The sequence below is a fragment of the Bradyrhizobium sp. WD16 genome (assembly GCF_024181725.1).
In the GTDB taxonomy this organism is placed as follows: domain Bacteria; phylum Pseudomonadota; class Alphaproteobacteria; order Rhizobiales; family Xanthobacteraceae; genus Bradyrhizobium_A.
Genome location: NZ_CP028908.1, coordinates 454872 through 685557 on the forward strand (window position 1 = coordinate 454872; position 230686 = coordinate 685557).

The 230686-nt window shown below is 66.4% G+C and carries 201 protein-coding genes, 1 other RNA gene, 9 pseudogenes and 1 riboswitch (2 of these 212 only partly in view); of the genes and pseudogenes, 95 read left to right on the top strand and 116 right to left on the bottom strand.

Annotation, left to right across the window (positions count from 1 at the left end; all coding sequences use genetic code 11):
• The 3 genes from DB459_RS02160 to DB459_RS02170 all read right to left on the bottom strand — a co-directional run.
• Positions 1–128, bottom strand: the 5' portion of a protein-coding gene (locus tag DB459_RS02160; protein ID WP_253711301.1) for a hypothetical protein. 592 nt of this gene lie to the left of the window's left edge; 128 of the gene's 720 nt are visible here — the first part of the coding sequence; the start codon lies at positions 126–128; its stop codon lies beyond the left edge, outside the window.
• A 248-nt stretch (positions 129–376) separates the two neighbouring features.
• On the bottom strand, positions 377–1009 hold the full coding sequence (locus DB459_RS02165) for an HAD family hydrolase (RefSeq protein WP_253711303.1): 633 nt from the start codon (positions 1007–1009) through the stop codon (positions 377–379).
• A gap of 1156 nt (positions 1010–2165) precedes the next feature.
• Positions 2166–2906, bottom strand: a complete 741-nt coding sequence (locus DB459_RS02170; protein WP_253711304.1) for an RMD1 family protein — start codon at positions 2904–2906, stop codon at positions 2166–2168.
• A 507-nt stretch (positions 2907–3413) separates the two neighbouring features.
• Here DB459_RS02170 and queE point away from each other — a divergent pair.
• Both queE and queD read left to right on the top strand, forming a co-directional pair.
• Entirely contained in the window at positions 3414–4049 is a 636-nt protein-coding gene (queE, locus tag DB459_RS02175) for a 7-carboxy-7-deazaguanine synthase (protein WP_253711306.1), read from the top strand.
• The gene (queD, locus tag DB459_RS02180) at positions 4046–4456 is read left to right on the top strand and encodes a 6-carboxytetrahydropterin synthase QueD (protein WP_253711308.1); all 411 of its coding nucleotides are present in this window, start codon (positions 4046–4048) and stop codon (positions 4454–4456) included. Before queE ends, queD begins: the two co-directional genes overlap by 4 nt.
• 8 nt (positions 4457–4464) lie before the next feature.
• Here queD and DB459_RS02185 read toward each other — a convergent pair whose 3' ends face one another.
• Entirely contained in the window at positions 4465–4995 is a 531-nt protein-coding gene (locus DB459_RS02185; RefSeq protein WP_253711309.1) for a flavin reductase family protein, read from the bottom strand.
• 279 nt (positions 4996–5274) lie between these two features.
• Between DB459_RS02185 and DB459_RS02190 the strand changes: the two genes are divergently transcribed.
• The 4 genes from DB459_RS02190 to DB459_RS02205 all read left to right on the top strand — a co-directional run bounded on the left by DB459_RS02190 (position 5275) and on the right by DB459_RS02205 (position 9804).
• Positions 5275–5556 carry a type II toxin-antitoxin system ParD family antitoxin gene (locus DB459_RS02190; protein WP_253711310.1) on the top strand — a complete coding sequence of 94 codons (282 nt, stop codon included), beginning with the start codon at positions 5275–5277 and terminating at the stop codon, positions 5554–5556.
• The gene (locus DB459_RS02195) at positions 5553–5861 is read left to right on the top strand and encodes a type II toxin-antitoxin system RelE/ParE family toxin (protein ID WP_253711311.1); all 309 of its coding nucleotides are present in this window, start codon (positions 5553–5555) and stop codon (positions 5859–5861) included. The genes DB459_RS02190 and DB459_RS02195 overlap by 4 nt, the downstream gene beginning before the upstream one ends.
• A gap of 97 nt (positions 5862–5958) precedes the next feature.
• Complete coding sequence (locus DB459_RS02200; RefSeq protein WP_253711312.1) at positions 5959–7230, top strand: lytic murein transglycosylase; 1272 nt, start codon at positions 5959–5961, stop codon at positions 7228–7230.
• A 279-nt stretch (positions 7231–7509) separates the two neighbouring features.
• Positions 7510–9804, top strand: a complete 2295-nt coding sequence (locus tag DB459_RS02205) for a hypothetical protein (RefSeq protein ID WP_253711313.1) — start codon at positions 7510–7512, stop codon at positions 9802–9804.
• Between the two features lie 135 nt (positions 9805–9939).
• Here the strand turns inward: DB459_RS02205 and DB459_RS02210 are convergent, their stop codons facing one another.
• Positions 9940–10587 carry a TetR/AcrR family transcriptional regulator gene (locus DB459_RS02210; protein WP_253711314.1) on the bottom strand — a complete coding sequence of 216 codons (648 nt, stop codon included), beginning with the start codon at positions 10585–10587 and terminating at the stop codon, positions 9940–9942.
• Between the two features lie 134 nt (positions 10588–10721).
• Here DB459_RS02210 and DB459_RS02215 point away from each other — a divergent pair, with 134 nt between their 5' ends.
• From DB459_RS02215 to DB459_RS02245, 7 genes are all read left to right on the top strand, one after another.
• Positions 10722–11900: a substrate-binding domain-containing protein gene (locus DB459_RS02215; RefSeq protein WP_253711316.1), complete on the top strand. Its 1179-nt coding sequence runs from the start codon at positions 10722–10724 to the stop codon at positions 11898–11900.
• A gap of 215 nt (positions 11901–12115) precedes the next feature.
• A complete protein-coding gene (locus DB459_RS02220; protein WP_253711318.1) occupies positions 12116–12883 on the top strand; it encodes an ABC transporter ATP-binding protein in 768 nt (255 codons plus the stop codon).
• Complete coding sequence (locus DB459_RS02225) at positions 12880–13605, top strand: ABC transporter ATP-binding protein (RefSeq protein ID WP_253711319.1); 726 nt, start codon at positions 12880–12882, stop codon at positions 13603–13605. Before DB459_RS02220 ends, DB459_RS02225 begins: the two co-directional genes overlap by 4 nt.
• The gene (locus DB459_RS02230) at positions 13602–14630 is read left to right on the top strand and encodes a branched-chain amino acid ABC transporter permease (protein ID WP_253711321.1); all 1029 of its coding nucleotides are present in this window, start codon (positions 13602–13604) and stop codon (positions 14628–14630) included. Before DB459_RS02225 ends, DB459_RS02230 begins: the two co-directional genes overlap by 4 nt.
• Entirely contained in the window at positions 14627–15688 is a 1062-nt protein-coding gene (locus DB459_RS02235; protein WP_253711323.1) for a branched-chain amino acid ABC transporter permease, read from the top strand. Before DB459_RS02230 ends, DB459_RS02235 begins: the two co-directional genes overlap by 4 nt.
• On the top strand, positions 15685–16524 hold the full coding sequence (locus DB459_RS02240) for an alpha/beta fold hydrolase (protein WP_253711325.1): 840 nt from the start codon (positions 15685–15687) through the stop codon (positions 16522–16524). The genes DB459_RS02235 and DB459_RS02240 overlap by 4 nt, the downstream gene beginning before the upstream one ends.
• Positions 16525–16781: 257 nt before the next feature.
• The gene (locus DB459_RS02245) at positions 16782–17870 is read left to right on the top strand and encodes an alkene reductase (RefSeq protein WP_253711327.1); all 1089 of its coding nucleotides are present in this window, start codon (positions 16782–16784) and stop codon (positions 17868–17870) included.
• A gap of 184 nt (positions 17871–18054) precedes the next feature.
• Here the strand turns inward: DB459_RS02245 and DB459_RS02250 are convergent, their stop codons facing one another.
• The 24 genes from DB459_RS02250 to hpaR form a co-directional block, all read right to left on the bottom strand.
• The gene (locus tag DB459_RS02250; RefSeq protein ID WP_253711328.1) at positions 18055–19833 is read right to left on the bottom strand and encodes an ABC transporter substrate-binding protein; all 1779 of its coding nucleotides are present in this window, start codon (positions 19831–19833) and stop codon (positions 18055–18057) included.
• A 183-nt stretch (positions 19834–20016) separates the two neighbouring features.
• Positions 20017–20343, bottom strand: a complete 327-nt coding sequence (locus DB459_RS02255) for a DUF2160 domain-containing protein (protein WP_253711330.1) — start codon at positions 20341–20343, stop codon at positions 20017–20019.
• A gap of 11 nt (positions 20344–20354) precedes the next feature.
• Positions 20355–21161, bottom strand: coding sequence for a carbohydrate ABC transporter permease (locus tag DB459_RS02260; RefSeq protein ID WP_253711331.1), 807 nt, complete (start codon positions 21159–21161; stop codon positions 20355–20357).
• Entirely contained in the window at positions 21161–22063 is a 903-nt protein-coding gene (locus DB459_RS02265; protein ID WP_253711332.1) for a carbohydrate ABC transporter permease, read from the bottom strand. Before DB459_RS02265 ends, DB459_RS02260 begins: the two co-directional genes overlap by 1 nt.
• On the bottom strand, positions 22063–23148 hold the full coding sequence (locus tag DB459_RS02270; protein ID WP_253711333.1) for an ABC transporter ATP-binding protein: 1086 nt from the start codon (positions 23146–23148) through the stop codon (positions 22063–22065). The genes DB459_RS02265 and DB459_RS02270 overlap by 1 nt, the downstream gene beginning before the upstream one ends.
• A 7-nt stretch (positions 23149–23155) precedes the next feature.
• The gene (locus tag DB459_RS02275; RefSeq protein WP_253711335.1) at positions 23156–24235 is read right to left on the bottom strand and encodes an ABC transporter ATP-binding protein; all 1080 of its coding nucleotides are present in this window, start codon (positions 24233–24235) and stop codon (positions 23156–23158) included.
• A complete protein-coding gene (glpD, locus tag DB459_RS02280) occupies positions 24232–25773 on the bottom strand; it encodes a glycerol-3-phosphate dehydrogenase (protein WP_253711336.1) in 1542 nt (513 codons plus the stop codon). Before glpD ends, DB459_RS02275 begins: the two co-directional genes overlap by 4 nt.
• 137 nt (positions 25774–25910) lie before the next feature.
• Positions 25911–26741, bottom strand: coding sequence for a DeoR/GlpR family DNA-binding transcription regulator (locus DB459_RS02285; protein WP_253711338.1), 831 nt, complete (start codon positions 26739–26741; stop codon positions 25911–25913).
• 160 nt (positions 26742–26901) lie between these two features.
• Positions 26902–27096, bottom strand: a complete 195-nt coding sequence (locus tag DB459_RS02290; RefSeq protein WP_253711340.1) for a hypothetical protein — start codon at positions 27094–27096, stop codon at positions 26902–26904.
• Between the two features lie 259 nt (positions 27097–27355).
• The gene (locus DB459_RS02295) at positions 27356–27910 is read right to left on the bottom strand and encodes a flavin reductase family protein (protein WP_253711342.1); all 555 of its coding nucleotides are present in this window, start codon (positions 27908–27910) and stop codon (positions 27356–27358) included.
• A gap of 11 nt (positions 27911–27921) precedes the next feature.
• On the bottom strand, positions 27922–28758 hold the full coding sequence (locus DB459_RS02300) for an ATP-binding cassette domain-containing protein (protein WP_253711343.1): 837 nt from the start codon (positions 28756–28758) through the stop codon (positions 27922–27924).
• Between the two features lie 8 nt (positions 28759–28766).
• Entirely contained in the window at positions 28767–29573 is an 807-nt protein-coding gene (gene ssuC, locus DB459_RS02305; protein ID WP_253711345.1) for an aliphatic sulfonate ABC transporter permease SsuC, read from the bottom strand.
• Complete coding sequence (gene ssuD, locus DB459_RS02310; protein WP_253711346.1) at positions 29570–30742, bottom strand: FMNH2-dependent alkanesulfonate monooxygenase; 1173 nt, start codon at positions 30740–30742, stop codon at positions 29570–29572. The genes ssuC and ssuD overlap by 4 nt, the downstream gene beginning before the upstream one ends.
• The gene (locus tag DB459_RS02315; protein WP_253713738.1) at positions 30739–31632 is read right to left on the bottom strand and encodes a sulfonate ABC transporter substrate-binding protein; all 894 of its coding nucleotides are present in this window, start codon (positions 31630–31632) and stop codon (positions 30739–30741) included. Before DB459_RS02315 ends, ssuD begins: the two co-directional genes overlap by 4 nt.
• A 596-nt stretch (positions 31633–32228) precedes the next feature.
• On the bottom strand, positions 32229–32645 hold the full coding sequence (locus DB459_RS02320) for an acyl-CoA thioesterase (protein WP_253711348.1): 417 nt from the start codon (positions 32643–32645) through the stop codon (positions 32229–32231).
• Positions 32642–34762: a 3-hydroxyacyl-CoA dehydrogenase NAD-binding domain-containing protein gene (locus DB459_RS02325; protein ID WP_253713739.1), complete on the bottom strand. Its 2121-nt coding sequence runs from the start codon at positions 34760–34762 to the stop codon at positions 32642–32644. The genes DB459_RS02320 and DB459_RS02325 overlap by 4 nt, the downstream gene beginning before the upstream one ends.
• Positions 34763–34784: 22 nt before the next feature.
• Positions 34785–36068 (bottom strand): acetyl-CoA C-acetyltransferase, encoded by a 1284-nt coding sequence (locus DB459_RS02330; RefSeq protein ID WP_253711349.1) that lies wholly within the window; start codon positions 36066–36068, stop codon positions 34785–34787.
• Positions 36068–38338 (bottom strand): acyl-CoA dehydrogenase, encoded by a 2271-nt coding sequence (locus tag DB459_RS02335; RefSeq protein ID WP_253711350.1) that lies wholly within the window; start codon positions 38336–38338, stop codon positions 36068–36070. The genes DB459_RS02330 and DB459_RS02335 overlap by 1 nt, the downstream gene beginning before the upstream one ends.
• A gap of 114 nt (positions 38339–38452) precedes the next feature.
• On the bottom strand, positions 38453–39073 hold the full coding sequence (locus DB459_RS02340; protein ID WP_253711352.1) for a flavin reductase family protein: 621 nt from the start codon (positions 39071–39073) through the stop codon (positions 38453–38455).
• A 121-nt stretch (positions 39074–39194) separates the two neighbouring features.
• Complete coding sequence (locus tag DB459_RS02345) at positions 39195–39803, bottom strand: TetR/AcrR family transcriptional regulator (RefSeq protein WP_253711353.1); 609 nt, start codon at positions 39801–39803, stop codon at positions 39195–39197.
• Positions 39804–39860: 57 nt separating this feature from the next.
• Entirely contained in the window at positions 39861–43034 is a 3174-nt protein-coding gene (locus DB459_RS02350; protein ID WP_253711355.1) for an efflux RND transporter permease subunit, read from the bottom strand.
• A 14-nt stretch (positions 43035–43048) separates the two neighbouring features.
• Entirely contained in the window at positions 43049–44143 is a 1095-nt protein-coding gene (locus tag DB459_RS02355) for an efflux RND transporter periplasmic adaptor subunit (protein WP_253711356.1), read from the bottom strand.
• A gap of 416 nt (positions 44144–44559) precedes the next feature.
• On the bottom strand, positions 44560–45897 hold the full coding sequence (locus DB459_RS02360) for an MFS transporter (RefSeq protein WP_253711357.1): 1338 nt from the start codon (positions 45895–45897) through the stop codon (positions 44560–44562).
• Positions 45898–46088: 191 nt separating this feature from the next.
• Positions 46089–46598, bottom strand: coding sequence for a homoprotocatechuate degradation operon regulator HpaR (gene hpaR, locus DB459_RS02365; RefSeq protein WP_253713740.1), 510 nt, complete (start codon positions 46596–46598; stop codon positions 46089–46091).
• Positions 46599–47160: 562 nt separating this feature from the next.
• Between hpaR and hpaH the strand changes: the two genes are divergently transcribed.
• From hpaH to DB459_RS02390, 5 genes are read left to right on the top strand one after another with little or no spacing between them, the layout of a single operon-like run.
• A complete protein-coding gene (gene hpaH / locus DB459_RS02370; RefSeq protein WP_253711359.1) occupies positions 47161–47967 on the top strand; it encodes a 2-oxo-hept-4-ene-1,7-dioate hydratase in 807 nt (268 codons plus the stop codon).
• A 20-nt stretch (positions 47968–47987) separates the two neighbouring features.
• Positions 47988–48383 (top strand): 5-carboxymethyl-2-hydroxymuconate Delta-isomerase, encoded by a 396-nt coding sequence (locus DB459_RS02375; RefSeq protein WP_253711360.1) that lies wholly within the window; start codon positions 47988–47990, stop codon positions 48381–48383.
• Positions 48376–49914 (top strand): 5-carboxymethyl-2-hydroxymuconate semialdehyde dehydrogenase, encoded by a 1539-nt coding sequence (hpaE, locus tag DB459_RS02380; RefSeq protein WP_253711361.1) that lies wholly within the window; start codon positions 48376–48378, stop codon positions 49912–49914. The genes DB459_RS02375 and hpaE overlap by 8 nt, the downstream gene beginning before the upstream one ends.
• A 27-nt stretch (positions 49915–49941) precedes the next feature.
• Complete coding sequence (locus DB459_RS02385; protein WP_253711362.1) at positions 49942–50853, top strand: fumarylacetoacetate hydrolase family protein; 912 nt, start codon at positions 49942–49944, stop codon at positions 50851–50853.
• Positions 50854–50870: 17 nt separating this feature from the next.
• Positions 50871–52505, top strand: coding sequence for a thiamine pyrophosphate-dependent enzyme (locus tag DB459_RS02390; protein ID WP_253713741.1), 1635 nt, complete (start codon positions 50871–50873; stop codon positions 52503–52505).
• Positions 52506–52661: 156 nt separating this feature from the next.
• On the opposite strand, the gene DB459_RS02395 is transcribed toward DB459_RS02390, so the two are convergent.
• Positions 52662–53207: a cupin domain-containing protein gene (locus DB459_RS02395; protein ID WP_253711363.1), complete on the bottom strand. Its 546-nt coding sequence runs from the start codon at positions 53205–53207 to the stop codon at positions 52662–52664.
• Between the two features lie 179 nt (positions 53208–53386).
• Between DB459_RS02395 and DB459_RS02400 the strand changes: the two genes are divergently transcribed.
• Together DB459_RS02400 and DB459_RS02405 are read left to right on the top strand one after the other, a co-directional pair.
• Positions 53387–53602: a CsbD family protein gene (locus tag DB459_RS02400; protein WP_253711364.1), complete on the top strand. Its 216-nt coding sequence runs from the start codon at positions 53387–53389 to the stop codon at positions 53600–53602.
• A gap of 445 nt (positions 53603–54047) precedes the next feature.
• Complete coding sequence (locus tag DB459_RS02405; RefSeq protein ID WP_253711365.1) at positions 54048–56963, top strand: outer membrane protein; 2916 nt, start codon at positions 54048–54050, stop codon at positions 56961–56963.
• Positions 56964–57621: 658 nt separating this feature from the next.
• Here the strand turns inward: DB459_RS02405 and DB459_RS02410 are convergent.
• Positions 57622–58431, bottom strand: a complete 810-nt coding sequence (locus tag DB459_RS02410; RefSeq protein WP_253711367.1) for an NAD(P)-dependent oxidoreductase — start codon at positions 58429–58431, stop codon at positions 57622–57624.
• A 69-nt stretch (positions 58432–58500) separates the two neighbouring features.
• Positions 58501–59277, bottom strand: coding sequence for a FadR/GntR family transcriptional regulator (locus DB459_RS02415; RefSeq protein ID WP_253711368.1), 777 nt, complete (start codon positions 59275–59277; stop codon positions 58501–58503).
• A gap of 134 nt (positions 59278–59411) precedes the next feature.
• Between DB459_RS02415 and DB459_RS02420 the strand changes: the two genes are divergently transcribed.
• From DB459_RS02420 to DB459_RS02435, 4 genes are all read left to right on the top strand, one after another.
• Positions 59412–60416, top strand: a complete 1005-nt coding sequence (locus DB459_RS02420; RefSeq protein WP_253711369.1) for a TRAP transporter substrate-binding protein — start codon at positions 59412–59414, stop codon at positions 60414–60416.
• A 108-nt stretch (positions 60417–60524) separates the two neighbouring features.
• Positions 60525–61040, top strand: a complete 516-nt coding sequence (locus tag DB459_RS02425; protein WP_253711371.1) for a TRAP transporter small permease — start codon at positions 60525–60527, stop codon at positions 61038–61040.
• A gap of 18 nt (positions 61041–61058) precedes the next feature.
• The gene (locus DB459_RS02430) at positions 61059–62348 is read left to right on the top strand and encodes a TRAP transporter large permease (protein ID WP_253711372.1); all 1290 of its coding nucleotides are present in this window, start codon (positions 61059–61061) and stop codon (positions 62346–62348) included.
• Positions 62349–62489: 141 nt separating this feature from the next.
• On the top strand, positions 62490–63554 hold the full coding sequence (locus DB459_RS02435) for a DMT family transporter (RefSeq protein WP_253711374.1): 1065 nt from the start codon (positions 62490–62492) through the stop codon (positions 63552–63554).
• 193 nt (positions 63555–63747) lie between these two features.
• On the opposite strand, the gene DB459_RS02440 is transcribed toward DB459_RS02435, so the two are convergent.
• The 3 genes from DB459_RS02440 to DB459_RS02450 form a co-directional block, all read right to left on the bottom strand.
• Entirely contained in the window at positions 63748–66960 is a 3213-nt protein-coding gene (locus tag DB459_RS02440; protein ID WP_253711376.1) for an efflux RND transporter permease subunit, read from the bottom strand.
• 84 nt (positions 66961–67044) lie between these two features.
• Complete coding sequence (locus DB459_RS02445; protein WP_371926849.1) at positions 67045–68274, bottom strand: efflux RND transporter periplasmic adaptor subunit; 1230 nt, start codon at positions 68272–68274, stop codon at positions 67045–67047.
• Between the two features lie 19 nt (positions 68275–68293).
• Complete coding sequence (locus DB459_RS02450) at positions 68294–69142, bottom strand: alpha/beta hydrolase (RefSeq protein ID WP_253711377.1); 849 nt, start codon at positions 69140–69142, stop codon at positions 68294–68296.
• Between the two features lie 265 nt (positions 69143–69407).
• On the opposite strand from DB459_RS02450, the gene DB459_RS02455 reads away from it, so the two are divergent.
• The 4 genes from DB459_RS02455 to DB459_RS02470 all read left to right on the top strand — a co-directional run bounded on the left by DB459_RS02455 (position 69408) and on the right by DB459_RS02470 (position 74010).
• A complete protein-coding gene (locus DB459_RS02455; protein WP_253711379.1) occupies positions 69408–70322 on the top strand; it encodes a LysR family transcriptional regulator in 915 nt (304 codons plus the stop codon).
• 90 nt (positions 70323–70412) lie between these two features.
• Positions 70413–71720 carry a hemolysin family protein gene (locus DB459_RS02460; protein WP_253711381.1) on the top strand — a complete coding sequence of 436 codons (1308 nt, stop codon included), beginning with the start codon at positions 70413–70415 and terminating at the stop codon, positions 71718–71720.
• 362 nt (positions 71721–72082) lie between these two features.
• On the top strand, positions 72083–73330 hold the full coding sequence (locus DB459_RS02465; RefSeq protein WP_253713743.1) for a sorbosone dehydrogenase family protein: 1248 nt from the start codon (positions 72083–72085) through the stop codon (positions 73328–73330).
• A gap of 80 nt (positions 73331–73410) precedes the next feature.
• A complete protein-coding gene (locus tag DB459_RS02470) occupies positions 73411–74010 on the top strand; it encodes a c-type cytochrome (RefSeq protein ID WP_253711382.1) in 600 nt (199 codons plus the stop codon).
• A gap of 62 nt (positions 74011–74072) precedes the next feature.
• On the opposite strand, the gene fahA is transcribed toward DB459_RS02470, so the two are convergent.
• The 6 genes from fahA to DB459_RS02500 form a co-directional block, all read right to left on the bottom strand.
• Positions 74073–75341: a fumarylacetoacetase gene (gene fahA / locus DB459_RS02475; RefSeq protein ID WP_253711383.1), complete on the bottom strand. Its 1269-nt coding sequence runs from the start codon at positions 75339–75341 to the stop codon at positions 74073–74075.
• A 22-nt stretch (positions 75342–75363) separates the two neighbouring features.
• Positions 75364–76011, bottom strand: coding sequence for a maleylacetoacetate isomerase (maiA, locus tag DB459_RS02480; RefSeq protein ID WP_253711384.1), 648 nt, complete (start codon positions 76009–76011; stop codon positions 75364–75366).
• A 162-nt stretch (positions 76012–76173) separates the two neighbouring features.
• Positions 76174–77535 carry a homogentisate 1,2-dioxygenase gene (gene hmgA, locus DB459_RS02485; protein WP_253711385.1) on the bottom strand — a complete coding sequence of 454 codons (1362 nt, stop codon included), beginning with the start codon at positions 77533–77535 and terminating at the stop codon, positions 76174–76176.
• Between the two features lie 2 nt (positions 77536–77537).
• Positions 77538–78521: an MBL fold metallo-hydrolase gene (locus DB459_RS02490; protein WP_253711386.1), complete on the bottom strand. Its 984-nt coding sequence runs from the start codon at positions 78519–78521 to the stop codon at positions 77538–77540.
• Between the two features lie 33 nt (positions 78522–78554).
• Positions 78555–78773: a DUF2783 domain-containing protein gene (locus tag DB459_RS02495; RefSeq protein WP_253711387.1), complete on the bottom strand. Its 219-nt coding sequence runs from the start codon at positions 78771–78773 to the stop codon at positions 78555–78557.
• An 8-nt stretch (positions 78774–78781) separates the two neighbouring features.
• Positions 78782–80392 (bottom strand): FAD-dependent oxidoreductase, encoded by a 1611-nt coding sequence (locus DB459_RS02500; RefSeq protein WP_253711388.1) that lies wholly within the window; start codon positions 80390–80392, stop codon positions 78782–78784.
• A gap of 224 nt (positions 80393–80616) precedes the next feature.
• Between DB459_RS02500 and DB459_RS02505 the strand changes: the two genes are divergently transcribed.
• From DB459_RS02505 to DB459_RS02540, 9 genes are all read left to right on the top strand, one after another.
• Complete coding sequence (locus DB459_RS02505; RefSeq protein ID WP_253711389.1) at positions 80617–81111, top strand: MarR family winged helix-turn-helix transcriptional regulator; 495 nt, start codon at positions 80617–80619, stop codon at positions 81109–81111.
• Between the two features lie 545 nt (positions 81112–81656).
• The gene (locus DB459_RS27330) at positions 81657–81782 is read left to right on the top strand and encodes a hypothetical protein (protein ID WP_256519302.1); all 126 of its coding nucleotides are present in this window, start codon (positions 81657–81659) and stop codon (positions 81780–81782) included.
• Between the two features lie 237 nt (positions 81783–82019).
• Positions 82020–82247: a hypothetical protein gene (locus tag DB459_RS02510; RefSeq protein WP_253711390.1), complete on the top strand. Its 228-nt coding sequence runs from the start codon at positions 82020–82022 to the stop codon at positions 82245–82247.
• 578 nt (positions 82248–82825) lie between these two features.
• Positions 82826–85675 carry a bifunctional transaldolase/phosoglucose isomerase gene (locus tag DB459_RS02515; RefSeq protein WP_253711391.1) on the top strand — a complete coding sequence of 950 codons (2850 nt, stop codon included), beginning with the start codon at positions 82826–82828 and terminating at the stop codon, positions 85673–85675.
• Between the two features lie 5 nt (positions 85676–85680).
• Positions 85681–86682 (top strand): phosphogluconate dehydrogenase (NAD(+)-dependent, decarboxylating), encoded by a 1002-nt coding sequence (gnd, locus tag DB459_RS02520; protein ID WP_253711392.1) that lies wholly within the window; start codon positions 85681–85683, stop codon positions 86680–86682.
• 35 nt (positions 86683–86717) lie between these two features.
• Positions 86718–88235: a glucose-6-phosphate dehydrogenase gene (gene zwf / locus DB459_RS02525; RefSeq protein WP_253711393.1), complete on the top strand. Its 1518-nt coding sequence runs from the start codon at positions 86718–86720 to the stop codon at positions 88233–88235.
• Entirely contained in the window at positions 88232–88960 is a 729-nt protein-coding gene (pgl, locus tag DB459_RS02530; RefSeq protein WP_253711394.1) for a 6-phosphogluconolactonase, read from the top strand. The genes zwf and pgl overlap by 4 nt, the downstream gene beginning before the upstream one ends.
• Positions 88960–89502 (top strand): gluconokinase, encoded by a 543-nt coding sequence (locus tag DB459_RS02535; protein WP_253711395.1) that lies wholly within the window; start codon positions 88960–88962, stop codon positions 89500–89502. The genes pgl and DB459_RS02535 overlap by 1 nt, the downstream gene beginning before the upstream one ends.
• Positions 89499–90299, top strand: a complete 801-nt coding sequence (locus DB459_RS02540; protein WP_253711396.1) for a Cof-type HAD-IIB family hydrolase — start codon at positions 89499–89501, stop codon at positions 90297–90299. Before DB459_RS02535 ends, DB459_RS02540 begins: the two co-directional genes overlap by 4 nt.
• A gap of 50 nt (positions 90300–90349) precedes the next feature.
• Here DB459_RS02540 and DB459_RS02545 read toward each other — a convergent pair whose 3' ends face one another.
• Both DB459_RS02545 and DB459_RS02550 read right to left on the bottom strand, forming a co-directional pair.
• Positions 90350–92155 (bottom strand): glycoside hydrolase family 15 protein, encoded by a 1806-nt coding sequence (locus tag DB459_RS02545; protein WP_253711397.1) that lies wholly within the window; start codon positions 92153–92155, stop codon positions 90350–90352.
• 65 nt (positions 92156–92220) lie between these two features.
• On the bottom strand, positions 92221–93132 hold the full coding sequence (locus tag DB459_RS02550) for a LysR family transcriptional regulator (RefSeq protein WP_253711398.1): 912 nt from the start codon (positions 93130–93132) through the stop codon (positions 92221–92223).
• 150 nt (positions 93133–93282) lie between these two features.
• Here DB459_RS02550 and DB459_RS02555 point away from each other — a divergent pair, with 150 nt between their 5' ends.
• Both DB459_RS02555 and DB459_RS02560 read left to right on the top strand, forming a co-directional pair.
• Positions 93283–94215, top strand: coding sequence for a ring-cleaving dioxygenase (locus DB459_RS02555; protein WP_253711399.1), 933 nt, complete (start codon positions 93283–93285; stop codon positions 94213–94215).
• On the top strand, positions 94215–94850 hold the full coding sequence (locus DB459_RS02560) for an alpha/beta hydrolase (protein ID WP_253711400.1): 636 nt from the start codon (positions 94215–94217) through the stop codon (positions 94848–94850). Before DB459_RS02555 ends, DB459_RS02560 begins: the two co-directional genes overlap by 1 nt.
• Before the next feature lie 221 nt (positions 94851–95071).
• On the opposite strand, the gene DB459_RS02565 is transcribed toward DB459_RS02560, so the two are convergent.
• The 4 genes from DB459_RS02565 to clpS all read right to left on the bottom strand — a co-directional run bounded on the left by DB459_RS02565 (position 95072) and on the right by clpS (position 97339).
• Positions 95072–95404 (bottom strand): XRE family transcriptional regulator, encoded by a 333-nt coding sequence (locus tag DB459_RS02565; RefSeq protein ID WP_253711401.1) that lies wholly within the window; start codon positions 95402–95404, stop codon positions 95072–95074.
• The gene (locus DB459_RS02570; protein WP_253711402.1) at positions 95394–95759 is read right to left on the bottom strand and encodes a type II toxin-antitoxin system RelE/ParE family toxin; all 366 of its coding nucleotides are present in this window, start codon (positions 95757–95759) and stop codon (positions 95394–95396) included. The genes DB459_RS02565 and DB459_RS02570 overlap by 11 nt, the downstream gene beginning before the upstream one ends.
• 322 nt (positions 95760–96081) lie before the next feature.
• Positions 96082–96933 carry an SDR family oxidoreductase gene (locus DB459_RS02575; protein WP_253711403.1) on the bottom strand — a complete coding sequence of 284 codons (852 nt, stop codon included), beginning with the start codon at positions 96931–96933 and terminating at the stop codon, positions 96082–96084.
• Between the two features lie 100 nt (positions 96934–97033).
• A complete protein-coding gene (clpS, locus tag DB459_RS02580; protein WP_253711404.1) occupies positions 97034–97339 on the bottom strand; it encodes an ATP-dependent Clp protease adapter ClpS in 306 nt (101 codons plus the stop codon).
• 151 nt (positions 97340–97490) lie between these two features.
• Between clpS and DB459_RS02585 the strand changes: the two genes are divergently transcribed.
• The 7 genes from DB459_RS02585 to DB459_RS02615 all read left to right on the top strand — a co-directional run bounded on the left by DB459_RS02585 (position 97491) and on the right by DB459_RS02615 (position 104860).
• A complete protein-coding gene (locus DB459_RS02585) occupies positions 97491–99152 on the top strand; it encodes an ABC transporter substrate-binding protein (RefSeq protein WP_253711405.1) in 1662 nt (553 codons plus the stop codon).
• Positions 99153–99293: 141 nt separating this feature from the next.
• Positions 99294–100247: an ABC transporter permease gene (locus DB459_RS02590; RefSeq protein WP_253711406.1), complete on the top strand. Its 954-nt coding sequence runs from the start codon at positions 99294–99296 to the stop codon at positions 100245–100247.
• A 10-nt stretch (positions 100248–100257) separates the two neighbouring features.
• Positions 100258–101145, top strand: a complete 888-nt coding sequence (locus DB459_RS02595) for an ABC transporter permease (protein ID WP_253711407.1) — start codon at positions 100258–100260, stop codon at positions 101143–101145.
• A 1-nt stretch (position 101146) separates the two neighbouring features.
• Complete coding sequence (locus DB459_RS02600; RefSeq protein WP_253711408.1) at positions 101147–102238, top strand: ABC transporter ATP-binding protein; 1092 nt, start codon at positions 101147–101149, stop codon at positions 102236–102238.
• Entirely contained in the window at positions 102235–102444 is a 210-nt protein-coding gene (locus DB459_RS02605; RefSeq protein WP_253711409.1) for a hypothetical protein, read from the top strand. Before DB459_RS02600 ends, DB459_RS02605 begins: the two co-directional genes overlap by 4 nt.
• Positions 102445–102464: 20 nt before the next feature.
• Complete coding sequence (locus DB459_RS02610) at positions 102465–103880, top strand: amidase (protein ID WP_253713744.1); 1416 nt, start codon at positions 102465–102467, stop codon at positions 103878–103880.
• Positions 103877–104860 (top strand): ABC transporter ATP-binding protein, encoded by a 984-nt coding sequence (locus tag DB459_RS02615; RefSeq protein WP_253713745.1) that lies wholly within the window; start codon positions 103877–103879, stop codon positions 104858–104860. Before DB459_RS02610 ends, DB459_RS02615 begins: the two co-directional genes overlap by 4 nt.
• Positions 104861–105021: 161 nt before the next feature.
• Here the strand turns inward: DB459_RS02615 and DB459_RS02620 are convergent, their stop codons facing one another.
• Complete coding sequence (locus DB459_RS02620; protein WP_253711410.1) at positions 105022–105702, bottom strand: DUF2848 domain-containing protein; 681 nt, start codon at positions 105700–105702, stop codon at positions 105022–105024.
• A 66-nt stretch (positions 105703–105768) separates the two neighbouring features.
• Complete coding sequence (locus tag DB459_RS02625; protein ID WP_253711411.1) at positions 105769–107082, bottom strand: MFS transporter; 1314 nt, start codon at positions 107080–107082, stop codon at positions 105769–105771.
• 148 nt (positions 107083–107230) lie between these two features.
• Here DB459_RS02625 and DB459_RS02630 point away from each other — a divergent pair, with 148 nt between their 5' ends.
• Positions 107231–107935 carry a GntR family transcriptional regulator gene (locus tag DB459_RS02630; protein ID WP_253711412.1) on the top strand — a complete coding sequence of 235 codons (705 nt, stop codon included), beginning with the start codon at positions 107231–107233 and terminating at the stop codon, positions 107933–107935.
• Between the two features lie 358 nt (positions 107936–108293).
• Positions 108294–111440 carry an adenylate/guanylate cyclase domain-containing protein gene (locus tag DB459_RS02635; protein WP_253713746.1) on the top strand — a complete coding sequence of 1049 codons (3147 nt, stop codon included), beginning with the start codon at positions 108294–108296 and terminating at the stop codon, positions 111438–111440.
• A 32-nt stretch (positions 111441–111472) separates the two neighbouring features.
• On the opposite strand, the gene DB459_RS02640 is transcribed toward DB459_RS02635, so the two are convergent.
• The 3 genes from DB459_RS02640 to DB459_RS02650 are packed head-to-tail and all read right to left on the bottom strand — an operon-like array spanning position 111473 to position 116437.
• Positions 111473–112969 (bottom strand): peroxidase, encoded by a 1497-nt coding sequence (locus DB459_RS02640; protein WP_253711413.1) that lies wholly within the window; start codon positions 112967–112969, stop codon positions 111473–111475.
• A gap of 13 nt (positions 112970–112982) precedes the next feature.
• Positions 112983–115010: a hypothetical protein gene (locus tag DB459_RS02645; RefSeq protein WP_253711414.1), complete on the bottom strand. Its 2028-nt coding sequence runs from the start codon at positions 115008–115010 to the stop codon at positions 112983–112985.
• Positions 115010–116437: a cytochrome P450 gene (locus DB459_RS02650; RefSeq protein WP_253711415.1), complete on the bottom strand. Its 1428-nt coding sequence runs from the start codon at positions 116435–116437 to the stop codon at positions 115010–115012. Before DB459_RS02650 ends, DB459_RS02645 begins: the two co-directional genes overlap by 1 nt.
• A gap of 206 nt (positions 116438–116643) precedes the next feature.
• Between DB459_RS02650 and DB459_RS02655 the strand changes: the two genes are divergently transcribed.
• The 4 genes from DB459_RS02655 (at position 116644) to DB459_RS02670 (ending at position 118082) form a co-directional block, all read left to right on the top strand.
• Positions 116644–117363 (top strand): Crp/Fnr family transcriptional regulator, encoded by a 720-nt coding sequence (locus DB459_RS02655; protein WP_253711416.1) that lies wholly within the window; start codon positions 116644–116646, stop codon positions 117361–117363.
• A 136-nt stretch (positions 117364–117499) separates the two neighbouring features.
• Positions 117500–117733, top strand: a complete 234-nt coding sequence (locus DB459_RS02660) for a hypothetical protein (RefSeq protein WP_253711417.1) — start codon at positions 117500–117502, stop codon at positions 117731–117733.
• Positions 117730–117900, top strand: a complete 171-nt coding sequence (locus DB459_RS02665) for a hypothetical protein (RefSeq protein WP_253711418.1) — start codon at positions 117730–117732, stop codon at positions 117898–117900. Before DB459_RS02660 ends, DB459_RS02665 begins: the two co-directional genes overlap by 4 nt.
• The gene (locus DB459_RS02670; protein ID WP_253711419.1) at positions 117897–118082 is read left to right on the top strand and encodes a hypothetical protein; all 186 of its coding nucleotides are present in this window, start codon (positions 117897–117899) and stop codon (positions 118080–118082) included. Before DB459_RS02665 ends, DB459_RS02670 begins: the two co-directional genes overlap by 4 nt.
• Positions 118083–118646: 564 nt before the next feature.
• Here the strand turns inward: DB459_RS02670 and ligA are convergent.
• From ligA to rsmH, 21 genes and pseudogenes are all read right to left on the bottom strand, one after another.
• Positions 118647–120806 (bottom strand): NAD-dependent DNA ligase LigA, encoded by a 2160-nt coding sequence (gene ligA / locus DB459_RS02675; protein WP_371926850.1) that lies wholly within the window; start codon positions 120804–120806, stop codon positions 118647–118649.
• 7 nt (positions 120807–120813) lie between these two features.
• Positions 120814–122487, bottom strand: a complete 1674-nt coding sequence (gene recN / locus DB459_RS02680; RefSeq protein WP_253711421.1) for a DNA repair protein RecN — start codon at positions 122485–122487, stop codon at positions 120814–120816.
• Positions 122488–122500: 13 nt separating this feature from the next.
• Positions 122501–123331 carry an outer membrane protein assembly factor BamD gene (locus DB459_RS02685; RefSeq protein WP_253713747.1) on the bottom strand — a complete coding sequence of 277 codons (831 nt, stop codon included), beginning with the start codon at positions 123329–123331 and terminating at the stop codon, positions 122501–122503.
• A gap of 454 nt (positions 123332–123785) precedes the next feature.
• A complete protein-coding gene (gene lpxC, locus DB459_RS02690) occupies positions 123786–124748 on the bottom strand; it encodes a UDP-3-O-acyl-N-acetylglucosamine deacetylase (protein ID WP_253713748.1) in 963 nt (320 codons plus the stop codon).
• Between the two features lie 870 nt (positions 124749–125618).
• A complete protein-coding gene (gene ftsZ, locus DB459_RS02695; protein ID WP_253711422.1) occupies positions 125619–127391 on the bottom strand; it encodes a cell division protein FtsZ in 1773 nt (590 codons plus the stop codon).
• 93 nt (positions 127392–127484) lie between these two features.
• Positions 127485–128813 carry a cell division protein FtsA gene (ftsA, locus tag DB459_RS02700; protein WP_253711423.1) on the bottom strand — a complete coding sequence of 443 codons (1329 nt, stop codon included), beginning with the start codon at positions 128811–128813 and terminating at the stop codon, positions 127485–127487.
• Positions 128810–129784 carry a cell division protein FtsQ/DivIB gene (locus DB459_RS02705; protein ID WP_253711424.1) on the bottom strand — a complete coding sequence of 325 codons (975 nt, stop codon included), beginning with the start codon at positions 129782–129784 and terminating at the stop codon, positions 128810–128812. Before DB459_RS02705 ends, ftsA begins: the two co-directional genes overlap by 4 nt.
• Positions 129751–130081: pseudogene (locus DB459_RS02710) on the bottom strand (D-alanine--D-alanine ligase); the annotation flags it as partial. The pseudogene DB459_RS02710 and the gene DB459_RS02705, both read right to left, overlap by 34 nt.
• Before the next feature lie 129 nt (positions 130082–130210).
• A protein-coding gene (locus DB459_RS02715; RefSeq protein WP_253706644.1) for an IS630 family transposase occupies positions 130211–131157 on the bottom strand; the annotation gives its coding sequence in 2 pieces (ribosomal slippage) (positions 130211–130818 and positions 130818–131157; 948 coding nt in all).
• Between the two features lie 273 nt (positions 131158–131430).
• Entirely contained in the window at positions 131431–132420 is a 990-nt protein-coding gene (locus DB459_RS02720; protein ID WP_253711425.1) for a D-alanine--D-alanine ligase, read from the bottom strand.
• A 51-nt stretch (positions 132421–132471) separates the two neighbouring features.
• Positions 132472–133395, bottom strand: coding sequence for a UDP-N-acetylmuramate dehydrogenase (murB, locus tag DB459_RS02725; RefSeq protein WP_253711426.1), 924 nt, complete (start codon positions 133393–133395; stop codon positions 132472–132474).
• 34 nt (positions 133396–133429) lie between these two features.
• Positions 133430–134842, bottom strand: a complete 1413-nt coding sequence (gene murC, locus DB459_RS02730; RefSeq protein ID WP_253711427.1) for a UDP-N-acetylmuramate--L-alanine ligase — start codon at positions 134840–134842, stop codon at positions 133430–133432.
• Positions 134843–135189: 347 nt separating this feature from the next.
• Positions 135190–136296, bottom strand: a complete 1107-nt coding sequence (gene murG / locus DB459_RS02735; protein ID WP_253711428.1) for an undecaprenyldiphospho-muramoylpentapeptide beta-N-acetylglucosaminyltransferase — start codon at positions 136294–136296, stop codon at positions 135190–135192.
• A 3-nt stretch (positions 136297–136299) separates the two neighbouring features.
• Positions 136300–137451, bottom strand: a complete 1152-nt coding sequence (gene ftsW, locus DB459_RS02740; RefSeq protein ID WP_253711429.1) for a putative lipid II flippase FtsW — start codon at positions 137449–137451, stop codon at positions 136300–136302.
• 93 nt (positions 137452–137544) lie between these two features.
• Positions 137545–138942: a UDP-N-acetylmuramoyl-L-alanine--D-glutamate ligase gene (gene murD, locus DB459_RS02745; protein ID WP_253711430.1), complete on the bottom strand. Its 1398-nt coding sequence runs from the start codon at positions 138940–138942 to the stop codon at positions 137545–137547.
• Between the two features lie 7 nt (positions 138943–138949).
• Complete coding sequence (mraY, locus tag DB459_RS02750; protein ID WP_253711431.1) at positions 138950–140035, bottom strand: phospho-N-acetylmuramoyl-pentapeptide-transferase; 1086 nt, start codon at positions 140033–140035, stop codon at positions 138950–138952.
• Positions 140036–140107: 72 nt separating this feature from the next.
• Positions 140108–141556 carry a UDP-N-acetylmuramoylalanyl-D-glutamyl-2,6-diaminopimelate--D-alanyl-D-alanine ligase gene (locus tag DB459_RS02755; protein WP_253711432.1) on the bottom strand — a complete coding sequence of 483 codons (1449 nt, stop codon included), beginning with the start codon at positions 141554–141556 and terminating at the stop codon, positions 140108–140110.
• The gene (locus DB459_RS02760; protein WP_253711433.1) at positions 141553–143028 is read right to left on the bottom strand and encodes a UDP-N-acetylmuramoyl-L-alanyl-D-glutamate--2,6-diaminopimelate ligase; all 1476 of its coding nucleotides are present in this window, start codon (positions 143026–143028) and stop codon (positions 141553–141555) included. The genes DB459_RS02755 and DB459_RS02760 overlap by 4 nt, the downstream gene beginning before the upstream one ends.
• A 142-nt stretch (positions 143029–143170) precedes the next feature.
• Complete coding sequence (locus DB459_RS02765) at positions 143171–144850, bottom strand: penicillin-binding protein 2 (protein WP_253713749.1); 1680 nt, start codon at positions 144848–144850, stop codon at positions 143171–143173.
• Between the two features lie 62 nt (positions 144851–144912).
• A complete protein-coding gene (locus DB459_RS02770; RefSeq protein WP_253711434.1) occupies positions 144913–145299 on the bottom strand; it encodes a hypothetical protein in 387 nt (128 codons plus the stop codon).
• 3 nt (positions 145300–145302) lie between these two features.
• Positions 145303–146310: a 16S rRNA (cytosine(1402)-N(4))-methyltransferase RsmH gene (gene rsmH / locus DB459_RS02775; protein WP_253713750.1), complete on the bottom strand. Its 1008-nt coding sequence runs from the start codon at positions 146308–146310 to the stop codon at positions 145303–145305.
• Positions 146311–146972: 662 nt separating this feature from the next.
• Here rsmH and DB459_RS02780 point away from each other — a divergent pair.
• The 3 genes from DB459_RS02780 to DB459_RS02790 all read left to right on the top strand — a co-directional run bounded on the left by DB459_RS02780 (position 146973) and on the right by DB459_RS02790 (position 149405).
• On the top strand, positions 146973–147854 hold the full coding sequence (locus tag DB459_RS02780; RefSeq protein WP_253711435.1) for an N-acetylmuramoyl-L-alanine amidase: 882 nt from the start codon (positions 146973–146975) through the stop codon (positions 147852–147854).
• Positions 147855–147857: 3 nt separating this feature from the next.
• Positions 147858–148272: RNase P RNA component class A (gene rnpB, locus DB459_RS02785), an RNA gene on the top strand.
• 236 nt (positions 148273–148508) lie between these two features.
• On the top strand, positions 148509–149405 hold the full coding sequence (locus DB459_RS02790; RefSeq protein WP_253711436.1) for a diguanylate cyclase: 897 nt from the start codon (positions 148509–148511) through the stop codon (positions 149403–149405).
• Between the two features lie 133 nt (positions 149406–149538).
• Here the strand turns inward: DB459_RS02790 and DB459_RS02795 are convergent, their stop codons facing one another.
• A complete protein-coding gene (locus DB459_RS02795) occupies positions 149539–151140 on the bottom strand; it encodes a DHA2 family efflux MFS transporter permease subunit (RefSeq protein ID WP_253711437.1) in 1602 nt (533 codons plus the stop codon).
• A gap of 11 nt (positions 151141–151151) precedes the next feature.
• Positions 151152–152414 (bottom strand): HlyD family secretion protein, encoded by a 1263-nt coding sequence (locus tag DB459_RS02800; protein ID WP_253711438.1) that lies wholly within the window; start codon positions 152412–152414, stop codon positions 151152–151154.
• 165 nt (positions 152415–152579) lie between these two features.
• On the opposite strand from DB459_RS02800, the gene DB459_RS02805 reads away from it, so the two are divergent.
• Positions 152580–153233: a TetR/AcrR family transcriptional regulator gene (locus DB459_RS02805; protein WP_253711439.1), complete on the top strand. Its 654-nt coding sequence runs from the start codon at positions 152580–152582 to the stop codon at positions 153231–153233.
• Here the strand turns inward: DB459_RS02805 and DB459_RS02810 are convergent.
• On the bottom strand, positions 153214–154425 hold the full coding sequence (locus DB459_RS02810; RefSeq protein WP_253711440.1) for an extensin family protein: 1212 nt from the start codon (positions 154423–154425) through the stop codon (positions 153214–153216). The genes DB459_RS02805 and DB459_RS02810 overlap by 20 nt on opposite strands.
• A gap of 635 nt (positions 154426–155060) precedes the next feature.
• Between DB459_RS02810 and chrA the strand changes: the two genes are divergently transcribed.
• The gene (gene chrA / locus DB459_RS02815; RefSeq protein WP_371926951.1) at positions 155061–156455 is read left to right on the top strand and encodes a chromate efflux transporter; all 1395 of its coding nucleotides are present in this window, start codon (positions 155061–155063) and stop codon (positions 156453–156455) included.
• 31 nt (positions 156456–156486) lie between these two features.
• On the opposite strand, the gene DB459_RS02820 is transcribed toward chrA, so the two are convergent.
• A complete protein-coding gene (locus tag DB459_RS02820) occupies positions 156487–157680 on the bottom strand; it encodes an MFS transporter (protein ID WP_253711441.1) in 1194 nt (397 codons plus the stop codon).
• A gap of 153 nt (positions 157681–157833) precedes the next feature.
• Between DB459_RS02820 and DB459_RS02825 the strand changes: the two genes are divergently transcribed.
• On the top strand, positions 157834–159375 hold the full coding sequence (locus tag DB459_RS02825) for a DUF4403 family protein (protein WP_253711442.1): 1542 nt from the start codon (positions 157834–157836) through the stop codon (positions 159373–159375).
• 266 nt (positions 159376–159641) lie between these two features.
• On the opposite strand, the gene DB459_RS02830 is transcribed toward DB459_RS02825, so the two are convergent.
• Entirely contained in the window at positions 159642–160193 is a 552-nt protein-coding gene (locus DB459_RS02830) for a hypothetical protein (protein WP_253711443.1), read from the bottom strand.
• Between the two features lie 177 nt (positions 160194–160370).
• Between DB459_RS02830 and DB459_RS02835 the strand changes: the two genes are divergently transcribed.
• From DB459_RS02835 to DB459_RS02900, 14 genes and pseudogenes are all read left to right on the top strand, one after another.
• Positions 160371–161093 carry a response regulator gene (locus DB459_RS02835; RefSeq protein WP_253711444.1) on the top strand — a complete coding sequence of 241 codons (723 nt, stop codon included), beginning with the start codon at positions 160371–160373 and terminating at the stop codon, positions 161091–161093.
• A complete protein-coding gene (locus tag DB459_RS02840; protein ID WP_371926852.1) occupies positions 161090–162445 on the top strand; it encodes an ATP-binding protein in 1356 nt (451 codons plus the stop codon). The genes DB459_RS02835 and DB459_RS02840 overlap by 4 nt, the downstream gene beginning before the upstream one ends.
• A gap of 281 nt (positions 162446–162726) precedes the next feature.
• Positions 162727–162887, top strand: a pseudogene (locus tag DB459_RS02845) (ABC transporter permease); the annotation flags it as partial.
• Between the two features lie 272 nt (positions 162888–163159).
• Positions 163160–164743: pseudogene (locus tag DB459_RS02850) on the top strand (PAS domain S-box protein); the annotation flags it as partial.
• A gap of 104 nt (positions 164744–164847) precedes the next feature.
• Positions 164848–165519 (top strand): response regulator transcription factor, encoded by a 672-nt coding sequence (locus DB459_RS02855; RefSeq protein ID WP_253713401.1) that lies wholly within the window; start codon positions 164848–164850, stop codon positions 165517–165519.
• On the top strand, positions 165516–166877 hold the full coding sequence (locus tag DB459_RS02860) for a HAMP domain-containing sensor histidine kinase (protein WP_253711445.1): 1362 nt from the start codon (positions 165516–165518) through the stop codon (positions 166875–166877). The genes DB459_RS02855 and DB459_RS02860 overlap by 4 nt, the downstream gene beginning before the upstream one ends.
• Positions 166878–167026: 149 nt before the next feature.
• Positions 167027–167656, top strand: a complete 630-nt coding sequence (locus DB459_RS02865; protein WP_371926853.1) for a class I SAM-dependent methyltransferase — start codon at positions 167027–167029, stop codon at positions 167654–167656.
• A gap of 293 nt (positions 167657–167949) precedes the next feature.
• A complete protein-coding gene (locus DB459_RS02870) occupies positions 167950–168426 on the top strand; it encodes a lytic transglycosylase domain-containing protein (RefSeq protein ID WP_253711446.1) in 477 nt (158 codons plus the stop codon).
• Positions 168427–168569: 143 nt separating this feature from the next.
• Positions 168570–168701, top strand: a riboswitch (TPP riboswitch).
• A complete protein-coding gene (locus tag DB459_RS02875) occupies positions 168689–169753 on the top strand; it encodes an FAD-dependent oxidoreductase (protein ID WP_253711447.1) in 1065 nt (354 codons plus the stop codon). It overlaps the preceding riboswitch by 13 nt.
• Positions 169754–169757: 4 nt before the next feature.
• Positions 169758–169955 (top strand): sulfur carrier protein ThiS, encoded by a 198-nt coding sequence (thiS, locus tag DB459_RS02880; RefSeq protein ID WP_253711448.1) that lies wholly within the window; start codon positions 169758–169760, stop codon positions 169953–169955.
• 60 nt (positions 169956–170015) lie between these two features.
• Entirely contained in the window at positions 170016–170798 is a 783-nt protein-coding gene (locus DB459_RS02885; RefSeq protein WP_253711449.1) for a thiazole synthase, read from the top strand.
• Positions 170785–171393 carry a thiamine phosphate synthase gene (locus DB459_RS02890; protein WP_253711450.1) on the top strand — a complete coding sequence of 203 codons (609 nt, stop codon included), beginning with the start codon at positions 170785–170787 and terminating at the stop codon, positions 171391–171393. The genes DB459_RS02885 and DB459_RS02890 overlap by 14 nt, the downstream gene beginning before the upstream one ends.
• 22 nt (positions 171394–171415) lie before the next feature.
• A complete protein-coding gene (thiC, locus tag DB459_RS02895) occupies positions 171416–173374 on the top strand; it encodes a phosphomethylpyrimidine synthase ThiC (protein WP_253711451.1) in 1959 nt (652 codons plus the stop codon).
• Between the two features lie 211 nt (positions 173375–173585).
• Positions 173586–173891 (top strand): hypothetical protein, encoded by a 306-nt coding sequence (locus tag DB459_RS02900; protein WP_253711452.1) that lies wholly within the window; start codon positions 173586–173588, stop codon positions 173889–173891.
• A gap of 60 nt (positions 173892–173951) precedes the next feature.
• Here DB459_RS02900 and DB459_RS02905 read toward each other — a convergent pair whose 3' ends face one another.
• The gene (locus DB459_RS02905) at positions 173952–174218 is read right to left on the bottom strand and encodes a DUF2277 domain-containing protein (RefSeq protein WP_253711453.1); all 267 of its coding nucleotides are present in this window, start codon (positions 174216–174218) and stop codon (positions 173952–173954) included.
• 202 nt (positions 174219–174420) lie between these two features.
• Positions 174421–174813, bottom strand: a pseudogene (locus tag DB459_RS02910) (VOC family protein); the annotation flags it as partial.
• A gap of 307 nt (positions 174814–175120) precedes the next feature.
• Here DB459_RS02910 and DB459_RS02915 point away from each other — a divergent pair.
• The gene (locus DB459_RS02915) at positions 175121–177232 is read left to right on the top strand and encodes a S9 family peptidase (protein ID WP_253711454.1); all 2112 of its coding nucleotides are present in this window, start codon (positions 175121–175123) and stop codon (positions 177230–177232) included.
• A 229-nt stretch (positions 177233–177461) separates the two neighbouring features.
• On the opposite strand, the gene bfr is transcribed toward DB459_RS02915, so the two are convergent.
• From bfr to DB459_RS02930, 3 genes are all read right to left on the bottom strand, one after another.
• The gene (gene bfr / locus DB459_RS02920; protein WP_253711455.1) at positions 177462–177944 is read right to left on the bottom strand and encodes a bacterioferritin; all 483 of its coding nucleotides are present in this window, start codon (positions 177942–177944) and stop codon (positions 177462–177464) included.
• 169 nt (positions 177945–178113) lie between these two features.
• A complete protein-coding gene (locus DB459_RS02925; protein ID WP_253713403.1) occupies positions 178114–178323 on the bottom strand; it encodes a bacterioferritin-associated ferredoxin in 210 nt (69 codons plus the stop codon).
• Between the two features lie 144 nt (positions 178324–178467).
• Positions 178468–178866 (bottom strand): nuclear transport factor 2 family protein, encoded by a 399-nt coding sequence (locus DB459_RS02930; RefSeq protein ID WP_253711456.1) that lies wholly within the window; start codon positions 178864–178866, stop codon positions 178468–178470.
• Positions 178867–179391: 525 nt separating this feature from the next.
• On the opposite strand from DB459_RS02930, the gene DB459_RS02935 reads away from it, so the two are divergent.
• The 3 genes from DB459_RS02935 (at position 179392) to DB459_RS02945 (ending at position 181851) form a co-directional block, all read left to right on the top strand.
• Entirely contained in the window at positions 179392–179703 is a 312-nt protein-coding gene (locus tag DB459_RS02935) for a hypothetical protein (RefSeq protein ID WP_253711457.1), read from the top strand.
• A gap of 92 nt (positions 179704–179795) precedes the next feature.
• The gene (locus DB459_RS02940; protein WP_253711458.1) at positions 179796–180089 is read left to right on the top strand and encodes a GIY-YIG nuclease family protein; all 294 of its coding nucleotides are present in this window, start codon (positions 179796–179798) and stop codon (positions 180087–180089) included.
• 382 nt (positions 180090–180471) lie between these two features.
• Positions 180472–181851 (top strand): diguanylate cyclase, encoded by a 1380-nt coding sequence (locus tag DB459_RS02945; protein ID WP_253711459.1) that lies wholly within the window; start codon positions 180472–180474, stop codon positions 181849–181851.
• A 107-nt stretch (positions 181852–181958) separates the two neighbouring features.
• On the opposite strand, the gene DB459_RS02950 is transcribed toward DB459_RS02945, so the two are convergent.
• The 7 genes from DB459_RS02950 to DB459_RS02980 are packed head-to-tail and all read right to left on the bottom strand — an operon-like array spanning position 181959 to position 188039.
• The gene (locus tag DB459_RS02950; protein WP_253711460.1) at positions 181959–182678 is read right to left on the bottom strand and encodes an ABC transporter ATP-binding protein; all 720 of its coding nucleotides are present in this window, start codon (positions 182676–182678) and stop codon (positions 181959–181961) included.
• Complete coding sequence (locus tag DB459_RS02955; RefSeq protein ID WP_253711461.1) at positions 182671–183474, bottom strand: ABC transporter ATP-binding protein; 804 nt, start codon at positions 183472–183474, stop codon at positions 182671–182673. The genes DB459_RS02950 and DB459_RS02955 overlap by 8 nt, the downstream gene beginning before the upstream one ends.
• Positions 183475–183484: 10 nt before the next feature.
• The gene (locus DB459_RS02960) at positions 183485–184369 is read right to left on the bottom strand and encodes a branched-chain amino acid ABC transporter permease (RefSeq protein WP_253711462.1); all 885 of its coding nucleotides are present in this window, start codon (positions 184367–184369) and stop codon (positions 183485–183487) included.
• Positions 184370–184373: 4 nt separating this feature from the next.
• Entirely contained in the window at positions 184374–185249 is an 876-nt protein-coding gene (locus tag DB459_RS02965) for a branched-chain amino acid ABC transporter permease (protein ID WP_253711463.1), read from the bottom strand.
• Positions 185250–185274: 25 nt separating this feature from the next.
• Positions 185275–186429 (bottom strand): ABC transporter substrate-binding protein, encoded by a 1155-nt coding sequence (locus tag DB459_RS02970; protein ID WP_253711464.1) that lies wholly within the window; start codon positions 186427–186429, stop codon positions 185275–185277.
• Positions 186430–186459: 30 nt separating this feature from the next.
• Positions 186460–187263 (bottom strand): SDR family NAD(P)-dependent oxidoreductase, encoded by an 804-nt coding sequence (locus DB459_RS02975; protein ID WP_253713404.1) that lies wholly within the window; start codon positions 187261–187263, stop codon positions 186460–186462.
• Positions 187264–187268: 5 nt separating this feature from the next.
• Positions 187269–188039, bottom strand: a complete 771-nt coding sequence (locus DB459_RS02980) for a GntR family transcriptional regulator (RefSeq protein ID WP_253711465.1) — start codon at positions 188037–188039, stop codon at positions 187269–187271.
• 153 nt (positions 188040–188192) lie between these two features.
• On the opposite strand from DB459_RS02980, the pseudogene DB459_RS02985 reads away from it, so the two are divergent.
• The 3 genes and pseudogenes from DB459_RS02985 to DB459_RS02995 form a co-directional block, all read left to right on the top strand.
• Positions 188193–188624, top strand: a pseudogene (locus DB459_RS02985) (SMP-30/gluconolactonase/LRE family protein); the annotation flags it as partial.
• A gap of 33 nt (positions 188625–188657) precedes the next feature.
• Positions 188658–189260: a GNAT family N-acetyltransferase gene (locus tag DB459_RS02990; protein ID WP_253711466.1), complete on the top strand. Its 603-nt coding sequence runs from the start codon at positions 188658–188660 to the stop codon at positions 189258–189260.
• Between the two features lie 125 nt (positions 189261–189385).
• Positions 189386–189685 carry a GIY-YIG nuclease family protein gene (locus DB459_RS02995; RefSeq protein WP_253711467.1) on the top strand — a complete coding sequence of 100 codons (300 nt, stop codon included), beginning with the start codon at positions 189386–189388 and terminating at the stop codon, positions 189683–189685.
• 345 nt (positions 189686–190030) lie between these two features.
• Here DB459_RS02995 and DB459_RS03000 read toward each other — a convergent pair whose 3' ends face one another.
• From DB459_RS03000 to DB459_RS03010, 3 genes are all read right to left on the bottom strand, one after another.
• On the bottom strand, positions 190031–191011 hold the full coding sequence (locus DB459_RS03000; protein ID WP_253711468.1) for a PDR/VanB family oxidoreductase: 981 nt from the start codon (positions 191009–191011) through the stop codon (positions 190031–190033).
• Between the two features lie 65 nt (positions 191012–191076).
• The gene (locus DB459_RS03005; RefSeq protein WP_253711469.1) at positions 191077–191829 is read right to left on the bottom strand and encodes a GntR family transcriptional regulator; all 753 of its coding nucleotides are present in this window, start codon (positions 191827–191829) and stop codon (positions 191077–191079) included.
• A 4-nt stretch (positions 191830–191833) separates the two neighbouring features.
• Positions 191834–192883 carry an aromatic ring-hydroxylating dioxygenase subunit alpha gene (locus DB459_RS03010; protein WP_253711470.1) on the bottom strand — a complete coding sequence of 350 codons (1050 nt, stop codon included), beginning with the start codon at positions 192881–192883 and terminating at the stop codon, positions 191834–191836.
• A 291-nt stretch (positions 192884–193174) separates the two neighbouring features.
• On the opposite strand from DB459_RS03010, the gene DB459_RS03015 reads away from it, so the two are divergent.
• The gene (locus tag DB459_RS03015; protein ID WP_253711471.1) at positions 193175–193432 is read left to right on the top strand and encodes a hypothetical protein; all 258 of its coding nucleotides are present in this window, start codon (positions 193175–193177) and stop codon (positions 193430–193432) included.
• 77 nt (positions 193433–193509) lie between these two features.
• Positions 193510–193665, top strand: coding sequence for a hypothetical protein (locus DB459_RS03020; protein WP_253711472.1), 156 nt, complete (start codon positions 193510–193512; stop codon positions 193663–193665).
• A 154-nt stretch (positions 193666–193819) separates the two neighbouring features.
• Here DB459_RS03020 and DB459_RS03025 read toward each other — a convergent pair whose 3' ends face one another.
• The 5 genes from DB459_RS03025 to DB459_RS03045 form a co-directional block, all read right to left on the bottom strand.
• The gene (locus DB459_RS03025) at positions 193820–197173 is read right to left on the bottom strand and encodes a thiamine pyrophosphate-dependent enzyme (RefSeq protein ID WP_253711473.1); all 3354 of its coding nucleotides are present in this window, start codon (positions 197171–197173) and stop codon (positions 193820–193822) included.
• A 705-nt stretch (positions 197174–197878) separates the two neighbouring features.
• The gene (locus tag DB459_RS03030) at positions 197879–198865 is read right to left on the bottom strand and encodes a beta-ketoacyl-ACP synthase III (RefSeq protein WP_253711474.1); all 987 of its coding nucleotides are present in this window, start codon (positions 198863–198865) and stop codon (positions 197879–197881) included.
• A gap of 50 nt (positions 198866–198915) precedes the next feature.
• Positions 198916–199188, bottom strand: coding sequence for an acyl carrier protein (locus DB459_RS03035; protein WP_253711475.1), 273 nt, complete (start codon positions 199186–199188; stop codon positions 198916–198918).
• Positions 199189–199781: 593 nt separating this feature from the next.
• A protein-coding gene (locus DB459_RS03040) for an IS3 family transposase (protein WP_253706739.1) occupies positions 199782–200914 on the bottom strand; the annotation gives its coding sequence in 2 pieces (ribosomal slippage) (positions 199782–200659 and positions 200659–200914; 1134 coding nt in all).
• An 86-nt stretch (positions 200915–201000) separates the two neighbouring features.
• Positions 201001–201936 (bottom strand): helix-turn-helix domain-containing protein, encoded by a 936-nt coding sequence (locus tag DB459_RS03045; RefSeq protein ID WP_253711476.1) that lies wholly within the window; start codon positions 201934–201936, stop codon positions 201001–201003.
• A gap of 1345 nt (positions 201937–203281) precedes the next feature.
• Here DB459_RS03045 and DB459_RS27335 point away from each other — a divergent pair.
• Both DB459_RS27335 and DB459_RS03055 read left to right on the top strand, forming a co-directional pair.
• Positions 203282–203596, top strand: a pseudogene (locus DB459_RS27335) (transposase); the annotation flags it as partial.
• 98 nt (positions 203597–203694) lie between these two features.
• Positions 203695–204387, top strand: coding sequence for a LuxR family transcriptional regulator (locus tag DB459_RS03055; protein WP_253711477.1), 693 nt, complete (start codon positions 203695–203697; stop codon positions 204385–204387).
• A 142-nt stretch (positions 204388–204529) separates the two neighbouring features.
• On the opposite strand, the gene DB459_RS03060 is transcribed toward DB459_RS03055, so the two are convergent.
• Positions 204530–204733, bottom strand: a complete 204-nt coding sequence (locus DB459_RS03060; RefSeq protein ID WP_253711478.1) for a hypothetical protein — start codon at positions 204731–204733, stop codon at positions 204530–204532.
• A complete protein-coding gene (locus tag DB459_RS27485) occupies positions 204730–204969 on the bottom strand; it encodes a hypothetical protein (RefSeq protein WP_371926854.1) in 240 nt (79 codons plus the stop codon). Before DB459_RS27485 ends, DB459_RS03060 begins: the two co-directional genes overlap by 4 nt.
• Between DB459_RS27485 and DB459_RS03065 the strand changes: the two genes are divergently transcribed.
• Both DB459_RS03065 and DB459_RS03070 read left to right on the top strand, forming a co-directional pair.
• The gene (locus DB459_RS03065; protein WP_253711479.1) at positions 204902–205153 is read left to right on the top strand and encodes a hypothetical protein; all 252 of its coding nucleotides are present in this window, start codon (positions 204902–204904) and stop codon (positions 205151–205153) included. The genes DB459_RS27485 and DB459_RS03065 overlap by 68 nt on opposite strands.
• Positions 205154–205908: 755 nt before the next feature.
• The gene (locus tag DB459_RS03070; RefSeq protein ID WP_253711480.1) at positions 205909–206886 is read left to right on the top strand and encodes a transporter; all 978 of its coding nucleotides are present in this window, start codon (positions 205909–205911) and stop codon (positions 206884–206886) included.
• A gap of 70 nt (positions 206887–206956) precedes the next feature.
• Here DB459_RS03070 and DB459_RS03075 read toward each other — a convergent pair whose 3' ends face one another.
• Positions 206957–207865, bottom strand: a complete 909-nt coding sequence (locus DB459_RS03075; RefSeq protein ID WP_253711481.1) for a LysR substrate-binding domain-containing protein — start codon at positions 207863–207865, stop codon at positions 206957–206959.
• A 141-nt stretch (positions 207866–208006) separates the two neighbouring features.
• On the opposite strand from DB459_RS03075, the gene DB459_RS03080 reads away from it, so the two are divergent.
• The 8 genes from DB459_RS03080 to DB459_RS03115 all read left to right on the top strand — a co-directional run bounded on the left by DB459_RS03080 (position 208007) and on the right by DB459_RS03115 (position 215458).
• Entirely contained in the window at positions 208007–209164 is a 1158-nt protein-coding gene (locus DB459_RS03080) for a S9 family peptidase (protein ID WP_253711482.1), read from the top strand.
• A 23-nt stretch (positions 209165–209187) separates the two neighbouring features.
• Complete coding sequence (locus tag DB459_RS03085; RefSeq protein ID WP_253711483.1) at positions 209188–210141, top strand: VOC family protein; 954 nt, start codon at positions 209188–209190, stop codon at positions 210139–210141.
• A complete protein-coding gene (locus tag DB459_RS03090; protein WP_253711484.1) occupies positions 210125–210493 on the top strand; it encodes a Rieske 2Fe-2S domain-containing protein in 369 nt (122 codons plus the stop codon). Before DB459_RS03085 ends, DB459_RS03090 begins: the two co-directional genes overlap by 17 nt.
• 37 nt (positions 210494–210530) lie before the next feature.
• Positions 210531–211661: an FAD-dependent oxidoreductase gene (locus tag DB459_RS03095; protein ID WP_256519303.1), complete on the top strand. Its 1131-nt coding sequence runs from the start codon at positions 210531–210533 to the stop codon at positions 211659–211661.
• A gap of 77 nt (positions 211662–211738) precedes the next feature.
• Positions 211739–212902, top strand: coding sequence for an MFS transporter (locus DB459_RS03100; protein WP_253711486.1), 1164 nt, complete (start codon positions 211739–211741; stop codon positions 212900–212902).
• A 24-nt stretch (positions 212903–212926) separates the two neighbouring features.
• Entirely contained in the window at positions 212927–213505 is a 579-nt protein-coding gene (locus DB459_RS03105; protein WP_253713405.1) for a cupin domain-containing protein, read from the top strand.
• Entirely contained in the window at positions 213502–214533 is a 1032-nt protein-coding gene (locus DB459_RS03110; RefSeq protein WP_253711487.1) for a fumarylacetoacetate hydrolase family protein, read from the top strand. Before DB459_RS03105 ends, DB459_RS03110 begins: the two co-directional genes overlap by 4 nt.
• A 4-nt stretch (positions 214534–214537) precedes the next feature.
• Positions 214538–215458, top strand: coding sequence for an NAD-dependent epimerase/dehydratase family protein (locus DB459_RS03115; protein WP_253711488.1), 921 nt, complete (start codon positions 214538–214540; stop codon positions 215456–215458).
• 225 nt (positions 215459–215683) lie between these two features.
• On the opposite strand, the gene DB459_RS03120 is transcribed toward DB459_RS03115, so the two are convergent.
• Positions 215684–216589 (bottom strand): LysR family transcriptional regulator, encoded by a 906-nt coding sequence (locus tag DB459_RS03120; RefSeq protein ID WP_253711489.1) that lies wholly within the window; start codon positions 216587–216589, stop codon positions 215684–215686.
• A gap of 132 nt (positions 216590–216721) precedes the next feature.
• On the opposite strand from DB459_RS03120, the gene gstA reads away from it, so the two are divergent.
• Positions 216722–217336, top strand: a complete 615-nt coding sequence (gene gstA, locus DB459_RS03125) for a glutathione transferase GstA (protein WP_253711490.1) — start codon at positions 216722–216724, stop codon at positions 217334–217336.
• Between the two features lie 383 nt (positions 217337–217719).
• On the opposite strand, the gene DB459_RS03130 is transcribed toward gstA, so the two are convergent.
• The 13 genes and pseudogenes from DB459_RS03130 to DB459_RS27495 form a co-directional block, all read right to left on the bottom strand.
• On the bottom strand, positions 217720–218232 hold the full coding sequence (locus tag DB459_RS03130; protein ID WP_253711491.1) for a GNAT family N-acetyltransferase: 513 nt from the start codon (positions 218230–218232) through the stop codon (positions 217720–217722).
• Positions 218220–218480: a DUF6290 family protein gene (locus DB459_RS03135; RefSeq protein WP_253711492.1), complete on the bottom strand. Its 261-nt coding sequence runs from the start codon at positions 218478–218480 to the stop codon at positions 218220–218222. Before DB459_RS03135 ends, DB459_RS03130 begins: the two co-directional genes overlap by 13 nt.
• A gap of 1178 nt (positions 218481–219658) precedes the next feature.
• Complete coding sequence (locus DB459_RS03140) at positions 219659–220015, bottom strand: type II toxin-antitoxin system RelE/ParE family toxin (RefSeq protein ID WP_253711493.1); 357 nt, start codon at positions 220013–220015, stop codon at positions 219659–219661.
• A 7-nt stretch (positions 220016–220022) separates the two neighbouring features.
• A complete protein-coding gene (locus DB459_RS03145) occupies positions 220023–220310 on the bottom strand; it encodes a type II toxin-antitoxin system ParD family antitoxin (protein WP_253711494.1) in 288 nt (95 codons plus the stop codon).
• 259 nt (positions 220311–220569) lie between these two features.
• Positions 220570–220947, bottom strand: a complete 378-nt coding sequence (locus DB459_RS03150) for a type II toxin-antitoxin system HigA family antitoxin (protein ID WP_253711495.1) — start codon at positions 220945–220947, stop codon at positions 220570–220572.
• On the bottom strand, positions 220937–221260 hold the full coding sequence (locus DB459_RS03155) for a type II toxin-antitoxin system HigB family toxin (protein WP_253711496.1): 324 nt from the start codon (positions 221258–221260) through the stop codon (positions 220937–220939). The genes DB459_RS03150 and DB459_RS03155 overlap by 11 nt, the downstream gene beginning before the upstream one ends.
• 392 nt (positions 221261–221652) lie before the next feature.
• Positions 221653–222408 (bottom strand): annotated as a pseudogene (locus DB459_RS03160) (AAA family ATPase); the annotation flags it as partial.
• Positions 222409–222464: 56 nt separating this feature from the next.
• Positions 222465–224468: an ATP-binding protein gene (locus DB459_RS03165; RefSeq protein WP_253711497.1), complete on the bottom strand. Its 2004-nt coding sequence runs from the start codon at positions 224466–224468 to the stop codon at positions 222465–222467.
• A 1-nt stretch (position 224469) separates the two neighbouring features.
• Complete coding sequence (locus tag DB459_RS03170; RefSeq protein ID WP_253711498.1) at positions 224470–225687, bottom strand: GIY-YIG nuclease family protein; 1218 nt, start codon at positions 225685–225687, stop codon at positions 224470–224472.
• Positions 225680–227728 (bottom strand): DEAD/DEAH box helicase, encoded by a 2049-nt coding sequence (locus DB459_RS03175; protein ID WP_253711499.1) that lies wholly within the window; start codon positions 227726–227728, stop codon positions 225680–225682. The genes DB459_RS03170 and DB459_RS03175 overlap by 8 nt, the downstream gene beginning before the upstream one ends.
• A gap of 1 nt (position 227729) precedes the next feature.
• Positions 227730–228590 carry a hypothetical protein gene (locus tag DB459_RS03180; RefSeq protein ID WP_253711500.1) on the bottom strand — a complete coding sequence of 287 codons (861 nt, stop codon included), beginning with the start codon at positions 228588–228590 and terminating at the stop codon, positions 227730–227732.
• On the bottom strand, positions 228587–228868 hold the full coding sequence (locus tag DB459_RS27490; protein ID WP_371926952.1) for a type IIL restriction-modification enzyme MmeI: 282 nt from the start codon (positions 228866–228868) through the stop codon (positions 228587–228589). Before DB459_RS27490 ends, DB459_RS03180 begins: the two co-directional genes overlap by 4 nt.
• 9 nt (positions 228869–228877) lie before the next feature.
• Positions 228878–229372 (bottom strand): annotated as a pseudogene (locus DB459_RS27495) (type IIL restriction-modification enzyme MmeI); the annotation flags it as partial.
• A 103-nt stretch (positions 229373–229475) separates the two neighbouring features.
• On the opposite strand from DB459_RS27495, the gene DB459_RS03190 reads away from it, so the two are divergent.
• Positions 229476–230422, top strand: a protein-coding gene (locus tag DB459_RS03190; RefSeq protein WP_253706644.1) for an IS630 family transposase whose coding sequence is annotated in 2 segments (ribosomal slippage) — positions 229476–229815 and positions 229815–230422 — 948 coding nt in all. Because the reading frame shifts where the segments join, the coding sequence is not laid out codon by codon here.
• A 10-nt stretch (positions 230423–230432) separates the two neighbouring features.
• On the opposite strand, the pseudogene DB459_RS03195 reads toward DB459_RS03190, so the two are convergent.
• Positions 230433–230686, bottom strand: a pseudogene (locus DB459_RS03195) (class I SAM-dependent DNA methyltransferase); its annotated part runs 1732 nt beyond the window's last position; the annotation flags it as partial.

The window sequence follows — 230686 nt, forward strand, 5'->3', positions numbered from 1 at the left end:
CCGCCGCCCGACCCGGCAATCGATCCGAAGATCGGATCCGCCGATTGCGCGGAGGCGCAACGGGACGACAGCCAAAGCGCGGCGGTGACGCCGGCGGCAAGGGCGACAACCTGACGGAACCGGAGCACGGGCTTCTCCTCGACGCGAACCGCGGCGAGGTTACCGGACGCGCCCGCGCGCCGCAACGTGCGGCCAGCGCCGGGGGATGTATCCCTTGCGGTCACCCTTCAGGGCTTCGAGCCGATTGCCGGGAGGCGCCTTCAAGTCCGCCGGCACGGTCGCAGCATGCGCAACTTGCGGCGCGTGACGCCGAGCGGGTCGGCCGAAAAGCCGGCGTCGGGACGCATCTCCCCGTCGGCGGAAGAGGCAAATGGTGTCAGGCGTGCTCGCCCAGCTCCTGCGGCGTCGCGCAGAGCCGCTCCGGCCCCGCCTCGAGCAACCCCTCCCGGCTGCCGTAGCCGTAGAGAACGCCCACCGCCGCCATCGCGTTGTTGCGGGCGCCGATGATGTCGTGGCTGCGGTCGCCGATCATCAGCGCCTGCGCCGGATCGGTCCGTGTCTGCGCCAGCGCGTAGGCCAACAGATCGGTCTTGTCGGCGCGGGTGCCGTCGAGCTCGGCGCCAAACACGCGGTCGAAATATTTGTCGAGGCCGAAGTGGCCGATGATGCGCTCGGCATAGACATGGGGCTTGCTGGTGGCGAAGAACAGGCGGCGGCCGTCGGCCTTGAGCGCGGCCAGCACGTCTTCGATGCCGGTATAGACCTCGTTCTCGAACAGGCCGACCTCGGCGAAGCGTTCGCGATAATGCAGGAGCGCAGCCTGCACCAGCGCCTCGGTGCCGAGCAGCGTCTTGAGGCTCTGTTGCAGCGGCGGGCCGAGGCACCAGGTCAATTCCTCCGCTGCGGGCACCGGATGGCCGAGCCGCTCCAGCGCATGCTGGATTGAGCGGGCGATGCCGGGGCGCGAATCGGTCAGCGTGCCGTCGAGGTCGAAATAGATTGTCGTCATCTGCCATCACCCGCGGAGTCGGTTCGTCGAATCCCCGCCTCCAAACTACCGGAATGCCGACGGCGGGCAAACCGGCATCGGACACGTTCGGCGCGGTGGCCGGCCACACCGGAACAGGCTTATCGCATTGATGCGCATCAAGCCCGACTCCCGGAAAACAACCTATGGTCGCGCGCCTTGTTCACACGTTATAGGCGAACAGGAGGAGGCGATGAACGCGACACCATCCTGTCGGATCATCTTTCTGCTCATTCTCTCGCTCGTTCCCTCCATGGCCGTGGCGGCGCCCCTGATGTCGGCCTCACCCAGCTTCCAGGCCGTGCCTGATTCCGGCCTGCCGGTAATGCAGGTCGCCGCGTCTTGCTCGAGAACCTGTCCGAGCGACGGGTCGAAGGCGAGCATCACCTGCACGAAAGCCAATGAAGTCTGCGAGTGCAGTTGCCTGAAGGGGGCCCACGCCGGGTGCTACTGCTATGAATCGTCCCACAGCGGGCCTGCGACCGGACAGTCGTGCTCGAAGACATGCCCCGACGGCAGCACCGCGAGCAATACCTGCCCCAAGGGACAGAAGTGCGATTGCTCCTGCACCGGCGGCAAGGACGCCAGATGCACATGCAACTAGTGTCCTGTCTCCGAATGACCGCTTCATTTGCCTCACCCTCGCACGGTCATTCGGAGACATCGGGACACTAGCAAAATCAAAAAGCTAGTGTGGCTTATGTCTCGCAATTGCCTACAGGGGCTTGCCGCAAAGGGCATAGGCAATTGCGAGACGCCACACTAGTGTGGTGGATCTGACGCTCGTTTCAGTATTGCAGCGAGTTCTTCGAACGAGCGTCAGATCCAAAACCACACTAGAATCATAATGATGCTAGTGTCCCCTTGTTTCCAACGTTCGTATGAGCGCCTGCTGCAATGGGATACGAACGTTGGAAACAGGACACTAGCAAAATCAAAAAGCTAGTGCGGCTTATGTCTCGCAATTGCCTACAGGGGCTTGCCGCAAAGGGCATAGGCAATTGCGAGACGCCGCACTAGTGTCCTGTCTCCGAATGACCGCTTCGTTTGCCTCACCCTCGCACGGTCATTCGGAGACATAGGGACACTAGCAAAATCAAAAAGCTGGTGCGGTGGGTGCGCGAGGCGCCTGCGCACGTCAGCCGCCACGCACGAACAGGTCGTAGAGGTAGATCGACATCTCGATCGCGATCAGCAGGATGATCAGCGCTTCCACCCTGATCTCGCGCTGGGCATCGAGCATTTCGCTGAGCGCCGTCGTCATCGCCTCGATGGCGTCGAGCTTGCGCGACAGCGCCTTGGCCCGCTTCTTGAAGTGATGGGCACCGGCGAGACGCTGGTGCAGGCGCTCGATGTCGCCGTCGCTCGACAGGATATCGGGCCTCTCATCGACCTCGACCCGTTCGAACAGGTGCTGATGGATGAGCAGGGCGCGGCCGACGGTGCGCAGCATCCGTCGTCGATTCCGCGGCAGGCGGCCGGTGCTGGCGAGATCGCTGGCGAAGGGTTCGAGCACCGCGAAGACCTTCCTGACCTCCTGCTCCTCGAAGGCGAGCGCGACGTTCTTGGCGAGCGCATCGGCGACGACCACCAGGGACGCCGGCGACAGGTCGCGAACGGTGACGAGATCGCCCGAGATCGTCTCGCCCGTCCCGATTTCGATCCGCGATTCGACGATGACCGGGGTCGCCAGCGGATGCTCGATCCGGTCGCCGAGCTTCTGCAGGAAGGCCGCTTCCCCGGCGAGCGACACCCCGAAGAAGACGACAGTGCCGTAGGGAAACAGGGCGGCGCAACCGGCCCCGCCCAGGCGCAAGACCAGGGGCGACGGCGCGATCACCTCGCCGAGATCGAGCGCTCCCGCCTCGAGGTCAGCCAACCTGAGGCGCCCGCCGAGGCGGAGCGCGCGAGCCGTCGTGCGCTGCCCGCCGGCCCCGCCTGCGGCAGGGCCCGCGTTGCCGGCCGTCGCGTCCGAACCTGACGTCGAGCCTGACTCCAATCCTGGCTTCGATCCTGCTTCGGCATCCGCGCGCCGCAGATCCATCGCCGTCACTCCCGGTCACAACCCGCGACGAACGATCCTCAGTCCTCCAACATCCAGCGAACCGTGGCAGAGGGCGGCAGAGCGCGTTTGAGCCATGTCAAGTTTCGCGCCAGGGCAACAGCACCGCGACCGACTCCGTGGCGGATCGCGTCGACATGTCTCCCGATGGATCCTTCACCCGCCCCTGCTTGCGGCGAAACGGCCCGGAGAGCCGATTGGACGACACCGCTTCCTCATGTATACGTCCGGCGCGATGGCGCGGCCCGGAACGCGCCGCGCCGCAAGGCCTGTCCCCCCAGCCCGATACCATCCACCGTCGCACGATCAGGAACCCGCACCACCATGTCCACTTACGCCGTGAAGGAGATCTTCCTCACGCTCCAGGGCGAAGGCGCCCAGGCCGGGCGGCCGGCGGTGTTCTGCCGCTTCGCCGGCTGCAATCTGTGGTCCGGGCGCGAGGCCGATCGCGAGCGCGCGCTCTGCACCTTCTGCGACACCGATTTCGTCGGCACCGACGGCACCAGGGGCGGGCGCTACGACAGCGCGGAGGCGCTGGCCGCCGCCATCGAGGCCGAATGGATCGGCGGCGCGGCGCGGCGTTTCTGCGTCCTGACCGGCGGCGAGCCGCTGCTGCAGGTCGACGAGGCGCTGATCGCGGCGCTGCATCGGCGCGGCTTCTTCATCGCCATCGAGACCAACGGCACCATCGCGCCGCCGCCCGGCATCGACTGGGTCTGCGTCAGCCCGAAGGCCGGCAGCGAGCTCGCCATCGAACAGGGCAACGAACTCAAGCTGGTCTATCCGCAACCCGAGGCGCCGCCGGAGAGGTTCGCCGGGCTCGCCTTCGAGCGCTTCCTGCTCCAGCCCATGGACGGCCCGGACGTCGCCGACAACACCCGCCGCGCCATGCAATATTGCCTCGAACATCCGCAATGGCAGCTCAGCCTGCAGACCCACAAGCTGATTGGTATCCGATGAAGATCTCGCAAGCCTTCCACTTCGAAGCGGCCCACCACCTGCCCAGGGTGCCGGAGACCCATCGCTGCCGCCGCCTGCACGGCCATTCGTATCGCGTCGAGCTGCGCCTCGAAGGGCCGGTCGATCCGGCGACGGGTTTCGTGGTGGATTTCTTCGAGATCGAGGCCGCCTTCGGCAAATTGCTGCGCGTGCTCGACCACAACTGCCTCAACGACATCGATGGGCTCGGCAATCCCACCGCCGAGAATATCGCGATCTGGATCTGGGACCGCCTCATCGCCACCCTGCCGCTGCTCGCCGCGGTGCGGGTCTATGAGACCGCCGACTGCTGGGCGGAATACGAGGGCGACGGACAGCCGGCGTCCGGCGGCGATCCAGCGGCCGATGTCGGCCGCGCCGGCGACTGATCGAGGGCCTAAGCCTTTGCCGACTTCAGCGTGATCATCGGACCGTCCACCGCGAAGCGGCCGTAGCCGTGGTGATGGATGGTCTTCGGATTCTTCTGCGCCGGATCGGTCCAGGCCTTCACCACCTCGAGGATGAAGAGGTTGTAGCGCGGCACGTTGCGCTTATCGATGACGCGGCATTCGAGGTTGGCGAAACACTCGGCGATCAGCGGCGCCGCGACCTGCGAGGCCGGCCGCGGCGTCAGCCAAAAGCGCGCGAACTTGTCGACCTCGTCGCCCGAACAGTTGCCGACGCCGACCACCTGCGCCGCGAGGCGCCGGGCCGGAATGGCGATGACGCATTCGCCGCTGGCGCGCAGCGCCGCAAAGCTGAAATTGGCCTCGCTCATGACGCAGGCGACGAGCGGCGGCTCGAACTCCACCATCATGTGCCAGGACATCGTCATGACATTGGCGCGCCCCTTGTGCGCCGTGGTGACGAGGACGACAGGCCCGGGCTCCAGCAGCTGATAGACCTTCGGCAAAGGCAGCGAGCGCATGGCGAGGCTCCGGTCGGTTGCGCTTGAGGGTGTCGGGAAATGGCCTTCTCTGGTTGAGCTGGATCAAGAAGGAGCAGCTGAACGGCGCATCGGCGCCGGGATCGGCTCGCGACCGCGCCTCTCTCGGTCGTGATCGCCCGGGCGATCCAATACGCCGTGACGAAGGTGCGCGCCGCGACCGCACGGCGCGAACGGTAGGGCGTCGGAGCCCGGCCGACTTGTTCCAAGGCCGTTGTGCCTCCGTGGCAGTATGATATATTCATACCAAGAGGAAAAAGCATGGCCACTGTCGAAAAGCGCACCTTCAGCCTGCCGCCCGAGCACGCGAAATTCATCGACCGTCTGGTCGCATCCGGCACCTATGCGTCAGGCAGCGAGGTCGTGCGCGCAGGGCTGCGGGCGCTCCAGGAACGCGAAGCCGCCGTCGAGCGCTGGCTGCGCGAGGAGGTGGCGCCCGCCTACGACGCGGTCAAAGCCGACCCGAAGCGCGCAATCTCCGCCGAGCGGACCTTTGGCGACGTCCGGGCGAGGCACGCCGCGCGGTCGAAGAAGATCAAGTGAAGCGACGCAGCGTCGTCTTCTCACCGGAAGCGCGCGACGATCTGTTCGAACTTTATGACTGGCTGGCTGATGTCGCCGGTCCCGACACGGCCATCGCCTATATCCAGCGGCTGGAGCGCTACTGTCTCGGCTTTGATCTCGCATCCGAGCGAGGCCATCGCCGCGACGACATTCGGCCCGGCCTGAGGATCATCGGCTTCGAGCGGCGCATCACCATCGCATTCGCCATTGACGAGGCGATCGTGACCATCTTGCGTCTGTTCGGCGCCGGCCGCGACTGGGAAGGCGATCTGGGCTCTGCCTGATCGGCACCGCCCAGCCGCCGCCCATCACCGCAATTGCCTTCTGCCGTCGGCGCGGCCACACTGCCCCGCTCCTGAGTTTCCGCCGAGGCTCCCCCGCATGCTCCGCTTTCTCGCCGCCACGCTCGTCACGCTTGCCCTCCTCGCCGCCTCGCCGGCACTGGCCCAGCGGCCCGGGCCCTGCCGCGGCGGCGCCAGCTTTCCGCTCTTTCTCGACCAGCTGAAGCAGGACGCTGCCGCTGCCGGCGTATCACAGCGGACGCTCGCCGCAGCGTCGCCCTACCTCGTGTTCGACCAGGGCATCGTCAATCGCGACCGCGGCCAGCGCGTGTTCGGCCAGATCTTCACCGAATTCGCCGGGCGCATGGCGGCAGATTATCGCATGCAGCAGGGCCGCGCCCGCATCCAGACCTATGCGGCAGCCTTCGCCCGCGCCGAGAAGGACTACGGCGTGCCGCCGGCGGTGATCGCCGCCTTCTGGGGACTGGAGAGCGACTTCGGCGCCAACATGGGCAAGCTGCCGACGCTGCGCTCGCTGGTGTCGCTGGCCTATGACTGCCGCCGCTCGCCGATGTTCCAGGGCGAGACCATCGCCGCGTTGAAGATCATAGACCGCGGCGATCTCACGCCCGCCGAGATGATCGGCTCATGGGCCGGCGAGCTCGGCCAGACCCAGTTCCTGCCGACCCATTACGTCAACTACGCGGTGGACTATGACGGCGACGGCCGCCGCGACCTGCTGCGCAGCGCGCCCGACGTCATCGGCTCGACCGCCAATTACATCGCCACCGGGTTGAAATGGCGGCGCGGCGAGCCCTGGCTGCAAGAGGTGCGGGTGCCGGCCAGCCTGAAATGGGAGGAAGCCGACCTCACCATCAAGCATCCGCGCTCGCAATGGGCGCAGTGGGGCGTCACCTTCGCCGACGGCAAGCCGCTGCCGAACGACGCGCTGGCGGCCTCGCTGCTGCTGCCGATGGGACGGACGGGACCGGCGTTTCTCGCCTATGCCAATTTCGCCGCCTATACCGAATGGAATAACTCGCTGATCTATTCGACCACCGCGGGCTATCTCGCCAGCCGCATCGCCGGTGCCGCGCCGATGAGAAGGCCGGGCACGGCGGTGGCGCAACTGCCCTTCGCCGAGATCAAGCAATTGCAGCAGCTGCTCGTGCACCAGGGCTTCAATGTCGGCAAGATCGACGGCGTGCTCGGCCAGCAGAGCCGCAGCGCGGTGAAAGCCATGCAGATCAAGTTCGGCCTGCCGGCGGATTCCTGGCCGACCGCGGAATTGCTGGCGCGGATGCGCCCCAGTGCCGGCATCGGCAGCCCGAGCGCCGATGCGGCGCCGGTACGGGTGCGGCGGGCTCCATAGGAACGACACGTCCGCCGGTGCAGCGAGTACAGTGATCGTTCAGCGACATCGACCGCGCAACGTTATCGGGCGACATGGCCGGGCTTGTCCCGGCCATCCACGTCTTTCAGATCGAAAGACTCCAAAGTCGCGGAACGGCGCCGCGGACCGCCACAGCGCATAACGGCGGCCGGCCATTGGCGGAACGCCTGAGCATGGGCGCGCCCTTGATCTGAATCAATCCGCTCTACCGAAAATTCAATTTACAGTTGCCCCACATTCGAGGCGGAGGACTTTCGCATGCCACTCTGCACGCCCACGCTCGTCGGCCCCGTCTCGGAACTCAGCCCGGATGTCCGCGTTCAGGGCGCGCTCCAGGGCGCAACCGTCATCATCTCATCGGTCGGCAAGAAACCGCGCGACGTTGCCAAGGCAAAAGCCAACGGCGGTGACGACCGGATCCCGCTCCTGGCAACCGAAAAGCTCAGCCGAGACGACATCCTGGTCGTGATGCAGACGCTCGGCTCGGACAAGAGTGCGGTCACACCGCAATCCATGGGGCTCGGCGTGCAGCCCGCGCCGGCGAGCGCGGCCGAACTCGGCGCGCCGGGATTTCTCTCGCACCTGTACCAATGCGGCCAGCACGTGTGGCTGCAGGGCGTCGTGCCCGGCGCAACAGTCGAGGTCGAATTCGGCGGCGCTGTTCAGGGATCGGCGACCGCAACCGAAGAGGGCGCACGGATCGGCCTGAAGCACGGCCTGCCGAAGACCGGCCAGATCGCCGCCCGCCAGAAGACACCGGTCGGTTCCGGGACCGCGGCCAGCGCAACGCCGGATCCGTTGCCTTTCGCGGGTGGCACGGTGCCGGCGCCGACCATTCGAAAGCCGCCGCTCCTCGCTTGCCAGACCGCCGCGCTCGTGACCGATGTCTTCGACGGCGCGACTGTGACGCTCAGCCGCTCGACTGGCATCACCGAAGTGGCCGGATTCGATCTGCCGAGCCTGTGGTTCGGGCTCTCGAAACCGCTGAAGGAGAATGAAACCATCACCGCCCGGCAAGACTTTCCGGGCTGCGAATTGAAGGGCGCGACCGGCAAGTCCGTGACGGTGGACAAGGCTGCCGCGCTGGACAAGCCATTCGTCCCTCCGCTGTGCGCCGGATCGCAGCGTGTCACGGTGTTCAATCTGGTGCCCGGCGCCACCGTGCACCTCGATATCGCCGGGACGTCCTATCTCGGGATGGCGCCCCAGGCCCAGTCCTGGGTCGCATTCGACGTCGACCCGCTGCCGGTCAACAGCAAGCTGGTTGCCGGGCAGGAACTCTGCGGCGTCAAGGGCCCGTCCTTCACCGTCGACATCAATCCCCATGAGGATGTGAAGACGCCCGTGACACTGCTCGATCCGCTCTACGAATGCGCGCGCGTGATCAAGGCCAGCAATGCGCATCCCAATGCCTATCTGCAGGCATGGGCGACCGACAAGCAGAAGGTGGCCGCGCCGATCAGCGGCGTCGTGCTCGCCACCGCGACGGACGTGACGCTGCACGTCTCGCCCTATCTTCGCGCCGGCGACATGATCACCGTCAGACAGTGGGCCTGCAGCGCAGTCTGGACGGAGTCGAATCCTCCGATCAAGGTGCAACAGCATCCGTCGGTAGGGCTTCCAAAAATCGTTGGTCCGGTCTATTCGGGCGACATCAGCGTCAAGGTCGATTGCATTCCGGGGGCGCTCGTCGAAGTGTCGGTGCTCACTCCGGACAAGAGCTGGGCCTTCGCCGGAGCAGGCGACGCCGCCGAGGTGCCGGCCTCGATCGCATTGAACTGCGTTCTGGCGACCGGCGAGCAGGTGCGCGCGCGGCAATGGCTCTGCGCCCTCGTTTCCGACTGGAGCGCCGGCGAACCCGTGATCCGGCCGTTGCCCCAAGCGCCGGTCATCGACGCACCGGCGAACGGAGCAACAGCCGTCGCACTCAATCCGACCTTCTCCTGGCACGATCCCGGAGCAGGCGGCGAAGGCCACGCCGACGGCTACAAATTCACGCTACTGCGCGACGCGACCACCATCGTTCCCCTGACCACGGTCAATGCGACGAGCTTCGCCGCGCCGAGCCCTCTGGTGTACGAAACCACGTACACGTGGCAGGTCAGCGCGGCGAACACAAGCGGTCCCAGCAAGACGATAACCGCGTCGTTCACGACGCTGAAGGCGCCACCGCCACCGCCGCCGGTGCTGACATCCTATGACTGGAACACGAAAACGCTGAAGGGGACGGGATTCCTCCACAGCCATGCAGTCCACGTCCGCATCAATCTCTACAACAGTTCGATCACGAACAGTTATGGCGCCTTGGTGTCGGATACCCGGGAGGTCTATGTGAATTGCACATCGGACGCCCAGGGAAATCTGAGCGTCGTCATCAATCCGAACGACTATCTCCCCGCGCTGTATCTCGACAATATCGTGGGGTACTTCACCGGCGTCGCGCCCGGCGAAACCCTCAACATTTCGGCCAACGACGAACGTCCGGACAAAAACGACGACATAACCGGGACGCTCTGGAGCAACACCCTCCACGTGCTTGTTCCGCAAGCGTGAGCGTTCCATGCTGGAGGTCGGATCATACGCCGCGGCGGGTTCCGGCGCTGCAGGGGCAGTGATGGACAAGCCCGACCATGACGACAGAGGTTGGCGTTGCCTCCATCGTTCAAAGGGCCGCTCCTCAAACCCCACTCACGGTCGCGGCGCCAGCCCATGGGCGACGAAATCGAAGGCCGCTTCGGCGGCGGCGTCGAACGAAGTCGCCGCTTCCCATAGCGCGTAGCGGCGGCCGGCCATGTCGCTCAGCCCCATCAACAGCCAGGCGCGCACCTCGCAATCGCCCACCGCGATCTCGCCGCGGGCCTCTGCGGCTTCGAGCGCAACGCGATAGCTTTCGGCGAAATCCTCATAATAGCGGCGATAGGCGATCGGATCGACGAACTGGGATTCGCCGACGACGCGATAGAGATTGGGATTCTTGCGCACGAAAGCGAAGAAGGCGTGGATGCCGCGACGCTCGACCTCGAGACGGTCGGGCGCGCCGGAGGTGGCGAGCGTCAGCGCGCGGCGCAGCCGCCGGCCCATGCACAGCACGAGCTCGCGCAGCACCTCCTCCTTGCTGCGGAAATAGACATAGAAGGTGCCCTGGGCGACCTCGGCTTCCTGGGTGATCGAGGCGACCGAAGTCTCGCCGAAGCCGCGCTCGCCGATCTGGCGCTCGGCGGCGTCGAGAATGCGCCGGCGCGTGCGCTCACCGCGGCTCGTTTTCGGCAGCTCCTTGGGAGCGCCCTTGGGCTCGTCCTTGGGGTCGTCCTCGTTCGGCTCGTGCCGGCTCGCCATCACATCGTCCAGCAGATTTGAGTTTGCTGGCGCCTTGCCCGCTTGACGGCCAACGGCGCTGCCGATATGCGTATCTGAGACATGAACCAGGTGTCAAGTTAATGACAGAAAAACCCATCCGGGAGGGGTAGGCAATGATCGGACAGAAGATTCTGCTCGCCAGCGCCGTGGCGATGGCCTGCGGTGCGGCCCAGGCCGACGACCTCAAGGTGGCGCTGATCTACGGCAAGACCGGCCCCTTGGAGGCCTATGCCAAGCAGACCGAGACCGGCCTGCGCATGGGCTTCGAATACGCCACCAAGAATTCGATGACGGTCGACGGCCGCAAGATCGTGATCATCACCAAGGACGACCAGGGCAAGCCCGACCTCTCCAAGGCGGCGCTGGCCGAAGCCTATCAGGACGACAATGCCGACATCGCCATCGGCACCACCTCCTCCGCCGCGGCGCTCGCCGACCTGCCGGTCGCCGAGGAGAACAAGAAGATCCTGATCGTCGAGCCGGCGGTGGCCGACCAGATCACCGGCGAGAAGTGGAACAGGTACATCTTCCGCACCGCGCGCAACTCCTCGCAGGACGCCATCGCCAACGCGGTCGCGATCGGCAAGCCGGGCGTCACCGTCGCGACGCTGGCGCAGGACTATGCCTTCGGCCGCGACGGCGTCGCCGCCTTCAAGGAGGCGCTCGCCAAGACCGGCGCGACGCTCGCCGCCGAAGAATATGTCCCGACCAGCACCACCGACTTCACCGCCGCGGGCCAGCGGCTGTTCGATGCGCTGAAAGACAAGCCGGGCAAGAAGATCATCTGGGTGATCTGGGCCGGACCGTCTCCGATGGCCAAGCTGCAGGACATGGACCCGAAGCGCTACGGCATCGAGCTCTCCACCGGCGGCAACATCCTGCCGGCGCTCGCCGACTACAAGCGCCTGCCCGGCATGGAAGGCGCGACCTATTACTACTATGGCATCCCGAAGAACCCGATCAACGACTGGCTCGTCACCGAGCACCAGAAGCGGTTCGGCGCGCCGCCGGACTTCTTCACCGCCGGCGGTTTCGCCGCGGCGATGGCGGTCGTCACCGCGGTCGAGACGGCCAAGTCCACCGACACCGAGAAGCTGATCGCCGCCATGGAAGGCGTGTCGTTCGACACGCCCAAGGGCAAGATGGTGTTCCGCAAGGAGGACCATCAGGCGCTGCAGAGCATGTATCACTTCAAGGTCAAGGTCGATCCGAACCTCGCCTGGGCGGTGAACGAGCCGGTGCGCGAACTCAAGATCGAGGACATGACGATCCCGATCAAGAACAAGCGGTGAGACGTGGGCTTTGACGCTGCGACACTCATCAGGCTGTCGCCCCCCGGCTTGACCGGGGGGCCCAGTACTCCGCGAGGGTGGGAATTGGAACAGCGACCGATGCCGCGCGCACGACAGTGCTCACGGCGTACTGGATCACCCGCTTGCGCGGGTGATGACGCAGAATGCGAGACGGCACTCCGACGGCCCATCTGACCGGAGCAAGAATCGATCCCATGCCCCTCTCCCTTGAAACCCGCGAGCTGACCATCCGCTTCGGCGGCCATGTCGCCGTCGACGGCGTCAGCTGCGCCTTCCGGCCCGGCGAGCTCACCGCCATCGTCGGCCCCAATGGCGCCGGCAAGACCACCTATTTCAACCTGATCTCGGGACAGCTCTCCGCCGCCTCGGGCGCCGTGCTGCTCGATGGCCGCGACATCACCTCGCTGGCGGCGCCGCTGCGCACCCGCGCCGGGCTGGGGCGCGCCTTCCAGCTCACCAACCTCTTCCCCAACCTCACCGTCGAGGAAAACGTCCGTCTCGCGGTGCAGGCGCAGAACGGCACCCATTACGACATGCTGCGGCCGTGGATGGTGCGGCGCGACCTGATCGCCGCCGCCGACGCCATTCTCGACAGCGTCGCGCTCGGCGCGCGCCGCAGCGTGCCCGCCACCGCCCTGTCCCATGGCGACCAGCGCAAGCTCGAAGTCGCGCTGATGATGGCGCTTCAGCCCAAGGTCTACATGTTCGACGAGCCGACCGCGGGCATGAGCGTCGACGAGGTGCCGGTGGTGCTCGACCTCATCGCCCGCCTCAAACAGGACGCCTCCAAGATCATCCTCCTCGTCGAGCACAAGATGGACGTGGTGCGCTCGCTCGCCGACCGCATCATCGTGCTGCACAACGGCCGCCTCGTCGCCGACGGCAAACCCGCCGAGGTGATCGCCTCGCCGATCGTGCAGGAGGCCTATCTCGGCATCGCCCCGGGAAAGAGCGCGGCATGAGCAAGCCCCTCCTCACCCTCGCCGGCGTCCATACCCATATCGGGCGCTACCACATCCTGCAGGGCGTCGACTGCGAGGCGCTGGAAGGGCGCACCACCATGCTGCTCGGCCGCAACGGCGCCGGCAAGACCACGACGCTGCGCACCATCATGGGGCTGTGGCCGGCGTCCGCCGGCAGCATCAGCCTCAGCGGCAGGCGCATCGAGGCCATGGCGACGCCGGACATCGCCGCGCTCGGCATCGGCTATGTGCCGGAGGCCATGGCGGTGTTCGCCGATCTGACGGTGAAGGAAAATCTCCTGCTCGCCGCCCGCGCCGGCCCGCTCGACGACGACCGCCTCGCCTGGATCTTCCAGTTCTTTCCGGCGCTGAAGAAGTTCTGGCTGTCGCGCGCCGGCACCCTGTCGGGCGGCCAGAAGCAGATGCTGTCCATCGCCCGCGCCATCGTCGAGCCGCGCCAGCTGCTTTTGATCGACGAGCCGACCAAGGGCCTCGCCCCCGCCATCGTCGTGGCGCTGATCGACTGCCTGCGGGAGATCGGGCGCCGCGGCGCCACCATCCTCCTCGTCGAGCAGAATTTCCGCGTCGCCGAAGCGCTCGGCGACGAGGTCCTGGTGATGGACAACGGCCGCATCGTCCATCATGGCGCCATGGCCGAACTCGCCGCCGACACCGCGCTGCAGGAACATTTCCTCGGCCTCAGCCTCGAGGCGCATCAATGACCGACGTTCCCGCCCCGCAGCAAGCCGCGACACCCGACGTGCTGCCGAAACCGCCACGCGACTATCTGCCGGTGCTGCTGCCCTTCATCCTCGCCGCCGCCATGCTGCCGCTGGTCGGCTCGTTCTCGTCCTGGATCACGCTGACGGTGGCGAGCCTCGCCATGGGCATGATGATCTTCATCATGGCCTCAGGGCTGACGCTGGTGTTCGGCCTGATGGACGTGCTCAATTTCGGCCACGGCGCCTTCATCGCGGTGGGCGCCTATGTCGCCACGCTGGTGCTCGGCCCGATGGCGTCGTTCATCCAGGCGGATTCGCTCGCCAGCAATCTGCTGGCGCTGGCGCCGGCGGCGCTGCTCGCCATGGCGGTGTCGGGCGCGCTCGGCCTCGTCTTCGAGCGCGTGCTGGTGCTGCCGGTCTACGGCAATCACCTCAAGCAGATCCTGATCACCATGGGCGGATTGATCGTCGCCGAGCAGGCGCTCTACGCGCTGTTTGGCCCGGCCCAGATCCCGCTGCCGCTGCCCTCCGCGCTGCGCGGCTCCTTCGTCCTCGGCGATGTCGCCATCGCCAAATATCGCGTACTGGCCATGGCGGTCGGCCTCGTCGTCTTCCTCGCCACGCTGCTGGTGCTCAACCGCACCAAGATCGGCCTATTGATCCGCGCCGGGGTCGAGAACCGCGAGATGGTGGAAGCGCTGGGCTATCACATCCGCCGCCTGTTCCTCGGCGTCTTCATGGTGGGCTCGGCGCTGGCCGGGCTCGGCGGGGTGATGTGGGGCCTCTATCGCGAGCAGATCCACGCCTCCATGGGCGCCGACCTGATGGTGCTGATCTTCATCGTCGTCATCATCGGCGGTCTCGGCTCGGTCGCCGGCTGCTTCATCGGCGCCGTCCTGGTGGCGATGGTCGCCAATTACGGCGGCTTCCTCGTCCCCAAGCTCGCCCTCGTCTCCAACATCCTGCTGATGGTGGTGATCCTGATGTGGCGCCCGCGCGGCCTCTACCCGGTGACGACCCGATGATGATCCTGTCCGGCGATCCGCCGCGCAACCGCGCGCTCACCCTGATCCTCGTCGCCATCGTGCTGGCGCTGGCGCTGGCGCCGTTCCTGTTTCCCGGCGCCAAGGCGCTCAATGTCGCGGTGAAGATCTGCGTCTTCGCCGCGCTGGTGGCATCCTACGACCTGTTGCTCGGCTATACCGGCTCGGTCTCCTTCGCCCATACGATGTTCTACGGCATCGGCAGCTACGCCATCGCGATCGCGCTCTACGCCATGGGACCGAGCTGGGCCGCCATCGGCACCGCCGTTCTCTGCGGCCTGCCGCTGGCGGCGCTGCTGGCGCTCGCCATCGGCCTGTTCTCGCTGCGGGTGCAGGCGATCTTCTTCGCCATGATCACCCTCGCCGTCGCGTCCGCCTTCCTGGTGCTGGCCTCGCAGCTCTCCTGGCTGACCGGCGGCGAGGACGGCCGCAGCTTCCAGCTGCCCGAACTGCTGCGACCCGGCACGGTCTTCGCCAAGAATGTCTTCGGCGTCACCATCAGCGGCCGCACGCTGAGCTACTACATCGTCTTCGTCGGCGCGGCGGCGATGATCCTGCTGCTGCTGCGCATCGTCAATTCGCCGTTCGGCCGCGTGCTGCAGGCGATCCGCGAGAACCGTTTCCGCGCCGAGGCGCTCGGCTATCGCACCGTGTTCCACCTGACCTGGGCCAACTGCATCGCCGCCCTGGTCGCCGCCTTCGCCGGCATGCTCAACGCGCTGTGGCTGCGCTATGCCGGGCCCGACACCTCGCTGTCCTTCGCCATCATGCTCGACATCCTCTTGATGGTGGTGATCGGCGGCATGGGCACGATCTACGGCGCGCTGATCGGCGCGGTGATCTTCATCCTGGCGCAGAACTATCTGCAGCCGCTGATGGGCGCCGCCTCCAGGGCCGCCAGCGAGGTCGGCCTGCCGCTGCTGCCCCACCTGCTCGATCCGGATCGCTGGCTGCTGTGGCTCGGCCTGCTCTTCGTCGCCAGCGTCTACTTCTTTCCAACCGGCGTGGTCGGACGCTTGAGAGGGATGACCCGCGCATGACCACCCAGCCCGCTTCGCATTACATCACCCTGTGCGGCCGCGAGGTTCACTATGTCGAATGGGGCCGGCGCGACCAGCCGCCGCTGATCATGTGGCACGGCGTGGCGCGCACCGGGCGCGACTTCGACGACCTCGCGTCCGCGCTCGCCGACCGCCGCCATATCATCGTGCCCGACACCATCGGACGCGGCCTGTCGCAATGGAGCCCGGACCCGCACGGCGAATACAACACGCCGTTCTATGCGCGGCAGGCGGTCGAGCTGCTCGACCAGCTCGGCCTTGAGACCGTCGACTGGATCGGCACCTCCATGGGCGCGATCACCGGCATCCGCGCCGCCGCCGGCGATCTGCACGGCCGCGTCCGCCGCATGGTGCTCAACGATATGGGCCCGATCATCGCCCAGGCGGCGCTCGACCGCATCCGCTCCTACGCCGGCGCGCCGCCACGGTTCGAGCGCGTCTCCGAGCTCGAGGGCTACTTCCGCCAGATCTACAAACCCTACGGCTTCCTCACCGATACCCAGTGGCGGCGCATGACCGAGAGCTCGGTGCGGCGCCTGCCCGACGGCGGCGTCACCACTCATTTCGATCCCATGATCAAGCTGCACTTCGAGACCAACGAGGAGCAGTGGGATAACTGGGACAAGCTGACCTGCGACATGCTCTGCCTGCGCGGCGAGACCTCCGATCTGCTGCTGGTCGAAGACGCCGCCAGGATGGAAGCGCGCAACCCGCGCTGCAAGGTCGTGACCATCGGCGGTTGCGGCCACGCCCCGGCGCTCAACGTGCCCGACCAGATCGAGCTGGTGAGCAACTTCATCAATGCGGGGGTGTGAGGCCGAGGACGATTCCTCCTCTGTCATCGTCAACGACGACAAAAATGGTCCGTGCCGGCACTATTTGGTAGGCGATCATTGCCCGTTTGAAGCGGGCGATGACAACGGAGAGAGCAGCGAAATGCGCGGGTAAGCTGCCTCGCCGCCCCAGCCCCTGCATCAATGCAGGGCACGGTTGCCCGCGCTTGCCCTTTGGCGCCGCAGTGCACATCTGTTCTGCCCATCGTCCTGCAAGCTTATCCAGGGGATCCCCATCCATGAGTGCTGCAACATTGTTCGAGCCCTACAAGCTCGGCCCGATCACCCTCGCCAATCGCCTGGTGATGGCGCCGCTGACGCGCAATCGCGCCGAAGCCGGTTTCGTACCGGGGGCGCTCACGGCCGAATATTATGGCCAGCGCGCCTCGGCCGGCCTCCTGATCACCGAAGCGAGCCAGATCTCCCAGCAGGGCCAGGGCTATCAGGACACCCCCGGAATCTATTCCAGGGAGCAGGTCGCCGGCTGGCGCAAGGTTACCGACGAAGTGCACAAGCGCGGCGGCAAGATCTTCATCCAGCTCTGGCATGTGGGGCGCATCTCGCACACCGACCTGCAGCCGGGCCACGGCGCGCCGGTGGCGCCGTCGGCGATCGCCGCCAGGGGCAAGACCTTCGTCGGCGGACAGTTCGTCGACGTCTCCGCGCCGCGCGCGCTCGAGCTGAGTGAAATCCCCGGCATCATCGCCGACTACCGCAAGGCCGCCGCCAATGCCGTCGCCGCCGGCTTCGACGGCGTCGAGATCCACGGCGCCAACGGCTACCTGCTCGATCAGTTCGCCAAGGACGGTACCAACAAGCGCACCGACGCCTATGGCGGGTCGATCGAGAATCGCGCCCGGCTGATGCTCGAGGTGGCGAAGGCGGTGGTCGAGGAGATCGGCGCCGAGCGCACCGGCATCCGCATCTCGCCGGTGACCCCGGCCAACGACATTTCCGATTCCAATCCGCAGCCGCTGTTCGACACCATCGTCGACGGCCTCGCCAAGCTCAAGCTCGTCTATCTCCACGTCGTCGAGGGCGCGACCGGCGGGCCGCGCGACAATGCGCCGTTCGACTATGCCTCGCTGCGCAAGCGCTTCGCCGGCGCCTACATCGCCAACAACGGCTACACGCTGGCGCTGGCGAACGAGGTGCTGGCGGCCGGACAGGCCGACCTGATCGCCTTCGGCAAGGCGTTCATCGCCAATCCCGACCTCGTCGAACGCTTCAGGAAGGGCGCGCCGCTCAACGAGCCCGACCGCGCCACCTTCTACGGCGGCGGCGCCAAGGGCTATACCGATTATCCGACGCTGCAGGCGGCGGAGTAAGCCGGGCTGGAGCAAGCGCCCCGCCGCACATCGTGCTGTCGTCCTCCGCGAAAGCGGAGGGCGGTGAAGGCGAGCGATGACAGCCGGGAGCGAGGCGGCGCCGCACTCCACCGCCGCTAAAAATGAAAAGGCCGGGATCGCTCCCGGCCTTTCGCGTTGAGATCCGATCGAAGGATCGCGTGCCTTACTTGGCCGAGGCCTGGCGCTTCGGCGGGGTGGCCGGCCACGACTTGATCAGGGTGTCGTAGTCGATGGTCTCGCCCTTCGGCTTCTCGTTCGCCAGCTTGCGCTGGGGCGCGATGTTGCCGTCCTTTTCAGACTTGGCGTACCAGTATTCCGCCGTCTGCTTCGGATTGAGCTTCGGACCGCATTCGCCCTGCACCTTGGACTTCTCCAGGCGCTCCATGACGGAATCCTGGGCCGCGGCCAGGGAGTCCATCGCCTGCTGCGCGGTCTTCGCACCGGACGCTGCATCGCCGATGTTCTGCCACCACAGCTGCGCGAGCTTCGGATAATCCGGCACGTTGTTGCCGGTCGGGGTCCACTGCACGCGCGCCGGCGAGCGGTAGAACTCGATCAGGCCGCCGAGCTTCGGGGCGCGTTCGGTGAAGCTCTTGTCCCAGATGTCGGATTCACGAATGAAGGTGAGACCGACATGGCTCTTCTTCAGCGACACCGACTTGGAGACGATGAACTGCAGATAGAGCCAGGCCGCCTTGCGGCGCTCGACCGGAGTCGATTTCAGCAGCGTCAGCGAGCCGACGTCCTGATAACCGAGCTTCATGCCGTCTTTCCAATAGGCGCCGTGGGGCGACGGAGCCATGCGCCACTTCGGCGTGCCGTCCGCGTTCATCACCGGCAGGCCGGGCTTGACCATGTCGGCGGTGAAGGCGGTGTACCAGAAGATCTGCTGGGCGATATTGCCCTGCGACGGAACCGGGCCCGATTCGGAGAAGGTCATGCCCTGAGCCTGCGGCGGGGCATACTTCTTCATCCAGTCGAGATATTTGACGATCGAATAGACCGCCGCCGGACCATTGACGTCGCCGCCGCGTTCGACCGAAGAGCCGACCGGACGGCAGCCTTCCATGCGGATGCCCCATTCGTCGACCGGCAGGCCGTTCGGAAGGCCCTTGTCGCCGTTGCCCGCCATCGACAGCCAGGCGTCGGTGAAGCGCCAGCCGAGCGAGGGGTCCTTCTTGCCATAGTCCATATGGCCATAGACCTTGACGCCGTTGATCTCCTTGACGTCGTTGGTGAAGAAATCGGCTATATCCTCGTAGGCCGACCAGTTCACCGGCACGCCGAGGTCGTAGCCGTATTTGGCCTTGAACTTGGCCTTGATGTCCGGGTTGGTGAACCAGTCGTAGCGGAACCAGTAGAGGTTGGCGAACTGCTGGTCCGGCAGCTGGTAGAGATGGCCGTTCGGGGCGGTGGTGAACGACTTGCCGATGAAGTCGTCGAGGTCGAGCGTCGGATCGGTGACGTCCTTGCCCTCCTTGGCCATCCAGTCGGTCAGGTCGACCGCCTGGCCGTAGCGGAAGTGGGTGCCGATGAAGTCGGAATCGTTGATCCAGCCGTCATAGACGTTCTTGCCCGACTGCATCTGGGTCTGGATCTTCTCGACGACGTCGCCTTCCTGGATGATGTCGTGCTTGACCTTGATCCCGGTGATCTCCTCGAACGCCTTGGCCAGCGTCTTGGATTCATATTCATGGGTGGTCAGGGTCTCGGAGACGACATTGATCTCCATGCCCTTGAAGGGCGCGGCCGCCTTGGCGAACCACTGCATCTCCTTGAGCTGGTCGGCCTTGGAGAGGGTCGACGGCTGAAATTCGCTGTCGATCCACTTCTGCGCCGCTGCGTCGTCGGCGCGGGCCGCCGGCGCGAGGGCGACCGCAGCGAGCAGCGCCGCCGCACTCGTCATCGTCGCGAGACGATATTTCCCGGTCGTATATCGCATTTGGTTTCCTCCGTTGATGCGACTTGGGTGTTGTCAGTCCCGGGTTGCCCCCCGGTTCAGCGACGCACGCCGCGACCAGCGCCGCGCGCCGTGAAGTCTTGTCCTGCGCGGCCGTGTCACCGACCCGGTCGCGCATTCTCCGTCAGGTGCGGCCCCGGCAGCCCGGGACCGTCGTTCCGCCGTTCAGACCTTGCGAAAGATGACGATGGCCAGAAGCAGCGAAATTGCGGTTGCGAGCCACAGGCTCGAAATCTCGACGCCCTCGCCGATCGGCAGCGACGCGATCGGATCGGTGCCGACGACGCCGATCCAGACGAGGTGAATGACGGCGGCGGCGATCAGCGAAACGAACAGCCGGTCGCCGCGGGTGGTCGGGATGCGCAGCACGCCGACCCGCTCGGTCTCGGGATAGGCGAGCCCGAGCCAGGTCATCGTCCCCAGCGTGAGCGCCAGCAGCACGAAGAAGATCGCGGTCGGCGCCGTCCAGGCCATCCATGCGAAGCTGTCCACGGCGACCTCCCTCAGACCCGGCCGAGCGCGAAGCCGCGCGCGATGTAATTGCGGACGAACCAGATCACCAGGGCGCCCGGGATGATGGTGAGAACGCCGGCCGCCGCCAGCAGGCCCCAGTCCATGCCGGCCGCCGACACCGTACGCGTCATCGCCGCGGCGATCGGCTTGGCGTTGACCGAGGTCAGCGTGCGGGCGAGCAGCAGTTCGACCCAGGAGAACATGAAGCAGAAGAAGGCAGCGACGCCGATGCCGCTCGCGATCAGCGGCACCAGGATCCTGATGAAGAAACGCGGGAAGGAATAGCCGTCGAGGAAAGCGGTCTCGTCGATCTCGCGCGGCACGCTCGAGACGAAGCCCTCGAGAATCCACACCGCCAGCGGCACGTTGAACAGGCAATGCGCCAGCGCCACCGCCCAGGGCGTATCGAACAGGTCGAGCGCCGAATAGAGGTTGAAGAACGGCAGCGCGAACACCGCCGGGGGCGCCATGCGGTTCGACAGCAGCCAGAAGAACAGATGCTTGTCGCCGATGAAGCGGAAGCGCGAGAAGGCGTAGGCCGCCGGCAGCGCGAAGGTGATCGAGATCACGGTGTTGATGACGACGTATTCGAGCGAATGGATATAGGTCGAGTACCAGCTCTCGTCGGTGAAGATCCGGATGTAGTTGTCGAGCGTCGGCCTCTGCGGCCACAGCGTCATCGACGCCAGGATCTCGCCATTGGTCTTGAAGCTCATGTTGACCAGCCAGTAGATCGGCACGAGCAGGAAGACGATGAAGGCCAGCATGATGGCGCGGCGGCCGGGAATGGTCTGCATCACGCTTCTCCCGCCACTTCGCGGCGCTCGGCGCCGGTATTGGTCATCACCGTGTAGAACAGCCAGCAGGCGATCAGGACGATGATGTTGTAGACCAGCGACAGCGCCGCCGCCTTGCCGAGATCGAACTGGCCGAGCGCGATCTTGACGAGCTCGATGGAAATGAAGGTGGTGGAGTTGCCGGGTCCGCCGCCGGTGACGACGAACGGCTCGGTGTAGATCATGAAGCTGTCCATGAAGCGCAGCAGCCCCGCGATCAGGAGCACCCGCTTCATCTTCGGCAGCTGGATCGCGGTGAAGACCGCCCAGCGCGAGGCGCCGTCGATCTGCGCGGCGCGGTAATAGGCGTCGGGGATCGACTTGAGGCCGGCGTAGCACAGCAGCGCGACGAGGCTCGTCCAGTGCCAGACGTCCATGACGATGATGGTGACCCAGGCGTCGAGCTCGTTGGCGACGTAGTTGTAGTTGACGCCCATCTTGTTGAGGGCGTAGCCGAGCAGGCCGATGTCGGGCCGGCCGAACACCTGCCAGATGGTGCCGACGACGTTCCATGGAATCAGCAGCGGCAGCGCCAGGATGACGAGGCACGCGGCGACGCTCCAGCCCTCCCGCGGCATCGACAGGGCGATGACGATGCCGAGCGGGATCTCGATGGCGAGGATCACCGCGGAGAAGAACAGGTTGCGCCATACCGAGGCGAAGAAGCGGCTGCCAAGGTCGGTCGAGGGGTCGAGCAGCTCCTTGAACCAGCCGATGCCGTTCCAGAAGAACTGGTTGTTGCCGAAGGTGTCCTGCACCGAATAGTTCACCACCGTCATCAGCGGCAGCACCGCCGAAAAGGCGACGATCAGGAACACCGGAGCCACCAGCAGCCAGGCTTTCTGATTGACCGTCTTCTCCATCACGCCGCTCCCTCGACGAGGCGGCTGTCCGCATAGACGTGGATCCGCCCCGGATCAAATTGCAGCCCGACGCCCTCGCCGCCGATCGACAGCCCGTCGGGCACGCGGGCGGCGAGCCGCAGGTCGCCGACCCGCACCCTGGCGAAGCGCACGCGGCCGAGATCGTCGATGCGCTCGACCGTGCCGGCGAGAAGGCCGGGCCCCGGCGCCGCGACGGTGACGAATTCCGGCCTGACGCCGATCTCGATGCGGCTTGCCGCGGGCAGCGCCGCATAGGTCTTCTGCAGGGCGATGGCATGGCCGGCGAGCCGCACCTCGCGCCCCGCCACCTCGGCAGGCAGGATGTTCATGCCGGGCGAGCCGATGAAGTAGCCGACGAAGGTATGGGCGGGCTTGTCGAACAGCTCCTCCGGCGTGCCGCTCTGCACCACGCGCCCGTCATGCATCACGACCACCGTGTCGGCGAAGGTCAGCGCCTCGGTCTGGTCGTGGGTGACATAGATCATGGTGAGGTCGAGGGCACGGTGCAGCGCCTTGAGCTTGGAGCGCAGCTCCCATTTGAGGTGCGGGTCGATCACCGTGAGCGGCTCGTCGAACAGCACGGCGGCGACATCGGAGCGCACCAGCCCGCGGCCGAGCGAGATCTTCTGCTTGGCGTCCGCGGTCAGGCGCTGGGCCTTGCGGTTGAGATCGGGCGTGAGGTCGAGAAGACCGGCGATCTCCTTGACCCTCGCCTCGATCTGCGCCCGCGGCACGCCGCGGTTCTTGAGCGGAAAGGCGAGATTCTCACCGACCGTCATGGTGTCGTAGATCACCGGGAACTGGAACACCTGGGCGATATTGCGCTTCTGGGTCGACAGCGCGGTGATGTCGGCGCCGTCGAACAGGATCTTGCCGCGGGTCGGCGTGACGATGCCGGAGATGATGTTGAGCAGCGTGGTCTTGCCGCAGCCGGACGGGCCGAGCAGCGCATAGGCGCCGCCCTGGCGCCAGGTCATGGACAGCGGCTTGAGCGCGAAGGAATCCTCCGGCGCGTCGGCACCGGCGTAGCTCTTGGTGAGGTCGACGAGATCGATGCGTGCCATGCCGCCCTCACATCACCGCGGGGGCGGCGACCAGCCGTCCGGCGCTGTCGAAGACGAACAGGTCGCCAGGATCGAGCGCAGCCTCGAGGCGTTCGCCCGGCTCGAACTCGTGGATGCCGGGCAACACCGCCACCCAGCTGTCGCTGCCGTGCCGCAGATGGACGAAGCTCTCCGAGCCGGTGATCTCGGTCAGCAGCACCTCGGCGGCGAAGACGTGACGCCCGGCGACGCCGTCGGCGATGGCGAGCTGGTGGGCGCGGAAGCCGACGCGGTAGCGACCGTCGGCGATGCCGGCATAGAGGCCGCTCGCCGGCACCTCGACGCCGCTGCCATAGGTGACCATGCCCCCGTTCTTCTCCAGATCGATGGTGTTGAGCGGCGGATCGGAGAACACCTGGGCGACGCGCAGCGTCTCGGGACGGCGGTAGACCTTCGGCGTCTCGCCGAGCTGCAGCGCCGCGCCTTCCCACATGCAGATGGTGCTGCCGCCGAGCAGCAGCGCCTCGGAAGGCTCGGTGGTGGCATAGACGAAGATCGCGCCCGAAGCCTCGAATATCCGTGGCAGCTCGGCACGCAGTTCCTCGCGCAGCTTGTAGTCGAGGTTGGCGAGCGGCTCGTCGAGCAGCACGAGATCGGCGCCCTTGACGAGGGCGCGGGCGATCGCCGTGCGCTGCTGCTGGCCGCCGGACAGTTCGAGCGGCGTGCGCTGCAGATAGGGGTCGAGCTGCAGCAGCCGCGACGCCTCGCGCACCCGCGCCTCGATCTCGTCGCGCGGCCGGCCCTGGACCCGCAGCGGCGAGGCGATGTTCTCGTAGACGCTGAGCGAGGGGTAGTTGATGAACTGCTGATAGACCATGGCGACGGAGCGGCGGCGGACGTCGAAGCCGGTGACATCGGTGTCGCCGACCAGCAACCGTCCCTGCGTCGGCTTGTCGAGCCCGGCGAGCAGGCGCATCAACGTGGTCTTGCCCGACAGGGTCGGACCGAGCAGCACGGTGAGCGAACCGCGGACGAGGGTGAGCGAGACGTCGCGGATATAGGGCACGCCGCCGACCTCGCGCGAGACATGATCGAGGGTGATGCTCATGAGCGCGCCCCCGCGCCCTGTCGCATCGGCGCCGTCGCGGCCTGCGCCGCCATGAAGGCGTCGAGCGCGGCGATCTCCTCCGGATTCATCCGCAGGCCGAGCTTGGAGCGCCGCCACACGACGTCGGCGGCGGTGCGCGCCCATTCCCTGGTCATCAGATAGCGGACCTCGCTTTCGGTCAGCGTGGCGCCGAAGGACTGGCCGAGATCGGCGGCGGACTTCGCCTGGCCGAGCACCTGCCGCGCCCGGCTGCCATAGGCGTGGGCGAGCCGGTCGGCATGATCGCGGCCGAGGAACGGATAGTCGCGGAGCAATTCGTTGGTCAACGCCGGCAAGGCCGAGACGTCGAGATCGCCGCCGGGCAGCGGCGCGTGGCCGGTCCAGCCGGCAGGCTGTTCGGCGCCGTGCAGGGCGGAGGCGACATGCTCGAGCGCCTCCTCGGCGAGACGGCGATAGGTCGTGATCTTGCCGCCGAAGATCGACAGCAGCGGCGAGCCGTTCGGCGCGTCGAGCTCGAAGACGTAGTCGCGCGTCGCCGCCTTGGCGTCGCTGGCGCCGTCGTCATAGAGCGGCCGGACGCCCGAATAGGTCCACACCACGTCGGCCGGCGTCACCGCCCGGGCGAAATACTCGCTCACGGCGGCGCAGAGATAGTCGATCTCTTCCTTGGTGATGGCGACCTTGGCCGGATCGCCGTCGTAGTCGCGATCGGTGGTGCCGATCAGGGTGAAGTCGTTCTGGTACGGAATGGCAAAGACGATGCGGCCGTCCTCGTTCTGGAAGATGTAGGCGCGATCATGGGCGTAGAGGCGCGGCACCACGATGTGGGAGCCCTGCACCAGGCGCACCTTGGCCTTGGCATTGACGCCGGCGCGGCGCGCCAGCACCTCTTCCACCCAGGGACCGGCGGCATTGATCAGGACCCGGGCGGCGATGGTCTCACGACGGCCGCTCGCCATGTCCTCGATCGTGATGCGCCAGCCGTCGTCGCCACGCACCGCCTCGACCGCGCGGGTCCGGGTGCGGATCACCGCGCCGCGTTCGGCGGCATCGACGGCGTTGAGCACCACGAGACGGGCGTCGTCGACGAAGCAGTCGGAATATTCGAAGCCCTTCTTGAAGCGCCCCGGCGCGAGCGGACGGCCGACCTCGTCGCGCGTGAGGTCGACGGTGCGGGCGGGCGGCAGCAGCTTGCGGCCGCCGAGATGGTCATAGAGGAAGAGGCCGAGGCGCAGCAGCCATGCCGGCCGCAGGCCGCGATGGTGGGGCAAAACGAAACGCAGCGGGCGAATGATGTGCGGCCCGATCTGCCACAGCACCTCGCGCTCCATCAGCGCCTCGCGGACCAGCCGGAACTCATAATATTCCAGATAGCGCAGCCCGCCGTGGATGAGCTTGGTCGACCAGGACGAGGTCCCGCTCGCCAAGTCATTCATTTCACAAAGAAAAACTGAATTTCCCCGGCCGGCCGCGTCGCGGGCGATGCCGCAGCCATTGATGCCACCTCCGATGATGGCGAGGTCGAAAACTTGATCCACGTGACGCTTCCCCCGCGCTCGCCCCGCAAGGCAGGCGATTTCGCTTTCGGGTTTGGATTAAAACACGAGCAAAAGCGAAAGCAAGCGAAAGATTAGCGAAAGCCAGCATTCTCCCGGGAATGCTCGGCAACCCATTCCTACGCGGCCGCCCCCTCCTCGCCGCCGACCGCCTTGTCGTTGCCGTTCTTGTCCTCGGCCGGCTTGGGGCCGGTCTCGATCACCTGGATGCCGCGCTCGCGGCAAAGACTGCGAAAACGCGGCGGCAGGCCGTGATCGGTAACGAAGGTCTGGATCTGGCTGATATGGGCGATACGGACCGGGGCGCTCCGCTGGAACTTCGTCGAATCGGACACCAGCATGACGCTGCGGGCATTGGCGATGATCGCCTGGGCTGCCTGCACCTCGCGATAGTCGAAATCGAGCAGCGCGCCTTCCTCGTCGATCGCCGAGGCGCCGATGATGGCGTAGTCGACCTTGAACTGGCCGATCAGGTCGATGGCGGCCGAGCCGATCACCGCGCCGTCGGCGCGGCGGACATTGCCGCCGGCAACGATGACCTCGATGCGCGGATGGCGATAGAGCAGCATCGCCACATTGAGGTTGTTGGTGATGACCAGGAGGTCCTCGTGGGAGGACAGCGCGCTCGCCACCTCCTCGGTGGTGGTGCCGATATTGATGAAGAGCGAGCAGCCGTTGGGGATCTGGGCGGCGGCGGCAAGGCCGATCGCCTTCTTCTCCTCGGCAGCGACGAAGCGCCGCGCCTCATAGGCGAGGTTCTCAACGCCCGAGGCGATGATCGCGCCGCCGTGGACGCGGGTCATCGCGCGCCGGTCGCACAGGTCGTTGAGATCCTTGCGGATGGTCTGCGCCGAGACCTCGAAGCGCCGCGCCAGGTCTTCCACCGTGACGCGGCCCACCGAGCGGGCGAGGTTGAGAATTTCGGACTGACGATGGCTGAGACCGGTCACCGCAACCACCCTGGCGCGAGAAAATACGCGGCCATGGTGGTCGGGTTCCGTCAGGCGGTCAACTCGCGATTTGATGCGCGGCGACCGATCACCACCGCAAGCGTTAACGCCGGCAGGCGCCGGCCGGCGCCTTGCCACGCCGTGGCGGATCAAAGCTCCGTCAAGCCGCCTTGCTGCCGGCGCGCCCGAGCTTGAAACGGACGGCGGCCCGCTCGGCTTCCCGTGCGCTGGAAAAATAGCGACCCTCGAGGGCGGTGAAGTCCTGGGAGGCTGCGAAGAAACGATACCCGCCTTTGTCGCGAACCACGATGCCGGCGGGCTTGGAACTCACTTCGATGATGTAGCTGTCTGACATGGCTTTCCTGCGGCCGGTACTGCCCGGCGCTCCTTGTCGCGATAACGATAGAGCGATGAAAAGGTTCAGTCGGCGCGACAACAGCACCCGGTCGCAGCTGAGCACCAATGCTCCTGACCAGGTTGCCTCACCATGAAACCCTCTCTGCGGATCATGTCCGCGTCCCCTCTAACCGCATCGCGCGACAGCGCAATGACATTCGCCGATAGCATCAGTACGGCGTTGCCTCGGAGTTGCCTTCGAATTGCCTCGCGAGAGGTTATTCCGATTCGGTGATTCGCGCAGCATCCGCACCGCGACCGAGCGCGAGATATTCCCCCTGCCAATAGGTCAGCGGCGCCTGCGGATCGGCGACGCGCGCCGCCGCGACGCGACCGATGACGATGGCGTGGGAATGGCGGCTGATGATCTCCTCGATGGTGCAGTCGACGGCGGCCAGCGCGCCGACCAGCACCGGCACGCCGGTGGCGAGCGTCGTCCATTCGGCGCCCTCGAAGCGGGCGCGACCGCTGATGCCGCCGCGGCCGGTGAAGCGATCGGCGACCGGCTGCTGTCCGGCATGCAGCACGTTGACGGCGAAGGCGCCGCAGCTCTCGAACAGCGGCCAGGAGGACGAATTGCGATTGATGCAGACAAGCAGGCTCGGTGGCTCCGCCGACAACGACGTCACCGACGACACCGTCATGCCGGAGATCGCGTCGCCGCGGCCGACCGTGATGACGCTGACGGCGCCGGCGAGCTGGCGCATCGCCTGACGGAAACTGGCGGGCGATGCCGAAGGCTCGGCGTCGAGATGACGAACCAGCGAGTTCATGGCATTTCCCCTTAAATCTCGGCCTCGGCCTTGCCGAGAAGCTGGTTGAGGATGCTTTCCTCGAACGCCGCCATCGTCGCCGAGCCGCGGTTGCGCGGTCGCGCCAGATCGACCTGGATGTCGTTGGCGATGCGCCCCTCTTCGAGCACCAGCACGCGATCGGCCACCGCCACCGCCTCGCCGACGTCATGGGTCACCAGGATCGCGGTAAAGCCGAGATCGGCCCACACCCGCTCCAGCAGGCGCTGCATGGTGATGCGGGTCAAGGCGTCGAGCGCGCCGAGCGGCTCGTCGAAAGCAAGCACCCGCGGCTGGCTGACCAGCGCCCGCGCCAGCGCGACCCGCTGGCGCTGCCCGCCCGACAGCAGTGCCGGCCACTGGTCGCGCTTGGCCGAGAGCTCGACCTCGTGCAGGGCGTGTTCGGCCCGGGCGCGCGCGTCGGCGCGCTTGCGCTCGGTGCCGAGACCGACTTCGACATTGTCCAGCACCCGCGCCCACGGCAGCAGCCGCGGCTCCTGGAACATCATCCGCACCTTCGCCGTGCCGGCATCCGGCACTTCGCCGAACGAGATCGAGCCGGCGCTCGCGGCGTCGAGCCCCGCGATCAGGCGCAGCAGCGTGCTCTTGCCGCATCCGCTGCGGCCGACGATGGCGACGAACTGCCCCGCCGGGATGTGCAGATCGACGCCGCGCAGCACCTCGTGATCGCCGAAGGCCTTGCGCAGGCCGCGGATGGTGATCGGCAGGCCGCGCGCGCGCGACCCGACGCGCGCCGCCTCGGCGCCGCGCAGGATTGCCGGGCTGTCCACCGTGGCAGCGGCATCGGGAGCGGAACGGAGCAGCTTCATCGTCGTCCTCACTTCTTCTGGAAGGCGGGATGCCAGGACAGCGTCAGCCGCTCCAGCACGCGGGAGGCGCTGTCGGCGAGCTTGCCGAGCAGGGCGTAGATCAGGATGCTCAGCACCACCACGTCGATCAGCATGAATTCGCGCGCCTGCATCGCCATGTAGCCGAGCCCCGAGGATGCGGCGATGGTCTCCGCCACGATCAGGGTCAGCCACATGATGCCGAGCGCGAAGCGCAGGCCGACGAAGATCGAGGGCAGCGCCCCCGGAAAGATGACGCGGCGGAACAGTTCGGCATCGCCCATGCCGTAGCTCCGCCCCATCTCGATGAGCTGCGGATCCACCGTGCGGATGCCATGCAGCGTGTTGAGGTAGATCGGGAAGAAGACGCCGAGCGCCACCAGGAAGAGCTTCGCCGCCTCGTCGATGCCGAACCACAGGATCACCAGCGGAATCAGCGCGAGGTGCGGCACGTTGCGCACCATCTGCAGCGTGGTGTCGGTAAGCCGGTTGGAGAGCTGCGACAGCCCGTTGGCGAGGCCGAACGCAAAGCCGATGCCGCCGCCGATGGCGAAGCCGACGATGGCGCGCCAGAAGCTGACCCAGACATTGTGGCCGAGCTCGCCGCTCCTGAGCAGTTTCCAGCCGGCCAGCGCGACGTCGCTCGGCGCCGGCAGCACCCGCGTCGAGATCAGCCCGGCGACGCTCGCCGCCTGCCAGGCGACGAGGATCACGAGCGGCACGATCCATTGCGTCAGGCCATCGACCCGCGGCACCCGCAGGCGCCGCACCCGCGGCAGCGACTCGGCGAGACTCATGATTGCGCCGCCTGCTTGAGGACCGGACGGACGTCATTGGCGATGGTCTCGCCGAACGGGCCGGTATTGACCTTTGACGGCGCCGCGATGGTGGTGTGGCTCAGCGACAGCAGCGGGAACACCAGTTCGGCGAAGCGATAGGCCTCTTCCAGGTGCGGATAGCCCGACAGGATGAAGGTATCGATGCCCAGCGCCTGATACTCCTTGATCCGCGCCGCGACCGTCTGCGGATCGCCGACCAGCGCGGTACCCGCGCCGCCGCGCACCAGGCCGACGCCGGCCCACAGATTGGGGCTGATCTCGAGCTTGTCGCGCCGGCCGCCATGGAGCTCCGACATCCGGCGCTGCCCTTCCGAATCCATCCGGGCGAAGATCTTCTGCGCCGCGGCGATGGTGTCGTCGCTGACGTGACGGATCAGGTCGTCGGCGGCGCGCCAGGCTTCCTCGTTGGTCTCGCGGACGATGACATGGAGGCGGATTCCGAAAGACAGTTTGCGGCCGGCCTTCTCCGCCGCCGCGCGCACCCGCGCGACCTTCTCGGCGACCTCCGCCGGCGGCTCGCCCCAGGTCAGGTACTTGTCGACCGTCTGCACCGCGACATCGATGCCGGCATCCGACGAGCCGCCGAAGAACAGCGGCGGGCCGCCCTCCTGCACCGGGGCGAACAGCAGCTTGCCGTCTTCGACGGTCAGGTGCTTGCCCTTGTAATTGACGGTGTGCCCGGCCAGCAGTTCGCGATAGATGGCGAGGAACTCACGCGTGATCTCGTAGCGCTCGCCGTGGGACAGGAAGATGCCGTCGCCCTTGTTCTCGACCGGGTCGCCGCCGGTGACGATGTTGACGAGCAGCCGGCCGTCGGAAATGCGGTCCAGCGTCGCGGTCATGCGCGCCGCCACCGCCGGCGACTGCAGCCCCGGCCGCACCGCCACCAGATAACGCAGGCGCTTGGTCGCCGGCGCCAGCGCCGAGGCGACGATCCAGGAATCCTCGCAACTGCGCCCGGTCGGCAGCAGCACGCCGTAGTAGCCGAGTTCGTCGGCGGCCTGAGCGATCTGCCGCATGTAGGCGAGGTTGACATCGCGCCCCCCGGTCGAAGTGCCGAGATAGCGGCCGTCGCCGTGGGTCGGGATGAACCAGAGGATATTGGCGCTGGGAGAAGACGTGCTCATGAACCGGACTTTCGTGCGATATCGGAAACGTTGATCGGCTTGGGAATGAGGCCGAGCTTGTGGAAGGTGTCGGCGAGCTGCTGCTGCCCGGCGAGCGTCGCGGCATCGATCGGCCTGATGCCGTAGGACTGGCGCTTGAGGGCGAGCTCGAGCACCGGCACCGGCAGCCCGACGGACGGGCCGAGCTGTTCGGCGACCGCATGGATGTCGGACTGCGCCCAGACATCGACCTCGCGCAGGGCATCGAGCACGACGTCGACCACTTTGGGATCGGTATCGAGCAGCTTCTGCGCGGCGAGATAGAACTGGGTGTTGGCGACGATGCCGGTGCCGTCCGCCAGCACGCGGGCCTCCAGCGCCACTTCGGCCGCCGCCTGGTACGGATCCCAGATCGCCCAGGCGTCGACCGAACCGCGTTCGAAGGCGGCACGCGCATCGGCCGGGGCGAGGAACACCGGCGTGATGTCGCCATAGGCGAGGCCGGCCTTCTCCAGCGCCTTGACCACCAGATACTGGACGTTGGAGCCGCGATTGAAGGCGACCTTCTTGCCCTTGAGCTCCGCGACCTTGGTGAGCGCACTTGCCTTCGGCACCAGGATCGCCTCACCCTTCGGCGCCGGCGGCTCATAGGCAACGTAGCGGATCGGCGCGCCGGCCGCCTGGGCGAAGACCGGCGGCGCCTCGCCGGTATTGCCGAAATCGATCGAGCCGACATTGATGGCTTCGAGGATCGGCGGACCGGACGGAAACTCGGTCCAGTTCACGCTGTAGCCGAGCGGCTTGAGCTTGGCGTCGAGCGAGCCCTTGCTCTTGAGCAGCACCAGCTTGCCGTATTTCTGGACTGCGATCCGCAGCACCTTGTCCTGGGACTGCGCCGCCGCGCCGGACATGGCCAGCACGCTGCCGACGACCAATGTGGCGGCGGCAAGAATGACGGCTCGTAACTTCAAGACGGCTCTCCTTCGGTAACGGCACACTGCGGTCGCGACACACGCCGCCTTCGGCGAAGGCTTGCGGGACACCGTGTTCGCAATCGCAACAACGGAACCGACGATGTGTGTGATTGCCCTCACCGATCAAGGCGTTGGCCGAAATAACGACGTCCATGCTCCGCATTGCGGGCGAGGCACATCATTTCTTCCAAGGAGGCGCGACCTCGCGCTATCGCTGTCCGCAAGCGGCGGTTGCGTCGCCGCAACCTCACCGCGCAGCACAGGCAAGTGCCTCAATCTGCAACTAAAATTCAGATCGCTTCGAGGTGCGAAGATTTCTGTTCTTCAATGCGGCCAACGCGAAGCACACTGTTCTCGCGAACGGCGGACGTCGGCAACAAATTCCTGGCCGCCGGCACGCCACGCCCGGCCATCCGCGACCTGCTGCAGCAGCATCGGCGCATCCGCTCGCCCGCACTGTAGTGCGCGCGGCGTCGGTCGCTGTGCCAATTTCCACCCTGGCGGCGTACCGGGCCGGCCTTGGCCTGGCGCGCTCACCCCTCCCGCACCACCGGGTGCGGACGGCCGTGATCATCGATGGCGACATAGGTGAAGTTGCCATCGGTCACCAGGATCGAACGGGTCTCGTTGCGGCGCATGACCCAGGCGGCGACGTGCACGGTGAGCGAGGTGCGGCCGACGCGAATGGCGTGGCAATGCACCGAGACGACGTCGCCGACGAACACCGGCTTGCGAAAGGTCATCGCCTCGATCGACACCGTGACGGTGCGCGAGCGCGCGACCTTCGAGGCCATGATGCCGCCGCCGACATCCATCTGGCTCAGCAACCAGCCGCCGAAGATGTCGCCATTGGCGTTGGTGTCGGCGGGCATCGCCAGGGTGCGGATGCAGAGCTCGCCGTCAGGCTCGAAAGCCGGAACGGCGGTGACGGCGGACGGGGATTCGGTCATGGCTGTGCCTGTACTGCGGTGCTGGTCGAGGAGGCGAACTGGTCCCAGCCGGCATCGGGCGTGAACCGCTCGCCGTAACGGTTGGAGAGCCCCTGCAGCGCCGCGACCACCTCGGCGACGCCGCGGCTGCGGGCATAGTTGAGCGGACCGCCGCGGAACGGCGCATAGCCGGTGCCGAAGATCATGGCGCCGTCGACCACGTCGGCATCGTCGACGATGCCCTCGCGCAGGCAGGCGACGCAGACATTGGACATCGGCAGGATCAGGCGGTCGGTCATTTCGTCGGTCGGCTGCACGGTCGGGGGGATCTTCAGCGCCGTGCCGCCTTCCCAGTCGTAGAAGCCCTTGCCGGTCTTGCGGCCGAGCTCGCCGCGCGCGACCTTGTCGCGCAGCCAGGCCGGCGCCTCGGGCAGGCCGCCGCCGAGCTTTTCGCGCAGCATGTCGCCGACGGCGAGACAGATATCGAGCCCGACCTGGTCGGCGAGCTCGATCGGCCCCATCGGCATGCCGAAGCGCTCCGCCGCGGCGTCGATGGTCGCCTTGTCGACCTTCTCGTCGAGCATGATCATGGCTTCCAGCATGTACGGCGTCAGCGCGCGGTTGACGAGGAAGCCCGGCGCGCTCTTCACCGGCAGCGGCAGGCGATCGATCGTGCCGACGAAGGCGCGGGCGGCGGCGAGCAGCTGCGCATCGGCGCGGTCGTGGCTGACCACCTCGACCAGCTGGAGCCGCGATACCGGGTTGAAGAAATGCAGGCCGACGAGACGCTCCGGCCGCGCCAGCGAGGCCCGCAGCTCCTCGAGCGGAATGCTCGAGGTATTGGTGGCGAGAATGGCGTCCGGCTTCATCCGCGCCTCGAGCGCGGCATACACCTGCCGCTTGAGCTCGAGCTTCTCCGGCACGGCTTCGATGACGAGGTCGGCGTTGCGCACGCCCTCGCCGGCGAGATCGGGCATCAGGCGATCGAGCGCGTCGCGCTCGTCGACCGGTTTGCGCAGGATCTTGCGGTAAAGCTCGGCGGCGCGGCGGATTGCGCCGGCGATCGGCTCCGGCTTCATGTCGGCGAGGCTGGTGCGCAGGCCCTGATAGGCGCACCAGGCGGCGATGTCGCCGCCCATGGCGCCGGCGCCCACGACATGGACGTGGCGCACGCGGTTGTCGCCGCCGGCGAGCTTCTTCATGCGCTCGCGCAGGAAGAACACCCGGATCAGATTCTGCGCCGTCGGCGTCACCATCAACCCGGCGAAGGATGCCGGCTCGGCCGCGAGCATCGCCCGCTTGTCGCCGCCGTGGCGCTCCCACAGGTCGATCAGCGCATAGGGCGCCGGATAATGCTCCTTCGCCGCCGACTTGGCCGCCTCGGTGCGCATCCTGCCGGCGAGCAGGCGGCGTAGCGGGGCGACATTGAGCAGGGCATTGAGCGTACCCGACCTCGCCCGGCGCAGCCGGCCGAACACGGCATCGCGCACCGCGTTGCGGACGTGGCGCTCGGCGGTGACCGCGTCGACCAGCCCGAGCGCCTTGGCGCGGCGGGCGTCGACGGTCTTGCCGGTGAGCATCAGGGTCATCGCCTGGGTCGGGTTGATCAGTTCGGTCAGCCGCGCCGGGCCGCCGAGGCCGGGATGCAGGCCCAGCATCACTTCGGGAAAGCCGAAGCGGGCGCCGTCGATGGCGATCCGCATGTTGCAGGCGAGCGCCACTTCGAGGCCGCCGCCGAGGCAGAAGCCGTGGATCACCGCCACCGTCGGCATGCGCAGGGCTTCGAGACGGTCGACCACCGCATGGGCGCGGCGGATCTCCGCCTCGACCTCGCGGGGATCGCTGGCGCCGCGGAATTCGTTGATGTCGGCACCGGCGATGAAACCGGACGGCTTGGCCGAGCGCAGGACGAGGCCGGCGGGCCGCTCGACCTCGATCGCGGCGAGCACCTCGCCGAACTCCTCCATCACCTCGGCGGAGAGCGAATTGGCGCCGGCGCCGGCCCGGTCGAAGACCAGCCAGGCGATGCCGTCGGCATCGCGGCCGAGCCGGAAATGACGGAAGCGCCCCGGCTCGGCGACAGGCGGCCCGAGCTCGAGGACGCGGTCGGCGAAGACGGTCATGATCTTGCTGTCCATGGTCGTGGTCATGCCCGCGGCCTCACACCGTCTCGATCAGCATGGCGCCGCCGAGCCCGCCGCCGATGCATTCGGTGGCGAGACCCCGCCTGGTGCCGAGCCGTTTCATGGCGTTGACGAGATGCAGCACGATGCGATTGCCCGAGGTACCGACCGGATGGCCGAGGCTGATGGCACCGCCATCGACGTTGAGACGCGCCCGATCGATGGCGCCGGCCGCGCCGTCGAGCTGGAGAATTTCGCGGCAGAAGCGCTCGTCCTCCCAGGCCTTGAGGCAGCCCAGCACCTGGCTGGCGAAGGCCTCGTTCAGCTCCCAGGTCTCGACGTCGTGGATGGTGAGATTGTTGCGCTTGAGCAGCGCGGTGGCGGCGAGCACCGGGCCGAGCCCCATGATCGAGGGATCGAGCGCCGACCACTGGCTGTCGACGATCACCGCCTTGGGGGTGAGGCCATGTTTCCTCAGCGCCTCGTCCGAGGCGAGGATCACCCAGGACGCGCCGTCGGTGATCTGCGAGGAATTGCCGGGCGTCACCTGGCCCCAGGGCCGCTCGAAGGCGGGCTTGAGGGTTGCGAGCTTCTCGACGCTGGAATCCGGCCGCACGCCGTCGTCGTGATCATAGAACTGCCCACGGCGATCGAACGCGGTCTCGACCTCGCCCTTGAGCCAGCCCTCGGCCTGGGCGCGGGCGAGCCGCTTGTGGCTCTCCACCGCATAGGCGTCGGCTTCGGCCCGGGTGATGCCGAACAGGTGGCCGACCTTCTCCGCGGTCTGGCCCATGTTGAGGTCGGTGACCGGATCGGTCAGGCCGCGCTCCAGCCCGATCACCGGCTTGAAATAAGCCGGCCGTGCCCGGGCAATGGCGGCGAGCTTGGCGAGCGCCCCCTTGGCGGTGGCGAGACCGGCGAACCAGCGCACGCCCTGCTGCGGCCAGACCAGCGGGGCATGGCTCAGCGCCTCGGCGCCGCCGGCGAGGATCATCTCGCCCTTGCCCTGCTGGATATAGCGATAGGCGGTGTCGATCGACTGCATGCCGGAGCCGCAATTGATCTGCACGGTGAAGGCGACCATGTCCTCGCCCATGCCGAGCCGCAGCGCCGCGACCCGCGCCGGGTTCATCTCGTCGGCGATGACGTTGACGCAGCCGAGGATGACCTGGTCGAAGGCGGTGGGCGCGAACGGCTGGCGCGCCAGCAGCGGCCGGCCGCATTGCACGGCGAGATCCACCGGCGTGAACGGACCCGGACCGCTGCGCGCCTTGAGAAACGGCGTGCGGCTGCCGTCGACGATGTAGACCGGACGTGTCATCAGCTTGCAGCCCGCGTGGTAAGGTCCTGAGGATCGGAACGATCGTGATAGCGCGCCGTCGACGGTGCCAGTTCCTCGGCGGCGAAGTCGTCCACCGCGATGACGCCGGCCACCGCCTTCTCCGCCGCCTCCAGCCGTTCCGCCTCGGCCTCGCCGATCACACCATTGCGCAACGCCGCGCGCCAGTCGCGAATCCGCGCCGTCCGCAGTTTTTTGACGATGTCCTCGTTGGCGGTGACGAGGGCAAAGGCCCGTTCCAGCCGGGCGAGACCGCGGTCGTCGTCGACATGGGCGATGTTGGGGGTGAGGCGATCGCGCGCCGCCGACGGTTCGAGAATGAGCTGCGCCAGGCGATGGATCAGGCTGTCCGAGGGCGAGGCGGCGCGCGGGCCGAAGGGCTGCACGATCAGCTTGAGCAGGACGGCGACGAAACGGTTGGGCAGGTTGGCGAGAATGTCGGCAAGGCGGAGCTCGATCGTCTTCAGCCCGCTCGCCATGCACCATTCCAGCGCCGCGAAGTCGTCCGGCTGGCGGCCTTCGTCGTGCCAGCGCTTCAGCGCGGCCGACAACAGGTAGAGTTCGGACAGGATGTCGCCGAACCGGGCCGACAGCATCTCCCTGCGCTTGAGGGCGCCGCCGAGCGTCGCCAGCGCCATGTCGGCGCACAGCGCGAAAGCCGCGGCATGGCGCGACAGCTGGCGATAGAAGCGCGTCGCCTCGCCCGCCTCCGGCGCCGGCGCGAACAGGCCGCCGGTCCAGTTGCGGCCGAGCGCCCGGAAGGCATTGGCGAAGGTGTGGCCGACATGAGCCCAGAACGCCGTGTCGAAGGCCTCGAGCCCGCGCGCCGGGTCGGCATCCGCCAGCGCGGTCATCTCGGTCAGCAGATGGGGGTGCGCGCGGATCGCGCCCTGACCGAAGACGATGAGGTTGCGGGTGAGGATATTGGCGCCCTCCACGGTGATGCCGACCGGCACCGCGCGATAGAGACTGCCCATGTAGTTCTGCGGTCCGTCGATCACCGCCTTGCCGCCGTGGATGTCCATGGCGTCGTCCACGACGACGCGCATGCGCTCGGTGGCATGCAGCTTCATGATGCCGGAGATCACCGCCGGATGGTGGCCCTGGTTGAGCGCGGCGCAGGTCAGGCGGCGCGCGGCATCGAGCAGATAGGCGGTGCCGGCGATGCGCGCGAGCGGCTCCTCGATGCCCTCGAACCGGCCGATCGGCACGTTGAACTGCTCGCGGATGCGCGCATAGGCGCCGGTGGTGCGGGCGACATAGGCCGCCGCTGCCGCCGACAGCGACGGCAGCGAGATGCCGCGCCCGGCGGCGAGCGCCGTCATCAGCATCTTCCAGCCTTCACCGATGCGGGCGCGGCCGCCGATGACGAAATCGAGCGGCACGAAGACGTCGCGGCCCCGGTTCGGCCCGTTCTGGAACACCTGCATCGCCGGCAGATGCCGCCGGCCGATCTCCACCCCGGGCAGGCCGGTCGGGACCAGGGCGAGGGTGATGCCGAGGTCCTCGGCGCCGCCGAGCAGGCGATCGGGATCATAGGCCTTGAAGGCGAGCCCGAGCAGCGTCGCCACCGGTCCGAGGGTGATGTAGCGCTTGTGCCAGTTGAGCCGCAGGCCGAGCACCTCGCGCCCCTCGAACATCCCCTTGCAGACGATGCCGCTGTCGACCATCGCGGCGGCGTCCGACCCGGCCTCCGGGCTGGTCAGGCCAAAACAGGGAATGTCGCGGCCGTCGGCGAGGCGCGGCAGCCAGCGCTGCCGCTGCTCGGGCGTGCCGAAGCGCAGCAGGAGTTCGCCGGGGCCGAGGGAATTGGGCACCATGACGGTGACCGCGGCGGCGCAGGACCGGGTCGAGACCTTGCGCACCACTTCGGAATGGGCATAAGGCGAGAAGCCGAGCCCGCCGAACTCCTTCGGAACGATCATGCCGAAGAACTTGTGGCGCTTGACGAAGTCCCAGACCTCCGGCGGCAGGTCGCGCCACTCCCAATTGATCCGCCAGTCGTCGAGCATGGCGCAGAGCTCGTTGACCGGGCCGTCGAGAAAAACCTGCTCTTCGTCCGTCAGCGTCGCCGGCGGATAGGCCAGCAGCTTGTCCCAGTCGGGCGTGCCGGTGAAGAGATCGGCGTCCCACCAGACGTCGCCCGCCTCGAGCGCCTCGCGTTCGGTGCTCGACATCTCCGGCATGACCTTGCGCGCCCAGGCGAAGATCGGCCGGCTGATGACGTCGCGACGGAAGGAAAACGAGGCCATGGCGATTCGTCCTTTCAGATCGTCGGCGCGGGATTCGTCGACGCAATACATGTTGCCGCAAGACCTGTTGCTGCAAGGTCCGTCGCCACCAGGCTGCACCCGGCGAAGCCGCCGTCAGTCCGGCCGCGCCATCTCGAACATGATCTCGGGGGTGATCTCGGCATAGTCGCCCATCCGGCCCGCTCGCAGGATCGGGTGCGCCTGCGCGGTCTGGTAGACGCCGTCCTTGATCAGGGCGCGATCGATATAGACCGCGACCACTTCGCCGAGCGTCAGCCAGGACGGCACCTTGTTGCCCTCCTTGTCCTGGAGCTGGACGATCTGCAGCACCTTGCATTCCATCGCCGCCGGGCTCTCGCCGACCCGCGGCGGGCGCACCAGCCGGCCCGGCACCTTGGTGAGGCCGGCGATGTCGAATTCGTCGACCCCCGGCGGCACATGGGCGGCGGTGGCGTTCATCCGGGTGGCGAGCTCCCTGGTGGCGAGGTTCCAGACGAACTCGCCGGTCTCCATCACGTTCCGGATCGAATCCTTCTTGCCGATGCTGGAGAAGCCGATGATCGGCGGCTTGTAGTTGAAGGCGTTGAAGAAGCTGTAGGGCGCGAGATTGACCCTGCCCTCCTTGTCGCAGGACGAGATCCAGCCGATCGGCCGCGGCCCGATGATGGCGTTGAACGGATCGTGGCGCAGGCCATGGCCCTGGACGGGCTCGTAGACGTGGAAGTCGCGGGACATCGGCAAGGCGATCCTTTCTGATGCGAAATCGGTCGGTCCGAAGACGGTCCGCCGAGTATAGCAGCGACAGGTCAACAGGATCTGACGGCGAAGCGCGCAAGCGCCCTCGCCGTCCGGCGCCTCAGCGGGCCGGCTGCTTCGGCGTCAGCGCCGAGATGACGAAATCGATCATCTGCTCGAGGGTCGGGCCCGGCTTGCAGGCGCACTGGGCGATCATCTGGGGATGGAAGAAGCGCAGCATGGCGCTGGCGGTGGCCATCGCCGTCACTGCCACGTCGGGCGCGGCGAAGACTCCCTCGCGGGCACCGTCGTCGATCACCTTGGCGATGATGCCGGTGATGCGTTCGACATGGGCGGTGCAGACCTGCCAGTCCTCCTCCATGGCCATCGCGACCATCTGGTGGATCTTCTCGTCGCCGGTATAGCGCTCGGCGTTCATGTGGTGGATCGTGGCGAGCAGCCGTCGCAGCCGGCCGACCGGCTCCTCGGGCTCGAAGGCGATCGCGGTCGCCGCGGTCTCCACCTCGCCCATCAGCCGGCTGGCCACCGCCTCATAGATCGCCCGCTTGGAATCGAAGAAGCGATAGATGTTGGCCGGGCTCATCCGCAGCACCCGCGCGATGTCCGCCACCGTGGTCTTCTGGTAGCCGATCTCGCGGAATAGCCGCTCGGCAGTGGTGACGACCCGCTGCTGGGTGTCGGTTTCGATATGGTCGGCGATCAGGGCCATCTTTGGCTTCTTGTCCTTGTCAGGCGGAGGGGCACGCTTTGGGACATCTCCGCCGGGCTACTCCGCGGCCAGCGGGAAATGGCCCGGCGCGGCTCGGTCGATCTCGGCGTCACCGCCCTCATGGTTTCTTTCTTCCGCATCAACGGATTGCGGCTGACCGCGGTCCTCCAGCGAACGCCTGAACCATAGCGCATAGAGGCCGGGAAGGAAAAGCAGCGTGAGGAAGGTGGCGACGAACAGGCCGCCCATGATGGTAACCGCCATCGGCCCCCAGAACGCCGAGCGCGACAGCGGAATCATGGCCAGGATCGCCGCCAGCGCGGTCAGCACCACCGGCCGGGCCCGCCGCACCGTGGCCTCGATGATGGCCTGGCGCCGGGTCAGGCCCCCCGCAACGTCGCTCTCGATCTGATCGACCAGGATGACGGTGTTGCGCATGATCATACCGGCGAGCGCAATCAGGCCGAGCAGCGCCACGAAGCCGAACGGCCGGTTGGTGACGAGAAGCCCGAACGCGGCGCCGATCAGGCCGAGCGGCGCGGTGAGGAAGACCAGGGCGAGACGCGAGAAGCTCTGCAGCTGGATCATCAGCAGGGTGAGCATCGCGATCACCATCACCGGGAACAGCGCCGCCAGCGAGGCATTGCCCTTGGCGGATTCCTCGATGGCGCCGCCCATCTCCATGCGATAGCCGGGCTGCAGCGCGTCCCTGATCGAGGCGAGCTTCGGCCAGATCTGGTTGGTGACGTCCGGCGCCTGGACGCCGTCGACGATGTCGGAGCGCACCGTGATCGCCATGTCGCGGTTGCGCCGCCACAGGATCGGCTCCTCGAACGCATATTCGATCTTCGCCACCTGGGAGAGCGGCACGGCGACGCCGTTGCTCGAATAGATGGTGAGATCGGCGACACGGCCGAGATCGAGCCTCTCGCCGGCGACGGCGCGGGCCACCACCGCGACCTTCTCGATGCCGTCACGCACCGTCGTCACCGTGGCGCCGGAGATCAGCATCTGGGTCGCCTGGGAGATGTCCTGCGGGGTCAGGCCGAGCGCGCGGGCGCGATCCTGGTCCACCACCAGCTTGAGGTAGGGCGACTTCTCGTTCCAGTCGAGATGCGGGTCGACCACGTTCGGATTCTCGCGCATGACGTCGCGCACCTTGTAGGCGAGCTCGCGCACCACCTTGGGGTCGGGACCGACGACGCGGAACTGGACCGGGAAGCCGACCGGCGGACCGAAATTGAAGCGGTCGACCCTGACCCTCGCCTCGGCCAGTTCGCCCGCGGCCACCGCCTTCTCCAGCCGCGCCTTGATCCGTTCGCGCGCTTCGACGTCCTTCGCCACGACGACGATCTCGGCGTAGGCCTCGTTCGGCAGCTGCGGATTGAGCCCGAGCCAGAACCGGGGCGGGCCCTGGCCGATATAGGTCGTATAGGTCGCGATGTCGCCGTCGCCCTTGAGCAGCTGCTCGGCCTTCTCCGCGGTCTTCTCGGTGACGCCGAAGGCGGTGCCTTCCGGCATCCGCAGCTGGAAGAACAATTCGGGCCGTTCCGACAGCGGGAAGAACTGCTGCTGGACGAGGCCGAAGGCCGCGATCGACAGCGCGAAGATTCCGACCGTGGCGATCACCACGGTGCCGCGCCAGCGCACGCACCATTCGACGACCCGCCGCAGCGCGCGGTAGATCCTCGTGTCGTAGATCGCCTGCGGATCGTTGCCGCCATGTCCGTCGCCAGCGTGTTTGGCGAAGTCAGGCAGCAGCTTGACGCCGATATAGGGCGTGAACAGCACGGCGACGAACCAGGAGACGATCAGGGCGATGGCGACGATCCAGAAGATGCCGCCGGCATATTCGCCGGTCGAGGAGTTGGCGAAGCCGACGGGGAGAAAACCCGCCGCCGTCACCAGCGTGCCGGTGAGCATCGGAAAGGCGGTGGATTCCCAGGCGAACGAGGCCGCGCGGATCCGGTCCCAGCCCTGCTCCATCTTCACCACCATCATCTCGACCGCGATGATGGCGTCGTCGACCAGGAGGCCGAGCGCGATGATCAGCGCGCCGAGCGTGATGCGGTGCAGATCGAGGCCCATGGCGTTCATGATGATGAAAACCACGGAGAGCACCAGCGGCACACTCAGCGCGACGACGATGCCGGTGCGCCAGCCGAGCGCGACGAAGCTGACGAACAGCACGATCGCCAGCGCCTCGATGAAGGAGCGGACGAACTCGCCGACCGCGTGATCGACCACCTGGGGCTGATCGGCGATCTGCTCGAGCTCGAAACCCTGCGGCACGCCTTTCATGAACTCGTCTTTGGCCTCGCCGACGTCCTTGCCGAGCTCGAGGATGTTGGCGCCCTTGGCCATGACGATGCCGATGCCGAGCGCCGGCTTGCCGCGCTGGCGGACCTTGTAGTCGGAAGGGTCCTCGTAGCCGCGGCTCACCGTGGCGATGTCGCCGAGCCGGAACACCCGGCCGCCGCTCGCGATCGGGGTTGCGGCCACCGCCTTGACGCCGTCGAGGGCGCCGGACACGCGCAGCGGCACCCGCTGCGACGAGGTCTCGACCACGCCGCCGGGGCTGACCGCGTTCTGCCGCGACAGCGAATCGAAGATCGCCTGGGCGGTGATGCCGAGGGTGGCGAGCTTGGCGTGGGAGAATTCGACGAAGATCTTCTGGTCCTGCACGCCGTAGAGATTGACCTTGGTGACGTTCGGCACCTTGAGCAGGCGCTGGCGCAGGCCTTCGCCCACGGTCTTGAGCTGGGCGTAGCTCGCGCCGTCGGCAGTCAGCATGTAGAGGACGGAATCGACGTCGCCGTATTCGTCGTTGACGTTGGGCCCGATCAAGCCGTCCGGCAGCTCGCTGCGGATGTCGGTCAGCTTCTTGCGCAGCTGATAGAACAGCTGCGGCACTTCCTTGGGCGGGGTATTGTCCTTGAAGGTGACCTGCATCGCTGTGAAGGACGGCTTGGTATAGGTCGTCACCTTGTCGAAATAGGGCAGCTCCTGCAGCTTCTTCTCGATCGCATCGGCGACCTGCGACTGCATTTCGGTCGCGGTCGCCCCCGGCCAGATCGCGGTCACCACCGCGACCTTGATGGTGAAGGACGGATCCTCGGCGCGGCCGAGCCGCTCATAGGAGAAGAAGCCGGCCGCGCCCAGCATGATGACGAAGAACAGCATCAAGGCGGGGTGGGAAACCGCCCAGGCCGACAGATTGAAACGGCGCATGCTCGCCCCCCCGCTCAGAACGCCAGCGATGCGACGACGCTAACCTTCTGCGCCGGGTCGAGCTTCTGGACGCCGAGCGCAACGACGCGCGCGCCCTCCTCGACGCCGCCGCCGATCACCGCGTCGTTGGTCTCGTAGGCCTTGACCGTGACCGGGCGCAGGCTGACCGCGCCGCTGGCATCGACCACATAGAGCGAGGGCTTGTCGCCCTGACTGAACAGCGCCGACAGCGGCACGCGCGCGACCTTTTCACCGCCTGTATCGGCGAGGATCAGCGTCGCCGTCATGCCGAGCTGCACGTCCTCGCCGACGTCGGGCAGCGTGAACTTGGCGAGATAGGTCCGGGTCGCGGCATCGGCCTGGGGCGCAAGTTCCCGCAGCTTCGCCGCATAGCGCCTGCCGGGCTCCGACCACAGCGTGACATGGGCCTCGCCGCTCCTCGCCCGCTGGACCAGGGTTTCGGGAATGGCGACCACCGCCTCCTTCTCGGCAATGCGGGCGATCCGGATCGCCGCCTGGCCGGACGCCACCACCTGCCCCGGCTCGACGAGGGTCGCGGTGACGACGCCGCGGGCGTCGGCGGCGAGCGTGGTGTAGGACAGCGAGTTCTTGGTCAGTTCGACCGCGCGCTCGGCGCGCGTCAGACGCGCCCGCGCCTCGTCGGCGGACGCCCGCGCCTGATCGACCTGGGCATCGGTGCTCCAGCCCCTTGCCTTGAGCTCCTTGGCGCGGGTCTCGGCGGCGACCGCCTGGGCGACGACGCCGGTGGCGGCGCGAAACTCGGCTTCGGACTGGTCGGCCTGGAGCTTGAGGTCGACTTCGTCGAGCACCGCCAGCGGCTGGCCGGGCTCGACCCGCTGGCCGACCTCGACGAGACGGCGGGCAACCTTGCCGGCGACCCGGAAGCCGAGATCGGATTCGACCCGGGGCCGGATGGTGCCGACGAAGCTGCGCTCGGGGACATCGGCTTCATAGTGCACGGTGGCAACCAGCACCGGCCGGTCCTGGGCCTGCTCGGCCGGCTTGTCGTTGCAGCCGGCAAGCATCACAGCAAGCCCGGAGACGGACAGCAACACTTTGAATTTACGACGGAAAATGCCGAGGCGCATGGCAAGGCTCCCGAGAATTGACCGGGATAAAGCTAACTGACTAGTGACGAATGTCAATAATCATCAGCGCTCAATCGTTAAGCGTCAGTAGCCGTTTTGGGGCAATTTCCTTCACGATGTGGGGAGGAGCCGGTTCGCCTCGCCCCGCTTGCGGTTCAAGCAGCGGGGCGGACAAGCCTGTGTCCCGTCATCCCGAGGCGCTCGCCAACGGGGCCGCGCGAGGCGCGGCTCGATGACAGGCTCCGCGAGCCTCGAAGGACGTCATCCTGAGGCGCTCGCGAAGCGAGCCTCGAAGGATGGACGGCCCACTTTTCGAGACATCGACCGTCGCCCTTCGAGGGCCGCGCTACGCGCAGCCACCTCAGGGTGACGGTTCAAATTCATCTAACGGCTTGGAGAAGTGCCGGAAGCCCCCCTCACCGCGCCTTCTCACCGGCGGCGGAGAATTCGATCCGGGTGTCGTGGCGCAGCAGCACCACCAGGATGCCGGCGACCAGCGGCAAGATCGCGAGCACGAGCAGGCCGGTCTCGGTGCTGCCGGTGCTCTCCTTGACCCAGCCGATCAGGTAGGGGCCGCCGAAGCCGGCGAGATTGCCGATCGAGTTGATCAGCGCGATGGCGCCGGCCGCCGCCGTGCCGCTGAGGAACGCGGTCGGCAAGGTCCAGAACAACGCGAAGGTGCAGAACACGCCGATCGCCGCCACCGTCAGCGCCACCATGGTGGCCGTCGGATTGCCGAGAGTGCTGGACGCGGCGAGCGCGATCGCGGTGAGGAACAGCGGCAGGGCGACATGCCAGACGCGCTCGCGGGTGCGGTCCGAATGCCGCCCCCACAGCACCATGGCGATCGAGCCGAACAGGTAGGGAATCGCGGTGACGAAGCCGGTCTCGACGTTCGACAGGCCGAACGCCTTGACGATCTGGGGCAGCCAGAACTGCATGCCGTAGAGCGCGCCGACGAAGCCGAAATAGACCAGCGACAGCACCAGCACCTTCGGCGACGACATCGCCTGGCCGAGCGACATCGGATGCGCCGCCGCGCGGGCCGCCTCCTCGCGGGCGAGACGGCCGGCAAGCCACGCCTTCTGCGGCGCGCTGAGCCAGGTCGCCGCGGCGGGACGGTCGGTGAGGAAGAACCAGGTGACGATGCCGAGCACGATCGAGGGCACGCCTTCGAGGATGAACAGCCACTGCCAGCCGCGCAGCCCGGCGACGCCGTCGAGGCCGAGCATATAGCCCGAGATCGGCGCGCCGATGACGGTGGAGACCGGTACCGCGATGGCGAAGGCGGCGAGGATGCGGGCGCGATATTCGGCCGGATACCAGTAGGTCAGGTAGAGAATGATGCCGGGAAAGAAGCCGGCTTCGGCGACGCCGAGCAGGAAGCGCAGGACGTAGAAGCTGCTGGTGCCGCCGACCGTGGCCATCAGCGCCGAGATCACGCCCCAGGTCACCATGATGCGGGCGATCCAGCGGCTGGCGCCGACCTTGTGCAGGATGATGTTGCTCGGCACTTCGAAGATGAAGTAGCCGATGAAGAAGATGCCGGCCCCCCAGCTGAAGACGATCGGGGAGAATTTCAGTTCGGCATTCATGGTCAGCGCCGCGAAGCCGAGATTGACGCGGTCGAGATAGGCCAGGAAATAGGCCAGCACCAGAAACGGAATGATCCGCCGCGAGATCGCACTGATGGTGGCGCGTTCGACCTCGGTGCCGTCGCCCGTCGCCTGCACGGTTGCTGCTGCCACGCTCATCTATGCTCCCCTTCGGATTTCCCCCGGGCCCGATCGGGCCTGGATTTCTCCCGGGCCCGATCGGGCCCTTGGACGCGGCCCGTTCGGGTCCTGCGCCGATGATTGATGCTGAAGTCCCGACGCGAGCGTCAGGTCGTTGCGGTGGCGGGACAGTGGCCAAACACCGCCGCCATTTCAATGCCTGATTCCACTTAATCCCTGCCTGGATTTCGGCTTGCGGCCTGCCTGGCCTTGCCCGAACCGGCCTTCGGCCGGGCGGGCGGCCGCTTCGGGGGCGAGGCGAGCAGCACCGCTTCGAGCTCGCCGAGCAGGCCTTGCAGCGTCTCGAGCTTGCCGGGGCCGTAACGATCCGTGATCTCGGCGTAGATCGCCTCGGAGCGCGGCGCCACCGCTGCGATCACCGCGAGCCCCGCCGGGGCGATCGACACCAGCGCGCGGCGCAGGTCGCTTTCCGGCGAGCGGCGGCGGATCAGATCGCGCGCTTCGAGATCGCGCAGGATGCGCGACAGGCTGGGGCCCAGGAGATAAGTGGCGCGGGCGAGTTCGCTCGCCTCGATCTGCTCGACCGCCGACAGGGCGCGCAGGATCCGCCATTGCTGCTCGGTGAGGTCATGGGCGCGCAGGATCGGCCGGAACTGGCGCATCACCGCCTCGCGGGCGCGCAGCAGCGCCATCGGCAACGACCGCGAGAAGTCGCGCATCGGCACCGCATGCGCGCTCACGGCTTCCACCTCCGCCGCCGCGCGTCGCCGCGTCCTCGTTTCGCTCACCGGTCCGCTCCTGCTCGCTTCACCACGCGTCCTGCATCGCGCTGCGCTCGACTCGTATTCTGTGCGGCGCCGCCGCTTCAAGCGCTAACTGATTCGCATTCTGCGTCGCCCCCCCCGCTTCAAGCCTACGAGATTCACGCATCCGGGTGGCGACAACGGAGTGAAAAGATGCGCCCTGACCTTCATTCTCGTCATGGCCGGGCTTGTCCCGGCCATCCACGACTTGCTTGCTGCAGCGTCGTGAAGACGTGGATGCCCGCGACAAGCGCGGGCATGACGACGGAATGTTGAGCAGCGCCACCGGTAGACGAAGCCCAACCGCATTCCCCGTCATGGCCGGGCTCCGTCCCGGCCATCCACGCCTTTCCTGCCGAGCCGCTTCAAGGTCGTAGATGCCCGCGACGAAGGTGGAGCAGCGCCACAGACTCGGCCCGGCTTGCCGCCATCAATTTAACATGTTAAATAGTTTGCAGCAACGCTCGGGGATGTCACGATGAGCCTGTCTCCCGACGCCGTCCGCATGGCGGCCGCGCGGCTGTTCGATGCCGAGAAGAACCGCAGCCAGATCCGCCAGCTGTCGATCGAATATCCGCAGATGACGGTCGCGGACGCCTACGCGGTGCAGACCGCGCTGGTCGGACTCAAGGTCGCCGCCGGCGGCGTGGTGCGCGGCCACAAGATCGGCCTGACTTCCAAGGCGATGCAGAGCGCGCTCGACATCGACGAGCCGGATTCCGGCGTGCTGTTCGACGACATGTTCTTCGCCGACGGCGGCATCGTCCCGACCGACCGCTTCATCGCCACCCGGATCGAGGCGGAACTCGCCTTCGTCATGCGCGATCGCCTGCAGGGTCCGGACTGCACCATCTTCGACGTGCTCAATGCCACCGACTTCGTGGTGCCGGCGCTGGAAATCCTCGACACCCGGATCGAGCGCGTCGATCGCGAGACGCAGGCGACGCGCAAGATCGTCGACACCATCGCCGACAACGCCGCCAATGCCGGCATCGTGCTCGGCGGCCGGCCGCTGCGGCCGCTCGAAGCAGACCTGCGCTGGATCGGCGCGCTCTGCTACAAGAACGGCCAGTTGGAGGAGACCGGGCTCGCCGCCGGCGTGCTCAACCATCCCGCCAACGGCATCGTCTGGCTGGTGAAGAAACTGGCGCCGCTCGGGCTCGCGCTCGAACCCGGCCAGGTGGTGCTGGCCGGCTCCTTCATCCGGCCGATCGAAACCCGCAAGGGCGACACCATCCAGGCCGATTTCGGCGCTTATGGTTCGGTCAATTGCTATTTCGGCTGACGTCGATCCGGAGCGAGACCATGCCGCATTTCACCATCGAATACTCGGCGAACCTCGGCCAGCGCACCGACATCGGTGCGGTGGTCGAGCTGGTCCGGCGCAGCGCGCTCGACACCGGGGTGTTTCCGATCGGCGGCATCCGCGTGCGCGCCATCCGTTGCGACGATTATGCCATCGGCGACGGCAACCCGGACCTCGCCTTCCTCGCCATGGTGCTGCGCATGGGCCAGGGCCGCGACTTCGACACCCGCAAGGCCGCGGGCGAAGCCATCTTCGAGGCGCTCGCCGCCCATCTCGAACCGGTCTTTGCCGCGAGCCTGCTGTCGCTGTCCTTCGAGATCGTCGAAGTCGCCGAGCTGAACTGGAAGAAGAACAACATCCACGCCTTCCTGAAGGGACAAGCCGGCCATGACTAAGGCAAGCAGCGCCGCCGACCTCTATGCCGCCAACCTGGAACGGGCGAAGCCGCTTCTCGCCAGGCTGCGCGCCGACGGCATCGGTCATTTCATCGGCGGCAGGACGGTTGCCTCGAGCTCGGGCGCGACCTTCGAGACGATCTCGCCGGTGGACCGGGCGGTGCTGGCGCAGGTGGCGCGCGGCGGCGCCGCCGAGATCGATGCGGCGGCGCGATCCGCCGAGCAGGCATTCCGCGCCTGGCGCGACATTTCCCCGGCCAGCCGCAAGAAGCTCCTGCACAAGGTGGCCGACGCCATCGAGGCGCGCGCCGCCGACATTGCCGTGCTCGAATGTCTCGACACCGGCCAGCCCTACCGCTTCATGGCCAAGGCGGCGATCCGCGCCGCCGAGAATTTCCGTTTCTTCGCCGACCGCTGCGAAAGCGCTCGCGACGGCCTCAACCTGCCGAGCGGCGAGCACTGGAACGTGTCGACCCGGGTGCCGATCGGACCGGTCGGCGTCATCACGCCGTGGAACACGCCGTTCATGCTCTCCACCTGGAAGATCGCGCCGGCGCTGGCGGCGGGCTGCACCGTCGTGCACAAGCCGGCGGAATGGTCGCCGGTCACCGCCGATCTCCTGGTGCGGCTGGCGCATGACGCCGGCATCCCGCCGGGCGTGTTCAACACCGTCCACGGCTATGGCGAGGACGCCGGCCGGGCGCTGACCGAACACCCCGCCATCAAGGCGATCGGCTTCGTCGGCGAGAGCTCGACCGGCTCGGCGATCATGGCTCAGGGCGCCGCCACCTTGAAGCGGGTCCATTTCGAGCTCGGCGGCAAGAACCCGGTGATCGTGTTCGACGATGCCGACCTCGAGCGCGCGCTCGATGCCGTGGTCTTCATGATCTATTCGCTCAACGGCGAACGCTGCACCTCGTCGAGCCGTCTCCTGATCCAGGACACCATCGCCGAGCGTTTCATCGACAAGCTCGCGGCCCGGGTGCGCGCGCTCGAGGTTGGCCATCCGCTCGATCCTGCGACCGAGATCGGACCCTTGATCCACCAGCGCCACCTCGCCAAGGTCTGTTCCTATTTCGACGTCGCGCGGCAGGACGGCGCGAGCATCGCCGTCGGCGGGACAACGCATGACGGCCCCGGCGGCGGGTTCTATGTGGCGCCGACCCTCGTCACGGGAGCCGGCGCGGCGATGCGCGTCGCCCAGGAAGAAGTGTTCGGCCCCTTCCTCACCGTGATCCCGTTCAAGGACGAGAGCACGGCGGTCGAAATCGCCAACGGCGTGCGCTACGGCCTCGCCGGCTATGTCTGGACCGGCGACATGGGCCGCGCGCTGCGCGTTGCCGATGCGCTGGAGGCCGGCATGATCTGGCTCAATTCGGAGAATGTCCGGCACCTGCCGACGCCGTTCGGCGGCATGAAGGCCTCCGGCATCGGCCGCGACGGCGGCGATTTTTCGTTCGACTTCTACATGGAGACCAAGCACATCAGCCTGGCGCGCGGGACCCACAACATCCAGCGCCTCGGCGTCTGATCGGATCGTTCGCAAAGGAGCGCCGCCATGAGCCAGCCGCCCCGCTTCGTCAGCTTTCGCCGCGACGGCATCGAGCGCAACGACGTCGAGCACAACGACGTCGAGCACAACGACGTCGAGCGCTACGGCCTCGTCGTCGGCGACGGTGTCGTCGACCTGACGCAACCTGGGCTACCGACCTTGCGCGAGGTGATCGCGGCCGACGCCCTGCCCCGCCTCGCCGAGCGCGCGGCAGGCCGCAAGGCCGATCGCGCCCTCGCCGAGATCGAATTGCGGCCGCCGGTGCCGGCGCCGGAAAAGATCATCTGCATCGGCGTCAACTATCCCGACCGCAACGCCGAATACAGGGACGACCAGGACGCGCCGAAATATCCCAGCATGTTCATGCGCACGGCGCGCTCCTTCGTCGGCCACGGCGCGCCGCTGGTGCGTCCGACCGTCTCGCCGCAGCTCGACTACGAAGGCGAGGTGGCGCTGGTCATCGGCCGCGCCGGGCGCCACATCGCGCAGCAGGATGCGCTCGATCACGTCGCCGCGGTGACGATCTGCAACGAGGGCACGATCCGCGACTGGGTGCGCCACGCCAAGTTCAACGTGACGCAGGGCAAGAACTTCGATTCGTCCGGCAGCCTCGGCCCCTGGCTGGTGCCATTCACGGGCGAAGCGCAGATCGCCGACCTGCGGCTGACCACGCGGGTCAACGGCGAGCTGCGCCAGGACGATCGCACCAGCCGGATGATCTTCGGCTTTCGCTATCTGATCAGCTACATCACCACCTTCACCACGCTCGTTCCCGGTGACATCATCGTCACCGGCACGCCGACCGGCGCCGGCGCCCGCTTCGATCCGCCGCGCTATCTCAAGCCCGGCGACGTCGTCGAGGTCGAGGTCGAAAATATCGGCACGCTGCGCAACGGCGTCGTCGACGAACGGCGGTAACGGCGATGAGCGAACACATGCAGATCCGCAGCGGCGGCGAGGCGATCGTCGACCATATCCTCGCCCAGGGCGTCGACACGGTTTTCGGCCTGCCGGGCGCGCAGATCTACGGGCTGTTCGACGCCTTCGCCCTCGCCGCGCCGCGGCTGAAGGTGATCGGCGCCCGCCATGAACAGGCCTGCGGCTATATGGCATTCGGCTATGCGCGCTCGACCGGCCGGCCGGGCGTGTTCAGCGTGGTGCCCGGCCCCGGCGTGCTCAATGCCGGCGCCGCGATGCTCACGGCCTTCGGCTGCAACGAGCCGGTGCTGTGCCTCACCGGCCAGGTGCCGATGCCGTTCTTCGCCAAGGGCCGCGGCCATCTGCACGAGATGCCGGACCAGCTCGCCACGTTGCGCTCGTTCCTCAAGTGGGCCGATCGCGCCGAATATCCGGCTGCGGCACCGGCGATCGTCGCCCGCGCCTTTCAGGAGATGCTGTCGGGCCGGCGCGGCCCGGCCGCCGTCGAGATGCCCTGGGATGTCTTCACCCAGCGCGCCGCGGCCAGCGCGGTGGCGCCACTCGCGCCGCTGCCGCCGCCGCAGCCCGATCCGGAGCGGATCAAGGCCGCCGCCGCTTTGGTCGCCGGCGCGAAGGCGCCGATGATCTTCGTCGGCGCCGGCGCGATCGACGCGGCGGACGACATCCTCGCGCTCGCCGAGATGATCGATGCCCCGGTGGTCGCCTTTCGTAGCGGCCGCGGCATCGTCAGCAACGCCCACGAGCTCGGCCTGACCATGGCCGCGGCCTACCGGGTATGGCCGCAAACCGATCTGATGATCGGCATCGGCACCCGGCTCGAGCTGCCGGCCTGGCGCTGGCCCTACCGGCCCGCCGGCCAGAAGATGATCCGCATCGACATCGATCCGTCGGAGATGCGGCGCTACGCGCCGGATGCGCCGATCGTCGCCGACGCGCGCGACGGCACGCGGGCCCTGGCCGCCGCGGTGGCCAAAACCGGTTATGCCCGCCAGCCCGGCCGCCGCGACGCGTTGCGCGAGGCAAGCGCCGCGGCGGCGCAGGAGATCCAGGCGATCCAGCCGCAGATGGCCTATCTCGACATCCTGCGCCAGCTCCTACCGCAGGACGGCATCGTCACCGACGAACTCTCCCAGGTCGGCTTCGCCTCCTGGTACGGCTTTCCGGTCTATCGCCCGCGCACCTTCCTCAGCTCCGGCTATCAGGGCACCCTGGGCTCGGGCTTTCCCACCGCGCTCGGCGCCAAGGTCGCCCATCCGGACAAGCCCGTGGTCGCGATCACCGGCGACGGCGGCTTCATGTTCGCGGTGCAGGAGCTCGCCACCGCGGTCCAGTACAAGATCGGCGTGGTGGTGCTGGTGTTCGACAACCAGTCCTACGGCAATGTCCGGCGCGACCAGCGCGAGGTGTTCGACGGCCGGGTTGTCGCCGCCGATCTCGTCAATCCCGATTTCGTCCGGCTCGCCGAGTCCTTCGGCGTCGGCGCGGCGCGCGTCGCCTCACCCGCTGCCTTCCGCCCGGCTCTGGAACAAGCGCTGGCGGACGGCGGCCCGCGCCTCATCGCCATCGACGTGCCGCGGGATTCGGAAACAAGTCCCTGGGCCTTCATCCATCCGAAGATGCCGGGGACGTGAGCAACAAAGTTTCAGTCCGTCATCCTGAGGTGCGAGCCGTCTTGACGGCGAGCCTCGAAGGATGAACGGCCCCGGTCCACGCCGAGACTCGGCCACGTCGTCCTTCGAGGGTCGTGCGCTACGCGCCCGACCACCTCAGGATGACGTGGATGAAAGTCACGTCCGCGGCGCGGGATGCACCGGATCGACCCACGGCACCGTCTCCGGCTTCTCCACCGGCTCGATATCGAGATTGATCGCCACCGCTTCGCCGTCGCTGCGCACCAGTACGCATTGCAGCACCTCGTCCGGGCTGGCATTGATCTCCTGGTGCGGCACGTAGGGTGGCACGAAGATGAAATCGCCGGGACCGGCCTCGGCGGTAAACTCCAGCTTCTCGCCCCAGCGCATCCGCGCCTTGCCGCTCACCACATAAATGACGCTCTCCAGATGACCGTGATGATGGGCGCCGGTCTTGGCGTCGGGCCTGATCGTCACCGTCCCCGCCCACAGTTTCTGGGCGCCGACGCGGGCAAAATTGATCGCCGCCTTGCGGTCCATGCCCGGCGTCGACGGCACGTTGGGATCGAGCTGGTTCCCCGGGATGACTCTGACACCATCGTGCTTCCAGCGCTCGCCGGAGGAACCCGGCTGCACATCATCGTGATCGCCGCCGTGATGATGTGCGTGAGGGTGGGTGTGGCCGTGGTGATGGTCGCTCATGGCGATATTGGTCCGTTCTCGAGGGTGTTTCACGCATTTTTCGTGCGCGCGGTGCGCACTCGCGTCAACTCAGCAGAGCCGGAACGTTCGGTCAACCGCACCGTTGTCGGACAGCCATGACAGCGTTTTCGCGTGAAGAAAACGCGTCAAAGCTAAAACCACAGGATGGAGACACGATCATGGGCAGCACTGCGGACAAGATCAAAGGTACCGCCAACGAGATCGCCGGCAAGGCCAAGCAGGACATCGGCGAGGCGACGGACTCGCCGAAGTTGAAGGGCGAGGGCGCCATGCAGGAGGCCAAGGGCCGCGGCCAGAAGGCGATGGGCGACGTCAAGCAAGCGGCCAAGGACGCAGCGAATGCGGTCGCGGATGCGGCGAACCGCAAGCTCTGACCTGCTCACGAGTAATCTGAAAGTACGTCCGCTCTGCCGGACCAACGCCGTCGGGCACAAGGGCCGGCCTTCGGGCCGGTCCTTTGTCGTCGATCACGGCCGGCTCTTTCCGCGGCCGGGACAAATCCTCGATGCCGAACCAGCCGCGGCAACAACCGTTGATTGATTCGACGGATCAGCACCATCCACCCACAAGCCGAGACATCCCTACGATTCGGTGGCCGAGGTGCGATTCCGGGGGATTGCGCCACAATCGGGCGGTGCTGTGACCGGCCCGCAACAGCCAATTGAGCCGAATTCGATAAGCTGGCCGGGTGGGATCTCAGCTCGTCGTCAGATCTGATGATGAAGCCGAAGGTGGGGCGGGCTCATGAGGATCGCGTCAACGCTGGTCGCGTCGGTTAGCGGCCTTCTCGGCCTATGCGTGTCCGTGCAGGCCAAAGACTTGGTCCAGCCGCCCTGGCGGACCGACCCGGCCGTTTTCGATTGGCGGGGGCTTTATTTCGGCAGCCATATCGGCGTCGGCAGTTCCAGGACTGATTGGGAACGGGCGACCGGAGCGCTGGCCGCCTATTCGCCGTTTGGAGCCGAGAACGTCAGCGGCGGCGCCCGCTACGGCGTCCAGATCGGCTACAATTTTCAATCCGGACCGGTCGTCATCGGCGCCGAGGCGGATCTGAGCTTCGGTCATTCCAGCGGATTCGCCCGCTGCGCGCTTGCGATGTACGTCTGCACCACCGGGATCAACGAGGTCGGCACCGTCACGGCTCGGCTTGGCTACGCCACCGGAAATTTTCTCTGGTACGGCAAGGGTGGCGGCGCCTGGGCCCAGATCGACCGCAACCTGACCAGCAGCGTCATCACGCCGGTCTACAGCGTTTCCGAAACGCGGGCCGGGTGGACGGTCGGCGCCGGCGCCGAATATGCCTTCAATTCCGCGCTGTCCGCCAAGATCGAGTACGACTACGCCGACCTCGGCAGGCGATCGCTGACCGTCGCCAGCCAGTTCGGCCAGGTCGCGGACTTCACCACGTCGCAGAACCTGCATCTGGTCAAGCTCGGGCTCAACTACCACCTTGGCGCGGCGCCGACGCCGGCCAGCGGGCTATCGATTCCCGCCGGCGCGCTGCCGCAGTGGAGCTGGACCGGGATCTACCTCGGCGTGCATGCCGGCGGCGCGTTCGGACGAAACGAGTTCGTCTCGGCGACAGCGGCACTGCTGGCGAGTTCGTCGTCGGGAGGCTTCCCCGGTGGAGGCAACACCGAAGGCCTTCTCGCCGGCGGCCAGATCGGGGCCAATTACCAGACCGGCGGATGGGTGGTCGGCCTCGACGTCGCGGCGGCTGCGTCCGCTATCGACGGCTACGCCAAATGCGCCCAGAACGTTTTCGGACTGATCAACAACGCCTGCCACAACAGGATCACGTCGCTCGGCACGATTGCCGGCCGCCTCGGTCCGACCTTTGGCAATCTCCTGATCTACGGCAAGGCAGGGGCTGCCTGGGGTGCGGAGACCAGCGAGATCTCCAACTTCTATGCTCCCGACAGCTATACGGAAAGCGGCACCCGCTGGGGCTGGATCGCCGGCTCGGGCCTCGAATATGCCTTCAGCCGAAATCTGTCGGCATTCGTCGAATACGATCACATCGATTTCGGCACGCGGAATGCCTCTTTCGCCAGCCAGCTCGGCAACACCTCGGTGGTGGGGCTCAATCAGCGGATCGATCTCGTCAAGACCGGCCTCAACTATCGGCTGGGCGGCGGGCCGCCGACCCTTGATGCCAATGCCGCCGATCCGAAGCTTTTCCTCAAGGCGGCGCAATCTCCGGCCGGATGGACCATCGAGGTCGGCGCGCGGTACTATGGCAGCAACGGCCGCATGCAGAAGGACCTCTACCATCCTTTCACCCCTGCCCGCCTCAACTCGCGCCTGACCTATGCCGACCAGGCCGGTCACGCCGGCGAGACCTTTTTCCGCTTCGACCACGACAGCGGCATCTTCGTCAAAGGCAATTTCGGCCTGGGACATCTCGTCGGCGGCAACCTCAATGACGAAGACTTTCCGGGGGCGGTCGATTACTCCAACACCCTTTCGAAGATGAAGGACGGCCGGCTGATGTATGGCAGCGCCGATATCGGCACCAACATCATCACTGCGCGGGACGCCAAGCTGGGCGGCTTTGTCGGCTACCGGTCATTCTACGAACGCAGCAACGACTCCGGTTGCCTGCAGATTGCGACGGACACGCTCTGCGTGCCCACCGATCAGACCAGTTTCGTCGGTCTTTCCGAAACGGCATCCTGGCGCGGCGTTGCGCTGGGGCTGAACGCCCGGATGGGTTTGACCGACAGGCTGAAGCTGGAGGTCGACGCGGCCTACCTGCCTTTCGTCAATCGCGAGGGGATCGATAACCATTGGTACCGCTCGAACATCAATCCGCAGGATGAGCCCGGTCACGGCTGGGGGACGCAGTTCGAGGCGATCCTGTCCTACGCCGTCAGTGAGCGCCTCAGTGTCGGCATCGGCGGGCGCTACCAGTTCTTGACGACGACGGACGGATCGACACACTTCCCGACCATCGCCGACAACTCGCCGCAGAAGCAATATTCGGAGCGCTATGGCGGCTTCCTGCAGACCTCCTACAAATTCGGCGACGTGCCGGATCGGCTGGACCAGGCCACGAACGCGCAAGCTGCCGACAAGGTGCCGCCGCCGGCGCCGGTGAACTGGTCCGGGATCTATATCGGCGGAACGATCGGCGCAGGTCTCGGGCGAAGCCGCTACGCCGATCCCTTCCCCGCACCGGTCTGGGGCGACGACGCGGACCTCGGCGGCGCCACCGCCGGCGGCCAGTTCGGCGCCAACTATCAGGCCGGCTCCGTCGTGGTCGGCGGCGAGATCGCCGCGAGCTGGGCCGACATCCAGGGCAGCAACACCTGTTTCGCCGGTTTCCCGAACGCTTCGCTCGCCGGATTCAACTGCGGCAGCAGGATCGGCGCCATCGGCGCCTTCACCGCACGGATAGGCTACGCATGGGCTCGCGCGCTGGTCTATGCCAGGGGCGGTCTCGCCCTTGATCATCAGCGCGATGAGTTCAACACGACGGGCGTCGGCGGAACGATCCAGGACCATTCCAGCACGAACTGGGGATGGATCGCGGGCGGCGGGCTCGAATATGCCCTGACGCCGCGGTGGTCGGTGGCGCTGGACTACAAGTACTACGATTTCGGAAAATCCGGCGCCTTCACGACCACGGCGCTTCCGGAGCTGACCAACATCAACCTGGCGCCGGCCAGCAATCGCATCCAGACTTTCACCATGGGCGTCAATTACAGGTTCGCACCGATCGAGTGGCTCTGATCTGCCTCACGCTCGCACGGTCATTCGGAGACATAAAGGACACTAGCAAAATCAAAGCGCTAGTGTGGCTTATGTCTCGCAATTGCCTACGAGAGGGTTGCCGCAAAGGCGGTAGGCAATTGCGAGACGCCACACTAGTGTCCCGTCTCCGAATGACCGCTACGTTTGCCTCGCACTCGCACGGTCATTCGGAGACATAGGGACACTAGCAAAATCAAAGTGCTAGTGTGGCTTATATCTCGCAATTGCCTACGAGAGGGTTGCCGCGAAGGCGGTAGGCAATTGCGAGACGCCACACTAGAAGCGCGCTCCTCGTCAAGCGCCGCGTTTCGTGGCGCCGCGCATGCGCGCCCGGCCGGCGGAATTTTGAGCGAGACGCCTGCAACGGCGGCGCGTTGCCGAGGGACCAAGCGCATGTTCTGGTGCCGCTCTTCGCTTCAGGTGCGAGGCGCAGCATATCGTGCGCGCATCCCGCGTCATCTTGAGGTGTGAGGCGCGCCGCACATCGTGCGCGCGCCGAGCCTCGAAGGATGCACGCGGCCCCGCCCGGGCCGTCCATCCTTCGAGGCGCGCAAGGGCGCGCACCTCAGGATGACGGGCCATCTATCCGGGCTGAACACTCCGCCCCCGGCCATCCGCGACCTTACCGCCCACGCCGTTACGGCTTGAGGACCGTGGCCGGATCGCCGGTGAATTCGTCGGCGCAGAACGGCCCGCCCTGGAAGAACGCGGCGATCGGATCGCCCGCCGGGGCATCGGCGGCGAGAACTTCGTCGGCGTAGTTCTCCGAATGCCCGGTCGGGCGATAGCCGAGTTCGAGGGCGCGGCTGTTGTCCCACCAGGCGCGCTTGTTGTCGGACATGCCGTAGACGACTTCGTAAATCAGGCCTTCGCGCTCGAGGCCGATGCGGCACAGCGACACCAGATCCTCGGTCTTGAGCCAGATCGCGAGGCGCCGCTCGTCGAGCGGCTTCTCGCCGACATTGCCGATGCGGATCGCCAGCACGCCGATATTGTGCTTGTAGGCGTACATCGCGCCGAGCGCCTCGCCGAAGGCCTTGCTGACACCATAGCGGGTGTCGGGACGCAGCAGATCATGGGTGTCGATGGTCGTGCTGCGCGGATAGAAGCCGACCGCATGGTTGGACGAGGCGAACACCACGCGCTTGACGCCGGCGAGCCGGGCCGCCTCGAACAGGTTGTAGGTGCCGATGATATTGGCGTTGAGGATGGTCTCCCACGAGCCCTCGACCGAGAAACCGCCGAGGTGAATGATGCCGTCGATGCCCTCGACGAGCGTCTTCACCTGCGAAAGGTCGGAAAGATCGGCCCGGATGAATTCTTCCGACGACGCGAGATCGGCCGGCGTCTTGAGGTCGCTCAGCACCAGATCGGGATAGATCGGCGGCAGCAGCTTGCGCAGCCGCGTTCCGACACCTCCGGCCGCGCCGGTCAACAAGATCCGCATGGGGTTTCCTTTTGCCTGTTTGTTGTCATTGACGGAGTGTAATCGGCAGAGCGCGCGGCGCGTCGGCGCTCAACGCAGGCTCGACGCCAGCTGACGATAGCGTTCCCGCGAGTTCAACAGATGCCGGCGCATGGCCTCGCGCGCCTTCTTGGCCGAGCGGGCCTCGATCGCCTGCAGGATGGCCTCGTGTTCGCGCTCGATGCGGCGCAGATAGCTCCGCATGCTGTCCGGGTTGCCGTCGAACGACCGGATGCTCTGGCGCGGAATGATCAGGCGGCCGAGATAGGCCAGGAACTCGACGAAGCGGTTGTTCCGGGTCGCGGCGGCGATGGCGCGGTGGAACGCCAGGTCCTCCTTGATGCCGCGCTCGCCATTGGCGATCACCGCCGCCATGGCCGCTTGAGCCTCGCGGATCTCGGCGATCTCGGCGTCGGTGGCGCGCTCGCTGGCCAGCGCCGCGGCTTCCGCCTCCACCGCCATGCGCAGTTCGATCACCTCGATCACGCCTTCGAGGGAACCGAGGCCCTCCGGATCGATCGAGTATGGCTGCTGGCTCGGATCCGGATTGACGAAGGCGCCGGCGCCCTGCCGCGTCACCACGAGACCGCGGGCCCGCAGCGCCGCCACCGCTTCGCGGATCACGGTTCGGCTGACGCCCATCGCAGCCATCATCTCCTGTTCCGACGGCAGCTTGGTGCCGGCCGCCAGCCCGCCCGAGGTGATCTGTTCGGCGAGGCGGTTGCAGACCTCTCCGCTGAGGCTGCGCAGCGGAACCACCGGGCGCAGCAGCGCGCGCGATTGCGCCGCGCCATCGGCGGCCGGGCTTGACGGGTCTTGTCTGGTCATCGTACAACTTTTCTAACACGTCCGGGCCAACCCGGCAACCGCGCGGCCTTGCGCCGCCGACCGGCACCGGCCGGCAATCAACAAGATCAGCACGACCAACGCGTCTGTCGCTGCAATCGGGAGGAGTAGAAAACATGAAGCGGCGTGACTTCATCAAGCTTGGCGCCGGCCTCGGCGCAGCGAGTATCGGGCTCGGCAGCGGATTTCGCGCCGCCGGCACGCAGACCAAGATGACGTTGAAGGCCTCCGACGTGCACCCCGAGGGCTATCCCACGGTGGCGGCGACCGAGAGCCTCGGCAAGAAGCTGCAAGCCGCCACCAATGGCCGGCTGTCGACGCAGATGTATGCGGCAATGCAGCTCGGCGGCGAGAAGGAAACCATCGAGCAGACCCAGCTCGGCGCCATCCAGCTCCTGCGCGTCAGCGTCGGCGCGCTCGGCCCGGTGGTCGACGATCTCAACGTCCTCAACATTCCCTTCCTGTGCAAGAACACCGCGCACATGCAGAAGGTGCTGGACGGACCGATCGGCCAGGATCTGCTGGACAAGGTGTCCAACAACGCCAATGCCAACCTGGTCGGCCTGTGCTGGATGGATGCCGGCGCCCGCAGCTTCTACGACACCAAGCGGCCGATCAAGGCGATCGACGACATGAAGGGCCTCAAGCTCCGCGTCATCGGCAATCCGATGTTCGTCGACATGGCGAATGCGCTGGGCGCCAACGGCATCGCCATGGGTTACGACCAGGTCTTCAATTCGCTGCAGACCGGCGTGATCGACGGCGCCGAGAACAACCCGCCGAGCTACGTCTTCGACAATCACTACACCGTGGCCAAGAACTACACCCTGACCGAGCACCTGATCGTGCCGGAAATGCTGGTGTTCTCCAAACGGGCCTGGGGCAACCTGTCCGGCGACGACCAGGCGCTGGTGAAGAAGTTCGCGCGGGAGGCCCAGGCCGAGGCCCGGGTGCTGTGGACCCAGTACGAGCAGAAGGCGATGGAGAAGGCACGCGCCGCCGGCTGCCAGATCGTCGAGGTCGCCGACAAGAAGCCGTTCCAGGACGCGGTCAAGCCGGTCTGGGACAAGTACGGCCCGAAATACGCCGAGACGATCAAGCGCATCCAGGCCGAGGCCTGAATTCGACGAGTGATTGCAGCAGGCGCTGATACGAACGGCGCCTTCTCCCCGTTCCCCCGTTCGTCATCGGCGGCGCCGGGCGCGCCGCCCTGCCATGGAGGCGTGTCGATGGCCGAGCTGTACCGCAAGGCGATGGACTATCTCTATTATGCCTGCGTCACCGTGGGCTGCGTCGCCCTGGTGCTGATCTCCGCGATCATTCCCTGGGCGGTGTTCACCCGCTACGTGCTCAACAGCGCCGCCTCCTGGCCGGAGCCGATGGCGGTGCTGCTGACCATCGCGCTGACCTTCTTCGGCGCCGCGGCCTGCTATCGCTACGGGCTGCATATGAACATCGCGCTCGCCACCAACCTCCTGCCCAGACTCGGCCAGCGCGCCTGTGCCCTGATCAGCGAACTGATGATGGCCCTGATCTCGCTGTTCATGGCGGTGTGGGGGGCGCGGCTGGTGGAGGCGACCTGGCACAACACCATCGGCGATTTCCCGGCGCTCTCCGTCGGCGTGACCTACCTGCCGATCCCGATCGGCGGCGCCATCATGCTGCTGTTCGTCATCGAGCGCATCATGCTCGGCCGGCCCGCCGACACCACCGGCGACGCCCACGGCGTCGCCGCCTTCGACTGACACGAGGCGCTCTCCGTCATGGACATTCTCGTTCTCATCATCGTTCTGTTCGCCTGCTTCCTGATCGGCATGCCGATCGCCTATTCGCTGGCGGCAGGCGCGATCGTCGGCGCAATGATGCTCGACATCCCGCTCGAGGCGGTGATGCTCAAGATCTCCGACGGCGTCAGCAAGGTGGCGATGCTGACCATCCCCTTCTTCGTGCTCGCCGGCGCGATCATGGCCGAGGGCGGGATGGCGCGGCGGCTGGTGGCGTTCGCCAACGTCATCGTCGGCGTCATCCGCGTCCGCGGCGGCCTGTCCGGCGTCAACATTCTCGCCACGACCTTCCTCAGCGGCATCTCCGGCTCCTGCGTCGCCGACACCTCGGCGATCGGCTCGATCATGATCCCGCAGATGGAGAAGGTGGGTTATCCGCGCGCCTTCGCCACCAACGTCACGATCAGCGCCTCGGTGCAGGCCGTGGTGATCCCGCCCAGCCACAACGCGGTGATCTATTCGCTCGCCACCGGCGGCGCGATCTCCGTCACCAGCCTGTTCATGGCCGGCGTCGTGCCGGGCCTGATGCTCGGTTTCGCCATCCTGCTGCTCTGCCTCTACGTCGCCTATCGCGACGGTCATCCCCGCGGCGAAGCGATCCCGTTCAAGGACGCGGTGCGGATGTCGTTCGAGGCGATCTGGGGCCTGATCACTGTCTTCATCATCCTCGGCGGCATCCTGCTCGGCGTCTTCACCGCCATCGAGGCCGGCGCCGTGGCCTGCGTCTGGGCCTTCGTGGTGACGATGTTCGTCTATCGCGACTACAGCTGGAAGGAGCTGCCGGCGCTGCTCCACCGCACGCTGCGCACCGTCGCCATGGTCCTGATGCTGATCGCCTGCGCCTCCAGCTTCGGTTACATCATGGCCTTGATGCAGATGCCGGCGAAGGTGACGGCGTTCTTCCTCACCCTGTCGCAGAACAAGATCGTCATCCTGCTGCTGATCAACCTGATGCTGCTGGTGCTGGGCTGCCTGATGGACATGGCGCCCCTGATCCTGATCTGCACACCGATCCTGCTGCCGGTGGTGAAGAGCTTCGGCGTCGATCCGGTGCATTTCGGCATGATCCTGCTGATCAATCTCGGCATCGGGCTGATCACGCCGCCGGTCGGCTCGGTGCTGTTCGTCGGTTGCGCCGTCGGCAAGGTGAAGCTCGAGGAGGTCTTGCGCGGCATCCTGCCGTTCTACGCGGCGATGTTCGCGGTGCTGATGCTGGTGACCTATGTCCCCGCCTTCTCGCTGTGGCTGCCGAGCCTCGTGCTGAAATAGAGCAGAAGGGGCGACCTCGACCATGACCCGAATGCCCCCGCGCGAGGTGGCGCAGAAGAGCGGCGGCGGAACGAGGCGCCAGGCGGTGCTCCTCGGCAACGCGATGATCGAATCTCCCGGGTAACGTGATAGGTTTGCCTGATGGCGAACCAATCCCACCGACAGCTCTGGCCCGGCGTCACTCTGGCGCTCGCCTCGGCCGTGCTGTTCGGCCTCTCGACCCCGCTCTCCAAGCTGCTGCTCGCTGCGGTCGAACCGCAGCTGCTCGCCGGCCTGCTCTATCTCGGCGCCGGCGGCGGCCTCGCCATCATCCATCTCGGCCGCGCCGCGATCGGACTGCCCGCCCCCGAGGCCCCGCTGCGCCGGACCGACCTGCCCTGGCTCGCCGCGGTCGTCATCTTCGGCGGCGTCGCCGGGCCGCTGCTCCTGATGCTCGGGCTGGAGCGCACCTCCGCCGCGTCGGGATCGCTGCTGCTCAATCTCGAGGGCCTCGCCACCATGGCGATCGCCTGGATGGTGTTCCGAGAGAACGTCGATCGCCGCCTGCTGGTCGGAGCGGCCGCGATCCTCGCCGGCGCCATGGTGCTGTCCTGGACGGGGCAGCGGATCGATTTCGATGCCGGTGGGCTGATGATTGCAGCGGCCTGCCTGTGCTGGGGCATCGACAACAACCTCACCCGCAAACTGTCGTCGGCCGATCCGGTGGTCACCGCGCTGATCAAGGGCCTCGCCGCCGGCGTCGTCAATCTCGCCCTCGCGCTGCTGCGCGGGGCCACCCTGCCCGCGCCCCCCACCATCGCCGCCGCGGCGCTGGTCGGCTTCTTCGGCATCGGCGTCAGTCTCGTGCTGTTCGTGCTGGCGCTACGTCATCTCGGCGCGGCACGGACCGGCGCCTATTTCTCGCTGGCGCCCTTCATCGGCGCGCTCGTCGCCACCGGCGCTCTCGGCGAACCTCTGACGCCGCAGTTCGTCATCGCCGGCGTCCTGATGGCGGTCGGGCTGTGGCTGCATCTTTCCGAGCGGCACGGCCACATGCACCAGCACGACGCGCTCGAGCATGAGCACAGCCACGTCCACGACGAGCACCACCGGCACCACCACGAGGGCCCGGTCACCGAACCGCATTCGCACTGGCATCGCCACGAACCGCTGCGGCACAAGCACGTGCATTACCCGGACCTGCATCACCGTCACGGCCACGGGTGAGAGCTTCGACACCCGTCGCTCGTCACGGCTTTACAGCCCCCGGCCAGGGCAGACGTGGACGGCATGGCGATCCGGCTCTTGCCGGATCGCGTTCTCGTCGGAAGCAAAGCAAGCCGCAATGGATCACGAACTTCGGAGGCGGCCCGCGTGAGGGAGCGCGGGCCGCCGTCACTGGCCTGGCCGCAAGGAGGGGCTACTCGGCGGCCTGGCCAACCACGTGATGCGTCGTGCTGCCGAGCTCGGAGGAGTGCGGCACCTCGCCATGCTGCTTGAGCGGCTTGTTGCCGGTCAGGCGGCGCAGCAGCACATAGAACACCGGGGTGAGGAAAATGCCGAAGGCGGTCACCCCGATCATGCCGGCGAACACCGCGACGCCCATGGCATGGCGCATCTCGGCGCCGGCGCCGGTGGAGGTCACCAGCGGCACCACGCCCATGATGAAGGCCATCGACGTCATCAGGATCGGCCGCAGCCGCAGCCGGCTCGCCTCGATCGCCGCCTCGACCGGCGTGCGCCCGGCGAATTCCAGTTCGCGGGCGAACTCGACGATCAGGATGGCGTTCTTGGCCGACAGTCCGACCAGCACGATCAGGCCAATCTGGGTGAAGACGTTGTTGTCGCCGTCGGAGGCCCAGACGCCGAACATCGCCGCCATCAAACCCATCGGCACGATCATGATGATCGACAGCGGCAGCGTCAGGCTTTCGTACTGCGCGGCCAGCACCAGGAACACCAGCAGCAGCGACAGCGGAAAGACGATCACCGCAGAATTGCCCGCCAGCACCTGCTGATAGGTCAGTTCCGTCCATTCGAAGCCGAAGCCCTTGGGCAGGGTCTCGTCGGCGACCCGCTGGATCGCCGCCTGGGCCTCGCCGGAGGAATAGCCCGGCGCCGCTCCGCCATTGACGTCGGCGGTGAGGAAGCCGTTGTAGCGCATGGCGCGCTCCGGCCCGGCGCTGGACTTGACCCGCAGCAGCGTCGCCAGCGGGATCATGCCGCCCGAAGCCGAGCGCACCTTCAATTCGCCGATGTCGTCGGGACGCGACCTGAACTTGGCGTCGGCCTGCACCCGCACGGTGTAGGTGCGGCCGAAGCGGTTGAAGTCGTTGACGTAGAGCGAGCCGAGATAGATCTGCAGCGTGTCGAACACGTCCGTCACCGGCACGCCGAGCTGGCGGGCACGGGTGCGGTCGATATCGGCATAGAGCTGCGGCGTATTGATCTGGTAGCTCGAGAACAGCCCGGCGATCTCCGGCGTCTTCTGCGCCCTGGCGAGGAACGCCTTGGTCGCCTCGTCGAGCGCCCGATAGCCGAGGCCGGCCTGATCCTCGATCTGCAACTTGAAGCCGCCGATGGTGCCGAGGCCCTGGACGGGCGGCGGCGGGAACATGGCGATGAAGGCTTCCTGGATCGCCGCGAACTTGCCGTTGAGCTTCTTGGCGATGGCGCCGCCGCTCAGGTCGGCGCTGCGCCGCTCGTCGAACGGCTTGAGCGTGACGAACACGATGCCGGCGTTGGACGAATTGGTGAAGCCGTTGATCGACAGCCCCGGAAAGGCCACCGCGCTCTCGACGCCGGGCTCCTTGAGGGCGATGTCGCCCATGCGGCGGATCACCTCCTCGGTGCGGTCGAGGGTCGAGCCGTCGGGCAGTTGGGCGAAGCCGACCAGGTACTGCTTGTCCTGCCCCGGCACGAAGCCGCCCGGGACCGCATGGAACAGGCTCCAGGTGACGCCGATCAGGCCGAGATAGACCGCCATCATCACCGCCTTGCGCGAGATCACGCCCTTGACGCCGGCGCTGTAGCCGCCGCCGAGGCGGCGGAATCCGGCGTTGAAGCCGCGGAAGAACCAGCCGAGCGTGCGGTCCATCACGACGGTGAGGACGTCCTTGGGCGCGTCATGGCCCTTGAGCAGTTGGGCGGCGAGCGCCGGCGACAGCGTGAGCGAATTGATCGCCGAGATCACGGTGGAGATCGCGATCGTCAGTGCGAACTGGCGATAGAACTGGCCGGTCAGCCCGGTGATGAAGGCAAGCGGCACGAACACCGCGACCAGCACCAGGGCAATGGCGATGATCGGCCCCGACACCTCGCGCATGGCGCGGTAGGTCGCCTCGCGCGGCGACAGCCCTTCCTCGATATTACGCTCGACATTCTCGACCACGACGATGGCATCGTCGACGACGATACCGATGGCCAGCACCAGCCCGAACAGGCTGAGCGCGTTGACCGAGAAGCCGAACAGATACATCACCGCGAAGGTGCCGATGATCGATACCGGCACGGCGAGCAGCGGGATGATCGAGGCCCGCCATGTCTGCAGGAACAGGATGACGACGAGCACCACCAGCGCGACCGCCTCGAGCAGGGTGTGGATCACCGCCTCGATCGAGGCCCGGACGAACTGTGTCGGGTCGTAGACGATGCGGTAGTCGACGTCTTCCGGCATGTTCTTCTTCAGCTCGGCCATGGTCTTGCGGACGTCGTCCGAGATCTGGATGGCGTTGGAGCCGGGCGCCTGGAAGATCGGGATCGCCACCGCCGACTTGTTGTCGAGCAGCGAGCGCAGGGAATATTCCGAGGCACCGAGCTCGACGCGGGCGATGTCGCGCAGTCGCGTCACCTCGCCATTGGTGCCGCCCTTGACGATGATGTTGCCGAATTCCTCCTCGGTCTGCAGCCGGCCCTGGGCGTTGACCGGAAGCTGGAAGCTGATGCTGGGCAGGCCCGGCGACGCGCCGACGACGCCGGCGGCGGCCTGGACGTTCTGGGCGCGGATCTCACCGACGACATCGCTGGCGGAGAGCCCGTGCTCGGCAACCTTCTGCGGATCGAGCCAGATCCGCATGGAATAGTCGCCCGACCCGAACAGCTGCACCTGGCCGACGCCGTTGACGCGGGCGAGCCGGTCCTTGACGTTGAGCACCGCGTAGTTGCGCAGATACGTCATGTCGTAGCGGTCGTTGGGCGACAGCAGATGCACCACCAGCGTCAGGTCCGGCGCGCTCTTGACGGTGGTGATGCCGAGCCGGCGGACGTCCTCCGGCAGCCGCGGCTCCGCCTGGGAGACGCGGTTCTGCACCAGCTGCTGGGCCTTGTCCGGATCGGTGCCGAGCTTGAAGGTGACGGTCAGGGTCATCAGGCCGTCGGTCGTCGCCTGGCTGCTCATGTAGAGCATGCCCTCGACGCCGTTGATCTGCTCCTCGATCGGCGTCGACACCGTCTCGGCGATCACCCTGGGATTGGCGCCGGGGTATTGGGCGCGGACCACCACGGAGGGCGGCGAGACTTCGGGATATTCGGACACCGGCATCACCCGCAGCGCGAGCAGGCCGGACAGGAAGATCAGGACCGACAGCACGCCGGCGAAGATCGGCCGGTCGATGAAGAAACGGGAAATATTCATGGCTCGCCCCTCGCAGCGCCTGACCGGGTCACCGGGCTGCGGTCGTCAAGTGTCCTGGTTCAATCGTTGGAGAAGCCGGCGCCGTTACTGCTGCGCCGTCTTCTCCTCGCGCGGCGCCGCCTCGGCGTGCTCGACGCTGCCGTCCATCGCGACCTGGGTCGGCTTGACCGCACTGCCCGGCCGCACCCGCTGCAACCCGTTGACGATGATGCGCTCGCCCGCCTTCAGGCCGGTCCGCACCATGCGCAGGCCCTCCGACGTCTCGCCGAGCGCGACTTCGCGATAGGCCGCGGTATTGTCCGGACCGACCACCATGACGAATTTCTTGTCCTGATCGGTGCCGATCGCCCGCTCGTTGATGACCAGGGCCTGCTGACGTTCGGCATGCCCCATGCGGATGCGGGCGAACTGGCCCGGCATCAGCTTGCCGTCGGCGTTGTCGAACACCGCGCGGACGCGCACCGTGCCGCTGCGGGCATCGACCTGATTGTCGATGAGCTGGAGGCGGCCCCGATAGGGCGTGCCGTCGCTCAGCACCGTGCCCATCTGCACCGGAATGCGGTCGAGCGCGATCAGCCCGTTCGGCCCGGCGCTCTGCGCCTTCAGCGCCCGCATCACCACCTGTTCATCGGCGTTGAAGCTCGCATAGATCGGGTTGACCGAGACCATCGAGGTCAGGACCGGCGAGGTCGGGCCGGCGGCGACGAGATTGCCGACGGTGACCTCGATCTTGCCGACGCGGCCGGCCACCGGCGCGTTGACGCTGGTGTAATCGAGATTGAGCTGGGCCGATTGCAGCGCCGCCTCGGCGGCGCGCAGGTTGGCTTCCGCCTCGCGCTGGGCGTTGACGCGCTGGTCGAAGTCGCGCTGCGAGATGGTGCGCGAATCCCACAACTGCTGGCCGCGATCGAGATCGTTCTTGGCCAGCGCCAGGCGCGCCTGCATGGCGAGCACCTGGGCCCTGGCGCGCTCGACCTCCGCCGCATAGGGCGCCGGATCGATGCTGAACAACAAGTCGCCCTGCTTGACGAGGGCGCCTTCGCGGAAATGCACCGCCTGGATCAGGCCGGCGACCCGCGGCCGGATTTCGACACGCTCGACGGCTTCGAGCCGGCCGGAAAACTCGTCCCAGGTCGGCGCGTCACGCTCCTCCACCGTGGCCACCGAGACCGGCACGGCCGGCGGCGCCGCCGCCTCATTGTTGGCGCGGGCGGCGCCATTCTCGAAGGCGGGCAGCAGCATGGCGGCGAAGATGGCGGCGCCGACCAGCACGGTGCCGAGGGCGAAAGCGCGATAACGGGATGAATACGACATGATGACCCCCTGCCTGCGATCAGGCTTGAAAGACGGGATGGGATGCGGGCCGGCGCAGCAACGCGGCGCGGTCCGCAAAGAACTGGATGAACTGGCCGAGCAGCGCCGCCGGCCAGCTGCCCTGCGGCCGATCCGCGCCGCACAGCGATTCCGGCCACGACGTCGGCGCAGGCAGCACATGTTGCGTCACCGGGACACCCGATTCCCGCAGCCGCGCCGCGTAGCTCAGGGTCTCGTCGCGCATCGGATCGTCCTGCGCGGTGACCACCAGCGCCGGCGGCAGGCCGGCGAGACGACTGGCTTGCGAGGGCGCTGCATAGGGATGGGCGGCGGTTTCCGGCGATCCGAGATAGCGCTGCCAGCCGTCGGCCCACTTGCATCCGGCGGGACCTGCATCGGCGCGGCGGATCGACCGCGTCGCAAGACACGGATCGAGCATCGGCGACAACAGGATCTGGCCGTCGAGCTGCGGCGCGTGCTGGTCGCGCGCGATCAGCGTCAGCGATGCCGCGAGATTGCCGCCGGCCTCCTCGCCGGCCACGAACAGACGCGACATCTTGCCGGCCCACCGGGCCCGGCCCTCCTGCAGGCTCTTCAGCGCGTCGAAGATCGTGCGCAGGGCATCGGGAAACGGATGGCGCGGGGCCAGCGGATAATCCGCCGAGACGACCACGGCGCCCGCCGCGGCGAGCAGTTCCGGAACGGTTGAGCTCGCCTCCGACGCGAACGAGCCTTGGCAGAAGGCGCCGCCATGGAGATGGAAGACCAGCGGTGCCGATCGCGGCGCCGACGACTTGCGCCAGACGCGGACCGGCAGCGCGCTCGCCTGGCCGGTCTCGATCACCGCATCGATGCAGCCGGTGGTCATTTCGAAGAACCCTCTCCTTCGCCCCGGCCGGACGCAGTTGCGTCGCAGGCATTGCGGTGCGAAACGAAGTCGAGAGCTAATGTCCGCTCAACCGAAAATAAGTAGGTAGTTTATGACTACATTATTTCCGTGTATGAACAATCGGGGGATCAAGCCCCATATTGGAATGTAGTTTCTCCGCGGTGCACAAAAACAAAATCATGTTTCCCGCCGCTGCGGAATTCGGGAACCCGCCAGGGTCAAGAGCGACGCAGGGACAAGACAGATGGATCAGCTCGCCGCAATGCGCGCTTTCGTTCGTGTGGTCGAGGCCGGCACCTTCAGCCAGGCGGCCGGTTCGCTGCGGATGCCGAAGCCGACGATCACCAAGCTGATCCAGTCGCTCGAGACCCATCTGACCACCAAACTGCTGAACCGCACCACGCGACGCGTCACCGTGACGCCGGACGGCGCCGCCTACTACGAACGGGTGGTCCGCTTCCTCGGCGAACTCGATGAACTCGACGCCAACATGGCGCGGTCCCAGGCCTACGCCAGGGGCCGCCTGCGCATCGACGTCGGCTCGGCGCTGGCGGTGCTCGTCATCATTCCGGCACTGCCGGATTTCTATGCGCGCTATCCCGAGATCCAGATCGATCTCGGCGTCACCGACCGGCCGGTGGACATGATCGGAGAGAATGTCGACTGCGTCATCCGCGGCGGAAATCTCGGCGATCAATCGCTGATCGCCCGCCGCATCGCCGAGATCGGCCATGCGACCGCCGCGGCACCGTCCTATCTCGAACGCCGTGGCGAACCGCGCCATCCGTCCGAGTTGCAGGACCACCACATCGTCAACTTCTTCCACCCGCGCTCGGGGCGGATGCTGCCGCTGGATTTCACCGCCAATGGCGAACGGATCGAAACCGCCGGCCGCCATCTGATCGCGGTCAACGACAGCATCGCCTATATCACCGCCGCGACCGCCGGCCTCGGAATCGTCCAGGCGCCCCTCTTCATGCTGCACAAGCACATCGAGGCCGGCCGGCTGCGCCGGATCCTGACGGAATGGAGCACCGAACCGCTCAACGTCTACGTGGTCTATCCACCGAACCGGCACCTCAGCAACAAGGTGCGGGTCTTCGTCGACTGGGTTGCCGACCTGTTCGCCAGCCACGAGCTGATCCGCATGCAGGGGTGATCGCCGTCACGGCACGTGTTCGCGGCGACAGGTCTGCTATGATGCCGGACCGGCCGTTGTGGTCATCCTGCCAGGGAGTGCCGAACCGCCATGCTGGCCCTTGAACTTGTCATCGTGGCCGTTCTCATTGTCGTCAACGGCCTGTTGTCGATGGCGGAGCTTGCGATTGTTTCGTCGCGCCCGGCGCGACTGGAAATCCTGTCCGCGAAACGGGTGCGCGGCGCCGAACAGGCGCTGGCGCTGGCCTCCGATCCCGGCAAGTTCCTGTCCACCGTGCAGATCGGCATCACCCTGGTCGGCGTGCTGTCGGGCGCCTTCTCCGGTGCCACGCTGGGCGAGCGCCTCAGCGAGTGGCTCGGCGAATTCGGCCTGTCTGCCGCCGTCGCCCCTCTTCTCGGCGTCGGGCTCGTCGTCACGGCGATTACCTATGCCACGCTCATCGTCGGCGAACTGGTACCGAAGCAGGTCGCGTTGCGCGACCCGGAGGCGATCGCGGTGAAGGTGGCGCCCGCGATGACCCTGCTGGCGAGGCTATCCCTGCCCCTCGTCTTCCTGCTCGACTGGTCGGGAAAGGCCATTCTCACGCTCATCGGGCGCGGCAGCGAGACCGACGAGCGCGTATCCGAAGAAGAGATTCATCATCTGGTGCGCGAGGCCGAGACCGCGGGCGTACTCGAGCCCGGAGAAAAGGAAATGATCGCCGCGGTGATGCGGCTCGGCGATCGGTCGGTCGCAACGGTGATGACGCCGCGGACGGACGTCGACATGGTCGACCTCAGCGACGACCAGAAGACCATCCGCGACATTCTGACCAACAGTCCGCATTCCCGCCTGCCGGTTCACGACGGCGACCGCGACCGGCCGGTCGGCATCCTGCAGGCCAAGGATGTGATGACGGCCCTGCTGCAGCATGATCGGCCGGATCTCGGCAGCCTCGTCCGCGAGGCGCCGATCGTCCCGGCCTCGGCGGATGCGCGCGACGTGCTGGCGATCCTCAAGGGGGCGCCGGTGCATATCGGGCTCGTCTACGACGAGTATGGCGCGTTCGAGGGTGTCGTCACCGCGGCCGACATTCTGGAATCGATCGTCGGCGCCTTCAGCACCGAAGCGGGGCCACCCGAGCCGGCCTATGTCCGCCGCAACGACGGCTCCTACCTGATTTCGGGCTGGATGCCGGCTGACGAAGTCGGCGACCTGCTCTCGATCCCCATTTCGCGCCGTGGCGGCTATCACACGGTGGCGGGTCTCGTGCTGCAGAATTTCGATCACCTGCCGCAGGTCGGCGACGCTTTCGGGTTCCATGGCTGGCGGTTCGAGATCGTCGACCTCGACGGCCGGCGCATCGACAAGATCCTGGTGACGAGGATGCCGACGGCCCAGGCGGGACCGGACGCGTGAATTTCTCGACGATCCTTATTGGTCTCATTGGCACCCTGACCGCGTGATGAACCGCACCGCAGGATTGCGCGCGTACCATCGCGTTTTCGCAACTGCAGCAGATCGGACGCGGCACCGCCGCGCAAAAAAGCCGCGCGAGCCGCTTGCATTTGTCGCGACCATGTTATGCTTCATCCTGCCTGCGCGGGCGGACGTTCGCGTCGGGCCAAATGGGTCGACACGGCCACAGACCAATGTGATCGAAAAACAATGCGAGCGAAAATGCAGCGGCAAAGCTGCACAAGGGAGAGAGCCGAATGATCTCGTTGAAGCGATTTGCGTTGAAGCGAGTTGCGTTGCAGCGTCTCGTTCAGGGGCTGACGATGGCCGCGGTGATCACCGTCCCAGTGGTGACCGGCGGCGCCGGCGCCGCCGAACTCAAGAAATACGAATCCGGCGCCAAGGAGTTCTGGACCCATCCGCCGGACGACTGGTTCCTCGGGGATGAGACCGAGGCGCAGAAGGGCCTTGCGCCGCCGTCCGGACCGCCGACCGGCGCATCCGACAAGGAACTCGCGGAGATCGTCTCCAAGGTCAAGCTGCCGCAGGGCTTCAAGATGGAAGTCTATGCCAGCGGCGTGCTCGCCGCGCGGCAGATGGCCTGGGGCGACAAGGGCACGCTGTTCGTCGGCTCGTTCGGCCTCGGCAATGTCTACGCCATCACCGACGAGGGCGGCAAGCGAACGGTCAAGACCATTCTCAAGGGTCTGAAGATGCCGACCGGGCTCGCCTTCCGCGACGGCGCGCTCTACGTCATCGATATCGACAAGCTCTATCGCTACGACAATGCCGAGGCCAATCTCGACAAGATGCCGGAGCCCAAGGTCGTCTATGACGACATGCCGCCCTACGCGGCCCACGGCTGGAAATACCTGGTCGCCGACAAGGACGGCTGGTTCTACATTCCATTCGGCCCTCCCTTCAACATCGGCATTCCGCCGACCAGCGTGTCGCAGATTCGCCGCGTCGACCCCAAGACCGGCAACGCGGAGATCGTCGCGCTCGGCGTCCGCAACAGCGTCGGCGGCGACATCGATCCGCGCACCGGCAAATACTGGTTCACCGAGAATGCCCGCGACTGGCTGGGCGACAATCTGCCGAGCGACAAGCTGAACGTCATCAACCGGCACGGCGAGCATTTCGGCTATCCGTATTGCCACCAGGGCGACATCCCGGATCCGAAATTCGCCATGGGCCACAAGTGCTCGGAATTCGTCCCGCCGGTGCTGAAGCTCGGCTACCACGTCGCGCCGCTCGGCATGAAGTTCTACACCGGCAGTCAATTCCCGGCGAAGTACAAGAATGCCATGTTCATCGCCGAACACGGCTCGTGGAATCGGCATAAATACCAGGGCGGGCGCATCGTCGTGGTGACCGCCGATCCCGACGGCCGCAACGCCAGGCAGGAAATCTTCGCTTCCGGCTGGATCAACGGCGATCAGAGCTATCTCGGCCGGCCCGCCGACATCATCCTCGCCAAGGACGGCGCGATCCTGGTGGCCGACGACTGGGCCGGCGCGATCTATCGCATCAGCTACAGCAAGGACCGCCTCAGCTCGAACGCGAAGTAATCCGCACTCGCACGGCGTTGCGATTCACCTCACCGTGGTCGCAACGCCGTTTTCGTGTTCGGCATCAGGAACTATTCCGCATGCACCCACGCCTCGCCTTTGCCGCCCTGCCGCTGCTTCCGCTGCTCGCCTGCCTCGTGCCGCCGGCCGGCGCCGCCGATGTCGCCGCAATCAAGGACAAGCTCGAACTCTGCGTCAGCTGTCACGGCAAGGACGGCATTTCCGACCAGCAGGAAATTCCCTCGCTCGCCGGCCAGCCCGATCTCTTCCTGCAATGGCAGCTGATCTATTTCCGCGGCGGTGCCCGCAAGAGTCCGCAGATGTCGCCGGTCGCGGCCGATCTCACCAACGAGGACGTCCGCAACCTCGGCGCCCATTTCGCCGCGCTCAAACCGCCTGCGGCACCGGCCGACGATCCCGATCCGCAGCTCAGCGCGGCCGGCGCCAAACTCGTGGCGCAGCGCCGCTGCATTTCCTGCCATAGCGATAATTTCGCCGGCACCAAGGCCACGGCGCGTCTCGCCGGCCAGCGCGAGGACTATCTCGTCAAGGCGCTCACCGACTTCAAGACCGGCAAGCGCTCGGGCGGCGGCGTCGCCGCCATGGCCGACGTCGCCTATGGCCTGCAGGACGACGAGGTCAAGGCGCTGGCGCACTACCTGGCGCATTTCAAGGGGTAATTGGCGGCGAAGGTGCAGGAAGGCTCACCTCGCCCCGCTTGCGGGGAGAGGTGAAAGACGCCTCACGTCGCCGGCTGGATCGTGCCCTCGCACTCGCCGAAGCCGATACGATAGCCCTCGCCCTGGCACCAGCCGGTGATCGAGAGCGTGTCGCCGTCCTCGAGGAAGCTGCGGCTCTCGCCGGAGGCGAGCGGCAGCGGCTCGGCGCCGCTCCAGCTCAATTCCAGCATGCTGCCGCGCTGGTCGCGCTCCGGCCCGCTGATGGTGCCCGATCCGAGCAAGTCGCCGACGTTCATGGCGCAGCCGGACGAGGCATGATGGACGAGCTGCTGCACCGACGACCAGTACATGTACTTGAAATTGGTGCGGCAGATGCGCTGCGGCGCGTCCATCTGTGCGCTGCGCAGCGACACATCCAGGGTCATGTCGTAATTGTTGCGCCCGCTCTGGCGCAGATAGGGCAGCGGCTCGGGATCCTGCCGGGGGCCGGCGACGCGGAACGACTCCAGCGCCTCGCGGGTCACGATCCACGGGCTGATGGTGGTGGCGAAGGCCTTGGCCTGGAACGGGCCGAGCGGCACATATTCCCATTGCTGGACGTCGCGCGCGCTCCAGTCGTTGAGCAGCGTGAAACCGAAGATCATGTCTTCCGCCTGCGCCTCGGTGAGGCGCTCGCCGAGCCGCGAGCCCTGGCCGATCACGACGCCCATCTCGAGCTCGAAATCGAGCCGCCTGCTGGGGGCGAACACCGGCGTCTCCGCGGTCGGCGGCTTGAGCTGGCCGCAGGGCCGCCGCACCGGCGTGCCGGACACCACCACGGTCGAGGCGCGGCCGTTATAGCCGATCGGGATGTGCAGCCAGTTCGGCAGCAGCGGATTGGACTTGTCGCGGAACATGGCGCCGACATTGCTGGCGTGCTCCTTCGACGAATAGAAGTCGGTGAAACCGGCGACCGCAAGCGGCAGGTGGAGCCTCGCATCCTTGCGGGCGACGAGCGCCCGCTGGCGCAGCGCCGCATTGTCGCGCAGCTCGGGATGATCGCGGCGCAGCAGCTGGCTGATCCGCCGCCGCACCTGCGTCCACGCCTGGGGCCCGAGCGCCATGAAGTCGTTGATCGCGGGCTTCGCGAACACCGGCGCGCCGGCATCGAGCAGGCCCGCCGCTTCGAGCGCGGCGAGGTCGAGGATGAAATCGCCGATGGCGACGCCGACCCGCGGCGCCGGATCGGCCGGCGTCGAGAACACGCCGTAGGGCAGGTTCTGGATCGGGAAATCCGAGGTCGGAGCGACCGCGATGAAGGAGCGCAGGGACGGATCGTTGGGATGGGTCATGATGTTCCGCGAATGATGACAGCTATTCGGCGTCGGGCTGACGGCCCGGCGCGGCGGCGGCGAAGGCGTCCAGCGTGGCGGCGGCCTGGTCGATACCGCGAATGCGCGGATAGGGCGACAGATCGACGCCGACACGCCGCGCGTTGAAGACCTGGGGCACGATGCAGATGTCGGCGAGCGTCGGCGCCTCGCCGAGCGCAAACGGGCCCGGCAGTTCGGCGAGCCGCGCCTCGATCGCGGCGAAGCCCTCGGTGATCCAGTGTTTCGACCAGTCGGCCCGGCCGGCCTCGTCAATCCCCATGGCCGTGAGGCGATTGAGCACCCGCAGATTGCCGATCGGGTGGATGTCGCTTGCGACGACGAGCGCGATCTCCCGGGCGATCGCCCGCAGCCGGGGATCGGACGGCAGCAGCGGCGGCTGCGGATGGGTCTCGTCGAGATATTCGATGATGGCGAGCGACTGGGCGAGGTGGAAGCCGTCCTCGATCCAGCAGGGCACGAGGCCGGCGGGACTGACCTTGCGGTAGTCGGGCGAGGTCTGCTCGCCCTTGCGCAGGTGAACGAAGCGATGATGCGCGCTCAGCCCCTTGAGGTTGAGCGCGATGCGCACCCGGTAGGCCGCGCTGGAGCGGAAATAGCCATAGAGCGTGGCCTCGCTTTCGATCGACATCGGTCCGCGCGCCCTTACGGCTTGCTAGTGTGGCGTCTCGCAATTGCCTACCGCCTTCGCGGCAACCCTCTCGTAGGCAATTGCGAGACATAAGCCACACTAGCGCTTTGATTTTGCTAGTGTCCTTTATGTCTCCGAATGACCGTCGGAGCATGCGGCAAGTTAGCGGTCATTCGGAGACGGGACACTAGGGTCGAAGCGCTTTTCGAGCCCCTTCCAGCAATCGGCGTAATCGTCCTGCAATGTCGGCGAGGTCGCGGCGTGTCTGGTGACACGCTGCGCGTAACGGGTCTCGAACATGAAGGCGAGCGTGCCCTCGAGCTTGACCGGCTTCAGTTCGCCGTTGCTGGCGTGATCGAACGCCTCGCGGTCGGGACCGTGCGGCAGCATGCAGTTGTGCAGGCTGATGCCGCCCGGGGTGAAGCCCTGGGGCTTGGCGTCGTAGACCCCGTAGATCAGGCCCATGAATTCCGACATGATGTTCATGTGGTACCAGGGCGGACGAAAGGTGTTCTCCGCCACCATCCAGCGCTCGGGGAAGATGACGAAGTCGATATTGGCGGTCCCCGCCGTTTCCGACGGCGACGTCAGCACCGTGAAGATCGACGGATCGGGATGGTCGAAGCCGATGGCGCCGACCGGCGAGAAGGTGCGCAGATCGTATTTGTAGGGCGCATAATTGCCGTGCCAGGCGACCACGTCGATCGGCGAATGCGGCAGCATGGTCGACCACAGCGCCCCGCCCCATTTCACCACCAGCTCGGTCGGGGTGTCGTTGTCCTCATAGGCGGCGACCGGGGTGAGGAAGTCGCGGGCGTTGGCGAGGCAATTGGCGCCGATCGGACCGCGCTCCGGCAGGGTGAGCGCGCCGCCGTAATTCTCGCAGAGATAGCCGCGGGCCGGACCCGCCGGCAGCTCGACGCGGAACTTGACGCCGCGCGGAATCACCACGATCTCGGCCGGCTCGGCGTCGATGATGCCGAACTCGGTGACGAAGCGCAGCCGGCCCTGCTGCAGCACGAACATCATCTCGCCGTCGGCATTGTAGAAGTGCTGATCGACCATCGAGGCGGTGATGGCATAGACATGCGCCGCCATGCCCGCCTGGGTAGCGGCGTCCCCGGCGGTGGTCATGGTCTGCACGCCCTGCAGGAAGCTCACCTCGCCGCCCGGCAGCGGCGCCGGATCCCAGCGCAGCTGGGCGATCGGCATCTCGTGTTCGGTGCAGGGCGCGGTGCGCCACAGGCCGGCATCGAATTTTGCGAAACGGCCGGAATGCTTCACCGAGGGGCGAATGCGATAGAGCCAGGAGCGCTCGTTGCTGCCGCGCGGCGCGGTGAAGGGCGAGCCGGAGAGCTGCTCGGCATAGAGGCCGTAGGCGCAACGCTGCGGCGAATTGCGCCCGATCGGCAGCGCGCCGGGCAGCGCCTCGGTCTCGAAGCTGTTGCCGAAACCCGACATGTAGCCGGGCGCGACCTGGCCGGTAGCCCTGGCCATGGCGTCAGGAGCTGCGTTGTAATTCATGGTCACTCTCCCTGGAGAGCCGCCCACATCTCGCGGTCGCGCTCGGCGGTCCAGATCACCGGGTCGTCGATGCCGGAAGCCTCGTCGTAGGCCCGCGAGACGTTGAACGGCAGGCAGTGCTCGTAGATGGCGAAGTTCGAGAATTTCGGATCCATGACCTCGCGGCTGGCGGCCATGGCCTCCTTGAGCGATCGGCCGCGGGCCACCGCATGCTCGGCGGCGCTGTAGAGCGTCGTGACGAAATCGCGGGTCATGGCGATCGCCTCGCGGGTGGTGGAGAGGCCCTTGAGCGCGTCGCCGCGGCCCGGCGCGATGGCCTTGGGCTTGAAATCGAGGATGGCGTTGAGCGTCATCGGCCATTCCCGCAGATAGGCGTCGCCGCAATAGCAGGCGGAGTGGTATTCGATCAGGTCGCCCGAGAACATCACCTCGGCGTCCGGCACAAAGGCGACGATGTCGCCCGAGGTGTGGCCGGCGCCGAGCTGCATCAGCTTGACCTCGCGCTTGCCGAGATAGATCGTCATCTCGCCCTCGAAGGTCAGGGTCGGCCAGGTCAGGCCGGGAATGCTCTCGGCGTCGCGGAACAGGCGCGGGAAGCGGCCATATTCGGAATCCCAGTCCTGCTTGCCGCGCTCCTGGATCAGGCGATGGGTCTCCTGGGAAGCGACGATGCCCTGGGCGTGATAGGCCGAGGCGCCGAGCACGCGCACGGCGTGATAATGCGACAGCACGACATATTTGATCGGCTTGTCGGTGACGGTGCGCACCCGCTCGATCACGCTTTTCGCCATGGCCGGTGTCGCCTGGGCGTCGAACACCACGCAGCCGTCGTCGCCGACGATCACCGCCGAATTGGGATCGCCCTCCGCGGTGAAGGCGTAGAGATCGGTGCCGATCTCGGAAAACGTCACCTTCTTCTCGGCGAGGTCGGTGGTCGAGGCGAAGCCCTTGGCAGATCCGTTGGTGCCAGTTCCCTTGGTGGTCATGTCGACGGATGTCCTTCTGTGAAGCCGTTCGGTTCAGGTCGCCTGCGGCGCGGCATCGATGCCGGCGCCGCGTCTTGCGAGCGCAATCGCTTCGCGCAACACCTCGATGTCGCCGACGTGGTTGGCGAGGACGAGCACCAGCGCGGCGTCGAGCGCGCTGGAGGCCTCGTCGGAAAGACCGCGATGGGCCTCCACCACCAGGCGGAAGGCATCATCGGGCTTGGCGAAATTGGATCGGGTCGAGAGCGCCATGGCAAGCCTCACTGCAGCGCACAGGCGCGCATCAGCGCCGCCTCGATCGCAGCGCGGCGGGGATGGCGTAGGCGGGCCGCCACGTAACCGTCCGGCCGCAACAGATAAGCGCTGCCGGGGGCGCCGTCATAGCGCGCCTGCAACAGCCCGGTGCGATCCGCATAGGCTGCGCCGTCGCCGACACGGACCACCGCAACGCCGTCCGGCGCGGGCGCGGCTCCGCCGTTGGCGAATTCCAGCAGCGTAAAACCCGCGCGTGACCGCATCAAGACGTCGCTGAGGAAGGTCTCCTCGCCCGCCGCACCGACCAGCGGCGCATCGGCCATCGAGGTGCCCGGCCGCAGCCCGCCCTGCCAGCTGTCGACATCGCCGCTCGACAGCGGCGTGTCATAGACCGAAGGCACCGACAGGCGGCCGCCATTGACCATGCGCTTGGCGAATTCGGTTTCCCTGGCGAGGCCGAGCACCGCCTTCCGCAGCCGCGTCTCCTCCTTGGTCGATGGCGCCATGAAATCGGTGGAGCGGGTCGACTCGCGGATATTCTCGTCGGCAGCAGTGCCGCGCTCGATGTCGTAGCTCTGCAGCAGTCCCTCCGGCGAGCGGCCTTGAAGAATCCGCGTCAGCTTCCAGGCGAGGTTTTCCGCATCCTCGAGACCCGAATTGGCGCCGCGCGCGCCGAATGGCGAAACCTGATGGGCGGCATCGCCGGCGAAGATCACCCGGCCATGGACGAAATGGGCCATGCGCCGGCACTGGAACTTGTAGAGCGAGATCCACTCGAATTCGAACTTGTCGTGGCCGAGCATGCGCGCGATCCGCGGCCTGACGTTCTCCGGCCTCTTCTCCACGGCCGGGTCGGCATCGGAGCTGAGCTGCAGGTCGATGCGCCAGACGTTGTCCGGCTGGCGATGCAGCAGCGCCGAACGGCCGGCGTGGAACGGCGGATCGAACCAGAACCAGCGCTCGGTGGGGAAATCCGCCGCCATCCTGACATCGGCGATGAGGAATTGGTCCTCGAACACCTGGCCGGCGAAATCGGCGCCGACCATGCCGCGCAGCGACGAGCGCGCGCCGTCGCAGGCGATCAGGTAGCAGGCGGCAAGGCGGTACGGCCCCTCGGGGGTGTCGATAGTGACGACGACATGATCGTTGCGCTGGTCAAGCGCGGTCACCTTGTTGCGCCAGCGCAGGCTGATCTCGGGGAAATCGGCGATGCGATCGACCAGGAAGGCCTCGGCGTAATATTGCTGCAGGTTGATGAAAGCCGGCATCTTGTGGCCCGGCTCCGGCAGCAGGTCGAACTGGTAGAGCTGGTCGGCGCCATGAAAGATGCGCCCGACCTGCCAGACCACGCCCTTGTCCACCATGCGCCGGCCGACGCCGAGCCGGTCCCAATATTCCAGCGAGCGCTTGGAGAAGCAGATCGCGCGCGAGCCTTCACCGATGCGATCGGCGTCATCGAGCAGCACCACCGCCTGGCCGCGTGCCGCAAGATCGATCGCCAGCGACAGCCCGATCGGGCCGGCACCGACCACCACCACCGGATGATGCGCCGGCTCGGCGCGCTCCTGATCCGGATGCCGGCGATAGCCGAACTGGGTCGCGGCGTGTCCGCTCATGTCCGTCCTAGTACCCTGTTTCCGAAGTTCGTGCCTCGCTTGCCGCACCCTCCCGACACGAACTTCGGAAAGCGGGCACTAGCGCTCCCGTCCCTGCGTGAGACGATTGCGCGATCGATCGTCGCTTTAATGGCGCCCTCGCTTGCCATCAATTAGTCTCACATGCAACTATATTCGGCACTATTCTTCCTGTCAACGCATCCCGCGCAGGAACCCAGGAAACGATGCCGAAATTCGACCTGCTCCGCTTCATTCCCTTCCGCATGAACCGGCTCGCCGCCGAGATCTCGACGGCGCTGTCGAGCGAATATCGCGACCGCTACGGCATCGAGGTTCCGGAGTGGCGCGTGATCGCCACCCTCGGCTTTCGCGACGGGCCCTGCACCGCGCAGCACATCGTGCACAGCACCCGCACCCACAAATCGACCATCAGCCGCGCCGTCACCAGCCTGCTCGCCCGCGGCCTGATCGAGCGGGTGGAAAGCGCCGAGGACCGGCGGGAATACAGCCTGCAGCTTTCCGGTGAAGGCAAGACCCTCTATCAGGGACTGATCCCGCGGCTGCTCAATCGCGAAAAGCAGATTGTCGGCTGTCTCTCCCCGCTCGAATTGCAGCAGTTTGAAAACGCGCTCGACAAGATCGAAAAGAGCCTCGGTCTCGCTCAGGGCGATGAGGTGGAGGCCGAGACGAGCCCGCGGCGCACCGGCGCGGGGGAGTAGGGCATCGGCGGAAGATCGTCTCGACCAAGAACCAAGCGCCTCGTTTCCGATTGAATCAGAACCGGAGCGAAGGCTCGAGCATTTCTGGCTTGAGGCGTTTTCTTCACGCGGCCGATGCCCCTTCCGCCTAAAAACACTCCGGTGCCGCGCGACGACAGGCTTCGCGAAACCTGGCCCGTCTTCTGATTCAGGCCCGTCAAAAGCTCCTAGTGTGGCGGATCTGACGCTCGTTTCAGTATTGCAGCGAGTTCTTCGAACGAGCGTCAGATCCGAAACCACACTAGAATCATAATGATGCTAGTGTCCTTATGTCTCCGAATGACCGTGCGAGCATGAGGCAAATGGAGCGGTAATTCGGAGACAGGACACTAGCCGATTTTCCGGAACGAGCTTTTGCGCGTCTCCCCGAGTGCACGCCTCGAGGTACTCGAGTTGCAAAATTGCAGCGGCGCGAAGGCGATGTGACGATGAATGATTGACCTGCATCAATGCGCCGGTCCAGCGCAGTGAACTCTATTTCAAGTTGAACTCGAGAGGAGATAGCGATGTCCATTCGACCCAAGGCGATTGCTGGAGCTGTTGCCGTATTGATGGCAGTGTCGTCGGCTGCGCTGGAGCAAACGCCCAAGAACCGCGCCGGACCGCCCTCGAACAAGCCGACGGTGACATGAGTTGCGAGGGAGCGACGGGGAAGTGCAGCTGTAAGGGCGGCCAGGACTGCGTCGATATGAGCAAGGATGCCCGCTGCAGCGGACCGGTCACATGTCAGGGCTCCAGCTGCGACTGCAAGTACATTCCTCAGGCACCAAGGTGAGGCGAGCGAGAACAGGCCGCTGGCTGGCGGGGCAGGCTGCCCCGCCGTCTCGCTTGCTCGTCATACCGCCGACATTCGAGAAGGAGGAGGAGAAATGAAACGGTTGTTGCTTACTTTGATGGCAGTAACATTCCTGGGCGCGGGGGCGACGACGTTGATGGCCCAAGGCGGCGAACCTTCGCCACCAAGAAGTGATGTAAAAGCCGGCAAGCAGAAAATTATCGTCGACGAGGAGCCCGACCTGAAAGGCGGGAAGCTGCACGGCAAACAGAAAATTATCGTCGATGAGGACCACAACTTGAAAAAGCAAAAAAATAAGTAGATGAGGAGCCTGACTTGGTGCGGCGTCTCGCAATTCGCCGCAGACCCCTGCAGGCATCTGACGCTCGTACGGCGAATTCGCTGCAATGCTGACACGAGCGTCAGATCCACCGCACAAGCGAATAGCCCGCGGCCGATTTCCCGGCGCGGGCTGTAAAATTTCTGCGACGGTGAAGAGGCGACGACATGTCGGCGATTTTCCCGACGTGTCGAAGAACGTGTCGAAGAATCGGCCGCTCAGCAACCGGACAGGCTCATCCGATTCGCCGGCGGTCGGAAGAACGGCAATCAGACGGCCCGAGCATCCGCAAGCGCACGAATGTTCATGTTACACCCCGCCTCATGAGCGGCCAGCCACCCGCTTCCGCCCCCTTCTCCGCCCGATGCTGGACACCCCGATGCTGCGCGACATTCATGCTGCATGACATTGGCATTCGGCACACGAGGGGCGCCGGACCCGCGAAAGTTCCCGATTTGACCTGGCGCCCGGCCCGGGTGATCTTGAGGGGCGGTGTGGGAAATTTTTCATCCCTCCCGCGTTACATCCAATCGCTCGCGCCAAACTGAAGAACAGGCATCATGAATCCCATCATCGAACTCGACAAGCACGGCCAGTCGGTCTGGCTCGATTTCCTGGCGCGCAATTTCATCAGAAGAGGCGACCTGAAAGCCCTGATCGATCGCGACGGCGTCCGCGGCGTCACCTCCAATCCCTCGATCTTCGAGAAGGCGATCGGCGGCGGCGACGAATATGACACGACCATTGCAGAGCTGCTCGCCGAACGCGACCGGCCCGTGGCCGAGCTGTTCGAGGCGCTGGCGGTCGAGGACATCCAGAGCGCCGCCGATGTGCTGCGCCCGGTCTATGATCGTCTCGAGGGCCGTGACGGCTTTGTCAGCCTCGAGGTCTCGCCTTATCTGGCGCTCGACACCGAAGGAACCATCGCCGAGGCCCGGCGGCTGTGGCGCGACGTCAAGCGCGACAATCTGATGATCAAGGTTCCGGGCACCGCCGAGGGCCTGCCGGCGATCGAGCGGCTGATCAGCGAAGGCATCAACGTCAACATCACCCTGCTGTTCGCCCAGGACCGCTATGCCGAGGTACTGGAAGCCTATCTCGCCGGGCTCGAGCGCTTCGTCGCCGCCGGCGGCAATCCCGCACGGATCGCCAGCGTCGCCAGCTTCTTCGTCAGCCGCATCGACACCGAGGTGGACAAGGCGCTGGACGCGAAGATCGCGGCAGCGAGCGATCCGGCCACCAGGAACAGGCTCGAGGCGTTGCAGGGCAGGATCGCCGTCGCCAATGCCAAGCTCGCCTATCAGCACTACAAGAAGATCATGGCGTCGCCGCGCTGGGCCGCCCTCGCCGCCAAGGGCGCGCGGGTGCAGCGCCTGCTGTGGGCCTCGACCGGCACCAAGAACAAGGCCTACAGCGACGTTCTTTACGTCGAGGAACTGATCGGCCGCGACACCATCAATACCATGCCGGTGCCGACGCTCGATGCCTTCCGCGACCACGGCAAGCTGCGCGACAGCCTGGAAGACGACGTCGCCGGCGCCGAACGCGCCCTCATCGAGCTCGCCGCTGCCGGCATCTCGCTGGATGCGATCACCGCAAAACTCGTCGACGACGGCGTGCGGCTGTTCGCCGAATCCGCCGACAAGCTTTACGGCGCCGTGGCGCACAAGCGCGCCACCCTGCTCGGCGCGGCCCTCGACAGCCAGGCGGCGGCGCTGACGCCATCGCTGGCTGCGGAGGTGAAGACGCTCAGCGACGAGTGGCGCGCCAAGGGACGCATCCGGGCGCTGTGGGCGCGCGACGCCGCGGTCTGGACCGGCAAGGACGAGGCCAGATGGCTCGGCTGGCTCGATGCGCCGGCGCGCGAACAGGCCGCGCTTGCCCACTATCAGGCCTTCGCCAGCTGGGTGAAGGGCAAGGGCTTTGCCGACGCGGTCGTGCTCGGCATGGGCGGTTCGAGCCTCGGGCCCGAGGTGATCGCCACCTCCTTCCCTCAGGCGCCGGGCTTCCCGCGACTGCAGATCCTCGATTCGACCGATCCGGCGCAGGTCCGGCGGCTGGAGAAGAGCGTCGATCCCGGCAGGACGCTGTTCATCGTCTCCAGCAAGTCGGGCGGCACCACCGAACCGAATGCGCTGATGGACTATTTCTTCGCCCGCGTCACCGAAAATGCCAGGGAGAAAGCCGGCGAGCAGTTCGTCGCCGTCACCGATCCCGGCTCCTCGCTGGAAAAGGTCGCCAAGGCGCGTGGCTTCGCCCATGTCATTCATGGCGAGCCGACGATCGGCGGCCGATATTCGGTGCTCTCGCCCTTCGGCCTCGTGCCTGCGGCGGCCGCCGGCGTCGACGTCATCCATTTCCTCGACGCCGCCTTCGCCATGGTCCGCGCCTGCGGCCCCGATGTGCCGCCTGCGGACAATCCCGGCGTCCAGCTCGGCCTCGTGCTCGGCGCCGCTGCACGCCAGGGCCGTGACAAGATCACGCTGACGGCCTCGGCGCCGATCGCCGATTTCGGCGCCTGGGTGGAGCAGCTCGTCGCCGAATCCACCGGCAAGAGCGGCAAGGCGCTGATCCCGCTGGAGGGCGAAACGCTCGGCGCGCCGGACCTCTATGCCAATGACCGCGTCTTCATCGACCTCGATCTTGCCGGCATCGCCGACAGCGCTCGGGTCGAGCGCCTCGCGGCGCTGGAAGCCGCCGGGCATCCGGTGGTGCGCATCCGCCTCGCCGGTCGCCTGCAGGTCGCACAGGAATTCTTCCGCTTCGAGATCGCCACGGCGGTCGCCGGCGCGGTCATGGGCATCAATCCCTTCGACCAACCCGACGTGGAATCCGCCAAGATCAAGACCCGCGAGCTCACCGCCGCCTTCGAGAAGACCGGCGCGCTGCCGGCGGAAAGCCCGGTCGCAGTCGAAGGTCCCCTCGCGATCTTCACCGACGCGGCCAACGCCGAGGCGCTGCGCCGGGCCGGCGCCGGCAGCACCGCCGCCTCCTGGCTGAAGGCCCATTTCGGCCGGCTGGCGCAGGGCGACTATGTCGCGCTGCTCGCCTATCTCGATCGCGACGAAGGCAACCTCGCGGCGCTGCACGGCTTGCGCATGGCGGTCCGCGACTCCCGTCATGTGGCGACCTGCGTCGGCTTCGGCCCGCGCTTCCTGCATTCCACCGGCCAGGCCTACAAGGGCGGCCCGAACACCGGCCTGTTCCTGCAGTTGACCGCCGACCCGGCCGCCGATCTCATGGTGCCCGGTCAGGCGGCGAGCTTCGGCACCATCGAAGCGGCGCAGGCCCGCGGCGACTTCGACGTGCTCACCGAGCGCGGCCGCCGCGCACTGCGGCTGCACATCAGGGGCGACGTCACCGTGGGCCTGACGGCCATCGCGGCGGCGCTGCGCATCGCGCTGGGATAATCGCCATGCAGATCGGCTTGATCGGCCTCGGCCGGATGGGCGGCAATATCAGCCGGCGGCTGATGGACAAGGGCGGCCACCAGGTCGTGGTCTATGATCGCAGCGCCAAGGCGGTGAGCGACCTCGCCGCCGTCGGCGCCACCGCGGCTTCGTCGACGATCGATCTCGTCGGCAAGCTGCAAGCGCCGCGCACCGTCTGGGTGATGCTGCCGGCCGGCGCGCCGACCGAAGAGACCATCGGCGAACTTGCCGGCCAGCTCGCCGCCGGCGACACCATCATCGACGGCGGCAACACCTTCTGGCAGGACGACATCCGCCGCGCGGCGGCGCTGACGACGCGCGGCATCCATTACGTCGATGTCGGCACCAGCGGCGGCGTCTGGGGCCTGGAGCGCGGCTATTGCATGATGATCGGCGGCGACGATGCCGTGGTCGACCGCCTCGATCCGATCTTCAGGACCCTGGCACCGGGCGCCGGCGACATTCCGCGCACGCCGGGCCGCGATGGCCGCGATCCCCGCGCCGAGCAGGGCTACATCCATGCCGGGCCGAGCGGCGCCGGGCATTTCGTCAAGATGGTTCATAACGGCATCGAATACGGCCTGATGCAGGCCTATGCCGAAGGTTTCGATATCCTCAAGCATGCGGCCGGCAGCACGCTGCCCGAGGCGCATCGCTTCGACCTCAAGCTCGCCGACATCGCCGAGGTCTGGCGCCGCGGCAGTGTCGTCAGCTCATGGCTGCTCGACCTCACCGCCACCGCGCTCGCCGGCAACGAGAGTCTCGACAGCTATTCCGGCTTCGTCGAGGATTCCGGCGAGGGCCGCTGGACCATCAATGCCGCGATCGACGAGGCCGTGCCCGCCGAGGTGATCACCGCCGCGCTCTATGCCAGGTTCCGGTCGCGCCAGCAGCACACCTTCGCCGAGAAGATCCTCTCCGCCATGCGTCACGGCTTCGGCGGCCATGTCGAGCCGCCGGCGGCAAAGCCGGCGCCGCCGGCCTAAGTTGCCGTCTCACAGCCCCGCATGAGGCCCCGTCGATGAGTTCCGATTCCACCGCCAAGCCGAAGATGCCCGAGCCGTGCTGCTTCGTGATCTTCGGCGTCACCGGGGATCTCGCCCATCGCCTCGTCACGCCGGCGCTGTACAACCTCGCCGAGGCCGGGCTGCTGCCCGACGGCTTCTGCGTCGTCGGCGTCACCCGCACCGAGATGCAGAGCCAGAACCTGCATCGGGATCTGATGAAGGGGCTGCATCAATATGCGACGCGGCCGGTCGACGACACCGTCGCGCGCCGGCTGTTCGACTGCGTCACCAGCGTTCACGCCGATCCGGGCGACCCCGCATCGTTCGATCGTCTCAAGGATCATCTCGACGCCATCGCCCGGCGCGGCGTCGGCAACATGCTGTTTTACCTCGCGGTGCCACCCGCCGCCTTCAAGCCGATTTGCGAGGCGCTCGGCCGCGCCGGGCTTCTGGACGAGGATGCCGGATCGTGGCGGCGCCTCGTCATCGAAAAGCCGTTCGGCACCGACCTGCAATCCGCCCGCGAACTCAACCGCGATCTGCTCAAGATCGTCCAGGAGCACCAGATCTACCGCATCGACCACTATCTCGGCAAAGAGACGGTGCAGAACATCCTGGTGTTCCGGTTCGCCAACGGCATGTTCGAGCCGATCTGGAATCGCAACCACATCGACCACGTCCAGATCACGGTCTCGGAAATGATCGATGTCGGTCGCCGCGGCAGCTTCTACGACTCGACCGGGGCGATGCGCGACATGGTGCCAAATCACCTGTTCCAGCTGATGTCGCTGGTGGCGATGGAGCCGCCGTCGCGTTTCGATGCCCATTCGGTCCGCACCGAAAAGAGCGAGGCGCTGGCCTCGATCCAGACCCAGACGCCGGACGAGGCGCTGCGCAATTCGGTGCGAGGCCAGTACGTCGCCGGCCGCGTCGGCGACAGGCAGATCGGGGACTACCGCAACACGCCCGAGGTCGATCCGCTCAGCAACACCGAAACCTATGCGGCGATGAAGCTGACCATCGACAACTGGCGCTGGGCCGGCGTGCCGTTCTATCTGCGCACCGGCAAGGCGCTGTCGGCCAAGCGCACCGAGGTCGCGATCCGCTTCAAGCAGGCGCCGTTCTCGATGTTCCGCGGCACCGAAGTGGAACGGCTGTCGCGGAATTATCTCGTCATCGGCATCGAGCCGACCGAGGGCATTACGCTGCAGTTCAACACCAAGATGCCGGGACCGACGGTCGCCATCGACGGCGTCGAGATGAAGTTCAAGTACAAGGACTACTTCAAGGTGGCGCCGAGCACCGGCTACGAGACCCTGATCTACGACTGCATGATCGGCGACAACATCCTGTTCCAGCGCGCCGACAGCGTCGAGGCCGGTTGGCAGGCGGTGCAGCCGTTCATCGAGGCCTGGCGAGGCGCCGAAGGCCAGGGACTTGCGCTCTATCGCGCCGGCACCGACGGCCCGCGCGAGGCTCATGAGCTGATCGAGCGCGACGGCCGGCACTGGCGCAGGATCGACGGCGAATGAGCGCCCCGCAACCACGCATCGTCGTCCTGCCGAACGCCGCGGCGGTGGCCGAGGCGGCAGCGGCGCACCTCGTCGCCCGTCTCGGCGACGCGCCCGATCCGCCGGCGGCCTGCCTGACCGGCGGCGCGAGCCCGAAGCGCCTTTATCAACTGCTGGCGACGCCGCCCTGGCGCGCCAAGATCGCCTTCGACCGGGTGCAGTGGTATATCGGCGACGACCGTTTCGTGCCGCAGAGCGACCCCTTGAGCAATATGGGCATGGCCCGTGCCGCCTTCCTCGACGCCTGCGCCCCGGCCGCCAACATCCATCCGATCGATACGGCGGCGCCGACCATCGAGGCCGCAGCGCAACGCTACGAGGACGAACTCGCCCGGCTCAAGCAGCGGCGCGGCGCCGAACTCCTGTTCGACGTCGTGCTGCTCGGCCTCGGCCTGGACGGCCATGTCGCCTCGCTGTTTCCGGGCAGCCACGCGCTGCATGAAAGCCGGCGCGCGGCGGTCGGCATCGACCACGCCGATGTCGCGCCGTTCGTGCCGCGGGTGAGCCTGACGCTACCGGCCCTGGCGCAGAGCCGCGAGATCCTGTTCATCGTCACCGGCGAGGCCAAGCGCGACATCGCCCGCCGCGTGCTGGCCGGCGAGGATCTGCCGGCCGGACGCGTCACCGGCGCCGGCGAGGTGGTCTGGCTGTTCGACGCCGCCGCGGCACCGCCGGAGGCGACGTGATGGCCCTGCATCGCCCCGCTCCCCTCGCCGCCATCATCGTCATGGGGGTCTCCGGCGCCGGCAAATCGACCATCGCCGAGGCACTGGCGGAGCGCCTCGGTTTTCCCATGCGCGACGGCGACGCGTTTCATCCGCCGGCCAATGTCGCCAAGATGGCCTCGGGCGTTCCGCTCACCGATGCCGATCGCTGGCCCTGGCTCAAGGCGATCGCCGATGCGATCGATGCCATGGCCGCTGCGGGCACGCCGGTGGTCATCGCCTGCTCGGCGCTCAAGCGGGCCTATCGCGAGGCGCTGGTTCACGGCCGGAAGGACGTCGTCATCGTCTATCTGAAGGGCTCGCGCGAGGTCATCGCCAGCCGCCTCGCCCGGCGGCTCGATCATTTCATGCCGCCGGCCCTGCTCGACAGCCAGCTCGCAACCCTCGAAGAGCCTCGACCGGACGAGCCGGCGATCACCGTGAACATCGCCGGCAGCGTCGAGGCGATCGTCGACGACATCATACTCAAGCTGGGACTGGCGCCGCGCCGGGCGGCGTCATGACGAGGATCCGTCTCGTAGTCTCCGACGTCGACGGCACGCTGGTGACGCGGGACAAGCGGCTGACGCCGGCAACCAGGGCCGCCGTCGACAGGCTGCGCCGCGCCGGCATCCACTTCTCGGTGACCAGCAGCCGGCCGGGCTTCGGCCTGCGCATGATCATCGACACCCTGCACATTGACCAGCCGGTCGGGCCCTTCAACGGCAGCTCGATCGTCAACCCCGACCTCACCGTGGTGGAGGAGCAGCGCGTGCCGCAGGATGCGGTCGAGCGCAGTCTCGCGCTGTTCGAACGGCGCGGCGTCGACATCTGGATCTTCACCGGCGACACCTGGGTCATCCGCCGCGACGACGGCTGCTATGTCGACCGCGAGCGCCGCGCCATCGCCACCGAGCCGTTCTGCGCCGCCGACGACCGGCCCTATCACGATCGCGCCTGCAAGGTGGTCGGCGTCAGCGGCGACTTTGCGCTGCTCGAGCGCGTCGAGGCCGAGCTGCAGGCCGAACTCGGCGACCTCGCCCACGCGGTGCGCTCGCAGAACTACTATCTCGACGTCACGCCGCCGGGCGCCAACAAGGGCAGCTTCGTCGCGGCCCTGGCGCGGCGCCTGGGCGTGCCGCGCGAAGCGGTCGCAACCCTCGGCGACATGGCCAATGACGTGCCGATGTTCAAGGCGAGCGGGATGTCCTTCGCCATGGGCAATGCGACGGCGGCGATCAAGCGCGAGGCCGGCCGCGTCACCGCCTCCAACGAGGACGACGGTTTTGCCAGCGCGGTGGAGGAGATCCTGAAGGGTTGAGGGGATTTCGTACGCCGCCGCAGCCGCTGAAGCGCCCTCTCCAAACACCCTCACGTTGTCCGCTGCACCGCCGGCTTCTGCGCCGGATGCAGCGCCTCGTAGATGTTGTGCGCGGTATTGATCAGCGCGATGTGGGTCAGCGCCTGGGGGAAGTTGCCGGTCTGACGCCGGGCCAGCGTGTCGTATTCTTCGGACAACAGCCCGACGTCGTTGGCGACCGAGGCGACGCGGTGAAACAGTTCGCGCGCCTTGTCGAGATCGCCGGCCAGCACATGGGCGTCCGCCAGCCACAGGGTGCAGGCGAGGAAGGCGCCCTCGATCGGATGGCTCTCGTCGGGCCGCGGCTCGCGCGGATCGTGGCGCAGGACGAAACCGTCGCTCATCAGATGCCGTTCGATCGCCTCGACGGTGCCGACCATCCGCGGATCGTCGGCGGGCAGGAAACCGACCGCCGGCAGCAGCAGCAGGCTGGCATCGAGCCACGGCGAGCCATAGGCGGCGACGAAGCTGCCCGCCTCGGCGTCGAAGCCATGGGCGCAGATATCCGCATGGATGCGCTCGCGCATCGCGCGCCAGTCGTCGACCGGGGCTTCGAAGCCGTAGCTCTCGACGCTGCGGATGCCGCGGTCGTAGGCCACCCAGCACATCGCCTTGGAAAACACGTAGTGCTGCGGCGGACCGCGACGTTCCCAGATGCCGCTGTCCGGCAGGGTACAGATCTTGTCGAGGTGCTTGAGCAGCTCGCATTCGAGCTGCCAGGTGCCGCCGCCCAGCTCGACATTGGCGCGCCGCGCCTGATGGAAGGTGTCCATCAGTTCGCCGAAGACGTCGAGCTGAAGCTGGCGATGGGCGGCATTGCCGAACCGCACCGGCTTTGAGCCCTCATAGCCCGGCAGCCAGTCCGCCTGCCATTCGAGCAGGCGACGGCTCCCGATGATGCTGTACATGATCTGCAGGTCGGCGGGCGAACCCGCCACCGAGCGCATCAGCCAGGCGTGCCAGGCGCCGGCCTCGGCGACATAGCCGCTGTTCATCAGCGAGAACAGGGTGAAGGTGGCGTCGCGCAGCCAGCAATAGCGATAGTCCCAGTTGCGCCAGCCGCCGAGCTTTTCCGGCAGCGACGTCGTCGGCGCCGCGACGATGCCGCCGGTCGGCGCGTAGGTCAGCGCCTTGAGGGTGATCAGCGCGCGCTGCACCAGCTCGCGATGGCGGCCGGCATAGTTGTTCTGGCGCGACCAGTCGGTCCAGAAGGCCTCGGTATCGGCCAGCGCCTGCAACGGATCCACCGGCGTGGGCACCGGCAGGTACGAGGCCTGATAGGTCAGGACGAAGGGCATGGTCTCGCCGGCCTTGACCTCGAATTCGCCGACGCTCGTCATGCCGCGCCCGCGCACCGCGACCGGCGTGCGCAGCACCAGCATGTCCGGCCCGGCGACGGCGAGCATGGTGTTCTCGCTGATACGCCGCACCCAGGGGATGTCGGCGCCGGAGCCGAATCGGATGACGAGCTCGAGCGAAAACTTCACGGCGCCGCGCTCGCCGCGGACGAGGCGCACGATGTCCGAGGCTTCGCCCCGCGGCGGCATGAAGTCGATCAGGGTGGCGGCGCCGCCAGCGGTCTCGAAGGTGGTTTCGAGAATGAGGGTCTCGCCGCGATAGCGCCGCGAGATCCGCACCGCGCCGTCATCGGGCGCGATCTTCCAGCGGCCATGATCGCTGGTGCCGAGCAGCGCGGCGAAGCAGGCATCGGAATCGAAGCATGGCCAGCACAGCCAGTCGATCGAGCCGTCGCGGCCGACCAGGGCCGCGGTCTCGCAGTCGCCGATCAGGGCATAGTCTTCGATGCGGGACGGCACGCGGGTTTGCGGATTTTCGTGAATGGACCAATGACAACCGGCGGAAACCCCGGTGGTTCCACCGCTCACGAGGCCTTGCGCGCCTCCCGGCGGCGTGGGCCGAAGCGCTCGACCAGGAAATCGATGAACAGCCGCACCTTGACCGCGAGCGAGCGGGTCGGCGGATAGACGGCGTAGAGCGCCAGCGGCGGCGCCTGGTAGTCCGACAGGAACGCCCTCAGCTCCCCGCCGGCGAGGGCGTCCGCCGCCAGGAAGGTCGGCAGCAGGGCGATGCCGCGGCCGCCGATCGCGGCATCACGCAGCACCTCGGCATTGTTGGCGCACAGCGTCCAGGATGGCTGGATCCAGTGATCGCCGTCCTTGCCGCTGAGCTTCCATTGATTGCCGGTGGAGAGAAAGCCGTAGGTCAGGCAGGCATGGTCGCGCAGCTCGGCCGGATGCCTGGGCACGCCATGCCGCTCCAGATAGGCCGGCGCGGCGCAGACCACGCGCTCGACCGGCATGATCTTGCGGGCGATCAGGCTCGAGGCCTCGAGTTCGGCGATGCGCAGCGTGACGTCGAGCCCCTCCTGCACCGGATCGATCTGGGCATCGCTCAGCGTCAGCTGCAGACGCAGTTCGGGATAGAGCGACATGAAATCGGCGATCGCCGGGCCGAGCTGCAGCGTGCCGAAGGACATCGGCGCATTCACCCGCAGCAAGCCGCGCGGGCTCGCCTGGTGGTCGGTGACGGCGCTGTCGGCGGCATCGAGATCGGCGAGGATGGCGACCACCCGCTCGTAATAGGCCTGGCCGGCATCGGTCGGCGCGACGTGGCGCGTGGTGCGGTTGAGGAGCTGCACGCCGAGATCATCCTCGAGATCGCCGACATGCTTGCTCACCGCCGAGCGGGACAGACGCAGGGCCCGTCCCGCCTCGGAGAAGCTGCCGAATTCGACCACCTTGATGAAGCTGCGCAGCCCGTCGAGCCTGTCCATGGTTCCCCGGCACCTCGCCTTGGCAGGATTGTCGACGAATCATAGACAGAAACGTCAGTGCTGACGAGATTGTCTTCCCCAGCCGCCAGGCCAATATCCGCCCCCAGAACGGGCCACCCCCGGCCCAAGAGCACAAGGGAACCGAACACCATGAGCGGCCTGCACCACGTCACCGCGATCGCCGGCGACGCGCTGGGAAATTTCAGCTTTTATACCCGCACCCTGGGCCTGCGCTTCGTCAAGAAGACGGTCAATTTCGACGATCCGGGCACCTACCACTTCTATTATGGCGACGAGGCCGGCCAGCCCGGCACCATCCTGACCTTCTTCCCCTGGGCGCATGCGGCGGCCGGGCGCGGCGGCGTCGGCCAGACCCACGAGACCGCCTTCCGCGTGCCCGCAGCCTCGATCGGCTACTGGACCCATCGCTTCATCGCTGCCGGCGTGCCCCACGAGGCGCCGGAGAAGCGCTTCGGCGAGACCGTGCTGCCCTTCACCGATCCGGACGGCATGCGCCTCGCCCTGATCGGCGTGCCCGGCGCCGAGAGCGAGCCCGGCTGGAGCAATGGCGAGGTGCCGGCCGAGCATGCCATCCGCGGCTTCGCCAATGTCACGCTGCTGCTCGAGGACGCGGCGCGCACCGCGGCGATCCTGACCGACGTGCTGGGCTTTGGTGAGTTCGGCCGCGAGGGCAGCCTGCTGCGGCTGAGGGCCGACAGTACGCTCGGCGGCACCGTCGACATTCATGAGGCCAAGGGCTTCCTGTCCGGCCGGATGGGACGCGGCTCGGTGCACCACATCGCCTTCCGCGCTCCCGACGATGCCGCCCAGGCGGCGATGGCGCGCCGGCTGGTCGAGAACCACGGCCTGCGACCGACCGAACAGATGGACCGCAATTATTTCCGCTCGATCTATTTCCGCGAGCCCGGCGGCATCCTGTTCGAGATCGCGACCGATCAGCCCGGCTTCGCCGTCGACGAGCCCGTGGATTCGCTCGGCCGCGATCTCAAGCTGCCGGCCTTTCTCGAACAGCACCGCAGCGAGATCGAGCGCGTGCTGCCGAGCCTGGAGCGCGCGGCGTGATGGCCACCGATCTGTCTTTCGTCCACCGTTTCGTGCCGGCCAGCCGGCCCGATGCGGCCCCGCTGCTGCTGCTCCACGGCACCGGCGGCGACGAGCACGATCTCGTGCCGCTGGGTGAGGCGGTGGCGCCCGGCGCGGCGCTGCTCTCGGTGCGCGGCCAGGTGCTCGAGCACGGCATGCCGCGCTTCTTCCGCCGCCTCCAGGAAGGCGTGTTCGACGAAGCCGACGTGATCCGGCGCGCGAGCGATCTCGCCGCTTTCATCACCGCGGCGCGCGAGGCCTACGGCCTTGCCGCGCCGGTCGCGCTCGGCTTCTCCAACGGCGCCAACATCGCCGCGGCCCTGCTGCTGCTGCATCCCGGCGTGGTGCAGGGGGCGGTGCTGCTGCGGGCGATGGTGCCGCTGGCGCGGCCGCCGCGGATCGATCTCACCGGCACCGACGTGCTGCTGCTCGCCGGCGCGCACGATCCGATCGTGCCGGCGGCGAACGGTGCCGCGCTCGCGGCGATGCTGTCGGACGCCGGCGCGAGCGTCGAGCGCCGCGTGCTGCCCGGCGGCCATCAGCTCAGCCAGGCGGACGTCACCCTGACGCGGCGCTGGCTCGATGAGCGGGCGAAGGTGGGCGCGGTGGCGTGAATCCCGCGTCATCCTGAGGTGCTCAGCGCACCGCACATCGTGCGCGCGCTGAGCTTTGAGGGATGAACGCGGGCCCCGCCCAGACCGTCCATCCTTCGAGGCGCGCCACTGCGCGCACCTCAGGATGACGGCGAACAGCAATCAACTCCCCTTGACGAGGTCCGCAAACGCCGTCGTGCTGTGGCGTAGAAATACTTGCAATGGCGGTTTCCATGTAGGTTTCAAGCGCGCTCCTTCTCGTTGAGATCGGAGAAATTCTTGATCTTGACGGTGTGATCGGCGAAGCGCGCCACGATCTCCAACTCGCCGCCCATTGCCTCGATGAAGCGGCGCAGCGTGCTCACATACATATCCGTCCGCTTCTCGATCTTGGCGACCGAGCCTTGCCCGATCTGGAGCGCCTGCCCGATCTCTTCCTGCGATAGCTTCAAGGCGCGGCGCACCTCGGCGAGGTCCATTTCCTCGCCGAGACGCTGCGCCTCGGCCTCCGCCTTGGCCAGTGCCTCGGGCGACATGCGGGCGCGAAGCTCCGCGAAGGAACGCCTACCGGCCATCGTCTTTCTCCTTATCCAACTCGGCCAGATGCTCGTCGTAGAGCCTGTCGGCTATCGGGATCATCCGGTCGTAGAACCTCTTGTCGCCGGTCTTGTCTCCGCCGATCAGCAAGATCGCCATGCGGCGCGGATCGAAGGCGTAGAACACCCGCAAGGGCTTGCCGCCGCTCTGCACACGCAACTCCCGCATGTGGGCATGGCGAGATCCGCTGATGCCGCTTGAATAGGGAAACGGCAGGTTGGGACCGCGCTGCTCCAGCTTGCGGACATGAGCGTCGTTGCTGATCTGCTCGGCTTCGGCGAGCGTATCCCACCAGCCGCCGAACTCGTCGGTATATTCGACCGGCCATTCCATATCGGAATACTATTCCTTGAAATGAATATATGCAAGAGCCCGGGAGCGCGGTCCCAAATTTCAGCTTTCGGACCGTCTAAGACGCTGACGATAATGGCTCCCTATTCGCCTCGGCCAGGCCGACGTGACGCTGACGCGGCGCTGGCTCGATGAGCGAGCGAAGGTCGCCGCGGTGGCGTGAATCCCGCGTCATCCTGAGGTGCGAGGCCCGCCGCACATCGTGCGCGCGCTGAGCTTTGAGGGATGAACGCGGGCCCCGCCCGGGCCGTCCATCCTTCGAGGCGCGCCACTGCGCGCACCTCTGGATGACGGCGAATAGCAATCAACTCCCCTTGACGAAGTCCGCAAACGCCTGCGCGTAGTCCGGATGCCAGCGCGACAGCGCCGGCCGGTTCTCGATGATGTCGCCGGCCGCCCACAGGATGCGGCGCTCGTCGAGCCGCCGCGGCACGTCGTTGTCCGGGCAGAGGATGTAGAAGTCGCCGGCCTCGAGCCGCTCCAGCATGAACTCCACGGTCTGCTCCGGCGTCCAGGCGGCGGCCGGTTTCTCGCTGCGGCCGCTGGCGGTCAGCGGCGTGAAGACGAAGCCCGGAATGAGCAGATGGGCGCTGAGGCGACAATCCTTCGTCGAGCGCAATTCGTGCTGCAGGGCTTCGGTGAAGGCCTTCACGCCGGCCTTCGACACGTTGTAGGCGGGATCGCCCGGCGGTGTGGTGATGCCCTGCTTGGAGCCGGTGTTGATGACGAGCCCCGGCCGGCCGCGCGCGATCATCCCCGGCACGAAGACCTGCGTGCCATTGATCACGCCCCACAGATTGACCGCGAGCACGCGCTCCCAGTTCTCGCGCGGACCGAACAGCTTGCTGCCCGGCTGCACGCCCGCATTATTCATGAGCACATCGGTGCCGCCGAATTGGTCACTCACCATTGCGTCCAGTTGTCGCAGATGCTCGATACGGCCGACATCGCAATTGACATGCCTCACCGCGGCGGCGCCGTCGGGCGCAATCGCGGCGATCTGTGCTGCGGCCTGCGCGAGCTTTTCCTCGCCGAGATCGGCGATGCAGATCCGCAGTCCGCGCCGCGCGAAAGCCTTGGCCGCGGCAAGACCGATGCCGGACGCGCCGCCGGTGATCACCGCGACAGAACCTGCGGACAAGGCGGGATGAGGCATGACGACACTCCTGTTCGTTCAGTGAAGAGATGGTGAAACGCTGCATAGCCGGCGCGACCGGCGAAAGCACGGCGGCCGCGAGCCGCGTTACGGATGGCGGCTATTCCTCGGGCTCGGTGGTGAAGAGCAGCGGATAACCCTTGGCGCGGCCGGCTTCCGTGGCGCGCGCCGCCTTGGTCTCGGCGACGTCGCGGGCATAGACGGCGACGACACAGGCACCGAGCCGATGCGCCGTGATCATCACCCGATAAGCCTCCTCCTGCGTCATGCGGAATTCCGCCTTGAGGACCATGGTGACGAAGTCGCGCGGGGTGAAGTCGTCATTGATCAGGATGACCTTGTACAGCCGTGGCCGCTCGACCTGCGGCTTCGTCGTTGTGCGCGGCCTGGTGACGACATCGCTCATCGCCTCGTTTTTACCCCTCTTATCCCCGGACCCGGGACTTGGCGGCTGCGAAAAGAAGCGGCAGAGCTCACCATGACGACGCTGCGGATGGCACAAGCATTGCATACAAGATGCCCAGACCTTCGCTAATGGCTCAGAGGACGTGGGACATATGTTCAAACAGTTCAAGACCTTCGCTCATGGCTGCAGCTTTGCCGCGCTGCTCACGATCGCGGCAGCGGGCGCGCCGGGCTCCGCTGGAGCCGAGACCGTCCTGCGCATCGCCATGACCGCCGCGGATATTCCGCGCACGCTCGGCCAGCCGGATCAGGGCTTCGAAGGCAATCGCTTCACCGGCCTGACCATGTACGACGCCCTCACCCTGTGGGACCTGTCGTCGGCGACCAAGGCGAGCACGGTCATTCCCGGCCTCGCCACCGAATGGGCGGTCAACGCCGACGACAAGACCAAATGGACCTTCAAGCTGCGCCCGGGCGTCACCTTCCATGACGGCTCGCCGTTCAACGCCGATGCGGTGGTGTGGAACGTCGACAAGGTGCTCAGGCAGGACGCGCCGCAATACGACGCCAGCCAGGTCGGCGTCACCGCCTCGCGCATGCCGACGCTGAAGTCGGCGCGCAAGATCGACGACCTCACCGTCGAATTGACCACCAAGGAGCCGGACAGCTTCCTGCCGATCAACCTCACCAACCTGTTCATGGCGAGCCCGGCCAAGTGGCAGAAGCTGTTCGACGCCGCCCAGGGCGCGGACGCCAAGGCCAAGGCCGCCGCGGCGTGGGACGGCTTCTCGCGCGACGCCTCCGGCACGGGTCCGTGGAAGATGGCGCGCTTCGTGCCGCGCGAGCGGCTCGAACTCGTCAAGAACGAGAGCTACTGGGACAAGGCGCGGGTACCGCATGTCGACCGCATGGTGCTGCTGCCGGTGCCGGAGGCCAATGCCCGCACCGCGGCGCTGCTGTCGGGGCAGGTCGACTGGATCGAGGCGCCGGCGCCGGACGCCGTCGCGCAGATCAAGCAGCGCGGCTTCGTCATCCAGGCCAACGAGCAGCCCCATGTCTGGCCGTGGCAGTTCTCGCGGGTCGAAGGCTCGCCCTGGAACGACATCAGGGTGCGCAAGGCCGCCAATCTGTGCATCGACCGCGACGGCATGAAGGACGGTCTTCTCGGCGGCCTGATGGCGCCGGCCACCGGCACGGTCGAGCCCGGCCATCCTTGGCGCGGCAATCCGACCTTCCAGATCAAATACGACCTCAAGGCGGGGCAGGCGCTGATGAAGGAGGCCGGCTTCGGCCCCGACAAGAAGCTCAAGGTCAAGGTCCAGACCTCGGCCTCGGGCTCGGGCCAGATGCTGCCGCTGCCGATGAACGAATATCTGCAGCAGGCGCTGTCGGAGTGCTACTTCGACGTCCAGCTCGACGTCATCGAGTGGAATACGCTGTTCACCAACTGGCGGCGCGGCGCCAAGGATCCGAGCGCCAACGGCGCCAACGCCATCAACGTCACCTATGCCGCGATGGATCCGTTCTTCGCCATGGTGCGCTTCCTGCAGTCGGGCATGGCGCCGCCGGTCTCGAACAACTGGGGCTACATCAACAACCCGAAGTTCGACGAGCTGGTCGCCAAGGCGCGCCAGACCTTCGAGCCGGAGGCCCGCGACAGGGCGCTCGCCGAACTCCATGCCGCCTCCGTCGACGACGCCGACTTCCTCTATGTCGCCCACGACGTCGGCCCGCGGGCGCTGTCGCCGAAGATCAAGAACTTCGTCCAGCCCAAGAGCTGGTTCGTCGATTTCTCGCCGGTCACCTTGCAGTGACACGCAGGATGCACGAGCGGCATCGCGCGCCGCCCGTGACGCCATCGGCTCACCCGGCGCACCGCGCCGCCGGGTGAGCGCCTTCTCAAGTTGTCAATGACGCCGCGTCTCGACCAGCGTCGCAGTTCATAAGGTAACCGGGTGCTCGCCTATATCTCGCGCCGCATCGTCTACGTGATCCCGATCGTCATCAGCGTCGCGCTGGTGTGCTTCCTTCTGGTCCATCTCGCGCCGGGCGACCCGCTGGTGGCGGTGCTTCCGGCCGACGCCTCGCAGGAGCTCGCGGCGCAGCTGCGCGCCGCCTACGGCTTCGACCGGCCGCTGCCGGTGCAGTTCGGCCTGTGGGTGTGGAAGGCGCTGCACGGCGACCTCGGCACCTCGATCGCCACCGGCCGGCCGGTGCTGTCCGAGGTGATGCGCGCGGTCGGCAACACCATCATGCTGGCGCTCGCCGCGGCATTGATCGGCTTCACGCTCGGCCTCGCCTTCGGCCTGCTCGCCGGTTATTTCCGCGGCCGCTGGATCGATCGCCTCGCCACTGCGGTGGCGGTCGCCGGCGTCTCGGTGCCGCATTACTGGCTCGGCATCGTGCTGGTCATCGTCTTCTCGGTGCAGCTCAACTGGCTGCCCGCGGTCGGCGCCGGTCCCGGCGGCTCCAGCGACTGGGCCTGGGACTGGACCCATCTGCAATTCCTGGTGCTGCCGGCATTGACCACCGCCGCCATTCCCATGGGCATCGTCACCCGCACCGTGCGGGCACTGACCGGCGACATCCTGTCCCAGGATTTCGTCGAGGCACTGCGCGCCAAGGGGCTGCGCGAGACCGGCGTCTTCCGCCACGTGCTGCGCAACGCCGCGCCCACCGCCATGGCGGTGATGGGCCTGCAGCTCGGCTACATGCTCGGCGGCTCGATCCTGATCGAGACGGTGTTCTCCTGGCCCGGCACCGGGCTCCTGCTCAATTCGGCGATCTTCCAGCGCGACCTGCCGCTGCTGCAGGGGACAATCCTCGTGCTGGCGCTGTTCTTCGTCTTCCTCAACCTTCTCGTCGACATCGCCCAGGCGTCGATCGACCCGCGCATCAAACGCAGCTGAGGACCCAGCCATGAGCAGCCTCGGCGAACCCGCCGTCCCCGCCATCGCCGCCGCCCCCGGCCGCGGCTACTGGAGCAACGTGCGTCGGCGCCTGACGCGCGACAAGGTGAGCATGGCCTGCGCGCTCATCCTCCTCCTCATCCTGTTCGGCGCGCTCGCCGCCCCCTGGCTCGGCCTCGCCGATCCCTATCAGGGCTCGATGATCCGCCGTCTCAAACCGATCGGAACGCCGCATTATCCGCTCGGCACCGACGAGCTCGGCCGCGACATGCTGGCGCGACTGATCTATGGCGGCCGGCTGTCGCTGCTCACCGGCATCCTGCCGGTATGCCTCGCCTTCATCGCCGGCACCTCGCTCGGGCTGCTCGCCGGCTATGCCGGCGGCAGGATCAACACCGCGATCATGCGCACGGTGGACGTGTTCTACGCCTTCCCCTCGGTGCTGCTCGCCATCGCGATCTCCGGTGCGCTCGGCGCCGGCATCGTCAATTCCATCGTGTCGCTGACCGTGGTCTTCATCCCGCAGATCGCCCGCGTCGCCGAAAGCGTCACCACCTCGGTGCGCAGCCTCGACTTCGTCGACGCCGCCCGCGCCTCCGGCGCCGGACCGATCACCGTGATGCGCGTCCACATGCTCGGCAACGTGCTCGGCCCGGTCTTCGTCTACGCCACGGGGCTGATCTCGGTGTCGATGATCCTCGCCTCGGGCCTCTCCTTCCTCGGCCTCGGCACCAAGCCGCCGGAACCGGAATGGGGCCTGATGCTCAACACCCTGCGCACCGCGATCTACACCAACCCGGTGATCGCGGCGCTCCCCGGCGCCATGATCTTCACCGTCTCGATCTGCTTCAATCTGCTCAGCGACGGATTGCGCGGCGCCATGGACATCAGGAACTGACATGACCAATCCTGATATGGCCAAGGCCGCGGGTCGCCTTCCCCCGCTGAAAGATCTCGGCGGCGCCGCCCAGCCGCTGCTCACGGTGCGCGGCCTGACCAAGCACTTTCCGGTGCGCGGTTCGATGTTCGGCGAGCGCAAGACCGTGCGCGCCGTCGACGACGTCTCCTTCAGCGTCGGTAAGGGCGAAACCGTCGGCATCGTCGGCGAGTCCGGCTGCGGCAAGTCGACGACGGCGCGGCTGCTGATGCACCTGATGCCCCATGACGCCGGCGAGATCCTGTTCGACGGCATGGCGATCGGCAGCGACCTGACGCTGACCGAATTGCGCCGCGGCATGCAGATGGTGTTCCAGGACAGCTATGCCTCGCTCAATCCGCGGCTGACCATCGAACAGTCGATCGCCTTCGGCCCCAAGGTGCACGGCATGGCGGGCGCCCAGGCCCGCAGCCTCGCCCGCGACCTGCTCGGCAAGGTCGGGTTGCGGCCCGAGGTCTTCGCCGACCGCTACCCCCACGAGATTTCCGGCGGCCAGCGCCAGCGCGTCAACATCGCCCGGGCGCTGGCGCTGTCGCCGCGTCTCGTCATCCTCGATGAAGCGGTCTCGGCGCTCGACAAGTCGGTCGAGGCCCAGGTGCTCAACCTGCTGGTCGACCTGAAGCGCGAGTTCGGCCTCACCTATATCTTCATCAGCCACGACCTCAATGTCGTCCGCTACATTTCCGACCGCGTGCTGGTGATGTATCTCGGCGAGGTGGTGGAGCTCGGTCCGGTGGACGCCCTGTGGGACGCGCCGGCGCATCCCTATACGCGGGCGCTGCTCGCGGCGATGCCGACCTCCGATCCGGACCGCCGCACCGAGCAGGCGCCGATCAGCGGCGATCCGCCGAATCCGATCGATCCGCCGCAGGCCTGCCGTTTCCATACCCGCTGTCCCTTCGCCGAGGCAGTCTGCGCCAGCCTCGCCCCGAAGCTCGCCGCGGTCGACAGTGACGGCCACGAGGTCGCCTGCCACATGGCGGTGCCGGCCTCGGGCCACAGCCGCGCCGGCGAGACCTTCGCCGCGTCGAATTCTGTGAGGAGTGCTCCATGACCGATAAAGCCACGCCACCGCTCAGCGTCAGCGAGGTGGAAATCATGGCCCGTGCCGCCGGATTGCCGGTGGATGAGGCAACCGCGAAGCGCATCGCCACCTCGATCGGCCCCGCCCTCGAAGGCTTTTCGCCGATCGCCGGCACCCTGCCCTTCGATCTCGAACCCGCGAGCTTCACCCGCGTCCAGAACGGAGGCCGGCCGTGAGCGGGACGACGGGCGCAGCCATGAATGCGGATGAACCGGCCCTGATGTCGCTCGCCGAGGTCGCATCCGCGATCGCCGGGCGCAGACTGTCCTCGCGCGAAGCGACGCAATCCTGCCTGTCGCGGATCGCGCGGCTCGATCCGGAGCTCAACGCCTTCATGGCGGTGGACGCCGACGCCGCGCTCGCCGCCGCGGAGGACGCCGACCGGCGGCTCGCCGGCGGCGAGCGTCGCGGCCCGCTCCACGGCGTGCCGCTGGCGCACAAGGACATGTATTACGACGCCGGCCATGTCGCGACCTGCGGCTCGAAGATCCGCCGCGACTTCGTCGCCACCACCACCGCGACCGCACTGCAGCGCCTCAAGGATGCCGGCACCGTCCGGCTCGGCACCTTGCAGATGGCCGAGTTCGCCTATGGTCCGACCGGGCACAACGCCCATTACGGCGCGGTGCATAATCCCTGGAATCTCGCGCACGTCACCGGCGGCTCGTCGTCCGGCTCCGGCGCCGCGGTGGCGGCACGCCTGACCTTCGCCTCGCTCGGCTCCGACACCGGCGGCTCGATCCGCATGCCGGCGAACAACTGCGGCGTCACCGGGCTCAAGACCACTGTCGGCCTCGTCAGCCGCTACGGCGCGATGCCGCTGTCGCAATCCCTCGACACCGTCGGGCCGCTGGCGCGCAGCGCCGTCGACTGCGCGCTGATCACCGGTCTGATCGCCGGCGGCGATCCGCAGGATTTGACCACCAGGCCGGGCCCGGCGCCGGATTACGGCGCCGGCTTGGACACGCCGCTGCGCGGCCGCCGCATCGGCGTGCCGACCGCGTTCTATGTGGACGATCTCGAGGCCGAGGTCGGCCGCGTCCTGGAGGAGACCATCGCCACGCTGCAGCGCGAGGGCGCCGAGATCGTCCGGGTCGAGCTGCCGTCGCAGCCGCAGCTCAGCGCCGCCTGCCAGATCGTGCTCGCCGTCGAGGCCGCCGCCTTCCACAAGCAGTGGATGATCGAGCGGCCGCAGGATTACGGGCCGCAGGTCCTGATGCGGCTGCAGAATGCGCTCGCCATTCCGGCCCTCAGCTATCTCGAGGCGATGCGCTGGCGTGGCCCCTCCCTCGCCGCCCATCTCGACGCGGTGGCCGGCGTCGATGCGGTGCTGGCGCCGATCGCGCCGGTGCCGACCCCGACCATCGAGGAGAGCGACGTCGGCGGCAGGATCGGCGCCGAGGCCGTGATCCAGAAGCTCACCCGCTTCACCCGGCCGATCAATTATCTCGGCCTGCCGTCGCTGGCGCTGCCGGCGGGCGCGACCGCGACCGGCCTGCCGATCGGCATGCAATTCATCGGCCGGCCGTTCGAGGAGGCGACCGTGCTGTCTTTGGGGGCGGCCTTCCAGCGCGCCACCGACTTCCACACCCGGCGGCCGCCATGGTCATGACGAACCTCGTCGAGATCCACAATCTGTCGGTGCGCTTCTCCGGCGAGCGCACCGTGCACGCGGTCAACGATGTCAGCCTGTCGCTGGCGCAGGGCGAGGTGCTCGGGCTGCTCGGCGAATCCGGCTCCGGCAAGAGCGTGACCCTGCGCGCCCTGATGCGCCTGCTGCCGTCCCGCCGCACCGCCATCACCGGCAGCATCCGCGTCGCCGGCAAGGATGTCCTGGCGATGGACGATGCGGCGCTGTCGGACTTCCGCGGTCGCACGGTGTCGATGATCTTCCAGGAGCCGGGGCTGGCGCTCGACCCGGTCTACACCATCGGCGAGCAGATCGCCGAAGCGGTGATGCGCCACGAAGGCGCCAGCCGCGGCGACGCCATGGCCCGCGCGCTGCAGATGCTCGACGTCGTGCGCATCCCTTCCGCCAAACGGCGGCTGCAGTCCTATCCGCACGAGATGTCGGGCGGCATGCGGCAGCGGGCGATGATCGCGCTGGCGCTGGCCTGCAAGCCCAAGGTGCTGCTGGCCGACGAGCCGACCACCGCGCTCGACGCCACCGTGCAGATCCAGATCCTGCTGCTGCTGCGCGAACTGCAGCGCGAATTCGGCATGTCGGTGATCTTCGTCACCCACGACATCGGCGTCGCCATCGAGGTCTGCGACCGCGTCGCGGTGATGTATGCCGGCCAGATCGTCGAGACCGGCACGCTGCGCGACATCGTCCGCCATGCCGTTCATCCCTATCCGCGCGGGCTGCTCACCTCGACCGTGCACGGCGCCCGCCGCGGCGAACGGCTCGACACCATTCCCGGCACGCCGCCGTCGCTCGACGTGGCGCCGACAAGCTGCGCCTTCGCGCCGCGCTGCCGCTTCGCCGAAGCCGTCTGCCGCGAGCGCCTGCCGGCGGCGGTCGAGGTCGCGCCCGGCCATGTCGCGCGCTGCGTGCTGGCGGAGAAGGAAGCGGTGGTGACGGCCGGCTAGTGTCCTGTCTCCGAATTACCGCTTCGTTTGCCTCACCCTCGCACGGTCATTCGGAGACATCGGGACACTAGCAAAATCAAAAAGCTAGTGTGGCTTATGTCTCGCAATTGCCTACAGGGGCATGCCGCCAAGGGCGGAGGCGATTGCGTGACGCCGCCGCCCTACGCCACCACCGGCAGCGGCACGATGTCGTAGCCGTGGCGGATGGTGCGGCCGAGCACCGGATCGGACAGCTCCATCTCGAAGCGATCCGCCGGCCGCACGCCGCCGATGGCACCGAGCGTGCCGCCGAACATCACGTGCCCCGGAGGCAGGACGCCGTCGGTCGCGAAGCGGCCGATCAGGTCGGCAGGCGGGCGAAGCGCCGCCAGCTTGCCGTGCTGGTAGCGCACGCGTTCGCCGGCGATGGTGATCGTGGCGCGCAGCTCGAGCTCGTCCCAGTGCGGCGCGACGTCGTCGAGCCGCCACAACGCGCCGGCGATCGGCTTGCCGCAGAGCTGCTTGGAGAGCGCAACGCCCTGGGCCTCGGCCTTGCGGTCGGTGTGATCGGAGCCGATCGTCACCCATAGCCCGTCGGTGAGGCTGACGATGACCGGTTCGATCTCGCCGCTGGAAGAGGGACCGAGCACCTCGAGCCGCCCGCTCTGGGTCAGCAGGCTCTCCGCCACCCGATAGAACAGCGGCACGCTGGAGGGCGGCGGCACGCCGATGGCGGCGAGCTCCTCGATGTGATGACGAACCGCCGCCTCGTCGCGCGCCGCCCAGCCGGCGATCACCGCAGCCTTGGGCGAGAAGTCCACGGTGCGGGTGGCGGCGCGGCCGTGGCAGGTGAAATGCAGCATGAGTAATTGTCCTTCGTGGTCGCGAAGCCGCCGGTCCGCAACCGGGCCGGCGGCAGGATCGCCGCGTCAGCGGCCCGGCTGGGTGAAGCGGAAGAGGAACACCGCCGCCGCGGCGGTCAGCTCGATCACCGCCACGACGTAGAGGCCGGAGGTCGCGCTGCCGGTCACGCTCGCCGAGATGCCGACGAGATAGGGCGCGGCGAAGCCAGCAAGATTGCCGATGGCGTTGATCAGGGCGATGCCGCCGGCCGCCGCGGTACCGCCGAGCAGCGCCTGGGGGATGGTCCAGAACACCGGGAAGGCGGCGAGGATGCCGATCGCGGCCACGGTGAGCGCCGCCAGCGCGGTGGCGCCGCTGCCGATCAGGGCGCCGGTGGCCGCAAGACCGACGGCGGCGATCAGCGCCGCGATCGAGCAATGCAGCCGCCGCTCGCCGGTGCGGTCGGAATGACCGCCGTTCCATACCATGGCGATGGTGCCGGCGATGAACGGCAGCGCCGCCAGGAGGCCGATCCGCAGCGTGTCGGTGACGCCGGTCTCCTTGATGATCGAAGGCGTCCAGAACGCGATGGTGGCGTTGCCGCTGACGATGCCGAAATAGATCAGCGCGCATAGCCACACCCGCCAGTCGGCCAGCGCCGCCGAAAAGCTGGTCTCGCAGGTGGCGCTGCGCCGCTCGGCGGCGAGCTCGTTCTCGATCGCGGCGGCCTCGTCGTTGGACAGCCAGGTCGCCTCCCTCGGCCGGTCCGGCAACAGGAAGATCACGGCGAAGCCCGCCAGCACCGAGGGGATGCCCTCGAGGATGAACACCCACTGCCAGTTGGCATGGCCGCCGACCCCGCCCATGGTGCTCATGATCAGACCCGCGACCGGCCCGCCGATGATGCCGGCGATGGCGAAGGAGGTCATGAACAGACCATTGATCCGCGCCCGCCGGGCCGCGGGAAACCAGTAGGTGAGGTAGAGCACCACGCCGGGGAAGAAGCCGGCCTCGAACATGCCGAGCGTGAAGCGCAGGATGTAGAACCAGGTCTCGCTCCTGACGTAGGCCATGGCGATGCAGTTGAGGCCCCACAGGATGGTGATGCGGGCCAGCGTCTTGCGCGCGCCGATCTTCTCCAGCAGCAGGTTGCTCGGCACCTCGAACAGGAAATAGCTCAGGAAGAAGACGCCGGCGCCGAAGCCGTAGGCCGCCTCGCTGAGCTTGAGGTCGCTGAGCATGCTGAGCTTGGCGAAGCCGACATTCACCCGATCGATCCAGGCGAGGATGAACAGGAAGACCAGCGCCGGGATCAGCCGCGCGGCGGCCTTGCCATAGGCCCTGGCCCTGAGCGACGGCTCGCCGGCCGGAATTCGCGGATCGTCGACAATGTCCACCATGGCACCCCCTGTGGCCCCTGCGGCCGATGTGATAAGACAGTGAAATATCACTATCCCTACCATCATATTTTTGAAGTTGAAATTGTAATCAGCTATGCAGGGTCGATGCATAAAGGGTGGGCGAATCCGGGCAGCCATGGCGAAAACAATGAGCAAGACGGCCACCAAGCGGGCCCAGGTACCTTTCGCCGGCGACAAGACCCGGGCCGGCCTGCACCGGACCAGGACCGTCAATCAGGCGGACATTGCCTATGAACGGCTGAAAGCGGCGATCATCACGCTCGCGCTGCCGCCGAACACGCCGCTCAACGAAGCCATCGTCTGCGACGAACTGGGCCTCGGCCGCACGCCGGTCCACCAGGCCTGCCATCGCCTGGCGCTGGAGGGCCTCGTCCAGATCGTGCCGCGCAAGGGCATCGTCATCCCGCCGCTGTCGATGGACGACTTCTTCGACCTCGTCGGGGCGCGGCGGGTCAACGAGCCGGCCTGCGCCGCCCTCGCCGCCCAGCGCATTCCCGACGCCGCGGTCAAGGATCTCGCCGCCATCGTCGCCGACAGCCGGCGCCTGGCGCGCGACGACCTCGCCGGACTGATCGTCCTCGACCAGCGCTTCCACGAGATCATCGCCACCGCCAGCGGCAACCGGGTGATCGCCGCCATCCTCAAGAATCTCAACGACCGCTCGGCCCGCTTCTGGGCGCTGTCGCTGAGCAACGAGGCGCATCGCGCCGAGACCATCGAGGAGCACGGCCGGATCGTCGCCGCGCTCAAGCGCCGCGACGCCGGCCTCGCCGCGTCCGCGATGCATGAGCACATCGAGTCCTTTGCCAAGACGCTCAACCAGCTGTCGTGAGGACGCGATCGTCCGGTCGAGCCCGGCGACAACAAGACAGCTCTCCGGCGCACCGGCCCGGTTCGGAGACATCGGCCAGCTGATACTCCAGCCCGCGGCACGGATCGCCCGAGTCCGGGGTGGCGCGCCCGGCGAAAGGGACCGTGACCGCCACGTGACGCTGATTTAATCGGCCGGTCCGGCCCATTTAATTCCCGCCCCGCGGGTTGCCAAATCTACAAGGAGTTCCCGGCAGGACTTGAGCGTGTCGGGCTCCATGCTATCGTCGGATTGCATCCGGATCGGGGCTTTGGGACCATAGGGCTGCCGAGCAGCATGAGGGCAGCATGGTGTGACCGGTGATATCACCTTGACGTGCGTGCATTGCGGTTTCGCGCTCGGGCCGGCCGCGCGCTTCTGCGCGGGCTGCGGCCGGCCCAAAACCCTGCCGAGCGCCTTCGGCCACCACGCCAGCACTTTCCTGCAGTCCAGCGTGCCGCCGAGCCTCGCCAAGCACATCCAGCGCTCCGGCAACGCCATTCTCGGCGAGCGCAAGCATGTCACGGTGCTGTTCGCCGACATTCTCGATTCCACCGCGCTGATCGACAGGCTCGACCCCGAAGAGGCCCTCGACGTGCTGGGACCGGCGCTGCGGCTGTTGATGGACGCGGTGCACCGCTTCGACGGCTTCGTCAACCAGACCCTGGGCGACGGTATCATGGCGCTGTTCGGCGCGCCGATCGCCAGCGAGGATCACGCGGTGCAGGCCTGCCGGGCGGCGCTCGCCATGCAGCAGGCGATCGCCGACCACAACGCCGCGACCGGCGGATCGATGGCGCTGCGCATCGGCATGAATTCCGGCCAGGTGGTGATCCACTCGATCGGCAGCAATCTCGCCATGAATTACGACGCGGTGGGCAAGACCGTTCACCTCGCCGCGCGCATGGAAGACCTCGCCCCGCCCAACGCCATCATCCTGTCGGAAGCGACGACCCAGCTCGCCGACGGCTTCATCACCGCGATTCCGCGCGGGCTCGCCAAGGTCAAGGGCATCGCCGAACCGGTCGAGACCTTTGAGCTGACCGAGGTGCGCAAGCGGACGCGGTGGCAGGTGCGCTCCTCGCGCGGGCTCAGCCTGCTGGTCGGTCGGCGCGCCGACCTGCGCACCCTCATCGAGGCGGTCGAGCGCGCCGCCGCCGGCAACGGCCAGGCCATCGTCCTGTCCGGCGATGCCGGGCTCGGCAAGTCGCGGCTGGTGCACGACCTTCTCGGCCACCTGCCCGACGACTGGACCGTGTTCGAGACCGCCTGCGTCGCCCATGGCATGAATTCCAGCTATCATCCGGTGTCGGCGCTGATCCGGACCATGATCGGGGTCGAACCGGAGGATTCGCCGGCGAAGGTGGCCGAGCGCACCGCCGAGGTGATGCGGCGCATCAACCCCGCCCTGCTGCCGCCGGTGCTGTCGCTGCTCGACATCGAGAGCGAGGATCCGCGATGGCGCCGGCTGGAGCCGACCGAGCGCCGCAACAAGGTCATCGACGCGCTCAAGGCCCTCGCCTTCAACCAGGCGCGCCGGACGCCGCTCCTGATCCTGGTCGAGGACGTCCACTGGATCGACGCCGAGACGGCGCTGATCGTGCGCAGCATCGCCGCGGAGCTCGCCGGCAGGCGCATCCTGCTGCTCGCCACCCAGCGACCCAACGCCCGGCCGCTCGGCCCGCATCTGACGCGGATCGACCTCTCCGCGCTCGATCCGGCAATGTCGCGGCAGCTGCTCGACTGGCTGATGGGCCGCGATGCCGGCCTCGCCGCGCTGAAGAAGACCCTTCTGGACCAGGCCCAGGGCAACCCGCTGTTCGTCGAGGAACTGGTCCAGGCGCTGCGCGACCGCAACATCCTGGAAGGCCAGCCCGGCCGCTATCGCGTCGCCGCCGCGGCGCCGCGCATCGACGTGCCGCCGACCATCACCTCGGTGCTGGCGGCGCGCATCGACCTGCTCGACGGCATGCCCAAGACCCTGCTGCAGACCGCCGCCGTGGTCGGCAGCAGCGTCGAGGTCGCCGTGCTCGCCGAGATGGTCGGGATGCCGATCGAGAGCCTCGCCGGCGAGCTCGATGCCCTCGAACAGGCCGACTTCCTCCTCCGCGAGGATTCCGATCGCGAGGTTTATCGCTTCAAGCACGAACTCACCCGCGACGTCGCCTACAACAGCATGCTGGTCGGCCTGCGCCGCTCGCTGCACGCCAAGGCCGTCGAGATCCTCGAGCGTCGCTTCGCCGACCGTCTCAATGAACATGCCGACCGCCTCGCCGACCACGCCTTCCACGCCGAATTGTGGGACAAGGCGCTGCCCTATCAGTTGCGGGCCTGCCGCCGCGCGCTCAAGCGCGGCGCCTATCTCGACGCGATCTCGATGTACGAGCGCGGCCTCGAGACCATCTCGCACTGGCCGCCGTCGCCGGCACGCACGCGGGCGGAAATCGATCTGCGCCTCACGGTGCAGACCGCGCTGGAGCCGCTGGGCCGCCATCGGCAGATCGCCGCGGTGCTGCGCGAGGCCAACGCGCTCGCCGATTCATCGACCGATCTGATCCGGCTGACGGCGCTGGGCTGCCAGCTTGCCGCCGCCCTGTGGCGGCTCGGCGAGCACGATCCGGCCATGGAAGCCGCCAAGGGCGCCGTGGCCAATGCGCTCAAGGTCAACGAGCCGGTGCTGACCTTCGCCGCCTTGCACGCGATCGGCTTCATTCATCACGAGCGCGGCAATTTCACCGAGGCGATCGCCCTGCACGAGCAGTGCATGGCCTGTGAGACGCCCGAACTGGACGTCAAGCGCGCCGGATGGGCGTGCTACCCGACCGTGCTGGTGCGCACCTTCATCGCCGACTCGCTGATCGAAATCGGCGATTACGCCCGCGCCGAGGCCTTCGCGCTCGAGGGCAGCCGGCGCGCCGAGAGCGCCGACCACTCCTATTCGCGGGCCAACATCAACCACGTGCTCGGCCGGCTGCGCACGGCGCAGGGCCGCCCCCATGAGGCGATCGCCCTGCTCAAGCCGACCTGGCTGAGCTGTCTCGAGCGCGAGATCGTGCAGATGTATCCGATCTTCGCCACGCGGATGGGAGAGGCCTATCTGGCGATGGGCGATCTCGACGCCGCGCTGGACATCCTGAGCGCGCCGGAAAAGCTCGACGTGCCGCTCGCCGAGCACGCCTGGGGATGGCGCTACCTGTTCATCGCCCAGGGCCATGCCTTCCTGCGGGCCGGGCGCATTGCCGAGGCGCGCAGCGTCGCCGAGCGCGCCCTGACGCTGGCGATCGAACGCGGCGAGCCGCCCCAGCAGGGCTATGCGCTCAAGCTCATCGGCGACATCGCGGCGAACCAGGGCGCCGACGGCGAGGCCGCCGACGCCTATCGCCGCTGCGCCGCGCTGGCCCAATCCTGCGGCATGCTCCCGCTGCTCAGTGCCTGCCGGGAGGCCGAGGCGCGCCGCGCGCCGTTGGCCGCAGCCCGGACCACATGAAGACAGCCGGCAGCACGCCACTCTGATGCGCCTCAGCCGGCGAGCCGGCGCACCGCGTCGATGCCCGGCAGGAAGAAATAGGCTCCGCCCCGCACCCGCACGAAGGGTTTCGGCCGCGGCACCACGATGTTGACGGGCCGGTTCTGGATCACCACCGCGTCGTCATCGTCGGCGAAGTGTCCGATCGGATCGGTGCCGACGTGAAGGTCGCCGAAATGGCGGCTGTTGAGCCAGGAGTGCTGGATCATCTCGAACTGGCCGGCGATGTCGGCGTTGAACGCCATGAACAGGATGCCGCGACGGCCGCCGTCTTCCGGCCGCGCCGGATCGAAGCGCTCGCCATACATCCGGCCGCGGCGGATCAGGCGATGCATCTTGGACAGCTGCAACGCGGTGTCCGGATCTGGCCCCTTGGTGTCGCGCGGATTGGCGCGGCGGATATGGGCGCCGATCGGGCAGCGCAAGCCGAAGCGGTCATTGTAGTAATAGAGGAAGTCGTTGTCCTGCTCAGGTGCCGCTTCCGAGTCGCCGGCCGTCGTGCCGTCCGCGGGCGCCGCCAGCGGCCGGCCGTCGGGACAGCGGCCGACGAGCCGCGCCGCGATCCACTCGCGCTTGCTGGCGTCGGGCTCGTCGTCCGGCAGCGCCGCGGCGGCGCGGGCGACGAAGTCCGAGAACGCCGCCACATCCTGTTCGAGCTGGCGCAGCACCAGATAGCTGCCGTTGCGCCGCAGGTCGTCGGTGCCGCTGCGCACGCGGCGCTCGTTGCGATAGCCGAACAGGAATTCGCCCGGCTTGACGAAATGCACCCGCCGCGCCTCGGCGTCGTCGCGATGACGATGGGCCTTGGGCGAGCCTTCGATGATCGGCTGGGAGATGCCGTCGCGATAGCCGAAATGCTCGGTGCGGTCGTCGAAGACCCGGCCGGGCAACACCAGCGGCCCGCCGCTGTCGGGGGCGACCAGCGGCACCGCAACGGGCGCCATTGCCGCCAGCTGCCGCGCCAGCAGGGCCTCGAGGCCGGTCGCGTCAGGGGCGAACAGCATCAACAATCCATCGATGGCATCGTTGCCGCCCCAGCCGCCCCATTCCCAGTTCGCCGGTGAGGACTGGCCGAGATCGCCCAGCACGTTGGTGCGACGCGACGGCCTGCCGGCGCCATCGCGCGCCGGCGCCATGCCTTCGACGAATTCGAGCGAGAACGGCGCGATCCCGCCAGTTCCGCAAAACGCCCGCAGGCCGGATGCGGTGAAGGCGATGTTGACCGCCTCGCGCACCACCTCGCCGCCGCCGCCCTTGAGACGACGAATATGCGGTCCCGCGCGACCATCTTCGGCGCCGTCCGTCGGCGTGTCGTCGTCGGTGTCGTTCGGACCCGCACGCATCAGCTGGCCGGCAAGGCTTCTCAGCCAGGTGCGCGCCGCGGCCCCCTCGCCCTCGCGCAGGCGCCAGGGCACATAGGCGGAGAACGGCAGCTGCGGGTAGCCGCTCAGCACCAGTCCCTGAACATCGTGCCACTCGACCTTTTCCATCTCGGACCTTCGATTAGAGGCGCTGGAACACGGCGTCGACCTCGCACGGCGCGAGTGTGCCGCTCAGCGCCTGCCGCAGATCGGTATTGGCGTTGACGTTGACGGTGGCGAGCGTCGGATAGGCGCTGTACCACACCAGGGTCTCGATCTGGCTCTGGCGCACATAGGCCTTGAACGGCTGCTCGGACTGGGCGCCGCCCCAGAGCAGGAATTGCGTCGCCGGAAAACTGGTGCGGCGGCCGTCGGCGTGGACGAAGGTGTTCGTCCAGATCGCGTTCAGGCCCTTGAAGCCGGGAAGATCGATGAATTCGTTGAGATAGCTGTCGCAGGCGCCGCTGTAATTGTCGAGGAAGAGCAACCGTCGGCCACCGTCCATCATCACCCAGCGCGCCGAGAGAATGGTCGGAATGCCGCCGAGCTCGCCGCGGTTGAACCAGCAGCGCGCCAGCAGATTGACCGCGAACAGCGCCACGCGCAGCAGCACGCGCCGCGCCACGCCGCCCTTGACGTAGGTCAGACTGGCGAAGTGATTCTGGTAGGTGTTGATGCCGCCTTCCTCGCGGGCATATTTCGGCACGTTGTCTGCCGCGCGCGCGATCAGTCCGGAGGCGTCGGCATAGGCGGTGCGGTCGCGGAGCTCGAGGGCGCGGATCATGGCGAACAGCAACAGGCCCAGAGCATAGGCGCCGACGACCCCGAGCATCACATAGGCCATGAACTCGTAACCGTTGCCGAGCCAGCCGCGCAGGCGGTCGGCGACGTCATGGCCGAGCGTCAAGGGGCTCTGGCGCGCGATGATCAGAAGGCCGATCGCGGCCGTGAGCACCATGGCATAGATGACGAGATCCCGCGCGGCGCGGCGCAGACGCTCGCGCCCCGGCGACAGCGCCTTGAGCTCGACCATCAGGCGCAGCGACACCAGGGCATGGTCGAGCGCCGCCAGGATCAGGACCGTGACGACCAGCGCCAAGGCGGCGACCGCGAAGGCGACGACGCCGGTGGCCGGCCGCTCCTGCTCCAATCCGGCGATGACGAGGCGAAGCACCGAACCCGCCAGGAAGATCGTCATGACGAAGCTGAAGATCACCGCGAGATGCAACAGAAAGCGCAGCGCGAAGGATTGGTCGCGCGGATGGTGGCTGAGGCCGCCCAGCACCAGTCCGCCGCCGCGCAGCGCGCCCCACAGCAGCGTGACGCCGACCAGCATCGGCAGCGCCGGCCGCCCCCCCTCGAAAAACACGTTGTCGGGCAGCACCGCGGCGAAGGCGGCGATCACCTTGCTCCCCGGATCTCCCGCCGCCTCGGTCGTTGCCGTCAGCGCGGCGTACAGCGCCCACGGCTCGAGCGCGGGAAAGAGGTGAGACAGGATTCGGCCGAACAGGTAGGCGAGCGCGACCGCCGCGATCAGCGCAGCGAGCGCGACGAGCGCGCGGGCCGTCATTTCCCACGGCAGTCTCGCCGGCGACATCGCCCAGCGATTGTCGCGATGGTTGGCGACGAAATCGCGCCGGATGAAGTCGAAGATCGCCGGCAGCCGGCCCGGCGCGCCGACGCGATCCTGCCACTGGCGCCGCAGATAGCGCACGATGCCGCCGTGCAGCCGGTTCTCGTCCTGGATCTGGGCGACCGACCGGCCCGGCGCGCCGGTGAAGAACGCATGGCAGCCGATGTCGTGGGTTTCGAGGAATTCCCGCACCAGCTCGGGCTCGGCGATGCCGGCGGCCGGATAGCCCTCGCAATGACGGAAGATGTCGTGCAGCCCCTCGCCCGCGACGCCGAGCAGCGCACGCAGGAAATCGGTGCGGCTGCCGTCGATGGTCGCCTCGAACACCAGGCGCGGGCCGAAACCGGCCTCGGCCGGCAGGATCACGAAGCTGCAGAAATGCAGGCTCGTGACTTCGTCGAACGGAAACAGCGGCTGGCATTGCAGCCTGCCGTCGGCGAAGTCCGGCCGCGGTTCGGCATTGGCGCGCAGATAGTCGCTGCAGGGCTCGGCCTTGTCGGCGGCGAGCGGCACGATGATGGTGACGACCGAAGGCATCAGGCCGTCCCGCCGCGATCGAACGTCACCGTGAGCGAGCGCGCCGCCGGCCCCTGATAGCCGACGTCGCCGTCGCGCCCTCCTGCCCGCGCGAGCTTCGGCAGCCGCGCCACGGCGCGGACGATCTCGAACAGGGCGATATCGGCGATGTAGCGGCCGAAGCAGGCGCGGGCGCCGTGGCCGAACAACAGATAGGCATCCTGCGACCGGTCGGCGCAGAACACCGAGGGCGCCGGCACCGCCGCCGGATCCCACATCGCGGCCAGCGGCGGCGCCATGACCCTGGTGCCGCCCTTGACCAGGCGGGCGCGCGGCGTGCCCGCCGCGATGACGGTGTCGCGCGGGCAGTCGCGGACGAGCAGCGGCAGCATCGGCCGGAAGCGCAGCGCCTCGTAGATCGCCTGGCGCAGATGCGCGGCCGCCGCGGCATCGGCGGCATCGAGAGCAAGTCGCGCCGCGGCGTCGCGGGCGAGCTTCAATCCGTCCGGATGCGCCAGCAGCTGATCGATGGCATGGGCGCTCGCCCGCACGATGGTGGCGCCGCCGGTGCCGACGAGGCCGGTGAGATAGCGGCGGATCCAGTCGTCGTCGAGCCAGGCCGGTGCATGGTCCTCGGCCTTGCGGCGGACGAGCCGGGCGAGAAGGTCGTCGGCCGCGGCCCCGGCCGGCGCTGCCGCGTCCTCGTGCGCGGCGATGCGCCCGACCACGGCCTGCGTCAATTCGGCGATGCTGGCGCGCGAGCGGGACCAGGACTCCGAGCCGACCGGCGGATTGACCATGATGATGCCGGCGAGATCGGCCATCACGTCGGCCATCCGGCGGGGGTCGGCGAGTGCAATGCCGAAATAATCGGCGGCAATGCGCACCGCCACCGGCTCGGCGAGTTCGGCCACCACGTCGATCCGCCCGGACGCGGTCTCGAGATGGCGCGCCACCTCGGCCGCGGCGAGGCTGCGGATCAGCGCGGTGTCCTCGGGCTTGACCATGCTCTGCAGCAGGCCGCGCTCGAGCGCGTGCTGGCTGCGCCAGTCGATGGTCATCATGAAGGTTCCCCAGGGCATCCCGGGCTCGATGACCTGGCCGAGCTGAAAGTCCTCGAACCGCGCCAGGACCTCGCGCACATCCTCGGCGCGGGTCACCCATAGGAAGTTGCCGATCAGCGCCACGGGCCGGATCCGCCGCAATGCGGCAAAGAACAGCCTGAACGGCCCCATGTGGTTGAGAAGGAAGCAGGTGGCGCGATAGACCAGCATCGCCAGAGCCAGGCGGACGCGCGCGACCGCCTGCCCGGTCCAGCCGGCGCTGCCGATCGGCGCGTCGGTGCCGGAGCCACCCGACGGGCCGCCCGATGCGCCCGCGGAACGATCCCTGGCCGGCGCTTCGGCGAGGGTGGTCACCGATCGAGTACTGACGGATTGGGTGCTCACGGACTGAACCTCCGCACCGGCCGCGACCCGAGACGCGCTCCATGCGTCGGGAGCGGCTTGCAATTGGTCAAACAATGGGAAACAAAAATACTGATCGGCATCATTAACCTCTTCAACCCCGCCGGACAATGGCGCGGGCCGGCCCGCTCCCGCCCTCGCAACCGCGCCACCCCTTGCCGGCGGCCCCGCCGAGAAGACGGACCACCATGCCGCGCGATGCCCGCAGCCCACCGGACGCCAAGCTCGCCTTTCTTCGCGCCCTGCCGATCTTTGGCGACCTCGACGGCGCGACGCTGGAACGCCTCGGGCGCTATGCCAAGACGCGCAAGTATCGCAAGGGCGCCATCGTGTTCTCCAAGGGCGACCCGGGCGACCGGCTGCTCGCGGTGATCAGCGGCACGGTCAAGATCGGGATCGCCGGCGCCAGCGGCCGCAGCACCACCTTCAACCTGGTCGGCGCCGGCGAGCTGTTCGGCGAGATCGCCTTCCTCGACGGTTCGGCGCGGACGGCCGACGCCGTCGCCAACACCCCCTGCGAGATCCTCGCCATCGACAAGCGCGATTTCCTGCCCTTCATGGAATCCCAGCCGCACCTGCTGATGCGGCTGATCGAACTGCTGTGTCGGCGATTGCGCTGGGTCAGCGAGCATGCGGAGCAGATCGGACTGCCGGACCTGCCGACCCGGCTCGCCAAGACCCTGCTCCGGCTCGGCGAACGCGATCCGGCATTCGCCAGGACCGGCAAGATTTCGGTCACCCAGCAGGAAATCAGCGAGATGATCGGGATGTCGCGCGAGAGCATCAATCGGCAGCTCCGCGTCTGGGCCGGCCTCGGCTGGGTTCGTCTCGGGCATGGCGCCGTCGTGATTGTTGATCGGACTGCATTGAAAGGCGCCGCGGCCGACGAGGCGACGGCGTCGCGCTGAGCCGGACGATCGCCCCTGGCCCCGTGCGCCTCGCAGCCTATGCGATAACGTCGCTGTCATATGTGAGCCACCTCACACCTCTCCGGCCAAACCGGCGCTAAATTGGCCGTGCTTCCGGGAGAAGGAGGAGGCCGCCATGACCCACCCAGACAGGCAGAGCCCGTCCGACCGCCGCGACGATTTGTGGATCGTCGGCCTGTTCGCCAGCAGCGGCATCGCAGCGGCCGCTTTCGTTCTGTTCCTCGCCTTCAGCCCGATCGGCACCAGGCCGGCCGCCGTCGAGGGCTCATGGCAAGCCGCCGCCCCGGCGCAGGTGAGCGCCCTCGCCACCGGCTATGCCACGGCATCGAGCGAGGAGATCGGGCGATGACGAGCGGCCAGATGATGGCGCCGCGATCCGGGACGGCGTTGTTCGCGCCGCTCTTCATCGCCACGACGCTGGTGCTGATCGGGCGTTATCGCGTCACCGCGCCGCAAGGCGGCCATCGAAGCGACGATCTGTCGGCGAGGGTGCTGCGCCTCTCGACCCCGTCATGACCGTGACGGCCGTGACCGACGAAGCGGCGGACGAACGCCAGCAGCCCGAACAGCCCGCATCGCGAAGCGATGCCGAACTGTTCTGGCTGACGTTGGCGATCTTCGTCGCCCTGCTGATCGCAATCTATCTGGTGACGTCGCCGCCCGGTGGCGGTGCGTTGGAGCTCCTGCTCGGCCGCTGAGCGCGATCCGGAAAGATCCAACCTCCCCTTTCCGGAGACAGCCGCTGAAGCCGAGTTCGGGCGGGGGTGGCGGTCACGCCCGGAGCTGGTGCACTTGGCTCCGGCGTGACCGCTGAAACCTCTCGTGCGTCCCGATTCTAACGTTCGCATGTCCCCGCAGCGAGCGCCTATGGATTTGACATTCGCTTCACGAGCCCGCGTCCAGTCGGTAGCGAATGTCAAATCCACCCCGCTCTTTGGTAGCAAGAAAGACGTGGATGGCCGGGACAAGCCCGGCCATGACGAGTGTTGTGCAGACATCTGCCTGCGGGCTAAGGCAACGGAGAGTGGACCGGCGCGGCGGCGACGCGTTACGCGCCCAGGGCGCGAATTGGTTGACGAGGGCAGCGTCCCCTCGGATCGTTATGGCCGGGCTTGTCCCGGCCATCCACGTCTTTTCGGAGCGGTGGACTCACCAATCTCTATGATTTGACGCGGCTCATATACTTCGAAAAGTTCGGAGATTTTCGCGGAGCGATCCAGCACGAGCGCTTCACGAGCCCGCGTCCATTCAGATCCACAGCGCTATCCGACGAGGTCCAGCCATTCGTCCTCGGTCAGCACGCTGACGCCGAGCTCGCGCGCCTTGTCGAGCTTGGAGCCGGCGCTGTCGCCGGCGACCACGTAGTCGGTCTTCTTCGACACCGAACCGGCGACCTTGGCGCCGAGGCGCTCGGCCATCGCCTTGGCCTCGTCGCGGGTGAAGCGGGTCAGGCTGCCGGTGAACACCACCGTCTTGCCGGCCACCGGGGTATCGCGACGCGCCTGCTGCGCCGGCAGCACCTCGATCTCGGCGAGCAGTTCGTCGAGGGCCTTGCGGTTGCGCGGCTCGGCGAAGAACTCGACGACCGCCTCCGCCACCACGTCGCCGATGCCCTCGATGGCATCGAGGTCCTGGAAGGCTTCGCTGTCGTGCCCCTTGCCGGCGGCGCGCATGGCCTCGATGAAATGTTCGATGGTGCCGTAATGGCGCGCCAGGAGCTTGGCATTGCCCTCGCCGACATGGCGGATGCCCAGCGCAAAGATCAGGCGGTGAAGCTCGATCCTGCGCCGCTCGTTGATCGCGGCGAACAGGTTGCGCACCGAGACCGTGCCGTAGCCTTCGCGGTCGACCAGCTTCTTCGACGAGCGCGCGTCGCGCTGCTCCAGAGTGAAGATGTCGGCGTCCGACTTGACGAGGCCGGCGTCGAAGAATTCCTGCACCTGCTTGTCGCCGAAGCCTTCGATGTCGAAGGCGTTGCGCGAGACGAAATGCTTGAGGCGCTCGACCGCCTGGGCCGGACAGATCAGCGCCCCGGCGCAGCGCCGCACCGCCTCGCCCTCCTCGCGCACCGCGCGGCTGCCGCAGGCCGGACAGGTGGCGGGAAAGACGTAGGCCTTGGTGTGCTTCGGCCGCTTGTCGAGCACCACCTCGACGATCTGCGGGATGACGTCGCCGGCGCGCTGGACGACGACGGTGTCGCCGACGCGGATGTCGACGCCGCCGCGGATCGGCTCGCCGTCGCTGCCGATGCCCTTGATGTAGTCCTCGTTGTGCAGCGTCGCGTTGGCGACGACGACGCCGCCCACCGTCACCGGCTCGAGCCGGGCGACCGGCGTCAGCGCCCCGGTGCGGCCGACCTGAATGTCGATGCCGTTCATCACGGTGGTCGCCCGCTCGGCGGCGAACTTATGGGCGATCGCCCAGCGCGGGCTGCGCGAGACGAAACCGAGGCGCTGCTGCAAGTCGAGCCGGTCGACCTTGTAGACGACGCCGTCGATATCGTAGCCGAGAGAAGCGCGCCGGCTCTCGATGTCGCGGTAATAGGCCAGGATCTCCTCGACGCTGGCACACAATTTCATCCGCGGATTGGTGACGAAGCCGGTCCTGGCGATCCAGTGCACCATCTTGAACTGGGTCGTCTCCGGCATCTCGCTCATCTCGCCCCAGGCATAGGCGAAGAACTTCAGCGGCCGCGACGCGGTCACCGAGGGGTCCTTCTGTCGAAGCGAGCCGGCGGCGGAGTTGCGCGGATTGGCGAAGACCTGCTCGCCGGCCTCGGCCTGCTTGCGGTTGAGTTCCAGGAAATCCCGGGTGGTCATGTAGACCTCGCCGCGGATCTCGCACACCCGTGGCACGTCGCGCCCCTTCAGGTGCCCGGGAATGTCGTCGATGGTGCGGACGTTGGCCGTGACGTCCTCGCCTTCGAAGCCGTCACCGCGCGTCGCGGCGGTGACGAGTTCGCCGCCCTCGTAGCGCAGCGACAGCGACAGGCCGTCGATCTTGGGCTCGGCGACGACCGCCGGCGCCTCCTCGGCATCGAGCTTGAGGAAACGTCGCACCCGCTCGACGAAATCGGCGACGTCCTCATCGCTGAAGGCGTTGCCGAGCGAAAGCATCGGCACCGCGTGACGGACCTTGGCGAAACGGCCAGCCGGCTGGGCGCCGATCCGCTGCGAGGGCGACGCGGCGGTCAACAGATCAGGGAAGCGCGCCTCGATCGCGTCGCTGCGCCGACGCAGCCCGTCATAAGCGGCGTCCGAAATCGTCGGCGCGTCGTCCTGGTAGTAGCGCTTGTCGTGAGCGTCGATTTCCAGCGCGAGACGCACCAGTTCGGCCTTGGCCTGGGGCCGCGTCAGCTGCTCCACCGCGAGTGCCGCCGGCTTGACCGCCGGCTTCCTCACCGAAGTTTTCCTTGCCGGCATGGCGCGCTCAGGCGGTGGCGGCGCGGAGCAGCCGCTCGGCGGCGGCGCGGGCCTCGGCGGTGATCTCGGCGCCTGCCAGCATGCGCGCGATCTCCTCGCGGCGATGCTCGTCGGCCAGCGCCGCGACCCGGGTGGCGACGCGCTTGCCCTTGTCGAGCGAAGCCTTGGAGATCAGAAGATGCTGGTCGGCGCGGGCGGCAACCTGCGGCGCATGGGTCACCGCCATGACCTGGACCTTGCCCGCGAGCCGCGCCAGCCGGGCGCCGATGGCGTCCGCCACCGCGCCGCCGACCCCGGTGTCGATCTCGTCGAACACCAGCGTCGGCGCCGACCCGCGATCCGACAGCACGACCTTGAGCGCCAGCAGGAAGCGCGACAGCTCGCCGCCCGAGGCGACCTTCATCAGCGGTCCGGGACGGGTGCCGGGGTTGGTCTGCACCCAGAATTCGACCCGGTCGATGCCCTGCGGACCCGGCGAAGCAACATCGCTTTCGACCTGGGTCATGAATTTCGCCCGCTCCAGCTTGAGCGGCGCGAGTTCGGCATTGACCGCCTTGTTGAGGCGCTCCGAAGCCTTGGCGCGGGCCACCGAGACTTTCTGCGCCGCCGTGGCATAGGCGCCGTCCGCCGCGGCCGCGGCCTTCTCCAGCACCTTCAGCCGCTCGGCGCCGGCATCGATCAGCGCGACATCGGCCTTGAAGCGTTCGGCGAGCGCCGCGAGGTCGTCCACCGCCGTGGAATATTTGCGTGACGCCGCGCGCAGCGCGAACAGCCGCTCCTCGATGCGCTCGAGTTCGGCGGGATCGAAATCCGCCGCCACCAGCGCCGCATTGAGATGCTGCTCGGCCTCTTCCAGCGAATTGATCGCGGCATCGATGGCGCGCACCGCCGGCTCCACCAGCTTCGGCGAATTGGCGGCGCGGCGCTCCAGCCGCCGCACCGCGGCGGCGAGCGCGGGCACCGCCGAATGATTGCCGCCGACGGCCTCGAGCGCCTCGCGCAGGTCCTGGGCGATCTTCTCGCCCTGCATCATCGCGGTGCGCCGCTCGGCCAGCGCGGTCTCCTCGCCGGTCTGCGGGCTGAGCTTGCTCAATTCGTCGGAGGCATGGCGCAGGTAGTCGGCCTCGCGCGCGGCGCGCTCCATGCCGGCGCGATGCTCCTCGAGATCGTCGCGCGCCGTCTTGCGCGCCCCCCACAGGTCCTCGAGCGCGACGACCTCCTTGTCGAGACCGGCGAAGGCGTCGAGCAGCCGCCGATGGGTCGCGGCATCGACCAGCGCGCGTTCGTCGTGCTGGCCGTGGATCTCGACCAGCGCGCTGCCGACCGCCTTGAGGGTCTGGACGCTGATGATCTGGTCGTTGAGATAGGCACGGGTGCGGCCGTCGGCGAACTGGATGCGCCGCAGGATCATTTCGCCGCTGTCGTCGAGGCCGTTGTCGGCGAGGATCTTGGCCGCCGGATGCTTCTTGGGCACGTCGAAGACCGCGGTGACCTGGCCCTGCTCGGCACCATGGCGCACCAGGCCGGAATCGCCGCGGCCGCCCAGCGCCAGGGCGAAGGCATCGAGCAGGATCGATTTGCCGGCGCCGGTCTCGCCGGTGAGCACGGCGAGGCCACGGGCGAAATCGATGTCGAGCCGCTCGATCAGGACAATGTCACGGATCGAAAGGCGCGCCAGCATGTCGGTGGATTTCCTATCCGAGACCCAGTTTCTTGAAGGCCTTGCTGATGTAGGAGGCCTTGTTCTCGCTCGGCTCGAGACCGCCGGACTTTACTAGATTATACGCGTCTTTGTACCACTTGCTGTCCGGAAAGTTGTGGCCAAGCACGGCGGCGGCGGTCTGCGCTTCGCCGACGACGCCGATCGCCATGTAGGCCTCGGTCAGGCGCGCCAGTGCTTCCTCGACATGGCGCGTGGTCTGATACTGGGTCACCACCAGCTTGAAGCGATTGATCGCCGCGGTGAAGTCGCGCTTGTCCATGTAATAGCGGCCGACCGCCATTTCCTTGCCGGCGAGCTGGTCGCGCGCGGCCTCCAGCTTCTTCTTCGCCGAGTTGGCGTATTCGGAATCCGGATATTTGCGGATCACCTCTTCCAGCGCATTCATGGCCTTCTCGGTGCGGCCCTGGTCGCGGCTGATGTCGGGGATCTGGTCGTAATGGGAGGCGGCGATCAGATACTGCGCATAGGCTGCATCCGGCGTGCCCGGATGCAGGCTGATGTAGCGCGACGCCGAGCCGATCGCCGAATCGTAATCGCCGGATTCGTAGGAGGCATAGGCGGACATCAGCAACGACTTGCGCGCCCAGGTCGAATAGGGATGCTGGCGGTCGACCTCCTCGAACTTCTTGGTGGCGCCCTTGATGTCCTTCTTCTCGTTCATCAGGTACAAGCCCTCATTGTAGAGCTTGTCCGCTGGCTCCTCGACGAAGTTCTCATCCTTGGAAAAGAACTTGTCCATGATGTTGCCGGTGCCGCAGCCGCCGAGCGACATCGACAGCGTCACCCCGGCGACAGCCAGCATGAGACGCCGTCCGAATGCCGCACTGATGCGGGAAACCTTTGCGTCGACCGAGACCGCCGCTTCGCCCGTGAACGTCATGCGTTTAACCAACCTGTCGACCCCAAACCCGCCGAAAAGGTGCCGGACCGATCGCAGGTCCGTCCCCTGGCATACAATCCCCAGACACAGCGCGCCGGCATCGCTGCCGCGACCGCCCCGTCGATCGGCCTCCGCGAGGTCATCGCGGCGCGCTTATCTAGCTGAAAAACCTGCCTTTACCAACGCAGTAGGTACACATTTCGCCGGGATTAAGGCGAAGCCGCCGGCGGGTTCCCCAAGGCCGGCCGCTATCCACCGCGGCCTGCCTCGACGTGCCTTGAGGTGCGCCGCCGCCACCACAAACAGCAATGGCCGGGACGAGCCCGGCCATGCGATTCAACGGATCAATGATTAACCGAGCGACCGATTAACCGCCTCAGGACACGTCCGGGGCATAGGCCGGCACCAGGCCACCCAGCATGCCGCCGACCACTTCGGCATGGCCACGGGCCGGGCGCCGCTTCAGCGCCGGCTCGGCTTCGACCACGCGCCAGGCGCTGCGGTCGGCCATCAGGGTGGTGAGCGCCAGGTTGTTCAGCTTGTGGCCGCCACGCACCGAACGATAGTGTCCGAGCAGCGGCAATCCGGCGAGCGCGAGATCACCGATCACGTCGAGCACCTTGTGGCGGGCGCATTCGTCGGAATAGCGCAGGCCTTCCGGATTCATCACCCGATCGGCATCGAACACCACCGAATTGTCCAGCGAGGCGCCCAGCGCGTAGCCGGCCTGCCACAGCTGCTGCACGTCGCTCATCCGGCCGAAGGTGCGGGCCCGGGCGACATCGCGGCGGAATGATTCGGGTGTGAGCTCGAGGCAATAGCGCTGGCGACCGATCAGCGGGTTATCGAAGCTGATCTCGACCTCGGCGCGGAAGCCGTTGGCGTAGGGCAGGAATTCGCCGACGCGGTCGCCGATCGCGACCTGCACCGGCTTGAGAATCTCGATGAAGCGACGCGGCGCGGCCTGCTGCACGACGCCGGCGCGATCGATCGCGGCGACGAACGGCCCGGCGCTGCCGTCCATGATCGGCACTTCCGGACCGTCGACAGTGATGGTGGCGTTGTCGACGCCCATGCCGCGCAGCGCGGCCAGGACGTGTTCGGCGGTGGAGATCAGCGGACCTTCGCCGTCGCCGAGCACGGTTGCGAGCTCGGTCGCGACCACCGCGCCGGGCCTGGCCCGAACTTCGCGGTCGATCCCGTCGCCGGTGCGAACGAAGACGTATCCGGCATCGACCTCAGCCGGTCCGAGCGTAAGATTGACCTTCGAGCCTGAATGGACGCCAACGCCTGTGACCGTCACGAGCGTGCGAAGCGTCGTTTGCCGGCTGAATTTCATCCCGAACGTGCCCAGTTTCGACTTCATTCCGGCCGGTTGTTGCCGCCACACCGTGGCTAAACCGTCGGTATCCCCAAAGTCACAATTGCGAAGCCGAGTCCCAAAGTCCCCGAGAGGCACAAAACCTTTGAACCATCATTTCCCCCGATGATTCAGCAGATCCTAGTCCCCGAAAGTACTGTAGTCCCCGTGTATTAAAGTTCTCGAAGGACGCGTTGCCGCACCCCAGGAACACCCCTTAGTGGCGTCACCATACTCTTCAGCAGGAGTCGCGCCAGTCACGCTTTTTTACCGATTGTTACCCCAACTCCGCCGTATTTGCGCCGCCCGTTAACCAAATTCGGCGCCCCTGGCAAGCCCCTCTTCAGGCGGAATTCACTTTAAAAATCAGATGCTTATAATTTCCGCTACATCAACGAAAAAGTCCCGACCGCAGCCGGCCGGGACTTTTTTGTGACGATCGCTCTGTAACAGACCGCCAGTGCGGTGGATGTGCTAGAGTTCCTTTGTTTCCAACGTTCCTGCGAACGTTGGAAACGGGACACTAGTGTCCCGTCTCCGAATTACCGCTACGTTTGCCTCGCGCTCGCACGGTAATTCGGAGACATAGGGACACTAGCAAAATCAAAGTGTTAGTGTGGCTTATGTCTCGCAATTGCCTACAGGGGCTTGCCGCAAAGGGCATAGGCAATTGCGAGACGCCACACTAGTGTCCTGTCTCCGAATTACCGCTTCATTTGCCTCACCCTCGCACGGTAATTCGGAGACATAAAGGACACTAGCAAAATCAAAGCGCTAGTGTGGCTTATGTCTCGCAATTGCCTACGAGAGACTGGCCGCAAAGGCGGTAGGCGATTGCGAGACGCCACACTAGTTGGACTGCCGCCGCAGAAAGGCGGGGATATCCAGGTGGTCGTCGCCCTGGGCCGGCGGCAGCGGCGCCGGACGGCCATGGGTGTCCAGTCCCTGCGGCGCCGGACGGCGCGCATATTCCGACACCGGCTCGCCGGCGCCGGCCTGGGGCACCGGCCGCTGCGGCTTGCGTTCCTGGAGCGGCGGCATCTGCATGCCGGGACCTGCGCCGCGACCGGAGACCGGCGGCTCGTGGTCGTCGTCACGCCGGCCGAGGCCGACATTGGCAAGGCGCTGCAGCAGCGACAGCCGGGTCTTCTGCGGATGTTCCTCCTCGACCTCGCCGCTGGCCTGGCGAATCTGCGCCTGGGCCGGCATCGGCAGGTCCTCGAACTTCGGCATGCGCGGCGCACGCAGGGGAGCCCGCTCCGCCGCCGGCGGAATGAACGTGCTGGGGAGCGAGGCCTCCTGGGGCTGCGCCGGCGCGGCGTGTTCGCTGAAGGCCATCGACCTGTTCTGGATCGGACGGATGGTGACGTCGCCATAGGCGGCCGGTTGCATCGGGGCGGAAGCCGGGGCCGCCGTCTGGCCCGGCGACACCGCGGCGGCGATCGCCGCCAGGGCTGCACGATCGATGTTCTCGGCGTTCTGGAGCGGGGCGGACGCCGGCGCGCCGCCGGCCTTCTGCGCCGCTTCCTGCTTGGCGAGACGCTCCGCCATGCGGGCATTGTCGGCCTTCAGGCGCGCGGTGAGATCGGCGAGACGGCCGTCGACACCGGGAGCGGAAGCGGCGGCGGGCGCCGCCGCCGTCAGCCGGGCGGTCGCGGTCTGGTCGATGCCGGTGGCCACCACCGAAACGCGGATCACGCCATCGAGTGATTCGTCGAAGGTGGCGCCGACGATGATGTTGGCGTCCTGGTCGACCTCCTCGCGGATACGGGTGGCCGCCTCGTCGACCTCGAACAGCGTGAGGTCCTTGCCGCCGGTGATCGAGATCAGGAGGCCGCGGGCGCCCTTCATCGAGGAGTCGTCGATCAGCGGGTTGGCGATGGCGGCTTCGGCCGCGGTCAGCGCCCGCTTCTCGCCGGTGGCTTCGCCGGTTCCCATCATCGCCTTGCCCATCTCGCGCATCACGGCGCGGACGTCGGCGAAGTCGAGGTTGATCAGGCCTTCCTTGACCATCAGGTCGGTGATGCAGGCGACGCCCGAATAGAGCACCTGGTCCGCCATGGCGAAGGCATCGGCGAAGGTGGTCTTCTCGTTGGCGACCCGGAACAGGTTCTGGTTGGGAATGATCAGCAGGGTGTCGACCACCTTGTGCAGCTCGGTGATGCCCGCCTCGGCGGTGCGCATCCGGCGCTGGCCCTCGAAGTGGAACGGCTTGGTGACGACGCCGACGGTGAGAATGCCCATCTCCCGCGCGGTCTTGGCGATCACCGGCGCCGCGCCGGTGCCGGTGCCGCCGCCCATGCCGCAGGTGACGAAGACCATGTTGGCGCCCGACAGATGATCGCGGATCTCGTCGATCACCTCCTGCGCCGCGGCCGCGCCGACATCCGGCTGCGATCCGGCGCCGAGCCCCTGGGTGACCTGGGTTCCCATCTGGATGATGCGCTCGGCCTTGGACATGGTCAGCGCCTGCGCGTCGGTATTGGCGACGACGAAATCGACCCCGACCAGGCCGGCGGTGATCATGTTGTTGACGGCATTGCCGCCGGCACCGCCGACGCCGAACACGGTGATCCGCGGCTTCAGCTCGCGAATATCGGGAATGTTGAGATTGATGGTCATGTCTGCCTCTCGATTACGCGCGCGTTGTGCCGGAATGCCTGCGGTCCATGACCGAAGCCGATGGTGAACTCACTGAATGCCGATGCCGGATCATCAGAATCCCTCACGAAGCCACTGCCCCACCTTGCCGAAATAGCCGCCACCGTAAGTCCCCGTCCGGACCTGCCGGGCGTAGCGCGGCTCGACATGTTCGAGATGGGCGAATTGCGGATAGACCAGCAGGCCGGTCGGCACCGCGAAGGCGGCGCTCTTGGCCTCGTTCGGCAGCCGGGCGAAACCCAGCGGCCGGCCGATCCGCACCGGGCGGTTGAGGATCCGGCCGGCGAGTTCGGGGATGCCGGTGAGCTGGGAGGCGCCGCCGGTCAGAACCACGCGGGCGCGCGGTTCTGCCGCAAAAGGCGACTCCGCCAGCCGGTCGCGGACCATCTCGAAAATCTCCTCGGCACGGTGGCGGATGATATTGGCGATCATGGCGCGGGACACGATGTGCGAAGCGTCATGGTCGTGGTCGTCGACCGCCGGCACCCTCATCATCTCGCGAGCGTCGGATCCACCCGTCAGCACAGTCCCGTATAAAGTCTTGATTCGCTCGGCATCTGCAATGCATGCGCCGAGCCCGCGTGCAAGATCCATGGTGATGTGTTGCCCGCCGAGCGCAAATCCGCTGGCATGGACGAAACGTCCGGTCGAATAGATCGCGATGGACGTGGTTCCCGCCCCCATGTCGACGATCGCGGCACCGGTGTCGATCTCGTCGTCGGTCAGGACCGAGAGCGCGGCGAGATAGGGACCCGCGGCCATCGCCTCGACGTTGAGATGGCAGCGCTCCACCACCAGCATCAGGTTCTTGACCACCATGGAATCGGCGGTGACGACGTTCATGTCGACCCCGAACTGGTGGGCCACCATGCCGCGCGGATCGCGGATGCCCTTGACGCCGTCGAGGGAATAGCCGACCGGCAAGGCATGCAGCGAGGTGCGGCCGACGCCGGTGGCGTGGCGCATGCCGGTGCCGGTGACGCGGCCGACGTCGTCCGGCGACACCGTGCCGCCGCGAATATCGGCTGCCGCCTCGATCAGCTGCCCCTGCAGCCGGCCGGCAGAAACCGACAACAGGACGGATTCGACCTGGACCTTGGCCATGCGTTCGGCGATCGCCACAGCCTGGCGGACCGACTGTTCGCACTGGGCGAGATCGGCGACGGCGCCGGCCTTCACCCCGAACGACTGGATATGGCTGATGCCCATCAGCTCGATGGCATGGCTGCGGCCGCGCAGCGCCTCGGCCGGCCCGCAGGGCTTCAGCCGCGCGATCAGGCAGGCGATCTTGCTGGTGCCGATATCGAGGGCGGCCACGATCGTGGTCCGTCCCGCCGGGATCGGGCGCGTCTTGGGCGTCTGCTGGCCGTCAAGGCTCGTCATGCGTCGCTGCCCTTGCGCTTGGTGGTCTTCTTGTCCTTGAGGAGATCCTCACGGGCCTTGGCCGCATCGTCGGACAGCCGCACGGTGATGCGGTCAGGCAGCCGAAGGTCGATGGCGGTGATATCGCGCGAGAACAGGCGGTCCTCCCGGTCGAGCTTCGACAGAAGCGCCAGCGCCTCCTCGAGCCCCTGCTCGGGCAGGCGGACGTCGAGGCCGTCGTTGAGGCGCAAATTCCAGCGCCGCTCGCCGACATAGACGATGGCGCGGACCGCCGAGCGGACCTGCGGATATTGCGACAGCAGGCTGAGGAAATCCTTCGCCCGCGACTCGGCGCCCTTGCCCACCACCAGCGGCAGCGAGACGAAGCGGCGCGACACCCAGGGTTCGAGCACCGCGCCGTCCTCGGCGATCACCGACACCGCGCCGTCCTGCTGCCACAGGGCGAAAGGCTTGCGCTCGGTCAGATCGATCTGGAGACGGCCGGGATAGAGCTTGAGCACGGTGGCGTCGGCGATCCAGGGGCTGGCCTTGAGGCGGTCGCGCACCGTCGCCGCGTCGAGGAACAGAAGCGACGAACGGCCGGTGACGCCGCCGATGGCGAGGACCTCGTCGTAGGTCAGCTGCTTGCGCCCCGTGATGCCGACCTCGGTGATGCGGAAGCCGACCGAATTGGCCGCGGCGTTGCGGCCATCGCTGAGCGCGGTGGCGACCGCCTCGACATGACCGCCACGCACCGCGCCGAAGGCGAGGCTGCCGGCGAGCAGGGTCAGGGTGGCGAAGGCGCCGAAACGGCGGGGCAAGCGGCGATGCAGCACGGCGAGGAAATGCGGCAGCTCGTCCTCGCGCACGAACGAGACGTCGCGGACCTCGTCGGCGCGCGCCGGCGCTCCGCCGCGGCGCGGCGTTTTCGTCTGTCCGGACTGGGGCCTCGTCTGTCTCAACGACCGATCGAGGCGTCCTCCACCATCCATTCCACGAGCTCGTCAAACGTTGCGCCTGCACCGATTGCAGGCTCTGGCGCAGGTGACGTCTCGGTCATGCCGGCTGGGTGTCGAATCGAGGCAGATCAGACCCTCCGTCCCCTCGATGCGATCGTCGTTGCGGAAATCCGCACGGCTCACGCCCCGGCAGCCAAGCGCCTCATGCGCCGCCAGCGTTAACCTTCGGACGTCCTGGTAAACAAATGGTAAAGCCGATGCAGGCAGGACGCGATTTAGCTCGTCGGGAGAATAGTTTGCCTCGTTAACGGCGACCGAAAGCGAGGGAACCCGGGCCTGGGCCGATCGCCCCGGCTGGCCCGCCAGGGTTCCTAGTGTCCTGTTTCCAACGTTCGTATCCCATTGCAGCAGGCGCTCATACGAACGTTGGAAACAAGGGGACACTAGAGCAGACTCCGATCAAGGTGGATCATATCCGCATGCGGCGAAGTAGTTTGCGCATTGGGCGGGCTTGAAGATGTCGGCGCAGGTTTCGAGGGCGCGCATCAGGGCGGCGACAGTTCGCTCGGCGATTTTGCGCAAATGCGCTTTCAGCTTGGAAAACGCCTTCTCGATCGGGTTCATGTCGGGGCTATAGGGCGGGAGGTAGAGCAGCTCGGCGCCCGCGGCCTCGATCAACTCCTTGACCCGCGGCCCCTTGTGGGCGGACAGATTGTCCATGACGACAACGTCGCCTTTCGTGAGGGTAGGAACGAGGCAGTGTTCCACCCAGTCCTCGAACAGGGCGGCGGTGATCGGACGATCATAGGTCTTCGCCGCCACGAGCCCGCGAAGGCGGATGCCGGCGACGAGCGTGACCGTCTTGTAATGGCCGTGCGGCACGCCGACGCGCAGCCGCCGCCCACGCCGGCAACGCCCGCCTTTGCGCGCCAAATTGGTCGAGGCGCCCGTTTCGTCGATGAAGACGAGCTTCTCGGGATCGAGATCGAGCTGTCGCTCGAACCATTCGAGGCGTTGCTTCAGGACGTCCGGCCGCTGCTGCTCCGAGGCGTGTGCGGTCTTTTTTTAAACGTGACGCCATGACGGTCGAAGAAGCGCCACAGCACGGAACTCGAAAAATGCTCGCCGCAATTCCTGATCAGACGTTCCTGGATCTCCAGCAGGGTGACGTCCGGCGTGCGCCGGATCAGACCCATCAGATAGCCGTGATGGGCTTCGATGCGGCCGGAGCGGCGATCGCCTCCAGTCGGCTTCGGCGACATTTCTCCCGTCGTCTCGAATTGCTTGACCCAGCGCACGGCGCTCGCAATGCTGACTTCGAAACGCTTCGCCGCCGCATTGCGCGACAGCCCGCCCGAGACGACAGCCTCCACCACTCGTTTGCGAAGATCGTCGGAAAGCGCCATTCCAGCCGCCTCCATTCTGCGGCAGGAATCATGAATCAGATGTCAGCCGATTCGGGAATCCTGATTCGATTCACATCGCTCGGAGCCTGCTCTAGTGTCCTGTCTCCGAATTACCGCTTCATTTGCCTCACCCTCGCACGGTAATTCGGAGACATAAAGGACACTAGCAAAATCAAAGCGCTAGTGTGGCTTATGTCTCGCAATTGCCTACGAGAGACTGGCCGCAAAGGCGGTAGGCAATTGCGAGACGCCACACTAGCGGCCGACGGCCGGTTAAACCGGCGTCCGCCGTGCCGCCAGCGCGATCTGGCCCTTCAGGAAATCGACGAAGTCGATCCCCTGCACCTTGAGGGACTTGGGGTAGAGCGACGACTTGGTCAGGCCCGGCAGCGTATTGGTCTCGAGATAGACCATGCCGTTCGCCGAGACGATGAAGTCCGACCGGGAATAGCCGCGGCAAGACATCACTTTATGGGCCCTGACCGCCTGGTCCATGATCTGCGCCGTGACCTCGGCGGAGAACCGTCCGGGACAGATCTCCTGGGTCGACTTGGCGAGATACTTCGCCGTGTAGTCGAAACCGCCGTCCGCCGGGATGATCTCGATCGGCGGCAGCGCGATCACCGATCCGTCCGCCTGCTCGAGCACCCCGCAGGTCGCTTCCACGCCCGCGACGAAGGGCTCGATCAGATAGTCCTCGGTCTTCGCTGCATGGCGGACCGCGACCAGATCCTGGGTCGCGTTGACGAAGATCAGCCCGTAGCTCGATCCGTCCCGCGCCGGCTTGGCAATCAGCCGGCCATGTTCGGCGAGCGCCGCCTCCATCTCGTCGAGCGCCACGCCTTGCGGCGCCCGCACCCCGGCGATGGCGGCGAAGCGCTTGGCCGCGACCTTGTCGAACGCAAGATGCGAGGAGGCCGAGCCGGAGCCGGTGAACGGCACATTGCGCATCTCGCACATCGCCTGGAGTTCGCCGTTCTCGGCGACGCCGCCGTGCAGGCCGAATACCAGCAGACGCTTCTCGGCGCTCGCCCTGTCGAGCGCCGGTTCGATGGCGCCGAGGCTGCGGCCGTCCGCCTTGAACGGCTCCTCGAACGGCCGGATATGCGCGAGCAGCGCCGCGGGGCTGGTGTCGTGGACACTGCCGTCGACATCCCAGAACCACAGGTCGGCGTCGGGCAGCGCCGAATGCAGCGCCTGAGCGGTCGCCACCGAGACGAGGCGCTCCTTGCTCAGGCCGCCGAACAGTATCGTAATCCGCATCGTTTCGTTCCGCTGATGATTCGCCGCGCCGATGATTGAAGGCGCACGGCGTTAATTCTTCTCCACCCCGATCCGCTTGATCTCCCAGTGCAGGTCGATCCCGGACTGGGCCTTGACCCGCGCCCGCACGGTTTCGCCCAGCGTCTCGATATCCGCACCGGTCGCGTCGCCGGTGTTGATCAGGAAATTGCAGTGCATCTGTGAGACCTGGGCGCCACCGATGCGGAAGCCGCGCAGGCCCGCGGCATCGATCAGCTTCCAGGCGCTGTGGCCGGGTGGATTCTTGAAAGTCGAGCCGCCGGTCTTTTCCCGGATCGGTTGCGCGGTCTCGCGATGGGTCTGCACCTGCGCCATGCGGGCGCGGATGATCTCGGGCTCGGCGAGGCGGCCGCGAAACAGCGCCTGGGTGAAGATCACGCCTTCGTCGACGCCGCAATGGCGATAGCTGAAGCCCATCTGCGCATTGCTGAAATGGCGGATCTCGCCCTGCCGCGTCACGCCGCGCGCCTCGACCATCACGTCCTTGGTCTCGCCGCCATTGGCGCCGGCATTCATCCGCAGCGCCCCGCCGATCGAGCCCGGAATGCCGAAATAGAATTCGAGCCCGGCGATGGAGGCCGCGGCGGCGGCCTCGGCGACGCGGCGGTCGAGCGCCGCCGCGCCGGCGCGGAGGCTGTCGCCCTCGGCCGTGACGGTGCCGAAGCCGCGCGGGGAGAGGCGAATGACGACGCCCGGCAGACCGCCGTCGCGCACGATCAGGTTGGAGCCGACGCCGATCGGGCAGACCGCAATCTCCGCCGGCAGGCGCGCCAGGAAATAGGCGAGATCGTCCTCGTCGGCCGGCGTGAACAGCACCTGCGCCGGCCCGCCGACCCGGAACCAGGTCAGCGGCGCCAGCGCCTCGTTGCCGAGCAGCCGGCCGCGCAACTCCGGCATCGCGGTCGCAAGCGAAGCCGCCAGGTCCGGGAAGCTCATGGCCGCGCCTTCGTCATCGAGGTGATGGAGCCCGTCAACGTCCGCCGTCCAGCGCCTTGAGCTCGCCCGGCAGCGCATAGGCCCACTGGGTGATATTGCCGGCGCCCAGGCAGACGACGAAATCGCCCGGCCGCGCGATCTCGTGGATGACGCCGGCGAGTCTCGTCGAATCCTCCAGCGCGATCACCTCGCGATGACCATGGGCGCGCAGGCCGAGGACGAAATGGTCGCGGTCGACGCCCGCGATCGGCGCCTCGCCGGCGGGATAGACGTCGGCGACGACCACCGCATCGGCATCGTTGAAGCAGGTGCAGAATTCCTCGAACAGCGACTGCAGGCGGGTGTAGCGATGCGGCTGCACCACCGCGATCACCCTGTTGCGGGCGGATTCGCGCGCGGCGCGCAGCACCGCGGCGATCTCGACCGGATGGTGGCCGTAGTCGTCGATCACGGTGACGCCGTTCCATTCGCCGGTGCGGGTGAAGCGCCGCTTGACGCCGCCGAAGCCGGCCAGCGCGCTGCGGATGGCATCGTCCGACAGGCCGAGTTCATGGGCGACGGCGATCGCGGCGATGGCGTTCAGCGCATTGTGCCGGCCCGGCATCGGCAGCGTGAGCCCTGCGATCTCGTGGGCAGAGCCGTCCTTGCGATTGCGGAACGAGACGCGGAAGCTCTGGCTGCCGTTGTTTGACGTCAGATCGAGCAGCCGGACATCGGCCTGCGGATTGACGCCATAGGTGATGATGCGCCGGTCCTCGATCTTGCCGACCAGCGCCTGCACCACCGGATGATCGATGCACATCACCGCGAAGCCGTAGAACGGCACGTTCTCGACGAAGTTGCGGAACGCGTCCTGGACGGCGTCGAAGGTATGGAAGTGATCGAGATGCTCGGGATCGACATTGGTGACGATGGCGACGTCGGCCGGCAGCTTGAGGAAGGTGCCGTCGCTCTCGTCCGCCTCCACCACCATCCATTCGCCGGCGCCGAGCCGCGCATTGGTGCCGTAGGCGTTGATGATGCCGCCGTTGATCACGGTCGGATCGAGATTGCCGGCGTCGAGCAGCGTCGCCACCATCGAGGTGGTGGTGGTCTTGCCGTGGGTGCCGGCGATGGCGACGCAGCTCTTCAGCCGCATCAGCTCGGCCAGCATCTCGGCGCGCCGCACCACCGGAATGCGCTGGGCGCGTGCCGCCATCAGCTCCGGGTTGTCGCGCTTGATCGCCGACGACACCACCATCACGCCGGCGCCGGCGACATTCTCGGCCGCATGGCCGACGGTGACGGCGATGCCGTTGTCGCGCAACCGCTTGACGTTGGCGTTTTCCGCGGCATCCGAGCCGCGCACGGTATAGCCGAGATTGTTCAGCACCTCGGCGATGCCGCTCATGCCGATGCCGCCGATGCCGACGAAATGAATGGGGCCGATCTCGCGCGGCAGTCTCATGACCGAAGTCTCATGATCGCAGTCTCATGAATTGGAATCTCACGATTCGAACCTCATCGCGGGCCGGCGGACTCGAGAGTCGCGCCGGGCCGATGCTGGAATGCCCCGCTTCCGGCGGGCATGACAAGACAAAATCGCCCCTCTCGGAGACGTTTTCGCCGCTGGACACAGGCTCGCCAATAGCCCCGAACACGGCAGAAACTGCACCTGTGGCCTTTGCAACCCGTTAAGTGCAGCCCCGGCTGGTAGCATGGAACCCTGATCCCTGCATTTTTGGGAGGCCCACATCACGTTCGACTGCGGCAAAATGATGCCGCAGCGGTCACGCCACTGCGGCCGCCCGCCGTCTACAGGCCGGCGACGCGCGTCACGAGATCGGCGAGCCGCTCGGTGGCGTCGAGCCGACCGGCCGAGCGGGCGCGCTCCGCCATCGCCGCGAGCCGCGCCGGCTCGGCGGCGAGCGCCGAGATCTCGGCGGCGAGCCGGTCCGGCGTGAAGTCGGTCTGCACGATGCGGATCGCGGCGTCGATGCGCGACAGCACACCGGCATTGGCGAACTGGTCCTGATCGATGGCCCCGGGCAGCGGCACCAGGATAGAGGGCCGGCCGATCGCCGCGAGTTCGGCGACGGTGCCGGCGCCGGAGCGCGACACCGCGAGGTGGCAAGCCGCGAGCCGCGCCGGCAGGTCGCTGAAGAAGGGCTGCAGCTCGGCGCGGATCTTGAGCCGGTCGTAGACCGCCCGCACCCGCGCCATGTCTTCCTGACGAACCTGCTGCACCAGGTCGAGCCGCGGCCACAGCACCGGCTCGAGCCGCTCGATCGCCGGCGGCACCACATCCGCCATCACCCGCGCACCCTGGCTGCCGCCGATCACCAGGAGGCGCAGCGTGCCGCCGGCCTGCGGCTCGGCATAGGCGACGCCGGCGGCGGCGAGAATGGCCGGGCGCATCGGCGTTCCGGTCAGCGTCGTCCTGGCCGCCAGCGAGGGATCATGATCGAGCACGCCGGGCAGCGAAGTGGCGATCGCCGAGACATGGCGCGACAGAAACTTGTTGGCGCGCCCCATCACCGCATTGGCGTCGTGGATCAGGCTCGGCACGCCGGCGAGCCGCGCCGCGACCAGCGGCGGCAGTGTCGGATAGCCGCCGAAGCCGATCACCGCCCTCGGCTGGAGGCGGCGCATCAGGCCATAGGCCTTGAGCACGCCGGCGGCGAGCAGCGAGGCGGTGCGCGCCAGCGCCAGCGGCGAGCGCGAGCGCACGGTCTCGCTCGGCACCACGTCGATCATGTCGGGCGTGAACAGGCCGCTGTAGCGCAGCGCGCGATCGTCGGTGACGAGGCGCACCCGCAGGCCGCGCCGCATCAGCTCGGCGCCGAGCGCCTCGGCGGGAAACAGGTGGCCGCCGGTGCCGCCGGCGGCGAGCAGGATGAGCGGAGCCACGGCTTCAGTCATGGCTCAGGCGAAGCGGCGGACGGCATAGCCGTCGCCGACCGATTCCACCTCGATGCTCGGACGCTGCCGCGTCAGCGCCAGCATCATGCCGACGCCGAAGGCCAGCGACACCATCGAGGAGCCGCCATAGGAAATGAACGGCAGCGTCATGCCCTTGGCCGGGATCAGGTGCAGGTTCACCGCCATGTTGATCGAGGCCTGGACGCCGAACATGATGGCGAGGCCGGAGGCGGCGAAACGCGCGAACAGATCCTCGCTGGCATAGGCGCGCGACAGCGTCCGCAGCACGATGAAGGCGAACAGCGCCAGCAGCACCAGGCAGAGGATGATGCCGAACTCCTCGGCCGCCACCGCCATGACGAAGTCGGTGTGGCTGTCGGGCAGGATGCGCTTGACGGTGCCCTCGCCCGGACCCTGGCCGAACCAGCCGCCATGGCTGAAGGATTCCATCGCCGTGTCGACCTGGAAGGTGTCGCCCGAGGCCGGATCCATGAAGCGCTTGATGCGCGCCGCCACGTGCGGCACGAAAATATAGGCGGCGAACAGGCCGGCGGCAGCGCTGCCGGCGAGGCCCATCACCCAGATGATGCGCATGCCGGCGATGAAGAACAGCGAGCCCCAGACCATCAGCACCAGCATGGTCTGGCCGAAATCGGGCTCGGCGACGAGCAGCGCCACGAGCCCGAGCAGCATCGCCAGCGCGGTGGAGGTGGCAGGCATTTCCGGGCGGCGCGCCGATTCCGAGAACAGCCAGGCCACCAGCACGACGAAGGACGGCTTGGCGGCTTCGGACGCCTGGATGTTGACGCCGAGGATGGTGATCCAGCGCCGCGCGCCCTTCACCTCGGGCCCGAGCAGCAGCGTCGCGACGATCAAGGCGACGCTGATGATGAAGACGACGAGCGCCGTGCGGCGGATCTGGCGCGGCGACAGGAACGACACCCCGATCATCACGACGCAGGACGGCAGCAGGAACAGGACGTGACGGTTGAAGAAATGGAACGGATCGAGGCCGAGCCGCGCCGCCACCGGCGGGCTCGCCGCCAGCGACAGGATGATGCCGGCCAGCATCAGGGCGAGCATCGCCGCCAGCAGCAGCCGGTCCACGGTCCACCACCATTCGCTGAACGGGGTGCGCTGCTCACGTGAGATCATGGCTGGTCCTGACGGTCGGAATCGAACGCCATTGGTGGCGCAACATGGTTTCCCGATGGTTAAGGAACCACGGCAAAATCGCCCGATGCGGCCTCAGGCCGGCCCGATCGACCCCAGCCCCTTGACGAGCTCGCGGAAGTGGTCGCCGCGGATCTCGAAGTTGCGGTACTGGTCGAACGAGGCGCAGGCCGGCGACAGCAGCACCACCGGATGGGCGAGCCCCGAAGCCTCGGCGTCGGCGGCGGCCGCCGCCACCGCGGCGTCGAGCGTGCCGCTGATGTCGTGGGCGACCTCGCTGCCGAGCGTGGCCGAAAACGCCGGCGCCGCCTCGCCGATCAGATAGGCCTTGCGGATCCGCGGGAAGTAGCCGCGCAGGCTTTCGATGCCGCCGGTCTTCGGCTTGCCGCCGGCGATCCAGTAGATGTCGTCGAAGGAGGCCAGCGCCCGCGCCGCCGCATCGGCATTGGTGCCCTTGGAATCGTTGATGAACAGCACCCGGCCGCGGCGGCCGATCTGCTCCATGCGATGGGCGAGCCCCGGAAAGCTGCGCAGCCCGTCCTGCAAGGCCTCGAAGCCGACGCCGAGCGCCAGCGCCGCGGCGGCGGCCGCCGCCGCGTTCTGGGCGTTGTGCTCGCCGCGCAGCGAGCCGATGCCGCCGATCCGCGCGATCTCGGTGCGGCTGCCGCCGGCGGCGCGCACCAGCGTGTCGTGGTCGAGATAGATGCCGTCGGCGAGCGGACGCCTGACCGAAATCCGCACCACATGCTTGCCTGCCTGCTCGATGCGGTCGGCGGCGGCCTGGCACCACTGATCGTCGACGCCGATGATGGCGGTGCCGCCGCGCTGCACGCCGGCGACGAGGCGCTCCTTCACCGCGGCATAATTGGCCAGCGTGCCATGGCGATCGAGATGGTCCTCGGTGACGTTGAGCAGGATGCCGACCAGCGGATCGAGCGAGGGCGTCAGGTCGATCTGGTAGGACGACATCTCGACCACGTGAACGCGGCCGAGACGCGGCGGCTCCAGCGACAGGATCGCGGTGCCGATATTGCCGCCCATCTGGGTGTCATGGCCGGCGGCGCGCATCAGGTGCGCGATCAGCGCCGTGGTGGTCGACTTGCCGTTGGTGCCGGTGATGGCGACGAACGGCGAGGACGGCGCCTGTCGCCGCCGCTCGCGGCAGAACAGCTCGATGTCGCCGATCACCTCGACGGCGGCATTGCGCGCCAGGGCAACGCTCCAGTGCGGCGCCGGATGGGTCAGCGGCACTCCCGGCGTCAGCACCAGGGCGGCGAAATTCGCCCATGAGACGCCGCTCAGGTCGGCGGTGACGAAGCCTGCCGCGGCAGCCTCGGCGAGCCTCGCGGCGCTGTCGTCGCCGGCCACCACCTCGGCGCCGCCGGCGCGCAGCGCATGGCAGCAGGCGAGCCCCGAGCCGCCCAGCCCGAACACCGCGACCGTCTTGCCGGCAAAGCTCGTGACCGCAATCACCTTGACCTCATCTCAGCTTCAGGGTGGACAGGCCGGCCAGCGCCAGCATCACCGAAATGATCCAGAAGCGGATCACGATCTGCGGCTCGGTCCAGCCGAGTTGCTCGAAATGATGATGGATCGGCGCCATCTTGAACACCCGCTTGCCGGTGAGCTTGAACGAGGCCACCTGCACGATCACCGACACCGCCTCGAGCACGAACAGCCCGCCGATCACCGCCAGCACGATCTCGTGCTTCACCGCCACCGCGATGCTGCCGAGCATGCCGCCGAGCGCCAGCGAGCCGGTGTCGCCCATGAAGATCGAGGCCGGCGGCGCATTGAACCACAGGAATCCGAGGCCGGCGCCCAGCACCGCGCCGCAGAGCACCGCCAGTTCGCCGGTCCCGGCGACGTAATTGATCTGAAGATAGTCGGAGAACACGGCATTGCCGGCCAGATAGGAGATCATGCCGAACGACAGCGAGGCGATCATCACCGGGACGATGGCGAGGCCGTCGAGGCCGTCGGTCAGGTTCACCGCATTGCCGGCGCCGACCACGATGAAGGCGCCGAAGATCACGAAGAACCAGCCGAAGTTCAGCGCCACATCCTTGAAGAACGGGATCACCAGCGAGGTCGAGAACGGCGGACGGCCGATCCAGACCAGCGCCAAGCAGGCAAGACCCGCGATGAGGAATTCGATCGCGAGCCGGGTGCGGCCCGAGAAGCCGGCATGGGTCTGCTTGGTGACCTTGAGATAGTCGTCGTAGAACCCGACGAAGCCGAAACCGAGCGTCACCGCCAGCACGATCCAGACGTAAGGGTTGCGCGGATTGGCCCACAACAGGGTCGAGACCACGAGGCCGGACAGGATCATCAGCCCGCCCATGGTGGGCGTGCCCTTCTTGGTGACGAGATGGGAGGCCGGTCCGTCGGTGCGGATCGGCTGGCCCTTGCCCTGGCGCAGGCGCAGATTGTCGATGATCCATGGCCCGAACAGGAAGACGAACAGCGCGGCCGTCACCATCGCGCCGCCGGTGCGGAAGGTGATGTAACGGAAGACGTTGAAAACGGGAATCGCGCCGGAAAGATCGATCAGCCAATAGAACATTCAAGCCGCCTTGCCTGGTTAGCCCGGGTTCTGACCCACACGGGACGGCAATGCCGCTCCCGGCTGCGGGCGTCACCCTCCTGCGCCCGCGACGTCATCAAACGCGGCATGGCCCGGAAAACGCTTTTCGAGTGCCGTGACAACGAATTTCATCCTGGAACCGAGCGAGCCCTTGACCATCAGGGCGTCGCCCGCCCGCAGTGCCGCCGCCACCAGGGGCTCGAGCGCCGCCGAATTCTCCGCATAGCCGCCCTGCCGCGTGGATGGAAGGCCATCCCACAGATTTCGCATCAGGGGACCGCAGCAGAACACCAGATCGACCCTGGCGGCGGCGATCGCGTCGGCAAGACCGCGATGCAGATCGGGGCCGGTCGGCCCCAGTTCGAGCATGTCGCCGAGCACGGCGATGCGCCGGCTCCGCGGCGCCACGCCCGCCTGCCCCAGCACCGCGATCGCCGCGGCCATGGATGCCGGATTGGCATTATAGCTCTCGTCGATCAGCGTCGCCTCGCCCTGGGGCAGCATGAGGCGCAGCCGCGCACCACGGCCGGAGCCCGGCGCGATGGCGGCGAGCGCCAGGGCGGCCGGAACCAGGTCGGCGCCGAGGAGCATCGCCGCGGCGAGCACCGCCAGCGAATTGAGCGCCATGTGCCGGCCCGGCAAGGCGAGCTTGTAGGTGATCTCCTGGCCGAAAATCTGCGCATGGACCGCCGATCCGGCGGGGTGCAGCGCGACGTCGAGCAGCCGCGCATCGGCGGCCTCGCCGCTGCCGAAGGCGACGACGCGGGCGATGCCGCGCGCCTCGGCTTTTGTCCTGAGCCGCATGAACTGGGAGTTATCGCAGTTGAGCACCGCGGCGCCGCCTTGCTCGACGCCGGCGAAGATCTCCGCCTTGGCGTCGGCGATGGCTTCCACGCCGGCGAAGAATTCCAGATGCACCGGCTCGACGGTGGTGACGATCGCCACATGCGGACGCACCATCCTGACCAGCGGCTCGATCTCGCCGGCGTGATTCATGCCGATCTCGTAGACCGCGTAAGCTGCGTCCGCCGGACAGCGCGCCAGCGTCAGCGGCACGCCCCAGTGATTGTTGAAGGAGGCGACCGAGGCGTGGGTCTTGCCCTGGGCGGCGAGCACCGTGCGCAGCGCCTCCTTGGTCGAGGTCTTGCCGACCGACCCGGTCACGGCGACGACCTTTGCACGCGAGCGCGCCCGCGCGGCGATGCCGAGGCTTCGCAGCGCCGCCAGCACGTCCGGCACCACGAGCAGCGGCGCATCCGCCGGCAGGCCCGCGCGTTTGTCCTCGGCGACGACGGCGAGCGCGGCGCCATTGGCCAGCGCGGCGGCAACGAATTCATGGCCGTCGTGGACGTCGCCCTTGATGGCGAAATAGGCCTCGCCGGACGCAATGGTCCGGCTGTCGATCGAGATGCCGGTGATGCCGGCCGGCAGGCGGCCCTGCCGTGCGGCCGCCATCGCCGCCGCCATCTCGTCCACCTGCCACAGCCAGTCGCCGCTCATGCCTGCTTCTCCGAAAGTGCCGTCCGCGCCGCTTCGTGGTCGCTGAACGGCAGAACCTGCGTGCCGACGATCTGGCCGGTTTCGTGTCCCTTGCCGGCGATCACCAGCACATCGCCGGCATCGAGTTCCGCCACCGCGGCGCGGATCGCCGCGGCGCGGTCGCCGATCTCGCGCGCGCCGGGAGCCGCGGCGAGAATCGCGGCGCGGATCGCCGCGGGATCCTCGCTGCGCGGGTTGTCGTCGGTGACGATGACGCGGTCGGCGTGACGCGCGGCGATCTCGCCCATCAGCGGCCGCTTGCCGGCGTCGCGGTCGCCGCCGGCGCCGAACACCACCACGAGCCGACGGCTGACATAGGGCCGCAACGCGGCGAGAGTCTTCTCCAGCGCGTCGGGCTTGTGGGCGTAATCGACGAACACCGGCGCGCCGTTGCGCGAGCCGACGAGTTCGAGCCGGCCGCTGGCGCCCTCGAGCGCCTCGAGCGCTTCGAACACGAGAGCCGGATCGCCGCCGGTGCCGATCGCAAGACCCGCCGAGACCAGCGCATTCTCGATCTGGAATTCGCCGACCAGCGGCAGCCGCAGCGCGATCGACCTGCCGGCATGGCGCAGGGCGAGGCGCTGGCCGAAGCCGTCGACGGCGGCGTCGATGAGACGGATGCCGCCCGCCGCCTCGTCGGCATTGCGGCCGACGGTGATGACGCGCAGCTTCCGCGCCCGCGCCGCCTCGATCACGGCGGCCGACTGCGCGTGATCGGCGGCGACGACCGCGATGCCGCCCGCGGCGATCAACTCCCCGAACAGCCGCAGCTTGGCCGCGAAGTAGTGCTCGACGCTCGGATGATAATCCATGTGGTCGCGCGACAGGTTGGTGAAGGCGCCGGCGATGATGCGGACGCCGTCGAGCCGGTGCTGGTCGAGGCCGTGGGACGAGGCCTCGAGCGCCAGATGGCTGACGCCTTCGCCGGCGAGTTCGTCGAGCTCCCGGTGCAGCGTGACCGGATCGGGGGTGGTCAGCGAGCCGTAGACCGAGCGGGTGGGCGCGACGATGCCGACCGTGCCGATGCTGGCGGCGGCGTGGCCGAGGCGCTGCCAGATCTGGCGGGTGAAGGCGGCGACCGAGGTCTTGCCGCTGGTGCCGGTGACCGCCGCGATCGTCGCCGGCTGACGCGGGAAGAAGCGCGCGGCGGCGCGGGCGAGCGCGCGGCGCGCATTGGCCACGGCGACGAACGGCACGGCGGTCAAGGGCGCGCCGGTCTCACCTGGCGGCGGCTCCTCGCCCACCACGGCGACGGCGCCCGCCGCCAGCGCCTGGGCAATGAAGCGCGCGCCATCGGTCTTGCTGCCGGCAAGCGCGAAGAACACCTCGCCGCGGCCGACCTTGCGGCTGTCGACCGCGAGCCCGCGGACGACGATGGCGCCGGTCGGCGCGTCCAGCGCGGCGTCGTCGCCGAGAAGGTCGCGAAGCTGCATGGTCGCGCGGGTCCAGATGTTGCCGATCCGAGTTGCGATCGGTATTGCGGATACGTGTTGCCGACACGTGTTGCGGGTTTAGAGACTGCCTTGCCGCCGTCATCCGGCGGTATCGAGCGACGGCTTGCGCGGGAGCCGCGACTTACCGGCTTTCCCTCGATGCCGCAAGAATAAGGCGCTCCGCGGGCGGCAGGTCGAACCGCGGCTCGAGGCCGAGAAGCGGCGCGATCCGCGCGATGACCTTGCCGCCGGTCGGCACCGCATTCCAGCCGGAGGTGATGAAGCCGTGGGTCTCGGGCAGCGCCTGCGGCTCGTCGATCATCACCAGCAGCTGGTACTGCGGATTGTCCGCCGGCATGATCGCGGTGAAGGAATTGAGCACGCGCTTCTTGGCGTAATGGCCGTTGATCACCTTTTCCGAGGTGCCGGTCTTGCCGCCGACATAATAGCCCTTGACGTCGGCCGTCTTGGCGGTACCGATCTCGGCATTGAGGCGCATCAGGAAGCGCATCTTGTCGCTGGTCTCCGGCTTGACGACCCGCTTGGCGAGCGCCATCGCCTCCTGCTCGCTGCGCTTGAGGAAGGTCGGCGGGATCAGGTTGCCGCCGTTGACCAGCGCATTGATGCCCATCACCGCCTGCAGCGGCGCCACCGACAGGCCCTGGCCGAAGGCGATGGTCACGGTATTGAGCTCGCCCCAGCGCCGCGGCACCAGCGGCATCGCGCTCTCGGGCAGTTCGGTGCGCAACCGCTGCAATTGGCCCATCTTGGTCAGGAAGGCCTTGTGGGCCTCGACGCCCTGGCCGAGCGCGATCCGCGCGGCGCCGATATTGGACGAAAAGGTGAAGACTTCCTTGGTGTTGATGAAGCGGCCGAGCGGATGGCTGTCGTGGATGGTGAACTTGCCGTAGTGCAGATTGCCCCGCGCGTCCCACATCGTGTTGAGGTTGATCTTGCCCGAATCGAGCGCCATCGCCAGCGTGAAGGACTTGAACGTCGATCCCATCTCGTAGACGCCGGTGGTCAGGCGATTGATCCGGTCCGGATCATGGGCTTCCTTCGGGTTGTTGGGATCGAAATCCGGCAGCGACACCATCGCCACGATCTCGCCGGTGCGCACGTTGCTGACGAGGCCCGACGCCGCCTTGGCGTGGAACTTGTCCTTCGCCTTCAGGAGCTCGTCGCGCAGGGCGTGCTCGACGCGCAGGTCGATCGAGAGCTGGATCGGCTCCTGCTGGCGGTCGGTGGCGAAGCCGGCGCGGTGCAGGTCGGCGAGGCCGTTGTTGTCCAGCCACTTCTCGATGCCGGCGATGCCCTGGTTGTCGATGTTGACGAGGCCGATCAGGTGGGCGACCTCCGAGCCGCTGGGATAGACCCGCTTGTTCTCGCGCAGGAAGCCGATGCCGGGAATGCCGAGGCGATGGATTTCCTGCTGCTGCTTCGGCGAGATCTCGCGCTTGAGCCAGACGAAGCCCTTGCGGGACGACAGGCGCTGGCGCACCTCGGCGGTCTCGAGGTCCGGCAGGGTCGCGGTCAGGAGCTCGATCGCCTCGTCGCTGTCGATGATGCGGCGCGGCTCGCCGTAGAGCGACGGCGCCTTGACGTCGGTGGCGAGGATTTCGCCGTTGCGATCGATGATGTCGGGCCGCGCCGTCGCGGTGGCGTCCTGGGAGACGCCGCGGCGGCTGCCGTGACTGTCGCCGACGATGGCATAGGTGACGAGCCGGGCGGCGATGATGGTGAAGACGGCGCCGAACGCCATCATGATGAACGCGACGCGCGCCCGCGCCTTGGCGCTGCGATCCTTGCGGCCGTACAGCATGCTGCGGATCAGGCGGCGGCGCCACGGCTCGGCCGCGGGCGTGATGGTGAGGGCGGCGTTGCTCACGGCTTCTCCTCCGGCGTCGTCTTGTCCGGAATCGAACCGGTCGCATCCTGGCCGACGGTGTCGAGCATGGCGCCGATCGGATCGGGCGTCGTCGAGCGCGCGAAGCTCGGCGGCCGCTCGGGCAGGTTCTTGAAGGAATCGTACTGGCCGCCCTCGATCGGTTTGAGATCGAGATGGCGCTGGGCGAGGCCCTGCAGCCGCAACGGCGCCTGCAGCTTGGACCATTCGGCGCGCAGCCCCGCGATCGCATCGCGCTCCGCGCGGATATCGGCGTGCAGCCGCATCACCCGCTCGGTGCGCACCGTCGATTCCATCTTGATGCGGTAGACGTAGGCCGCGGCGAAGATCAGCGCGCCGATGACGAGGAGGTGGACGATGCGCATGGCTCAGCCTCCCCTCAGCACGTCGTGCAGCCGCGGCCAGGCACCTTCGGCCTCCGCGGGGTGCGGCGCGGCGGCATTGCGTTCGGCCGCCCGCAGCTTGGCCGAGCGCGCCCGCGGATTGGCGGCGATCTCCGTCTCCGACGGCAGCACCGGCCGGCGGGTCAGAACGGTGAAGCTCGGCGGCGACGCCACGACTTCGGGCAGATGTCGCGAACCGCCGCCGGCGCGGCTGCGCGCGGCGAGGAAGGTCTTGACGATGCGGTCTTCCAGCGAATGGAACGAGACCACGGCGAGGCGTCCACCGGCCGCCAGCCTGCGTTCGCTGGCGCACAGGGCCGCCAGCAATTCGTCGAGCTCCTCGTTGACGAGGATGCGCAGCGCCTGGAACGTCCGCGTCGCCGGATGGATCTCATGGGGCTTGCTCCGCACCACCTTGGCGACGATGGCGGCGAGCGCCCGCGTCGTGGTGATCGGCGCCTCGCGGCGGGCGGCGACGATGGCGCGGGCGATGCCGCGCGACTGCCGCTCCTCGCCGAGATGATAGATGACGTCGGCGAGATCGCCTTCCGACGCCCGGGCGATCACGTCCGCCGCCGACGGGCCCTCGCGCCCCATGCGCATGTCGAGCGGCCCCTCCAGGCGGAAGGAAAATCCGCGCGCCGCCTCGTCGAGCTGCATCGAGGAGACCCCGACATCCATGACGATGCCGTCGACCCGCTGCAGGCCCTGGGCGTCGCAGACCTCCTCGAGATTGGAGAAGCGATCCTCGACCAGGGTCAGGCGGCCGGCCGCGGCCTCGGCCAGCGCGGCGCCGCCGGCGATCGCCGTGGGATCGCGGTCGATCGCGACCACCCGGGTACCGGCATGATCGAGGATCATCCGGCTGTAGCCGCCGGCACCGAAGGTGGCGTCGACATAGACGCCGCCCGCGCGCGGGGCGAGCGCCTCCACCGCCTCGCGGCCGAGCACCGGAACGTGGCGCCTGCTGTCGGGTCCGGGACTGGCGGTCATGATGGGAACCTGGCCGCCGCCGGGACGGCTGAAACGAGGGCAAAAGCTGGCCACCGCGGCGGCGCGGCCGATGATTCGGGGCGCCAGCACCGGCGCAGCCTCCTGCTCCGGCCGGGCCGGCGCCTGGGCGCGTCGCGGTGCACGCGGCATATGGTGGCCAAGCATGGGATGTGAGGCTTCGACGATGACAACACAGCCGTTCCCAGAGAAGCGGCACTCCCTGCCAGTAACCAGGGTTAACGTTAAAGAAGCGTTGACGGCGGCGCGGTTTCCCGCGGCGCCGTCAGATCCACCACACTAGTGTCCCGTCTCCGAATTACCGCTCCGCCAAAGCCATCGAGGACGCCGATACGGCAAAGGCTCTGGTTGCAACGCGGAGGATTCTCACGGTGGATATTCACCTTTCGCCCTGGAATTGCGATTGCACGTTCATCATTGTGGCCGGATAATGCCGATTGGATGACGAGTCTGTCCGCTCGCAGGTCGGCGAGCGGCGCGGCCAGACGGCGCTCGGGAACCAGACAACCGGTTCCCCAGGTTCTGGTTCTTTAACGTTCTGGTTCTTAAACGTTCTGGATCGCTGCGTTCTTGTTCTTTAGCGTTCTTTAGCATTCTTGGGGCTGCCGGCTTGTTGCCGTGCTGCTGCCGGCTTTAGGTGGGACATGGTGCTGGGATCGTTCGCGTCCGATGGGGTCGAGTCGAAGCGACGGCGCCCCCTGCCATCTCCCTGGATTCACGCTCGCATGGTGTCCTTCACGCCGGATTCGTCGGTGGTTTCCGACGTGATCCCCTCTGCCAATTATGGTGACCGGCGCAACAACCGGGCGCCGGATATGGTCGTCCTGCACTACACCGGCATGGAAGATGCCGATGGCGCGCTGGCCCGGCTGTGCAAGGCGGGAACCGAAGTCTCCGCCCATTACGTCGTGCTCGAGGACGGCCGCATCGTCCAGCTGGTGGCCGAGGCGCGCCGCGCCTGGCACGCCGGCAGTTCGTTCTGGGCCGGCGAGACCGACATCAATTCCTGTTCGATCGGCGTCGAAATCGTCAACGGCGGCCACGACTGGGGCTATCCCGACTTTCCCTCGCGCCAGATCGCGGCGGTGATCGCGCTGTGCCGGGGCATCATGCTCCGCCGCGGCATCGTCAGGCAGCGGGTGCTGGCCCATTCCGACATCGCCCCGGACCGCAAGAAGGACCCCGGCGAGAAGTTTCCGTGGCGGCTGCTGGCGAGCTCCGGCGTCGGCCACTGGGTGCGGCCGGCGCGAATCACCGACGGCGACCGCCTCGACCTCGGCGCCAACGGCGAGGCGGTGCTGAGCCTGCAGGAGCAGCTCCATTCTTACGGTTACGGCGTGCCGCGCACCGGCCAATACGACTCGGCGACCGCCGAGGTGGTGGCGGCGTTCCAGCGCCATTTCCGCCCCGAACGGGTCGACGGCACCGCCGACATATCGACCCTCGCCACCCTGCGCGCGCTGCTCGAAAGCGTGCCGCAACCGCCGCCGCACTTGACCCCGCTGCCGCCGCACTCCATGACGTGAGCGTCAGTCGGCCGGGCGGCCGCTCCCGCAGGTACCGAAAGGTCGCGGGGGAGGAAAGTCCGGGCTCCATGGACAAACGGTGCCGGATAACGTCCGGCGGGGGCGACCCCAGGGAAAGTGCCACAGAGAACGAACCGCCGGCGCCGCGGCGCAGGCAAGGGTGAAAAGGTGCGGTAAGAGCGCACCGCGCTCTCGGCAACGAGAGCGGCAGGGTAAACCCCACCGGGAGCAAAACCGAATAGGAACGGCGACGCGGACAGTTCGCTCTCGGGCGATAACTCCGCAGGGTGTCCGACCCGGCCGTTCGGGTAGGTTGCTTGAGGCGACGCGCAAGCGCCGTCCCAGAGGAATGGCCGCCACGTTCCGCCGCGCAAGCGGCGGGGCCCTACAGAACCCGGCTTACAGGCCGGCTGATGCTTCTTTCGACGAGGGGTCCGGCGTGACGCGCCGGGCCCCTCTCCCGTTGATCCCGCGCCCCTCATTCGCTGCTCGCCGCCGGCAGACCGCCGTCGTCGCATGAACCACGCCGCGCCCGGCGGCGCGATCGGCTTGCGGTCGGGCGCGGCCTGCCGCGGAACGCCCGCCAGGGAGGACTCGTTCAGACCGGGCTGCTATCCTTCATGACAGTCTGCGGGTTCCACGATGAGGTGACCAGTGGCAATCCCCAATTTGTCCGACGAGCAACTGCGCGTTGCGCTGAACGAGCTCGAACAGGCCCTCTACAATCACGAACAGTGGGCTGAAACGCTCTACGGCACGTTGATCTGCCATCTCAGCCCCGATGAGCGGGACATCGGCGACGACGCGTATCACACCTGCCGGTTCGGCCAATGGTATTACAAATCCGCCGGCACCGCGCTGAAAGGATTCCCCGGCTTCGCCGAGATCGGCTTTGAGCATGAGCGGATGCACCGATTTGCCGCGAGCCTCCTGCGGTCGTCTTTGGACGGCATGCCGATTTCGATCAAGGACTACGAGCATTTCGTCTCGGCATTGAAGCGCTTGCGTCTGGAAATCTTAAGCGTCCAGCGTGAACTCCAGGGAGCGCTCTTCAATCTCGATCCCTTGACCGGGATACCGAGCCGCGTCGAAATGCTGAGCAAGCTTCGCGAGCAGCAGGAGCTTGTCAGGCACAAGCATGCTTGCGTCCTCGCGATGATGGATGTGGATCTCTTCAAGTCCGTCAACGACGAATATGGCCATGCCGTCGGCGACAAGGTCCTGATCGGGTTTGCGCGCTACATCGTGGCGCACCTGCGCCCCTACGATAAGATTTTTCGTTATGGCGGCGAGGAATTTCTGATTTGTCTGACGGATACGGATCTGGAGGCCGGCCGCGCCATCATCGACCACCTGCGTGAACAACTCGCATCCTTGCCGTTCGACGCCGATGGCAAGGGAACAATTCACGTCGCGGCGTCGTTCGGGCTGGCCGCATTGGAGCCGGACATCGCCGTGGAGCGATCCATCGACCGCGCCGATAAGGCGCTTTACGTCGCCAAGACGACAGGACGAAACCGCGTGGTCGGCTGGGATGCGTCGATGGGATGAGTGAGTGCCCGACCGACCGTAAAGGCGACTTCGGCTCGACGGACGAGCCGGCCGATGATGTCGGCGCCGGCGCACCAGGTTTTTGTTTGGACGCGTTTTCTTCGCGCCAACCAGTATCGACGGGAAAACGCCCCTAATGCACGTCGGAGGCGGCGCCCATCACCTTGGGGCGGTCGACGAACACGACGAGGGTGCTGAGCGCGAGGAAGAACACCGTCATCATCATGAAGGCGTCGGCATAGCCCATCACCACCGCCTGGCGATGGACGATCTGGTTGAGCTGCTTGAGCGCCATCAGCGAGGCGTCGCCCATGCCCTGGAAGCGCTGCGTCAGGGTGTTCAGGGTGTCGACCGCGGTGGCGTTGCCCCAATAGACCTTGTCGTGCAGCCGCGAGATGTGCAGATCGGTCCGGTCATTGAGGATGGTGTTGATGATCGCGAGCCCGACCGCGCCGCCGAGATTGCGGGTGAGATTGAACAGGCCCGAGGCGTTCTTCATCAATTCCGCCGCCAGCGTGCCGAGCGCGATGTTGTTGACCGGCACCATCGCCAGCATCATGCCGGAGCCGCGGAATATCTGCGGCCAGAACAGCTCCCAGAAGTCGTAGTCGCGGGTCATCCACGTCATCTGCCAGGTGCCGATCGCGAACAGCACGAGACCCGCGGCGATCATCGCCCGCATGTCGACCTTCAGCATCATCCGCCCGACCAGCGGCGCGCACAGGAACATGGTGGCGCCGGAGACGAACATGGTCTCGCCGATCATCATGGCGCTGTAGCCGCGGACTTCGGCGAGATAGCGCGGATAGACATAGGTGAGGCCGTAGAGCCCGATGCCGACGCAGAAGGAGAAGACGCTGCCGAGCGCGAAGTTGCGGTTGACGAAGGCGCGGATGTCGACGATCGGCTCGCGGGCGGTGAGCACGCGCCAGAAGAACACCACCGCCGACAGCACGCAGACCACGGCGAGCGCGGCCACCGAGGTGTCCTCGAACCATTCATAGCTCGGCCCTTCCTCCAGCACATATTCCAGTGCGCCGAGGAAGCCCGCCATCGAGGCGAGCCCGACCCAGTCGAAGTGATCGAGCAGTTTGAGGTCCGGCCGGTCGAAATCGACCAGCGCCAGCACGCCCACCGTGATGCCGATGCCCGGCAGCACGTTGATGAAGAACAGCCAGTGCCAGGACATCGCGTCGGTCAGGTAGCCGCCGACGGTCGGCCCCACCGTCGGCGCCAGGGTCGCGACGAGACCGATGATCGGAGCCACGATGTGCTGCTTGCTGCGCGGGAAGATGGTGTAGGCCGAGGCGAATACCGTCGGGATCATGCCGGCGCCGAGAAAGCCCTGGATGGCGCGCCAGAGGATCATCTGGCCGATGCTCGAGGTCAGGCCGCACATCAGGCTCGCGGCGGTGAAGCCGGCGGCCGAGATGGCGAACAGGTAGCGCGTCCCCAGCGCGCGCGACATGAAGCCGGACAGCGGGATCGCGATCACCTCGGCGATCAGATAGGCGGTCTGGACCCAGGAGATCTCGCTCGACGACGCCGACAGCCCGGCCTGGATCTCCGACAGCGATGCCGAGACGATCTGGATGTCCAGGATGGACATGAACATCCCGAACACCATGATGAGGAAGGCGAAGACACGGCGCGGCACCAGCCGCTCCGAGGCGGCGGCGCTCGCGCCTGGCGGCGGAGCGGGAATCGCGGGATTTGATGCGGTGGTCTCGCTCATGCGCCGCGCGGTTATTTCGCGGCGTCGAGGCCGCGGGTGTCGACATGCACCACGACCGACATGCCGGCGCGCAGCAGGTTTTCGCGGGCGATCGCCGCCGGCACGCGGATGCGCACCGGCACGCGCTGCACGATCTTGGTGAAGTTGCCGGTGGCATTGTCGGGCGGCAGCAGCGAGAACACCGCGCCGGCGGCCGGCGACAGGCTCTCGACCACGCCCTCGACCTCGCGGCCGGCAACGCCGTCGATGGTCAGGCCGGCCGGCTGTCCGGGCCGGATGCGGCCGAGCTGGGTCTCCTTGAAGTTGGCATCGATGAAGACCTCGTCGAGCGGCACGACATTGGCGAGACGCTGGCCGACCTGGATGAAGTCGCCGGTATTGACCAGGCGGTTGGCGAAGATGCCGTCGACCGGCGCCCGCACCTCGGTGAAGGCGAGGTCACGCTCGGCCTTGGCAAGCGCCGCCTTGAGCTCGGCGAGCTGACGCTCGGCCTCGATCTTCTGCGCCTTGATGACATCGATGTTGCGCTCGGCGGCATCGAGCGCCGCCTGCGCGCTCTGCACCTGGGCGGTCGACTGATCGCGCGTCGCCTGGGACTGCTCGAAGGTCGCCTGGGAGGCGAAACCCTTGGTGCTGAGCTGTTGCTGGCGCTCGAAGTCGAACTGCGCGCGCTTGACCCCGGCCTGCGCCGATTCGAGCTGGGCCTTCGCCTGCTCGACCAGGCTGAGCTGGGCTTCGACCTGCCGGCCGATGCGCGTGATGGTGGCTTCCTGGGTCGCGGTCTTGGCACGGGCGGAATCGACCGCGATGCGGTAGTCGCCATCGTCGATCTTGATCAGGAGATCGCCGGCTTTCACCCTGGAATTGTCCTTGGGGCTGATCGCCGCGATGTGGCCGGAGACCCGGGCGCCGAGCAGCGTGCTGTTGGCCCGGACATAGGCGTCGTCGGTGGTGACGATGAACCGCCCCACCAGCACATAGTGGCCGCCATAGCCGGCCGCGGCGATGGCGAGGACGGCGCCGAGCACGCTCAGGACCAGCCGGCGCCGGCCGCCTTTGGCGGGAGCGGCTACCGCGGTTCGCGAGGCGGCTTCGGAGGCGGTCCGCGCCGACGGCGAGCCACGATCGGCGGTTTCCCGATCGGTAACATCCGCACGGCTCTCGGCCACCGGGTGCGGGGCGGCGGCGCCCGGCGCGGTGTCGGACCCGGGGGATGCGGGCGAGTTGGAATCCGGGCGGAGTTTCCGCGCGGCTTGATCACGTCCAGCGGCCATGGGGCGTCCTCGATACTCGCAACATGCGGTCCCCTCCCCGGGCGTGGCCGCATGGATTATCGTTCATACCATTGACCGAACCGTTCGGTCAATATAGAAATCGACTCGACCCGGCGCGAACGATGTCTGGCCTGCTGGGCAACCTTATCTAAGGACGATTGATTGATGAAAAGCGCCGCCGCGCCGGTCGTGCCCGCCGCTGCTGAAGATTCCGCCAAGCGCCGCCAGATCCTGGCCGGCGCCCGCCGGGTTTTCATGGATTTCGGCTTCGATGGCGCCAGCATGGGCGAGATCGCCAAGGCGGCGGGGGTCTCCAAAGGCACGCTCTACGTCTACTTCGCCGACAAGAACGCGTTGTTCGAAGCCCTGATCGACGAAATCGGCTCGTGGCAGAACCAGTCGCCCGACTTCGACCTCGACGAGGATATCGGCGCCTGCCTGCATCGCTTCGGCACCGCCTATATGAAGATGCTGTGCCGGCCCCAGGGCGGATCGGCGGTGCGCACCGTGATGGCGATCGCCGAGCGCATGCCGGAGATCGGACGGCGCTATTACGGCTGCATCGCCTCCGGCTGGATCAGGAAGCTCGGCCTCTATCTGACCGAGCAGACCGGGACGGGGCGGCTCGCGATCGAGGACGGCGAACTCGCGGCAACGCAATTCATGCTGAGCTGCCAGGCGACGCTCTTCCTGCCCTTCGTCTTCCAGGCCATCCCGGCGCCCTCGGCTGAGCATATCGACCGGGTGGTCGCCAGCGCCGTGCGCATGTTCCTGGCGGCCTATGCCGTGCCGCCGCCTGTCAGCGGCCGGAATCCGTAATCCGCGATTCGTCCTCGATGGTGGCCTCGTCATCGCGCGTCAGCGGCTTGTGAGCGAAGGCGCTCCTGACGCTGCGCGAGATCGAGCCGGTGATGCCGCTGTCCTGGCCGCGCCAGGCATTGCGCGCGCCGGCCCGCGCCGCGATCTGCTCGCCGGAGACGGCGCCGGGCTGACAGATGACGCGGCCGCTGGCGCGCCGCATCAGGTCCACATGAATATGGTCATAGTGATAGACGTTCGATCCGGGCGCGAGCACGGTGTTGAACAGCTGGCAGGCGCCGCCCTGGACGTCGCGCAGAAAGCCCTGTTCCTCGGGCATGCCGCGCCAGCCGTCCTTGACCGTGATCCGCCGGCCGTCAGACAAAGTGAAGCCGGCGACGTCGATGGCGTTGCCGAAGGCGTGTTCGGAAATATGCGCGTTCGGATTGCCGTTCATGCCACGGCACGAATAGGCGGAGATCTGCCGGATCTCGACCACCGGCGCGCCGAACCAGCGCATCGCCGCCGGCTGCACGGTCTCCGCCATCCATTTGTCGAGGGCCGAGACGATCGGACAGGCGAGGGTCGCGGCGGGCTTCACCGTCACCGGACCGATCGAGGTGACCGGCGAGCCCTGTGACGGGCCGAGCCGCGGCAGCGGCGCCTCGTTGCGCTCGATCCCTTGGTCGATCCCTCGGGACATCGGCGCCCGCCCCACCGCGGCGGTTCCGCCGTCCGGCCCGGCGGCGGGCGGCAACTCGATTTCATCGCCGGCGGTCGGCCGCACCCCGGGGGCGTTGATCGACATCGGCGCGCCGGCGGGGGCCGACGAAGGCGACTGGAGCGGCGGCGACGAAGAATAGGTCGGACCGGCCGGCGGAGCGGAATCGCCGCCGGGCCGCAGCGGCCAGCGCGGCTGCTGCGACGTCGGGATCCCGCCCGGCGGCCGCAATTCGTCGGCAAAGCCGTAGCTCGAGCCGCTGTCGAGGGCGGCAACCTTCAGGGGGAACTCGGCACCGCACACGCCCGGCCCATTGATCGGCTCGATGCGGTACAGGGCGGCGCTTTCGTGCACCGCCCCGGATTTCAGGCACGCCATCTCAGCCTCGCGCCGCCAGGGCTCGCGTTCCGCGGTGAAGAAGCCGCGGCCGCAGCCGGCCAGGGTGACGAGGGCGATGGAGCCGACGAGAAACAAACGAACTCCGCGCGTCATCCGCGCACTGTTCGTCGAATTTCTTTAAAGACTCTTCAACACTTTGAATTCATGTAATTTTTACCATGTTTGAAGGGATGCAACCTTCCCCCTGCCCCGGCGTTAGATATGGTTGGAGCGTTTTCACCGGTTGTTCGCGTGAAGAATGTTGTTCGCGTGAAGAATTGGCGTGAGGAAAACGCGCCAGGAAATGAGACACCGGGACGCGATTAGCTCAGCACCGCTGTCTTTTCCGCCCGCCGCCCGCTGTTACATTGACGCCGCCGACAGGCGCTGCCGACCCACGACGAACGGATCAGGGAGCTGTCTCCATGAGCTTCGCCGGGAAACTCGAAATCCTCATCGTCTATGCGGCGTTCGCCTTTGTCGGCGCCATCATCCTCGGCATGTTCTGAGGCCGGATGATCTGTCGCCGGCGTTTTCCGACGCGAGCGACGCGATCCTCTCATCATCATCCCCCGTGTCCTTGGCCGGCTGCGCCCACGCAGGCAGGGATCAAGTACGCCATCGATTGACACTTTTTCCCGCGCCCGCTGTAATATCCGCCGGGGTCAGCGATCTCCCCGTCAGGCGACAGCCCAAGCATCGCGTCCCGTTCCTGTTGTCACGAGGGCGCAGCCGTGTCGTCGACCCCCATCCAAGCCGCTCCTGTCACCGCGCCGGGCAACGCCGCCGCGCCGAGTCATGACATCGCCTTTTCCGAGGCGCTGCGGGTCTGGCTGCGCGTCGCGCTGCTCAGCTTCGGCGGGCCGGCCGGCCAGATCGCGGTGATGCACCGCATCCTGGTCGAGGAGAAGCACTGGATTTCCGAGAACCGTTTCCTGCATGCGCTGAACTACTGCATGCTGCTGCCGGGGCCGGAGGCCCAGCAACTCGCGACCTATATCGGCTGGCTCCTCCATCGCACCAGGGGCGGCCTCGTCGCCGGCACGCTGTTCGTGCTGCCGGGAATCGTCGCGATCATGGCGCTCAGCGTGATCTACGCCCTCTATGGCAATGTCGGCCTCGTCGCCGCGCTGTTCTTCGGGCTCAAGGCGGCGGTGCTCGCCATCGTCGTCGAGGCCGTCGTGCGCATCGGGCGCCGCGCGTTGCGCAACGGCGTGATGGTCGCACTCGCCGCCCTCGCCTTCGTCGCGATCTTCTTCTTCGACGTCAACTTTCCCTGGATCATCGTCGCCGCCGGCCTGATCGGCTATGTCGGCGCCCGGCTCGGCCGCCCCGAATTCGCGCCGGCCGGCAACAGCAACGGCGCCGACACCGCCGTGATCGACAGCATGATGGGAGACGCCATCCCCGATCATGCCCGGCCCGATCCGCGGCGAACGCTGCGGGTCGCCGCCGTGTGGCTGGCGCTCTGGCTGGTGCCGGTCGCGACGCTGCTCCTCGTCCTCGGGACCGGCAGCGTCTTCAGCCAGATCGCGCTGTTCTTCTCCAAGATGGCGACGGTGACCTTCGGCGGCGCCTATGCGGTGCTGGCCTACGTCGCCCAGCAGGCGGTGGAGCATTATCACTGGCTGGCGCCGCGCGAGATGCTCGACGGCCTCGGCATGGCCGAGACCACGCCGGGCCCGCTGATCATGGTGCTGCAATTCGTCGGCTTCCTCGCCGCCTATCGCGACGCCGGTTCGCTGCCGCCGATGCTCGCCGGCGTGCTCGGCGGCCTGCTCACCACCTGGGTCACCTTCGCGCCGTGCTTTCTCTGGATCTTCGTCGGCGCGCCCTATGTGGAGAAGTTGCGCGGCAACACGGCGCTGGCCGGCGCGCTGGCGGCGATCACCGCCGCGGTGGTCGGCGTCATCCTCAACCTGTCGATCTGGTTTGCGATCCACACGGTGTTTCGCGAGGTGCACCCCGTTCACGCCTACGGATTCAACGTCGAGATCCCCAACCTCGCCAGCGTCGACGTGGCGGCGCTCGCGCTTGCGGTGTTCGCCGCCGTCGCGATCTTCCGCTTTGGACTTGGCACGCTGCCCGTATTGGGCAGCTGCTGCCTCGCCGGCATCGCGCTCGGCGCCGCCGGACTGATCTGAGCGGAACGGCGATCCGGTCGGCGGCAGGTCCTCAACCGCTGCGCCCGCGCTCCTTGACCAGCAGCAGCGCCAGCAAGGCGAGCAGGCTGAGCGCCGAAGTGACGTAGAGCACCCCGGCGCCCCACCTCTCGATCATCAGGCCGAAGGCGAGCGGCGCCGCCGCCTGGGCGACGCGCGACGGTGCGCCGAGCACGCCGAGACGATAGCCGTAGTTCACCGGGCCGTAGATCGCGAGCGGCAGCGTGCCGCGGGCGATGGTGACGATGCCGTTGCCGGCACCGTGACAGATCGCGAAGACGCCGGCCGCGGCCCCGCCGAACAGTCCGAACAGCGCCGCCCCGATCGGATGGGCGATGCTGGCGATCCGCGCCGACACGATCGGATGATAGCGGCTGAGAAAGCCGGCCTCGAGCAGCCGCGCGCCGACCTGGGCCGGCCCGAACAGCGCGCCCGCCGCCAGCGCCTCGGTGCGGGTCGCGCCGGCGGCTTCGAGAATGCGCGGCAGATGCGCACCCATGGCGCCGGCCACGGTCCAGGCGGCGGCGAAGGCGAAGGCGAGCAGCAGCATGGTCCGGTCGATGGGGATCTGCGGCTTCATCGCGCTCACGCCGGCTGCGGCCGGAGCCCGCGTCACCGTCGGCAGGAAATACAGGTTGAGCGGCAGGCCGATGAGGAGTTGGGCCGCAGCCCAGCCGAAACAGGTGTAGCGCCAGCCGACGAGGTCGAGCCCCAACGACGTGAGCGGCCAGCCGACGGTGCTGGCAAAGCCGGCGAACAGGGTGATGCCGGTGATCGGACGCCGTGCCTTGTCGCCGAAGATGCGGCCGAGCGCGCCGAAGGCGGCATCGTAGAGCCCGAGGCCCATGCCGATCCCGAGCACGAGCCAGGCCATGACGAGAACCGTCACCGAGGTGGCTGAGCCGAGCAGGACCAGCCCGGCGGCGAGCGTGAGGTTGGAGACGCCGAGCACCCGGCGGCCGCCGACAAGATCGATGCGGCGGCCGACAAGTGGCCCGATCAGGCCCGAGATCACCAGTGCCAGCGAGACGGCGGCGAAGAACCAGTTGGTCGAAATGCCGAGTTCCCGGGCGATCGGATCGGCGACGATGGCCGCGATGTAATAGCTCGACGCCCAGGCCAGGGTCTGGGTGACGCCGAGCGCCACGGTGACCGGAACGGCGCGCGGCGGCGATATCGTCACGATCGTGCTCGCCGGACTGTCCATTCGGTCCTTTCCGCGGCGGCCGTGCTGGAGCGCACCGGTGATATTCCCGGCGTAGCTGCAGCCGTGATGTCTCGTCAAGGAGAGCGCAGCGCAAGAGGGTTTTCTCCCACCCCGCGACAATCTAGAATCGAATCAGCGACCATCGGGGAATCCATGCGCATCAAACCATTGCTGATCGGAGCGGCAACGCTCGCTGCCTCGTTCGTCCTCAGCCTCAAGATCATGAACTGGGTGTCGCCGCCGCCGGGCGGAGTTGCGCCGACGCTGACCAGGCTGCCAGCGCTGCCGCCGCCGGCGCGGCCCTCGAAGATCGTCACGCCGGTCGCGATCACCCTGGCGGCGATCCAGACCTCGGTCGATCGCGCGGCCCCGCACAATTTCGCCGGCAAGGCCGACAATCCGGTCGGACAGATCCTGCAGAACGCCGACATCAACTGGACGGTCGAGCGCGGCGCCATCACGGCGGCGGGCGCCAACAACCAGCTCACGCTGACGACGCCGCTGACCGGCCGCCTCAACGTCACCGGCGCGCTGTCGGCGAGTGCCGGCAACGCCATCAGCAGCATGATCGGCGGCGACATCGGCAAGCAGCTCGGCAACATCTCGATCAAGGCGTTCAACGCCAATGCCGACATCCGCGGCAACGTCGTGCTCAATGCACGGCCGCTGCTCACCGAGCGCTGGCGCCTCGAACCCAACATCACCGCCCAGGTCAATGTCGGCGATACCGGCGTGAGCGCGGGCGGCGTGCGCATCGGCGTGCCGGCGCAGGTCAAGCCGATGCTCGACACGGCGGTGAGCGAGCAGGTGGCGGCGATGCAGCAGCGCATCCGCAGCGATCCGTTCATCGAGCAGAATGCACGGCGCGAATGGGCCAGGATGTGCCGCACCATCCCGTTGCCGAGCGCCGCCCCCGGGGTGCCCGACCTGTTCCTGGAAATGCGCCCGACCAAGGCGATCGCGGCCCAGCCGCGGGTCGACGCCGCCAACCTCGTTCTGACCCTCGGGGTCGAAGCCGAGACGAGAATCCTGACCGCCACGACGACGCCGAACTGCCCCTTCCCGGCCCAGCTCGACATCGTGCCGCCGATCAACAAGGGCAGCATCTCCATCGGCGTGCCGATCGATCTGCCCTTCACCGAGGTCAACAAGATCGTCAATGCCCAATTGAAGGGACGCACCTTGCCCGAGGACGGCAGCGGCCCGGTCGCCATCACCGTGCGCAGCGCCTCTGTCGCGCCATCGGGCGATCGCCTGCTGATCTCCCTCGCGGTCGACGCCAACGAGACCAAGAGCTTCTTCAATTTCGGGGCGCAGGCCACCGTGCATGTCTGGGGCCGGCCGGTGCTCGATCAGGCACAGCAGGTCCTGCGCCTGACCGATATCGAGCTCGCGGTCGAATCCCAGGCTGCCTTCGGCCTGCTCGGTGCCGCCGCCCGCGCCGCTGAGCCCTATCTGCGCCACATGCTGGCGGAGCGCGCCACGCTCGATCTCAAGCCGCTGGCGGCCAATGCCCGGCAGAAGATCGAGGCCGCGCTGGCGGATTTCCGCAATGCCGCCGACGGCGTCAAGGTCGACGCCAGCGTCAGCGAGGTCCGCCTGGTGGGCGTCGCCTTCGACAGCGACACGCTGCGCATCGTCACCGACATCGCCGGCACCACGCGCGTCACGGTCTCGTCGCTGCCGGCGCTGTAGCGCCGTGGATGAGGCGCCGCGCCGACGGCGCGCCGCGTTCGCCTCCCCTCCGTCGTCATCGCCCGGCTTGAGCCAGTACGCCGGGACGCGGGAGATATGGACAGCGAGCATCGCTGTGCCCTCTCTCGCCGACACGGAGGCCCAGGTCCTCCGCTTTCGCTGAGGACGACGGTGTGTGGTGGCGGCCAGCGTCTCGGCCAAGACGCCGCTGTTGTGATCGGCGCCTGATTGGCACAGCGCGTGCGGCTCGCCCTGCGTCGTCGCCTTCAGCTGCGATAGTCGACCAGCAGCGAGGTCTGCGACTTCGACGACGTGGTGCTGCCGTTCGAGCCATAGGACGACGAGGACGACGAACGATCCACCGCCTTGAGCGCCTCGACGAATTTCTTGATCAGCTCGTCGACAGTAGAGCTATTCGACGAACTCGACGACGATGACGTCGACGAGGTCGAGGAACCTTCCGAATCGTTGTCGGAGGACTGCGACGGCGGCGGCCCGCCAGCGCCGCCAGGCCCGCCGCCAAGGGCATTGGAGAAGACGTTCTTGAGTTCGCTGGCCTGGCTGCTGGTCAATTTACCGCTCGAGACCTCGCTCTGGATCAGGCTGTCGATCTTCGACTGAAGCTGATCGGGCGTCTGCGACGAGATCGATGTCGCACCGCCGTTCTTGAGCGCCGAATCGATCGTGTCGAGCGCGGAGGACAGCGCCGTCTGATCGCTCGAACTGATCTGGCCGGAGGAGACTTCCTTGGACAGTTCGCTCTTGAGCAGATCGAGCGGCGAATGGCTGGCGGTGGATAACGACGAGATCGAGGTCATTGGCCGGGCTCCGAGGATGCAGGTGACAATTCTCGAGGCGAGGCTAAGGCCGCGAAGCTTAATGCAAACTTGCGCAAAACGGGGTGGTATTTTGCGCATTATTGCCGGGCCGCCGACGGAAACACATCGAAACAAAAATCGCACCGCTCCGGCCACAATTTGCTGCAAAAACGGGCCATGATTACAGCTCCCCCACAGATCCTGGTCGTCGAGGACGATCGCGAAACCCGCAGCCTGATTGCCCGCTATCTGCAGGCGAATGCCTGCAGCGTATCGGTCGCCGCCGACGGCCACGAGATGGACCGCCGTCTCGGCGAGCGCCGCGTCGACCTGATCGTGCTCGACGTGATGTTGCCCGGCGAAGACGGCCTCAGCCTCTGCCGACGCATCCGCGCGACCTCGCAGACGCCGATCATCATGCTGACCGCGCGCGGCGAGGACCTCGACCGCATCGTCGGCCTCGAAATGGGGGCCGACGACTACATCCCGAAGCCGTTCAATCCACGCGAACTGCTGGCGCGGATCAATGCGGTGTTGCGGCGCCAGGCCGCCGCCCTCTCGGCCGCGGTCAGTTCGGGGTCGACGCGGCTGGCCTTCCTGCAATGGGTGATCGACTTCCGGCTGCGCGAGCTGCGCAACCCGCAAGGCGCCCGCGTCGCGCTGACCAGCGCGGAATTCGACCTGCTGCAAGCCTTCTGCGAACGGCCCGGCCGGATCCTGTCGCGCGACAATCTCCTCGACCTGACCCAGGGCCGCGCCGCGGGCTCGTTCGAGCGCAGCATCGACGTTCTGGTCAGCCGCCTGCGCCGCAAGCTCGACGTCGGCCCGGAAGCACCGGCGATCATCAAAACGGTGCGCTCGGGCGGCTACCTGTTCACGCCGGAGATCGAACCGGCGTGACCTCCGTGGCGGCGACACTCAAGACCAGGCTTCGGCGGCTCGCCGCGACCTTCTCGTTCCGCCACATCAGCGGCCAGATCGCCGCTCTCGTGGTGGTGTCCCTCGTCATCATTCACGGCATCCTGACCGCATTCTGGATGGCGCATAGCGCCGGCGAGCACAGCCGCCCCGAACGGCGGCGCGAGGAAATCGAAACCCTGGCGCACATGATCGCGGCCGCGCCTGCCCCCGACCGGCCGCGCCTGATCGCGGAGATCAACCACGCCTTTCCGGCGCTCGAAATCGCCATCGCGCCCGAGGGGCTGCAGCCGGACCCGCAGCAACCGCCATCACGCTGGCTGACGCCGCCCGTCGCCGCCGGCCTGCAGATGTTCGTGCCACTGGGCAGCCCCAATCCCGGCCATATCGCCGTTCGCCTGCCCGACGATTTCGCGATCATCGCGAATATCGGGCCGCCTCGCACGCCACCGCTCTTCGGCATCTTGGGCTTCACCCTCCTCTTCGTCGTCATCAGCATCACCTTGCTCGGGGTCTGGGCGGCGCGGGCGCTGTCGTCGCCGCTGTCGGCCTTCGCGCACGCGGCCGAGAATTTCGGTCTCGACGGCAACGGCGACGCCGCGGCCCTGCCCGAGAACGGCCCTGAAGAGATCCGCGCCGCCGCGACCGCGCTCAACCGCATGCGCCGGCGCATCACCGCCCTGATGCAGGACCGCATGCACATGCTGGCGGCGATCAGCCACGACCTGCGGACCCCGATCACCCGGATGCGCCTGCGCACCGAGTTCATCGAGAACGACACCCAGCGCCGGCACATGCTGCACGATCTCGACCAGATGCGCAGCATGCTGGATTCGGTGCTGTCATTCCTGCGCAACGGCGACACCGGCAAGCCCACGACCCTGGTCGACGTCGCCGCCGAACTCCACCTGATCTGCGACCAGTACGGCGATCTCGGCCATGAGGTCACGTTCTCCGGCCCCACGGGCGTAGCGATCATGGCGCGCCTCGAGGAACTGCACAGCGCGGTGAGCAATCTCGTCGGCAACGCGGTCCGTTTCGGCACGACGGTCGAGATCGTACTGCGCCTCGACGACGGACACGTCATCATCGAGGTGATCGACAACGGTCCCGGCATCGACCACGCGCGCAAGGCCGCGATGCTGGAACCGTTCGTCCGCGGCGACGATTCCCGCAACATGAACGACGACGCCGGCTTCGGTCTCGGCCTGTCGATCGCCCACACCATCGTCACCTCCCACGGCGGCTCGCTGTCGCTGCTCGATCGCATGCCGCACGGGCTGATCGCCCGCATCGTCCTGCCACTCTCCGCCCCGCGGCAAGCTGCGGCCTGATTCTCTTCTCCATCTCGGCGCTGCTCGTCCACCGCTCCGGCCTTGTCGGCCAGCTGCGGGCGACGCCGGTCCACGACGACTTCTTCGCCCGCAACGGCCAGATCCAAAACCGCACTCGTGTGGCGTCTCGCAATTGCCTACCGCCTTCGCGGCAACCCTCTCGTAGGCAATTGCGAGACATAAGCCACACTAGCACTTTGATTTTGCTAGTGTCCCTATGTCTCCGAATGACCGTGCGAACGCGAGGCAAACGTAGCGGTAATTCGGAGACGGGACACTGGGACGGCCGGATGGCGCACGACATGACCTGTTCGAGGTCAGGAAGCCCGAGGGCTCCAAGGGCGACCGTGACCTCTACAAGCTCGTCGCCACCGTGCCCGCCGAGCAGGGCTTCCGGCCGCTGGACAAGGGCGGCTGTCCGCTGGTCATGCAGAGCCAGTAAAGCGCGGAGCGGCACCGATCGGGCCGAATGCTGCCGTTGGCGGCCGGCCCCGGCCGACCATCACAATCCGGAAAACCGCTCTCCACTTTTTCGGAACTTGATCTTAGGATCGAGCCGGAAGCGGCCGCCCTGAGCCGGTCGCGAGAAGGTGTCCGGCCGTCCCGATGACGTCGTCCGTTTTCCAATGGCGCGGATCGCTGACGCGCCGCCTGCGCGGCGCCGGACGCCTGGTGTCACGGCGCTGGCGGCGTCAGCCGGCGCTGCCGCATACCGAGGCGACCTATCGCTGGCTGTTCGAGAATTCCGTCGACGGCATCTACGTCACCACCCCGTCCGGCCAGCTGCTCAACGCCAATCCGGCGCTGGCGCGCATGATGGGCTATGCGAGCCCCCGGGACATCATCGAAGCCGCCGGCGACATCGCCGCCGTCGTCTATGTCGATCCGGGCAAGCGCGACGAATACAAGCGCCGCATGGAGCGCGACGGCATCGTCCGCGAATTCGAATATCAGGTCCACCGCCGCGACGGCGACATCCTGTGGCTGTCCGACAGCGCGGTGGCGGTCCGCGACCTCTCCGGCGCCATCGTCCGCTACGAAGGAACGGTTCGCGACATCACCGCGCAGAAATCGGCGGAGGCGGCCCTGGCCGAAAGCCGGCGCCACCTGCAGGAGGTGATCGATACCGTTCCGGCGGTGATCAACGTCAAGGACACCTCGCGCCGCTACGTCCTGATGAACCGCTACATGGCCCGGATCTTCAATATCGAACCGGCCCAGGCGCTCGGCCGCACCACCACCGACATCATGTCGCGCTACGGCGCCGAAAAGCCGGACTTCAACGATCGAAGGGTGCTGGAGACCAGGACCCAAACCGGATTCTACGAGGAGGAGTACCTCGATTCCACCGGCACCATGCGTCAGTGGATGGCCAACAAGGTGCCGATCTTCGACGACGCCGGCAACGTCAGATACATCGTCACGGTGGCGCTCGACATCGGCGAGCGCAAGCGGGTCGAGCAGGAGATGCGCCAGGCCCGCGATGCAGCCGAGACGGCGCTGCGCGAACTGCGCCAGGCCCAGAACTCGCTGGTCGAGGCCGAGAAGCTCGCGGCGCTCGGGCGCCTCGTCGCCGGCGTCGCCCACGAGGTCAACAACCCCGTCGGCATCAGCCTGACGGTCGCCTCCTCGCTGCAGCGCCAGAGCCGGCTGTTCGCCGAGGAGGTCGAGCGCGGCGGCCTGCGCAAATCCGCGCTGCTCAATTTCGTCCACATGACCGCCGACGCCGGCGCCCAGCTCACCGACAACCTGACCCGCGCCGCCGAACTGATCCAGTCCTTCAAGCAGGTCGCCGCCGACCGCAACTACGTCGAACGGCGCGAATTCGACCTGCGCGAGCTCACCGAACAGATCCTGACCAGCCTGCGCCCGGGCCTGCGCCGCCAGAACGTCACCCTCGACGTCTCCTGCGAGGACGGCCTCGTGCTCGACAGCTATCCGGGCTCCTACGGCCAGATCCTCACCAACCTGTTCCTCAACGCGCTGGTCCATGCCTTCGCCGAGGGCGAGGCCGGCCACATCGAGATCAAGGCGCGGGCCGCCGGGCCGAGCCATGTCGAGATCATGTTCGCCGACGACGGCCGCGGCATGCCGGCGGAGGTGCGGCGCCACGCCTTCGATCCGTTCTTCACCACGCGTCGCAACCAGGGCGGCACCGGTCTCGGCCTGCACATCGTCTACAACATCGTCACCAACAATCTCGGCGGCCGCATCAGCCTCGATTCCGCGCCGGGCGCCGGCACCCGCATCCACATCGTGCTACCGCGGGTCGCGCCGTTCGTGAAGGCGGCGGAATAGCCGGCCGTGGGCGGCGGCGACCGCATGCCGCGGCCGCGTCGCGCAATGTTGTTGTAATGTAACGATGAGACGATCTCCCCGACTTCCGAACGGTGGCGACCCGATTGCGCATTCTGCTGGTTGAAGACGAGGCCGAAATGGCCGCGGCGATGCGTACGGCGCTGAGGCGCTACGACATCACCCTCGACCATGTGGCAACGCTTGCGGATGCCGAGGAGGCCGCCAGCGCGGGCGTCCATGGCGCGATCCTGCTCGATCGGCAGTTGCCCGACGGAGACGGACTGGACCTGATCCGCAGTCTAAGACGTCGGGGCGCGAGCATCCCGGTCATCGTCCTGACGGCGCGCGGCGAGCTCGCCGACCGCATCGCGGGGCTGGACAGCGGCGCCGACGACTATCTGGCCAAGCCTTTCGCCGTGGAGGAACTGCTGGCACGGCTGCGGGCGGTGCTGCGCCGTCCCTCCGAGATCGCACCGGAGATCATGCGTGTGGGCCGCCTCGCCTTCGATTTCACCAGCCGCCTCGCCACGATCGACGGCGAGACCATCGTGCTGCCCCGGCGGGAATTGGCGGTGCTGGAGACGCTGCTGCGCCGGATCGGCCGCACCGTCCAGCGCTCCATGCTGGAAGAGGCCGTCTACGGCTTCGACGACGAAATCCAGTCCAATGCGCTCGACACCCACGTCTCGCGGCTTCGCCGCAAACTGATCGATTCCGGATCAGGCCTCGAAATCCATGCCATCCGCGGCATCGGCTACCTGATGAAGCAGACATGAGCGGACCGGCGACCCCATCGCTGAAGCGAGAGCTCACTCGGCGGCTGATCGTCCTGCAGGCGGCGCTGCTCGCGCTGCTGGTCGCGCTGGTGATCGGCACCCTGTGGGCAAGCGGCTACCTGATCGCCAGCCGCGACGAGGACCACGCCATCGAGGTGGTCGGGCAGGCGCTCGCGCGCGGGCCGGACGGCGGCTTGGTGCTGCGCGCCACCCCGGCCCTGGCGAAGCTGCGCAGCGAGCAGACCGACCTCTGGTTCGTAGTCCGCGACGATCACCGTCAGATCCTGACCGAAGGGACCGTCCCCGGTCCGTTCGCCCACATCGGCGATGCCCTGCAAGACGTCAGTCAGGGACGCCTCGGCTGGAGCATCGGCGACGATCCGGCCCGGCCCGCCGCCCGGTTCAAGCGCGTCTCTTCCGCGGCCGGGCCCGTCCAGGTCCTCACCGCGACGCAGGGACCGATGTCGGCCGCCAAGGCGATCACGGCCGCGCTGCTGCTGCTCGGCGCAGTCGGCCTGCCCAATCTGCTGCTGATGACGCTCGCCACCGCGGTCGCAACCCCGATCGTCGTCCGTCGTGCGCTGGCCGGCCTCAGCGAAGCGGCCGCACAGGCCGCGCGCGTCGATGCCGAGCGGCGCGGCGCGCGGCTGTCGTTGACGCGGATTCCGGCGGAGATCGCCCCGCTCGTCAGCGCGGTCAACGGCGCGCTGCGGCGGCTCGACCACGGCTACGAACGCAGCAAGCGCTTCCTGATCGACGCGGCGCACGAGATCCGCACGCCCATCGCGATCCTGCAGGTCCGGCTTCACGCGCTCGCCGACGGCCCGGAAAAGGCCCGGCTGGTCGAGGATGTGGCGCGGCTTGCCACCCTCGCCGAGCAGCTTCTCGATCTGCAGCGTCTCGATCTTCATCCTGAATCGATGTCGCGGGTCAACCTCGTCGAGGTCGGCCGCCGCGTCGTCTCCGATCTCGCCCCGCTCGCCATCGCCGCCGGCTACGACATCGCCTTCGCCTGCGAGGTCGACGAGGTCGGCGTCGAGGGCGACCCGGTCGCGCTGGAGCGGGCGCTGATCAATCTCGTGCAGAACGCGATCGCGCATGGCGGCCGCCGCGGATCGATCACCGTCAGCATCGAGCAGAGGGGACTCGTCGCCGTCTCCGACGAGGGGCCCGGAATTGCGCTGGCCGACCGCGAACGGATCTTCGAGCCTTTCCACCGCCTGCGTTCGGCGCCTGCCGGGCTCGGGCTCGGCCTCAATATCGTCCGCGAAATCGTTTTTCGGCATCATGGCCGCATCGTCGTCCGCGACAATCCCGTCAAGGGCACCCGCTTCGAGATGACGTTTCCCGTCGTCTGACTTCGACATCGCGTCTTCTCGTCGCGCGCCGCGGCATGCGCAATGTCCACGCAATTTTCATCAGCAAGATCGCCAGTGTCCCGATTCTAACGTTCGCATCCCTTTGCAGCGAGCACTCATACGAACATCGGAACCGAAGGGACACCAGCATGAAGTCGATTCGTCCTTCAACGGAAGCGATCCTGATCATGACCTCGCGCGACGTTCTCTCCTTCTTCTACGCATGGGTCTCCCAACCCCGGCAGGTCGGCGCCATCGCCCCCTCGGGCGCGGCGCTGGCCAGACTGATCACCAGCGAGATCGGCCACGACACCGGTCAGGTGATGGAGCTCGGGCCAGGCACCGGCGTCTTCACCGAAGCACTGCTCGGGCGCGGCGTCCGCGAGCACGACCTCACGCTGATCGAGTACGGGTCGGACTTCATGCGGCTCCTGCAATTCCGCTTTCCCGCGGCCCGGGTGCTGTGGATGGACGCAGCGCAGATCGGTCAGTATCGGCTGTTCAACGCACGGTCCCTCGGCGCGGTCGTCAGCGGCCTGCCGCTCCTGAACATGTCGCCACGGAAAGTCATGGGCATTCTCGGCGGCGCCTTCGGCTATCTGCGCGAGGGCGGCGCGCTTTATCAGTTCACCTATGGCCCGCGCTGCCCGGTGCCGCGGCCCATTCTCGATCGTCTCGGCCTGAAGGCGACCTTCGTCGGCAACGCGCTCGCCAATGTTCCGCCCGCCTCGGTCTATCGCCTCAGCCGGCGCAGGCCGCTGAAAATCATCGCCGGCTGAACCGCGGGCATCGGGCGGGGAGGGAATGTCACCCTGGCTCCTCAGGGCCACCGCCCCAATTTTGCCGCATCATCGCCACGATGCGCTGGCACCAGCGCGGTGGATCTGACGCTCGTACCAGCATGGCAACGAGTCCTTCGTACGAGCGCCAGATCCAAAACCGCGCTGGAATTATAGCTATCCTGGTGTCCCTTTGGTTCTAACGTTCGTATAAGCGCTCGCTGCAAGGGCCTACGAACGTTAGAACCGGGACACCAGCCCTTCCCACGACTGAGCCAACCGGGGGTTCCGCCATGACCCAGCCTCGCTTCGACCGCCACGCCCTCGCACGCCCTTTGGGCTTGGCCGCCGCGCTGCTCGCCGGCGTGGCGTTCGCCACGCCCGCCGCGGCCCAGAGCCGCGCCTATGACGAGATCATCGCCGGCGAAGCGGCGGCCAATGGCGTGCCCGAGGAGCTGGTTCATCGCGTCATCCGGCGCGAAAGCAAATACAACGCCGGTCTCGTCGGCCGTGGCGGCACCATCGGCCTGATGCAGATCAAGCTCGCCACCGCCAGGGGCCTCGGCTACAGCGGCACCGCCGAGGGGCTGCGCGATCCGGCGACCAATCTGACCTACGGCATCCGCTATCTCGCCGGGGCCTATCGCACCGCCGACGGCAATCACAACCGTGCGGTGTCGTATTATGCCGGCGGCTACTACTACGCCGCCAAGCGCCAGCGCCACCAGCCGCTGCAGCTTCACCCGATCGAAACCGCCGCGGCGAAGTAGCAAGCTTCAAGCCCGCTCTATTCGGCCGCCTTCGCGCCCCTCGCGCCGAACATGCCGGCGCGTTTCTGCTCAAATACCAGGCGGAACAGGCTTGCGCCGGCAGCAGGTGCTGTTGCATGCCAGAGCGAAGATGACTATTATCCGCCCGTTCCGAGGGGTGCTCCGGGAAGGAGCTGAGATACCGCCACGCAGTCCATTGTTCTGGACGCGGCCGCGGTGACCCTTTGAACCTGATCCGGGTCATGCCGGCGAAGGGACAGGGATGCTACAGACACTCGCACGCGATTCACGCGATTTCCATTCAACCGATTCCGCCTCGCCCGCCCTCGACCTCGCGGTCGATGTGGTCGGCGGCGGCGTCGCCGGCACCTGGCAGGCGCTGCTGCTCGCCCGCGCCGGCTGCCGCGTCCGCCTCTATGAGCGCGACGACGTCAACCTCGCCGGCTCCACCGGCTATTGGGCCGGCGGCATGCTGGCGCCCTATTGCGAAATGGAAGCCGCCGAGCCGGTCATCGTGCGCCTCGGCGAGCGCGCGCTGGCGCTGTGGCGCGAGGTGCTGCCGGAGACGCCGTTCAACGGCTCGCTGGTGATCGCCCATCCGCGCGACCGCGCCGATTTCGAGCGCTTTGCCCGCCTCACCGACCATCATCGCCGGCTCGATGCCGCCGCCATCGCCGAACTCGAGCCGATCCTCGAGGGCCGCTACCGCGACGCGCTGTTCTATCCCGACGAGGGCCATGTCGAGCCGCGCCGGGTGCTGCCCAAGCTCCATGCGCAGCTCACCGCCATGGGCGTCGAGATCCACTATCTCAGCGATCCCGACCTCGACGCGCTCGGCCTCGACGACGACCGCATCGTCATCGACTGCCGTGGCCTCGCCGCGCGCGACGCCCGTCCCGAGCTGCGCGGGGTCAAGGGCGAGATGATCCTGGTGGAAACCGCCGAGATCCAGCTGTCGCGGCCGATCCGGCTGCTGCATCCGCGCTGGCCGCTCTATCTCATCCCGCGCGAGGACAACCGCATCATGATCGGCGCGACCTCGCTGGAGAGCGAGGACGATCGGGTCAGCGTGCGCTCGGCGCTGGAACTGCTCAGCGCCGCCTATGCCGTCCATCCCGCCTTCGGCGAGGCCCGCATCCTCGATTTCGGCGCCGGCCTGCGTCCGGCCTTTCCCGACAACCTGCCGCGCATCGAGATCGAGGGCCGCCGCATCTCCGTCAACGGGCTCTACCGCCACGGCTTCCTGATCGCGCCGGCGCTGGCGGAACGCACCCTCGCCTACCTCGCCCGCGGCGAGATCGACAACCAGGTGATGCGATGCGGGTGATGCCATGCAAGTGATCGTCAATGGCGAACGCCGCGAGATTACCGCGACGCGGGTCGACGCCCTGCTCGGCGAACTCGATTACCAGGGCAGCCATCTCGCCGTCGCCGTCAATTACGATGTCGTGCCGCGCGGCCGCTGGGCCGAGACGGTGCTCAAGGATGGCGATGCCATCGAAATCCTCACCCCGCGCCAGGGCGGCTGAGGCCGCGGCCCGATCGTCAACACACCGGCCACAGGCGGCCGAATATCGGAAACAACCGGCATGGTGAAATTCTACGACGGCGAATTCAACTCACGGCTGCTGATCGGCACCGCGCTCTATCCCTCGCCCGCGATCATGCAGCAGGCGATCCGCGCCGCAGGCAGCGACATCGTCACGGTCTCGGTGCGGCGCGAGAGCGCCGGCGGCAAGACCGGCGACGCCTTCTGGTCGCTGATCCGCGAGCTCGGCATCACCGTGCTGCCCAACACCGCCGGCTGCAAGAGCGTGCGCGAGGCGGTGACGACCGCCAAGCTCGCCCGCGAGCTGTTCGCCACCTCGCGCATCAAGCTCGAGGTCATCGCCGACGACGAGACGCTGCAGCCCGACGTGGTCGGCCTGGTCGAGGCCGCCTCGATCCTGATCAAGGACGGCTTCGAGGTGTTTCCCTATTGCACCGAGGATCTCGGCGTCGCCCAGCGCCTGGTCGACGCCGGCTGCCGGGTGATCATGCCCTGGGCCTCGCCGATCGGCAGCGCCCGCGGCATCGTCAACCGCGACGCGCTCACCCTGCTGCGCCGCCGCCTGCCGGACATCGCGCTGGTGGTGGACGCCGGCCTCGGCGCGCCGTCCCACGCCGCCGCGGCGCTCGAACTCGGCTTCGATGCGGTGCTGCTCAACACCGCGGTGGCGAAAGCCGCCGACCCGGTGGCGATGGCGGAGGCGTTCCGCCTCGCCGTCGACGCCGGCCGCCGCGGCTTCGAGGCCGGGCTGATGGGCCCGCGCGATTTCGCCTCTCCCTCAACCCCTGTCGTCGGGACCCCGTTCTGGCATGCCGTATCCTGATCGCTTCTATCCCGTCGTCGACAGCCTCGCCTGGGTCAAGCGCCTCACCGCGCTCGGCGTCGGCACCGTGCAGCTGCGCGCCAAGAATCTCGCCCACGAGAACGCGCTCGCGCTGGTGCGCGAGGCGCTGGCGATCACCGCCGGCACGGCGACGAGGCTCGTCGTCAACGACTACTGGCGCGCCGCCATCGAGGCCGGCGCGCACCACGTCCATCTCGGCCAGGAGGATCTCGCCGAGGCCGACGTCAAGGCGATCCGCGCCGCCGGCCTCACCCTCGGCCTCTCGACCCATGACGACGACGAGCTCGCCACCGCGCTGCGCTGCGATCCCGATTACGTCGCGCTCGGCCCGATCTACCCGACGACCCTGAAATCGATGCGCTTCGCGCCCCAGGGCGTCGACAAGATCACCGTCTGGAAGCAGCGCGTCGGCGCCATTCCCCTCGTCGCCATCGGCGGCATCAAGCTGGAACAGGCCGGACCGATCTACGCCGCCGGCGCCGATTCCATCGCCGTGGTCAGCGACGTCACCCAGAACGCAGATCCCGACGCGCGGGTGCGCGCCTGGCTTGAAGCTACAACCACCACCGCCTGACAACACAAGAACGGAGGACGCCATGAACATCCGCTCCAATCCGGACGCCACCGTCGCGGCGGTGACCACCGCCCCGCTGCCCTCGTCGCGCAAGATCCATGCGGTGCCCGAGGCGGCGCCGGACCTGCGCGTGCCGCTGCGCGAGATCATCCTGTCGGACGGCGCCGGCGAGCCCAATGTCACGGTCTACGACACTTCGGGCCCCTACACCGATCCGAACGTGCTGATCGACGTCAATGCCGGCCTGCCGCGCCCTCGCGCCGCCTGGGTCAAGGAACGCGGCGGCGTCGAGCAGTACGACGGCCGCGTCGTCAAGCCGGAGGACAACGGCAATGTCGGCGCCGCCCATGCGGCCCGCGCCTTCACCGCCTATCACAGGCCGCTGCGCGGTCTCGACGGCCACATGATCACCCAGCTCGAATTCGCCCGCGCCGGGATCGTCACCAAGGAGATGATCTATGTCGCCGAGCGCGAGAATCTCGGCCGCAAGCTCAAGCTCGATCGCGCCGAGGCGGCGCTCGCCGACGGCGAGAGCTTCGGCGCCGCGGTGCCCGCCTTCATCACCCCCGAATTCGTCCGCTCGGAGATCGCCCGCGGCCGCGCCATCATCCCCTCCAACATCAACCACGCCGAACTCGAGCCGATGATCATCGGCCGCAACTTCCTCACCAAGATCAACGCCAATATCGGCAACTCCGCCATCACCTCGTCGGTGGAGGAGGAGGTCGAGAAGATGGTGTGGGCGATCCGCTGGGGCGCCGACACGGTGATGGACCTCTCCACCGGGCGCAACATCCACACCACGCGCGAATGGATCCTGCGCAACGCGCCGATTCCGATCGGCACCGTGCCGATCTACCAGGCGCTGGAAAAGGTCGACGGCGATCCGACCAGGCTCGACTGGGAGGTCTACAAGGACACCCTGATCGAGCAGTGCGAACAGGGCGTCGACTACTTCACCATCCATGCCGGCGTCCGCCTCGCCTACGTGCCGCTGACCGCGAACCGCGTCACCGGCATCGTCTCGCGCGGCGGCTCGATCATGGCCAAATGGTGCCTCGCCCACCACAAGGAGAGCTTCCTCTACGAGCGCTTCGAGGAGATCTGCGACCTGATGCGCCGCTACGACGTCTCCTTCTCGCTCGGCGACGGCCTGCGGCCGGGCTCGATCGCCGACGCCAACGACCGCGCCCAGTTCGCCGAACTGGAAACGCTCGGCGAACTCACCCAGATCGCCTGGAACAAGGGCTGCCAGGTCATGATCGAGGGCCCCGGCCACGTGCCGATGCACAAGATCAAGATCAACATGGACAAGCAACTCAAGGAGTGCGGCGAGGCGCCGTTCTACACTTTGGGCCCGCTGACCACCGACATCGCGCCGGGCTACGACCACATCACCTCGGGCATCGGCGCCGCCATGATCGGCTGGTTCGGCTGCGCCATGCTGTGCTACGTGACGCCGAAGGAGCATCTCGGCCTGCCCAACCGCGACGACGTCAAGACCGGCGTGATCACCTACAAGATCGCCGCCCATGCCGCCGACCTCGGCAAGGGCCATCCGGCGGCGCAGCTGCGCGACGATGCGCTGTCCCGCGCCCGCTTCGACTTCCGCTGGGAGGACCAGTTCAATCTCGGCCTCGATCCGGACACCGCGCGCAGCTTCCACGACGAGACGCTGCCCAAGGAAGCGCACAAGGTGGCGCATTTCTGCTCGATGTGCGGGCCGAAATTCTGCTCGATGAAGATCACCCAGGACGTGCGCGACTACGCCGCCAGGCTCAACGACCCGGCCTCGGTCGGCATGAGCATCAGCGGAAAGCTCGAGGACGGCCTGCCCGCCGAAGCCTTGACCCAGGCGGGCCTGCCCGCCGAAGCCTTGGCGAAGGCGGGCATGGCGCAGATGAGCGAGAAGTTCCGCGCCATGGGCGGCGAGGTCTATCTCGACCGCGACAAGGTCAAGGAGAGCAACAAGGCGCTGTGAGGCCTGTGCTCACCCCGTCATCCCGGACTTCCCGGGCGATCTGTCGGACATGGCCGGACGAAAGTCCGGCCATTTGCTTGACTTGACCGCGACTTGCGCGCGGCCGCCGCGCGCGCCCGCATGTCGGTTGATTGATCTACCTCAAGGTGTCTTTATCTTACGGCGCAATCATGATGGCTGATCAGACTGTCGTCGAGATGGAGGATCGGCAATGGAACCGCGTTCGGCACCGGCGTCTGCCAATACACCGCAGACGATCAATGGATACCTCTATTCGAAACTTGCCCACATCGGCTCGAAGAGCGAAGGGCCGATCTATTTCCTGCAAAAGTTTGACGAGACCGAGATCCCGATAGCCAAGCACGTGGAGATCTTTCAGGACGATCCGAAACTCCGCGCGCGTCTCGGCACAAAGGTCACGGTCACCGGAACGATGACGGGCGGTGCGTTTTCGTACGCTTCCATCGAGCGGTGCTCTCCTTCCACCGAAGAATGCGTGGTTCAATGGGGCGACTGAGAAACGGCGTCGGAAGGACTTCGACCGCGGCGGTCGTCGTCGCCTGAGCCGATCCGTTGCTCACCCGAACCTCGCCTTTGAGCGCTCCCTGGCCTTTTCCGCCTCGACCGCGCGGTCGCGCGCCGGCGCATGGGTGTGCAGCGAATGGAGCAGCCGCCGCGCCGCATCGCCGACCTCGGCCACCGCGCGGTCGAAGGCTTGCGCATTGCCCGCCGACGGCTTGTTGAAACCCGACAATTTGCGGACGAATTGCAGCGCCGATGCCTGGATTTCGTCCTCGGTCGCCGGCGGATCGAAGTTGAACAGCGTCCTGATGTTGCGGCACATGCCTTTGGCTCCACGAGCACAGATCTATCGCGGCCATCCTACGCCCCTATCTGCACTCCGAACAGCGCCCCCACCCGCGCGCTGATGCTCTTCGCAGCATTGAGACCGCCGCTTGCGCCCGTTGCCGCGGCTGCTACGCTTTCTGCTCCCCTGCGCCGCTTTGGGGAGATGATTGCTTGATAGTTCCAGGTTCCGGCATCGCGTATTTCGGATCGCGCTCGAGCAGCTCGATCGAGATGCCTTGCGGCCCGCGGATGAAGCAGATGCGCAGCCCCGGCTTGAGCGTGTGCGGCGCCTTGGTGAATTCGACGCCCTTGGCCTTGAGCGTCTCGGCGAGCGCGTCGATCTCCTCGACCGCGAGGCCAAAATGATCGAGGCCCTGATATGGCGTCACCGGCGGCGGATTGACGCCATCGCCCGCGGTCACCGGCGCCAGAAAGATCCTGGCCCCGCCGAGCTGCAGGTCGATCCGCCCCGGGCTGCGGATCACTTCGGCGCCAAGCATCGCTTCGAACCATTGCGCGGTCGCCTCGACGTCCGGCGTGCGCAGATGGATGTGGTCCCATTTCAGCTTCAGGGTCGGCGGCGTCGTCATGGGCGAGCGTCCTCGGCGGTTGTCGCAGGCGGCAGCAATGGGCTGTTATCATCGCCGGCGCCGAAGTTGAACCGATGCAGACGCTGATCCGCCTTGCAGAGATCGCCGCGGCGCGACCCCGCGCCCGGACCTCATGGCGCGAGATGCCGTGCACCTTCTCGCCGATGGCCGGATAATGGATTTCCCGCTGTCGCGGCGAATGACGGCAGAAATGGCCTCGGCACCGTGGCCGATCGCGGTCGCGAGCCCGATGCAATTTGCCCCGCGCCGGCCTATATAGCGGCGAGTTCCTCCCAACGGATTGCCCATGACCGATCGCCTCCCCGCCGCACCGCCCGCCGCACCGCCCGCCGCCGCCCGCCGCCCCTCCAGCGTCAGCCATCACGGCCTCACGGTCGATGACGACTATGCCTGGCTCAAGGATGCCAACTGGCAGAAGGTGCTGCAGGATCCGACCGTGCTCGATCCGGCGATCCGCGCCCATCTCGAGGCCGAGAACGGCTATACCGAGAGCGTGCTCGGCCACACCGCGGCGCTGCAGAAGAAGCTGGTCGCCGAGATGCGCGGCCGCATCAAGGAAGACGATTCCAGCGTGCCGGCGCCGGACGGCCCGTTCGCCTACTTCCGCAAGTATCGCGAAGGCGGCCAGCACCAGCTCATCGCCCGCGAGCCGCGCGGCGGCGGCGACGCCCAGATCGTGCTCGACGGCGACGACCTCGCCAAACAGTCGGAGTTCTTCCAGTTCGGCGGCGCGCGCCATTCGCCCGATCACCGGCTCGAGGCCTGGAGCGCCGACACCCGCGGCTCGGAATTCTTCACCATCCGCATCCGCGACTGGGCGAGCGGCGCCGATCTCGCCGACGCCATCGAGGAGACCGACGGCAGCGTGGTGTGGACCGCGGATGCGTCCGCCTTCTACTATGTCCGCCTCGACGAGAACCACCGGCCGATGCGGGTCTATCGCCACCGCCTCGGCACCGCCCAGGCCGACGACGTCCTCGTCTACGAGGAGCAGGACACCGGCTGGTTCACCCATGTCCATGAGAGCGCCAGCGGCCGCTTCTGCGTCATCGCCTCCGGCGATCACGAGACCTCCGAGCAGCGGCTGATCGATCTCGCCGCGCCGGATGCGTCGCCGCGCCTCGTCGCGGCACGGCAGAGCGGAGTGCAATATTCAGTGGCCGATCGCGGCGAGGAGCTCTTCATCCTCACCAATGCCGACGACGCCATCGACTTCAAGATCGCGACCGCGCCGCTCGGCGATGGCGCGCGCGGGAGCTGGCGCGACCTGATCCCCTGCCGGCCCGGCGTCTACGTGCTCGACCTCGAACTCTATGCCGATCACCTGGTGCGGCTGGAGCGGCGCGACGCCCTGCCCTCGATCGTCATCCGCGACCTCGACTCCGGCGAGGAGCACGCCATCGCCTTCGACGAGGCCGCCTATTCGCTCGACACCATGGGCGGCTACGAATTCGACACCACGACGCTGCGCTTTGCCTATTCGTCGATGACGACGCCGTCGGAAGTCTACGACTACGACATGGCGAGCCGCGCGCGCACCCTGCGCAAGCGCCAGGAAGTGCCGTCCGGCCACGACCCGGCCCATTATGTCACGACGCGGATCATGGCGAGGGCCGCCGACGGCGCCGAGGTGCCGGTCTCGATCCTCTATCGCGCCGGCCTCGCGCGCGACGGCAAGGCACCGCTGCTGCTCTACGGCTATGGCTCCTATGGTCACGCCATGCCGGCATCGTTCTCCACCAACCGCCTGTCGCTGGTCGACCGCGGCTTCGTCTACGCCATCGCCCATATCCGCGGCGGCGCCGACAAGGGCTGGGGCTGGTATCTCGAGGGCAAGCGCGAGAAGAAGACCAACACCTTCGACGATTTCATCGCCGCGGCGAAGGCGCTGATCGACGAGCGCTTTACTTCGGCCAAGCGCATCGTCGGCCATGGCGGCTCGGCCGGCGGCATGCTGATGGGCGCGATCGCCAACCGCGCCCCGGGGCTGTTCGCCGGCATCGTCGCCGAGGTGCCCTTCGTCGACGTGCTCAACACCATGCTCGACGAGAGCCTGCCGCTGACCCCGCCGGAATGGCCGGAATGGGGCAATCCGATCGTCGACGCCGAGGCCTTCCGCAACATCCTCGCCTACTCTCCCTACGACAATGTCGCGGCGCAGGACTATCCGGCGATCCTGGCGCTGGCCGGCCTGACCGATCCGCGCGTCACCTATTGGGAGCCGGCGAAATGGATCGCGCGGCTGCGCGCCACCATGACCGGCGGCGGGCCGGTGCTGCTGCGCACCAACATGGGCGCCGGCCATGGCGGCGCGTCGGGCCGCTTCAATCGCCTCGACGAGGTCGCACTGGCCTATGCCTTCGCGCTGTGGGCGGTCGGCCATCCCGAGGCGCGCTGATCCTCCCGGCACCGCACGCGCCTCGATCCGTTGTCCGCAGGCCCGGGCTGCGAAGGCGCAGGCTTCGAGGGTTTAAAGCGACATGGCCCGGCGCCCTCGCCGCACTGGCGCCGCGACAGCGGCGCGAGGTGACGACGCGCGTCGAGGCTGGCGTTTCACCGCTGCCGCGGAGTACCGGTTCGCCCGGTTGAAGCGGCGATGACGGCGGAAGCGGGCGATCGCAGCGGCCTCAATCGTGCTCCAGCTCGCCGATATGGTGCTGGGAGTAGAGGTTGATGCCGATCCGCTTGACGAGATCGACCTGGGTTTCGAGGAAGTCGATGTGGCTCTCCTCGTCCTTCATCAGCCCTTCGAACAGGTCGCGCGTGACGTAATCCTTGACCGCGTGGCAATGGGTCGCCGCCTCCTCGTAGAGCGCGCGGGCGGAATATTCGGCCTTGAGGTCGCAATCGAGGATCTCCTCGACGTTCTGGCCGATCTGCAGCGGATCGAGCACCTGCAAGTTGGGGAAGCCGTCGAGGAAGATGATGCGATCGATCAGCTTGTCGGCGTGCTGCATCTCCTCGATGGATTCGGCGCGCCATTTCTTGGCGAGATCCTTCAGGCCCCAGTTGTCGAGCAGGCGGAAGTGCAGCCAGTACTGGTTGACCGCGGTGAGCTCGTGCCGCAGCGCCTTGTTGAGGTATTCGATGACCTTCTGCTCGCCCTTCATGGTCGGTATCCCTTGTGGTCGAAAATGATCGAAGCGACGTCGCCGCGCCGCGAGCGCGTCCGTCGCGTTCCATCTGCTCCTTATAGTCAGTCAAAAATTGCCGCGCAAACGCCGGCGCGACGATGACGCCGAGCGAACCGAAGCTCTTGAAGAACTGTTTCAGAACACCTCAACTGCCGCCGTCATGCGCGCCGCGGCAGGTCGACGCACAGGCACTTTGCGCGTCGTCCATGATCTTGCGGATGGTCTGCACGCAGCGGCCGCATCGGGCGCTGCAGCCGAGGCAGCCATAGACCTGTCCGGCGGTGCGCGGCGTCTGGACGGCGACCGCGTTGCGGATGTCGTGGTCGGACAGGACATTGCAGGAGCAGACGATCATGAGCGGGCGCACCGGCGTCGCAGCGAAGTACCGACCTGTTGCTATTGAACACGGCCGGCCGATGCAAAAGGAAATGCGCCGATTTCTAGCGATTCCAATCTGAGCTAAATCAAGCTGGCGATTTTGAACAGCTCTAAACAATACTCACGCGCGCGGCGCGGCATCGAGCACGCCCGGCTCAACCGCCATCACGTAGCGGGTCTCGCGCGCCACCTTGCCGTCGCGAAACTCCATGATGCTGACCGTGAGTTCGGCCTTGCCGCCGCGCCGGGTGAAGTAGTCGTTCACCCACAGGTCTTCCTGGCCGAGCGTCGAGCGCAGGCGGAAATCCACCGGCGGGCCGCCGGCCTCATGGCGGGCGCGGATCGCCTCGATGCCCTCGAGCCGCTCGCCGTTCTGGGGAAATTCCAGCACGGCATCCTCGCGATAGAGACGGCCGGCGGCCTCCACCGCACCAGCTTCCACCGCCCTCCAGTGACGATCGAGCGTGGCGCGCGTGTCGAGGTTTTCTTCGTCCTGGTCGCCGACAGCGATATCATTCATGGGAGATCTCTTCCGGATCCGGAACCTTCCGCCCCCGCCCGCCGGGAGAGTTCCATGGTCCCCGTGGCTCAACTAATTCTAGTGTCCTGTTTCCAACGTTCGTATCCCATTGCAGCAGGCGCTCATACGAACGTTGGAAACAAGGGGACACTAGCATCATTATGATTCTAGTGTGGTTTTGGATCTGACGCTCGTTCGAAGAACTCGCTGCAATACTGAAACGAGCGTCAGATCCACCACACTAGCATGTCAGATGGCGGCGATTAACCAGCCACGCATGGGAACCGATTGAGAACCGGCGAAAATGCATACTCCAGATGAAGTTACGAATGGAAAATCATTGGCTTAGCCGGAACCGGACACAATGCGTGACAATGGCGGATTTGTATCGCATTTTCGTCACAGAGATTCCTTAGCACCTGCAGCAACTCAAGCGGACATGGTGGGAAAATGCGGCAATACGGAATTGCACTGGTATTTCTTGCGGTCATGAGCGCGCCTCTGGCTGCTCAGGAAATGCCGGCGATGACGCCGACGGCCGAGGCGCCGAGCCAGCCGCAAGGCAAGGTTTCGGTCTGGCGCATCGCCGCCAGCGAAGTGGCGATCACGCGCTATCGCGCGGCACTCAAGCTGAGCGCCGCCCAGGAGAAGTACTGGCCGGCGGTGGCCAGTGCGCTGCGCACGCTCGCAAGGCTGCCGCGTGTCGATGAGGACGCGGTGCGCCGCGTCGCCCCGTCGGTGCAGCCGCTGCTCGCCAGCCTCGACGACCGCCAGCGCCAGGTCGCAATGAATCTGGTGCAGCGCGCCGGCCTCGCCCAGTACGCCTCGCTGTTCTGAACAGCGTCACGGATGCAGCTTTCGACGCCCGCGCCTTGCGCGGGCGTTTTGCTATGTGGAATGCACAGCTGATCATCGGCTAATGATGAGCGATGAGCGAATCGGCTGACGACGGCAACTGCGTCTATGTGCTCGGCTGCGCCACCGCGGCCCGCTACCTGACCTATGTCGGCTGGACCAACGACCTGCCGCGCCGCCTTGCCAAGCACAACGCCGGCACCGGGGCGCGCTCGACCCGCGGCCGGAGCTGGACTGTCCTCCATATCGAGACCTACGCGACGCGCAGCGAAGCCATGAGCCGCGAATGGCATCTCAAGCGCGACCGCGCCTTCCGCAAGCAGCTGGCCGAGCGGGCGAAAGCGGGCAAGCGCGGCCGTGACGACTGAAAAGCTGAAGGAGCGGCCGCAGTCTCCGCCGTCATCGCCGGCTTCCAGCAGGCGCTTTGACGAACGTTGGAAACAAAGGGACACCAGCATCAATAGGATGCGGTTTTGGATCTGACGCGCGTACGGAGAACTCGCTGCAATGCTGATACGAGCGTCAGATCCACCGCACTAGGAGTTGACAGAAGACACATCCCGACAAAACGCCTAAAATACCCGCTGAAATGCGCCTCCTTGGCAATGTTCCTGGCCTTAATCTGCCGACGTAAGGGCAGCGAGCCGAACGGGCAGCAAGCCGGAACGCGCAATTCCGGAAACAGGGCATATAATTCCGCGGCGGATGCGGCACGGCGATGCGTTCTCCGCGCAACCTTCTGGATCACAGATGTCCGAAGTCGAGACCATCCCGGGCGACAGAATTGGCTGGACCAGGGTCGTTGCCAGGGTCGCGCCGAAGGTCCTGCAGCTCGTCGACGCCGTGGCCAGAGATCAAGCGCCCGCGCTCGCCGACGAATTCTATCGGGTCCTCCTCCAGGATCCGGAGATCGCGATCATTCTCGACCATCAGGAGGTGGACAGACGTCTGCGCCAGGCGATGCGGGAATGGATCGTCACCCTGTTGTCGAATCCCTGTCCGGAGAAGGTCGCGGACCTGATCGCCTTGCAGAAACGGGTGGGAGAGATTCATGCCAGGATCAAGGTTCGTTTCGATCATGTCCTGCGTGGTGCCCGGATCCTGAAGCGGTCCATCGTCGCGGCGCTCTGGGATCGCGCGACGGACGACGACACCCGAAGGGGCGCCATCGTTCTTGCCGCCACCCTGATCGATCTCGCCATGGAGGAGATGGCGGGCCAGTATTCCAACGCCAGCGAATCCGCCGTGCGGGTGGATGCCGCCTATCAATCCCACACGGTGAGGACCAACGTCTCGCTCGAGCGCGAGCGGCAGCGAGCAGCGCTCTTCGACTGGACCAGCCGGTTTCTGCGCGAAGCGCTGATGACGCGCAGCGTCGACGAGGCCGTGTCGCTCGGGCATTCCGCGTTCGGCATGTGGGTTCGGCACAAGGCCAGGGCCCTGTTCACGGCCGACAGCGGGCTCGCCGAGATCAATATGGCCATCGCAAACATCGACGATACGCTGCTGCCCGCCTGCCGCCTCGCCGAACGCGCGGACGATCCCGTCGAACTGCATCGGCGCGTGAAGCAGGTGCTGTCCGACGTCGAGCGCCTCGGTGCGTCGACCGACGCCATGTTCGACCAGTTGATCCAGCTCGAAGCCGGCCGGGATGCGCTCTCGCTTCTGCTCAACAGGCGATTTCTGCCCACCATTCTGACGCGCGAGATCGAGCTCAGCCGGCGCATCAACGACAGCTTCGCGATCTTTCTGCTCGACATCGACCACTTCAAGTCGATCAACGATCTTCACGGCCATCCAGTCGGCGACCTCGCGATCAAGCACGTGGCCGAGGTCCTGACCTCGATCGTCCGCAGCGGCGACTTCCTGTTCCGCTATGGCGGCGAGGAGTTCCTCGTCATCTGCGTCGAAGTCGACGCGGAACGCGCCGGCTTCATCGCCGAAAAGATCAGGAAAGGCATCGCCGCCAAACCCCTGGTCCTGGACGACGGCACGTCGGTGCCGATCACCGTTTCCATCGGCATCGCGGTCCATGACGGCCACCCTGATTTCGAACGGCTGATCGACCGGGCCGACAAGGCGCTCTATCGCGCCAAGGACGCGGGCCGGAACATCTGCATCACCGGCTGACAAACCGCCGGCGCGCCGCCGCGCTCGGTACGCCGTCTCGTCGCAATCGGGCACCGCGGCGAACGCCCTGCCCTTCACCACCGCCACGCCGTCGCGTTCCGCCGCCGTCACAACCCGAGAAACATGCTGCGGATCTGCGGATGGGCGAGCACCGCGGCGGCGCGGTCGAACAGACTCACCCTGCCGAGTTCGAGCACCACCGCATAGTCGCAGCGCTCCAGCGCCTGCTCGGCGTTCTGCTCGACGATCAGCACCGACAGCCCCTTGGCGGTGAGGTCGCCAATGGTGTCGAACACCAGGTCCATGGCCTGCGGCGACAGGCCGAGCGAGGGCTCGTCGAGCAACAGGCAGCGCGGCTTCGCCAGAAGCACCATCGCCATTTCCAGGATCTGCTGCTCGCCGCCGCTCAGATTGCCGGCGAGCGTTGACCAGCGCTCGCGCAGCCGCGGAAACCGCGCGGTCATGGCATCCAGCTCGCCATCGAGTTCGGCGCGCCTGAGGCGGCGGGTGGCGGCGCCGAGCTTGAGGTTTTCGCCGACCGAGAGCATCGGAAAATTGCAGCGGCCCTGCGGCACGAAGCCGATGCCCCGCTTCAGGCGGGCCAGCGCGCCGTCGGCCGTGACGTCGCGGCCCTCGAAGGCGATGGCGCCGCTGCGGCAGGGGATCAGCCCGGCGGTGAGCTTGAGCAGGGTCGACTTGCCGGCGCCGTTGGCGCCGATGATCGTCGTCCACGACCCGGCGGGCACGGCGAGATCGACGCCGTGAAGGATGGTGAGATCGCCATAGCCGGCGCTAGCGCCCTCGATGCGGATCACCGGTTCAGTCAAGGCCCACCTCTCGCCGCGCCTCCGCGGCCTGCGTCCTGCCGCCCATGTAGGCGGCGAGCACCCGGGCATCCTCGGCGATCATCGCGGGCGGCCCCTCGGCGAGAATCCGGCCGCGGTCGAGCACATAGACGTAGTCGCAGATCTCGAACACCAGCTTGAGATTGTGCTCGACCACGAGCAGCGTGACGCCGCGCTGGCGCAGCCGCAGCAGCTCCTGCTTGAGGCCCTCGATCAGCGTCGGATTGACCCCGGCCATCGGCTCGTCGAGCAGCAGGACCTTGGGCTCGCTCATCAGCGCCATGCCAAGTTCGAGCAACTTCTTCTGGCCGTAGGACAGCCCGCCCGCCGCCAGGCTCGCGAGCCGCGCCAGCTTGATCTCCGCGAGCACGGCTTGCGCGCGCTCGGCCATCCGCCGCTCATGGGCGCGCACGGCGCGCGTGCGCAGGAGTTCGCTCAGGTAGGAAAATCCCGGTGCGGCCTGGGCCGCGGTGAGCAGGTTGTCCCTGACGCTGAGCTCGGGGAACACCCGCAGCTGCTGGAAGGTGCGGCGCAGCCCGGCGCGGGCGATGGCCTGGGGTGCGAGACCTGCGAGATCACGGCCGTCGAGCAGCACTTGGCCGCCGTCGCGCGCCTGAAAGCCGCAGATGCAGTCGAACAGGGTCGACTTGCCCGACCCGTTGGGACCGATCAGCCCGGTGATGCCGCCGGCCTTGACGTCGAGACAGACGCCGTCGAGCGCGGTGACGCCGCGATAGGATTTGCGGATGTCCTGCGCCGACAGCAGCGCTGCGCTCATGTCGCCACTCTCATTTCCCCACGCCTGCGCCGGCCGGCGCCGGCCGTCCGAACCAGGTGCCGAGGCCGCGCGGCAGATAGAGCACCGCCAGCAGCAGGATGATGCCGTAGAGCAGCGAGCGGATCTCCGGCGCGAGGCGCAGCAGTTCCGGCAGCGCGGTGAAGACCACGGCGCCCAGCACCGGGCCCCACAGCGTGCCGGAGCCGCCCAGCACCACCATGACCAGGAGCGGCTCGGAGAACCAGAAGCCGAACACGCCGGGATCGATAAAGGAGATGTAATGGGCGTAGCAGGCGCCGGCGAGACCGGCGAAGGCGCCGGAGACGGCGAAGGCGAACAGGCGGATCTTCAGCGGGTCGATGCCGGCGGCGACCGCCAGCGGCTCGTTGTCGCGCACCGCGATCATCGCCCGCCCCAGCCGCGACGAGACGATCAGGAAGGTGGCGATAACGACGCAGGCCGCGAGCCCGCCGACGAGGACGAGCCAGCCGCTCTTGCCGGCGAGCGTCCGGCCGAACAGCCGCACCGCGGGAATGTCGGACAGGCCCATGGCGCCATGGGTGAGATCGACCCAGTTGCTGGCGACGAGCTGCAGCAGCAGCGTGAAGGAGAGCGTGACGATGACGAAGGAATGCCGCGACAGCCGCAGCGACGGCACGCCGAGCACGAGCCCGGTCGCCGCGCCGATCGCCGCGGCGCAGACAAAGCTCAACGTCGAATCGACATGGGCGAAGCCGAGCAGCGCGGCGCTATAGGCGCCCATGCCGAGGAAGGCCGGCGTGGCCAGCGACAACAGGCCGGAGTAGCCCAGCATCAGGTTGAGCGACTGCACCAGCATCACGTAGATGCAGGTCATGATGGCGATGTGGGCGAGATAGGGCGTCAGCGAAGCCATTGCCTCACACCCGCACCGACTTGCCGAACAGCCCCTGCGGCCGGACGAGCAGCATCACGATCATCAGCGAAAAACCGATGCCGTCGCGGAAGGCGGCGCCGACAAGCCCGCCGGCGAAGCTCTCGGCGATGCCGAGCAGCAGTCCCGCCGCCACCGCGCCGGCGATGTTGCCCATGCCGCCGATGATGATCACGGCGAAGCTCTTGAAGGTGATGTCGGTGCCCATGTTGGGATAGAGGTCGAACAGCGGCGCGATCGCCACCGCGGCGAGGCCGCACAGGGCGGCGGCGATCGCGGCGGACACGCAGGTGACGCGCCGGATGTCGATGCCGACCATGAAGCAGGCATCCTTGTTCTGCGCCATCGCCCGCATGGCGCGGCCGGCGGCGGTGCCGCGCAGGAGGCCGACGAGCCCTGCGAGGGCGGCGAGCGCCAGGGCGGCGGCGAACAGCCGCTGGCCGAACACCAGCACCGGGCCGAGCACCAGGGTCTCGCCTTCCAGCGGCGAGGCGACATGGCGCGGCGTCGCGCCGAAGCCGAGCCGCACCAGGTTCTGCAGGATGATCGAAACCGCGAGCGTCGCCAGGATCACCGCCTCGAACGGCCGGTCGATCACCGGCAGCAGCACGAGGCGGGCGAGCAGCAGCCCCGCCCCGGCCATCAGCGCGACCACGATCGGCAGCGCCGCCCAGTACGGCACCCCGGCCTGGTCGCAGGCGAACCACAGCGCGAAGGCCGCGACCATGTAGACCTCGCCATGGGCGAAATTCACCTGGTCGAGAATGCCGAACAGGAGGGCGAGACCGACGGCGGCGAGCCCGTAACCGAGGCCGACACAGACGCCGTTGACCAGGAGTTGCGAGAGCAGTGCGGCGTCCATCCGTTCGATCCTGTGCGCCCCGGCGTCAGCGCGCCGGCAGCAACTCCTTGACGTCGAGCTTGCCGCCGGCGGCCACCAGATAGACCATGTTGTTGTGGGCCTGGTGGTTGGCGTCGAAGACGATCGGCCCGAGAATGCCGGCGTAGTCGGACTTGGCCAGCGCATCGCGCACCGCCTTGGGATCGGCCGATCCGGCCCGCTTGATGGCGTCGGCGGCAACGAGAACGCTCTCATAGATGCCATAGGCGACGTAATGCGGCGGCTGCTTGTTGGCGGCGACGAAGGCGGCGACGAAGGCGTCGTTCGCCGGATTGTGGTACTGGTCGTAATAGGGATAGATGGTCCAGGAACCGTCGAACTTGGCCTGAGCGATCAGCTCCTTGATCTGCGGCGCCATCAGCGGCGGCCGGCCGACGAGCGGGATGGCGAGGCCGAACTGGACATACTGCTTGGCGAGATTGGCGCCCTGCTGGTCCAGCATGAAGACGGCGATGGCATCGGGCTTGCCCGAGCGCAGCTTGGTGAGCACCGACAGGAAGTCCGCCTCGGTCGGCTTGACGTAGTCCTCGGACGCGACCTGGATGGCGCCGCCGATCTCGCCCTTGAGCAGGGCGACGGAGGCGCGGCCGTAATCGGTGTCCTCGGCGAGGAAGGCGATCGACTTGATGCCGGCCGCCTTGAGCTTGGCCGCCGCCGCCTTCACCATCATGCTGTCGTTCGGCACCGTGCGGAACACCCACGGGTTGCCGCCGGCGCCGGCCTTGGCGGTGATCTCCGGCAGGGTCGAGATCGAGACGATCATCGGCTTGCCCGCCTTCTCGGCCACCGGCATCAGCGCCATGGTCGCGCCGGAGCACAGATCGCCGAGCAGAAGATCGACCTTGTCCTGGTTCAGAAGCTTCTCCGCGCCCGACAATGCGTCGGCGGGCCGGCACTGGCTGTCCTGCATCTCGAAGGACACCTTGCGGCCGAGCACGCCGCCGGCCGCATTGAGCTTGGCGACGGCGAGTTCGGCGCCCCACTTCATCTGCTGGCCGAGAAAGGCGGCGGGACCGGTGACCGGACCGGTGAAGCCGATGCGGACGTCCTGCGCCGATGCGGCGGCCGGCAACAGACAGGCGAGCGCGAGCGCGGACACCAACGAGGAACGCCAACTCGAACGCCAAGCGGACTGGAACACTTCAACCTCCTTTGCCTGAATGGGGCAACCTTATCCTGCGAGATAGCCGCCATCGACCGGAAGCGTAATTCCGGTGATGTAGCTCGCCTGCGGCGATGCGAGGAAATGGACGGCATGGGCGACCTCGTCGGGTTCGCCGAGCCGCCGCAGCGGAACGCGCGCGAGAAAGCCCGACGGCCCTTCAAGGTTGGCGGCTTCGCCGGTCATGGCGGTGCGCACGGCGCCCGGCGCCACCGCATTGACGCGGATGCCGTCGGACGCGAGTTCGACGGCGAGCGCCTGGGTGAACTGCTTGAGCCCACCCTTGGAGGCGGTGTAGGCGGCGGAATTGCCCACCGCGCTGAAGGAATGCACCGAGGCGACATTGACGATGCAGCCACGCGTCGCCCTCAGCGCCGGCAGGAAGGCGCGGCTGGCAAAGAAGGCGCCGCCGAGATTGACGCCGATGGTCCGCGACCATTGCGCCGGCGCCTCCTCGTCGAAGAAGCGCCCGCGCAGCAGCACCCCGGCATTGTTGACCAGCACCGCGCAGTCGCCGAACCGCGCCTCGATGGCGGCGGCGGCCTGCGTCATCGCCGCCTCCTCGGCCACGTCGGCGATGACGCCTTCGGCCTCGGCGCCGTCGGCGCGCACGGCCGACACCACGCCATCGAGCCCGTCGCCGTCGAGGTCGATCAGCGCCAGCCGCGCGCCCGAGGCGGCGAGCCGCAGCGCCACCGCGCGCCCGATGCCGCCGGCGGCGCCGGTGATGACCGCCACCGTGCCGAGGGGAAAGCCGCCGGCAAGACCGCTGTCGCGCGCGCCGTGCCGAAGCCCTGCATCCGCCGCGGTCATCGCGCTCACCGTGTGCTCTCGGTGGTGAACTCCATGGAGAAGCGCGCCGGGTTGTGGATCGAGCGGACGAATTCGATCAGCACGCCCTGCGGCGAATAGAGCCAGGCATCGACCTCGAGGGCGGGCGCGCCCGGCGCCAGCCCGAGCGCGGCGGCGGCCTCCGCCGGCGCGCCGACCGCAGTGATGCGGTGCTGGAGCCGCGTCACCTTCATCCCATAGGCCTTCTCGATGACCTTGTAGACCGAGCCGACCTCGCGCTCGAGCAGCGGCCGGATGCCGGAGAACGGCCCGTTGACATACATCCGCGCCCAGGTGGTCGGGGCCTCGCCGTCCGGCAGATGGCGGGTGCCGGTGATCTGGAGCCAGAAGCCGGTCGGACTGGTCTCATGGCGCAGCTGCGGCTCGTCGGGCGAGGCGACGTCGCGCATGTCGTCGATCCGCATGACGGTATCGCCGCCGAAGCCGAGCGCTTCGACGAGGCTGTTGAGGCGCTGGACATAGGCGTGTTGCGGTTCTGTGCTTACGACCCTGGTGCCGACCTTGCGGACCCGCTCGACGATACCGACATCGGCGAGAATCTGCAGCGCCTCGCGCAGCGAGCCGCGGCTGACGCCGAGCTGGCCGGCGAGATCGACCTCCGACGGCAACGTCTCGCCGACGCCATAGCGGCCGAAGCGGATGTCCTCGGCGAGGCGGTCGGCGATCTGCCGATAGAGCGGCACCCGGGCGGCGTCTCCCGGCGCGATTGGTGGTTGGAGCAGCGTCGTCGCAGTCATGGGCGGGATGCTAAAGGTACAAACCTATCCGTCAAGCGCGGACTTCAATCGCGAGTTGCCGATGTGCGCGGCGGCCACCGGCAGGACGAGGCAGCGCCTGCGAGCCAGGCTACTCTGCCCGTCCTCGGCCCGTGCTTCCGCGAGGGCCATTTCGGCATGCTGCCGGCCAACGGCATCGGGCTGTCGCCCGACGAGAAGACGGTCTATGTGGCGGAGACGCCGACGGCGCGGCTGTGGGCCTTCGACATCGGCGCGCCCGGCGAGATCAGGCCCGGCGAGGTGATCTATCGCGGCGAGCGCGGCCGTCCCATCGCCGGCCTCGGCGGCTACCAGATGTTCGACTCGCTGGCGGTGGAAGGGTGTGGCAATGTCTGCGTCGCGACGCTGGTGTCGGGATGCATCTCGGTGATCGCGCCGGACGGCGCGCTGGTCGAGCAGGTCCCGACCGGGGACATCGTCACCACCAACATCGCCTTCGGCGGACCGGAGCTGAAGACCGCCTATATCACCCTCTCCGGCAAGGGCGAGCTCGTGGCCATGGACTGGCCGCGGCCCGGCCTGCCGCTCAATTTTCTCAACAGGTAACGACGGCGGCGCGCCGCTGCGGAAGGACACGACATGACCTGGCTCGAACCGATCACGCTCGAAGGCCGCTACGGCCGGCTGGACCCGCTGTCGCACGAACACCATGACGGCCTCGTCGAAGCGGTCAAGGACGGCCAGCTGTGGAAGCTGTGGTACACCTTCATTCCGAAGGCCGACGCCATGACCAGCGAGATCTCGCGCCGGCTCGACCTGCAGGCCGCGGGATCGATGCTGCCCTTCACCGTGCGCGAGCCCGACGGCACCATCGCCGGCATGACCACCTATATGAATTGCGACGAGGCCAACCGCCGCGTCGAGATCGGCTCGACCTGGTACCGGCAGTCGTCGCAGCGCTCGCCGCTCAACACCCAGTGCAAGCTCCTGCTGCTGCGCCACGCCTTCGAGCGGCTGGACTGCATCGCGGTGGAATTCCGCACCCACTGGTTCAACCAGGCGAGCCGCAAGGGCATCGAGCGGCTCGGCGCCAAGCTCGACGGCGTGCTGCGCAGCCACCAGATCGCGCCCAACGGCACGCTGCGCGACACCTGCGTCTACAGCATCGTCGCCAGCGAATGGCCGACGGTGAAGGCGCACCTGACCTTCCAGCTGGAGCGGCCGCGGGCGAGCGAGGGGTGAGGCGCTGTCCGCCCCTTCCCGCCGGCACGGATTACTGGGTCGCCCGCTTTCGCGGGCGACGACGACAGAAGATGGATTAGCGCTCGGGCTTGACCGGGCGAGTTAACTCACCGCAGCATGGCGATATGAGCACGCAAGCCGGCTACTGGGTCTATATCCTCGCCAGTAGCGTCGGCGGAACGCTCTATATCGGTGTCACCAATGATCTCGTCCGCCGCGTCCACGAACACCGCAGCGGGGCCGTGGAAGGCTTCACGCAGCGTTACGACATCCATCGCCTGGTCTATTTCGAGCCTTTTGCGCAAATCGAGTTCGCCATCCGGCGCGAGAAGCAATTGAAGAAGTGGAACCGCGCCTGGAAGATCGCGCTGATCGAGGAGCACAATCCTGACTGGGTTGATCTTTATCCCTCGCTGATCGGCTGACCAGCTTCCGTGCCTGCCCCACCCTCCGTTGTCGTCGCCCGGCTTGACCCTGCGAGATTCACACATCTGATCCGCAGCCGGCTCGCAGACTTCGTCGGAAGAGCAGGTGGCGCACAGGCCATCGGCACATTCTGCTGTCGCCCCCGGCTTGTCCGGGGGGCCCAGTACGCCGGGACGCCGGAGATGGGGACGGCGTCAGTCGCCGTGCACCATTCCACCGACATGGAGTACTGGGTCCCCCGCCTTCGCGGAGACGACAGCAGAAGGAGCAGCGGCGCCCCGGTCGGCTCGCGGACAGTATGCCGGAGCATTCGCTACGGCACGCGGCGCCGCGTGCCGCCTCTCTCACACCGCGTCGCGCTGGTAGAGGGTATCGACGGTGACGACGCCCTTCGCGCGGGAGACGCAGGGGCAGATCTTGCGGCTCTCCTGCTTCTGGTGATCGCTGAAGAAGACGTCGCGATGGTCGATCGCGCCCTGGACCTCGACGACATCGATGGCGCAGACGCCGCATTCGCCGCGCTCGCAATCGGACATCACCTCGTGGCCGGCGGCGTTGAGCGCGTCGAGCATCGAGCGGTTCGGCGGCACCACGATCTCCTCGCCGCCATCCTTGACGCGGACGCGGAATTCCACCGTCGGCAAGAGGCCGCTGGAGCCGAAGGTCTCGTAGCGCAGGTCGCTCGAAGGCCGCCCCGCCGCCGCGAAGGCGTGACGCGCGGCTTCGAGCAGGCGCAGCGGCCCGCACACCACCGCCATCGTGCCTTCCGGCAGCGCGGCGAAAGTGGCGCCGAGATCGAGCCTGTGCCCTTCGTCGCTGGCATGGACGATGAGATCCTTGTCCAGCAGAACGGCGAGATCGTCGAGATAGGCCGCCGCCGCGCGCGAGGTGACGCAGTAATGCAGCGGGGCACGGACGCCGCGGCGCTTGAGGGCCGCGGCGATGCCGAGCATCGGGGTGATGCCGATGCCGCCGGCGATCAGGCAATAGTCGGGCCGCGTGAAGTCGATGTCGAACAGCGACGCCGGGCTCGAGACCTCGAGGCGCGCGCCAGGCTTGAGCGACCACATGGCGCGCGAGCCGCCGCGGCCGTCCGGCGCCAGCCGCACCGCGATGCGGTATTGCCCGGCATCGCCCTCGCCGACCAGGGAATAGGACCGCGCCTGGGGCTGGCCGTCGATCAGGACGCCGACCTCAACATGGCTGCCGGGCGCGAATCTGTCGAAGGCGCCATCCTGCGGCACCAGGGTGAACTCACGGATCGACGGGGCGACGTCGCGGATGTCGTGGACGATGCAGTGCGACCATTTGGTTGCGAAACGCATGACGGTCTTCCTGTTGAGGCCGGCGCGCGGGCGCGGCCGGCGATGACTTCATGGTTCGAGGCGGATCAGACCTCGCCCGCCGGCGAGCGGATCAGCGCCAGCGCCGGCATCAGCTCGAGCCGGGTGCGGTTGCGCAGGGCAAGGCGCAGGTTGCGCGCGGCAAGCCGCGCATGCTCGCGCATCACCGCCTCGGCGCGGGCGCCCTCGCGGTTCTCGATGGCGTCGACGACGATGCGGTGCTGATCCTGGCCGATCATCAGGATCTCGCGCGCTTCCTTGATCGCCGACTGCGCCATGACGAAGCCGCTCGGCGAGGCGAAGGGCAGCGCCGAGGCGCGGTCGATCTGGCGGATCACCGGCGCGCTGCCGGAGAGCTCGGCGAGCAGCGCGTGGAAGCGGGCATTGAGCGTCACATAGGTCGAGAAGGCGTCTTCCGAGAGCGGCTCCTGGCGCACCAGGACGTCGAGCTCGGCGAGATTCTCCTTCAGCGGCGCGAGGTCGCGGGCCGAGGCGCCGCGCTCGGCGGCGAGCCGCGCCGCAAGGCCCTCGAGCGTGCCGCGCACCTCGATGGAATCGAGGATGTCGCGCTCGGAGAACGCCTTGACCATGAAGCCGCCCGAGGGAATGGCCTCGAGCAGGCCTTCCTCCTCGAGCCGCACCAGCGCCATGCGCACCGGGGTGCGCGAGACGCCGATGGTCTCCACCGCCTGCAGTTCGGAGATGCGCTCACCGGGGCGCAGGGCGCCGGACAGGATCAGGTCGCGCAGCGCGAGCTGGGCGCGCACCGTCTGCGACACGGAGCGATCGGGTTCGGCCATGAAATCACTCCGCGGCCTGGCGCTGCGCCGGCGTCCGCTCCGCGGCGACCATGCGGTCGATCAGCCGCCGCGACCACATCGCGCCGGCATCGATATTGATGTTGTAGAACACCCGGTCCGGATTCTCGTCGATGGCGCGCTGCTGCGCCTCGAGGATGATCTCGTCCTCGCGGAAGATGCCGGACACGCCGTCGCGGATCTCGGTGGTCAGCCGCTGCTCGGTCAGGCGGTAGTTGCGGACGAAGGCCCAGAAATAGTGACAGGTGGTCGCCGTCTCCGGCGTCATGGTGTTGAGCACGAAGCCGTTGACGCCCTGCGAGCGGTCGCCCTCGGGCGCGCCGGTGCCGGTCGGCGCGACGCCGACATCGATGGTCACGGTGCCCGGCGCCTCGAAGCGGATGATCTGCCAGCGATCGACGAGGCCGCCCTTGCCGAGCTGCCTCGCCCAGAACGGCGGCGGCTCGATGCCCCGCATCCAGCGCGTCACCGTCGCGGTCCGCTCGCCATGGCTGACGTCGAACGGCGCCTCGGCCACCGCGTCGTTGCCGATGCTCGAGCCGTGGACGAAGGTCTCGTGGGTGAGATCCATCAGGTTGTCGATCACGAGGCGCCAGTCGCATTTGACATGGATGGTCTTGCCGTCGCCGGCCCAGGCCGGATCGTCGTTCCAGTGCATGTCCGGGACCAGCGCCGGATCGGCCAGCGCCGGGTCGCCCATCCACAGCCAGATGAAGCGGTGGCGCTCGACCACCGGATAGGCGCGGACACAGGCGGAGGGATTGATCGTCTCCTGGGAGGGCATGAAGGTGCAGCGGCCCTGCGGATTGAACTTCAGGCCGTGATAGCCGCAGACCACGGTGTCGCCTTCGAGCCGGCCCTTGGAGAGCGGCACCAGGCGATGCCAGCAGGCGTCGTCGAGGGCGGCGACCTGGCCGTCGGCCTTGCGATACATGACGACGTGCTTGCCGCAGATCGTGCGCGGGAAGAGCGCCGGCTTGATGTCCGCGTCCCAGGCGGCAGCGTACCAGGCATTCATGGGAAACGGCTGGGTCATGGCGAAGTCCTCCCGATCATTCTTGAATGCACTATGTATACATTAAGCGGAATTTCGGCGCAATAGATCCGTTATAACTGCAGATGCGGCGGATTTATGTATACATAAATGTAACTTATGTCCCAAGTTACTCGCGAATTAAGGTTCTAAAATACCTCCACTGCTCGTCGGCAGCGAGTTGGCCGATGCGTCGCCACGGGCAGCGGCACCCAGTGGACCGCCGGCTCCAAATGGGGGGGGGATCCGACGATATCGGACGCCGAATTCACAACGAGATTTAAGGACTTCTTGTTGGCAGGCTTGCGCGGATTCCCGCCGGAAAAAAGCGCGGCTCTGCAAGCAGCCATCGCCAACGGCACCCTTAAATTCCAGAAAGGATCCGAGGTCCCCGGCTACAATACACGAACGGTCATCACATATTTCGGCGAACAGGGCATGTCGACATCGGGCTATCGCCCGCCGACGGGAGCGGTCAAGGAAGCCATCGATGCCGGCAATGCTCAAGCCATCTGGACGGAAGACCGCGGCGACGTCTACGTGACGTGGTGATGGGCAACTCGGCCCAGCTTTGAGGCCCGTCGGTCGAAACCTGTGGCTGCCGTCGTTTGTGCCGGAAGGAGATTGCCATGAGCACCATTGCGGCTACAAATTCGTCCGACAGCAACGCTCTGCTTTCGCGGCTCCGCACCGGTTCGACGGCCGGCACCGATGCCACGTCGGCCGTTATCCGAAAAGGCCGACACTTCGACCAAAAGCTCCAACAGCACCGCCGTCGTCCCTGACCTCAGCCCGCACCGCCAAGGCAACTCTGGCGCGCGCCAAGACGGAGCAAGTCGCGGCGGACAAGCTCGCACAACTTCTGTCCGCGAGCCATCCGAACGGGAAACGTTGGCATCGGTTGACGTAACATTGCCGCTTCGGATGCCTCCGTCCAGTTCAGCCAACAGCGAATGCGGGGATGCGGCCGCAGACCGCGGCATAAGTCAGTCCACCCCCAAATGCTGCAAGGCAGACGTTCAGCCCGGTCGTCGGGGTCTGCAATATTTCATGCAGTGCGACAGGAATACTGCTCGAGCCGGTATTCCCCCAGTTTTCAATGTTGCTGAACACCTGCACGCCAGAGAGCCTGGCGACCGCATCGAGAATGCGCTGATTGGCCTGATGGGGAATAACATAGTCCAGCTCATCCAGCTTCATTCCCGCGCTTTGGCAGGCCGTTGCGACCATCCTTTCCATTGCGCGCACTGCTTCGTGATACAGCTCTGGGCCATTCATTGTGATATGCCCACGCCCGCCCAAGGGCACGCGCAGCAGATCCCCCGGCTCCGGGGAACCCGACGCTTCCGGCCGCCGGAGAATCAGCTTGGGTCTGCCCGACGCAGTCTCGAGGACAACTAACGTCGCCGTCGCGGCATCTCCGAAAATGCAGGCGGTGTCCGGATCATCATGATTGAGCAGCGGTGAAGGCGCTTCTGCCGTAACGATCAATACTGCACGCGAAGGGTTATGGCACAGGAAGTCGAACGCCATCTGCAGCGCGTAGAGATAGCCACTACATGCAGCGTTGATGTCAAAGGCCAACACTTCCGGCCGTTTAGGTACAGAGCCTCTCAACGCCGCGTATATGCGCGAGGCGAGCGACGGCGTGACCAAGTCGGGCGTTGCCGTGCTTGCGACGACCAAGCCGATATCTTCCAGCTGCAGCGAACTTCCTTTGATAACCTGCCGAGCCGCGTCCGTCGCCATGCCAAGCAGGGACTGGTCCGGCGAGATCCATGGTCGCGACCTTATGCCCGTTTTCCGCACCAGGTCGTCGGCTTTCCGGCTCGGCCATCTCGAACAAAGCGCTTCAGTGGTGACGACGTTGTTTCCACCGACTGTAGCGAGAGCGAGTATGGCCAGCCGCTTGCTTGTGATTGGCGCGGCAACCGTGCGTGACCGAACACCCTTGACTACCAGCTCGCTGAGCACCTTCGCGCCAGTCCCGTTCAGCTCGGCTCCTTTCTCGTCGTCTGGCATCATTCTCGCCAGCACCTGACCAACAGCGATTTCGTCCCCAACTCTGCCGCATATCTTCGTAATGGTTCCAGAGCGAGGCGCGCACACTTCGATTGCCGCCTTTGTTGCTTCGAGAACAGCAAGAAGATCACCTTCGTTGACCGAGTCGCCCGGCGACACGACGAGATCGCGTATGGTGACAAGATCGTCCGCCGGGCCTGATCCAGCAACCAGGACATCAAAAGGAGAGGAGCGCACGTGTTCCCTCCACTCTGCAGTCAAATCGAGAGAACACAAGCAGGCTTCGGTGATGCTCCGAAAGGAAGGGAGAAGAGAGATCTGCTGGTCGAAATTGAATGGGATATAGCTGTCGCTTCGCCCAACGCGGCGCGTCCGGACTTCATTGCCCAGAGCGTCGACGATTGTCGCGACGACCTCGGCACCGAAACCCATCGATAGATTGTCTTCATGGGCAACCACTAGTCGCTTCGTTCTGCGTACGCTCTCAATAACCGTTTGTTTATCCCAGGGAGACAACGTTCGGAGGTCGATGATCTCGATGCTGATCCCCTCCTCCCGGAGCCGGTTGGCGACTTCCAGACAAAGGGGCATGGTGTTGCCCCAACAGACGAGCGTTAGTTCATCTCCGGATCTTCTTATCGCTGCACGCCCGGGCAGCACGAAATGCCGATCGACATCCGACGATGTCGCCAACGACGGCTGATTCAGCAGTGCCTTCGGATAGAGGAACAATGTAGGTTGTTCCGTGGCCAATGCGGCATTCAGCAAACCAGCGGCGTCACCCGCGGTACTCGGAACGAAGACGTTAAGCCCCGGACATTGAGCGAAAAGGGCTTCGAACGACTGTGAATGGAACGGGCCAAGCCCAGGTTTGTAGCCCCCGGACGGAGCCATTATGACGACGGGACAGCTCCACAGTCCGTTCGTCCGCCAGTACATCGTCGCCAATTCGGAGATGATCTGATTCGCCGCAAGCGGAAGGAAATCCGCGAACTGTATGAATGCAATCGGCCGTTGGCCGGCCAACGCCCTGCCGATACTGGTCCCGACAATAATCGACTCGCTCAACGGCGAGTTGCGAACCTGTCGTGGCCACTGCGTGCTCAGGCCGACAGTGACCCCAAACACGTCCCCCTTTGGGTCTTCTATATCCTGGCCGAACAGGAACAGGCGGCTGTCCCTCGCCAGGTGGCTCGACAGGACAGAATTGATTGCCGCCCGCATGGACAGACCTGTCTCAACTCCGTTTCCGGTATAGTCGGCTCGTTCGGTAAGCGCCTGCGGTATCGAGTGCTTGACTGGTGACGCTGTTCGCGCAGTGGGAGGCGTACGGCGCACCGCATTGACGGCATCTTTCACTCGAGCTTCGCATTCACTCTTGAGTTGAGCGAGATCTTGCGGTGTCATACCCGCTTCGGAAAGGAACCGCTCCATTCGAGAGAGGGGATCAAAGGTGTACATCCGTTCCAATTCATCAGTGGATCGGTACTGCGTCTGGTCATCGGAATTCGTGTGATCCGAGAGACGTTCAAATCGGACCACAAGTATCTGAGGCCTCTGTTCGTCCCGCACGAAACCGGTGGAGGTCTCGAACATTTTCGATAAGGCGATCACGTCCGATCCGGGACATCGTTCAATAGGCACGTCGATGAAATATGCGGGGGAACCGGTTGGCGTCTGAAAAAAGGTCTTGCCTTCCGTGCGCGTCGAGATCGCAAGGCCATTGTCCTCGACCACAAAGAGAACCGGCAGAGCCTCTCGGCCGGCTTCGGCAATTGCTTCGAGAACTTCCCCCTGCTGGGTAGTCCCATCGCCGATCGCACAAACAGAGATCCCACGACGCCCTTCAGCCTTGAGGACCGCCGCCACTCCAACCGCGTGAAGCGCATTGTTACCTATCGGTCCAACCACGGACGTGATCTTTCCTTCGCGCCATGACACATGCGCACTCATTTGGCGCCCCGCGGAATTGGAGTCGGGCGTGGCGAGCAATGCTCGAAAAAACTCTTCCGGCGGAATGCCCATGGCCAACATGAGCGCCTTATCTCGATAATGTAGGTGTAGATAATCGGTGCCATGTAGAAAGGCGGCCAACGCCGCCATCCCCTCATGACCGGTGGCTGCGACACTGAAGTGCGCCAACCCTTGCTTCACGAGCATCTGTTCGGCCGTATCAATCAACCTGGCGCAGTACACATCCCGAAACAATTTCGTTATCCGCTTGTATTCCGGATCATTCCTCTCTCTTCGCATAAGGCCTTCTGCGCTCATCGTTCTTCTCCTTGAGATAGGACTCTAACGGCACCGACGGAACGCTCTCTGCCTATATTGGTATCGTGTAGGCGGGCGTTCTTACCTCGGCTGCAGTTCCGCAAAACGAGAATCGCGCGGTGCGGACATCGTTCGCTTTTTGCTCAACGAGGCGCCGTTCGCTTCGTTGCGCGTGTAGCCCAATCTGCCGTTCATCTACCGCCGACCGGTCGACCGGGGTGCGCTGACGGAGGCCGGCGCCGGGGACGAGCCGTTCCGGGCTCGGACGACCGCGCCCTGCGGCAGCACATCCGCGAGCTGCAGCGTCTGCTCGGCAAGACGCCTCGCTGTCTCCAACGTAACGACCTCCGCAAGGCTCGATGAACCCGCTCGATCCGCCGCGGCCGCCGTGCCGCGCTCTGGTGTCCTGTTTCCAACGTTCGTATCCCATTGCAGCAGGCGCTCATACGAACGTTGGAAACAAGGGGACACTAGCATCATTATGATTCTAGTGTGGTTTTGGATCTGACGCTCGTTCGAAGAACTCGCTGCAATACTGAAACGAGCGTCAGATCCACCACACTAGCATTCACTACAGACCGCCATTTCGTCATCGGCACTTCGGCAGCCGTCGCCGACGGGTGGCATGGCAAAGTGGTCCGCCGTCCATCGCATGATCGTCGGAAGGTCGATAGGCTCTCGCCGATGCGCGTCGCCGGCTCAGCTTCACCAGCGGACAAGCGCGGCCCCCCAGGTCAGTCCCGCCCCCATGGCGTCAAATAACAGAAGGTCTCCTGACCGGATACGCCCGTCCGTTACGGCTTCATCGAGGGCGAGAGGAATAGATGCGGCACTCGTGTTGCCATGCTTTTTTATCGTCAATACGAACTTGTCTAAGGGAATTTGAAGCGCTGAGGCCAACGGCTCGATGATCCGCAGATTGGCCTGATGCGGTACGACCCACCGGATATCTTCCGCGCTTAAGCCGTTTTTCGACAGCGCCTCTCGCGCCACCGCCGCAAGTTTCATCAGAGCGTGCCGGAACACCTCGGCGCCGTTCATCCGGATCACGCCGACTTGGCCAGTTGACGACGGGCCGCCATCGGTACGAAGGAAGTCTTCATAGCGGCCGTCCGCCCGCAAATGGGTGGAGAGGATTCCGGGCGTGTCCCGCGTCACTCTGTCGTGGTGCGCGGCCTGCAGAATGACGGCTCCCGCACCGTCGCCAAAAAGCATTGCCGTAGCTGCGTCGGTCTGGTCGACGATTCTCGACGTGGTTTCGGCGCCAACGACCACGGCTGTCTCGGCCTCGCCGAGGCGCAACATGTAGTCTGCTATGGCCAACGCATGGATAAACCCCGAACAAGCCGCCTGAACATCAAAGGCAGCCCCCCTTGTTGTTCCGAGACCGGCCTGCACCCTTACGGCCGAGGCCGGAAGGGTTCGATCTGGCGTCGCCGTTGCCACGATGACCAGGTCGATGTCGTCTCCTTTGAGCCCGCTCCTCTGCAGCGCAGTTTGAGCGGCAGACAACGCAAGACCCGCGGTCGCTTCGTCCTCGCTTGCGATGTGCCGCTCGTGGATCCCGCTAAGCCTGACAATCGCCTCGGTCCGAATGCCGAGCTCCCCAGCAAGTTCGGCGCTGCCGACTACTCGTCGAGGCAGCGCGGATCCACAAGCGAGGATTCGGGATCGACGCGTGCACTCCATCATAGGGATCATCTCCAGATATTCGGGAGGACATGAATCAACATGACTGCGCCCTATTCTGTGGATCCGGTTTCATATTCTCTGCTTTTCGCCAGAGTACTCACAAAAGATATGAGATCCCCCACGGTTCTCGCGGACTGGACTTTTTCGAGCGGTATTTCGATTTTGAGGAGAGCTTCTAATTCCATCAAGATCTCGACAAAATCCAGACTGTCCAGACCGAGATTTGGTTCCTCGTCGGACTCCTTCATGATGGATTCGAGGGAGATTGAATCCTCATCGAGCTGTTTCTTCTTCGCAATGACCTTCACAACGAGGTCTGTCATCTTGGACATCCTATTTCTCTCCGTCTGAAACGATGACTGCTTGGAATTGATCGCGAGACCGTGGTCGTTCGACGACTTGCCAGGCGCCGGACCGAGCGGCGCCATATCTCAGGAACGTATCGTTGAAGATCCTGGCCTGTCTTTCAGAATAGACCCAACGATTTCATAGTATGATCTTATCGCGCAGATGAAGACGCACTGTGCCCACATCATATCCCGGGGCGTTGCGGGCGGCCCGATTCCGTCTCTTGCTCCGAAGCGCCGACTAACGTGCCCCACAGCAGGCCCGTCGATCAGCACGCCGGCGGCATGATTTCGATGGACGAGCGCCGCTTTTCATACGGACTCGATTTTCTTCGATGAAATCACGGCGGCAAACGGGCGGACCCGACAGTCTCTCCTGCACGAGATTCAGCTTCTCGGCTTCCGTCCAGCGTCGCTGCCCCGCGGCTGTGCACCAACACCAGGAGATGCACTCGATGACTGTCGCCATCGATGTCAATCAGGACAGTCGGCATCGCGCCCGATGGGTTGAGGTGGTCCCGGTTGTCTGAACAGATTTTCCGCGTCGATAAGTGGAGGCTCTGCCGGGGTTAGGCCGCCGCGCGGAGCGGAGGAAGATCGAAGTAGGCTTGATCCGGGGTGCGGTCGTCAAGGCTCGAATGCGGGCGGCGGCCATTGTAAAAGTCGAGATACCGACCAATCGAGCTTCGCGCCTCGCCGACGGTCTCATAGGCTCGCAGATAGACCTCCTCGTATTTGACGCTTTTCCACAGCCTCTCAACGAACACGTTGTCCCGCCAAGCTCCTTTGCCGTCCATGCTGATGGCGATGCCGTTATCGGCGAGCACGCCGGTGAAGGCCGCGCCAGTGAACTGCGAGCCCTGGTCGGTGTTGAATATGTCCGGCTTGCCGTGACGCGCGAGAGCATCCTCCAATGTCTCGACACAGAAGGACGCCTCCATCGTAATCGACAATCGCCAGGACAGAACACGACGCGTCGCCCAATCGAGCACGGCGGCGAGATAGACGAAGCCGTGGGCCATCGGGATATAGGTGATGTCCATGGCCCAGACCTGGTTCGGTCGCGTGATCTCCATGCCGTGCAGCAGATACGGATAGATCTTGTGGCCGGGTTCAGGCTTCGTCGTGCGCGGCCGGCGATAGAGCGCCTCTATCCCCATCCGCCGCATCAGCGTCTTCACATGCCGGCGGCCGACCTTGCACCCCCGCAAGGCCAGCAGGCCTCGCAACATACGCGAACCGGCGAAGGGGTATTCCAGGTGCAGCCGATCGATCTGTTGCATGATCTCGAGGTCGGCGGGCGATACTGGGCGGGGCAGATAATAAACGCTGCCCCGGCTGATCTTCAAAACCTCTGCCTGCTTGGTGATCGACAGATCGTGCTCACGGTCGATCATCGCTTTGCGCTCAGCAATCCCGCCTTGGTGAGCGCGCCTTCTAAAAAATCGTTCTCCAGCGTCAGCTCCCCGATCTTGGCATGGAGCGACTTCACATCGATCGCGGGGATGGCCGGCGCTCCGCCTCCCGATCCGAAAACCTCAGACGCGCTGCCCTCGAGCTGCGATTTCCATGCGGTGATCTGATTGGGGTGAACGTCGAAATGCTCGGCCAGTTGGACGATCGTCCGATCGCCCTTGATGGCGGCCAGAGCCACCTTCGCCTTGAAGGCCGGTGAGTGGTTCCGGCGGGGTCGTCTCTTCATGGTCTCTCCTGTTCGCGGCGATTATCGCCGTTGTCAGGCAGAAATTCCACTTATCGTCCTGTCCAGATTTCCGGGACCAGCTCAGGTCACATTGAATTTCTCAATCTGGCGGGCGTGATTTGCTTATAACGCCTCATGGCGCTGGTGAGATGGCTTTGGCTGGAAAATCCGGTTTCATAGGCGATTTCGGAGATCGGAGAACTTGTTTTCATCAACAGAATTTCCGCCTCCTGCAAGCGCAGGTTCAAGAGATATTGGTGAGGGCCGGCCCCAAACGTCTGGGTGAAGGCGCGCAGGAAGTGACTTTGTGAGAGACCGGCCTGCTTGGCGAGGTCCGCGACAGAGATGCGCCGAGAAAGGTGCTCGCGCGTATATTCGATGATCCGCTTGGCTGTTGCGGGCGAAAGTCGCATTCTCGGCACCTGGGGAGCATGCGGCTTGACGCTGGAGTAGGTCCGGATGAGATGAACGCCCATGAGGGTGATCAAGGACTCGAGATAGAGCGCATTGACCGGACTTCGGGCGAGTTCGGTACTCATTGCCCGCGCGATACGCAAAGCGTCCAGGTCCACATGATCAAACCTCGGCGGGCGGAGTTCCCAATCTGCGCCTTCGAGGTCCGCGGTCGCGAGTTCCGCATAGGCCTGTGGACTGAAGGCAACGGCAACATTCCTTTTGCAGGATTCCCAGCGAAGAAATCGATGGACGTTCTGCGGGTTGACGACGATCGTTCCGACCGAGGCATTGAACCTCTCGACGTGATCGCTTGCAAAGGCCGCCTGCATGTTCGGTGACGGCGCAAGCAGAATCGATGTGAACTCGACATTTGCGCGAAAATCCAACGATCCCGGGGCTCTCGAGGCATCGATGACGCCACCAAGCGGCGTTTCGAAGCGTCTGCCGACCGTCGCGGGAATCGACGAAAAGAGGCCCCCCTCAAGTTCGGCGTCCAACTCGACCGTAATGTGCTCTTGCGCTTTGTTGAATTGCAGGTCTTTCGCAGAAACGAGCACCCCGGACATTTCTCTCGCACCTTAATCCGAACATCCGTTGAAGCGACGACGATTTCGTGAATGCCCGCCCGGAATGAGCCGGGTAAGCAGGAGGTCACGGATTGGGTCATCTGCCATTGGGGCAGCCGCGGTCGGACCACTCCGACGACTGCTGACTAACGCGAGACTCGCGCCCAGTACCGCGTTCGATGCACAGCCGGGTTTGCCCCACGCTCGCATCCAGCGCGCGTCCGGATCTCGTGCCGCGCCGGCGTCCGCCGCCCAGGCGCATTCGAACGCCGTTACGAGTCTCTGTCTCAACCGATCGTCCTGGACCAAGTCAGGGTCGGTCATGATCTCAAACATGAGATCCCGCTCGGCCGCCGAACGGCGCTTGGCCGAAATGTCCGCGGGCTCCAACAGCCTGTCGCCTTCACCTATGTCGTCAACCCGCCCCCACCTTCGCTGAGTTGATTTGCCGACGTATCGGCGCACGCGTTCAGCCTGCCCTTGCTGGAACCTGGCCACCGAATGGTTCGTCGTGCTGTAGTCGAACCCCTGTGCGGCAGAAACTATCGACGCCGCACTGTGTCGCTTCCCTTTGTTCATAGGCTCCGGCGCTCTCCGCTGGTGCTCGACGAGCATAAGATCAAGCGATCACGGCGCTCTCACGGTTCGATGTTACAGTCGAAGACGGTGTGGTCAACTCTACAGCGAGTTCTTTTTTCTTCCCTAATTTTGTAATCTGATGGTTGTACGATTATGAGAAGCTCAATTCTTTCGGACGCGTCATTGACGATTGCCTTGGTCTTCGCTGCGGAGGTTATGTGTTTTGGAATTCGCGTATTTCCGTGTCCGGAAGGCAAGCGCCCGTCTGGAGCTGCCGCTCGGTCAGCAGTCGCACGGAATGACCTTGCCCCTGGCCTTGTTCCAGTTTGAAGTTCGTTCGGGCCCAACGACAACGACCAGGACATGAAGCGCAGCCGCGTTTCAGAACAATTGCCTTGGTCTTCGCTGCGGAGGTTATGTGTTTTGGAATTCGCGTATTTCCGTGTCCGGAAGGCAAGCGCCCGTCTGGAGCTGCCGCTCGGTCAGCAGTCGCACGGGATGACCTTGCCCCCAGCCTTGTTCCAGTTTGAAGTTCGTTAGGGCCCAACGACAACGACCAGGACATGAAGCGCAGCCGCGTTTCAGAACGATTGCCTTGGTCTTCGCTGCGGAGGTTATGTGTTTTGGAATTCGCGTATTTCCGTGTCCGGAAGGCAAGCGCCCGTCTGGAGCTGCCGCTCGGTCAGCAGTCGCACGGGACGACCTTGCCCCTGGCCTTGTACCAGTTTGAAGTTCGTTCGGGCCCAACGACAACGACCAGGACAAGAAGCGCAGCCGCGTTTCAGAACAGCGGATCATCGGAGTCTTGAAGGAACACGAGGCCGCGGTATCGGTCGCTGATCTGTGCCGCAATCATGGCGTGAGCAACACCAGAATCTACAAATGGAAGGCCAAGTGGCCCGGCGTGATCGGCAGCCAACAGCCCGCGCAGGATGCAACTCCTTCCCGGCCCCGCATGACACAGCGCCGGGACTTCGCGATCCGCCCCGCCCGCAACGTCGTGTCACAAGCAAATATCAGTGCACGGGCCGATGATTTCCAAATGTTTCCGGTCGCCGATTTTGATATTCTCTCTGTGTAGTTGCATTGCGGGAGATGCGACGCGAAGGACTGACGGGGCGCCGCATGGGACCACCTCAATTCGACGAGATGCTCACGCAGTTGAGGCGAGCCAGCGACATGGCAGGCCTGTCGACCCTCCTTGCCGCCCTTCGCGACGAGACCGGCGTGGCCCATCTCGTCTATCACCTCCTTCACGCTCCGGGCGGCGCCGGGCCGAACCCTGTGCTGCTTTTCACCTGCGACGATGCCTGGGCGAAACGCTATATCGGGCAGGACCATCTTCAGGCCGACCCGGTGGTCGCCGCCGGCCGGCAGAGCTTCCTGCCGTTCGACTGGATGACGATCGACCATGCTTCACCGACTGCGAGGCAGTTCTTTGCCGCGGCGGAGAGCCACGGTGTCGGCCGGCACTGCTTCACCTTGCCGATCCGAGGGCCTTACGGCGAGCGCGCGCTCTTCACATTCACCTCGAACGAGACGGATCACCATTGGCACAGATGGCGGCATGTCCATCTTCGCGATTTCCATCTCGTCGCGCACTACCTGCATGATCGGGTCATGCAGCTTGCCGGCCTGCGTCCCGGCCCGGCGATTCGTCCGCTGTCGCGCCGCGAGCAGCAATGCCTGCAGCTCCTCGCCGAGGGCCGGACACCGCAGCAGGTCGCCGACGGCCTGGACTTGTCCGCCAGCGCGGTGCACCTCTATCTGCGTTCGGCGCGTCACAAGCTCAAATGCACGACCATCGAACAGGCGATCGGCAAGGCCGTCCGCCTCGAGCTGATTCCCGGCGGCGCCTTCGCCGACCGCTGACGGAGAAGCTCCGCAACCTCGTATTTCCGCAGATTGCCGCCATTGCTCCCATGCGGGATGATCCTGCGCCGTCGCCTCGGAGAAAGGCCCGTCGATCGCAATCCGCGGCTGATCCGCCGATCTCATCGACGCCGCACGCCCCTCACCGGATGACCAGGACATCCCCCGGTTGGACGCCATTCAGGACCTCGACTCCGTCCTCCGTCGTCGCTCCGAGCACGACAGGCTGATCGCGCTCCTGACCCGATCGAGCGTCCCGTAGATGCACCATCGGCGACGCCGCGTCGCGAGTCGCCTCGACAGGCACGACGAGCGCTCCGGCGGCGTTCTTCGTGTCGATCGTCATGCGGGCCGACATGCCGAGGCGAATGAACGGATGCCGTGCGGCCTGGTCGCCGGAAAACGCGGCCCGGACGTCGAAGGACGGAACGCGCGCGTTTTGATCTTCGTAGGCCTCGGCGCGCTGACGCTGATCACCTGACCGCCGATCGGGGCGCCCGGAAACGCGTCGCTGGTGATCGAGACGGTTTGCCCGACGCGGATGTGGTTGACATCCACCGCGTCGGCCTTGCCGGCGACCACGAAGGTGGCGGTATCCGCAATCGTGAACAGCGGCTGCCCCCTGGTGACGGTCCTGCGCTGGATGAAGGGATTCTCGATCGATATCGCGCACTGGCCGACGAGCGCTGCCTTCATGGAACGTGTCGGCGAGCGGCCCGCGGTGAAAGCGGCCCTGGCGGCGGAAGCCATGGCCCCGTCGCCGTGACGACGACGCGACCACGCCGATTGGCGCGGCATCGTGTGCGGCCATCGCCGCTTGAAGCATTGACGACGACGGAGAGCGGGCGCGTGGGCAAACGAGACGCGTGCGTGCTCGCGGTGAGTTGGCCCGGGCGCTGATCCGTCTTCTGCTGTCGTCGCCCGCGCAGGCGGGCGATCCAGTACTCCGTGTCGGTGAGAAGGGGCACGGCGACCGATGCCTTCCTATATCCAGCGGCCCGGCGTACTGGGCCCCCCGGACAAGCCGGGGGGCGACAGCAGAATGTGCCGATGGCCTGTGCGCCACCTGCTCTTCTGACGAAATCTGCGAGCCGGCTGCGGATCAGATGTGTGTATCTCGTAGGGCTCGACCGGACGATCCAGTACGCCGTGTCGCCCGTTGCTGCGGGACAGCGGTGGTCGCGGAGGCCTGCGCGCTTTCGAACCGCTCTGGGATACTGGGTCGCCCGCTTGCGCGGGCGATGACGGAGAATGCCGCCAGCACGGCTGCCAACACCCGCACGGCTATCGCCGCCTGCGAAAGCTGGCGGCCGGATACGCCGCCGTTCCACAGCAATCACAACTGCAAATACATCATTCCGATAAATACATCAGATCACCACGATCAATTTTACGAATGGCATGAGTCGGGGAATTATTTCGCCATTCCGACGGTCGACGCGCGTCGGCAACAAAGAATGAACTTGGGGATGACGCCCGCGACCTCGCTTGCGAGGACGATCGCGCGTGGGAGGGGGAACTATGAAGCGAATACTGAGGCTTTCCGCAACGATGCTCCTGGCTGGTACGGCCGGCGCAGCACTGGCTGCAGAGAACGGCGCGACCAACTATCCGGCCGGTTCACCAGGCATTTTCGTTGGTACGTTTCCGCCGATCCCGGGTCTCTTTGCGATCAGCCAGACCAGCTACACGAGCGCGAACGGTCTCTATGACGGAAACGGCAACAGGTTGCCCAGCCCATTCCGACTCTCGTCGGTGTCGGAAACGGTCAGGTTTCTCGCCAGCTATCCCGGTGAGTTCTTCGGCGCCCATGTCTATTCCCAGCTCGTTGTGCCGGTCGTGCACATCGACAATTCGAACGCGGGGGGCACGTTCCAGGCCGACGGGTTTGCGAACCTGACAATCTCGCCGGTGATCCTGAACTGGGCGCTGTCGCCGCTGCAGAGCGTCACCCTCGGGCTCGATATCATGCCGAACACCGGCACCTACTCCCCCAGCAAGCCCCTCAATGTCGGCACCAACTACACCACCATCTCGCCGGTGTTCTCGTATCGTTACTCGGACCCCAGGGGGGTCGAATTCGCGGTCTCGCCACGGTTGCTGCTCAACACGACCAACACTGATTCCGTCAACGCGTTGACGCAGACGCTGCAGCAGTACCGAAGCGGCGACGCTTTGGCGGTCGACTTCACCGCGGGCTACAATATCGGTCCCTGGAAACTGGGTGCTGTCGGCGGCTACGTCCAGCAATATGCGGACGATACCGTGAACGGGATCAAGGCCTTCAATGCCGCAGGCATTCAGGACGGCAATCGTCTTCGGGCGCTGAATTTCGGCCCCTCGGTCACCTACAACGCAGGTCCCGTGCAGATCAACCTGAACTACCAGCATACGTTCTACGTGGAGAACGGCACCAAGGCCGACACCGTCTGGGCCAACGTGGCTTTCCCGATCTGGGTGCCTGCGCCGCCTCCGGGTACGGGGCCGGGCAAGCACTGACCAAAGATTGCCCGCGAACGGAAGATCGACAGCGAGCCGGCGCAATTGCGCCGGCTCGTTGCGTATCCATTTAGCGCAGGTCGAGAGCGGCTGCACGCATGGTGTCGCGCAACCAGATCAGGCCGGCGTCGTTCGAGCGGTAGCGGTGCCACTGGACGCATTGCTGCATGATCGGCAGCGAGACCGGCAGCTCGATGATGCGGATCGGGAGGCTTCGCTGCGCTCGTTTTGCGAGCCTGCGGTGCAAGGTGGCGATGCGGTTGGTTCCCGCCACCAGATGCGGAATGGCGGTGAAGGCGTAGGTCGAGATCGCCTCGTTGCGCGTCACGCCGGCCTGTTCCAGGTGGCGCGTCGCGAGCGATTGAGCCGCGATCGCCGGCCGCATCATCACATGGGACGCCTTGGCGTAATCGCTGCGCGAAAGTTTTCCCCTCGCGAACTTGCCCTTGCTCCAGGCGATGACGCAAAAGTCCTCCTCGAGGATGATCTCCGAAGGGTGAAGTTTCGAGCTGAATTCCCGCGGGATGATGAGCAGGTCGACGTCACCGCGTTCCAGCGCTCGTTCCGGCGCCTGGACCTGCTGGAGGAAGTCGAAGCGAATGCCGGGAGCCGCCGCTTCGCAGCGCGCCAGCAGCGCCGGGATCAGGGTCGCCAAAGTATAGTCGGACGCGAGGATCTTGAAGCAGCGGTCGGATTGAGCCGGATCGAATTCCGACGTCGAGGCGATCGTCCAGTCGACCCGGACCAGCAGGTCCCTGATGGAGTCCTTGAGCGCCTCGGCGCGGGGGGTGAGCTCCATCTTGCGGCCGATCTTCACCAGAAGCTCGTCATCGAAGTAGTTGCGCAGCCGAAGCAGCGCGTTGCTCATCGCGGACTGCGTCACGTTCATGCGCGCCGCCGCGCCGCTGACGCTGCGCAGGTGCAGCAGATGATCGAGGGCGACCAGAAGGTTGAGATCGAACTTGTTGTTGAAGCGCATCGCGAGGTTGTCCGATGATGCATTTACCAAATCAATATTACGGATGTTGATAATCAATTTTCCGGAAGCTTGAAAGGGCGCTACCTCAGCGTCGGGAAGAACGTCCAGGGGCGCGCGACTCCGTTTCGCGCGTGAGTATCCATGTTCAGGTATTTTCCGACGAATTATGTCTGGAACCTCTCGGTCGACCTTGCGATCGAGATGGGGGCCAGGATCGGCGAGATCGAGGAAATGTGCGCGCCGCTGCAGGAGGCCGCGCGCCAGCCCGATGCCGCCGGCACGCAGGCCTTCCGCGAGACCTGGTCGCGCATGGCAGGCAAGCTCTGTGGTCTCGCTGCCGAGGATGAGGCGAGCGGACGCTTGCTCTCCGCGGGCGAGAAGTATGGCCGTGCCGCCACCTATCTGATCACCTGCGAACGGCTGCAGGCCCACGGTGCGCCGGGCCGCCTTGAACTGTACCGCCGCTTTCTCGACGTGTTCGCCAAGGGTATCTCCCTGGCGAGGGAGAATTGCGAGCGTGTCGAAATCCCCTATGAGAGCGCCCACATTGCCGGTCTTCTCGTGCGAGCCGATGGGGTGGACGGTCCGGCTCCGCTCCTGGTGCAGGTCAACGGGCTCGATTCGACCAAGGAGATGAAGTACCGCGTCGGGTTGCCGGCCTGGCTCGCCAGGCGCGGCGTTTCCTCGCTCGTCATCGACCAACCGGGATCGGGCGAGGCGTTGCGGCTGCACGGCCTGACGGCCCGTTACGACAGCGAGCACTGGGCGAGCCGCGTCGTCGACTGGCTCGAGACGCGGGCCGAGGTCGATCCGAAGCGGATCGGATTGGAGGGCGTTTCGCTCGGCGGCTACTATTGCCCGCGCGCCGTCGCCTTCGAGCCGCGCTTCGCCTGCGGTGTCGCCTGGGGCGCCAATCATGACTGGCGCGATGTCCAGAAGAAGCGGCTGCAGAAGGAAGGCAGCCTCCCCGTCCCGCATTATTGGGACCATGTCCGCTGGGTCTGGGGCGCCAGGGACCAGGACGATTTCGTTCGGATCGCCGAAAAGGTTCATCTCGACGGCATCCTCGACCGCATCAGGGTGCCGTTCCTCGTGACTCATGGCGAAAAGGACTCGCAAATTCCTCTGCATTGGGCGCAGCGCACCTACGAGCAGCTCGTGAACAGTCCCAGGCGCGAGCTCAAAGTCTTCACCGACCGCGAGGGCGGCGCGCAGCATGCGAGCTTCGACAACAGCATCAATGCGGGTCAGTACATCGCCGATTGGGTGGCCGAGACGTTGGGTGGTCGCACCAGTTGAAAAGCCGAGTTGCGGAGAGACGAATGAAAATCGTTGGTTTGGATAGCTTGATCTTCGGCGTCGACGACGTTCCCGGCGCCGCCCGGTTCCTGGTCGACTACGGATTGACGCCCGTCGACGTTTCGGAAGCCGGAGGACGCTTCGAGGCGATGGACGGCACCTCGTTAATCATCACGCGCGACGACGATCCGCGGTTGCCCCCACCGCCTGCGCCGGGCTGCCGCCTGCGCAAGACCATGATGGGCGTCGCCGACAGCGCGGCGTTGCAGGCGGTCGCTGCGGAATTGCGCCGCGATCGCGAGGTCCGCGCCCTGCCAGACGGTTCGATCGAGTCGGTCGACGATTCGAATTTCGTCATCGGCTTTCGCGTGACCGTGCGTCGGCCCTTCGTGCTGCCCGGCGAAATGTTCAATGCCCCGGGCGGCGTGGTCTTCCGTCCGGTCAACAGCCTCGGTGTGCCACCGCCCGGGACGGCGATCCGCCCGCGATCGCTGTCGCACGTGGTCTACTTCGTCCCCGACGTGTTGAAGGCGGAGGCCTTCTACGTCAACCGGCTGGGATTTCGCTGCACCGATCGCTTCACTGCGACCGGACCGTTTCTGCAACCGGCGGGATCGCTTGACCATCACACCCATTTCCTGATCGGCGCACCACCGCAAATGCACGGCGTGGAGCACTTCACCTTCCATTTCGGCGGTCCGTCGGAGATGATCGCCAACGGCTGCCGCTTCGTGGAAAAAGGCTATCAGGCGTTCTGGGGGCCCGGCCGTCACATCCTCGGCTCGAACTGGTTCTGGTACTTCAACAGCCCGTTCGCCTGTCACATCGAGATGGACGCCGACATGGATCTGCACGACGCCAGCTGGACGCCGCGCGAGGCTACCCTGTCCGCCGATACGTCGCAGACATTCCTTCTCAAGATGCGCAAGAAATGGACCCCGGGTCCAGGGATCCACGAAAATGGCGACTACGCCTGACGTGACGGTCGCAGGGCTGGTCCGGCTTTGCCGGGCCGACGAGATCGGCGAAGGCCGATCGCGCGGCTTCGATCCGCACGAGACCGGCGAGGACACGATCTTCGTCCTTCGCTCGGGCGGTGTGCTGCGGGGCTGGCGCAATGCGTGTCCGCATGTCGACGGTGCGCCGATGGCCTGGCGCCGGGACGCATACCTGAATGCCGACGGCACGCGCATCGTCTGCCACGCGCACGGGGCGGAATTTCTCCCCGATAGCGGGACATGCGTTCAGGGGCCGTGCATCGGCAAGAGACTGACCGCCGTGCCGATCGTCATCGATCGGTGCGGCGATCTCTGGGTCATGGAAAAATAAGACGCCGCAACGACGCGGTTTCGAGAGGAGGGACACCTTGGCGGCAGTTCGCAGGGTTTTGACAATCGGCGGCGGATTTTCCGGTATGGCTGCGGCCATCCAGCTACGCAAAGCCGGCATCGACGTCGATCTCATCGAGGTCGATCCCAACTGGCGCCCTGAAGGGGCCGGTATCACCGTGAACGGTCCGACCCTGCGCGCGCTGGAGACGATCGGCGTCTTCGACGAGTTCGTCAGGCGGGGCTTCACCTCCAGCGGCGTCGATCTGTTCACGCCCAACGGGCAGAAGATCGGCGAGATTCCGACGCCCAAGGTCGCAGGTTCGGACGTTCCCGGCGGCGGCGGGATCATGCGGCCGGAGCTCGGACGAATTCTCTCCGACGCCACTCGCGCAAGCGGTGTCGCGGTTCGTGTCGGATGCACCTACACGGCGATCGAGCAGATGGGTGAGCAGGTGACCGTCGCCTTCACCGACGGAACGACCGAAACCTACGATCTGGTCGTCGCCGCCGACGGCGTCCACTCGAAAACGCGCGAACTGTTCTTCCCCGAGGTCAAGCCGCCGCAATACATCGGACAGGGCGTCTGGCGGGCGATCCTGCCGAGACCATCAGAGATCGTTCGTCCGCGCATGTGGCTGGGCGGCGCGGTGAAAGTCGGCGTGAACCCGGTCTCGCAGACGCATCTGTACATGTTCATCACCGAAGCGCGGCCGGAAAAGCTGCACGTCGATGCCAAGACCTGGCCCCAGCTCGTCGCCGGCATGATCGAGGCGTTCGGCGATCCGGTGCTTGCCGCGCTTCGTCCCCATCTCTTCGCCGCCGAGGCCGCGATCGATTATCGGCCGCTCGCCAATCTTCTCGTGCCGGCACCGTGGAATCGTGGCCGGGTCATCCTGATCGGCGATACGGTCGCGGCGACCACGCCCCATCTGGCATCCGGCGCCGGCATCGGCATCGAGAGCGGCATGGTTCTTGCGGAAGAACTCGCCAGGGCAGCGACCCTGCAGGATGCGTTCGACGGTTTCCATGCACGGCGCTGGGAGCGTTGCCGCATGGTGATCGAGAATTCGGAACGGCTCTGCAGGATCGAGATGGAGAACGGCGACAAGGCCGAGCATGGGAAAATCATGCGGGAGTCGGTCATCGCGCTGGCGCAGCCGATCTGAGCCGCGGGGCCGGGCGCGCAGCCCGCGCCCGCGCCTTGTCCTGCCGAAACTCAACTCAAGAACAAGGGGGAATGGAAATGCCATCGACAACGGAAAGCTGGTCGGGCCGCCTTTCACTGATGGTGGCGCACTGCGCCGGCATGGTCGACCTCGTCGCCTTGCCAGTCTGGGTCGGCGCCCTGATCGCGCAATACAAGTTCGCACCTCAGCAGGCGGGCGGGCTGGCAACGCTGTTCCTTACCGGCGCGGTGCTCAGCAGCCTGTTCTTTGCGCCGCGCCTCAACCGGATGAATGCGCGGCTGTCGGTGGTCGGCGGCTTCGCGTTGGCCGCGACTGCCTTCTTCGCCGCGATATGGGTCGCGAGTTTCCCGATGCTTGCGGTGCTGCACCTGCTTGCGGGCGCTTCGGCCGCTTGTGGCCTCAGCTTCACGCATGGGACGATCGCGCGCAGCGCCAATCCGCATCGCCTGTTTGCGATCGTCGGCATGTCGCTGGGCATCTTCGCTATCGTCTTCCTCGGTGCGACGCCGAATCTGATCGCAGCCTTCGGCGGGCGCGCGCTGTTCGCGGTGTTCTCGGCCATCATGGCGGTCGCCGCGATCGTCGCCGCGATTTCGTTTCCTGCCGCCGTCGCGCGTGACGACAGCTCGATGGCGGACGTCACTCGCCTGCCGCGGGCCGTGTGGTTCGGCGTCGCCGGGGTGAGCTGCATGGCGCTGACCCAGGCGATGATGTTCAGCTTCGTCGAGCGCATCGGCATCGACAGGGGTTTCGGCACCGAAGCGGTCACCGGCGTGCTGATCGCGCTGGGGCTGGTCAATCTCCTGCCCGCGCCCCTCGCGGCGGTGCTGGAAAGGAAGCTGTCGGCGAAGACGGTGGTGCTCGCGGGGCCGATCTGCCAGGCGATCTTCGCGGTGGCGATCACCTTCGGCAGCGGCTTTTTCGTTTATGCGATCCCGACGGCGCTGTTCGCCGCCGTGATGATCTTCACCCACACCTTCGCCTTCGGCCTGCTGTCGCGGCTCGACCCGACGGCGCGTGCGCTTGCGGGAACGCCCGCCATGCTGATGATCGGAGCCGCGGTCGGCCCGATCCTCGGCGGTACGCTGGTTCAATCATTCGGCTACCAGGCGCTGGGACTTGGCGCGATCGTCATTTCGGCCATCGCGGTCCTGCTGTTCTCGAAAGTGTTCGCTGCGAGCGCGGGGGTCGCGGGTCCACGATCCCTGGAAATCGCCTGATCCCCGAAGAGAGAAGGAATGACGATGTCGCTTTCACCAATTCGCCGCGTCGTGACAGCTCACGATGCGCACGGCGAGGCCGTGATCGCCGCCGACGGCTCCCTGCCGACGGTGGTCGAGCTCGCCGCGATTCCGGGCACCATCTTTCACGAGGTGTGGAGCACGGCAGCGACGCCCGTCGCCGTCGACAACGGACCGGACCCGACCATCGGCCCGCTGTGCCTGCCGCCCCCGGCCCACGGCACCCGCATCCGCTTCGTCGATATTCCGCCCGACACGCAGGACTTCCTCGAGCACGGCGCGGCGCGGATGAAGGATGCGTTCAGCCAGGTCGGCGACGTCCACGCCTCGACGGTGCGAGCAGACTCGCCGCATCCGTTGATGCATCGCACCGAGACCGTCGACTACGGGGTCGTCATCTCCGGGGAGATCACCCTGGTGCTCGACAAGGGCGAAGCGAACCTGAAAGCAGGCGACGTCGTGATCCAGCGTGGCACGAACCATGCGTGGGCCAACCGAAGCGGCAAGCCCTGCCGGATGCTGTTCATGCTCGTCGACGGGCAATTCAGCGAGGACGTCAATCCGTCGAGGCATGGCTCATGAGACTTGCAACCTATGACGACGGGACGAGCGACGGCCAGCTCGTCGTCGTTTCCAGGGATGTCCGGCGAGCGGTCGATGCGAGCGCGATCGCGCCCAATCTCCTGACGGCGATCCGCCTCTGGCAGTCGGTGGAAGCGCAGCTTCGCGCTCTCAGCGATCGGCTCGACGACGACCTGGTGGGTGACGCCGTGCCCTTCGATCCGGCGCGCTGCCTTGCGCCACTGCCGCGCGCGCCGCAATGGTGCGACGGATCGGCGTTTCTCAATCACGGGCGGCTGATGGATCTCGCCTTCGACAAGCCGCCGATCCCGGATTTCGACGCGGTGCCGGTGATGTACCAGGGGGCAAGCGACGATTTCCTCGGGCCGCAGGTCGACGTGCCATTCGTGACCGAGGCGGACGGAATCGATTTCGAGGGCGAGTTCGGCGTGATCGTCGATGACGTGACGATGGCGACGCCGGCTTCGGCATGCGGCGGGCACATTCGCCTGCTGGTGCAGATCAACGACTGGAGCCTGCGCGCCATCGGTGCGCGCGAGGTGCGAACCGGTTTCGGCTTTCTCCAGGCCAAGCCCTCGACGAGCTTCGCCCCGATCGCCGTGACGCCGGACGAGCTCGGCGACGCCTGGCGTGAGGAGCGCGTCGACATGCTGCTCGGCATTTGGCGCAACGGGGAACGGATCGGCGCGGCCTCGGGCCGCGAAATGGCATTCAGCTTCGCGGATCTGATCGCGCACGCCGCGAGAACCCGCCGGCTCACCGCGGGCACGATCATCGGGTCGGGAACGGTGTCGAACGCCGATCGCTCCGTGGGTTCGAGCTGCCTTGCGGAGATACGAGCCAGCGAAATGATCGACCATGGTGCGGCCAGGACGCCTTTCCTCAAATTCGGCGATCGTGTCTCCATGCAGGCGCTTTTCGCCGACGGGCGGGACGGACCTTTCGGTCGCATCGACCAGACGGTCGTCGGAGCGGGCGAGCGCCACGAATCTGCCTCGCCTCGCTCATCCGGCCGCAGCGGCATGTGAACCGATGCGCGTTCTGGTGACCGGCGCCGCGGGATTCATCGGCAGCGCGTTGTCGAGGTCGCTGATCCGCGACGCGGCCGTGCGTGACATCGTCGCCGTCGATCTGGCGGAGCGGCCGGCCTGGGCTGCAACCGGTCGGGTACGCTGGATTTGCGGCGGCATCGACGATCGCTCCGTCAGGGACAAGATCCTTCGCACCGAATTCGATCGCGTCTTCCATCTCTCGAGTGTCCCCGGCGCGCTTGCGGAATCCGCCCCGCAGCTCGGACGTCGTGTCAACCTCGACGCTTCGCTCGACCTCCTGGAGCAACTGGCCGGAACGTCTCGCTGCCCTCGCGTGGTCTATGCCAGCAGCATCGCGGTCTATGGTCCTTGCTCCGGCCCCGTCGGTTCGCGAACGCCGCCGCGTCCGGCGATTACCTACGGCGCGCACAAGCACATGGTCGAGATCGCCCTGGCCGACCACGTCAGGCGAGGCGAGATGTCGGGCATCTCGGTGCGACTGCCCGGCATCGTGGCCCGTCCCGGGCGCGCCACCGGCTTCGGCTCCGCCTTCATGAGCGAACTCCTGCACGCGCTCGCGGCCGGTGAGCCCTATTGCTGTCCGGTGTCGCCGGCCGCCACCATGTGGTGGCTGTCGGTTGTCCAGGCGGTGAACAGCCTCATCCATGCCGGCGCCATCGCCCATTGCGGTGTCGTTCAGCTTCCCGCCCTGCGTCTCACCACGGCAGAGGTCGTCGAGGCGCTTGCCGAGGCCTTCGGAACCGAACGAGCGTTGCTTGTCGAGTACCGTCCGGATGACCGCATCGAGGCGACCTTCGGACGTTTCCCTGAGCTCGACGTCGCCGACGAGCGCGCCCTCGGCTTCGCCGACGACGGCTCGGCCGCGATGCTGATCAGGAATGCGCTGGCCCAGGCAAACTAGGCTCACGACCACGACAGATCGCGCCGGCTCGGCGGCGGCAGGCCGGACTTCTCCGCATGCTCGGCAGCGAGAGCGCGATAGGCCCGCGCCCGGCCTGCGAGACAATTCCCGGAGAGAGACGCAACATGCCGTCCGCATGCGCGTTCCAATGCGGTGGGTCTGACGCTCGTTTCAGCATCGCAGCGGGTTCTTCATACGTGCGTCAGATCCAAAACCGCACTGGAATCATGGCGCGCGGTCCCGGCCGGATCCGCCACGGCCACGGCGCGGCGTCGACGTCCGCATGGCGTCGATGAAGGCCTGCGCGGCGCGGCTGGGCTCGCGGTTCGGCGCGGCGACGAGACCGAACACGCGCTCGAGCCGCGGCGACAGCTCGCCGATCCGCAGTCCGCGGCGGTTGTCGGGCAGGGTCGATTCCGGCACGAGGGCCATACCGGCGCCCTCGCGGACCAGGGCAATGGCGCTGGTGAAGTCGCGCACCTCGATCTGAACGTTGCGCAGCGGAGCACCGGCGGCGGCGGCGAGAGCGCGCGGGTTGACCGCGCAGCCGCCACTGGCGACGACAAAGGCTTCGCCGGCGAGATCGGAAAACGTCACCGCGGGCCGGCGGGCCAGACGATGGCCGGCCGGAAACACCGGTCTCCAGCTGTCGCGGCCGAGAATGGCTGCGGCACGCCCCCTCGCCGGATTGAGGACCACGCCGAGATCGATCTTGCCGGCCGCCAGCAGGCTCTCCACCTCACGGTCGTCGACCTCCAGCGCGGTCACGGTGATGCCGGGATACAGGGTGCGGAAGCGGTGCAAGGCGGCGGGCAGCAGCGCGGCGAAGACGCTGGGAAAGCCGGCGATCCGCAGCCGCGCCGCGTTGAGCCCGCGGGCGCCCTGGGCTTCGGTCCTCATGCGGCCAAGCGCGTCGAGCGCCGCGCGCGCATGATGGACGATTCGCTCCCCCGCGGCGGTGAGCTCTGCACCTCGCCGCAGGCGCACCACCAGCGTGATCCCGAGCGTATCCTCCAGCGCCGCGACCGCCTGGCTGACGCCGGACTGCGTGACGCCGAGGGCGGCTGCCGCGGCGGTGAAGCTGCCGCAGTCGGCAAGGGCGACGAGGCTGCGCAGATGACTGATGTTCATATTACCAATTCTAATGGCAGGATCTTCCTGCAGTAATTTTCCTTCTGATCGTCGCGATGTCAAATTCGGCGGCACCGGGCGGCGCGGCGCAGATCCGTCGCGCCTCGCGATCGACACCACAAGGAGTGCACGATGAAGCTCTATTTCGCTCCCGAGACCTGCTCGCTGTCGCCGCACATCGTGCTGCGCGAACTCGATCTGCCGTTCGAACTCGTCCGCGTCGACAACCGGACCAAGCGGACGGCCGACGGCGCCGATTTCCTCGCGATCAACCCCAAGGGCTATGTGGCGGCGCTTCGGCTCGACGACGGCGCCGTGCTGACCGAAGGCCCCGCCATCGTCCAGTATCTCTCCGATCTGAAGCCGCAGGCGGACCTTTCGCCGCCGAACGGCACGCTGGCGCGGGCGCGGGCGCAGGAATGGCTCAACTTCATCAGCAGCGAGATCCATGCGGCGTCCCATCCGCTGTTCAGCCCCGCCATGGCGGACGAAGCGAAGGCCGTGTTTCGCGACAAGCTGTGCCGGCGCTTGGACCTCGTCGCGGCGACCCTCGCCCGGCAGGATCATCTGATGGCCGAGGGCTTCGGCGTCGCCGACGCCTATCTCTTTACGGTCCTGCGCTGGATGAAGGGCTTCTCGATCGACCTCGCGCACTGGCCGGCGATCGCGGCCTTCATGGAACGTGTCGGCGAGCGGCCGGCGGTGAAGGCGGCCCTGGCGGCCGAAGCCATGGCACCGTCGCCGTGACGACGATGCGACCACGTCGATTGGCGCGGCCCGCGCGGCGCAGCATCTTGTGCGGCCATCGCCGCTTGAAGCATTGACGACGACGGAGAGCGGGGCACCGCCACCCGCTCCGTCCCCGTGCGCGAGAGCGGGCACACCGGCGGTCGCCGCATTTCCCGCGTCATGGCCGGGCTCGTCCCGGCCATCCACGTCTTTCTTTTTGGCGAAGTCGCTCGAGACGTGACGCCCGGCACCGGTCTTCGGCTTCGACCCGGCACAATGGCTGGGCGCGCCGAAGCTTCTTAGCGAAGGCGGGCAAGGCCGGGCATGACGATGGAGACCGGGGCGAGAGCACGGGGCCGGCGCACATTCGCGAACCGGTGTCCGCTTCGCTGGAAAACGCTCTAATCGCCAATGCCGTTCTTTTCGAGATCGATCATACGCACAATCATCGCGCGTTTGGGATCGAAGGGCAGATCCTCAAAGCCCCATCGCCGGTAATAGGCCCGCAGTTCGTCATCGAGCGGATGCGTGATGACACCGAGGCTCGCGACGTCTTGCGACGCGCACAGCGCCGCTTTGAGCGCAAACAGCAGGAGCGAGCGGCCGCGTCCTTGCCCGTGATCGTCCTTGTGAACCGCGAGTTGTCCAAGGAGCGTTGCCGGCAGGGGATCGGGCCGGTTTCGGCGCTGCGCCTTGGGGAGAAACTCCCGCTCGATCTGAGCCGCGCTCAACGTCACATAGCCGACGATGCGTCCGGTGGCGGCCTCGCAGGCCACATTGACGCGCGAGAGGCCCGCCACATGGTTGTGCCAGGCATGTCGCCGGAACCACACATTCAGGGAATCGCGACCGCAGTCGAACGCGCTGCGATCGTCGTCTTCGGCAAGGGGGCGTGGCGGCGTTACTTCCGCCATGTGGGAGGCTTGGCGGACAATTCCTTGAGCCCTGCGATCTCGCGCGCCGGCGCCTTGGCCCAACGCTCAAAGCGCTCCCAGTCCTTCGCCGGAATGCTCACGACGCGCCGCTCCATCATGTCGAGTTCAGCGGCTTCGAGGGCTTTGCGCCGCACGAAATCGCTGACATTCGTGCGCGCCTGTGAGGACGCCGCTTCCAGCAGCGCCCGCTCCTGGTCGCTCAAGCGTACGCTCAGCACCGTGGACATGGCGATGTTTCCAGCTTCGTTCACCGTTGTATGACAATGACATACAACGCCGCCTCCCGTCAAGGTCGCAGGCACAGCGATGACGACGGAACATGTGGCCACCGTACGCGCAATCGAGCTGGAGCGGCCACACGCCATGCTCGCCGACGCACGCCGAAGAAGTCATCGCCTTCGGTCTGGAACGCTGCCCCTGCTTATTGAGGCACGGCCGAATTCGCCATCGGGCTTTCCAGCTCAACGGCCCAGGCGATGAGCTCGGCTGATGTCCAGTTGCGCGTGAGCCAAATGGTCAACGCCGCGCCGGACAAGTGCCAATATCGACGATCACTCAAGTGTTTCGCATTATGAGACCGTGCAATGACCGATGCGATCCGGGTGCTTGCGCCTGGGTGTACACCTTGAAGAAAATAGGAGTACGGCGAGATTGGATCGATTTGAACGGATTGAGATATCTGTAGTCCCTTAAACAAACTATCTATTTGTTCAGCTGTGGCTGTATGCGTGGCTGGCGTCGGGCGGCCTTCAATCTCGCTGAGTCCAATCCAATAAATTAGCCATGGAGCAGCTATAGCGACCGACAGCATTGTCGCCGCTAGTGTCCCGTCTCCGAATTACCGCTTCGTTTGCCTCGCGCTCGCACGGTCATTCGGAGACATAGGGACACTAGCAAAATCAAAGTGCTAGTGTGGCTTATGTCTCGCAATTGCCTACGAGAGGGGTGCCGCGAAGGCGGTAGGCAATTGCGAGACGCCACACTAGCAGGAGCACGATCAAATTCCGCCGTCTCGTCATTGTCCGACTACTGAATTGGCAGGGAGACCATGTCGGCCGGGCGCTTCAAATGGGGCCAGGATTTCACGCCAGCTCCAGATTTCGCCGCGGTCTGGCAAAAGCGCCGCTCGACGGTTCGGCCCGGAAGACGGCGCGCCAATGGCAACTCCTGGCCCATCGCGCCGTTCCCGGGGTTGATCGAAATGGCTGCAGTCGAAGGGTAACCGGACCATCCGCAAGATCGGTAGCCGCCCATCAGGCGTAGCACAAGATCGCAGTCGGTCGCAGGTTGTCCGGCCGGATCGCGCCGGGCGGCGGCGGCTTCACAGCACCACCGCGAAGCAATAGCGCCCGTCTTCATCGGCCGTGGCGCGCGCCATTTCCGCGCGGCCATCCTGCGCAGGGCTCTATTCGCCGCTCTCGTCACGGGCAGATGGAACGTGGCGCTGAAGGTCCATTCCGTCGTGGAGGATACGGACGATTTCGATCGTCCTCCCCGGCGCGGCCCGGTACATCAGGAAGTGACTTCTGCAACGACCGTGGCGCGCAACGTGGAGCGTGCGAAGGCCCGGCATGATTTCGTCTCGAGCCTTCGAGCCCACGACGTCGGGACCTTCGGCGAGTCCGCCAATCGCCTGAACGAGCGTCTCCCGATAGACACGCGATTGCCGCGCGCCAAAATTCTCGGCGGTCCATTTGAGGACATTTGCAAAGTCGAGTTCTGCGGCGGCGCCCAGGCGGACGCGCCATCCCGGCTCGGCCATGTGGGCTCTATTCGACTGTTCTGGAAATGACCTTCTCCGAGAGGTCGTTCAAATAGGCTCGCAGATCTTCGGCGTTTCTGAATTCCTCGAATTCGCCTCGATCCAACGCGCCGACGCCGACGCGAGCAGCTGCGCGCAGGGCTTTCAGCTTGCCCGCATCCTCCGCCTCCCGTTGCTCCACCAGCCGCAATCCGTCGCGCAGCACCTCGCTGGCGTTCTGGTAGCGGCCGGACTTGACGAGTGTTTCGATCAGTTTTTCCTGGCGCTCTGTCAGCACGACATTTCGGGTTGGCATTGGCGTTCCTCGGTTGAGTTCAATTGTTGATGGCATATTACGCCATCAGCGTTTGGCGTTCTCAACCCCGATGGTTCGGCGCGCGTCAGGAAGCCGCCGAGCGGGCGCGCTTCAATGCCTATGCCCGCGCGGCGGAGGCCGCCGTCCGCCGCGCCGAGGAAGAACGGGAGACTGCATCGCGCGCTCGGGTATCGTTCGCCCCGCGTCCGGAAATTAAGGGGCTGCAACAATCCGACGCCAGGCGTGAGGCTGGGATCCCTCACGCCGCCGTCTTCCGGCTCGGCCGGATCAGCACATCCGCGGAGATCCCAAGGCGCTCGTGCAGGCGACGGATCATCGTGATCGATAGTCCGCGTTTTCGGTTCAGGACCTCGGCGATGCGGGTGCGCGTGCCGATGATCTCTTCCAGGTCCCGCCGTGTCAGTCCTTGCTGCTCCATGCGAAACTTGATGGCCTCGATGGGATCGGGCGGATCCATCGGATAGTGCTCGGTCTCGTACGCGTCGATGAGGGTCGCGAGCACATCCAGCCGATCGCCCTCGGGCGTGCCTGCCTTCGCACCCCAGAGGCTCTCGACCTCCTTGAGCGCGGCCTCGTAATCGCGCTTCGTCCGGATTGGCCTTATCTCAGTCGCCATGCTGAACCTCTTTCACATCGATCTTGTCGTAATCCCTGTGCGTGCCGATCCATTTGATCCACACGATGCTCTTCTCGAAATCGACGGCGACGACCAATCGATAATCGTTCCCCTTGATGTTGAACACGATCCGATCCGCTGAGATGATGCTGGCGGTCGCATAGCTGCGCCTTACATCGGCTGCGCTCGACCACCGCGCCTTCTTGACTTCATCGAACCAGGCATCCAGGGCGGCCTTCAGCGCGGCACGGTCCTTGTGTTCCCTGCGCGCCTCGATGTACTCCCGCAAGGTGCGCCGAGCGATGATCCGCATTTTTCAAGAATACCATGCACCCAAAATGGGCGCAAGCTCATCCAATCAGCGTGGCTGTTTCGAGCATGCACGGCGCATGTGCCGACAATCGGCCATCCGGACTACTGGATTTTTTCGCGGGGAATGACGGCAGAAGGTGGGTTGGCTCCGCTTCAAGCGACCCGCGCGGCGGCAGCTGCGCCGCGGCGTTTTCTGCGGTCGTCCCCCGCTTCAAGCGGGGGACCCAGTAACCCGTGGCGGCGCGAATGGGCGTGACTGCCGATGCGCTTCTCCAGCGTCCCGCAGTAATGACTCGCCAGTCAAGCCGGGCGACGACAACCGAGCGTGAAGACGAGCGTTCGGGCAAACGACGCGGCGCGGTCACACGGCGTGCCAGCCGCCGCAGCCCCCCCTCACACCTCGCGGCGGCTGAGGAAGGCGAGGCGCTCGAACAGGTGGACGTCCTGCTCGTTCTTGAGCAGCGCGCCGTGCAGCGGCGGGATCAACTTGCGCGGGTCGCGCTCGCGCAGCGTCTCGGGGCCGATGTCCTCGTTGAGCAGCAGCTTGAGCCAGTCGAGCAGTTCGGAGGTCGACGGCTTCTTCTTCAGCCCGGGCACCTCGCGCACCTCGAAGAAGATCCGCAGCGCCTCTTCGACCAGGCGCCGCTTGATGTTCGGGAAGTGCACGTCGACGATCTGCGCCATGGTGTCGGCGTCGGGGAACTTGATGTAGTGGAAGAAGCAGCGGCGCAGGAAGGCGTCGGGCAGCTCCTTCTCGTTGTTGGACGTGATCATGACGATCGGCCGCCTCTCGGCGCGGATGGTGGCGCCAGTCTCGTAGACATGGAATTCCATGCGGTCGAGCTCGAGCAAGAGGTCGTTGGGGAATTCGATGTCGGCCTTGTCGATCTCGTCGATCAAGAGCACCGGCCGGGGCGGGGCGGAGAAGGCGTCCCACAATTTGCCGCGCTTGATGTAATTGGCGATGTCAGACACCCGCGGATCGCCGAGCTGGCTGTCGCGCAGGCGGGACACCGCGTCGTATTCATAGAGGCCCTGCTGGGCCTTGGTGGTCGACTTGATGTGCCAGGTCAAAAGCGGCGCGTCGAGGGCCTTGGCGACCTCCTCCGCCAGCACGGTCTTGCCGGTGCCCGGCTCGCCCTTGACGATGGGCTTTCCCGCCTCGGTCAGCGCCCCTGCTTGTTCCGCGCAACCATCCAGCCCGTTCAGTCGATGCCGAGCTTGTTGAAGAATATCTTGTTCCGCATCTCCGCGTCGCGCAGCAGCTTCGTCCAGCTAACCACCTCCATGTAGAGGCTGATGTTGCCGAACCAGTTGAACCATCCCAGGCCATCGGGCATCGGGGTAAAGTTCTTCTCCTTTTGGAGCCAGTCCTTGACCTTCTTGGTCAGATCACAGACGACATAGCCGTAGAATGGCGTTGTCTCGTTGACAAGGATGTCACGGCCGGTTGGAGTCTTGAACTTACCCTCCCTGATTTGATTGACGTAGCGGATGATCTGCTGAACCGGGTCTTCCCTGGAAGATGGGTCAGCAAAATCGTCCCGCTGGGGCTTCTTGAACTCGAAAATCGTGATGGGGTTGCTGGCTTCATTGTCGCCGCGATAGGCCACGCGCCGGTTGTAGACGGTTATGTCCGTGCGATCCCCAGATGATTGAAGCGGTTTGTCAGACGAAACGTAGGATGTAAAATTTAACCGTTCGTCAAGAATCCAAAGATTGTGCGCGTCGTAGTTCAGTCCCTCGGAATCCTTTTTGCGCGGCATGATGATGTCATGCACCTCGCCTTCGGACTTGTGCTTTCCGTCAGCTCCGATCTCTAGCGACTTGGACAACAGGTCAAGGACGCACTTCCGCATGGAGACATAGTGGATCAGGTCGTTCTTGCTGTTATCGGAAATGCTCTCGATCAACTGCGAGATTTTCTCGCCAAGCTCATCCGGGTTCTCCGAGTTCAGTAGCGCCGTGACCTGCGTTCGAGTCGCTATTTCCTTTTCAAATTTCTTCTTTTGGAGATGAAGCTCGATGTCCTGATTTGATGGCCTCATGGGCAGGGCGCTGAAGTCTACCTCTTTTGCAAGGATACGATGCCAGGGGGCGTCATTGGTTACGTACTCGGAGATGCGTACTTCCTTGCGCCTCTTCCTTTCGGCGATCTCCGCACCCACTACCGACTGCACGATCTCGGCGGCTTTCTGTTCGATGTCGTTCTGGGATATACCGTTCAACAGGTCGGTATCGGTTTGAAAGCGAAACTCGCCTCGCTCGAGGGACACGTTGTCATTCAGATAGTCGCTGAACACATAGGCTTTGATGACAAAGTTGCGCCCTTTAGCCAAATCTTGATCCGGCCCCAGCTCGAAAAACTCCTCCGCAAATTCAGGAATGTATGATTCGAGTGGATTGTCCGTCACTTCCCGCCGATGCGCGACAAGGCTGACCTTGCTCTTCGCCGTTCGCGGCGCGAAGAATTTGAATACGCGGACCTGAAAGGTCTTTTCATCCTCATTTGCCGATAGCGAGAACGCGCCTTCGTCCACCTTCATTTCGACGATCTGGCTGTTCTCCTTGCCCAGGTAATCATTGAGGGAGACGGCATCGGACGGCTTATTGGCTTCCCGGATCACCACGCGCGGGCAACTGCGCTCCTTATCCACGAAATAGGGCAGCAGCCGTTCCACTACGACCCGGCTGATGGTTTCCAGATTCTTGTCAGGGAACCTTACCGACTTGATGCCGGAAATCTCAACAGTTGCGCCGGTCGCCTGGGCTTGAGACTGACCTTCCTTTTCGTCAACGATGATGTCCTTATCCAAGCCCATCCTGAAAGAACGATCACGAAAGGCATCGCCTTCCGCGAAGGTGCTGGATACCTTCACCCGGTCGAAGTATTTCAGGCAGGTGAAGCGGCCAAATCCCTTGCCGCCGTCCGCTATCTTCTGTTCGGTATAGAGGGTGTCGAAAGCGTCGCGGTTGGTTTTGGTGAAACCTATGCCGTTGTCTTTGACCACGAAGCCGTCAACGTCCTCAAGGCGGTCGAGTACGTCGGCCTGCCCGTTTCGGAGAACTTCGATTTCGACCAACCCGTTCGGTATGCCCTTCGCGTCAATGGCCTGAATCGCGTTCACGACCAACTCTACCAGTGGCGTATAGATATTGGTGCCGGAACGGATGTTCTCGACCAGTCGCCTGACATTGACGTTGCTCATGTCAAGCCCCCAGAGGAGGCAGTGCCCTGCGCTCCATCAGGCGGGCGCCATTCGGGTCATAGATGTAGCCGGTGATCGTGCCATCCTTGATCTTCTCCACGGCGTCGTCGATCACGAACAGCGGCACGAGGAACCATTCGCGCGGGATCACCGGGTTGCCGAACCTGTCCTTGATCTCGATGTCGAGCCGGGCCGGATCGAAGATGCGATGGATGAGGTTTTCCAGTTTGGCGCGACTGATGTTGAACAGCTTGTAGGTCGCCACAATTTCAACATCAGCCAACAGGAAGGTCGGGTCCAGCTTGGCATTGGTGATGCGTTTGGCGACGTCGCCGCCAGTGACGCCGATCTTGTGAACGAGGTCGCGGTTGGCGGCGACGATAGGGTTATCCGACTTGCTGCGCAGGACATAGATGGTGCCGCTGGCCAAGTCGTCGGCCTCACTTTCGCTGGCGAAAAGCGGCCCAGCGTTCGGTTCTGACACGCGGCGGCTCACATCGTCCTTATAGAGGGCGCGTTGCAGAGAGCGGAGTAGCAGGTTGCTCTCGGTGCCGTTGGAATAGATGACGCGAAGGCGGGCGTCGCTTTCGCCATTGGGCGCTTTGAAGGGTTCGCCGACTTCGGCGACGTAAGCGATCTGGCCGCCAAGGATGAAAAACTCTCCGGCCCTGATGTCCGTTTTCAGGAAGCCGGCATCCTTACGGATGGGCTGGGTGATGCGCACGCCGCTGTCGAGGTCGTTCTGCACGGCATTGAAGAGAGGCTTGAAGCGGTCGAAGTCCTCGCACCGCTCCCGGTTGGCGATTTCCTCGGCCGCGCGTTTGTCGGCGGTGGTGCGGACGTGGCGAAGATCGGTGATGTCCGTCGCGCCTGCCGCGCCCTCTAGCTCGGCGAGCAACTCATCGTCGTCCATTTCCTCCGCCGGAGCGGCAACCGCATCCTCTGCAACCGCAAGCAAGCCTTGGTGATCGAGCGGTGCAAGAAGAGAACGGCACTCCTCCTGCGCGCGCAGGCGGTCGAGCCGAACGGCATAAAGCCGCTCGAAAATATCGCGGTCCTCGCCATGCTGCGGCGCGCGGCCATGCGCGGCGGCGAAACGCTGAATTTCCTCGAAGCCCGCAATGATGCGTTCCTCGCGCGCGGAGCGTCCGCCCTTCTTTTCAGGCTGGGCGAAATCCGCGAGTTCGTCGCGCAGTTCATCAAGGTCAAGGTCACTCATAGCGGCCCTCATCCTTGAAGCGCACGAAGGCGGCTGCACCTTCGGCCAGCAGCTTTTCCCAGGCATCGGTCGAGTTGATCGAAGGCAGCCGTCCGCGCTCCTTCTTAAACTTAACCGCGCGCACGGCGTAGTCCTTCGCCTCCTCCGGCGTCAGCGTGGTGCGCTTCGCGGCAATCGCGGCCTTCACCTGTTGCAGGCGCTCCTCGTTCATCGTTTTGGCGAGAATTGAATAGGCTTCCTTGAACGGGTTGATGCGGTCGATCAGGTCGATGTCGAGTTCGCGCACGTCCATCGCAAACTTGCGCACGCCGTCGATCAAGGCCGTGTTGGCGGTGGGTTCGCCGCTCACGCGATCAAGCATGGATTGCTTGGCCTGCTGCGTGATGTTGAGCGCGGCGATAGCGTGCTGGCGCACCGCTTCCTGGTCTTCGTCGCTCAACTCGGGATATTTGTCCTTCACTATCTTGCCCATGCGAACCTGCGTCAGTTCCTCGGGCACCAGCTCGTCGTCGAACAGACCGCGCTCGATAGTCGTCTTGTCCTGCACGAAAGCAGCGATCACCTCGTTCAAATCCTGCTGACAGATTCGCGCTGCCTCGTGACTCTTAGGCTCGACAAGGCCCTTGATTTCGAACTGGAAGACACCGCGCTCCTCGTTGAAGCCAACATTGCACTTGTTGGGATCGTAGCCGCCTTCACCATAGTCGAAGCCTGGGGTCGGTCCGCTTTGCGGGTTCTTCGGCTTGAACTCAAAGCGCGGGGCAAGCACCTGCTCCATGAGCAGGCTGGCGGCGATGGCCTTCAACGTGTCGTTGACAGCCTCGGTCACGGCGTCCTCGGCGGCGTCAGGTTCGGCGATCAGATTTGTGAAGCGCGCGCGGGTCTTGTTCGGTGCATCGCGGGTCGCGCGGCCGATGATCTGCACGATCTCGGTGAGGCTGGAGCGATAGCCCACCGTCAAAGCGTGCTCGCACCAAATCCAGTCGAAGCCTTCCTTGGCCATGCCCAGCGCGATGATGATGTCCACATGATCGCGGTTGTTCTTCTGCGTGGGGTCTTTCAGCGCCAGGGAAACACGGTCGCGCTTGTTCGCGTCATCATCGACAAGATCGGCGACGCGGAGCGTCCGGCCACCCGGCGTTTTGACAAGCTGGAATCCCGTGGCAGCGTCGATGCCCTGCCAGTCACCGAGTGCGCCGATGATGTGTTCGACTTCCTTGATCTTGTCCTTCGTGCTTTCGCGTGAATTGACGTTCGGAATATGGACAATGGTTTTCTCGGCGGGATCGAGCACCGCCAGAATATCGTCCGCATAAGAGTCGGAATAGAAGAAATAACCGATGTCGAGCTGCTTCAGATATTCGTAGCCGTTGAGCTGTTCGTAATAGGTATACGTGACGGACTCGAATTTCGCCTCGTCCTGTGGGGTCAACACCGGCACTGCGTCGCCACGGAAATAGCTGCCGGTCATGGCGACGATATGCACCTTGTCGCGAGCAACGAAGGCCCCAAGGTGCAGGCCCAGCTTGTTGTCGGGGTTGGCGGAGACGTGGTGGAACTCATCCACCGCGATCAGCCGGTTGTCGAACGCCTCCACGCCGAACTTGTCCACAGCGAAGCGGAAGGTGGCATGGGTGCAGACCAGCACCTTGTCATCGCTTTGCAGGAACGCTTCGACCGAATTGACCTTGCCGCCATTGTCCGCGCCGGGCGCGTCGCAGAGATTCCATTTCGGCTCGACATACCAGTCGGCCCAAAAGCCGAACTGGCTCAACGGCTCATCGTGAAAGCTCGCGCCGATGCTCCTTTCCGGCACGACGATGATCGCCTGTTTCACCCCCTGATTGGCGAGCTTGTCGAGCGCAATGAACATGAGCGCGCGGCTTTTGCCGGAGGCGGGCGGCGACTTGATAAGCAGATATTGCTCGCCGCGCTTCTCATAGGCGCGCTCCTGCATCGGGCGCATCCCAAGGGCATTGGCCGTGGTCGAAGAACCGTTGCGAGCGTAGGAAACGGAGACGGAGGGGACAGTGCTGACCATATCAAACCGCCTTTCGTTGACTAAATCGGCGAAGGAAAAGGCGGGCGGTTATCAGTGTTATCTGAAGCCGGAAGGTCGCATCTTCTTCTTCGGACAGCCCCGGATGCCCACCATGCGGGTGCATCCGGCTCATCAACCCTTGAACGTATTGGGGCTTCTGATTGTTAGCATTCCACTCGTTATAGTCCGCGAGCAAGAACGGCGGCTGCACGTTATCGCCGAGAAAATCGCGCTTCGCCTTGCTGTCACCGCCACCGACATAGCCAAGAGCGACGGCAATCTCGTTCAGATAGCTCTCAAAGAAATTGCGCAATTCTCCGTTAGCCGAAGACCATTCGCCTCTCTGAAACGCCGATACTGCTTGTTTTAGATGCCCCTTGGCGACGGCGAAGCCGCCGCGGTCTAGGAGGGCAACAACTTCGTTCTCGGCTTCGCGGAAATCCAAGCCGGGAATGTCTTTCGGCAGCATCCGCACAAGCGTCAGGACTTTTTTGGTCGCTTCGCCATCCCAAGAAAACCTGGAGGTAACGCTGGTCTCCGTTTCCATAACCTCGAAGCCATCGAACCGAAGGCCCGCAACCAGCCTGTTCCATGCCACTGAATCTCGGAGCGCCTCGGGCGCAGTGATTGCGGTCTCGACAAGCGCCCGATCAAGGGAGACACGGCCATTCTCGGTCATCACGGTAAGTTCTTCGTCGCAGGCGAGCTTCGCCCAACTCGCAACGCGAGCGGATTTGCTGGATACATTGCATCGTCCATCAATGCCCCATTGAACCTCCATGACCTCCATATCGCTGTGCGAATTGAAGTCGGCGGCTACCTCGGCAGCGGCAACGATAGTCATGCGATTGAACTTGCTCATGCCGCCCCCGCCCTGCGTTTCTTTGCCGCCGCCGGCGATGCGATCATTTTGGTGTAGAGGTCGAACAGCTTTTCCAGCCGTTCCGTATCGTTGCGAAAGCGGCGGCCGATATAGATGCGCTCCAATACCTCGTCGTTACGCTCATGGGCATTGCGTACGTCGGCGGGCATTTTGTCGGGGTCGTAAAGGTCGGCGATGGTCGCCGGGAAATGCGCCTCGCGTGCCAACAGGATGTCCTCGGCGCAGCGAGTCAGGTCCGCCTTGTTTTTCTCGGTCAGTGTGGGAACGGGAAAGGTATTCCAACCGAGTGTGTTGGAATAGCGGTAGTCGGTCTTCAGCTTGCCGCAGACGGTGCCGATCCAAACAAGGTGCAGGCGCGAGGCGATCAGCGCGAGGTTCCAGAGGGGGGCGTCGTATAGGCCATAAGCGGCGTTCGTCAGCGTCGTGTCACTACCTACGAGACCGACCGGCAGATATGGCCTTCGTTCCGACGAGTGAATAGGAACCACAAGCGTAGATTGCTGCCCTATTCGCATGAGCTTCAATTGATGCGGACGTTTTGCCAAAATGGTTCTTGCGCCCTTATCCGGACTTGCGAGTCTGAGCGCTCGAACTGCTTCGATTCGTTGGTTTACCGCTGGAATTTTTGTTGCATCACTTAGATTCTGATCTTCGATCCAAAGGCAAAATCTGGCCGTGCCATTTATACATTCCTCGGACCCTACTATTCGCCGTGTCAAACGCTCGCACTGATCGGCCGACAATGCCAGTGCTTCTAGTTCGCTGCGACTTAGAGCAGGCTCCGAGCGATGTGAATCGAATCAGGATTCCCGAATCGGCTGACATCTGATTCATGATTCCTGCCGCAGAATGGAGGCGGCTGGAATGGCGCTTTCCGACGATCTTCGCAAACGAGTGGTGGAGGCTGTCGTCTCGGGCGGGCTGTCGCGCAATGCGGCGGCGAAGCGTTTCGAAGTCAGCATTGCGAGCGCCGTGCGCTGGGTCAAGCAATTCGAGACGACGGGAGAAATGTCGCCGAAGCCGACTGGAGGCGATCGCCGCTCCGGCCGCATCGAAGCCCATCACGGCTATCTGATGGGTCTGATCCGGCGCACGCCGGACGTCACCCTGCTGGAGATCCAGGAACGTCTGATCAGGAATTGCGGCGAGCATTTTTCGAGTTCCGTGCTGTGGCGCTTCTTTGACCGTCATGGCGTCACGTTTAAAAAAAGACCGCACACGCCTCGGAGCAGCAGCGGCCGGACGTCCTGAAGCAACGCCTCGAATGGTTCGAGCGACAGCTCGATCTCGATCCCGAGAAGCTCGTCTTCATCGACGAAACGGGCGCCTCGACCAATTTGGCGCGCAAAGGCGGGCGTTGCCGGCGTGGGCGGCGGCTGCGCGTCGGCGTGCCGCACGGCCATTACAAGACGGTCACGCTCGTCGCCGGCATCCGCCTTCGCGGGCTCGTGGCGGCGAAGACCTATGATCGTCCGATCACCGCCGCCCTGTTCGAGGACTGGGTGGAACACTGCCTCGTTCCTACCCTCACGAAAGGCGACGTTGTCGTCATGGACAATCTGTCCGCCCACAAGGGGCCGCGGGTCAAGGAGTTGATCGAGGCCGCGGGCGCCGAGCTGCTCTACCTCCCGCCCTATAGCCCCGACATGAACCCGATCGAGAAGGCGTTTTCCAAGCTGAAAGCGCATTTGCGCAAAATCGCCGAGCGAACTGTCGCCGCCCTGATGCGCGCCCTCGAAACCTGCGCCGACATCTTCAAGCCCGCCCAATGCGCAAACTACTTCGCTGCATGCGGATATGATCCACCTTGATCGGAGTCTGCTCTAGAAGCAAATGGCCGCCGTCGCTGGGCTTATTGCCGAACTCCATTACTGCAAGGCCAGGGCTGGGTTGACCTTGCTTCTCCACGATAATCCGTGGGCCGATGGTCAGATACGGAGTGATAGAGGCGCCCTCACGGATGACAACTGCACCGTCTTCCTGATGTTCGTAAAGTTGTCGTGACGAGCTTGTTTCGGCCGACAGGCCAAGAATTGCAACCGTCACGCCCGCATTATGGCTGGCAAGGTTCGCCC

Coding starts and splice junctions, on each gene's coding strand:
- DB459_RS02165 (WP_253711303.1), bottom strand. CDS start 1,009: ATGACGACAATCTATTTCGACCTCGACGGCACGCTGACCGATTCGCGC.
- queE (WP_253711306.1), top strand. CDS start 3,414: ATGTCCACTTACGCCGTGAAGGAGATCTTCCTCACGCTCCAGGGCGAA.
- queD (WP_253711308.1), top strand. CDS start 4,046: ATGAAGATCTCGCAAGCCTTCCACTTCGAAGCGGCCCACCACCTGCCC.
- DB459_RS02185 (WP_253711309.1), bottom strand. CDS start 4,995: ATGCGCTCGCTGCCTTTGCCGAAGGTCTATCAGCTGCTGGAGCCCGGG.
- DB459_RS02190 (WP_253711310.1), top strand. CDS start 5,275: ATGGCCACTGTCGAAAAGCGCACCTTCAGCCTGCCGCCCGAGCACGCG.
- DB459_RS02200 (WP_253711312.1), top strand. CDS start 5,959: ATGCTCCGCTTTCTCGCCGCCACGCTCGTCACGCTTGCCCTCCTCGCC.
- DB459_RS02205 (WP_253711313.1), top strand. CDS start 7,510: ATGCCACTCTGCACGCCCACGCTCGTCGGCCCCGTCTCGGAACTCAGC.
- DB459_RS02210 (WP_253711314.1), bottom strand. CDS start 10,587: ATGGCGAGCCGGCACGAGCCGAACGAGGACGACCCCAAGGACGAGCCC.
- DB459_RS02215 (WP_253711316.1), top strand. CDS start 10,722: ATGATCGGACAGAAGATTCTGCTCGCCAGCGCCGTGGCGATGGCCTGC.
- DB459_RS02220 (WP_253711318.1), top strand. CDS start 12,116: ATGCCCCTCTCCCTTGAAACCCGCGAGCTGACCATCCGCTTCGGCGGC.
- DB459_RS02225 (WP_253711319.1), top strand. CDS start 12,880: ATGAGCAAGCCCCTCCTCACCCTCGCCGGCGTCCATACCCATATCGGG.
- DB459_RS02230 (WP_253711321.1), top strand. CDS start 13,602: ATGACCGACGTTCCCGCCCCGCAGCAAGCCGCGACACCCGACGTGCTG.
- DB459_RS02235 (WP_253711323.1), top strand. CDS start 14,627: ATGATGATCCTGTCCGGCGATCCGCCGCGCAACCGCGCGCTCACCCTG.
- DB459_RS02240 (WP_253711325.1), top strand. CDS start 15,685: ATGACCACCCAGCCCGCTTCGCATTACATCACCCTGTGCGGCCGCGAG.
- DB459_RS02245 (WP_253711327.1), top strand. CDS start 16,782: ATGAGTGCTGCAACATTGTTCGAGCCCTACAAGCTCGGCCCGATCACC.
- DB459_RS02250 (WP_253711328.1), bottom strand. CDS start 19,833: ATGCGATATACGACCGGGAAATATCGTCTCGCGACGATGACGAGTGCG.
- DB459_RS02260 (WP_253711331.1), bottom strand. CDS start 21,161: ATGCAGACCATTCCCGGCCGCCGCGCCATCATGCTGGCCTTCATCGTC.
- DB459_RS02265 (WP_253711332.1), bottom strand. CDS start 22,063: ATGGAGAAGACGGTCAATCAGAAAGCCTGGCTGCTGGTGGCTCCGGTG.
- DB459_RS02270 (WP_253711333.1), bottom strand. CDS start 23,148: ATGGCACGCATCGATCTCGTCGACCTCACCAAGAGCTACGCCGGTGCC.
- DB459_RS02275 (WP_253711335.1), bottom strand. CDS start 24,235: ATGAGCATCACCCTCGATCATGTCTCGCGCGAGGTCGGCGGCGTGCCC.
- DB459_RS02290 (WP_253711340.1), bottom strand. CDS start 27,096: ATGTCAGACAGCTACATCATCGAAGTGAGTTCCAAGCCCGCCGGCATC.
- DB459_RS02295 (WP_253711342.1), bottom strand. CDS start 27,910: ATGAACTCGCTGGTTCGTCATCTCGACGCCGAGCCTTCGGCATCGCCC.
- DB459_RS02300 (WP_253711343.1), bottom strand. CDS start 28,758: ATGAAGCTGCTCCGTTCCGCTCCCGATGCCGCTGCCACGGTGGACAGC.
- ssuC (WP_253711345.1), bottom strand. CDS start 29,573: ATGAGTCTCGCCGAGTCGCTGCCGCGGGTGCGGCGCCTGCGGGTGCCG.
- ssuD (WP_253711346.1), bottom strand. CDS start 30,742: ATGAGCACGTCTTCTCCCAGCGCCAATATCCTCTGGTTCATCCCGACC.
- DB459_RS02315 (WP_253713738.1), bottom strand. CDS start 31,632: ATGTCCGGCGCGGCGGCGCAGTCCCAGGACAAGGTGCTGCGGATCGCA.
- DB459_RS02320 (WP_253711348.1), bottom strand. CDS start 32,645: ATGACCGAATCCCCGTCCGCCGTCACCGCCGTTCCGGCTTTCGAGCCT.
- DB459_RS02325 (WP_253713739.1), bottom strand. CDS start 34,762: ATGGACAGCAAGATCATGACCGTCTTCGCCGACCGCGTCCTCGAGCTC.
- DB459_RS02330 (WP_253711349.1), bottom strand. CDS start 36,068: ATGACACGTCCGGTCTACATCGTCGACGGCAGCCGCACGCCGTTTCTC.
- DB459_RS02335 (WP_253711350.1), bottom strand. CDS start 38,338: ATGGCCTCGTTTTCCTTCCGTCGCGACGTCATCAGCCGGCCGATCTTC.
- DB459_RS02340 (WP_253711352.1), bottom strand. CDS start 39,073: ATGTCCCGCGACTTCCACGTCTACGAGCCCGTCCAGGGCCATGGCCTG.
- DB459_RS02345 (WP_253711353.1), bottom strand. CDS start 39,803: ATGGCCCTGATCGCCGACCATATCGAAACCGACACCCAGCAGCGGGTC.
- DB459_RS02350 (WP_253711355.1), bottom strand. CDS start 43,034: ATGCGCCGTTTCAATCTGTCGGCCTGGGCGGTTTCCCACCCCGCCTTG.
- DB459_RS02355 (WP_253711356.1), bottom strand. CDS start 44,143: ATGCGCCTCGGCATTTTCCGTCGTAAATTCAAAGTGTTGCTGTCCGTC.
- DB459_RS02360 (WP_253711357.1), bottom strand. CDS start 45,897: ATGAGCGTGGCAGCAGCAACCGTGCAGGCGACGGGCGACGGCACCGAG.
- hpaR (WP_253713740.1), bottom strand. CDS start 46,598: ATGCGCGACTTCTCGCGGTCGTTGCCGATGGCGCTGCTGCGCGCCCGC.
- hpaH (WP_253711359.1), top strand. CDS start 47,161: ATGAGCCTGTCTCCCGACGCCGTCCGCATGGCGGCCGCGCGGCTGTTC.
- DB459_RS02375 (WP_253711360.1), top strand. CDS start 47,988: ATGCCGCATTTCACCATCGAATACTCGGCGAACCTCGGCCAGCGCACC.
- hpaE (WP_253711361.1), top strand. CDS start 48,376: ATGACTAAGGCAAGCAGCGCCGCCGACCTCTATGCCGCCAACCTGGAA.
- DB459_RS02385 (WP_253711362.1), top strand. CDS start 49,942: ATGAGCCAGCCGCCCCGCTTCGTCAGCTTTCGCCGCGACGGCATCGAG.
- DB459_RS02390 (WP_253713741.1), top strand. CDS start 50,871: ATGCAGATCCGCAGCGGCGGCGAGGCGATCGTCGACCATATCCTCGCC.
- DB459_RS02395 (WP_253711363.1), bottom strand. CDS start 53,207: ATGAGCGACCATCACCACGGCCACACCCACCCTCACGCACATCATCAC.
- DB459_RS02400 (WP_253711364.1), top strand. CDS start 53,387: ATGGGCAGCACTGCGGACAAGATCAAAGGTACCGCCAACGAGATCGCC.
- DB459_RS02410 (WP_253711367.1), bottom strand. CDS start 58,431: ATGCGGATCTTGTTGACCGGCGCGGCCGGAGGTGTCGGAACGCGGCTG.
- DB459_RS02415 (WP_253711368.1), bottom strand. CDS start 59,277: ATGACCAGACAAGACCCGTCAAGCCCGGCCGCCGATGGCGCGGCGCAA.
- DB459_RS02420 (WP_253711369.1), top strand. CDS start 59,412: ATGAAGCGGCGTGACTTCATCAAGCTTGGCGCCGGCCTCGGCGCAGCG.
- DB459_RS02425 (WP_253711371.1), top strand. CDS start 60,525: ATGGCCGAGCTGTACCGCAAGGCGATGGACTATCTCTATTATGCCTGC.
- DB459_RS02430 (WP_253711372.1), top strand. CDS start 61,059: ATGGACATTCTCGTTCTCATCATCGTTCTGTTCGCCTGCTTCCTGATC.
- DB459_RS02435 (WP_253711374.1), top strand. CDS start 62,490: ATGGCGAACCAATCCCACCGACAGCTCTGGCCCGGCGTCACTCTGGCG.
- DB459_RS02440 (WP_253711376.1), bottom strand. CDS start 66,960: ATGAATATTTCCCGTTTCTTCATCGACCGGCCGATCTTCGCCGGCGTG.
- DB459_RS02445 (WP_371926849.1), bottom strand. CDS start 68,274: ATGTCGTATTCATCCCGTTATCGCGCTTTCGCCCTCGGCACCGTGCTG.
- DB459_RS02450 (WP_253711377.1), bottom strand. CDS start 69,142: ATGACCACCGGCTGCATCGATGCGGTGATCGAGACCGGCCAGGCGAGC.
- DB459_RS02455 (WP_253711379.1), top strand. CDS start 69,408: ATGGATCAGCTCGCCGCAATGCGCGCTTTCGTTCGTGTGGTCGAGGCC.
- DB459_RS02460 (WP_253711381.1), top strand. CDS start 70,413: ATGCTGGCCCTTGAACTTGTCATCGTGGCCGTTCTCATTGTCGTCAAC.
- DB459_RS02465 (WP_253713743.1), top strand. CDS start 72,083: ATGGCCGCGGTGATCACCGTCCCAGTGGTGACCGGCGGCGCCGGCGCC.
- DB459_RS02470 (WP_253711382.1), top strand. CDS start 73,411: ATGCACCCACGCCTCGCCTTTGCCGCCCTGCCGCTGCTTCCGCTGCTC.
- fahA (WP_253711383.1), bottom strand. CDS start 75,341: ATGACCCATCCCAACGATCCGTCCCTGCGCTCCTTCATCGCGGTCGCT.
- maiA (WP_253711384.1), bottom strand. CDS start 76,011: ATGTCGATCGAAAGCGAGGCCACGCTCTATGGCTATTTCCGCTCCAGC.
- hmgA (WP_253711385.1), bottom strand. CDS start 77,535: ATGAATTACAACGCAGCTCCTGACGCCATGGCCAGGGCTACCGGCCAG.
- DB459_RS02490 (WP_253711386.1), bottom strand. CDS start 78,521: ATGACCACCAAGGGAACTGGCACCAACGGATCTGCCAAGGGCTTCGCC.
- DB459_RS02495 (WP_253711387.1), bottom strand. CDS start 78,773: ATGGCGCTCTCGACCCGATCCAATTTCGCCAAGCCCGATGATGCCTTC.
- DB459_RS02500 (WP_253711388.1), bottom strand. CDS start 80,392: ATGAGCGGACACGCCGCGACCCAGTTCGGCTATCGCCGGCATCCGGAT.
- DB459_RS02505 (WP_253711389.1), top strand. CDS start 80,617: ATGCCGAAATTCGACCTGCTCCGCTTCATTCCCTTCCGCATGAACCGG.
- DB459_RS27330 (WP_256519302.1), top strand. CDS start 81,657: ATGTCCATTCGACCCAAGGCGATTGCTGGAGCTGTTGCCGTATTGATG.
- DB459_RS02510 (WP_253711390.1), top strand. CDS start 82,020: ATGAAACGGTTGTTGCTTACTTTGATGGCAGTAACATTCCTGGGCGCG.
- DB459_RS02515 (WP_253711391.1), top strand. CDS start 82,826: ATGAATCCCATCATCGAACTCGACAAGCACGGCCAGTCGGTCTGGCTC.
- gnd (WP_253711392.1), top strand. CDS start 85,681: ATGCAGATCGGCTTGATCGGCCTCGGCCGGATGGGCGGCAATATCAGC.
- zwf (WP_253711393.1), top strand. CDS start 86,718: ATGAGTTCCGATTCCACCGCCAAGCCGAAGATGCCCGAGCCGTGCTGC.
- pgl (WP_253711394.1), top strand. CDS start 88,232: ATGAGCGCCCCGCAACCACGCATCGTCGTCCTGCCGAACGCCGCGGCG.
- DB459_RS02535 (WP_253711395.1), top strand. CDS start 88,960: ATGGCCCTGCATCGCCCCGCTCCCCTCGCCGCCATCATCGTCATGGGG.
- DB459_RS02540 (WP_253711396.1), top strand. CDS start 89,499: ATGACGAGGATCCGTCTCGTAGTCTCCGACGTCGACGGCACGCTGGTG.
- DB459_RS02550 (WP_253711398.1), bottom strand. CDS start 93,132: ATGGACAGGCTCGACGGGCTGCGCAGCTTCATCAAGGTGGTCGAATTC.
- DB459_RS02555 (WP_253711399.1), top strand. CDS start 93,283: ATGAGCGGCCTGCACCACGTCACCGCGATCGCCGGCGACGCGCTGGGA.
- DB459_RS02560 (WP_253711400.1), top strand. CDS start 94,215: ATGGCCACCGATCTGTCTTTCGTCCACCGTTTCGTGCCGGCCAGCCGG.
- DB459_RS02565 (WP_253711401.1), bottom strand. CDS start 95,404: ATGGCCGGTAGGCGTTCCTTCGCGGAGCTTCGCGCCCGCATGTCGCCC.
- DB459_RS02570 (WP_253711402.1), bottom strand. CDS start 95,759: ATGGAATGGCCGGTCGAATATACCGACGAGTTCGGCGGCTGGTGGGAT.
- DB459_RS02575 (WP_253711403.1), bottom strand. CDS start 96,933: ATGCCTCATCCCGCCTTGTCCGCAGGTTCTGTCGCGGTGATCACCGGC.
- clpS (WP_253711404.1), bottom strand. CDS start 97,339: ATGAGCGATGTCGTCACCAGGCCGCGCACAACGACGAAGCCGCAGGTC.
- DB459_RS02585 (WP_253711405.1), top strand. CDS start 97,491: ATGTTCAAACAGTTCAAGACCTTCGCTCATGGCTGCAGCTTTGCCGCG.
- DB459_RS02595 (WP_253711407.1), top strand. CDS start 100,258: ATGAGCAGCCTCGGCGAACCCGCCGTCCCCGCCATCGCCGCCGCCCCC.
- DB459_RS02600 (WP_253711408.1), top strand. CDS start 101,147: ATGACCAATCCTGATATGGCCAAGGCCGCGGGTCGCCTTCCCCCGCTG.
- DB459_RS02605 (WP_253711409.1), top strand. CDS start 102,235: ATGACCGATAAAGCCACGCCACCGCTCAGCGTCAGCGAGGTGGAAATC.
- DB459_RS02610 (WP_253713744.1), top strand. CDS start 102,465: ATGAATGCGGATGAACCGGCCCTGATGTCGCTCGCCGAGGTCGCATCC.
- DB459_RS02615 (WP_253713745.1), top strand. CDS start 103,877: ATGACGAACCTCGTCGAGATCCACAATCTGTCGGTGCGCTTCTCCGGC.
- DB459_RS02620 (WP_253711410.1), bottom strand. CDS start 105,702: ATGCTGCATTTCACCTGCCACGGCCGCGCCGCCACCCGCACCGTGGAC.
- DB459_RS02625 (WP_253711411.1), bottom strand. CDS start 107,082: ATGGTGGACATTGTCGACGATCCGCGAATTCCGGCCGGCGAGCCGTCG.
- DB459_RS02630 (WP_253711412.1), top strand. CDS start 107,231: ATGAGCAAGACGGCCACCAAGCGGGCCCAGGTACCTTTCGCCGGCGAC.
- DB459_RS02640 (WP_253711413.1), bottom strand. CDS start 112,969: ATGGAAAAGGTCGAGTGGCACGATGTTCAGGGACTGGTGCTGAGCGGC.
- DB459_RS02645 (WP_253711414.1), bottom strand. CDS start 115,010: ATGCCTTCGGTCGTCACCATCATCGTGCCGCTCGCCGCCGACAAGGCC.
- DB459_RS02655 (WP_253711416.1), top strand. CDS start 116,644: ATGCCGCGCGATGCCCGCAGCCCACCGGACGCCAAGCTCGCCTTTCTT.
- DB459_RS02660 (WP_253711417.1), top strand. CDS start 117,500: ATGACCCACCCAGACAGGCAGAGCCCGTCCGACCGCCGCGACGATTTG.
- DB459_RS02665 (WP_253711418.1), top strand. CDS start 117,730: ATGACGAGCGGCCAGATGATGGCGCCGCGATCCGGGACGGCGTTGTTC.
- DB459_RS02670 (WP_253711419.1), top strand. CDS start 117,897: ATGACCGTGACGGCCGTGACCGACGAAGCGGCGGACGAACGCCAGCAG.
- ligA (WP_371926850.1), bottom strand. CDS start 120,806: ATGCCGGCAAGGAAAACTTCGGTGAGGAAGCCGGCGGTCAAGCCGGCG.
- recN (WP_253711421.1), bottom strand. CDS start 122,487: ATGCTGGCGCGCCTTTCGATCCGTGACATTGTCCTGATCGAGCGGCTC.
- DB459_RS02685 (WP_253713747.1), bottom strand. CDS start 123,331: ATGCTGGCTGTCGCCGGGGTGACGCTGTCGATGTCGCTCGGCGGCTGC.
- lpxC (WP_253713748.1), bottom strand. CDS start 124,748: ATGAAATTCAGCCGGCAAACGACGCTTCGCACGCTCGTGACGGTCACA.
- ftsZ (WP_253711422.1), bottom strand. CDS start 127,391: ATGACCATCAATCTCAACATTCCCGATATTCGCGAGCTGAAGCCGCGG.
- ftsA (WP_253711423.1), bottom strand. CDS start 128,813: ATGACGAGCCTTGACGGCCAGCAGACGCCCAAGACGCGCCCGATCCCG.
- DB459_RS02705 (WP_253711424.1), bottom strand. CDS start 129,784: ATGGATGGTGGAGGACGCCTCGATCGGTCGTTGAGACAGACGAGGCCC.
- DB459_RS02720 (WP_253711425.1), bottom strand. CDS start 132,420: ATGCGGATTACGATACTGTTCGGCGGCCTGAGCAAGGAGCGCCTCGTC.
- murB (WP_253711426.1), bottom strand. CDS start 133,395: ATGAGCTTCCCGGACCTGGCGGCTTCGCTTGCGACCGCGATGCCGGAG.
- murC (WP_253711427.1), bottom strand. CDS start 134,842: ATGAGACTGCCGCGCGAGATCGGCCCCATTCATTTCGTCGGCATCGGC.
- murG (WP_253711428.1), bottom strand. CDS start 136,296: ATGACTGAAGCCGTGGCTCCGCTCATCCTGCTCGCCGCCGGCGGCACC.
- ftsW (WP_253711429.1), bottom strand. CDS start 137,451: ATGATCTCACGTGAGCAGCGCACCCCGTTCAGCGAATGGTGGTGGACC.
- mraY (WP_253711431.1), bottom strand. CDS start 140,035: ATGTTCTATTGGCTGATCGATCTTTCCGGCGCGATTCCCGTTTTCAAC.
- DB459_RS02755 (WP_253711432.1), bottom strand. CDS start 141,556: ATGAGCGGCGACTGGCTGTGGCAGGTGGACGAGATGGCGGCGGCGATG.
- DB459_RS02760 (WP_253711433.1), bottom strand. CDS start 143,028: ATGCAGCTTCGCGACCTTCTCGGCGACGACGCCGCGCTGGACGCGCCG.
- DB459_RS02765 (WP_253713749.1), bottom strand. CDS start 144,850: ATGCTGTACGGCCGCAAGGATCGCAGCGCCAAGGCGCGGGCGCGCGTC.
- DB459_RS02770 (WP_253711434.1), bottom strand. CDS start 145,299: ATGCGCATCGTCCACCTCCTCGTCATCGGCGCGCTGATCTTCGCCGCG.
- rsmH (WP_253713750.1), bottom strand. CDS start 146,310: ATGACCGCCAGTCCCGGACCCGACAGCAGGCGCCACGTTCCGGTGCTC.
- DB459_RS02780 (WP_253711435.1), top strand. CDS start 146,973: ATGGTGCTGGGATCGTTCGCGTCCGATGGGGTCGAGTCGAAGCGACGG.
- DB459_RS02795 (WP_253711437.1), bottom strand. CDS start 151,140: ATGAGCGAGACCACCGCATCAAATCCCGCGATTCCCGCTCCGCCGCCA.
- DB459_RS02800 (WP_253711438.1), bottom strand. CDS start 152,414: ATGGCCGCTGGACGTGATCAAGCCGCGCGGAAACTCCGCCCGGATTCC.
- DB459_RS02805 (WP_253711439.1), top strand. CDS start 152,580: ATGAAAAGCGCCGCCGCGCCGGTCGTGCCCGCCGCTGCTGAAGATTCC.
- DB459_RS02810 (WP_253711440.1), bottom strand. CDS start 154,425: ATGACGCGCGGAGTTCGTTTGTTTCTCGTCGGCTCCATCGCCCTCGTC.
- DB459_RS02820 (WP_253711441.1), bottom strand. CDS start 157,680: ATGGACAGTCCGGCGAGCACGATCGTGACGATATCGCCGCCGCGCGCC.
- DB459_RS02825 (WP_253711442.1), top strand. CDS start 157,834: ATGCGCATCAAACCATTGCTGATCGGAGCGGCAACGCTCGCTGCCTCG.
- DB459_RS02830 (WP_253711443.1), bottom strand. CDS start 160,193: ATGACCTCGATCTCGTCGTTATCCACCGCCAGCCATTCGCCGCTCGAT.
- DB459_RS02835 (WP_253711444.1), top strand. CDS start 160,371: ATGATTACAGCTCCCCCACAGATCCTGGTCGTCGAGGACGATCGCGAA.
- DB459_RS02860 (WP_253711445.1), top strand. CDS start 165,516: ATGAGCGGACCGGCGACCCCATCGCTGAAGCGAGAGCTCACTCGGCGG.
- DB459_RS02865 (WP_371926853.1), top strand. CDS start 167,027: ATGAAGTCGATTCGTCCTTCAACGGAAGCGATCCTGATCATGACCTCG.
- DB459_RS02870 (WP_253711446.1), top strand. CDS start 167,950: ATGACCCAGCCTCGCTTCGACCGCCACGCCCTCGCACGCCCTTTGGGC.
- DB459_RS02875 (WP_253711447.1), top strand. CDS start 168,689: ATGCTACAGACACTCGCACGCGATTCACGCGATTTCCATTCAACCGAT.
- thiS (WP_253711448.1), top strand. CDS start 169,758: ATGCAAGTGATCGTCAATGGCGAACGCCGCGAGATTACCGCGACGCGG.
- DB459_RS02885 (WP_253711449.1), top strand. CDS start 170,016: ATGGTGAAATTCTACGACGGCGAATTCAACTCACGGCTGCTGATCGGC.
- DB459_RS02890 (WP_253711450.1), top strand. CDS start 170,785: ATGCCGTATCCTGATCGCTTCTATCCCGTCGTCGACAGCCTCGCCTGG.
- thiC (WP_253711451.1), top strand. CDS start 171,416: ATGAACATCCGCTCCAATCCGGACGCCACCGTCGCGGCGGTGACCACC.
- DB459_RS02900 (WP_253711452.1), top strand. CDS start 173,586: ATGGAACCGCGTTCGGCACCGGCGTCTGCCAATACACCGCAGACGATC.
- DB459_RS02905 (WP_253711453.1), bottom strand. CDS start 174,218: ATGTGCCGCAACATCAGGACGCTGTTCAACTTCGATCCGCCGGCGACC.
- DB459_RS02915 (WP_253711454.1), top strand. CDS start 175,121: ATGACCGATCGCCTCCCCGCCGCACCGCCCGCCGCACCGCCCGCCGCC.
- bfr (WP_253711455.1), bottom strand. CDS start 177,944: ATGAAGGGCGAGCAGAAGGTCATCGAATACCTCAACAAGGCGCTGCGG.
- DB459_RS02925 (WP_253713403.1), bottom strand. CDS start 178,323: ATGATCGTCTGCTCCTGCAATGTCCTGTCCGACCACGACATCCGCAAC.
- DB459_RS02930 (WP_253711456.1), bottom strand. CDS start 178,866: ATGAATGATATCGCTGTCGGCGACCAGGACGAAGAAAACCTCGACACG.
- DB459_RS02935 (WP_253711457.1), top strand. CDS start 179,392: ATGACGCCGACGGCCGAGGCGCCGAGCCAGCCGCAAGGCAAGGTTTCG.
- DB459_RS02940 (WP_253711458.1), top strand. CDS start 179,796: ATGAGCGAATCGGCTGACGACGGCAACTGCGTCTATGTGCTCGGCTGC.
- DB459_RS02945 (WP_253711459.1), top strand. CDS start 180,472: ATGTCCGAAGTCGAGACCATCCCGGGCGACAGAATTGGCTGGACCAGG.
- DB459_RS02955 (WP_253711461.1), bottom strand. CDS start 183,474: ATGAGCGCAGCGCTGCTGTCGGCGCAGGACATCCGCAAATCCTATCGC.
- DB459_RS02960 (WP_253711462.1), bottom strand. CDS start 184,369: ATGGCTTCGCTGACGCCCTATCTCGCCCACATCGCCATCATGACCTGC.
- DB459_RS02965 (WP_253711463.1), bottom strand. CDS start 185,249: ATGGACGCCGCACTGCTCTCGCAACTCCTGGTCAACGGCGTCTGTGTC.
- DB459_RS02975 (WP_253713404.1), bottom strand. CDS start 187,263: ATGACCGCGGCGGATGCAGGGCTTCGGCACGGCGCGCGCGACAGCGGT.
- DB459_RS02980 (WP_253711465.1), bottom strand. CDS start 188,039: ATGACTGCGACGACGCTGCTCCAACCACCAATCGCGCCGGGAGACGCC.
- DB459_RS02990 (WP_253711466.1), top strand. CDS start 188,658: ATGACCTGGCTCGAACCGATCACGCTCGAAGGCCGCTACGGCCGGCTG.
- DB459_RS02995 (WP_253711467.1), top strand. CDS start 189,386: ATGAGCACGCAAGCCGGCTACTGGGTCTATATCCTCGCCAGTAGCGTC.
- DB459_RS03000 (WP_253711468.1), bottom strand. CDS start 191,011: ATGCGTTTCGCAACCAAATGGTCGCACTGCATCGTCCACGACATCCGC.
- DB459_RS03005 (WP_253711469.1), bottom strand. CDS start 191,829: ATGGCCGAACCCGATCGCTCCGTGTCGCAGACGGTGCGCGCCCAGCTC.
- DB459_RS03010 (WP_253711470.1), bottom strand. CDS start 192,883: ATGACCCAGCCGTTTCCCATGAATGCCTGGTACGCTGCCGCCTGGGAC.
- DB459_RS03020 (WP_253711472.1), top strand. CDS start 193,510: ATGAGCACCATTGCGGCTACAAATTCGTCCGACAGCAACGCTCTGCTT.
- DB459_RS03025 (WP_253711473.1), bottom strand. CDS start 197,173: ATGAGCGCAGAAGGCCTTATGCGAAGAGAGAGGAATGATCCGGAATAC.
- DB459_RS03030 (WP_253711474.1), bottom strand. CDS start 198,865: ATGATGGAGTGCACGCGTCGATCCCGAATCCTCGCTTGTGGATCCGCG.
- DB459_RS03035 (WP_253711475.1), bottom strand. CDS start 199,188: ATGACAGACCTCGTTGTGAAGGTCATTGCGAAGAAGAAACAGCTCGAT.
- DB459_RS03045 (WP_253711476.1), bottom strand. CDS start 201,936: ATGTCCGGGGTGCTCGTTTCTGCGAAAGACCTGCAATTCAACAAAGCG.
- DB459_RS03055 (WP_253711477.1), top strand. CDS start 203,695: ATGGCAGGCCTGTCGACCCTCCTTGCCGCCCTTCGCGACGAGACCGGC.
- DB459_RS03060 (WP_253711478.1), bottom strand. CDS start 204,733: ATGACGATCGACACGAAGAACGCCGCCGGAGCGCTCGTCGTGCCTGTC.
- DB459_RS03070 (WP_253711480.1), top strand. CDS start 205,909: ATGAAGCGAATACTGAGGCTTTCCGCAACGATGCTCCTGGCTGGTACG.
- DB459_RS03075 (WP_253711481.1), bottom strand. CDS start 207,865: ATGCGCTTCAACAACAAGTTCGATCTCAACCTTCTGGTCGCCCTCGAT.
- DB459_RS03080 (WP_253711482.1), top strand. CDS start 208,007: ATGTTCAGGTATTTTCCGACGAATTATGTCTGGAACCTCTCGGTCGAC.
- DB459_RS03085 (WP_253711483.1), top strand. CDS start 209,188: ATGAAAATCGTTGGTTTGGATAGCTTGATCTTCGGCGTCGACGACGTT.
- DB459_RS03090 (WP_253711484.1), top strand. CDS start 210,125: ATGGCGACTACGCCTGACGTGACGGTCGCAGGGCTGGTCCGGCTTTGC.
- DB459_RS03100 (WP_253711486.1), top strand. CDS start 211,739: ATGCCATCGACAACGGAAAGCTGGTCGGGCCGCCTTTCACTGATGGTG.
- DB459_RS03105 (WP_253713405.1), top strand. CDS start 212,927: ATGTCGCTTTCACCAATTCGCCGCGTCGTGACAGCTCACGATGCGCAC.
- DB459_RS03110 (WP_253711487.1), top strand. CDS start 213,502: ATGAGACTTGCAACCTATGACGACGGGACGAGCGACGGCCAGCTCGTC.
- DB459_RS03115 (WP_253711488.1), top strand. CDS start 214,538: ATGCGCGTTCTGGTGACCGGCGCCGCGGGATTCATCGGCAGCGCGTTG.
- DB459_RS03120 (WP_253711489.1), bottom strand. CDS start 216,589: ATGAACATCAGTCATCTGCGCAGCCTCGTCGCCCTTGCCGACTGCGGC.
- gstA (WP_253711490.1), top strand. CDS start 216,722: ATGAAGCTCTATTTCGCTCCCGAGACCTGCTCGCTGTCGCCGCACATC.
- DB459_RS03130 (WP_253711491.1), bottom strand. CDS start 218,232: ATGGCGGAAGTAACGCCGCCACGCCCCCTTGCCGAAGACGACGATCGC.
- DB459_RS03135 (WP_253711492.1), bottom strand. CDS start 218,480: ATGTCCACGGTGCTGAGCGTACGCTTGAGCGACCAGGAGCGGGCGCTG.
- DB459_RS03140 (WP_253711493.1), bottom strand. CDS start 220,015: ATGGCCGAGCCGGGATGGCGCGTCCGCCTGGGCGCCGCCGCAGAACTC.
- DB459_RS03145 (WP_253711494.1), bottom strand. CDS start 220,310: ATGCCAACCCGAAATGTCGTGCTGACAGAGCGCCAGGAAAAACTGATC.
- DB459_RS03150 (WP_253711495.1), bottom strand. CDS start 220,947: ATGGCGACTGAGATAAGGCCAATCCGGACGAAGCGCGATTACGAGGCC.
- DB459_RS03155 (WP_253711496.1), bottom strand. CDS start 221,260: ATGCGGATCATCGCTCGGCGCACCTTGCGGGAGTACATCGAGGCGCGC.
- DB459_RS03165 (WP_253711497.1), bottom strand. CDS start 224,468: ATGAGCAACGTCAATGTCAGGCGACTGGTCGAGAACATCCGTTCCGGC.
- DB459_RS03170 (WP_253711498.1), bottom strand. CDS start 225,687: ATGAGTGACCTTGACCTTGATGAACTGCGCGACGAACTCGCGGATTTC.
- DB459_RS03175 (WP_253711499.1), bottom strand. CDS start 227,728: ATGGTCAGCACTGTCCCCTCCGTCTCCGTTTCCTACGCTCGCAACGGT.
- DB459_RS03180 (WP_253711500.1), bottom strand. CDS start 228,590: ATGAGCAAGTTCAATCGCATGACTATCGTTGCCGCTGCCGAGGTAGCC.